Annotated in this window: 177 protein-coding genes, 3 tRNA genes, 2 pseudogenes and 1 riboswitch (1 of these 183 running past the window's edge); of the genes and pseudogenes, 72 read left to right on the top strand and 110 right to left on the bottom strand. The window is 71.4% G+C overall.

The window, feature by feature from the left end; translation table 11 throughout:
- The 5 genes and pseudogenes from AB0I60_RS16795 to AB0I60_RS16775 all read left to right on the top strand — a co-directional run.
- Positions 1–702: pseudogene (locus AB0I60_RS16795) on the top strand (sulfate adenylyltransferase); the annotation flags it as partial.
- Positions 703–724: 22 nt separating this feature from the next.
- Positions 725–1,813, top strand: coding sequence for an ABC transporter substrate-binding protein (locus AB0I60_RS16790; protein WP_360730624.1), 1,089 nt, complete (start codon positions 725–727; stop codon positions 1,811–1,813).
- Between the two features lie 27 nt (positions 1,814–1,840).
- Complete coding sequence (locus tag AB0I60_RS16785; RefSeq protein ID WP_360730621.1) at positions 1,841–2,626, top strand: ABC transporter ATP-binding protein; 786 nt, start codon at positions 1,841–1,843, stop codon at positions 2,624–2,626.
- Positions 2,607–3,485: an ABC transporter permease gene (locus AB0I60_RS16780; RefSeq protein ID WP_360730618.1), complete on the top strand. Its 879-nt coding sequence runs from the start codon at positions 2,607–2,609 to the stop codon at positions 3,483–3,485. The genes AB0I60_RS16785 and AB0I60_RS16780 overlap by 20 nt, the downstream gene beginning before the upstream one ends.
- Positions 3,482–4,210 carry a sirohydrochlorin chelatase gene (locus tag AB0I60_RS16775; RefSeq protein WP_360730615.1) on the top strand — a complete coding sequence of 243 codons (729 nt, stop codon included), beginning with the start codon at positions 3,482–3,484 and terminating at the stop codon, positions 4,208–4,210. Before AB0I60_RS16780 ends, AB0I60_RS16775 begins: the two co-directional genes overlap by 4 nt.
- 74 nt (positions 4,211–4,284) lie before the next feature.
- Here AB0I60_RS16775 and AB0I60_RS16770 read toward each other — a convergent pair whose 3' ends face one another.
- The gene (locus AB0I60_RS16770; RefSeq protein WP_360730613.1) at positions 4,285–4,755 is read right to left on the bottom strand and encodes a MarR family transcriptional regulator; all 471 of its coding nucleotides are present in this window, start codon (positions 4,753–4,755) and stop codon (positions 4,285–4,287) included.
- Positions 4,752–5,372 (bottom strand): DJ-1/PfpI family protein, encoded by a 621-nt coding sequence (locus tag AB0I60_RS16765; RefSeq protein WP_360730610.1) that lies wholly within the window; start codon positions 5,370–5,372, stop codon positions 4,752–4,754. The genes AB0I60_RS16770 and AB0I60_RS16765 overlap by 4 nt, the downstream gene beginning before the upstream one ends.
- A gap of 61 nt (positions 5,373–5,433) precedes the next feature.
- Here AB0I60_RS16765 and AB0I60_RS16760 point away from each other — a divergent pair, with 61 nt between their 5' ends.
- Entirely contained in the window at positions 5,434–6,210 is a 777-nt protein-coding gene (locus tag AB0I60_RS16760) for an enoyl-CoA hydratase family protein (RefSeq protein WP_360730608.1), read from the top strand.
- Positions 6,211–6,232: 22 nt separating this feature from the next.
- Here the strand turns inward: AB0I60_RS16760 and AB0I60_RS16755 are convergent, their stop codons facing one another.
- The 3 genes from AB0I60_RS16755 to AB0I60_RS16745 are packed head-to-tail and all read right to left on the bottom strand — an operon-like array spanning position 6,233 to position 7,243.
- Complete coding sequence (locus AB0I60_RS16755) at positions 6,233–6,499, bottom strand: barstar family protein (RefSeq protein WP_360730671.1); 267 nt, start codon at positions 6,497–6,499, stop codon at positions 6,233–6,235.
- 14 nt (positions 6,500–6,513) lie between these two features.
- Positions 6,514–7,005: a ribonuclease domain-containing protein gene (locus tag AB0I60_RS16750; RefSeq protein WP_360730605.1), complete on the bottom strand. Its 492-nt coding sequence runs from the start codon at positions 7,003–7,005 to the stop codon at positions 6,514–6,516.
- A 10-nt stretch (positions 7,006–7,015) separates the two neighbouring features.
- Positions 7,016–7,243 carry a hypothetical protein gene (locus tag AB0I60_RS16745; RefSeq protein ID WP_360730603.1) on the bottom strand — a complete coding sequence of 76 codons (228 nt, stop codon included), beginning with the start codon at positions 7,241–7,243 and terminating at the stop codon, positions 7,016–7,018.
- A 69-nt stretch (positions 7,244–7,312) separates the two neighbouring features.
- On the opposite strand from AB0I60_RS16745, the gene AB0I60_RS16740 reads away from it, so the two are divergent.
- The gene (locus tag AB0I60_RS16740; protein ID WP_360730601.1) at positions 7,313–8,278 is read left to right on the top strand and encodes a zinc-binding dehydrogenase; all 966 of its coding nucleotides are present in this window, start codon (positions 7,313–7,315) and stop codon (positions 8,276–8,278) included.
- Here the strand turns inward: AB0I60_RS16740 and AB0I60_RS16735 are convergent.
- Complete coding sequence (locus AB0I60_RS16735) at positions 8,268–9,143, bottom strand: LysR family transcriptional regulator (RefSeq protein ID WP_360730598.1); 876 nt, start codon at positions 9,141–9,143, stop codon at positions 8,268–8,270. The genes AB0I60_RS16740 and AB0I60_RS16735 overlap by 11 nt on opposite strands.
- 70 nt (positions 9,144–9,213) lie before the next feature.
- Between AB0I60_RS16735 and AB0I60_RS16730 the strand changes: the two genes are divergently transcribed.
- Entirely contained in the window at positions 9,214–10,194 is a 981-nt protein-coding gene (locus tag AB0I60_RS16730; protein ID WP_360730595.1) for a DMT family transporter, read from the top strand.
- Positions 10,191–11,633: an amino acid permease gene (locus AB0I60_RS16725; RefSeq protein WP_360730592.1), complete on the top strand. Its 1,443-nt coding sequence runs from the start codon at positions 10,191–10,193 to the stop codon at positions 11,631–11,633. The genes AB0I60_RS16730 and AB0I60_RS16725 overlap by 4 nt, the downstream gene beginning before the upstream one ends.
- Here the strand turns inward: AB0I60_RS16725 and AB0I60_RS16720 are convergent.
- Together AB0I60_RS16720 and AB0I60_RS16715 are read right to left on the bottom strand one after the other, a co-directional pair.
- A complete protein-coding gene (locus AB0I60_RS16720; protein ID WP_360730589.1) occupies positions 11,622–13,247 on the bottom strand; it encodes a DUF885 domain-containing protein in 1,626 nt (541 codons plus the stop codon). The genes AB0I60_RS16725 and AB0I60_RS16720 overlap by 12 nt on opposite strands.
- A gap of 28 nt (positions 13,248–13,275) precedes the next feature.
- Positions 13,276–14,313, bottom strand: coding sequence for a nitronate monooxygenase (locus AB0I60_RS16715; protein WP_360730586.1), 1,038 nt, complete (start codon positions 14,311–14,313; stop codon positions 13,276–13,278).
- Between the two features lie 122 nt (positions 14,314–14,435).
- On the opposite strand from AB0I60_RS16715, the gene AB0I60_RS16710 reads away from it, so the two are divergent.
- Positions 14,436–14,639, top strand: a complete 204-nt coding sequence (locus AB0I60_RS16710; RefSeq protein ID WP_360730668.1) for a PhoD-like phosphatase N-terminal domain-containing protein — start codon at positions 14,436–14,438, stop codon at positions 14,637–14,639.
- A 79-nt stretch (positions 14,640–14,718) separates the two neighbouring features.
- A pseudogene (locus tag AB0I60_RS16705) lies at positions 14,719–14,772 on the top strand (hypothetical protein); the annotation flags it as partial.
- Between the two features lie 167 nt (positions 14,773–14,939).
- Here AB0I60_RS16705 and AB0I60_RS16700 read toward each other — a convergent pair.
- Entirely contained in the window at positions 14,940–16,439 is a 1,500-nt protein-coding gene (locus AB0I60_RS16700; protein WP_360730583.1) for a glycosyl hydrolase family 18 protein, read from the bottom strand.
- 99 nt (positions 16,440–16,538) lie between these two features.
- On the opposite strand from AB0I60_RS16700, the gene AB0I60_RS16695 reads away from it, so the two are divergent.
- Positions 16,539–16,979, top strand: a complete 441-nt coding sequence (locus AB0I60_RS16695) for a phosphohydrolase (RefSeq protein ID WP_360730580.1) — start codon at positions 16,539–16,541, stop codon at positions 16,977–16,979.
- 76 nt (positions 16,980–17,055) lie between these two features.
- Here the strand turns inward: AB0I60_RS16695 and AB0I60_RS16690 are convergent, their stop codons facing one another.
- From AB0I60_RS16690 to lepA, 3 genes are all read right to left on the bottom strand, one after another.
- The gene (locus tag AB0I60_RS16690; RefSeq protein ID WP_360730578.1) at positions 17,056–17,616 is read right to left on the bottom strand and encodes a Uma2 family endonuclease; all 561 of its coding nucleotides are present in this window, start codon (positions 17,614–17,616) and stop codon (positions 17,056–17,058) included.
- Between the two features lie 137 nt (positions 17,617–17,753).
- Positions 17,754–18,182 (bottom strand): hypothetical protein, encoded by a 429-nt coding sequence (locus AB0I60_RS16685; RefSeq protein ID WP_360730575.1) that lies wholly within the window; start codon positions 18,180–18,182, stop codon positions 17,754–17,756.
- 88 nt (positions 18,183–18,270) lie between these two features.
- Positions 18,271–20,112 carry a translation elongation factor 4 gene (gene lepA / locus AB0I60_RS16680; RefSeq protein ID WP_360730574.1) on the bottom strand — a complete coding sequence of 614 codons (1,842 nt, stop codon included), beginning with the start codon at positions 20,110–20,112 and terminating at the stop codon, positions 18,271–18,273.
- A gap of 105 nt (positions 20,113–20,217) precedes the next feature.
- Between lepA and AB0I60_RS16675 the strand changes: the two genes are divergently transcribed.
- Positions 20,218–20,652: a type II toxin-antitoxin system PemK/MazF family toxin gene (locus tag AB0I60_RS16675; RefSeq protein WP_360730571.1), complete on the top strand. Its 435-nt coding sequence runs from the start codon at positions 20,218–20,220 to the stop codon at positions 20,650–20,652.
- An 88-nt stretch (positions 20,653–20,740) separates the two neighbouring features.
- A complete protein-coding gene (locus tag AB0I60_RS16670) occupies positions 20,741–21,337 on the top strand; it encodes a methyltransferase domain-containing protein (RefSeq protein WP_360730568.1) in 597 nt (198 codons plus the stop codon).
- Here AB0I60_RS16670 and AB0I60_RS16665 read toward each other — a convergent pair.
- Both AB0I60_RS16665 and AB0I60_RS16660 read right to left on the bottom strand, forming a co-directional pair.
- Positions 21,314–21,682, bottom strand: coding sequence for a VOC family protein (locus AB0I60_RS16665; protein ID WP_360730565.1), 369 nt, complete (start codon positions 21,680–21,682; stop codon positions 21,314–21,316). The two genes, AB0I60_RS16670 and AB0I60_RS16665, sit on opposite strands and share 24 nt — an antisense overlap.
- Before the next feature lie 60 nt (positions 21,683–21,742).
- The gene (locus AB0I60_RS16660; protein ID WP_360730562.1) at positions 21,743–22,237 is read right to left on the bottom strand and encodes a GNAT family N-acetyltransferase; all 495 of its coding nucleotides are present in this window, start codon (positions 22,235–22,237) and stop codon (positions 21,743–21,745) included.
- Between the two features lie 127 nt (positions 22,238–22,364).
- Here AB0I60_RS16660 and AB0I60_RS16655 point away from each other — a divergent pair, with 127 nt between their 5' ends.
- The 3 genes from AB0I60_RS16655 (at position 22,365) to AB0I60_RS16645 (ending at position 24,408) form a co-directional block, all read left to right on the top strand.
- The gene (locus AB0I60_RS16655) at positions 22,365–23,288 is read left to right on the top strand and encodes an SPFH domain-containing protein (protein WP_360730559.1); all 924 of its coding nucleotides are present in this window, start codon (positions 22,365–22,367) and stop codon (positions 23,286–23,288) included.
- A gap of 1 nt (position 23,289) precedes the next feature.
- A complete protein-coding gene (locus tag AB0I60_RS16650; RefSeq protein ID WP_360730556.1) occupies positions 23,290–23,526 on the top strand; it encodes a hypothetical protein in 237 nt (78 codons plus the stop codon).
- Positions 23,527–23,628: 102 nt separating this feature from the next.
- Positions 23,629–24,408 carry a VOC family protein gene (locus tag AB0I60_RS16645; protein ID WP_360730553.1) on the top strand — a complete coding sequence of 260 codons (780 nt, stop codon included), beginning with the start codon at positions 23,629–23,631 and terminating at the stop codon, positions 24,406–24,408.
- Here AB0I60_RS16645 and AB0I60_RS16640 read toward each other — a convergent pair.
- Positions 24,377–25,177: a TSUP family transporter gene (locus tag AB0I60_RS16640; protein WP_360730665.1), complete on the bottom strand. Its 801-nt coding sequence runs from the start codon at positions 25,175–25,177 to the stop codon at positions 24,377–24,379. The two genes, AB0I60_RS16645 and AB0I60_RS16640, sit on opposite strands and share 32 nt — an antisense overlap.
- 185 nt (positions 25,178–25,362) lie before the next feature.
- Between AB0I60_RS16640 and rpsT the strand changes: the two genes are divergently transcribed.
- Positions 25,363–25,623: a 30S ribosomal protein S20 gene (rpsT, locus tag AB0I60_RS16635; protein WP_041312187.1), complete on the top strand. Its 261-nt coding sequence runs from the start codon at positions 25,363–25,365 to the stop codon at positions 25,621–25,623.
- A gap of 175 nt (positions 25,624–25,798) precedes the next feature.
- Here rpsT and holA read toward each other — a convergent pair whose 3' ends face one another.
- Positions 25,799–26,779: a DNA polymerase III subunit delta gene (gene holA, locus AB0I60_RS16630; RefSeq protein WP_360730550.1), complete on the bottom strand. Its 981-nt coding sequence runs from the start codon at positions 26,777–26,779 to the stop codon at positions 25,799–25,801.
- A 98-nt stretch (positions 26,780–26,877) separates the two neighbouring features.
- A riboswitch (SAM riboswitch) is annotated at positions 26,878–26,993 on the top strand.
- A gap of 11 nt (positions 26,994–27,004) precedes the next feature.
- Here holA and thrC point away from each other — a divergent pair.
- Positions 27,005–28,267, top strand: coding sequence for a threonine synthase (gene thrC, locus AB0I60_RS16625; RefSeq protein WP_360730547.1), 1,263 nt, complete (start codon positions 27,005–27,007; stop codon positions 28,265–28,267).
- Positions 28,268–28,345: 78 nt separating this feature from the next.
- On the opposite strand, the gene AB0I60_RS16620 is transcribed toward thrC, so the two are convergent.
- The 9 genes from AB0I60_RS16620 to AB0I60_RS16580 all read right to left on the bottom strand — a co-directional run bounded on the left by AB0I60_RS16620 (position 28,346) and on the right by AB0I60_RS16580 (position 37,032).
- Positions 28,346–28,798, bottom strand: a complete 453-nt coding sequence (locus AB0I60_RS16620) for a hypothetical protein (RefSeq protein WP_360730544.1) — start codon at positions 28,796–28,798, stop codon at positions 28,346–28,348.
- 65 nt (positions 28,799–28,863) lie between these two features.
- On the bottom strand, positions 28,864–31,161 hold the full coding sequence (locus AB0I60_RS16615) for a DNA internalization-related competence protein ComEC/Rec2 (protein ID WP_360730542.1): 2,298 nt from the start codon (positions 31,159–31,161) through the stop codon (positions 28,864–28,866).
- A gap of 278 nt (positions 31,162–31,439) precedes the next feature.
- Positions 31,440–32,153 carry a ComEA family DNA-binding protein gene (locus AB0I60_RS16610; RefSeq protein WP_360730539.1) on the bottom strand — a complete coding sequence of 238 codons (714 nt, stop codon included), beginning with the start codon at positions 32,151–32,153 and terminating at the stop codon, positions 31,440–31,442.
- Between the two features lie 85 nt (positions 32,154–32,238).
- Positions 32,239–33,078 carry a DegV family protein gene (locus AB0I60_RS16605; RefSeq protein ID WP_360730536.1) on the bottom strand — a complete coding sequence of 280 codons (840 nt, stop codon included), beginning with the start codon at positions 33,076–33,078 and terminating at the stop codon, positions 32,239–32,241.
- Between the two features lie 11 nt (positions 33,079–33,089).
- A complete protein-coding gene (gene octT, locus AB0I60_RS16600; protein ID WP_360730533.1) occupies positions 33,090–33,821 on the bottom strand; it encodes a diglucosylglycerate octanoyltransferase in 732 nt (243 codons plus the stop codon).
- Positions 33,818–34,432 carry a histidine phosphatase family protein gene (locus AB0I60_RS16595; RefSeq protein ID WP_360730530.1) on the bottom strand — a complete coding sequence of 205 codons (615 nt, stop codon included), beginning with the start codon at positions 34,430–34,432 and terminating at the stop codon, positions 33,818–33,820. Before AB0I60_RS16595 ends, octT begins: the two co-directional genes overlap by 4 nt.
- Entirely contained in the window at positions 34,429–34,815 is a 387-nt protein-coding gene (rsfS, locus tag AB0I60_RS16590) for a ribosome silencing factor (protein ID WP_360730528.1), read from the bottom strand. Before rsfS ends, AB0I60_RS16595 begins: the two co-directional genes overlap by 4 nt.
- Before the next feature lie 69 nt (positions 34,816–34,884).
- Entirely contained in the window at positions 34,885–35,478 is a 594-nt protein-coding gene (gene nadD, locus AB0I60_RS16585) for a nicotinate-nucleotide adenylyltransferase (protein ID WP_360730525.1), read from the bottom strand.
- Positions 35,479–35,766: 288 nt separating this feature from the next.
- Positions 35,767–37,032 (bottom strand): glutamate-5-semialdehyde dehydrogenase, encoded by a 1,266-nt coding sequence (locus AB0I60_RS16580; RefSeq protein ID WP_360730521.1) that lies wholly within the window; start codon positions 37,030–37,032, stop codon positions 35,767–35,769.
- 115 nt (positions 37,033–37,147) lie between these two features.
- Here AB0I60_RS16580 and AB0I60_RS16575 point away from each other — a divergent pair, with 115 nt between their 5' ends.
- The 3 genes from AB0I60_RS16575 to AB0I60_RS16565 all read left to right on the top strand — a co-directional run bounded on the left by AB0I60_RS16575 (position 37,148) and on the right by AB0I60_RS16565 (position 40,364).
- Positions 37,148–39,220, top strand: coding sequence for a RecQ family ATP-dependent DNA helicase (locus AB0I60_RS16575; protein ID WP_360730663.1), 2,073 nt, complete (start codon positions 37,148–37,150; stop codon positions 39,218–39,220).
- Positions 39,217–39,774, top strand: a complete 558-nt coding sequence (locus AB0I60_RS16570; protein ID WP_360730518.1) for a GNAT family protein — start codon at positions 39,217–39,219, stop codon at positions 39,772–39,774. The genes AB0I60_RS16575 and AB0I60_RS16570 overlap by 4 nt, the downstream gene beginning before the upstream one ends.
- Positions 39,775–39,947: 173 nt before the next feature.
- A complete protein-coding gene (locus AB0I60_RS16565) occupies positions 39,948–40,364 on the top strand; it encodes a pyridoxamine 5'-phosphate oxidase family protein (RefSeq protein WP_360730515.1) in 417 nt (138 codons plus the stop codon).
- Between the two features lie 98 nt (positions 40,365–40,462).
- Here the strand turns inward: AB0I60_RS16565 and proB are convergent, their stop codons facing one another.
- From proB to AB0I60_RS16535, 6 genes are all read right to left on the bottom strand, one after another.
- Positions 40,463–41,578, bottom strand: a complete 1,116-nt coding sequence (gene proB / locus AB0I60_RS16560) for a glutamate 5-kinase (RefSeq protein WP_360730660.1) — start codon at positions 41,576–41,578, stop codon at positions 40,463–40,465.
- 11 nt (positions 41,579–41,589) lie between these two features.
- Positions 41,590–43,044: a GTPase ObgE gene (gene obgE / locus AB0I60_RS16555; RefSeq protein ID WP_360730512.1), complete on the bottom strand. Its 1,455-nt coding sequence runs from the start codon at positions 43,042–43,044 to the stop codon at positions 41,590–41,592.
- A gap of 104 nt (positions 43,045–43,148) precedes the next feature.
- Positions 43,149–43,412, bottom strand: coding sequence for a 50S ribosomal protein L27 (gene rpmA, locus AB0I60_RS16550; RefSeq protein WP_073889563.1), 264 nt, complete (start codon positions 43,410–43,412; stop codon positions 43,149–43,151).
- Between the two features lie 14 nt (positions 43,413–43,426).
- Positions 43,427–43,741, bottom strand: coding sequence for a 50S ribosomal protein L21 (rplU, locus tag AB0I60_RS16545; protein WP_015098859.1), 315 nt, complete (start codon positions 43,739–43,741; stop codon positions 43,427–43,429).
- Between the two features lie 233 nt (positions 43,742–43,974).
- Positions 43,975–46,854: a translation initiation factor IF-2 N-terminal domain-containing protein gene (locus tag AB0I60_RS16540; protein ID WP_360730508.1), complete on the bottom strand. Its 2,880-nt coding sequence runs from the start codon at positions 46,852–46,854 to the stop codon at positions 43,975–43,977.
- Positions 46,855–47,040: 186 nt separating this feature from the next.
- Positions 47,041–47,811: a TIGR03936 family radical SAM-associated protein gene (locus tag AB0I60_RS16535; protein WP_360730657.1), complete on the bottom strand. Its 771-nt coding sequence runs from the start codon at positions 47,809–47,811 to the stop codon at positions 47,041–47,043.
- Between the two features lie 221 nt (positions 47,812–48,032).
- Here AB0I60_RS16535 and AB0I60_RS16530 point away from each other — a divergent pair, with 221 nt between their 5' ends.
- Positions 48,033–49,595: a S8 family serine peptidase gene (locus AB0I60_RS16530; RefSeq protein ID WP_360730505.1), complete on the top strand. Its 1,563-nt coding sequence runs from the start codon at positions 48,033–48,035 to the stop codon at positions 49,593–49,595.
- Positions 49,596–49,652: 57 nt separating this feature from the next.
- Here the strand turns inward: AB0I60_RS16530 and AB0I60_RS16525 are convergent, their stop codons facing one another.
- The 5 genes from AB0I60_RS16525 to AB0I60_RS16505 are packed head-to-tail and all read right to left on the bottom strand — an operon-like array spanning position 49,653 to position 54,649.
- Positions 49,653–51,617 carry a TIGR03960 family B12-binding radical SAM protein gene (locus AB0I60_RS16525; protein ID WP_360730502.1) on the bottom strand — a complete coding sequence of 655 codons (1,965 nt, stop codon included), beginning with the start codon at positions 51,615–51,617 and terminating at the stop codon, positions 49,653–49,655.
- A 32-nt stretch (positions 51,618–51,649) separates the two neighbouring features.
- Entirely contained in the window at positions 51,650–52,048 is a 399-nt protein-coding gene (locus AB0I60_RS16520) for a DoxX family protein (protein ID WP_360730500.1), read from the bottom strand.
- A gap of 41 nt (positions 52,049–52,089) precedes the next feature.
- Positions 52,090–52,926 (bottom strand): ABC transporter permease, encoded by an 837-nt coding sequence (locus AB0I60_RS16515; RefSeq protein ID WP_360730497.1) that lies wholly within the window; start codon positions 52,924–52,926, stop codon positions 52,090–52,092.
- Between the two features lie 2 nt (positions 52,927–52,928).
- The gene (locus AB0I60_RS16510) at positions 52,929–53,699 is read right to left on the bottom strand and encodes an ABC transporter permease (RefSeq protein WP_360730494.1); all 771 of its coding nucleotides are present in this window, start codon (positions 53,697–53,699) and stop codon (positions 52,929–52,931) included.
- Positions 53,699–54,649, bottom strand: a complete 951-nt coding sequence (locus AB0I60_RS16505) for an ABC transporter ATP-binding protein (protein ID WP_360730491.1) — start codon at positions 54,647–54,649, stop codon at positions 53,699–53,701. The genes AB0I60_RS16510 and AB0I60_RS16505 overlap by 1 nt, the downstream gene beginning before the upstream one ends.
- 27 nt (positions 54,650–54,676) lie before the next feature.
- Here AB0I60_RS16505 and AB0I60_RS16500 point away from each other — a divergent pair, with 27 nt between their 5' ends.
- Positions 54,677–55,264, top strand: a complete 588-nt coding sequence (locus tag AB0I60_RS16500) for a GNAT family N-acetyltransferase (protein WP_360730488.1) — start codon at positions 54,677–54,679, stop codon at positions 55,262–55,264.
- A gap of 69 nt (positions 55,265–55,333) precedes the next feature.
- Here AB0I60_RS16500 and ndk read toward each other — a convergent pair whose 3' ends face one another.
- Positions 55,334–55,744 (bottom strand): nucleoside-diphosphate kinase, encoded by a 411-nt coding sequence (gene ndk, locus AB0I60_RS16495; protein ID WP_360730486.1) that lies wholly within the window; start codon positions 55,742–55,744, stop codon positions 55,334–55,336.
- 114 nt (positions 55,745–55,858) lie between these two features.
- Positions 55,859–56,089 (bottom strand): hypothetical protein, encoded by a 231-nt coding sequence (locus AB0I60_RS16490; RefSeq protein ID WP_360730484.1) that lies wholly within the window; start codon positions 56,087–56,089, stop codon positions 55,859–55,861.
- A 103-nt stretch (positions 56,090–56,192) separates the two neighbouring features.
- On the opposite strand from AB0I60_RS16490, the gene AB0I60_RS16485 reads away from it, so the two are divergent.
- On the top strand, positions 56,193–56,846 hold the full coding sequence (locus AB0I60_RS16485; protein WP_360730481.1) for a hypothetical protein: 654 nt from the start codon (positions 56,193–56,195) through the stop codon (positions 56,844–56,846).
- On the opposite strand, the gene AB0I60_RS16480 is transcribed toward AB0I60_RS16485, so the two are convergent.
- The 6 genes from AB0I60_RS16480 to AB0I60_RS16455 all read right to left on the bottom strand — a co-directional run bounded on the left by AB0I60_RS16480 (position 56,815) and on the right by AB0I60_RS16455 (position 65,628).
- On the bottom strand, positions 56,815–58,974 hold the full coding sequence (locus AB0I60_RS16480; protein WP_360730478.1) for an alpha-amylase family glycosyl hydrolase: 2,160 nt from the start codon (positions 58,972–58,974) through the stop codon (positions 56,815–56,817). The genes AB0I60_RS16485 and AB0I60_RS16480 overlap by 32 nt on opposite strands.
- Before the next feature lie 114 nt (positions 58,975–59,088).
- Positions 59,089–60,612 carry an alkaline phosphatase D family protein gene (locus AB0I60_RS16475; RefSeq protein ID WP_360730475.1) on the bottom strand — a complete coding sequence of 508 codons (1,524 nt, stop codon included), beginning with the start codon at positions 60,610–60,612 and terminating at the stop codon, positions 59,089–59,091.
- 82 nt (positions 60,613–60,694) lie between these two features.
- Complete coding sequence (locus tag AB0I60_RS16470) at positions 60,695–61,069, bottom strand: hypothetical protein (protein WP_360730474.1); 375 nt, start codon at positions 61,067–61,069, stop codon at positions 60,695–60,697.
- Between the two features lie 172 nt (positions 61,070–61,241).
- Positions 61,242–61,646: a DUF4233 domain-containing protein gene (locus AB0I60_RS16465; RefSeq protein ID WP_360730472.1), complete on the bottom strand. Its 405-nt coding sequence runs from the start codon at positions 61,644–61,646 to the stop codon at positions 61,242–61,244.
- Positions 61,643–63,001: a folylpolyglutamate synthase/dihydrofolate synthase family protein gene (locus AB0I60_RS16460; RefSeq protein ID WP_360730469.1), complete on the bottom strand. Its 1,359-nt coding sequence runs from the start codon at positions 62,999–63,001 to the stop codon at positions 61,643–61,645. The genes AB0I60_RS16465 and AB0I60_RS16460 overlap by 4 nt, the downstream gene beginning before the upstream one ends.
- A complete protein-coding gene (locus tag AB0I60_RS16455) occupies positions 62,998–65,628 on the bottom strand; it encodes a valine--tRNA ligase (RefSeq protein ID WP_360730466.1) in 2,631 nt (876 codons plus the stop codon). The genes AB0I60_RS16460 and AB0I60_RS16455 overlap by 4 nt, the downstream gene beginning before the upstream one ends.
- Before the next feature lie 209 nt (positions 65,629–65,837).
- On the opposite strand from AB0I60_RS16455, the gene AB0I60_RS16450 reads away from it, so the two are divergent.
- Positions 65,838–66,797: a hypothetical protein gene (locus tag AB0I60_RS16450; protein ID WP_360730463.1), complete on the top strand. Its 960-nt coding sequence runs from the start codon at positions 65,838–65,840 to the stop codon at positions 66,795–66,797.
- A 204-nt stretch (positions 66,798–67,001) separates the two neighbouring features.
- On the top strand, positions 67,002–69,302 hold the full coding sequence (locus tag AB0I60_RS16445) for an FdhF/YdeP family oxidoreductase (protein ID WP_360730461.1): 2,301 nt from the start codon (positions 67,002–67,004) through the stop codon (positions 69,300–69,302).
- A 56-nt stretch (positions 69,303–69,358) separates the two neighbouring features.
- Here AB0I60_RS16445 and AB0I60_RS16440 read toward each other — a convergent pair whose 3' ends face one another.
- A complete protein-coding gene (locus AB0I60_RS16440; RefSeq protein WP_360730458.1) occupies positions 69,359–69,556 on the bottom strand; it encodes a hypothetical protein in 198 nt (65 codons plus the stop codon).
- A gap of 98 nt (positions 69,557–69,654) precedes the next feature.
- On the bottom strand, positions 69,655–70,230 hold the full coding sequence (locus AB0I60_RS16435; protein WP_360730455.1) for a helix-turn-helix domain-containing protein: 576 nt from the start codon (positions 70,228–70,230) through the stop codon (positions 69,655–69,657).
- Positions 70,231–70,340: 110 nt separating this feature from the next.
- Here AB0I60_RS16435 and AB0I60_RS16430 point away from each other — a divergent pair, with 110 nt between their 5' ends.
- Positions 70,341–70,853 carry a hypothetical protein gene (locus AB0I60_RS16430; protein ID WP_360730453.1) on the top strand — a complete coding sequence of 171 codons (513 nt, stop codon included), beginning with the start codon at positions 70,341–70,343 and terminating at the stop codon, positions 70,851–70,853.
- Between the two features lie 31 nt (positions 70,854–70,884).
- Here the strand turns inward: AB0I60_RS16430 and AB0I60_RS16425 are convergent, their stop codons facing one another.
- Positions 70,885–72,405, bottom strand: a complete 1,521-nt coding sequence (locus AB0I60_RS16425) for an NAD(P)/FAD-dependent oxidoreductase (RefSeq protein WP_360730451.1) — start codon at positions 72,403–72,405, stop codon at positions 70,885–70,887.
- Positions 72,406–72,573: 168 nt separating this feature from the next.
- On the opposite strand from AB0I60_RS16425, the gene fdhD reads away from it, so the two are divergent.
- From fdhD to AB0I60_RS16410, 3 genes are read left to right on the top strand one after another with little or no spacing between them, the layout of a single operon-like run.
- Complete coding sequence (gene fdhD, locus AB0I60_RS16420) at positions 72,574–73,398, top strand: formate dehydrogenase accessory sulfurtransferase FdhD (RefSeq protein ID WP_360730449.1); 825 nt, start codon at positions 72,574–72,576, stop codon at positions 73,396–73,398.
- Complete coding sequence (locus AB0I60_RS16415) at positions 73,395–74,570, top strand: CaiB/BaiF CoA-transferase family protein (RefSeq protein WP_360730447.1); 1,176 nt, start codon at positions 73,395–73,397, stop codon at positions 74,568–74,570. The genes fdhD and AB0I60_RS16415 overlap by 4 nt, the downstream gene beginning before the upstream one ends.
- A 56-nt stretch (positions 74,571–74,626) precedes the next feature.
- Positions 74,627–75,511 (top strand): alpha/beta hydrolase-fold protein, encoded by an 885-nt coding sequence (locus AB0I60_RS16410; protein ID WP_360730444.1) that lies wholly within the window; start codon positions 74,627–74,629, stop codon positions 75,509–75,511.
- Positions 75,512–75,554: 43 nt separating this feature from the next.
- Here AB0I60_RS16410 and AB0I60_RS16405 read toward each other — a convergent pair whose 3' ends face one another.
- The 5 genes from AB0I60_RS16405 to tig all read right to left on the bottom strand — a co-directional run bounded on the left by AB0I60_RS16405 (position 75,555) and on the right by tig (position 80,371).
- The gene (locus tag AB0I60_RS16405; RefSeq protein WP_360730442.1) at positions 75,555–76,142 is read right to left on the bottom strand and encodes an alpha/beta hydrolase; all 588 of its coding nucleotides are present in this window, start codon (positions 76,140–76,142) and stop codon (positions 75,555–75,557) included.
- Complete coding sequence (gene clpX, locus AB0I60_RS16400; protein WP_360730439.1) at positions 76,139–77,419, bottom strand: ATP-dependent Clp protease ATP-binding subunit ClpX; 1,281 nt, start codon at positions 77,417–77,419, stop codon at positions 76,139–76,141. The genes AB0I60_RS16405 and clpX overlap by 4 nt, the downstream gene beginning before the upstream one ends.
- 206 nt (positions 77,420–77,625) lie before the next feature.
- Positions 77,626–78,252 (bottom strand): ATP-dependent Clp protease proteolytic subunit, encoded by a 627-nt coding sequence (locus AB0I60_RS16395; RefSeq protein ID WP_360730437.1) that lies wholly within the window; start codon positions 78,250–78,252, stop codon positions 77,626–77,628.
- Positions 78,253–78,281: 29 nt separating this feature from the next.
- Positions 78,282–78,887, bottom strand: a complete 606-nt coding sequence (locus AB0I60_RS16390; protein ID WP_360730434.1) for an ATP-dependent Clp protease proteolytic subunit — start codon at positions 78,885–78,887, stop codon at positions 78,282–78,284.
- A gap of 125 nt (positions 78,888–79,012) precedes the next feature.
- Complete coding sequence (tig, locus tag AB0I60_RS16385) at positions 79,013–80,371, bottom strand: trigger factor (RefSeq protein WP_360730432.1); 1,359 nt, start codon at positions 80,369–80,371, stop codon at positions 79,013–79,015.
- Between the two features lie 1,286 nt (positions 80,372–81,657).
- On the opposite strand from tig, the gene AB0I60_RS16380 reads away from it, so the two are divergent.
- Complete coding sequence (locus AB0I60_RS16380) at positions 81,658–82,563, top strand: LysR family transcriptional regulator (RefSeq protein ID WP_360730429.1); 906 nt, start codon at positions 81,658–81,660, stop codon at positions 82,561–82,563.
- A 170-nt stretch (positions 82,564–82,733) separates the two neighbouring features.
- Here AB0I60_RS16380 and AB0I60_RS16375 read toward each other — a convergent pair.
- Positions 82,734–82,810, bottom strand: a tRNA-Pro gene (locus tag AB0I60_RS16375).
- 60 nt (positions 82,811–82,870) lie between these two features.
- On the opposite strand from AB0I60_RS16375, the gene AB0I60_RS16370 reads away from it, so the two are divergent.
- Positions 82,871–82,941: transfer RNA gene (locus AB0I60_RS16370), tRNA-Gly, on the top strand.
- Positions 82,942–83,035: 94 nt separating this feature from the next.
- Here the strand turns inward: AB0I60_RS16370 and AB0I60_RS16365 are convergent.
- The 8 genes from AB0I60_RS16365 to AB0I60_RS16330 form a co-directional block, all read right to left on the bottom strand.
- Complete coding sequence (locus tag AB0I60_RS16365; RefSeq protein WP_360730427.1) at positions 83,036–84,163, bottom strand: tyrosine-type recombinase/integrase; 1,128 nt, start codon at positions 84,161–84,163, stop codon at positions 83,036–83,038.
- Entirely contained in the window at positions 84,163–84,351 is a 189-nt protein-coding gene (locus tag AB0I60_RS16360) for an excisionase family DNA-binding protein (protein WP_360730424.1), read from the bottom strand. The genes AB0I60_RS16365 and AB0I60_RS16360 overlap by 1 nt, the downstream gene beginning before the upstream one ends.
- 14 nt (positions 84,352–84,365) lie before the next feature.
- Positions 84,366–85,940 carry a replication initiator gene (locus AB0I60_RS16355; RefSeq protein ID WP_360730656.1) on the bottom strand — a complete coding sequence of 525 codons (1,575 nt, stop codon included), beginning with the start codon at positions 85,938–85,940 and terminating at the stop codon, positions 84,366–84,368.
- 26 nt (positions 85,941–85,966) lie between these two features.
- On the bottom strand, positions 85,967–87,505 hold the full coding sequence (locus AB0I60_RS16350) for an FtsK/SpoIIIE domain-containing protein (RefSeq protein WP_360730422.1): 1,539 nt from the start codon (positions 87,503–87,505) through the stop codon (positions 85,967–85,969).
- Positions 87,506–87,689: 184 nt separating this feature from the next.
- Positions 87,690–87,935, bottom strand: coding sequence for a transcriptional regulator (locus tag AB0I60_RS16345; protein ID WP_360730420.1), 246 nt, complete (start codon positions 87,933–87,935; stop codon positions 87,690–87,692).
- A gap of 23 nt (positions 87,936–87,958) precedes the next feature.
- Entirely contained in the window at positions 87,959–88,231 is a 273-nt protein-coding gene (locus AB0I60_RS16340) for an AMED_5909 family protein (protein WP_360730417.1), read from the bottom strand.
- Between the two features lie 17 nt (positions 88,232–88,248).
- Positions 88,249–88,452, bottom strand: coding sequence for a hypothetical protein (locus AB0I60_RS16335; RefSeq protein ID WP_360730414.1), 204 nt, complete (start codon positions 88,450–88,452; stop codon positions 88,249–88,251).
- A 20-nt stretch (positions 88,453–88,472) separates the two neighbouring features.
- On the bottom strand, positions 88,473–88,925 hold the full coding sequence (locus tag AB0I60_RS16330; RefSeq protein ID WP_360730413.1) for a hypothetical protein: 453 nt from the start codon (positions 88,923–88,925) through the stop codon (positions 88,473–88,475).
- Positions 88,926–89,082: 157 nt separating this feature from the next.
- Here AB0I60_RS16330 and AB0I60_RS16325 point away from each other — a divergent pair, with 157 nt between their 5' ends.
- Both AB0I60_RS16325 and AB0I60_RS16320 read left to right on the top strand, forming a co-directional pair.
- Positions 89,083–89,826: a DUF5919 domain-containing protein gene (locus AB0I60_RS16325; protein ID WP_360730410.1), complete on the top strand. Its 744-nt coding sequence runs from the start codon at positions 89,083–89,085 to the stop codon at positions 89,824–89,826.
- Positions 89,827–89,838: 12 nt separating this feature from the next.
- Positions 89,839–90,309 carry an NUDIX domain-containing protein gene (locus AB0I60_RS16320; RefSeq protein WP_360730407.1) on the top strand — a complete coding sequence of 157 codons (471 nt, stop codon included), beginning with the start codon at positions 89,839–89,841 and terminating at the stop codon, positions 90,307–90,309.
- A gap of 28 nt (positions 90,310–90,337) precedes the next feature.
- Here the strand turns inward: AB0I60_RS16320 and AB0I60_RS16315 are convergent, their stop codons facing one another.
- The 9 genes from AB0I60_RS16315 to AB0I60_RS16275 form a co-directional block, all read right to left on the bottom strand.
- A complete protein-coding gene (locus AB0I60_RS16315; RefSeq protein ID WP_360730404.1) occupies positions 90,338–92,710 on the bottom strand; it encodes a hypothetical protein in 2,373 nt (790 codons plus the stop codon).
- Between the two features lie 644 nt (positions 92,711–93,354).
- Entirely contained in the window at positions 93,355–94,593 is a 1,239-nt protein-coding gene (locus tag AB0I60_RS16310) for a tyrosine-type recombinase/integrase (protein ID WP_360730401.1), read from the bottom strand.
- Positions 94,590–94,787, bottom strand: a complete 198-nt coding sequence (locus tag AB0I60_RS16305; protein WP_360730399.1) for a helix-turn-helix domain-containing protein — start codon at positions 94,785–94,787, stop codon at positions 94,590–94,592. The genes AB0I60_RS16310 and AB0I60_RS16305 overlap by 4 nt, the downstream gene beginning before the upstream one ends.
- Positions 94,788–94,824: 37 nt before the next feature.
- Positions 94,825–96,438: a replication initiator gene (locus AB0I60_RS16300; RefSeq protein ID WP_360730397.1), complete on the bottom strand. Its 1,614-nt coding sequence runs from the start codon at positions 96,436–96,438 to the stop codon at positions 94,825–94,827.
- An 86-nt stretch (positions 96,439–96,524) separates the two neighbouring features.
- Positions 96,525–97,949 (bottom strand): FtsK/SpoIIIE domain-containing protein, encoded by a 1,425-nt coding sequence (locus AB0I60_RS16295; protein WP_360730394.1) that lies wholly within the window; start codon positions 97,947–97,949, stop codon positions 96,525–96,527.
- Positions 97,950–98,434: 485 nt separating this feature from the next.
- Entirely contained in the window at positions 98,435–98,821 is a 387-nt protein-coding gene (locus AB0I60_RS16290; RefSeq protein WP_360730391.1) for a hypothetical protein, read from the bottom strand.
- A gap of 8 nt (positions 98,822–98,829) precedes the next feature.
- Entirely contained in the window at positions 98,830–99,177 is a 348-nt protein-coding gene (locus tag AB0I60_RS16285; RefSeq protein ID WP_360730389.1) for a hypothetical protein, read from the bottom strand.
- 2 nt (positions 99,178–99,179) lie between these two features.
- Positions 99,180–99,536 carry a hypothetical protein gene (locus AB0I60_RS16280; protein WP_360730386.1) on the bottom strand — a complete coding sequence of 119 codons (357 nt, stop codon included), beginning with the start codon at positions 99,534–99,536 and terminating at the stop codon, positions 99,180–99,182.
- Between the two features lie 69 nt (positions 99,537–99,605).
- The gene (locus AB0I60_RS16275; RefSeq protein ID WP_360730383.1) at positions 99,606–99,848 is read right to left on the bottom strand and encodes a hypothetical protein; all 243 of its coding nucleotides are present in this window, start codon (positions 99,846–99,848) and stop codon (positions 99,606–99,608) included.
- Between the two features lie 241 nt (positions 99,849–100,089).
- On the opposite strand from AB0I60_RS16275, the gene AB0I60_RS16270 reads away from it, so the two are divergent.
- Positions 100,090–100,833, top strand: coding sequence for a DUF5919 domain-containing protein (locus AB0I60_RS16270; RefSeq protein ID WP_360730380.1), 744 nt, complete (start codon positions 100,090–100,092; stop codon positions 100,831–100,833).
- A gap of 13 nt (positions 100,834–100,846) precedes the next feature.
- Positions 100,847–101,317: an NUDIX domain-containing protein gene (locus AB0I60_RS16265; protein ID WP_360730377.1), complete on the top strand. Its 471-nt coding sequence runs from the start codon at positions 100,847–100,849 to the stop codon at positions 101,315–101,317.
- Here the strand turns inward: AB0I60_RS16265 and AB0I60_RS16260 are convergent.
- From AB0I60_RS16260 to AB0I60_RS16240, 5 genes are all read right to left on the bottom strand, one after another.
- Positions 101,305–101,859, bottom strand: a complete 555-nt coding sequence (locus AB0I60_RS16260; protein WP_360730374.1) for an HD domain-containing protein — start codon at positions 101,857–101,859, stop codon at positions 101,305–101,307. The genes AB0I60_RS16265 and AB0I60_RS16260 overlap by 13 nt on opposite strands.
- A gap of 401 nt (positions 101,860–102,260) precedes the next feature.
- Positions 102,261–102,701, bottom strand: coding sequence for a hypothetical protein (locus tag AB0I60_RS16255; RefSeq protein ID WP_360730653.1), 441 nt, complete (start codon positions 102,699–102,701; stop codon positions 102,261–102,263).
- 318 nt (positions 102,702–103,019) lie between these two features.
- Positions 103,020–103,166 carry a hypothetical protein gene (locus AB0I60_RS16250; RefSeq protein WP_360730372.1) on the bottom strand — a complete coding sequence of 49 codons (147 nt, stop codon included), beginning with the start codon at positions 103,164–103,166 and terminating at the stop codon, positions 103,020–103,022.
- A 137-nt stretch (positions 103,167–103,303) separates the two neighbouring features.
- A complete protein-coding gene (locus tag AB0I60_RS16245; RefSeq protein WP_360730369.1) occupies positions 103,304–103,474 on the bottom strand; it encodes a hypothetical protein in 171 nt (56 codons plus the stop codon).
- Between the two features lie 1,057 nt (positions 103,475–104,531).
- Positions 104,532–105,164, bottom strand: coding sequence for a hypothetical protein (locus tag AB0I60_RS16240; RefSeq protein ID WP_360730367.1), 633 nt, complete (start codon positions 105,162–105,164; stop codon positions 104,532–104,534).
- A gap of 183 nt (positions 105,165–105,347) precedes the next feature.
- Between AB0I60_RS16240 and AB0I60_RS16235 the strand changes: the two genes are divergently transcribed.
- The 3 genes from AB0I60_RS16235 to AB0I60_RS16225 all read left to right on the top strand — a co-directional run bounded on the left by AB0I60_RS16235 (position 105,348) and on the right by AB0I60_RS16225 (position 106,403).
- A complete protein-coding gene (locus tag AB0I60_RS16235) occupies positions 105,348–105,599 on the top strand; it encodes a PLDc N-terminal domain-containing protein (RefSeq protein ID WP_360730364.1) in 252 nt (83 codons plus the stop codon).
- Positions 105,600–105,610: 11 nt separating this feature from the next.
- Complete coding sequence (locus AB0I60_RS16230; RefSeq protein ID WP_360730361.1) at positions 105,611–105,940, top strand: YnfA family protein; 330 nt, start codon at positions 105,611–105,613, stop codon at positions 105,938–105,940.
- A gap of 94 nt (positions 105,941–106,034) precedes the next feature.
- Entirely contained in the window at positions 106,035–106,403 is a 369-nt protein-coding gene (locus tag AB0I60_RS16225) for a VOC family protein (protein ID WP_360730358.1), read from the top strand.
- A 54-nt stretch (positions 106,404–106,457) separates the two neighbouring features.
- Here AB0I60_RS16225 and AB0I60_RS16220 read toward each other — a convergent pair whose 3' ends face one another.
- Positions 106,458–106,586 carry a hypothetical protein gene (locus tag AB0I60_RS16220; RefSeq protein ID WP_360730356.1) on the bottom strand — a complete coding sequence of 43 codons (129 nt, stop codon included), beginning with the start codon at positions 106,584–106,586 and terminating at the stop codon, positions 106,458–106,460.
- A 29-nt stretch (positions 106,587–106,615) separates the two neighbouring features.
- Between AB0I60_RS16220 and AB0I60_RS16215 the strand changes: the two genes are divergently transcribed.
- On the top strand, positions 106,616–106,954 hold the full coding sequence (locus AB0I60_RS16215; protein ID WP_360730353.1) for a histidine triad nucleotide-binding protein: 339 nt from the start codon (positions 106,616–106,618) through the stop codon (positions 106,952–106,954).
- 12 nt (positions 106,955–106,966) lie between these two features.
- On the opposite strand, the gene AB0I60_RS16210 is transcribed toward AB0I60_RS16215, so the two are convergent.
- Complete coding sequence (locus AB0I60_RS16210; protein WP_360730350.1) at positions 106,967–107,704, bottom strand: maleylpyruvate isomerase family mycothiol-dependent enzyme; 738 nt, start codon at positions 107,702–107,704, stop codon at positions 106,967–106,969.
- Between the two features lie 85 nt (positions 107,705–107,789).
- On the opposite strand from AB0I60_RS16210, the gene AB0I60_RS16205 reads away from it, so the two are divergent.
- Complete coding sequence (locus tag AB0I60_RS16205; RefSeq protein ID WP_360730348.1) at positions 107,790–108,998, top strand: GNAT family N-acetyltransferase; 1,209 nt, start codon at positions 107,790–107,792, stop codon at positions 108,996–108,998.
- Positions 108,999–109,073: 75 nt separating this feature from the next.
- A complete protein-coding gene (locus AB0I60_RS16200) occupies positions 109,074–109,835 on the top strand; it encodes a hypothetical protein (protein WP_360730345.1) in 762 nt (253 codons plus the stop codon).
- Positions 109,836–109,893: 58 nt separating this feature from the next.
- Here AB0I60_RS16200 and AB0I60_RS16195 read toward each other — a convergent pair whose 3' ends face one another.
- From AB0I60_RS16195 to AB0I60_RS16160, 8 genes are all read right to left on the bottom strand, one after another.
- The gene (locus AB0I60_RS16195; RefSeq protein WP_360730342.1) at positions 109,894–110,532 is read right to left on the bottom strand and encodes a pentapeptide repeat-containing protein; all 639 of its coding nucleotides are present in this window, start codon (positions 110,530–110,532) and stop codon (positions 109,894–109,896) included.
- A complete protein-coding gene (locus AB0I60_RS16190; RefSeq protein ID WP_360730340.1) occupies positions 110,507–112,231 on the bottom strand; it encodes a hypothetical protein in 1,725 nt (574 codons plus the stop codon). Before AB0I60_RS16190 ends, AB0I60_RS16195 begins: the two co-directional genes overlap by 26 nt.
- On the bottom strand, positions 112,228–112,536 hold the full coding sequence (locus tag AB0I60_RS16185) for a type VII secretion target (RefSeq protein ID WP_360730339.1): 309 nt from the start codon (positions 112,534–112,536) through the stop codon (positions 112,228–112,230). The genes AB0I60_RS16190 and AB0I60_RS16185 overlap by 4 nt, the downstream gene beginning before the upstream one ends.
- A 9-nt stretch (positions 112,537–112,545) precedes the next feature.
- Positions 112,546–113,037 (bottom strand): YbaB/EbfC family nucleoid-associated protein, encoded by a 492-nt coding sequence (locus AB0I60_RS16180; protein WP_360730336.1) that lies wholly within the window; start codon positions 113,035–113,037, stop codon positions 112,546–112,548.
- Positions 113,038–113,103: 66 nt separating this feature from the next.
- Entirely contained in the window at positions 113,104–113,670 is a 567-nt protein-coding gene (locus AB0I60_RS16175; protein WP_360730333.1) for a pentapeptide repeat-containing protein, read from the bottom strand.
- Between the two features lie 67 nt (positions 113,671–113,737).
- The gene (locus tag AB0I60_RS16170) at positions 113,738–114,541 is read right to left on the bottom strand and encodes a zinc finger domain-containing protein (RefSeq protein ID WP_360730330.1); all 804 of its coding nucleotides are present in this window, start codon (positions 114,539–114,541) and stop codon (positions 113,738–113,740) included.
- Positions 114,534–115,190 carry a hypothetical protein gene (locus AB0I60_RS16165; protein WP_360730328.1) on the bottom strand — a complete coding sequence of 219 codons (657 nt, stop codon included), beginning with the start codon at positions 115,188–115,190 and terminating at the stop codon, positions 114,534–114,536. The genes AB0I60_RS16170 and AB0I60_RS16165 overlap by 8 nt, the downstream gene beginning before the upstream one ends.
- A complete protein-coding gene (locus AB0I60_RS16160; RefSeq protein ID WP_360730650.1) occupies positions 115,190–115,657 on the bottom strand; it encodes a ribose-5-phosphate isomerase in 468 nt (155 codons plus the stop codon). The genes AB0I60_RS16165 and AB0I60_RS16160 overlap by 1 nt, the downstream gene beginning before the upstream one ends.
- Before the next feature lie 28 nt (positions 115,658–115,685).
- Here AB0I60_RS16160 and AB0I60_RS16155 point away from each other — a divergent pair, with 28 nt between their 5' ends.
- Positions 115,686–116,399: a 2-phosphosulfolactate phosphatase gene (locus AB0I60_RS16155; RefSeq protein WP_360730325.1), complete on the top strand. Its 714-nt coding sequence runs from the start codon at positions 115,686–115,688 to the stop codon at positions 116,397–116,399.
- On the top strand, positions 116,396–117,031 hold the full coding sequence (locus AB0I60_RS16150; RefSeq protein ID WP_360730322.1) for a DUF429 domain-containing protein: 636 nt from the start codon (positions 116,396–116,398) through the stop codon (positions 117,029–117,031). The genes AB0I60_RS16155 and AB0I60_RS16150 overlap by 4 nt, the downstream gene beginning before the upstream one ends.
- A 13-nt stretch (positions 117,032–117,044) precedes the next feature.
- Here AB0I60_RS16150 and AB0I60_RS16145 read toward each other — a convergent pair whose 3' ends face one another.
- From AB0I60_RS16145 to AB0I60_RS16135, 3 genes are all read right to left on the bottom strand, one after another.
- Positions 117,045–119,417: a LuxR C-terminal-related transcriptional regulator gene (locus AB0I60_RS16145; protein ID WP_360730319.1), complete on the bottom strand. Its 2,373-nt coding sequence runs from the start codon at positions 119,415–119,417 to the stop codon at positions 117,045–117,047.
- A gap of 356 nt (positions 119,418–119,773) precedes the next feature.
- Positions 119,774–121,129 (bottom strand): aldehyde dehydrogenase family protein, encoded by a 1,356-nt coding sequence (locus AB0I60_RS16140; RefSeq protein WP_360730318.1) that lies wholly within the window; start codon positions 121,127–121,129, stop codon positions 119,774–119,776.
- 66 nt (positions 121,130–121,195) lie between these two features.
- The gene (locus tag AB0I60_RS16135; protein WP_360730647.1) at positions 121,196–121,798 is read right to left on the bottom strand and encodes a disulfide bond formation protein DsbA; all 603 of its coding nucleotides are present in this window, start codon (positions 121,796–121,798) and stop codon (positions 121,196–121,198) included.
- Positions 121,799–122,018: 220 nt separating this feature from the next.
- Here AB0I60_RS16135 and pepN point away from each other — a divergent pair, with 220 nt between their 5' ends.
- Positions 122,019–124,580, top strand: a complete 2,562-nt coding sequence (gene pepN / locus AB0I60_RS16130; RefSeq protein ID WP_360730316.1) for an aminopeptidase N — start codon at positions 122,019–122,021, stop codon at positions 124,578–124,580.
- Between the two features lie 163 nt (positions 124,581–124,743).
- Here pepN and AB0I60_RS16125 read toward each other — a convergent pair whose 3' ends face one another.
- The 3 genes from AB0I60_RS16125 to AB0I60_RS16115 are packed head-to-tail and all read right to left on the bottom strand — an operon-like array spanning position 124,744 to position 126,679.
- On the bottom strand, positions 124,744–125,220 hold the full coding sequence (locus AB0I60_RS16125; protein ID WP_360730313.1) for a DUF5130 family protein: 477 nt from the start codon (positions 125,218–125,220) through the stop codon (positions 124,744–124,746).
- Complete coding sequence (locus AB0I60_RS16120) at positions 125,207–125,449, bottom strand: hypothetical protein (protein WP_360730311.1); 243 nt, start codon at positions 125,447–125,449, stop codon at positions 125,207–125,209. The genes AB0I60_RS16125 and AB0I60_RS16120 overlap by 14 nt, the downstream gene beginning before the upstream one ends.
- 27 nt (positions 125,450–125,476) lie before the next feature.
- On the bottom strand, positions 125,477–126,679 hold the full coding sequence (locus AB0I60_RS16115) for an MFS transporter (RefSeq protein ID WP_360730309.1): 1,203 nt from the start codon (positions 126,677–126,679) through the stop codon (positions 125,477–125,479).
- A gap of 264 nt (positions 126,680–126,943) precedes the next feature.
- Here AB0I60_RS16115 and AB0I60_RS16110 point away from each other — a divergent pair, with 264 nt between their 5' ends.
- Positions 126,944–127,552 carry a hypothetical protein gene (locus AB0I60_RS16110; RefSeq protein WP_360730306.1) on the top strand — a complete coding sequence of 203 codons (609 nt, stop codon included), beginning with the start codon at positions 126,944–126,946 and terminating at the stop codon, positions 127,550–127,552.
- 1 nt (position 127,553) lies between these two features.
- Here AB0I60_RS16110 and AB0I60_RS16105 read toward each other — a convergent pair whose 3' ends face one another.
- Entirely contained in the window at positions 127,554–128,219 is a 666-nt protein-coding gene (locus AB0I60_RS16105; protein ID WP_360730304.1) for an HNH endonuclease, read from the bottom strand.
- A gap of 152 nt (positions 128,220–128,371) precedes the next feature.
- Here AB0I60_RS16105 and AB0I60_RS16100 point away from each other — a divergent pair, with 152 nt between their 5' ends.
- From AB0I60_RS16100 to AB0I60_RS16085, 4 genes are all read left to right on the top strand, one after another.
- Positions 128,372–130,474, top strand: coding sequence for a prolyl oligopeptidase family serine peptidase (locus tag AB0I60_RS16100; RefSeq protein WP_360730301.1), 2,103 nt, complete (start codon positions 128,372–128,374; stop codon positions 130,472–130,474).
- Positions 130,475–130,494: 20 nt separating this feature from the next.
- Positions 130,495–131,400, top strand: a complete 906-nt coding sequence (locus AB0I60_RS16095) for a mechanosensitive ion channel domain-containing protein (protein WP_360730298.1) — start codon at positions 130,495–130,497, stop codon at positions 131,398–131,400.
- 644 nt (positions 131,401–132,044) lie between these two features.
- A complete protein-coding gene (locus tag AB0I60_RS16090; RefSeq protein WP_360730296.1) occupies positions 132,045–132,428 on the top strand; it encodes a globin in 384 nt (127 codons plus the stop codon).
- A gap of 57 nt (positions 132,429–132,485) precedes the next feature.
- Positions 132,486–134,072 carry a glycoside hydrolase family 13 protein gene (locus tag AB0I60_RS16085; RefSeq protein WP_360730293.1) on the top strand — a complete coding sequence of 529 codons (1,587 nt, stop codon included), beginning with the start codon at positions 132,486–132,488 and terminating at the stop codon, positions 134,070–134,072.
- Between the two features lie 9 nt (positions 134,073–134,081).
- On the opposite strand, the gene AB0I60_RS16080 is transcribed toward AB0I60_RS16085, so the two are convergent.
- The 8 genes from AB0I60_RS16080 to AB0I60_RS16045 form a co-directional block, all read right to left on the bottom strand.
- Positions 134,082–134,708 (bottom strand): hypothetical protein, encoded by a 627-nt coding sequence (locus tag AB0I60_RS16080; RefSeq protein WP_360730290.1) that lies wholly within the window; start codon positions 134,706–134,708, stop codon positions 134,082–134,084.
- Complete coding sequence (locus AB0I60_RS16075) at positions 134,701–135,132, bottom strand: thioesterase family protein (protein ID WP_360730288.1); 432 nt, start codon at positions 135,130–135,132, stop codon at positions 134,701–134,703. Before AB0I60_RS16075 ends, AB0I60_RS16080 begins: the two co-directional genes overlap by 8 nt.
- 52 nt (positions 135,133–135,184) lie before the next feature.
- Positions 135,185–136,129 carry a crosslink repair DNA glycosylase YcaQ family protein gene (locus AB0I60_RS16070; RefSeq protein ID WP_360730285.1) on the bottom strand — a complete coding sequence of 315 codons (945 nt, stop codon included), beginning with the start codon at positions 136,127–136,129 and terminating at the stop codon, positions 135,185–135,187.
- Between the two features lie 11 nt (positions 136,130–136,140).
- Positions 136,141–137,709, bottom strand: a complete 1,569-nt coding sequence (locus AB0I60_RS16065) for a glycoside hydrolase family 13 protein (protein WP_360730284.1) — start codon at positions 137,707–137,709, stop codon at positions 136,141–136,143.
- Positions 137,710–137,887: 178 nt separating this feature from the next.
- On the bottom strand, positions 137,888–142,849 hold the full coding sequence (locus AB0I60_RS16060) for an NAD-glutamate dehydrogenase (protein ID WP_360730281.1): 4,962 nt from the start codon (positions 142,847–142,849) through the stop codon (positions 137,888–137,890).
- Positions 142,850–143,054: 205 nt separating this feature from the next.
- Positions 143,055–147,065, bottom strand: coding sequence for a hypothetical protein (locus AB0I60_RS16055; protein WP_360730279.1), 4,011 nt, complete (start codon positions 147,063–147,065; stop codon positions 143,055–143,057).
- Between the two features lie 11 nt (positions 147,066–147,076).
- Positions 147,077–148,753 carry an energy-dependent translational throttle protein EttA gene (gene ettA / locus AB0I60_RS16050; protein ID WP_360730276.1) on the bottom strand — a complete coding sequence of 559 codons (1,677 nt, stop codon included), beginning with the start codon at positions 148,751–148,753 and terminating at the stop codon, positions 147,077–147,079.
- 448 nt (positions 148,754–149,201) lie between these two features.
- Positions 149,202–149,918 (bottom strand): single-stranded DNA-binding protein, encoded by a 717-nt coding sequence (locus tag AB0I60_RS16045; protein WP_360730274.1) that lies wholly within the window; start codon positions 149,916–149,918, stop codon positions 149,202–149,204.
- A gap of 163 nt (positions 149,919–150,081) precedes the next feature.
- Here AB0I60_RS16045 and AB0I60_RS16040 point away from each other — a divergent pair, with 163 nt between their 5' ends.
- The 3 genes from AB0I60_RS16040 to AB0I60_RS16030 are packed head-to-tail and all read left to right on the top strand — an operon-like array spanning position 150,082 to position 152,446.
- A complete protein-coding gene (locus AB0I60_RS16040) occupies positions 150,082–150,696 on the top strand; it encodes a TetR/AcrR family transcriptional regulator (RefSeq protein ID WP_360730272.1) in 615 nt (204 codons plus the stop codon).
- The gene (locus AB0I60_RS16035) at positions 150,693–151,622 is read left to right on the top strand and encodes an ATP-binding cassette domain-containing protein (protein ID WP_360730269.1); all 930 of its coding nucleotides are present in this window, start codon (positions 150,693–150,695) and stop codon (positions 151,620–151,622) included. Before AB0I60_RS16040 ends, AB0I60_RS16035 begins: the two co-directional genes overlap by 4 nt.
- Positions 151,623–151,636: 14 nt before the next feature.
- Entirely contained in the window at positions 151,637–152,446 is an 810-nt protein-coding gene (locus AB0I60_RS16030) for an ABC transporter permease (protein WP_360730266.1), read from the top strand.
- 75 nt (positions 152,447–152,521) lie between these two features.
- Here the strand turns inward: AB0I60_RS16030 and AB0I60_RS16025 are convergent, their stop codons facing one another.
- A complete protein-coding gene (locus tag AB0I60_RS16025; protein WP_360730265.1) occupies positions 152,522–154,474 on the bottom strand; it encodes a cytochrome c oxidase assembly protein in 1,953 nt (650 codons plus the stop codon).
- A gap of 80 nt (positions 154,475–154,554) precedes the next feature.
- Here AB0I60_RS16025 and AB0I60_RS16020 point away from each other — a divergent pair, with 80 nt between their 5' ends.
- Positions 154,555–155,121, top strand: a complete 567-nt coding sequence (locus AB0I60_RS16020) for a DUF3558 family protein (RefSeq protein ID WP_360730262.1) — start codon at positions 154,555–154,557, stop codon at positions 155,119–155,121.
- Here AB0I60_RS16020 and AB0I60_RS16015 read toward each other — a convergent pair.
- A complete protein-coding gene (locus AB0I60_RS16015; protein ID WP_360730259.1) occupies positions 155,087–156,265 on the bottom strand; it encodes an MFS transporter in 1,179 nt (392 codons plus the stop codon). The genes AB0I60_RS16020 and AB0I60_RS16015 overlap by 35 nt on opposite strands.
- Positions 156,266–156,326: 61 nt before the next feature.
- Here AB0I60_RS16015 and AB0I60_RS16010 point away from each other — a divergent pair, with 61 nt between their 5' ends.
- The 3 genes from AB0I60_RS16010 to AB0I60_RS16000 all read left to right on the top strand — a co-directional run bounded on the left by AB0I60_RS16010 (position 156,327) and on the right by AB0I60_RS16000 (position 158,385).
- The gene (locus AB0I60_RS16010; protein ID WP_360730257.1) at positions 156,327–157,358 is read left to right on the top strand and encodes a LacI family DNA-binding transcriptional regulator; all 1,032 of its coding nucleotides are present in this window, start codon (positions 156,327–156,329) and stop codon (positions 157,356–157,358) included.
- A gap of 126 nt (positions 157,359–157,484) precedes the next feature.
- A tRNA-Arg gene (locus AB0I60_RS16005) sits at positions 157,485–157,557 on the top strand.
- A 171-nt stretch (positions 157,558–157,728) separates the two neighbouring features.
- The gene (locus AB0I60_RS16000) at positions 157,729–158,385 is read left to right on the top strand and encodes a hypothetical protein (RefSeq protein WP_360730254.1); all 657 of its coding nucleotides are present in this window, start codon (positions 157,729–157,731) and stop codon (positions 158,383–158,385) included.
- Positions 158,386–158,389: 4 nt separating this feature from the next.
- On the opposite strand, the gene AB0I60_RS15995 is transcribed toward AB0I60_RS16000, so the two are convergent.
- A complete protein-coding gene (locus AB0I60_RS15995; RefSeq protein WP_360730252.1) occupies positions 158,390–159,178 on the bottom strand; it encodes an NYN domain-containing protein in 789 nt (262 codons plus the stop codon).
- A 332-nt stretch (positions 159,179–159,510) separates the two neighbouring features.
- Between AB0I60_RS15995 and AB0I60_RS15990 the strand changes: the two genes are divergently transcribed.
- Positions 159,511–161,091 carry a proprotein convertase P-domain-containing protein gene (locus AB0I60_RS15990; RefSeq protein WP_360730250.1) on the top strand — a complete coding sequence of 527 codons (1,581 nt, stop codon included), beginning with the start codon at positions 159,511–159,513 and terminating at the stop codon, positions 161,089–161,091.
- 48 nt (positions 161,092–161,139) lie between these two features.
- Here AB0I60_RS15990 and AB0I60_RS15985 read toward each other — a convergent pair whose 3' ends face one another.
- Positions 161,140–161,931, bottom strand: a complete 792-nt coding sequence (locus AB0I60_RS15985; protein ID WP_360730247.1) for an SAM-dependent methyltransferase — start codon at positions 161,929–161,931, stop codon at positions 161,140–161,142.
- Positions 161,932–162,106: 175 nt separating this feature from the next.
- On the opposite strand from AB0I60_RS15985, the gene AB0I60_RS15980 reads away from it, so the two are divergent.
- Positions 162,107–162,544 carry a MarR family transcriptional regulator gene (locus tag AB0I60_RS15980; protein ID WP_360730244.1) on the top strand — a complete coding sequence of 146 codons (438 nt, stop codon included), beginning with the start codon at positions 162,107–162,109 and terminating at the stop codon, positions 162,542–162,544.
- Positions 162,545–162,583: 39 nt separating this feature from the next.
- On the top strand, positions 162,584–163,210 hold the full coding sequence (locus AB0I60_RS15975) for a hypothetical protein (RefSeq protein WP_360730242.1): 627 nt from the start codon (positions 162,584–162,586) through the stop codon (positions 163,208–163,210).
- A gap of 155 nt (positions 163,211–163,365) precedes the next feature.
- Here the strand turns inward: AB0I60_RS15975 and AB0I60_RS15970 are convergent, their stop codons facing one another.
- The gene (locus tag AB0I60_RS15970) at positions 163,366–164,943 is read right to left on the bottom strand and encodes an amidohydrolase (protein WP_360730240.1); all 1,578 of its coding nucleotides are present in this window, start codon (positions 164,941–164,943) and stop codon (positions 163,366–163,368) included.
- Between the two features lie 122 nt (positions 164,944–165,065).
- On the opposite strand from AB0I60_RS15970, the gene AB0I60_RS15965 reads away from it, so the two are divergent.
- The gene (locus AB0I60_RS15965) at positions 165,066–166,025 is read left to right on the top strand and encodes a methionyl-tRNA formyltransferase (RefSeq protein WP_360730238.1); all 960 of its coding nucleotides are present in this window, start codon (positions 165,066–165,068) and stop codon (positions 166,023–166,025) included.
- 59 nt (positions 166,026–166,084) lie between these two features.
- Entirely contained in the window at positions 166,085–166,753 is a 669-nt protein-coding gene (locus AB0I60_RS15960; RefSeq protein WP_360730235.1) for an HNH endonuclease family protein, read from the top strand.
- 30 nt (positions 166,754–166,783) lie between these two features.
- Here AB0I60_RS15960 and AB0I60_RS15955 read toward each other — a convergent pair whose 3' ends face one another.
- Positions 166,784–167,578: a hypothetical protein gene (locus AB0I60_RS15955; RefSeq protein WP_360730232.1), complete on the bottom strand. Its 795-nt coding sequence runs from the start codon at positions 167,576–167,578 to the stop codon at positions 166,784–166,786.
- Between the two features lie 150 nt (positions 167,579–167,728).
- Here AB0I60_RS15955 and AB0I60_RS15950 point away from each other — a divergent pair, with 150 nt between their 5' ends.
- Positions 167,729–169,210 (top strand): CYTH and CHAD domain-containing protein, encoded by a 1,482-nt coding sequence (locus AB0I60_RS15950; protein ID WP_360730230.1) that lies wholly within the window; start codon positions 167,729–167,731, stop codon positions 169,208–169,210.
- 85 nt (positions 169,211–169,295) lie between these two features.
- Positions 169,296–170,909, top strand: a complete 1,614-nt coding sequence (locus AB0I60_RS15945; RefSeq protein ID WP_360730227.1) for a beta-N-acetylhexosaminidase — start codon at positions 169,296–169,298, stop codon at positions 170,907–170,909.
- A 37-nt stretch (positions 170,910–170,946) separates the two neighbouring features.
- On the opposite strand, the gene AB0I60_RS15940 is transcribed toward AB0I60_RS15945, so the two are convergent.
- On the bottom strand, positions 170,947–172,434 hold the full coding sequence (locus tag AB0I60_RS15940; protein WP_360730225.1) for an aldehyde dehydrogenase family protein: 1,488 nt from the start codon (positions 172,432–172,434) through the stop codon (positions 170,947–170,949).
- A 141-nt stretch (positions 172,435–172,575) separates the two neighbouring features.
- Between AB0I60_RS15940 and AB0I60_RS15935 the strand changes: the two genes are divergently transcribed.
- Genes AB0I60_RS15935 through AB0I60_RS15915 form a run of 5 tightly spaced genes read left to right on the top strand, consistent with a single transcriptional unit; the run spans position 172,576 to position 176,216 of the window.
- Positions 172,576–173,982, top strand: a complete 1,407-nt coding sequence (locus AB0I60_RS15935; RefSeq protein WP_360730222.1) for a GAF domain-containing protein — start codon at positions 172,576–172,578, stop codon at positions 173,980–173,982.
- 25 nt (positions 173,983–174,007) lie between these two features.
- Positions 174,008–174,607: a DUF402 domain-containing protein gene (locus AB0I60_RS15930; protein ID WP_360730220.1), complete on the top strand. Its 600-nt coding sequence runs from the start codon at positions 174,008–174,010 to the stop codon at positions 174,605–174,607.
- Complete coding sequence (locus AB0I60_RS15925) at positions 174,604–175,215, top strand: uridine kinase (protein ID WP_360730218.1); 612 nt, start codon at positions 174,604–174,606, stop codon at positions 175,213–175,215. Before AB0I60_RS15930 ends, AB0I60_RS15925 begins: the two co-directional genes overlap by 4 nt.
- A 21-nt stretch (positions 175,216–175,236) precedes the next feature.
- Positions 175,237–175,512: a DUF6412 domain-containing protein gene (locus AB0I60_RS15920; protein WP_360730215.1), complete on the top strand. Its 276-nt coding sequence runs from the start codon at positions 175,237–175,239 to the stop codon at positions 175,510–175,512.
- A gap of 35 nt (positions 175,513–175,547) precedes the next feature.
- Positions 175,548–176,216, top strand: coding sequence for a YidC/Oxa1 family membrane protein insertase (locus AB0I60_RS15915; RefSeq protein WP_360730212.1), 669 nt, complete (start codon positions 175,548–175,550; stop codon positions 176,214–176,216).
- Here the strand turns inward: AB0I60_RS15915 and AB0I60_RS15910 are convergent.
- Together AB0I60_RS15910 and AB0I60_RS15905 are read right to left on the bottom strand one after the other, a co-directional pair.
- A complete protein-coding gene (locus AB0I60_RS15910) occupies positions 176,125–177,168 on the bottom strand; it encodes an acyl-CoA desaturase (RefSeq protein ID WP_360730209.1) in 1,044 nt (347 codons plus the stop codon). The genes AB0I60_RS15915 and AB0I60_RS15910 overlap by 92 nt on opposite strands.
- A 32-nt stretch (positions 177,169–177,200) precedes the next feature.
- On the bottom strand, positions 177,201–178,742 hold the full coding sequence (locus tag AB0I60_RS15905; protein ID WP_360730206.1) for a helix-turn-helix domain-containing protein: 1,542 nt from the start codon (positions 178,740–178,742) through the stop codon (positions 177,201–177,203).
- 154 nt (positions 178,743–178,896) lie between these two features.
- On the opposite strand from AB0I60_RS15905, the gene pruA reads away from it, so the two are divergent.
- Both pruA and AB0I60_RS15895 read left to right on the top strand, forming a co-directional pair.
- Positions 178,897–180,522 carry an L-glutamate gamma-semialdehyde dehydrogenase gene (gene pruA, locus AB0I60_RS15900; RefSeq protein ID WP_360730203.1) on the top strand — a complete coding sequence of 542 codons (1,626 nt, stop codon included), beginning with the start codon at positions 178,897–178,899 and terminating at the stop codon, positions 180,520–180,522.
- Positions 180,523–180,524: 2 nt separating this feature from the next.
- Complete coding sequence (locus AB0I60_RS15895; protein WP_360730201.1) at positions 180,525–181,448, top strand: proline dehydrogenase family protein; 924 nt, start codon at positions 180,525–180,527, stop codon at positions 181,446–181,448.
- 41 nt (positions 181,449–181,489) lie between these two features.
- On the opposite strand, the gene AB0I60_RS15890 is transcribed toward AB0I60_RS15895, so the two are convergent.
- A protein-coding gene (locus AB0I60_RS15890; RefSeq protein ID WP_360730198.1) for a hypothetical protein crosses the window boundary here: on the bottom strand, positions 181,490–182,123 show its 3' end. The gene runs 1,904 nt beyond the window's last position; 634 of the gene's 2,538 nt are visible here — the last part of the coding sequence; the start codon falls outside the window, past its right edge; it ends in the stop codon at positions 181,490–181,492.

The raw sequence follows: 182,123 nt of genomic DNA, 5'->3' as shown, positions 1-182,123 counted from the left end.
GAGCCGGACCCGCACGACGCGCCGTTCCGCTTCCCGGTGCAGTACGTGATCCGGCCGCGCACCGCCGAGTACCCCGACTACCGGGGCTACGCCGGGCAGGTCGCGGCGGGCACGGTCCGGGTCGGCGACGAGGTCCGCGTGCTGCCCTCGGGGCTGCGCAGCGCGGTCACCGGCATCGACACCGCCGACGGCCCGCTGGACGAGGCGGCGGCGGGCCAGTCGGTGACGCTGCTGCTCGCGCACGACCTGGACATCGCACGCGGCGAGCTGATCGCGGCCGGCGAGCTGCCCACGGTCACCGACGAGTTCGAGGCCACCGTGTGCTGGCTGGCCGAGAAGCCGCTCACCCCGGGCGCGCGGGTGCTGGTCAAGCACGGCACCCGCACGGTCCAGGCAGTGGTCACCGAGCTGCGCACCCGGTTCGACGAGCAGCGCCTCGCGGGCTCCGACAACCCCGCGTCGCTCACCCTCAACGACATCGGCCAGGTCGCCCTGCGCACGGCGGAACCCGTCCCCGTGGACGACTACACCCACAACCGCCGCACCGGCGCGTTCCTGGTCATCGACGCCGCCGACGGCAGCACCCTCGCGGCGGGCCTCGTCGGTGCCCCGCTGCCCGTGCTGGACGGCGTCGAGAGCTGCACCGAAGACGAGAACACCTCCCCGACCGACAGCCACGCCCTCGTTTCCCCCGGTCCCTGACCCCCAGAAAGGCCGCGCCGCCGTGAGCACCAGACGCAGCACCCTGACCAAGTCCCTGGCTTTACTGACCGCGCTCGTCGCGCTCGCCGCCTGCACGCGGGCGGGCAGTGACACCGGCTCCGCCTCCGACGCACCCGCGCAGGACAAGGGGCCGGCCGCCGAGGTCCGCCTCGGCTACTTCCCGAACGTGACCCACGCCGCCGCCCTGATCGGCGTCGACAAGGGCCTGTTCGCGAAGGAGCTGGGCGGCACCAAGCTGACCACGCAGACGTTCAACGCCGGTCCCGAGGCGGTCAACGCGCTGCTCGGCGAGTCGCTGGACGCCACGTTCATCGGCTCCGGCCCGGCGATCAACGCGTTCGCGAAGTCCAAGGGCGAGGCGGTCCGGCTGGTGGCGGGTGCGACCTCCGGCGGCGCGCAGCTGGTGGTGAAGCCCGAGATCGGGTCGGCGGCGGACCTCAAGGGCAAGGTCATCACCACCCCGCAGCTGGGCAACACCCAAGACGTGTCGCTCAAGAAGTGGCTGTCGGACCAGAAGCTGGGCGTGGGCGCGGGTGCCGACCAGGTGAACGTGACCAACACGGAGAACGCGCAGTCGCTCGACCTGTTCAAGAAGGGCGACGTGCAGGGCGCGTGGGCGCCGGAGCCGTGGTCGTCGCGGCTGGTGCTGGACGCGGGCGCGAAGGTGCTGCTGGACGAGAAGGCCCTGTGGGAGGGCGGCAAGTTCCCGACCACGGTGCTGCTGGTGCGGACCCAGTTCCTCAAGGAGCACCCGCAGACGGTCGAGGCGCTGCTCAAGGGCCACCTCGCGGCCACCGAGCTGGCGCAGGGCAACAAGGCCGAGGCCAAGCAGGTGGTCAACAACGCGCTCAAGGCGCTGACCGGCAAGTCGCTGGGCGAGCCGGTGCTGGACCGCGCGTTCGACAACATCGAGCTGACGCTCGACCCGCAGGCGAAGGCGTTCCCGCAGCTCGCGGAGGACGCGGTCACGGCGGGCGTGGCCAAGGAGGCGGCCGACGTCGCCGGGCTGGCCGACTTCACGCTGCTGAACAAGGTGCTCACCGCCGCGGGCAAACCGTCCGTGGACACCGCCGGGTTGGACAAGAAGTAACCAGGGCTCAGGGGAAGGCAGGCAACCATGACCGCCACGCTTGAGAGCACCGCCCAGTCCACAGTGGACTCCGCGGTGACCTTGTCCGCCGTGCGCAAGTCGTTCGGGCACGGCTCGAACTCCGTCCTCGCCCTCGACGGCGTCGACCTCCGGGTCGTGCCCGGCGAGTTCGTGTGCCTGCTGGGCGCGTCCGGCTGCGGCAAGTCGACCTTGCTGAACCTGGTCGCCGGGCTGGACGCGCCCACCTCCGGCTCGATCGAGCTGTCCACCTCGCGGCCCGCCGTGATGTTCCAGGAAGCCGCGCTGATGCCGTGGCTGACCGCCGCCCGCAACGTGGAGCTGCCGCTGCGCCTGGCCGGCCTCAAGCGCGGCGAGCGCCGGGAGAAGGCCAGCGAGCTGCTGTCGCTGGTGCGGCTGGGCGAGGCCGGCCACAAGCGCCCGCACGAGCTGTCCGGCGGGATGCGGCAGCGGGTGGCGCTGGCCCGCGCGCTGGCCTCCACGCTGGGCAGCGCCGAGGAGGGCACGCCCGGCCTGCTGCTGATGGACGAGCCGTTCGCGGCGCTGGACGCCATCACCCGCGACGTGCTCCAGGCGGAGCTGGTGCGGGTGTGGCGGGAGACCAACACCGCGATCCTGTTCGTCACCCACGACGTGCGCGAGGCCGTGCGGCTGGCGCAGCGGGTCGTCCTGCTGTCCTCCCGCCCCGGCCGCGTGGTCCGCGAGTGGTCGACGGTGGACGGTGACGAGCCGGCGCTGATCGACGACATCACCGCCCACCTGCGAGAGGTGATCAGTGGCCACGCCGCAGCTTGAGAACGACCTCGCCAAGGTCGGCGCGGGCCTGGACGCGCTGGACGCGCCGTCGCAGGAGCAGCGGCCGTCGCTGGGCAGGCGGTTCGTGCGCACCGGGGTGCCGCCGCTGATCGCCTTCGGGCTGCTGCTGGGCGCGTGGCAGGCGCTGTGGGCCGCCGCGTTCTGGCCGGAGTACCAGCTGCCCTCGCCCGCGTCGGTGTGGGCGGCGGTGGCCGAGGCGATCGAGACCGGCCGCGCGTTCGACGTGCTGTGGACGTCGGTGAGCCGGGCCGTGCTGGGCTTCCTGACCGCCGTGGTGATCGCCACCCCGCTGGGGCTGCTGATCGCCAAGGTGCGGGTGGTGCGCGCGGCGATCGGCTCGCTGATCACCGGCCTCCAGTCGCTGCCGTCGGTGGCCTGGGTGCCGGCCGGCATCCTGTGGTTCGGCGCGACCCCGTCGACCATCTACTTCGTGGTGCTGATGGGCTCGGTGCCGTCCATCGCCAACGGCCTGGTGTCGGGCGTCGACCAGATCCCGCCGCTGCTGCCCCGGGTCGGCCAGGCGCTGGGCGCGGGCCGGCTGGCGGCGGCCCGGCACATCCTGCTGCCCGCCGCGCTGCCCGGCTACCTGGCCGGGCTGAAGCAGGGGTGGGCGTTCTCGTGGCGCTCGCTGATGGCGGCCGAGATCATCGCCACCTCGCCGCAGCTCGGCGAGGGCCTCGGGCAGTACCTGCACAACGGGTCGTCGCTCAACGACATCTCGATGGTGATCGCGGCGATCTTCCTGATCCTGCTGGTCGGTGTCGGCATCGAGCTGCTGGTGTTCCGGCCGCTGGAGCGGGCGGTGCTGCGCGCCCGTGGTCTGACGAGCGCGCTGTGACCGCGCTCGTCGCCGTGGCGCACGGCAGCCGCGACCCGCGTTCCGCGACCACCGTGCACGCGCTGCTCGAAGTGGTCCGGGGGCTGCGGCCCGAGCTGGACGTGCGCGGGTCGTTCCTGGACCTGTCCGCGCCCCGGCTCGGGGACGTGCTGCGGGCCGTGCACGGGGACGGCCACCGCACGGCGGTGGTCGTGCCCCTGCTGCTGGGCAAGGCGTTCCACGCGCGGGTCGACGTGCCGGGCGCGGTGGCCGAGGCGCGGCTGCCGTCGCTGGACGTGACCATCGCGGACGTGCTCGGTCCCGACCCGAGGTTGGAGTCGGCGGCGCTGCGCCGGCTGGCCTCGGCCGGGGTCACGACCGGCGACCGCTCGGTGGGCGTGGTGCTGGCGGGCGCGGGCTCCTCGCACGCGCCGGCCAACGCCGCCGTCGACGCGATCGCGCGGCGGTGGGCGGCGGAGTCCGGCTGGGCGGGCGTGGCGGCGGCGTTCGCCTCCACCGCGTCGCCGGACGTGCCGACCGCCGTGGCGCGGCTGCGGGAGCGGGGTGCCCGGCGGATCGCCGTGGCGTCCTGGTTCCTCGCGCCGGGCCTGCTGCCCGACCGGGTGGCCGACCTGGCGGGCGACGCCGTGGTCGCCGCGCCGCTGGGCGCGGACCCGGAGGTGGCGGAGGTGGTGCTGCACCGGTTCGACGCGGCGGCCCGCACCCGCGCCAGCCGTTCCGCCTGACCGGCCGGACTGCCGTGCGCGGCGACCGGCCCGGAACCGCGAGCCGGTCGGACGGGCCGCGTACTGCCCGCGGCTCAGTCCGCGTCGAGCGCGGCGATCAGGCGCTGCATGACGGCCGCCGTGGTGCGCAGCTCCTCCACGTCCACCTGGGCCGAGATCCGGTCGGCCCACGCGTGCTGCGCCTCGCGCAAGCCCTCGATCGCCCGGTACCCCGCCTCCGTCGGCCGGAAGAGCTTGGCGCGGCGGTGGGCGGGGTTGGGCAGGTACTCGGCCAACCCCCGGTCCACCAGCAGGTCCGCGATCCGCTGCACGCTCTGCCGTGCCAACCCGACCTCCCGGGCGATGCCGGAGACCGGCAGCGGCTGCTTGAGCACCACGCCCAGCACCTGCCACCACGCGGCGGTGAGCCCGACCGGTTTCGTCATCACCTCGGCGGCCTCCAGGAAGCCGCCGTAGAGGCGGAACGTGCGCATCACGACGTCGGTCAGCACGTCACCCGCCGCCGAACGCGGTGCGACCGCGCCGGCGGACCGCTGCTCCGTCACGAGACCGCCGCCCGCAGCTTCCCGAACCACACCGGGTCGGCGGTGTGGAACAGGCCGTACCACGCCTCCAGCACGGCCGGGTCGTAGAGGTCGAGTTCGGCGAGCACCTCGCGGGCGAACTCCAGCGCGCTCGCGCCCCCTGCCGTGACCAGGCCGCCGGCACGCACCGCGCGGTCGGCGCGGTAGTGCTCCGCGCCCGTGTAGCCGGCGACGCCCGCCAGCTCCTCCGGGGCGTTGCCGGTGTGCGGGCGGTCGTCGAGCAGCCCCTCGGCCGCGAGGCCGACCGTGGCGCCGCAGATCGCCGCCACCGGCACGCCCGCCTCCAGCCAGCGCCGGGCCGCGCGGGCGAACTCGGCGTTGCCGCCGTCCCAGGTGTCCGCGCCGGGCAGGACCAGCATCGCGCTGTCCGCCGGGTCGACGTCGGCCAGCGCCAGCTCCGGCAGGACGCGCAGGCCGCCCATCGTGGTGATCGGGTCGAGCGTGGCGCCGACGGTCCGCACCCGGTGGCTGCCGGGGTTCTTCTGGAACGCCGGGTTGTTGATCCGCGCGGTGGCGAAGCCGATCTCCCAGTCCGCGAGCGTGTCGTAGAGGGCGAGGTGGACCGTCTTCGTCGTCATGACAGCATCCTGTCATTTTGACAGCACGCTGTCAAACATCGGGCCTCGTAGAGTGCAGCCCATGGCAGACGAGCTGGTCCACTACGAGGTGCGGCGCGGCATCGCGACGATCACGCTGGACTCCCCTCACAACCGCAACGCCCTCTCCGCCCGGCTGCGCTCCGAGCTGACCGGGCACCTGGAGGCCGCGCAGGCCGACGACGACGTGCGCGTCCTCGTGCTGACCCACACCGGGCCGGTGTTCTGCTCGGGCATGGACCTCAAGGAGGCGGGCGGCGCGAGCGCCGACAAGCAGGGGGTCAACGAGTTCCCGGCCATCCTGGAAGCGCTGTGGACCAGCCCGAAGCCGGTCGTGGCGCGGCTCGCCGGCCCGGCCCGCGCGGGCGGGGTCGGGATCGTCGCGGCGTGCGACATCGCCATCGCCGTCGAGACCGCCACGTTCGCGTTCAGCGAGGTCCGCATCGGCGTCGTGCCGGCCGTCATCTCGGTGACCGTGCTGCCCCGGCTGCTCCCCCGCGCCGCGCACGAGCTGTTCCTGACCGGCGAGACCTTCGACGCGAGCCGCGCGCAGGCCATCGGCCTGGTCAACGTCGCGGTGCCCGCCGACGACCTCGACGCCGAGGTCGCCCGCTACACCGACATGCTCGCCCTGGGTGCGCCCCAGGCGCTGGCCGCCACCAAGCGGATGCTCCAAGAGCCCCGGCCCAGCGGCCTGGGCGAGGTGTTCGCCGACATGCTGGAACTGTCCGCGCGGCACTTCGGCGGCCCCGAGGGCCAGGAGGGCATCGCCGCGTTCGTCGCCAAGCGCAAGCCGTCCTGGGTGCCCGTCCAGGACTGACGGCGCAACGCCGGCCCGGCCCTCAGGAGGGGTCGGGCCGGTCCGGGTAGTGGACGGAGAACCGGCGCGCGCCGTCTGCGGTCTCCGCCTCGGCGTCGGCGAGCACGGCCTCCACGTCCGCGTCGCCGCCCTCCCACACCAGCACGTGGTCGCCCGCAGGCAGCCACGACAGGTCGGTGAGGCAGTCGTAGAGCGCGTCCAGGTTCTGCCCGTAGTAGTCGGGGAAGTCCAGGGCCAGCCCGATCGCGGCCAGCGCCGCCGACTTCGACCGCGCGCCGGGGCGCACCACGTGCCGGAACGCCGTCACCGGGTCACGTCCACGACGACGAAGGTCGAGTAGTGGTCACCGGTGTAGTAGACCTCGGACGACGACCCGGTGACGATCCGCCGCGCGCCCCGGTCGGGGCTGCCCGGTGTCGGGACCGTGTACTCCCGGTAGTAGTCGCCGGGCTTCGCGGGCAGCCGCTTCTCCCGGTTCTGGAACGTCACGCCGTCGTTGCGCGGGTACGGGAACGGCCCGCCTCCCTCGATCAGCCGCCAGGTCGCCAGCGCCTCGGCGGGCAGCGCGGACAGCTTCTCCACGGCCAGCCCGGACCCGCTGCCGGGCACCTCGGCCACCCGGCCGGTGGCCTGCCCCGCCGACGACGAGCCGCCGGTGGCGAGCACGCGGGTGGACGCGGGCGACGTGGTCGGCGCGGGGTCGGGCGAGCCGCCCAGGTCCTTGGCGAAGTAGCCGACCACGACCAGCGCGAGCAGGCCCAGGAGCGCGGCGGTGAGCCGCCTGGCGGGAGTCACGGCCGCCAGCCTACGAAGGCGGCGCGGCGTCCGCCTTGTCGGGTTCGGCCGGCGCGTCGGCGGCGGCGGGCGGGTTGAACCGCGAGGACGCGTTGTCCACGACCCGGTCGATGAGCCGCGCGGCGCCCAGGCTCAGCGGCAGCAGGATCGCCATGAGCAGGGCGAACTGGAACGGGAACGGGAGCTGCGCCATCCACAGCTCGACGCCGTCCCACCACTGCGCGATCGCGTCCACCACGGAGTGGAGCCTACTGCCGTGACGTGGTTCACCGCACCAGCGTCCTTACCACTCGGTAAGTTCCGGGGCATGTTCGCCGTCTACGCAGCCGAGCCGAGCCCGCAGGACCCCGTCGCCGCCCTGCGCGTCGGCGACCGCCCCGACCCCGAGGTGCCGGCCGGCTGGGTCCGGGTCGGCGTGCGGGCGGCCAGCCTGAACATGCACGACCTGTGGACGTTGCGGGGCGTGGGCATCAGGGCCGACCGGTTCCCGATGACCCTGGGCTGCGACGGCGCGGGCGTCCTCGACGACGGGACCGAGGTCGTCCTGCACTCCGTGGTCGGCGACCCGGCGTGGTCCGGTGACGAGACCCTCGACCCCGGGCGCACCCTGCTCACCGAGGAGCACCAGGGCACGTTCGCCGACTACGTGGTGGTGCCGGCGCGCAACGCGCTGCCCAAGCCCGCCGACCTGTCCTTCGCCGAGGCGGCGTGCATGGGCACGGCGTGGCTGACCGCGTACCGGATGCTGTTCGTGAAGTCGGGGCTGCGGCCGGGTCAGACCATGCTGGTGCAGGGCGCGTCCGGCGGCGTCGCCACGGCGCTGGTCCAGCTCGGCCGGGCGGCGGGCTTCCGGGTGTGGGCGACCGGCCGCACCGAGGAGAAGCGGGCGCTGGCCGAGGAGCTGGGCGCGCACGCGTCGTTCGAGTCCGGCGCGCGGCTGCCGGAGCGCGTCGACGCGGTGTTCGAGACGGTCGGCAAGGCCACCTGGTCGCACTCGATGAAGTCGCTCAAGCCCGGCGGGGTCGTGGTCGTCTCCGGCGCGACCAGCGGCGACGCCTCGGCGGCCGAGTTGCAGCGGCTGTTCTTCCTCCAGTTGCGGGTGGTCGGGTCGACCATGGGCACCCGCGCCGAGCTGGGCGACCTGCTGGCGTTCTGCGCGCTGAACGGCCTGCGCCCGCGCATCGGCCGCGAACTGCCGCTGGAGCGGGCCGAGGAGGGCTTCCGGGCCATGCTCGACGGCGACACCGCCGGCAAGATCGTCTTCACCCGCTAGCCCCGGCGCGCGACCCGGCGTCGCCGACCGAGGCGACCAGCGCGGCCACCGCCGGGTGCCACTCGCGGCCCGGCGGTCCGCCCACCACGAGCCGCCGGGTCACCCGGCGGGTCAGCGGCACCAGCACCAGGCCCGGCGTGAGCATGGCCGACAGCAGGCCCGGCACGATCGACACGCCGATCCCGGCCCGCACCATCGCCAGCAGCGTGCCCAGCTCGCGCACCCGGTGCACGGGCGTGATCGGCAGACCCCGGCACACCTTGCGCACGTGCCGCTCGCACCCGCCGCAGGACAGCAGGAACGGGTCGTCCACCAGGTGCGCCACGTCCACCTCCGGCTCCCCCGCCAGCGGGTGGTCGTCGCGCAGCAGCGCGTGGAACGCGTCCTCGCCGACCAGCGCGCCCGCACCCGGCGGCGGGTCGACCAGGACCGCGACCTCCACCGTCCCGTTGCCCAGCCAGTCCGCGACCTCGTCGTCCTCGCCCTCGAATACCCGCACCCGCACGTGCGGGAACTCGTCGCGCCAGCGGGCCAGCAGGTCCGGCAGCAGCCCCTGGCACACCGTGGGCGGCGCGGCCAGCTTGACCGTGCCCTGCGCCAGGCCCCGGCTGCGCGCGGCCAGGTCGGTCATGGCCACCGACGCGGCCACCGCCGACCGGGCGTGGGCGAGCACGTCCTGCCCGAACGCCGTCGGCCGGACCGCGCCCCGGCGGTGCAGCACGGGCTGGCCGAGGGTGCGCTCCAGGGCTGCCACCGCGTGCGACACGGCGGACTGGGTGAGGCCCAGCGCTTCGGCGGCCGTGCCGAAGCCGCCCTCGTCGACCACCGCGAGGAACGCGCGGAGCTGCGCGAAGTTCAGCGTCATGAGCTGCTCTCATACCCGTTCGGTGCCTGCTTGTTGGACTCATTGTGCGCGGTGAGGTGATCCTCCTGCGGTGCGCAGACCGTGGGTGGGGAAGTTCGTGCTGTTGTCGGCGATCTGGGGCGGCAGCTTCGCGCTGATCAAGGTGGCGGTGGACGCGGGCGTGCCCGCCGTGTGGGTGGCGTTCGCGCGGTGCCTGTTCGGCGCGCTGGCGCTGTGGGCGTTCTGCGCGGTGCAGCGGCAGGGCGTACCGCGCGACCGGGCGGTGTGGGGGCACGCGCTGGTGGTGGCCGCGCTGCTCAACGCGGTGCCGTTCACGCTGCTGGCGTACGGGGAGACGAAGGTCAGCTCGGTGCTCGCCGGGGTCTTCAACGCGACGACTCCGTTGACGACGCTGGTGTTCGTGCTGCTGATCGTGCCGCAGGAGAAGGTCACCGGCGCGAAGCTGGCCGGCCTGCTGGTGGGGTTCACCGGGGTGCTCGTGGTGCTCGGGGTGTGGCAGGGCCTGGGCGACGACGTGCTGGTGGGCAGCGCGGCCTGCCTGGGCGCGACCACCTGCTACGGCGCGGGGTTCGCCTACACCCGGCGGTTCTTCTCCGGCGGTCCGCACTCGGCCGGCGCGCTGTCCGCCGTGCAGATCACGTGCGGCGCGGCGCAACTCGCGGTGGCCGCGCCGCTGCTGGGCGGGGTGCCCGCGTGGCCGGGGTGGCCCGCTGCGGCGGCGCTGGTGGTGCTGGGCGCTGCGGGGACCGGGCTGGCGTACGTGCTGAACCTGGACGTGATCCGGCAGGCGGGCCCGACGGTGGCGGCCACCGTCACCTACGTCACGCCGCTGTGGTCGACGGCGCTGGGCGTGCTGTTCCTGGCCGAACCCGCCGGGTGGAACGCGGTGGCCGGTGGTGTGATCGTGGTGGCGGGCGTGCTGCTGGCCCGCAAGCCCGCTAATCGTCCGGTAGGACAAGAAAGGACCCAACCCCTAGTCCGAGCGGACAAACCCGGTCCTGGTCGACGGGCGTACGGTTCGCCGCACACAACCACGAGGAGCAGGCAATGACCTCCGCGCAGGGCGGCTTCGGCCGGGGCTCGGGCGTGTTCCGCCGCAAGCCCATCGAGCAGATCTCCGAGGACCGGGGCACGGGCCTGACCCGCACCCTGGGTCTGTGGCAGCTCACCGCCATCGGCATCGGCGGCATCATCGGCGCGGGCATCTTCTCCCTCGCCGGGGCGGTCGCCAACCAGACGGCCGGCCCCGCCGTGCTGATCTCGTTCCTCATCGCGGGCATCGCCAGCGCGGCGGCGGCGTTCTCCTACGCCGAGTTCGCCGGCATGATCCCCAAGGCCGGTTCCGCCTACACCTACGGCTACGCGGTGCTGGGCGAGATCGTCGGCTGGTTCATCGGCTGGGACCTGCTGCTGGAGTACACCGCGATCGTGGCGGTGGTCGCCATCGGCATCTCCGGCTACTTCAACGAGCTGCTCAACCTGCTCGGGCTCGACCTGCCGGTGTGGATGCTCGGCGCACCCGGCACGGAGACCGGCGGCGTCGCCGAGGGCAGCTACAAGGTCAACCTGTTCGCGGTCGTGCTGTGCCTGCTCATCGCCTACGTGCTGAACCTCGGCATGAAGAACGCGGCCCGCTTCGAAACCGTGCTGGTCTACCTCAAGGTCGCCATCGTCCTGCTGGTGATCGTGGTCGGCGTGTTCCACATCGACACCCAGAACTACAACCCGTTCTTCCCATTCGGGCTGTCCGGCGCGTTCACCGGCGCGGCCACGGTGTTCTTCGCGGTGTTCGGCTACGACGCGATGAGCACGGCCGCCGAGGAGTCCAAGGACTCGCAGCGGCACATGCCCAAGGCGATCATCTACTCGCTGGCAATCTCGATGGTGCTCTACGTGCTGGCCTGCCTGGTGCTCACCGGCATGGTCAACTACAAGGACGTCGACACCGAGAGCGCGTTCGCCACCGCGTTCGCCGACATCGGCCTGCCCGCGCTGGGCATCGTCATCTCCGTCGGCGCGGTGCTGGGCATCACGACCGTGCTGTTCACCTTCCTCATGGGCGCGGCCCGCGTCGGCTACTCGATGTCCCGCGACGGCCTGCTGCCCCGGTGGTTCGCCAAGACCCACCCGGTCAAGCACGTGCCCACCCGGACCACCTGGGTGCTGGGTGCGGCGTCCGCGCTGATCGCGGGCTTCCTGCCGATCGGCGAGGCCGCCGAGCTGACCAACATCGGCATCCTGCTGGCGTTCGTCGTGGTCTGCGTCGCGGTCATCGTGCTGCGGTACAAGCAGCCGGACCTGCCGCGCACGTTCAAGACGCCGGGGATGCCGGTCGTGCCGGCCCTCGGCGTGATCTTCTCGCTGTGGCTGATCACCTTCCTGGCACCCGAGACGTGGCTGCGGTTCGCGGTCTGGTTCGCCCTCGGCCTGATCGTCTACTTCGCCTACAGCAGGCGGAACTCCGTGCTGGAGGAGCGGTCAGGCGACTGAGCCGCACCACGCGTCGACCACGTCGGCGAGCACGGCCATCGGCAGCGGACCGCCGCCGAGCACCAGGTCGTGGAACGCCCGGATGTCGAAGCGGTCGCCCAGCCGGCGCTCCGCCTCGCCGCGCAGGCGCTGGATCTCCAGCCGCCCCACCATGTAGGACAGCGCCTGCGCGGGGTTCTCGCAGTACCGGTCCACTTCGGAGAAGATGTCCACGTCCGGCATGACCGCGTGGGCGCGCAGGTAGTCCACCGCCTGCTGCCGGCTCCAGCCCAGCGCGTGGATGCCGGTGTCCACGACCAGCCGCGCGGCGCGCAGCGAGTCGCCCGACAGCATCCCCAGCCGGGCCGTGTCGTCGCTGTAGAGCCCCATCTCGTCGGCCAGCCGCTCGGTGTAGAGCGCCCACCCCTCCAGGTACGCCTCGATGGAGGCGAACCGGCGCAGCAGCGGCAGGTCGGTGAGCTGCTGGGCCAGCGCGATCTGGAAGTGGTGGCCGGGCACGCCCTCGTGGAACGCGGTCGCCTCGGCGCTGAACCGGTCGCGCTGCTCGGCCTGGTGGGTGTTCACGAAGTACGTGCCCGGCCGCGACCCGTCCATCGCCGGGTCCATGTAGTACGCCAGCGGCGCGTTCGGGGCGTCCGCCTCGGGCACGACGTCCACCGCGCACCGCGCCGCCGGCAGCGTGCCGAACCAGTCGCCCGCGACCGCCTCGGCCCGCGCGATGGTCTCCTCGGCCAGCACCACCATCTCCTCGGCGTCGCGCCACCGCAGCGCCGGGTCGTCCAGCAGCCGGCGGCGCACCTCGGCCGGCGGGATCGGGCCGAACACCCGCGCGCCGATCTCCGCGTACTCGCGGTCCAGCGCCTCGATCAGGTCCAGCCCCACCTGGTGCAACTGCTGCGGGGTGTGGTCGGTGGTGGTGTAGGAGCGCACCAGGCCCGCGTACAGCTCGCCCCCGCCGGGCAGCCAGCACAGCCCCGGCTCGGCCTCCGACCGGCCGCGCGGCTCGATCTCGGCCCGCAGGAAGTCCCGGTAGCGGGCGAACGCCGGCCGCACCGCCGTGGCGAGCAACTCCTCGCAGGCCGGTGCGGATCCGGTGCCCTGCAACGGGGTCGCCAGCGGGTCGGCGTCCTCGGCGAGGTGGCGGTCCAGCCGGGCGGCGGCAGCGGCGACCAGGTGCGCGATCGGTCTGCGGTCCGAAGCGCGCTGCCGGGCCGCGAGCTTTTCCAGGTAGCCCGGCAGCTCCGCCAGCCGGGCCAGGTAGTCCCGCCGCCCCCGCTCGTCCGAGGGCCTGGTCAGCGGCAGCGCCACCAGCAGCAGGGCGATCGGCGCGTTGAGGCCCTCGGCGTGGGTGTGCTCGACCAGGTTCGAGCCGAGCTTGCGCGCCAGCGCGCCGGCCTGCTGCTCCACCACCGCGCGGGTCACCGGGTCGTCGTCCCCGGCGCGGGCCCGGACCGCGATCTCCTCGGCCCGCAGGCGCAGCGCGCGGTCCGCCGCCGCGCTCGGGTCGGGCAGCCTGTCGTGCCTGCCGGGCAGGCCCATCAGGGTCGCGGTGACCGGATCGGCGTCCAGGGTCACGGCCAGCAGTTCGTCGGCGAGCTCGCGCGCTGTCGTCACCCGCACATTCTCACCCCCGCAAGCGTTGCTAGAGCGGCGGAATTCGCATGATCGCCGTGGAAAGCGCCTCGCGCGCCTCGTCCCGCAACCGCGCCACGACCTGCGCCGCCGGGGCCGGTCGGACCAGCGCGTAGGTCTGCCCGGCCCACAGCGACATCAGCTCCGGGTCGCCGGTCGCGCGCACCGGCTTGGTCAGGTGGTGCACCTGCGGGTACGCCGCCGGCGCGACCGGGCCGTTGTCGGTGAGGAACCGGTTCACCAGACCGCGCGCCGGACGCCCGCTGAACGCCCTGGTCAACGCCGTCCGCCGGGTCCCCTCGGCGAGTTCCCGGCGGTGCGCGGGGCTGGTGCCCGCCTCCGGGCAGGACAGGAACGCCGTGCCGAGCTGGGCCGCGACCGCGCCCGCCGCGAGCACCGCCGCCACGTCCGCGCCGTGCACCAGGCCGCCGGTGGCGATCAGCGGCAGGTCCACCCGGGCGCGGACCAGGCGCAGGGCCGCCAGTACGCCGAACAGCTCGCCGCCGCCCGGCGACACCCCGTCGTCCGCGAACGTGCCCCGGTGCCCGCCGGCGTCGCACCCCTGCACGCACAGGGCGTCCACCCCGACCTGCGCGGCCTGACGCGCCTCGGCGGGCGTGGTGACGGTGACGACGACGGTGGAGCCGGCGGCGTGCAGCCGCGCCACGTCCCGCGCATCGGGCAGGCCGAAGGTGAACGAGACCACCGGCACCCGCATGGCCGTCACCAGCTCCAGCTTGGCCGCGTACCCGTCGTCGTCCCAGCGCGGCTCGCCCGGCTCGGTCGGCGACTGGGCGCGCACCCGCTCCCGGTACTCACCGAGGTCCACAGTGGACTTGGGTCCGGGCACGAACAGGTTGACGCCGAACGGCTGCCCGGTCAGCGCGGCGGTGGCCTTGAGCTGGTCCGCGAGCGCCTCCACGGACAGGTAGCCGGCCGCCAGGAAGCCGAGGCCGCCCGCCCGGCCCACCTCGGCGACCAGTTCCGGCGTGGACGCGCCGCCCGCCATCGGCGCGGCGATCACCGGCACTTCGAGTCGATCCAGCATGACGACGACGATAACCCGCCATTTGGCGGAATTGACGACGAGGCGGTGTCGGTTCGGGTACGGGTGGCGTGGTGAACCGAACACACCCCAGGAGGGACGCGCTGCGCCTCGGCGCTTCGCGGATGTCGCGGTGCTCGCGTCCAGGACACCCGCAGGCGCTTCCTCCGGCACGGCGTCACGTCCGGCAACCCCGCGTTCGGCCGGGTCGTGGCACGCGGTCGAGCCCGCACCGGGACCACGTGGTCAAGCTCGACGTGGCCGGGCTGCGCCCCGACCGCCGGTACTTCTACCGCTTCCCGCTCGACGGCGTCCGCACGAGACGGTGACCCTGGTCGACTACCTCCGGCGGCACGCCCGGTACAAGACCGACCCGGACCTCCAGGGATTGCACGCCGCATACCCTGGGTGATCACCTGGGACGACCATGAGTTCGCCGACAGCGCGTGGTCCGGCGGGTCGCCCAGCCAAAACGAGGGCGAGGAGAGCACGTGGGCCGACCGCACGATGACCGGCGCTGAGCAGATGGACTTCCATCACGGTCGAGTCCGGCTCGCAGCGCCTGTCCTGACCGGGCGGGACGCTCCTCCGGCACGCCGCAGGGCGTGCCGGAGGAGCGTCCCCCCGAACTACGGCAGCGTGTCGAGGTGGGGCGCCACCGTGTTGGAGAAGCCCCAGCCGCTGGACGCGTCCCAGTTGATCGACCAGGTCATCGCGCCCCGGATCGACGGCCACGTCTGCGACGGCTTGAACGAGCCGCAGTTCGTGCCCTTGGCCAGGCAGTCGAGGGCCTTGTTCACGTTGGCAGCGGACTGGTAACCGCCACCGGCGCCCGACGGCGACGCGGGCAGGCCCAGGCCCACCTGGTCGGGGCGCAGGCCGTTCTGGAGCTGGATGCAGGCCAGCGCCACCAGGAAGTCCACGGTGCCCTGCGAGTAGACCTTCTGGTCGCAGCCCAGCATCGTGCCCGAGTTGTAGAACTGCATGTTGACGACCGTGAGGATGTCCTTCACGGCCAGTGCCAGCTTGAAGTACTCCTGGCCGGTCGACTGCATGTCGATGGTCTGCGGGGCCATCGTGATGATCTTGCCGCCGCCCGCGTGGATGGTGCGCAGCGCCTGCGCCATGTAGGTGGAGTTGACGCCGTTCTCCAGGTCGATGTCCACGCCGTCGAAGCCGTAGTTGGCGATCAGCGACTTCACGCTGTTGGCGAACGCCGTCGCCGACGCGCTGTCACCGGCCCAGATCGTGCCCTTCTCGCCACCGACCGAGATGATCACCTTCTGGCCGCGGGACTGGAGGGTCTTGACGTCGGCCTTGAACTGGGCGTCGGTGTAGCCGCCGAGCTTGCTCGACAGGACCGGGTCCAGGTTGAACGCCACCGCACCGCGCGTGGCGGGCACCGCGTCGGCGAACGCCACCGCGACGATGTCGTACGTGGTGGGCACGTCGGCCAGCTTCAGCAGGCGCGACCCGTTGTCGAAGTTGTGCCAGTAGCCGGTCAGCACGTGCTTCGGCAGGTTCGGGTTCGGGTTGCCGGTCGTGGTCGTCGTCGTGGTGGTCGTGGTGGTCGTCGTCGTGGTGGTCGACGTGCTCGTGCTCGTCGTGGGGCTGGTGGTGGACGTCGGCGGGGTGCCGGGTCCGTCCAGGATCACGTCGTCCACGAAGTAGGCGGGCTGCCCGTACCAGCCGTGCACGTAGACCGTGACGCTGGACGCGGAGGCACCCGTGGTGAAGTCGATGTTGAGCTGGCTGAAGCTCGTCGTGCCCGGCGTCCAGGTGCTCTTGTCGCCGCTGCCCGTGCCGGTGACGCCGAGGTAGACGTAGCTGCCCTGCGCCCACGCGGAGAGCTTGTACGCGGTGTTGGGCTTCACCGCGATGGTCTGGGAGCACCGGGCGTTGTCCGCACCGGCCGGGGTGCCCGACAGGGCGTGCGAGCCGCTGCGCTTGGGCGAGGTGACGGCGGTCGCGTTGGAGCACGTCCAGCCGCTGGTGTTCCCGGCGTCGAAACCGGGGTTGGCGACCAGGTTGGCGGCCGAGGCGTTGCCCGCCACCACCAGGGTCAGGCCCGCCATGGCCAGCAAGCCGACCACCACGGCGACCAGAGCGCGTCTAGTCCTCGAAGCCACGTCCACCTCCACGAAGTCCAATCGGCGGCCTTGCCCAGCAGGTGACGTGGGCCACTGGCAAAATGGACTAGACCACTGGGGCTTGTCAAGGGTGTGACCATGAGCGGCATGACGTTCACCGTTGATGACGCCATCAGAATCGCGCGCGCCGCGCACGACGGGCAGGTCGACAAGTCGGGCGAACCCTACATCGGCCACCCGCTGAGGGTGATGGGCCGAGTGGCCGGTGAGCACGCCAGGATGGCCGCCGTGCTGCACGACGTCGTGGAGGACACCGGCGTCACGGCCGAGGACCTGACCGCCGCGGGCTGCCCGGAGGCGGTGGTGGGGACGGTGCTGGCGCTGACCCACCGGTCCGGCGAGTCCCAGGACGACTACCTGCGAAGGGTCGCGGCGGACCCGGTCGCGGTCGTGGTCAAGCGGGCCGACATCGCCGACAACACGTCACCGCCCCGGATCGCCGTGCTCGACCACCCCACCCAGGACCGGCTGCTGGCGAAGTACGCCCGTGCGTTGACCCTGCTCGACGAGTACGCATAGCGGGACCCCACCGCCGCGAACGACCGCACCGACTGCACTGCGAGGGCCTCCTGGGAAACCCCGGAGGCCCTTTTCGTCAATTCAGCCGACCCAGCAGCTCGGCCGGCACGATCCGGACCGGGAACGGCCGCACGGCGTCGAACGCCTCTTCGCCCTTCACCACGGTCACCAATTCGTAGCGGCCTTCGGCGTTCAGCTCGTACACGTCCAGCACCGGCACCTTGGGGTCGACCACCCAGTAGCTCTCGACGCCCATTCGTTCGTAGAGTGATTTCTTCAGGTTGGTGTCGGTCACGTACGAACTAGGGGACAGCACCTCGACGGCGAGCAGCGGCGCCACCGGCAGCAGCTTGTCCGTCAGGTCCTCCTCCCGCGCGACCAGCACGTCCGGCTGCACCTCCGTGACCTTGGAGAACCGCACCGCGAACGGCGCGGGCACGACCACCCGCCCGTCGGGGCACGCCGCCTCCAGCGCCACTGCCATCAGGAAGGCCATCCGCTGGTGGTGCAGCCCCGGCGCCGGACTCACGAGGAGCACCCCGTCGACGAGTTCGTAGCGCTCGCCGTCATCGGGCATGTCCTCCAGGTCTTCGACCGTGTAGGCACGCCCGCCGAGGTCTTGTCGCATGACGGTCATGGTGCCCCCTTTCCGCTCGGTTCGCCAACCATGGCAGAGCGGGAGAACGATTCCACCATTGATTTCGAACATTCCCCCGAAAAGGGGAAATCAAGAAGTAGGGCATTCCTGCCGATCAATGAGCGGAATTCCGCCGGTCAGCGCCCGACCTCCTGCACGGCACCGCCGGAGAGCCGGTGCACCAGCCGCAGGATCCGCTGCTGGACCTGGTCGAACGACCGCACCTCGGCCGTCTCCGACGTCCACAGCACCACCGAGAACGTCTGCTCCCCCGCCGTCACATCGATCCGCGTCTCGGCCCCGCCGTCCACCGACCCCACGTGCGCTGCGCGCCAGAGACCGGCGCGCAGCGCCACCAGGGCGAGTTCGCGCACGTCGTGCGCCCCCACCCGCCCGATGAACGAGCGCGGCCGGTGGTCGGCCGTCACGGTCGAGCTGAGCCGGTACTCGCCGGTGCCCGCGAAGCTCGCCTCCGTCGTGCCCGACGGCCCGTGGATGACGTACCGCATGGCGAACCGGTCCGGGGCCAGCCGCCCGTCCAGGTAGCCCTTCAACGCGTACTCCACACCGTCCCCCTGAGACCCGGTACCGCCCACCATGGTGAGCGTCCCCGACCGGCCCGCGCCGCCGGTCGGGTGAGAGTTCGGTGAAGCGTTACTTCTTCTTGTCCTTGCCCGAGTCGTCGGTCGACAGCGCGGCGACGAAGGCTTCCTGGGGCACCTCGACGCGCCCCACCATCTTCATCCGCTTCTTGCCTTCCTTCTGCTTCTCCAGCAGCTTGCGCTTGCGGGTGATGTCACCGCCGTAGCACTTGGCGAGGACGTCCTTGCGGATCGCGCGGATCGTCTCGCGGGCGATCACCCGGGACCCGACGGCCGCCTGGATCGGCACCTCGAACTGCTGGCGCGGGATCAGCTCGCGCAGCTTGGTCGCCATCCTGGTGCCGTAGCCGTAGGCGTGGTCCTTGTGGACGATCGCGCTGAACGCGTCCACCGGCTCGCCCTGCAGCAGGATGTCGACCTTGACCAGCTCCGCGTCCTGCTCGCCCGCCTCCTCGTAGTCCAGCGACGCGTAACCGCGCGTGCGGGACTTCAGCGCGTCGAAGAAGTCGAAGATGATCTCGCCGAGCGGCATGGTGTAGCGCAGCTCGACGCGGTCCTCGGACAGGTAGTCCATGCCGCCCAGCTGGCCGCGCTTGGCCTGGCACAGCTCCATGATCGCGCCGATGTAGTCGCTGGGCGCGATGATCGTGCACTTGGTGACCGGCTCGTACACCTCGGCCCGCTTGCCGTCGGGCCAGTCGGACGGGTTGGTCACCACGTGCTCGGTGCCGTCCTCCATCACGACCCGGTAGACGACGTTCGGCGCGGTGGAGATCAGGTCGAGCCCGAACTCGCGCTCCAGCCGGTCGCGGGTGATCTCCAGGTGCAGCAGGCCGAGGAAGCCGCAGCGGAAGCCGAAGCCCAGGGCCGCCGACGTCTCCGGCTCGAAGGTCAGCGCGGCGTCGTTGAGCTGGAGCTTCTCCAGGGCCTCGCGCAGCAGCGGGTAGTCGGACCCGTCCACCGGGTACAGGCCGGAGTAGACCATCGGGCGGGGCTCGCGGTACCCGGCCAGCGGCTCGGTCGCGCCCTTCTTCTCCCAGGTGACGGTGTCGCCGACCTTGGACTGGCGGACGTCCTTCACGCCGGTGATCAGGTAGCCGACCTCGCCGACGCCCAGGCCCCGGCTGGGCTTGGGCTCCGGCGAGATGATCCCGACTTCCAGCAGCTCGTGGGTCGCGCCGGTGGACATCATCCGGATCCGCTCGCGCGGGGTGATCCGGCCGTCCACGACCCGGATGTAGGTGACCACGCCCCGGTAGGTGTCGTACACCGAGTCGAAGATCATCGCGCGGGCCGGTGCCTCGGCGTCGCCGACCGGCACGGGCACCTTGCGCACGACCTCGTCCAGCAGGTCGCCGACGCCCAGCCCGGTCTTCGCGGAGACCCGCAGCACCTCCTCGGGCTCGCACCCGACGATGTGGGCGAGCTCCTTGGCGTACTTGTCCGGGTCGGCGGCGGGCAGGTCGATCTTGTTGAGCACCGGGATGATGGTGAGGTCGTTCTCCATCGCCAGGTACAGGTTGGCCAGCGTCTGCGCCTCGATGCCCTGCGCCGCGTCGACCAGCAGCACGGCGCCCTCGCACGCCTCCAGCGCCCGGGAGACCTCGTAGGTGAAGTCGACGTGGCCCGGGGTGTCGATCATGTGCAGGACGTGGTCCTGCCCGTCGAGCTGCCACGGCAGGCGCACGTTCTGCGCCTTGATCGTGATGCCGCGCTCCCGCTCGATGTCCATGCGGTCGAGGTACTGCGCGCGCATCGCCCGCTCCTCGACCACGCCGGTGAGCTGCAACATGCGGTCGGCCAGGGTCGACTTGCCGTGGTCGATGTGCGCGATGATGCAGAAGTTCCGGATGAGCTCCGGAGGCGTGAACGTCTGATCGGCGAACGTGCTCACTCAGGTTCCTCGCACGGGACGGACAAAGGGGATCGGTTCATCATCTCACGTCCCGCCGACCTGCCGTTCCACCCGGGCGTGACCGAGGCCATAGGCTGACCCGCCGTGTACACGAACGGTGAGGACCCCCGCCCCGCCAGGGGCGCGGTGCGCGAGGTCCACTCGGCCGCCGCCGCCGCGTCCCTGGAGTACTCCCCCGACCTGGACGGCCTGGCCGACCCGGGCGAGGTCGTCTGGGCCTGGGTGCCCTACGAGGAGGACGCCGCCCGGGGCAAGGACCGCCCGCTGCTGGTCGTGGGCCGGCACCGCCGCGCCCTGCTGGCGCTCATGCTGACCAGCAAGGCCCCCGACCCGCACGAGGAGGACGAGTTCCTGCCGCTGGGGTCGGGCCGCTGGGACCGCGACGGCCGCGAGTCGTACCTGCGCCTGGACCGGGTCTTCGAGCTGGACGAGGACGACATCCGCCGCGAGGGCTCGGTGCTGGAGCCCGAGCGGTTCTCGCTGGTGGTGGACGCGCTGCGCGCGCTCGGCTGGCGTTAGACGCGTCCGGCCCGGCGGAACACCGCTTCGGGGTCGCACCGGGGTGATCCCCGATGCCGGGCGCTCCGGGCGCAACGAACCTGGGCGCATGGCATCCAAGTTGATGAAGGCGCTCGACGTGGCGTTCGGCCACCCGCGCGGCAAGGTGGGCGAGTTCGGCGGTCGGGTCATGGCCAAGGTGAACGCGAAAGCCGAGGTGCACGCGCTGGACGTGCTGCGCCCGCGCCCGGACGAGGCGGTGCTGGTCGTCGGCCCGGGTCCGGGCGTCGGGCTGCGGCTGGCGGGCGAGCGGGCGGCCAGGGCGATCGGCGTGGACCCGTCGCAGGTGATGCTGGACGAGGCCCGCACCCGGTGCGCGGACCTGATCCTGGCGGGCAAGGTGGAGCTGCGGGAGGGCACGGCCGCGCGGACGGGTCAAGAGCCGGCGTCCGTGGACGCCGTCGTCGCGGTGGACAACCTCCAGCTGTGGGACAACCGGCCGGCGGCGTTCCACGAGCTGTTCCGGGTGCTCAAGCCCGGTGGTCGACTGGTGGTGTCGGTGCAGCGGTGGGCGCTGGCGGTGTCCGAGTCCGACCTGATCGCGGAAGCCGGGGCGGCCGGCTTCACCGACGTGCGGACGTCGTTGCAGCAGCACGGCGGGGTGCTGCCGGCCGCCGTGCTGCTACTGGCGGACGTCCCGGCGTAGCGGGTGCTCGGGCGGGATCTCGACCAGCGCGATCCGCACCCCGTCCGGGTCCGCGATCCACATCTCGTCCAGGCCCCACGGCTCCCGGCGCGGCTCGCGCACGACGTGGGCGGCCAGCTCGTCGGCTGCCGCGCGCAGGTCGCGGACCTGGAGCCAGAGCTGGACGGCGTCCGTCGGGGCGTCGTCGGAGCGCCCGGACACCTCCAGCAACCCGTTGCCGAGGAAGAACACCGTGCCGCCGGGGAACTCCCGGTGGACGGCGAGCCCCAGCACGTCCCGGTAGAACGCGCGGGCCCGTTCGGGGTCCCGCGACCTCAACAACACACGACTGCTCAGCACCTCCATGCGTCGAGCGGATCACGCCACGGCGTCGGCCGCCACTCCGGCGACCACGTCCCGGCCACGTCATCGGGTGCGCGGCGGCGGGACCCAGGGGGAACCCGGCACGTCGAGGGTCATCCGCACGTGCGGGTGGGGACCCTCGCCCACGTGCTGTTCCCGCCACCCCTTGGCGGCGTAGAAGCGGCGGGCGCGGGTGTTGGGCTCGAACACGTCGAGCCGGGCGGTGGTGACGCCGGCACCCTGCCAGACCGCGACGCACGCGCCGTGCAGCGCGCTGCCCACCCCTCGCCCCCACTGCGCGGGATCGACCTGCACTTGGAGCAGCTCGTCCCCTTTGACCAGCGCGAACCCGGCCACCGCCCCGTCGAGGTCCGCGCACAGCCACACCCGGCCGGGCCCGGTGAAGCGGTAGCCGGAGGCGCGGACGGCCGCCTCCCACTCGGCCAGCTCCGACTCCGGCAGGTGGCCTTCGTAGTAGCTGCGGCGGGCTTTGACGTGCAGCTCGACGATGTCGGGTGAGTCGGCCTCGACGGGCGTGCGAATGGTGATCGTCCCCATGTGAACAGGACGCGCCGGCGTGCCGGGAGGTTCGCCTCCGGGACCGGGGTGCCACCGACTTGCCCACCCCGCCGCAAAAGTGATATCACTTTGCTAAGAAAGCGATAGACGAGCGAGGGGTGGAGCGATGAACGCGACGACCGATGTGATCGTGCGGATGCCCGCACCGGCCGTGCGTGAGCGCCAGGCGTCGGAGGTGTCCGGCTGGGCCGCGCTGGGCATCTCGGTGGTGCTGGTGCTGGGAGGGGCGGCGGTGGCCGTGCTCGGGTTCGCGTTCGGGTCGGGCGACCCCAACGTCGTGCTGATCATCGGTGGCGCGCTGATCGCCGTGGCGGGCGTCATCACCGGCGGCGGGCTGTTCACCGTCGCGCCCGGTGAGGCGCGGGTCCTCCAGTTCCTGGGCCGCTACACCGGCACGGTCCGCGAGGACGGCCTGCGCTGGGCGAACCCGTTCACCACGAGGGTGAAGGTGTCGACCAGGATCCGCAACCACGAGACGGCCGCCCTGAAGGTCAACGACGCCGACGGCAACCCGATCGAGATCGCGGCGGTCGTGGTGTGGCAGGTGGACGACACCGCGCGGGCGAAGTTCGAGGTGGACGACTTCGTGCGGTTCGTCGGCATCCAGACCGAGACGGCCGTGCGGCACATCGCCACCAGCTACCCGTACGACAACCACGACGAGGCCGGCCTGTCGCTGCGGGAGAACGCGGACGAGATCACCGAGACCCTGTCGGTGGAGATCGCGGCCCGCGTGCAGGCGGCCGGCGTCAAGGTGATCGAATCGAGGCTGACGCACCTCGCGTACGCCCCGGAGATCGCCCACGCGATGCTCCAGCGCCAGCAGGCGGGCGCGGTCATCGCGGCCCGGCAGCGGATCGTGGAGGGCGCGGTCGGCATGGTGGAGATGGCGCTGGACAAGCTGGCCGAGAAGGACGTGGTGGAGCTGGACGAGGAGCGCAAGGCGGCCATGGTGTCGAACCTGCTGGTGGTCCTGTGCGGTGACCGGTCGACGCAGCCCGTCGTGAACACCGGTTCGCTGTACCACTGACGTGGGCGAGCGCAAGAGCGTCCTGCTGCGCCTCGACCCAGCCGTGCACGACGCGCTGACCAGGTGGGCGAACGACGAGCTGCGCAGCACCAACGCGCAGATGGAGTTCCTGCTCCGCCGGGCGCTGGCCGAGGCGGGCCGCCTCCCGGCCGGGACAGCCGCCCCGACCCGGCGCGGCAGACCCCGCAAGGACGCCCGGCCCAGCGACCCGGAAGACGACGAGCCACCGAGCGCCTGACCTAGCAGCCGCCCGACCGTTCCGCGAGGAACGATCGGGCGGCTGTCTCGCCACCCGGTGATCGACTCGCGGCCCATCGCACCCGGTGCGACCGTTGACGGGGTGAGCGAGCTGAACGCCCCGTACGCGCCGGGCACCCCCGCCTGGGTGGACATGATGACCACCGACCGCGTAGCCACCATGGAGTTCTACGGCGCGCTGTTCGGCTGGGACTTCGAGATCGGCGGCCCCGAGACCGGGCGCTACACGATGGCCCTGGTGCGCGGCCGTCCGGTCGCGGGCTTCGGCGAGATGCCCCGCGACGCGATGTTCCCGGTCGTCTGGACGACGTACCTGGCCACCGACGACCTGGACGAGTCCCTGGAGCGGATCGCGGCGACCGGCGGCAAGGTCCTGGTGCCGGAGTTCGACACCGGCGGTCCGGGTCGGGGCGCGATCGCGGTCGACCCGACCGGCGCGGCGTTCGGGCTGTGGGAAGCGGGCGAGCACATCGGCGCGTACGTGGTGAACGAGCCGGGCGCGGTGGTGTGGAACGAGCTGGCCACCCGCGACCCCGACGGGGCGACCGGGTTCTACCGCGAGGTGTTCGAGTTCGACCTGGAGCCGCTACCGGACTTCCCCTACACCCAGCTCCAGGTGGCCGGCCACACGGTGGGCGGGGTGTTCGGCATGGACGACGGCATCCCGGCGGAGATCCCGGCGCACTGGATGACCTACTTCCAGGTGTCCGACGTGGACGGCACCCTGGACCGGGCGCGGGACCTGGGCGGCATCCCGGTCGGCGCGGTCGCCGATTCGCTGTTCGGCCGGTTCGCCACCGTGGGCGACCCGATGGGCGCGACGTTCAAGGTCATCCAACCGCCGCCTTCCACCCCAGGCTGACCACCAGCGCCACGACCACGGTCAGGAACACCCGCCGGACGAACGCGGACCCGCGCCGCACCGCCAGCCGCGCCCCGAACACCGCACCGCCGAGGTTGCACACCGCCAGGACCAGACCGAGCCCCCACAGCACCTTGCCGGTCGGGACGAAGTAGAGCAGCGCGCCCAGGTTCGTCGCCACGTTCACGATCTTGGCCGTCGCCGACGCCCGCAGGAACGCGAAGCCCACCAGGCCCACCAGCAGGAACACCAGGAACGCCCCGGTACCCGGCCCGGCCAGCCCGTCGTAGAAGCCGACCACCGCGCCACCCGCCGCCATCACGCAGACCTGGGCGACCCGGCCGAACCTCGGCGTCTCGGCCACGCCGAGGTCGGGCTTGCGCCACGTGTAGAGCCCGACACCGACCAACGCGACCAGCACCACACCGTTGAGCACCCCGGGTTCGAGCGCGCCCGCAAAGGCCGCCCCACCCGTGGCCCCGGCGAACGCCGCGACCGCCATCGGGATCGCCGACGCCCAGTCGATCGTCGTCTGCCGCGCGTACGCACCGACTGCGGAAGCCGTGCCGACGACCGCCGCGACCTTGTTCGTGGCCAGCGCGTAGAGCGGCTGCCCACCTGGCCCGACCAGCAACAACGCCGGGAGCTGGATCAGCCCGCCCCCACCCACCACCGCGTCCACCGCGCCGGCGAGGGCGGCGGCCACGCAGAGGAAGAGGAGGCCGGCGAGCGTCACCTGCCCGAACCCGGGCCAGTCCAGAGCGGTCATCACCCGATCAGGGTAACCGGACGCGTGTACTGTTTTTCCGCCGAGGACCGGTGCGCGCTGCCCCGAGCAGCCCTGATAACCTCGGCAGCCGTATCGCGCGGCATTCCGCAATGGAGGAAGCCCACTCCGGTGGGGCCGATCACAGCGCGATGCGACCCCAAGACCGAGGAAACGGTGGCTTTCGCGTGGCGAACATCAAGTCCCAGCTCAAGCGGATCAAGACGAACGAGAAGGCGCGGCTGCGCAACAAGGCCGTCAAGTCGTCGCTGAAGACCGCGATCCGCAAGTTCCGTGAGGCCGCCGAGGCGGGCGACAAGGACAAGGCCGTCGCCCTCGCCCGCGAGGCTTCCCGCAAGCTCGACAAGGCCGTCACCAAGGGCGTGATCCACGCCAACCAGGCCGCCAACAAGAAGTCGGCCCTGGCCCGACGCGCCAACCAGATCTGATCACCCGGATCTGAGCAGAGCTCCCGAAGCGCCGCCCCTCTCCGGAGGGCGCGGCGCTTCGCTTTTCCCGGCACCCGGCACCCGTCCCACGTGCCGCGCCGCACCACACCACGCCGTCGGTCCCGCGTGCCGCACCGTCCGTGCCGCACCGTCCCACCGCAACGCCGCTCCGGGCTCAGCGCCGCCCGTACGCCGCGACGATCCTGAGCACCGCCCGCTCCAGGGCGTAGCCCGAGTCGGCGGCCACCCCCTTCACGTCGGCGTTGAGCCCCGCGACCACCGACATGGCCGCCGCCAACCCGTCACCGTCCCAGCCGCGCGCCTGCCCCTGCGCCTTCTTCACCTTCCACGGCGGCATCCCCAACTCGCCGGCCAGCTTGAAAGGATCGCCCCGCCCCACCGCCGAGACCCGCGCGATGGTCCGCACCGCGTCGGCCAGCGCGTCGGCCACCAGCACGTGCGGCACACCGGTCTGGGTCGCCCAGCGCAGGGCCTCCAGCGCGCCGCCCCGGTCGCCCATCACGGCCTTCTCGGCCACCGCGAAGCCGGTCACCTCGGCCCGCCCCCGGTGGTAGCGGTGGACGGCGTCCGCGTCGACCTTGCCGCCCGTGTCGGACACCAGTTGCGAGGCCGCCGCCGCCAGCTCCCGCAGGTCCGACCCGATCGCCTCGATCAACGCCCCAACCGCCTCCGGGTCGGCCTTGCCGCCCGCCGAGCGGATCTCGTTGCGCACGAACGCCTCGCGCTCGGCCGCCTTGGTGATCTTGGGGCACTCGGTCACCGCCGCCCCGGCCTTGCGCAGCGCGGCGGGCAGCTCCTTGGCCACCTTGCTGCGCCCGCCGCCGGTGTGCACGACGACCAGGGTCACCCCGTCGGCCGGCGCCTTGGCGTAGGCGATGACCGCCTCGGCGATCTCCTTGCCCGCCTCCTGGGCGGCGTCCAGCGCGATCACCCGCCCCTCTGCGAACAGCGAGGGGCTCACCAGTTCGGCCAGCTCAGGAGGGGTGAGTTCAGTCACCTTCACCCTGGTCAGGTCGGCCTGCGGATCGACCTGGCGAGCCACGGCCAGCGCACCGCGCACCGCGCGCTCGACCAGCAACTCTTCCTCGCCGACGACCAGGTGCACGGGGTCTGGAGTAACTGCGGACGCGCTCACGGACCCGATCCTCCCACGCCCCGGAACGCGTCCGGATGGTGGACGGATCTGGCTGCCGGTCGGGATCGTGCCGTAAGTTGGACGCCACAACTGAATACCGCTCATCCAGAGGGGCAGAGGGATCGGCCCGAAGAAGCCCCGGCAACCCGTCGCGCAGCGTCCGCTGCGACGACCACGGTGCCAATTCCGACCCGCGACGCGGGAAAGATGAGGAGATACCTCGCGATGACTGCTGTCAGTGTGCCCTCGGCCACCACCTCCTTCGACCTCGGCCCGGCTCGTGCCCTGTCGTGTCGTGAATGCGGCCACGAGACCCCGCTCGCGCCGGAATACGCCTGTCTGGAGTGCTTCGGGCCGCTGGAGGTCGCCTACGACTTCGGCCGCGTCCGCCGCGAGGACATCGAGGCGGGCCCCCGGTCGATCTGGCGCTACCGCGGCCTGCTCCCGGTCCCCGCCGACGTCGAGTCGCACCCCAACACCAACCCCGGCGCCACCCGCCTGGTCGAGGCCGACCGCCTCGCCAAGGCCCTGGGCGTGCGCAAGGTCTGGGTCAAGGACGACACCGGCAACCCCACCCACTCGTTCAAGGACCGCGTCGTCGGCGTCGCCCTCGCCGCCGCCCGTGAACTGGGCTTCAAGGTCCTGGCCTGCCCCTCGACCGGCAACCTGGCCAACGCCGTGGCCGCCGCCGCCGCCCGCGCCGGCTGGCAGTCGGTCGTGCTGGTGCCCTCCTCCCTGGAGCAGGCCAAGATCCTCATGACCGCCGTCTACGACGGCAACCTGATCACCGTCGACGGCAACTACGACGACGTGAACCGCCTCGCGCAGGAGCTGGCCGCCGAGCACGAGGACTGGGCGTTCGTCAACGTCAACGTCCGCCCCTACTACGCCGAGGGCTCCAAGACCCTGGGCTACGAGGTGGCCGAGCAGCTCGGCTGGCGGCTGCCCGACCAGGTCGTGGTGCCCATCGCGTCCGGCTCGCAGCTGACCAAGGTCGACAAGGCGTTCCGCGAGTTCGGCGAACTCGGCCTGGTCGAGGCCACCCCGTACAAGGTCTTCGGCGCCCAGGCGACCGGCTGCTCCCCGGTCGCGGCGGCGTTCAAGTCCGGCCAGGACGTGGTGTCCCCGGTCCGCCCGGACACGATCGCCCGCTCGCTGGCGATCGGCGCCCCGGCGGACGGCCCGTACGTGCTGGACGCGGTCCGCCGCACCAACGGCGCGATCGAGGACGTCACCGACGAGGAAGTGGTCGAGGGCATCCGCCTGCTGGCCCGCACCGAGGGCATCTTCGCCGAGACGGCCGGCGGCGTGACCGTCGCCACGGCGAAGAAGCTCATCGAGACCGGTCAGCTCGACCCGGACGCCGAAACGGTGCTGCTGATCACCGGCGACGGCCTGAAGACCCTCGACGCCCTCGGCAACCGCGTCGGTCCCCGCGCCAACGTCCCGCCCTCGGCCGAGGCCGTGCTGAACGCGCTGAAGGACTGATTCCGCCCGACCGGCTCGCGCGCCACGCCCCCGCCCAGGAGGTGCCCGGCGCGCGGGCCGAACGCGCCACCGGACCGGTCACAAGACGATGTCCGGAACCCGCAGCCACCCGGTGCGCGGGAACGACGAGAGTTCGGGCAGCAGGTACGGCCCGACCTCCTCGGTCTCGGCCCGCCACGCGGTGAGCTGCTGCGGCCACGGTGACGCCGTCTTGTGCCCGTTGTACCGGTTCGCGCGCCAGTCCTCGGGCGCTATCGACAGGTCGTCGTCGAACAGCGCGTCGGCGATCTCCTGGTACGCCTCCTGCGGCGAAGCCACCTCCACGGTGCCCACGGTCCTCGTGACCTTCGCCCGCGCCACGATCCCCCGGCTGCCTGTCGGCAGGTCCTCGCACAGGTAGAACTCGAACGACGGCCTCAGGTCCGCCGTGGGCCACGGGTGCGCGGAGTAGCCGGGCTGCCACAGCGCCCAGCCGAGTTCGCGCGGCGACCAGCCGGTGTGCAGCCGGACCCAGGTGTTGCGGTCGCTCATGGTCGTGCTCCTCTCGTCGGCCCGGTCGCTCGACCGGGCAGCGTTCTGGTCTTCCGGCGGCCGGTTCAGCCGCCGTTGTTCAGCGGGTCGCCACGGCGGACGACCCGAGGCCCTCCCGGGCCGGGCAGGACGGCGGTGTCACCGTCCCGGTCGGTGCGCAGCACCAACGCCCCGCAGCGCGCCAGGGCGTCCACCACCACCCCGCTGGGGTGGCCGTAGCGGTTGCCCGCCCCGACGCTGACCAGCGCGACCCGGGGCCGCACCGCCGCCAGGAACTCCGGCGACGAATAGCGCGACCCGTGGTGCGGCACCTTGAGCACGTCGGCCCGCAGGTCGACGTGCCCGCCGAGCAGCGCCGCCTGCCCGGCCAGCTCGACGTCGCCGGTCAACAGCACCCGGCCGAGCGGGGTGGTCGCCCGCACCACCACGGACGCGTCGTTGACCGCCGTGTTCTCCTCGCCGCGCGGCACCGCCCGGGGTCCCAGCACGTCGAGCTCCAGCCCCGGCCAGCTCAAACGCTGCCCGACCGCCAGCTCCACCACCTCGACCCCGGCACCGCGCGCCAGCGCGACGACCTGCCTCCACGCCCACTCCGGCTGCCGCGACGGCCCCACGGCCACCGCGCCGACCTCCCGCTCCGCCAACACCGCCGCCAGCCCGCCCACGTGGTCGGCGTGGAGGTGGCTCAGCACCACCAGCGGCACTCTCCGCACGCCCAGCCGGTGCAGGCAGGCCAGCACCGCCGCCGGCTCCGGCCCGGTGTCGACCAGGACCGCCTGGTCGCGCTCGGCGGTGGCCAGGACGACCGCGTCGCCCTGTCCCACGTCGCACGCCACCACGCCCCACCCGGGGACCGGCCAGCGCGGCGCGACCACGCCGACCGGCACCAGCACGACGACCGCCCCGGCGGCCACCGCGAGGAGCACCGCCCGCAGCCTCCGCAGCCGGAACACGCCCGAGGCCACCAGCACCGCGCCGACCAGCAGCAGCCCGCCCGTCCAGCCGTCCGGCCACGCCACCGCCGCACCGGGCACCGCCGCCGCGTGCCGGCCGACCGTGATCAGCCACCACGTGGCAGGCCCGGCCACCTCGACCACGAACCGCGCCGTGTCGAGGTGGACCTGCGCCACCACGGCCGCCAGCACCCCGAGCACCGTCGCCGGTGCCACCACCGGACCCACCAGCAGGTTCGCCACGACCGCGACCAGGCTGACCTGGCCCGAGATCCCGGCGACCAGCGGAGCAGTGGCGAGGTGCGCCGCCGCCGGCACCGCGAGTGCCTCCGCCACCCCGACCGGCACGCCCCGGTCGCGCAGCCGGCCCGACCACCGGGGAGCGAGCAGCACCAGCGCCGCCGTGGCGACGACGGACAGCCCGAACCCCGGATCGACCGCGAGCTGGGGATCGTGCAGCACCAGCACGACCACCCCGGCCGCCAACGCGGGCAACGCCGACTTCTCCCGCCCCAGCACCAACGCGAGCAGCGCCACCGCACCCATCACCGCCGCCCGCAGCACACTCGGCTCCGGACCGGCCAGCACCACGAACCCGACCAGCGCCGCCATCCCGCCCACCGCACACCCGCGAGGGCCGAAGCCCAGCAGCCGCAACAGCAACAGCACGGCGCCGCACAGGATCGCCAGGTTCGCCCCGCTGACCGCCAGCACGTGCGCCAAGCCCGAGGTGCGGAACTCGTCCACCACCCTGGACGACAGGCCCGACGTGTCGCCGACGACCAGCGCGGGCAGCAACCCCGCAGACTCCGGGTCGAGCGTGCCGCTCGACTCCCGCAGCCCTGCCCGCAACGCCTCTGCCGCCCGCTGCCACACGGGTGCCGGCGTGACGTCGCGCGGCGGACCACGGACCCTGAGCATGGCGACGGTCAGCTCACCGGCCTTCGCCGGCGCGAGCGTCCCGCGCGCGAGAACCCGTTGTCCCGGAAGCAGTTCCCGCCACGCCGCAACCGGAGCGAGCACCACCACCCGCCCGCCGTCGTCCACCACCTCCGCCCGGATGAGGACGAGGTCGACCCCGCCGGCCCGCGACCCGAACCCCTCGGACCGCAGACCGCGCGGTCGGTCGGACAGTTCGAGGCGCAGCGACGCCAGGCCGCCCTGCCCGGCCGCAGACCGGAGCGGGTGGTGGGCGGACTCGTGGAGCTGCGCGCCGATCCAGCACGCCGCCACCGGCCCGACCACGGCGACCGCCACGGCGGCCGGCCGCCACCGGCGAAGGGCGACGCCACCCACCGCCGCGAAGACGAGACCGAGGGCGACGCCCGCCCACCACGTCCAGAGCAGCCCGGCCAGAGCGGTCGACCAGACCGCCAAGGCGGCGGGTACCAGGTGGGCGCGAGAGCTCACGGCCCGGTGCGCCGGTCAGGGCTGTGATCGACGCCCCGGGACCGGTGATGGGTCCGCCGGACGCCACGGGCGCGTGGCAGATGTCGTGTCATGAATACCTCCGAAGTTCTTGTCCTTTGTGGACAGCAGCGGTCAACAGGCATCGTTGCCGGACGGGGTTCATCCGTCGGCTGGTGCGGAGCGGTGGCCGGGATGCGGTGACGAGGTCGGGTGTTGCGTGCGAAACGGTCGGAGTGGTGCGGAGTCCGAGGAACTGGCTGGGTACAGGAGGTTCCGGGTCAGAGGCGGACCAAGTCGCCGAGTTTGGCCAGTTTGGCTTCACCTATCCCTTCGATCTCGCCGAGTTGTTCGATGGCCGTGAACGGGCCGCGTTTCAAGCGGCGCTCCACGATCCGCTGGGCGGTCACCGGACCTACGCCGGGTAGTGCGTCCAACTGCTCCTTCGTCGCGGTGTTGAGGTTGATCGGTTCGCGGTGGGTCTCCGGGTCCTGGGGTGGGATGCCGACGGCGATCTGCTCGCCGTCGGAGACCCGGCGGGCCAGGTTGAGGCTGCGGAGGTCGGCGTTCGGGTTGGGACCGCCGGCCGCCTGGACGGCCTCGGCGACGCGGGCACCGCTGGTGACCGTCACCAGGCCGGGTTTCGGGACCTCGCCCACGACGTTGACGATCACGTGCTCCGGGAGCTTGGTCACCTCGGCCGCGAGCGGCAGGGACGGCGGCGCCTCGGGCTCGGGCGGCTGCCACCAGAGGCTGAGCGCGACGGCCAGCGCCACGCCGGCCAGCACGCCGCTGAAGATGATCGGGCGCCGGGGTAACGCGAAGTTCGGCCACCGGCCGCGCAGCAAGGCGCGCAACCGGCCGGGCGGCTCGGCCCCGCCGGACGAGGTGGCGAAGACGACCAGCGGGGTGTCGTCCGCGCGGTGCTTGCCCTGGTTCTGGGTGATCAGGGCGTCGAGGCGGGCTGCGGTGGTATCCGGTTTCTCGTCGAACATGTGATCGACACTAGGCTGATCGGAGCAGCGCGCCCAGCGTCGACCTCAGATCTGTGGACAGAGATCCGGGGCTGTGGACAACCGGCTACTCGTAGCCGCCGGGGAGGACCACGACCCCCAGCACGCCGGGGCCGGTGTGGGCCCCGATCACCGCTCCCACCTCGGAGATCAGGCAGCCGGCCGAGCCGGGCACCCGCTCGTCCAGGCTGGTGGCCAGCTCGGCCGCCCGCTCCGGAGCGGCGAGGTGGTGCACGGCCAGGCCCACCGGACCGGGACCGGCGGCAGCCGCTGCCAGGTCGACCAGCCGCCCGATCGCCCGGCTCGTGGTGCGGACCTTCTCCAGCGGCACGATCCGCCCGTCGTCCACGTGCAGCAGGGGCTTGACCGCCAGGGCGGTGCCGACCAGGGCCGCCGCCGCGCCGATCCGGCCACCCCGCCGCAGGTGGTCGAGGGTTTCCACGCAGAAGAACATCCGGGTCCGCGCCGCCGCGTCCGCCGCGGCCTTCTCGGCGAGCACGCCGTCCGGGGTCGAGGACGCGGCCAGCGCCGCGAACCCCAGGCCCATCCCGGTGGCCCGCGAGTCCACCACCCGGATCCGGTCCGGGGCGACCTCCTCGGCGGCCAGCCGCGCCGCTTCCCAGGTTCCCGACAGCTCGCGGGACAGGTGCACCGACACGATCTCGTCCGCGCCGTCGGCGAGCACCGAGCGGTACACCTCGGCCATTTCGCCCGGCGTGGGTCTCGAAGTGGTGACCCTGCGGTGCTCCCCCAGGGCCGAGGCGAGTTCCGCCGGACCGAAGTCGACACCGTCCAACATGCTCCGGCCGTCCACCGCGACGTGCAGCGGGACGACCCGGATGCCGTGCCGCTCGGCGAACCCCTCGGGCAGGTACGCCGTGGAGTCGGTGACGATCGTGGTGGACACGAGTGCCGAGACTACGGCTCGACCGCCCCCGAGTGGCCGACCGCCACGGAAGCGATGAGATCCGCCATCGCCGCGCCGACCAGCGCGTGGCCCTCCCAACCCCAGTGCATACCGTCCGGGTTGCCGTGCCGTGACCGCACGTGGTCACCGACGAGCGCAGGCACGTCCAGCAGCGGCACGTCCACGCGCGAGGACCACGCCCGCATGGCGCGCTCCGCAGCCGGACGCCCCGTGTGCACGCTCGCGTACGCCGGGGACACGTGGACGGACGGCGTCATCCCGACCGCCGGCACCTCCGGCTCGAACGCGTGCACGGACCGGACGCACGAATCCAGGTAGCGCACCGTCAGGTGCGGCGGCAACGCCACCGGATGCCCGCCGAGCAGCCGGGAAAGCCCCGGTTGGAGAGCCCGGTACGCGCTCCGGGCACGCCGCCGCAGGCCGTCCGGACGGAGGTAGCGCAAGCCTTGCCGCAAAAACGTCGGCAACGGCGACGGCAACGTGTCCATGTGTCCCACGGCGAGCACAAGCACGTCCGTGTGCGGCAACAACGACCACACGCGCGGATCACCCGTCAACGCCCACCAGGCGTCACGAGCCGTCCAGCCGAACCCCGCCACCAACTCCGCGCGCCCACCGAGCGCCGTTGCTGCCACGTTGGGCCACAGGCGCGGGTTGTCGGCGGGCAAAGGCCCCTCAGGGCCGTGGAACGTCAGCGAATCACCGAGTACGAGCAGCCTCACCGGGTGGTTCCGGCGTTGTACGACGACAGCCGCCAACGCCCGTCACCCCGGGGACGCCGGGTGAACACCGTCCAGTGGCAGTTGCCGATACCGCCGAGCAGCGACCACCGGTCCACCGGCAGGTCCAGCAGCTGCCCGGTCAACGCGCTGATCAGCCCGCCGTGCGCGCACAGCAGCACGGTGCCGGAGAACTCCCGGTCGACCTCCTCGACCACGGCCAGCGCCCGCTCGGCGACCTCCGTCCGGTTCTCGCCGTCCGGCGGCGCGAGCGTGGCGTCCGCACGCCACGCGTCGAGCACACCCGGCCACTCGACCTCGATCTCGTCCGAGGTCAGGCCCTGCCACTTGCCGAGGTTGGTCTCCCGGAGCCGCTCGTCGACCCGCAGCCCGATGCCGGTGGCGGTGGTGAACACGGTCGCCGTGTCGCGCGCCCGCCGCAGGTCGGAGGCGACCACCAGCTCCGGCGCGAAGCCGGCCAGGACCGGCACGGCGAACCGCGCCTGGTTCCAGCCGGTCTCGGTCAGCCCCACGTCCAGGTGACCCTGCATCCGACCGGTCGCGTTGTAGTCGGTCTCACCGTGCCGCCACAGCACGAGCCGGTTCAGGGTCATGCCTCGGCGACCTCGTCGGTGACCGGGCCTGCGTCGAACTCGATCCGGGGGCAGTCCTTCCACAGCCGTTCGAGGCCGTAGAAGCTGCGCTCGTCCACGTGCTGGACGTGCACCACGACGTCCACGAAGTCCAACAGGACCCAGCGGCCTTCGCGCGCGCCCTCACGGCGGACCGGTTTGCGGCCCGCTTCGCGCAGCTTCTCCTCGATGTTGTCCACGATCGCGCCGACCTGCCGCTCGTTGGGAGCGGACGCGATCACGAACACGTCCGTGATCACCAACTGGTCGGACACGTCGAGCACGATCACGTCGTGCGCCTTCTTGTCGGCCGCCGCGCTCGCGGCGACCAGCGCCGACCGTCGTGCCTCGTCGGTGGCTGCCACGTTTCTCCTCATCACCTCGGCAGGCGCTGATACGCCCGCACGAGTCAATGAGGGTACCGGCGTCCGCCGTCAGTCCGGCACCGAGTAAAGCGCGCGCTTGGAAATATATTGAACGACACCATCCGGGACCAGGTACCAGACCGGCAGGCCGGAGGCGGTTCGCGCGCGCACGGCGGTGGACGATATGGCCATCGCGGGCACTTCCACGAGCGACACCGAGCCCTTCGGCAGGTGGGTGTCGTCCAGGTCGTAGCCGGGCCGCGTGACGCCGATGAAGTGGGCGAGCTCGAACACCTCGTCGGCGCGGCGCCAGGACAGGATCTGCTCCAGGGCGTCCGCGCCGGTGATGAAGAACAGGTCCGCGTCCGGGTGCGTGGCTTTGAGGTCTTTGAGCGTGTCGTAGGTGTAGGTCGGCCCGGCCCGGTCGATGTCCACCCGGCTGACCGAGAACCTGGGGTTGGACGCGGTGGCGACCACCGTCATCAGGTAGCGGTCCTCGGCGGGGCTGACCTCGTGGTCGATCTTCTGCCAGGGCTGGCCGGTCGGCACGAAGATCACCTCATCGAGGTCGAACCTGGCCTGGACCTCGCTGGCTGCGACGAGGTGGCCATGGTGCACCGGGTCGAAGGTGCCACCCATGACGCCGATCCGGCGGTTGGACATGGGACGTGAGCCTAGTTCGGTCGGCGCGCGGACGGCCGGTCGCTCCCCGAACAGCCGCCCGCGCGTCTCGACTCCCCGTCTGCGGCCCAGGGGGAGGGGGCCGCCTCCGGAGCGCGGCCCACCCCGAAGCAGGGCCACGCGGCAGTGGGACACCTCAGGCAGCCGGGTATGACGCGATCGACTGAAGATATGTTCGACCACTTAGGGTGACACCGGTCACGACGGGTGACGGTGCCACGGTCGGATGTGTCCCTCGCTGCTTCCGCTGGGTCGCCCTGGATCGTCCGGTCAGGACGACGGCCGGACGTGCCCTTCGCCCCAGGCGACCCACTTCGAGGAGGTCAGCTCGGACAGCCCCATCGGGCCGCGTGCGTGCAGCTTCTGGGTGGAGATGCCGATCTCCGCGCCCATGCCGAACTCACCGCCGTCGGTGAAGGCGGTCGAGGCGTTGACCATGACGGCCGCCGCGTCGACCCGGGCGGTGAATCGGCGAGCCGAGGCGACGTCGCTGGTCACGATGGCCTCGGTGTGCCCGGAGCCGTGGGCCGCGATGTGCCGGACCGCCTCGTCCAACGAGTCGACCACGCGGGCCGCGATGTCGAGGGACAGGTATTCGGTGTCCCAGTCCTCGTCGGTGGCCTGCTGCACGCCGTCCAGGCGCGCGAACGCGTCGTCGCCGTGCACGGTCACCTGCTGCGCCTGCAACGCCGCCGTGATGCGCGGCACGAAGTCGTCGGCGACGGCGGCGTGCACCAGCAGCGACTCCGCCGCGTTGCAGACGCTCGTGCGGCGGGTCTTGGAGTTCAGGACGATCCGCTCGGCCACGTCCAAGTCGGCGGACGCGTCGACGTACACGTGGCAGTTGCCCACGCCGGTCTCGATGGTCGGCACGGTGGCCTGCTGCACCACGGCGTTGATCAGCCCGGCCCCGCCGCGCGGGATCACCAGGTCGACCAGGCCGCGCGCGGTGATCAGGTGGGAGACCGACGCGCGGTCGTGGCACGGCAGCAGTTGCACGCTGTCGGCGGGCAGGCCGGCGGTTTCCAGCGCGTCGCGCAGGATGGCGACCAGCGCGATGTTCGAGTGCTCGGCGGACGAGGAGCCGCGCAGCAGGGCGGCGTTCCCGGACTTCAGCGCCAGGCCGGCGGCGTCGACGGTGACGTTCGGGCGGGCCTCGTAGACCATGCCGACGACGCCCATCGGGACGCGCACCTGCCGCAGCTCCAGCCCGTTCGGCAGGATCGAGCCGCGCAGCACCTCGCCCACCGGGTCGGCGAGCCCGGCCACGGTCTCCAGGCCCTGCGCCACCGCGTCGATCCGCTGCTCGGTCAGCGTCAGCCGATCCACCAGGCCGTCGGACAGACCCGCCGCGCGACCGGCTTCGACGTCCTTGGCGTTCGCCTCCAGGACCTCCCGGCCCCGGGTGCGCAGGGCCGAGGCCATCTCGTGCAGCGCGGCGTCCTTGCGCTCGCGGGTGGCCAGGACGAGTTCGTCGGCGGCGACTCGTGCGCGCCGGGCGGCGGCGTGCACCTGTTCGCGCAGGTCATCAGTCACGAGAAGCAGACTACGGTCACCCGGTCGTGGATGTCGCGGAGGTTCCCAGTGCCCGGGAGCACGCCGGCGATTCCGCGTTGTCGTGCCCCTCTGCCATGGTGGTCGGGTGGACGAGATGGCATTGCGCGAACAGGCCGAAGAACGGTTGAGGGCATTGGCGGGCCCTCAGGCGGCGCTGCGCGAGGACCAGTGGACAGCCATCCGGGCGCTGGTCGCGGAACGGCGGCGGGCGTTGGTGGTGCAGCGGACCGGGTGGGGCAAATCCGCTGTCTACTTCATCGCCACCGCGTTGTTGCGCTCGCTCGGCGAGGGGCCGACGGTGATCGTGTCCCCGCTGCTCGCGCTGATGCGCAACCAGGTCGACGCGGCGGCGCGTGCGGGCGTCCACGCGGCCACCATCAATTCGGCCAACACGGATGAATGGCAAGATGTACAAGATCGGGTGACGTCTGGCGAAATCGACGTATTGTTGGTGTCACCGGAAAGGTTGAACAACCCGGATTTCCGCGACTCGGTGCTGCCCTCGCTGACATCATCGGCAGGGTTGCTGGTGGTGGACGAGGCGCATTGCATCTCGGACTGGGGTCACGACTTCCGGCCCGACTACCGGCGGCTGCGGACGTTGCTCACCGAACTCCCGGCCGGGGTGCCGGTGCTGGCGACGACCGCGACGGCGAACGACCGCGTGGTGCGGGACGTGGCCGACCAGCTCGGGTTGGGGGCCGGTTCGGACACGCTGGTGCTGCGCGGGCCGTTGGACCGGGCGAGCCTGCGGCTGGCGGCGGTGCGGCTGCCCACTGCGGAGGCCCGGCTGGGGTGGCTGGCCGAGCAGCTCGACCGGCTGCCGGGTTCGGGGATCATCTACACGCTGACCGTGGCGTCCGCCGACGACGTGGCCGCGTTCCTCCGGGAGCGCGGGTACCCGGTGGCGGCGTACTCGGGCCGCACCGACCCGGCGGAGCGGCAGCGGGCGGAGGAGGACCTGCTGGCGAACCGCGTCAAGGCGCTGGTGGCGACATCGGCGCTGGGCATGGGGTTCGACAAGCCGGACTTGGGGTTCGTGGTGCACCTGGGCGCACCGCCCTCCCCCATCGCCTACTACCAGCAGATCGGGCGTGCGGGTCGCGGGGTGGAGCGGGCCGAGGTGCTGCTGCTGCCAGGGCCGGAGGACCGGGACATCTGGGCGTACTTCGCGTCGCTGGCGTTCCCGCCGGAGCGCGTCGTGCGGCAGGTGCTGGAGGCGCTGGCCGAGGCGGGGCGGACGTTGTCGACCGCTGCGCTGGAGCCGATGGTCGAGCTGTCGCGCACCCGGCTGGAAGTGGTGCTGAAGGTCCTCGACGTGGACGGCGCGGTGCGCCGGGTGCGCGGGGGCTGGGAGTCGACCGGGCGGGCGTGGTCCTACGACGAGGAGCGGTACGGGCGGATCGAGGCGGCCCGAAAGGTCGAGCAGCAGGCGGTGCTGGACTACCTCGCCACCACGGGGTGCCGGATGGAGTTCCTGCTGCGGCAACTCGACGATCCGCACGCCGCGCCGTGCGGCCGGTGCGACAACTGCACCGGGAGCGGGTGGTCGGCGGAGGTCTCGCCGGACGCCGCGTCGGCGGCGCGGGAACGGCTGCTGCGCCCCGGCGTGGAGGTCGAGCCGCGCAAGCAGTGGCCGACGGGGATGGCGGCGGTGGGCGTCGGCCTGTCCGGGCGCATCCCGGCGGGCGAGGCCGCCGGGACGGGGCGGGCGTTGGGCCGGCTGACGGACATCGGCTGGGGCAACCGGTTGCGGTCGCTGTTCGCCGCAGAGGACCAGGAGGTGCCGGAGGACGTGTTCGCCGCCTGCGTAAAGGTGCTGGCGGCGTGGGGGTGGGACGAGCGCCCGGTGGGCGTCGTGACGGTCGGGTCGCGCAGCAGGCCACGGCTCGTGGGCAGCTTCGGGCACCAGCTGTCCACGATCGGCCGGCTGCCGCTGCTCGGCCAGGTCTGGCTGGGCGAGGCGGCGCGGCGGGCCAACAGCGCGCAGCGGCTGGCCGGGCTGGTGCAGTCCGCCGACGTGCCAGACCTGTCCACAGTGGAAGGACCGGTGCTGCTGGTGGACGACCGGATCGACACCGGCTGGACGATGACGGTCGCGGCGCGGCTGTTGCGCCGGGCGGGGGCACCGGCCGTGCTGCCGTTCGCGCTGGCGGTCACGGCGTGACGGCGGCCGAGGCCCTGCTGAGCGCGAAACGGTTGGTGCTGCGCAGGTTCCGGTCGGAGGATGCCCGCGCGTTCGCGGCCTACCGGTCGGAGCCGGAGGTGGCGAGGTACCAGACGTGGGAACCGCCGTTCTCCTTGGCGGCAGCCGAGGAGTTCGTGCGGGAGGTGGGATCGCTGGACCCGGCCGAACCGGGCTGGTTCCAGTACGCCGTCGAAGCGGGCGGGGTGCTGATCGGTGACGTGGGCGTGCACCTGCACCACAACAGGAGACAGGCCGACATCGGCTACACGATCGCAACCGCTCATCAGGGAAACGGGTACGCGACCGAGGCCGTGGGGCGGGTGCTGGAGCACCTGGTGGTGGAGCGCGGCTTGCACAAGGTGTCCGCCGAGTGCGACGCACGCAACGAACGATCGGCGAAGTTGTTGCAGCGACTGGGTTTCCGGCTTGAGGGACACCTGGTCGAACACACCTGGACCAAGGGCGAGTGGACGGACGACCTGCTGTTCGGCCTGCTCGCCCGGGAATGGAGGACTATCCGACACGAGAGGTGAGAGACCTGCCGGCTACAAACGCAGTGTGGCGGCCTCAAGCCTCATCGGCAGCCGGACGGTGCAGACGCGTGCGCATCTGTCGTGGACGTGTGCGCATGGCCCGGTTCCCTGTCGGCCGGTTGACTCGGTGGGGCGGCCATCGGGTGATGGTGCGGCAGGTGAAGGGGTGGGGCATGTCTGTGATGAGCGCGGCACAGCGTGAGGAGTTCCTGGCCGAGGTCCACGTCGGGGTCATCGCCATCGCGCGTCCTTCGGGGCCGCCGTTGACCGTGCCGGTCTGGTACAGCTACGAGCCGGGTGGGGACGTGACGGTGCAGATGGGGCCGGAGTCGCTGAAGTACCGGCTGCTGGACGCGGCTCGGGAGTTCAGCCTGGCGGTGCAGGTGGAAACGCCGCCGTACCGGTACGTGAGCGTGTCCGGGCCGGTGGTGGCCATCGATTCGGAGACCCCGCACGAGAATCTCCTGTCGATGGCCCAGCGCTACTACGACGCCGACTTGGCTGCGGACTACCTGCGGCAGGTGGAGAACGCGCCGGTGGCGACCGTGCACATGCGGCCTGAGCGGTGGTACTCCGGCGACTACAGCTGACGGCCCGTCCGGCGGCCGACCGTGCTGCACCACAAGCGGTGGTCGGGTGGCCAGCGGTGGGATCGGGCGCGCGGGCTGTCGAGGCGGGCCGTGAACGGTCAGGCGGTCGGTAGGGGGACCAGGTCGTCGGCGTGGACCACTTCTCGGCGTTGTTCGGCGGGGAGGTCGTGGCTTGAGCGGCCGATCAGGGCCGGGAGTTCGCCGGCGTCGAAGGCGACCACGCCGCGTGCCACGACGTGCCCGGTCAGGTCGACCAGGTCGACCACGTCGCCCGCGTCGAACGTGCCCTCCACCGACGTGATGCCGGCTGCCAGCAACGAACGTCGGCGGCCGACGACGGCGGCGACCGCGCCGTCGTCCAGGGTGAGCGTGCCGGTCGCGTCCGCCGCGTGGCCGAGCCAGAAGCGCCGGGCCGTCAGGCGGGGGCCGGTCACCGCGAAGGCGGTCCCGACGTCCGCCGGGCCGAGTGCCCGCACGGCGTCCGCCGCGCCCGCCAGCAGCACCGGTATCCCCGCCGACGCCGCCAGGCGCGCAGCGGCCAGCTTGGACGCCATTCCGCCGGTCCCCAGACCGGACGCGCCCACCGCGCCGGCTCGCACCCCGTCGACGTCGGCCGCGCCGGCGACCTCGGTGACGCGCTGGGCACCGGACAGGCGGGGGTCGCCGTCGTACAGGGCGTCGACGTCCGACAGCAGGAACAGGGCGTCGGCGCCGACCAGGTGCGCCACCAGGGCGGCCAGGCGGTCGTTGTCGCCGAAGCGGATCTCTTCGGTGGCGACCGTGTCGTTTTCGTTCACGACCGGGACCGCGCCGAAGGCCAGCAAGCGGGAGAACGTGCGCTGCGCGTTGCGGTAGTGCGCGCGGCGGACCACGTCGTCGGCGGTCAGCAGGACCTGGCCTACGGTCAGCGAGTAGCGGCCGAACGAGTTCGCGTAGGCATGGGCCAGGGTGAGCTGACCGACGCTGGCCGCCGCCTGCTGGGTGGCCAGGTCACGGGGCCTGCGGGTCACGCCCAGCGGGGCCAGGCCCGCCGCGATCGCGCCGGACGACACCAGCACCACCTGGCTGCCGGTCGCGCACCGGGCCGCCACCGCGTCCACCAGGGCGTCCAGCCGGGAGCGGTCCAGCCCGCCCTCGGCGGTGGTGAGCGACGACGAGCCGACCTTGACCACGACCCGGCCCGCCGCCGAGACGGCCTGGCGGGCCGGGGACAGCTCCGATCCGATCACTCGTCCTCTTCGAAGTCCTCGTCGTAGACGCCGGGCAGCCGCCGCGCCTTCTTCGCCGCGAGGCGCTCCGACGCGCCGACGCGGTTGTTGGCCTCCAGCCGGGCGTCGGTGCCGCGACCGGTCATGGTCATGGCGATGCCCGCCGGCGTGGTCGGCTCCCAGTCGAACACCAGGTCGCCGATGGTCACCTGACAGCCGGGCTGTGCGCCCCGCTTGACCAGCACGTCTTCCACGCCCAGCCGGGCCAGGCGGTCGGCCAGGTAGCCGACGGCCTCGTCGTTGTTGAAGTCCGTCTGGCGGATCCAGCGCTCGGGGCGCTCGCCGCGCACGATGAAGCCGCCGGGCTCCTGCGGGTCGTCAACGACGGTGAAGCCGGCGTCGTCCACGGCGGTCGGTCGCAGCACGACCCGGGTCGACTCCTGCTTGGGGCGCGACGCCCGGTACTCCTCGACAACGCGGGCCAGGGCGAAGGTCAGCTCGCGCAGGCCCTCCCGGCTGGCCGTGGACACCTCGAACACCGGCAGGCCCCGGGCCTCGATGTCCGGGCGGACCATCTCCGCGAGGTCACGCGCTTCCGGCACGTCGATCTTGTTCAGCACCACCACGCGCGGCCGTTCGGCCAGGTCGTCGGCCAGCGACGGGGTGTACCGGGCGAGTTCGGCTTCCAGCGCGTCGATGTCGGACAGCGGGTCGCGGTCGGCCTCGTAGGTGGCGCAGTCCACCACGTGCACGAGCACCGCGCAGCGCTCGATGTGGCGCAGGAAGTCCAGGCCGAGGCCCTTGCCCTCGGACGCGCCGGGGATCAGGCCGGGCACGTCGGCCATGGTGAAGATCGTCTCGCCGCCGGTGATCACGCCGAGGTTGGGCACCAGCGTGGTGAACGGGTAGTCGGCGATCTTCGGCTTGGCCGCCGACAGCACCGAGATCAGCGACGACTTGCCCGCCGACGGGAAGCCGAGCAGGCCCACGTCGGCGACGGACTTCAGCTCCAGCACCAGGTCGTGCTGCTCACCCGGCTCGCCGAGCAGGGCGAACCCAGGTGCCTTGCGGGCCTTGGACGCCAGCGACGCGTTGCCGAGGCCGCCGCGACCGCCCTGGGCCGCGATGAGCCGGGTGCCCTCACCGGTGAGGTCGGCGACCACCTCGCCCTCGGGGGTGAGCACGACGGTGCCGTCCGGGACGCGCAGCTCCAGGTCCGCGCCGTTCGCGCCGTCCCGGTTGCCGCCCTGGCCGCCCTTGCCGTTGCCGGCGTCAGCGTGCGGGCGGAAGTGGAAGTCCAGCAGGGTGTGCACCTGGGAGTCCACGACCAGGACGACGTCGCCGCCCTTGCCCCCGTTGCCGCCGTCGGGGCCGCCCAGCGGCTTGAACTTCTCGCGGTGCACGGAGGCGACCCCGTTGCCCCCGTCACCGGCGGCGACGTGGATCACCACCCGGTCGACAAAACGGGACACGGGAAACCACTTCCAAGTGCTAGGTGTGGATGTTCTCTACACAGACAACTGAGCGCCGTGGTCCGCGCATTCCCGCGGACACACGGCGCTCAGAGGAAACTCGATCAGGCAGCGGCCTCGACCGGAACGATGTTCACGGTCTTGCGGCCGCGCTTGGTGCCGAACTCGACCGCGCCGGGCGCGAGCGCGAACAGCGTGTCGTCCTTGCCGCGACCCACGTTCACACCGGGGTGGAACTTGGTGCCGCGCTGGCGGATCAGGATCTCGCCGGCCTTGACGACCTGACCGCCGAACCGCTTGACCCCGAGGTACTGGGGGTTCGAGTCACGGCCGTTGCGGGAGCTGGATGCACCCTTCTTGTGTGCCATGGCTAGTCAGATCCTCACTTACCGGTGATGCCGGTGACCTCGACGCGGGTCAGCTTCTGGCGGTGACCCTGGCGCTTGTGGTAACCAGTCTTGTTCTTGAACTTGTGGATGCGGATCTTGGGACCCTTGGTCTGCTCGACGACCTTGCCGGTCACCGAGATCTTCCCCAAGGCGTCGGCGTCGGCGGTGACGTCGGAGCCGTCCACGACGAGAAGCGGCGCCGGGAAGTTGATTTCGGTGCCCGGTTCGCCTTCGAGCTTCTCGACCTCGACGATGTCGCCGACAGCCACCTTGTACTGCTTGCCGCCGGTCTTGACGATCGCGTACATCGGGACGGAAGTCTCCTGCTACTCGACGGACAGGGCCGCGCGCCACAGTGCCACTTGAAGTTCGGAGCGGCTTGGGCTTCGCACGACTGGGCCCACCGGACGGCGGACCGTGCATCAGGTTACGTGGCGGTGGACCACAGGGTCAAACCGGGGTCGGTGTGACGTGATCGGCCTGGTCACCGCCGGTATGACCCCGGTCTCCCGGGGCCATACCGATACTGGCGGCGAGCCGCTCAGCCCTCCTTGACCGCGCCCAGGGGCGGGCCGGCCGGGCGGGAGGCGGCACGGCGGGTGCGGCGGCGGGTGGCCACCACGGGCTCGCCGTGGCCGTTGAGCGACTGGTCGGCGGCGTTCGCCTCGGCCGTGCCGACCTGGGTCGGCGGCTGGACGGGTGCCGGCTCGTCCTCGCGGACGGGCTCGGCCGCGACCGGCTCGGCGACGACCGGCGCGGTCTCGGGCTCGACGGCCACCGGCTCGGCGGCAGCGGGCGCGACAGCGACGGGCTCGGCGGTGGCCGACTCGGCGACGACGGGCTCCTCGGCAGCAGGCTCGGCGACCACGGGCTCGGCGACCACGGGCTCGACCGCAGCAGGCTCGACCGCAGCGGATTCCGCGACGACGGGCTCCGCAGCGGGTTCGACCGCTGCGGGCTCCGACACCGCCGGCTCGGCCGCGTCGACGTGCTCGGCGGAACCGGGGTCACCGGCCTCGGCCTGCGCGGCTTCCTGGCGGCTCGCCGCACCGGCCTCACGACGGGCACGACGGCGCTGCCGGCGTTCCCGCTTGGGCTCGACGGCCTCGCCTGCGGGCGCGTCCGGAGTGGACGGCTCGGCGACGACCTCGGGCTCCCGCACGGGCTCCGGGACCGCTTCGGCGACCGGCTCCGGCGTCTCCCCGCCCTTGCCGCGCCGCGACTTGCGGCCCTGCTGTTGCTGCTGCTGGCCCTGGCCGTTGGACGGACCGTGCGAGTGCACCGGTTCGGTGGACACGATCACGCCGCGCCCCCGGCAGTGCTCGCAGGTCGCGGAGAACGCCTCCAGCAGGCCCGTGCCGACCCGCTTGCGGGTCATCTGCACCAGGCCCAGCGACGTCACCTCGGCCACCTGGTGGCGCGTGCGGTCCCGGCCCAGGCACTCGGTCAGCCGGCGCAGCACCAGGTCGCGGTTCGACTCCAGGACCATGTCGATGAAGTCGATGACGATGATGCCGCCGACGTCGCGCAACCGGAGCTGGCGGACGATCTCCTCGGCCGCCTCCAGGTTGTTCCGGGTCACCGTCTCTTCCAGGTTTCCACCCGAACCGGTGAACTTGCCGGTGTTGACGTCGATGACCGTCATGGCCTCGGTGCGGTCCACGACCAGGTAGCCGCCCGACGGCAGCCACACCTTGCGGTCCAGCGCCTTGAGCAGCTGCTCGTCGATGCGGTGCTCGACGAACACGTCGTTGTTGCCGACGTGCCGGCGCACCCGCTCCTGGAGGTCGGGCGCGACGTGCCGCACGTAGGCGTCGATGGTGTCCCAGGCGTCCGAGCCCTGGACGATCAGCGCGGAGAAGTCCTCGGTGAACAGGTCGCGGACGACCTTGACCAGCAGGTCGGGCTCTTCGTAGAGCAGCTGCGGCGCCTGGGCGCGGGGCGTGTCCTTGTCCTTGATGACCTGCCACGTCGCCTGGAGGCGGGTGACGTCGCGCGCCAGCTCCTCCTCGGCGATGCCCTCGGACGCGGTGCGGATGATGACGCCGGCGTCTTCGGGGACGACCCTCTTCAGGATGTCCTTGAGGCGCTTGCGCTCGTTGTCGGGCAGCTTGCGGCTGATGCCCGTCGCGCCGCCGCCCGGCACGTACACCAGGAACCGGCCGGGCAGGCTGATCTGGGTGGTCAGGCGGGCGCCCTTGTGGCCGACCGGGTCCTTGGTGACCTGCACCAGGACGCTGTCGCCGGTGGACAGGGCCTGCTCGATCCTGCGCGCCTTGCCCTCCAGGCCGGCCGCGTCCCAGTCGACCTCGCCGGCGTAGAGCACCGCGTTGCGGCCCCGGCCGATGTCGATGAACGCCGCCTCCATGGACGGCAGCACGTTCTGCACGCGGCCCAGGTAGACGTTGCCGACCAGCGAGCCGGAGCCCGACGACGTGACGAAATGCTCCACGAGCACGCCGTCCTCCAGCACGCCGATCTGCGTGCGGTCGCCGCGCTCGCGGACCACCATGGTGCGCTCGACGGCTTCGCGGCGGGCCAGGAACTCGGCCTCGGACAGCACCGGGGCGCGGCGGCGGCCGGCTTCCCGACCGTCCCGGCGGCGCTGGCGCTTGGCCTCCAGCCGGGTCGAGCCGCGCACGCTGCGCACCTCGTTCTGCGCGGCCTCGGAGTCGGCCTTGTCGTCGCGCGCGTCCCGCGTCTCGCGGACGTGCACGACCGTGTTGGGCGGGTCGTCCTCGTTCGGGGCGGCCTCGTCGTCCGCGCCGACCTTGCGGCGGCGGCGACGCCGGCGGCGACGGCTGCCGCCACCTTCGGAGTCGTCGTCGGCCGGGGTCTCGGCGGCCTCGGCCTCCTCGGCTTCGGCGGCGGCGGGCTCCTCGCCGGACTCCTCGTCGCCGCCCTCCTCGCCGACGCCCTTGCCCCGGCCACGGCCACGGCGGCCACGGCGGCGGCGACGGCGGCCGTCGGCCTCGTCACCGGAGTCGTCGGCAGACGCGTCGTCGGCGGCGTCGTCCTCCTGGGCCTCCTCCTCGACCACCACGACGGCCGGCGGAGCGGCGACGGGGGCGGGCGGCAGGAAGACGGCGGACGGCGGCGCGAACAGCGGTGTGAGCGCGGCCACCTCCCGGGCGGGCAGCGCGGGCTCCTCGGTGGCCTCGTCCACGTCACCGGTGACGATGTCGTCCCAGTTCAGCAGGCTCTCGGCGACCTTGAGCGCCAGGTCGCGGGCAACGCTGGACTGGGCGCCCTTGACGGTCTCCCCCAGGTCGGCCAGCGCGGCCACGACGTCCTTGCTGCTGGTGCCCAGCAGCTTCGCCAGCGCGTGCACCCGCAGCTTCTCCGGCAGGTCCGCCAGCGCTGGGTGCGCGGATGTGGCGTTACCCCCGCCGGCACCGGCGGGCTTGTTCGTGTTCGACATGCAGCTCCTCCGCCCCCGGGCGCGTCTTGGGAGACGCGGGCCGCGCAGGGGCCTCTCTTGTCCACTCACCGCCGCGTCTGGCGGCGGGAATCCTTTGTTTTTCGCCTCGCGCTGTGCGCGGTGGCACAGCAGGTCCTCTTCACTACCGCGACGACGCCGTCAGCGCCGCTCCGGCGAGGGGCCCGGTCAGACCTCCGCCACCCGGTCAAGGGCGAGCGGGTCGACCAGCCCACCTTCGTCGTCGAGCCGCCCCTGCGCCATCCGGGTCGCCTTTGCGGGCACCGGCGGAACCAGGTCGGCGACGACTCGGAGCGCGCTCAGCACGTCGTCGGGTCGGACGGTAGGGGTTGTCTGCCATACGACCGTCATGAGTATCCCACACGGTTGTGACAAATCCCGTGCATCGTGTCCCGCGTCGCTCGAATGCGCCTGGACCTGCGCCGACTCGGCGGGTCCCGGGGTGGCGGACCGCACGTCGGCGGACACCACGGCCGGGCGGACGTCGATCACCCTCTTGCCGTCCTTGGTCAGCCGCTCGACCTCGACGGACTCGGCCGCGAGGAACGCCGCCACCGCCTCCGCCAGCCGTTCGGGTGATATCCCGGCCAGCTCCACCTGCCAGGCGCTGGCCTCGATCCGCTCGGGCAGCGTGCCGCCTACGGCCTGCACGACCTCCACGACGTCCAGGCCGGGTGGCAGCACCGCGTCCAGGGCGGTCCGCAGCGCGTCCGGGTCGACCCGCTCCACGACTTGGACCTCGACGTACTCGGCCTCGCTGGCCACGCCGGTCGGCGCGGCACCCACCCACGACACCTTCGGGTGCGGGCTGAAGCCCTGGGAGTAGGCCATCGGCACGCCCGCGCGCCGCAACGCGCGCTCGAAGGTGCGGGCGATGTCACGGTGCGACGTGAACCGCAACCGACCGCGTTTGGCGTAACGCAGCCGGAGCTTCTGCACGGGCGCGGCCGACGGGTTGGGCTGCTGCTGGCGGCTCAGTGCTACTCCCCTGGGGTGCGGGTGGGGTTCCGACGGGGTAAGCATCCCAACGGTCCACGCTTCTACTCCAGCAGGACGGTACCTTGGTGGCGTTCCGCACCGTTGAGCTTGTCTGGTCGGTCCCTCCTGGCTACCGTCCGGCACCAGAGGTCAACCCGGCAGCCCAGCACTGGAGGTCCCCCGTGCCTCTGCTCCGCCGCGCCCGAGCGGTCGCGGTCAGCGCAGCGCTGCTCGCGTCCGGTGTGCTCGTGGCCGCCGGACCCGCTTCGGCGCACGCCACGGTGCCCGCCGACGAGCTGCCGGCCGCCACGGACTGCATCCAGCCCGGACCGGTCCTGCGCTACCTGGTCGTGCTCGACCCCGGCACCAGCGAGCCGCTGGCCAACGCCCTGGTGGCGGGTGCGTGCGGCACGACCACGGGCTACTACCCGCAGATCGGCGTGGCGGTCGCGGTGTCCGGCGACCCCGGTTTCGCCCGGCGGATCGGCGTGGACCGCGCGTACAGCGCGCAGGCGGACGGCATGTCCAAGAAGACCGGGGCGCCGGCCCGCCGGAAGTTCGACGACGAGGCGCTGAGCGGCCGGTCGTCGTCGGGCCCGGCGGACCGCACCGCCGAGCAGTGGGACATGGACCTCATCCGGGCCGCCGAGGCCCGCGCGATCAGCAAGGGCAGCCCGGACGTGGTGGTCGGCGTGCTCGACTCGGGCATCGACCCGACGCACCCGGACCTGGTCAGGGCGCTGGACCCGGCGCTGTCGGCGGGGTGCACGACGGGCGTGGCAGACCCTGCGCAGGCCGCCTGGTCGCCGACGACATCCGCCCACGGCACGCACGTCGCGGGCACGATCGCCGCAGCCGACGACGGCGCGGGCACGACGGGTGTCGCGCCGGGCGTGCGGCTGGCGTCGGTGAAGGTGGTCGACGACGCCGGGTTCATCTACCCCGAGTACGCGGTGTGCGGGTTCATGTGGGCGGCAGCTCACGGCATGACCGTGACCAATAACAGCTACTTCATCGACCCGTGGGTGTTCACCTGCCAGAACAAGACGGGCCAGTCGGTGGTCTACGAGGCCGTGCGGCGCGCGGTGGACTACGCGACCGGGCACGGCGTGCTGACGGTGGCAGCGACGGGCAACGGGGCTGCCGACGTGACCAGGCCCGGTTCGGACGCGCAGAGCCCCACCAACGCGGCCCCCGAGGACGTGAAACCGCGCCCGGTGGACAACTCGTGCCTGGTCCTGCCCGCGCAACTGCCCAAGGTGGTGGGCGTGTCGTCGGTGGGTGCGGCGAAGCTGAAGGCGGGGTACTCGTCGTACGGGCTGGGCGCGGTCGACCTGACCGCACCGGGTGGCGACCGCAAGCAGCCGCCGGCGGAGACCGGCCAGGGTTGCGTGCTGTCGACCGTGCCGGCGGGCTACGACTACTCGTGCGGCACGTCGATGGCCGCGCCGCACGTCACGGGGGTGGCGGCGCTGCTCGCGTCGACGCACCCGAGCGCGTCGCCCACCGAGCTGACCAGGTTGTTGAACACGCAGGCGGAGACGCTGCCCTGCCCCGCCGACTACGACCTCAACGGGACGGGCGCGCAGGACGCGTACTGCACCGGGTACTCGGAGTACAACGGCTTCTACGGCCACGGCCTGGTGGACGCCGCAGCCGCCGTGGAGGGCGCGCAGACCGAGGACGGCGGACGTGGCGGCACCCAGCCGCCGACGTCACCCGCCGTCACTTCGGCTTCCCGCTGACCACTCGACAAACTTCACCCGATCGAGCCACTCGATCGGGTGAAGAGCGCCGCCCGGTCAGGACTGGGTGAGCGCCGGGTTGCGGACGGGGCTGCCCTTGCCGACCGGGGAGATCGGGAGCAGGGTCCGGCCGGTGGGGCCCACCTCGATGTCGGTGCCCATCGCGGGGCACACGCCGCAGTCGAAGCAGGGCGTCCAGCGGCAGTCGTCCTGCTCGCGCTCGTCCAGGGCGTCCTGCCAGTCCGCCCACAGCCACTCCTTGTCCAGGCCCGAGTCCAGGTGGTCCCAGGGCAGGACTTCGAGCTCCTCGCGCTCGCGGGTGGTGAACCAGGCCAGGTCCACGCCCAGCGGCGGGAGCTCGCGCGCCGCCGCCTCGACCCAGCGGTCGTAGGAGAAGTGCTCGGACCAGCCGTCGAAACGGCCGCCCTCGCGCCACACGCGCTCGATCACGTGACCGATCCGGCGGTCGCCCCGGGAGAGCAGGCCCTCGATCAGCGACGGCTGCCCGTCGTGGTAGCGCATCCCGATGTTGCGGCCCAGCGCCCGGTCCGAGTTCACCGCCTCGCGGAGCTTCCTCAGGCGGCCGTCCACCGTCACCGGGTCGCACTGCGCGGCCCACTGGAACGGCGTGTGCGGCTTGGGCACGAACCCGCCGATGGAGATCGTGCAGCGGATGTCCTTGCGCCCGCTGACCTCCCGACCGGCCCGGATGACGTTCTTGGCCATCTCCGCGATCTGGAGCACGTCGTCGTCGGTCTCGGTCGGCAGCCCGCACATGAAGTACAGCTTCACCTGCCGCCAGCCCGCGCCGAAGGCCGCGCTCACCGTGCGGATCAGGTCCTCTTCGGACACCATCTTGTTGATCACGCGGCGGATCCGCTCGCTGCCGCCCTCGGGCGCGAACGTGAGGCCCGAGCGGCGGCCGTTGCGGGACAGCTCGTTGGCCAGGTCGATGTTGAACGCGTCCACCCGCGTGCTGGGCAGCGACAGGCTGGTGTTGGTGCCCTCGTAGCGGTCCGCGAGGCCCTTGGTCACCTCGGCGATCTCCGAGTGGTCGGCGCTGGACAGCGACAGCAGGCCGACCTCCTCGAAACCGGTCGCCTCCAGGCCGCGCTGGACCATCGCGCCGATGCCCTCGATGGAGCGCTCGCGCACCGGCCGGGTGATCATCCCGGCCTGGCAGAAGCGGCAGCCCCGGGTGCAGCCCCGGAAGATCTCGACGCTCATCCGCTCGTGCACGGACTCGGCGAGCGGCACCAGCGGCTGCTTCGGGTACGGCCACGCGTCGAGGTCCATGGTGGTCCGCTTGAACACCCGGTACGGCACGCGCTCGCGGTTGGGCACGACCCGCTGGATGCGGCCGTCGGGCAGGTACTCGACGTCGTAGAACCGGGGCACGTAGATGCCGCCGGTCTCGGCCAGGCGGGTCAGGATCTCGTCCCGGCCGCCGGGCCGGCCCTCGGCCTTCCACGCCCGCACCAGGTCGGTGATCTCCAGGACGGCTTCCTCGCCGTCGCCGAGCACGGCCGCGTCGACGAACCGCGAGATCGGCTCCGGGTTGAACGCCGCGTGCCCGCCGGCGACCACGATCGGGTCGTCGTCGGTGCGGTCGGCGGCGTGCAGCGGGATGCCGGCCAGGTCCAGGGCGGTGAGCAGGTTGGTGTAGCCGAGTTCGGTGGCGAAGCTGACGCCGAGCAGGTCGAACGCCTTCACCGGCCGGTGGGCGTCCACGGTGAACTGGGGCACGCCGTGCTCGCGCATCAGCCGTTCGAGGTCCGGCCACACCGCGTAGGTCCGCTCGGCGAGCACGTCCGGCTGCTCGTTGAGCACCTCGTAGAGGATCATGACGCCCTGGTTGGGCAGCCCGACCTCGTAGGCGTCCGGGTACATCAAGGACCACCGCACGGTCGTGGAGTCCCAGTCCTTGACGGTCGCGTTGAGCTCCCCGCCGACGTACTGCACCGGCTTCGACACCTGCGGCAGCAGGGGTTCCAACGCGGGGAAAACCGACTCGACACTCACGCAGTCCAGGGTAACGGCACCCCTTGGACCGGTCAGAACAGCGGTCCGGTGAGGGTGAGGCCGAGACCTTCGCCCGCCCCCGCGTAGACGCCGAAGAACATCAGCGCCGCGCCGGCCAGGGCGACGTCCTTGTTGAACTGGATCATCTCCGACTGCCGGGCCTGCGGGTCGGTCTGGGTCCAGAAGTTGTGCATGAGGAACGCGGTGGGCAGCAGGAACAGCACGAGCAGCAGCGCGCCGAGGTCGGCCCACACTCCGAGCAGCACCATGAGCCCGCCGACGGCCATCAGCACGCCGCTGGCCTGGGTGGCCGGCCTGGGCGACGGGACGCCCTTCGAGGCGGCGTAACCCGCCATGGCGTCGGCCTGGGTGAGGTGCCCGACCGCCGAGCCGAAGAACAGGATGCGGCCGATGAGTGCGATCACGTCCACGACGACCTCCAGGGGTGAGGTCCGTCCAGTGTTCAGCCGGGTCAGGAGGTGAGCAACCGGCCGAGCCGCCGCGCCGCGACCATTACCCCGATCGTGGCCATCACCACGAAGTAGCCGACGTGCACCAGCAGGCTCCAGCCGACGAAACCCTTGGTCAGCGCCCTGATCAGTTCGACGGCGTGGTAGAGCGGGGTGAACTGGACGACCACCTGGAGCGCGGGCGGGTAGACCGTCAGCGGGAAGAACGTCGTGGAGAACAGGAACAGCGGCAGCACGAACAGCTGGACGAGGTCGAAGTCCTGCCAGGACCGCATGAACGTGGTGGCGGCCATGCCGACGGCGGCGAACGCGACCGCCACGAGCAGGCACGCGGGCAGCGCGAGCAGCGCCCACGCCGAGGAGACCAGGCCGAACCCGAGCATCACGACGAGGAACCCGGCGGAGTAGAGGCCGCCGCGCAGCAGCGCCCAGGTCGCCTCGCCGAGCGCGATGTCGACCGGCCCCATCGGGGTGGCGAGCATCGCCTCGTACACCCTGGCGTACTTGATCTTGAAGAACAGGTTGTAGGTCGCGTCGAAGACCGCGCCGTTCATCGCGGACGCGGCGAGCAGCGCCGGCGCGACGAACTCCGCGTACGGGATCGGCCCGCCGGGACCGGCCACGGTGGTGACCAGCCGCCCGAAGCCGAACCCGAGCGAGAGCAGGAACAGCACCGGCTCGAAGAACCCGGACACCACGGACAGCCACGCCCGCCGGTTGACCAGGAACGCGCGCTGCACCAGCACGTGCGAGCGGCCCGCGTACAGGCCCGGCGGCACGATCCGGAACAGCAGGCCGGCGCGGGAGCGCGGGGCGGCGCGGTCGAGGAGTCCGGTCACGGTCACACCGCCAGTCGTCGGTGGAAGTGGCGCCGGCCCAGCACGACGCCCACGGCGACCACGGCCGCCAGGTACGCGACGTGGCCGAGCGCCGGGAGGGGGTCCAGCGAGCCGAACGACGCGCCGCGCGCGAGTTCGATGCCGTGCCACGCGGGGGTGGCCCAGGCGAGCGGGTGCAGCCACCCCGGGAGCTGGCTGAGCGGGAAGAACGCGCCGGTGAACAGGGTCATCGGGATCAGCACGAAGCGGTAGAGGCCGTTGAACGAGTCGGGCTTCTCCCTGGTCGCGGTGAACGCGACGACCGGCGCGCTGAACGCCATGCCCGCCAGCACCGCGACCGGCACCGCCAGCACCGCCGCCGGGCTGGTCACCGCGCCCAGCGCGGACGCGACCGCCAGGAACACCGCCGAGCCCGCCGCCAGCTTCGCCGCGATCCAGAGCAGCTGGCCGGACAGCACCTGGGCGGGCGTGATCGGGGTCGACACGATGCCGACGTAGGTCTTCTGCCACTTGAACGCCGAGAACACCGCGTACGTGGACTCGAACATGGCGCTCTGCACGGCGGCCGTCACGATCAGCGCAGGTGCCAGGAACTGCACGTACGGCAGGCCGCCGGTGGCCTCGCCGGGCTGCACCTGGGAGCCGAAGCCGACCCCCATGGCCAGCAGGAACAGCACCGGCTGGACGAAGCTGGAGATCGCGGTGGCACGCCAGTTGCGGCGGTACCAGGCCCACAGGCCCTCCACCACGAGCAGTGCGGGGAGCGGCGCCATCAGTCCACCAGCGTCCGGCCGGTGAGGCGGAGGAACACGTCCTCCAGGGAGCTGCGGCGCACCAGGCTCGACGTGGGCCGCACGCCGCGCGCGTGCACGGCGGACAGCGCCGCCTCGCCGTCGGCGGTGTAGAGCAGCAGCCGGTCGGGCAGCACCTCGACGCGGTCCGCGATGCCCTCGACCGGGACCGGGTCCTGCCCGCCGGGTGGGAAGCGCAGTTCGAGCACCTCGCGGGTGGAGTAGCGGCGGATCAGCTCGGCCGGCGAGCCCTCGGCGGCGATCCGGCCGCCGTCCATCACCACGAGCCGGTCGCACAGCTGCTCGGCCTCGTCCATGTAGTGCGTGGTGACGATCAGCGTCACGCCGTTCTGCTTGAGCCGGAACAGCCGGTCCCACAGCAGGTGGCGGGCCTGCGGGTCCAGGCCCGTGGTCGGCTCGTCGAGCACGACCAGCTCGGGGTCGTTGACCAGCGAGCGGGCGATGGTCAGCCGGCGCTTCATGCCGCCGGACAGCGGCTCGACCTCGTCGTCGGCGCGGTCGGTGAGCTGGGCGAACTCCAGCAGCTCGACGGCCTTCGCGCGGACGTGCGCCTTGGACAGGCCGAAGTACCGGCCGTAGACCTCCAGGTTCTGCCGCACGGTCAGCTCGGTGTCGAGGTTGTCGAGCTGCGGCACGACGCCGAGGCGGGCCCGGATCCTGGGGCCGTCCCGGTCCGGGTCCATGCCGAGCACGGTCAGCTCGCCGCCCGTGCGCGGGGACACGCACGACACCATCCGCATGGTGGACGACTTGCCCGCGCCGTTCGGGCCGAGGAAGCCGAACGCCTCGCCGCGGCCGACCTCCACGTCGATGCCCCGGACCGCTTCGAACGAGCCGAAGTGCTTCGTCAGGTTGCGCGCTTCGACGAGGGTGGTGGTCACCTGCGTCACGGTAGCGGCGGGGTACGACATCGTCCCGGCGGACTTAGGGTCGGCGGCATGGGGATCGAGCTGGCCTGGCCCTCCGCCGCCGACGAGCGGCTGCGGGCCGAGGTGCACGAGGTGCTGCACGCGGTCGTCGCGGCGGGCGGGGCCATCGGCTGGCCTGAGCCGCCGGAGCGCGCGGAGACCGACGCGTGGGTCGGGTCAGTGCTGGAGCGGACCCGGGCCGGTGACGCGGCGCTGGTGGTCGCGCGCGTGGACGGCGTGGTGCGCGGGACGGCGTGCTGGGTGCGCTCCCCCGGCCAGGTCTTCGCGCACACGGCCGAACTGGGCCGGGTGACCGCCCACCCGTCGGCCCGGGGGCTGGGGCTGGGGGCGCTGCTGGTGTCCGCCGTGGTGGACCACGCGCGTGCGGCGGGGTTGGAGCACTTGACGTTGGGCGTGCGCGGCAACAATCACGGGGCCATCGAGCTGTACGAACGGCTCGGGTTCCGGGAGTGGGGCAGGTTGCCTTTCGCGATCGCGGTGGGCGACGTGCGGTACGACGAAGTGCGGATGGCGTTGTCGCTGGGGTTCCGCGAGGGCGTCGTGCTGCACGGGTCGGCGACCGGCGGGCTGGGTTCGTCGCCGCGTCGCGGCCGGTGAACTCGTGATCTGGCGTCGAACGCCGAACGGCCCGGACCTTGGTCGGTCCGGGCCGTTCGGCGGGTTCGCTCAGAGGTTCGGGAACCAGAGCTTGATCTCGCGCTCGGCGGACTCCGGCGAGTCGGAGCCGTGGACCAGGTTGAACTGGACCTCCAGGCCGAAGTCGCCGCGGATCGTGCCCGGCGTCGCCTTCTCCACCGGGTCGGTGCCGCCGGCGAGCTGGCGGAACGCCGGGATCGCCCGGGTGCCCTCCACGACCAGCGCCACGAGCGGGCCGCCGGTGATGAACTCGACCAGGTCGTTGAAGAACGGCTTGCCGTCGTGTTCCGCGTAGTGCTGCTCGGCGGTCGCGCGGTCCACGGTGCGCAGTTCGAGCGCGGCCAGGGTCAGACCCTTGCGCTCGATGCGGGAGATGACCTCGCCGACCAGGCCACGGCTGACGCCGTCGGGCTTGACCAGGACCAGGGTGCGCTCGCTCACGGCCGTCAGTACTCCTTCGTACGGGTTCATGCAGGTGGGTGAAGGGTAGCCGGAGGCACCACAGCGCCGACCGTGACCACCGGCAACTCCCGCAGCAGGCGCTCCCGCGCCCGGTCAGCTCTGGTGGATCAACCGATCCGGTGCCGAACCGGCGCTCAGCCAGGCCCTGGCCACCGTGCCGGCAGCAGCCCGGAACACGCCGTCGCGGTCACCGTCCTCGGGGGTGATGACCTCCGACCGCTTGTCCAGCACGAGGTGCCGGTGCGTTCCACCACCGGTGTGGAATCGGTAGCGCACCTCAACCTCAGTGTCGCTCTCCTTGTCCAAGTACACCAACATCGCCACAGCAACCACCCTCCGCACTCGCTCGGTTCCCAACGGGTGGATCACCGCCGACGCCGTCGTCCACCGCAGGTGGAATCCGGTCCGAGGTGCGATAGTGCCGGCCGTGACCACCGAGAAACCCGACACCGGGCACAAGCTGAACGGCCCCGGGCTCACCACCGCAGCCGTGATGTTCGTGCTCCTCCGGCTGCTCGCGGTGTCCTCCTACGACTGGCACACCACGTTCGCGCTGCTGCACACGCTCGACCTGGAGGACGCGCCCGGCTTGTTCCTCGGCACGTTCATGGCCGACGAACGGATCAGCACGGTGTTGTTGGTGTTGAGCGTGCCGTTGGCGTCGTTCTACGCGGCGGCCACCCGCTCCCAGGCCGCGCCGCTCATCGTGACCGTGTTGGTGGCGTTCCTGGTCGCCTACGTGCGCAGCTACCACCGCTGGTGGGTGCCCGCGCTGGCGGTCGTGTTGGCGTTGGTGGTGGCCGGGTTGGCGGCTCGGCGCAGGGATGACGAGCCCGGTCCGGCGCGATTCGTGTTGCAGCGGATCCGGGGGATCGTGGTGGTGACCGGGTTGGTGGTGGCGGCGGTCGTGGCCACGCCGTGGGTGCCGTTGGAGCGGATCGAAACCACGACCGGCACGTTCGAGGCGTACGTGGCCGAAACCAGTCCGGGGTTCCTCAAGGTGCTCGTCGCACACGGCCGGGAGTTCCGCATCCTCCGCGACGACGAGGTCATCTCACGGATCGAGTTGACCGATCATTAGGTCCGCGTCCGGCCGTCAGGGTCACCGTGACGCCGTCCGCGCCCAAGGTGCCTCCGGAGTCCTTCGCCACGACGCGGATTTCGACGTTCTTGCCGGCCGCCGCGTCCGGTAGTGCCGTGAGGTCGGCGAACACCCGGTAGGGCGCGGTGTCGTCGGTGCCGAGCACGGTCCAGCCCTTGCCCTCGACCCGTGCGGCGAACGTGGCCTGCGCGAACGATGACGTCACCCCGTCCGCCCGCACCTCTACGCGGTCGTCCAGCACGGTACCGACGGGTGGCGCGACCAGCGTGGGCGTCGGACGGGCGGTGGGCAGGCGAGTCGTTCCCTTGAACACCAGTGCCGACAGCGGCGGCACCGTCACGCGGACCTTGCCGTCGACGGCCGACACTTCGGGTCCCCCGGCGGGCCACGAGGGGCGGAGCGCGGCACTGCCCACCGGCGCGTCGACGGTCGCCGATGACGTGCCCGCGTTGGCCACGACGAGGTGTTCCACGTCCCTCCCGGCGCGCACCCGGCTGAACGCGATCACGTCCCCCGTCGCCAAGCGGAGGGTCTGGTTGCCGTCACGCCACACCGGGTCCCGGTCGACGAACGCCGCCAAGTCGCGCAACTGCCGGTACAGCGGGTGGTCGGGGACGTGGTTGTCCACCGCCCCGGTCCGGTTGCTGCCGATCAGGTCTTCCGACCGGTACTCGGGGGTGGCGGAGGCGAACAGGTCCTGCCGGGCCGCTTTGTCGCCGCCGCTGCCCGCGAAGCCCTGCTCGTCGCCGTAGTAGACGACGGGGTTGCCGCGCCACAGGTACATCAGGGCGTTGCCGAGTTCCACCCGCTCCAGGAGTTCGGGTTCGGTGATGCCGGGCCGGTTCTGCCGCAGCGCCCAGGCGAGCCGGCCCAGGTCGTGGTTGCCGAGGAACGTGGGCAGCGAGGCCGCGTTCGAGTCGGCGTCGGTGTACCGGTCGTCGTCCACGAGCACTTGGCCCAGCTTGGCCGACCCGAGCCCGGACAGGAACGTCGCCGCGCCGTTCTGGAACGGGAAGTCCAGCGCCGCCTGCATCTTCCCGGTCGTCGTGTAGTGGGAGGTGACTGCGGGGTCGGCGTCGAACACCTCGCCGAACACGAAGAAGTCGTCCTTGCCGCGCCGCTGCGCGTACTTCCGCACGTGCGGCGCGAGCGCCTGCCAGAACTCGATGTTCACGTGCTTGACGGTGTCGACGCGGTACCCGTCGATGTCGAGCACGTCGATCCACCTCGTGAAGATCCGCTTCATGCCCGCGACGACGGTCGGGTGCTCGGTCATCAGGTCGTCCAGGCCGAAGAAGTCGCCGTACTGGCTCGACTCCCCGGAGAACGTCGAGTCGCCCCGGTTGTGGTAGAGCGACGGGTCGTTCAGCCACGCCGGTTCTTTCCGACCGAGCACGACGGGCGTGTAAGGCGCGGTCAACTTCGGGAAGTCCGGGCGGCCCGCGATGGCTGCGATGTCCACGGGTCTGCCGGACGGGTCCAGATAGGGCACGGCGCTGGTGGGCACGTAGTCATAGCGGCCCTCGGCGTAGCCGATGAGGTCTGCGGTGTGGTTGGCGACGATGTCGAAGAACACCTTGATGCCACGCCGGTGCGCGTCGCGGATCAGCCGGCGCATGTCGTCGGTCGAGCCGAAGTGCGGGTCCAGCTCGGTGTAGTCGGTGGTCCAGTAGCCGTGGTAACCGGCCGACGCGTCCGCGCCGGAGCCCTGCACCCAGCGGTTGCGGAACACCGGGGTCAGCCAGATCGCGGTGATTCCCAGCCCGTCGAGGTAGTCGAGGCCGTCGTGCAGGCCCTTGAGGTCGCCGCCGTGGTAGAAGCCCCTGTCGGTCGGGTCGAAGCCGGTCGTGAGCCGGTCGGTCCCGCCGGAGAGCCCGTGGTCGTTGCCGGGGTCGCCGTTGGCGAACCGGTCGGGCAGCACGAAGTAGAACCGCTCGCCGGTGACGCCGCGCAGCGCGTCGCGGGCCAGCGCCCGGTCGCCGGCCCGGACGCCGGGCGCGATGTCGGCGACCCCGCCCACGACGAGCCGGCCCGTGGCCGCGACGGCGGGCGCGACCGGAACCACGAGCCCGAAGAGCAGCAAGGCGACCAGACCCAGGCGGCGCACGGCGACCTCCTCGTCGCGGAAGGGCGGCAAGCCCCCGCCCGGTGCGGGACCGGACGAGGACTCACGCAACCACGACGATCTTGGTCCAACAAGAGCCCCTCACCCGGCGGGGGCCTAGCGGCGCTGCGGCTGCAACGTCTTCGACCACAGCGACGTGCCCTTGATGTCACGCAGCCACACGGTCAGTTCGCCGTCACGGGACACCTCGACCTCGCCGAAGTGCTGGAACCCGTCCAGCGGCGTGGTGTTCGCCGCCGGCGGGGCGTGCACGAACACCGCTTCCGGTCCGAACGTCGGATCCAGCACGTTCGGGCCGAACGCTCCCGCGTGCAGCGGCCCGGACACGAACTCCCAGAACGGGTCGAAGTCCGCGAACGCCGCCCGCTGCGGCGAGTAGTGGTGCGCGGCCGTGTAGTGGACGTCGGCGGTCAACCACACGGTGTTGCGCACCTTGCGCTTCTTGATCTCCCGCAGCACCCACGCCAACTCGGTCTCACGCCCGCCCGGCTTGCCCGGCAGGCCGTTCGCCACGCCTTCGATGCCCCCGCCGTCCGGCACGGTCAAGCCGATCGGCAGGTCGGCGGCGATGATCTTCCACGTGGCGCGCGAGCAGTCCAGCGACTCCACCAGCCACTTCGCCTGCTTCTCGCCCAGGATGTGCCCGACGCCGTCGCGTGGCGCGTCGTTGGCGTCCTTGTAGGTGCGCATGTCGAGGATGAACACCTCCACGTGCTGCCCGTAGGAGAACTTCCGGTACACGCGCCCGTCCACGGCCTTGCGCGGGTCGATCGGCTGCCACTCGTGGAACGCCCGGAACGCCCGCGCGGCCAGCACGTCGACGCGCTTCTCGGTGTAGGCGGGCGAGTCGAGGATCTCCCCCGGGTACCAGTTGTTGACCACCTCGTGGTCGTCCCACTGCACGTAGGCGGGCACGTCGGCGGCGAACGAGCGGAACTTCTCGTCCAGCAGGTTGTAGGCGAACTGGCCCCGGTACTCGTCGAGGGTCTCGGCGACCTTCAGCTTCTCCGGGGTCACCGCGTTGCGCCAGACCCGGCCGTCGGCCAGGGTCACGGTCTCCTGCATCGGGCCGTCGGCGTAGACCGTGTCGCCGCTGTGGATGAAGAAGTCGGGCCGGCGCGCGGCCATCGCGCCGAAGATCGGCATCCCGCCCAGGTCGGGGTTGCTGCCCCAGCCCTGGCCCGCGACGTCGCCGGACCACACGAACCGCACGCCGTCCCGGCCGAGCGGCGCGGTGCGGAAGCTGCCGGTCACGGCCTGGCTGCGGGTGCGGCCGTCCAGGTCCTCGGCGACCACCCGGTAGTGCGCGCGGCGGCCGGGTGGCAGGCCGCGCAGCCGCAGCCGGCCCGTGCCGCCGGTCTCCGGCGTCAGCACGGGGCCGCGCAGCACGCGGGCGCGGCGGAACGACGGGTCCGCCGACACCTCGACGAGCATCCGCGCCGGCCGGTCAGCCCGCGTCCACACCAGGCCGCTGTCGAACGTCACGTCACCGGACTGCACGCCGTGCGTCAGCACCGGGCGCCCCGACGCCGCCAGCGCGATCCCGGGCACGAACGCCGCAGCCGTGCCGATCGCTCCGGCGCGCAGCAGCGTCCGCCGGTTCACCACACCTTCGGTCATGGCCGGTTTGTAGCCCCCGAACCCGAACCCCCGGTGAACTCCGGCTGGTCACCGGGCGACGACCGCCGGTACGCGGCGGCCGTCAGAGGCCGTACCGGCGCTCGTACTTGTCCAGGATCTCGTGCGCCCGCCCCTGCATCCGCACCTGCGCCCGGGTGCGCGCGAACTCCGCCACGTCCTCCGGCCGGTAGCCCATCCAGCGCAGCGTGTTCAGCGCCAGGCTGATGATGTCGACCGCCTCCCGGGCGGCGGCTGCCCGGTCGCCCCGCGCCAGGTGCTCCTCCAGCTCGTCGAACTGGAGGCCGGTGGCCAGGCGGTAGTGCGAGAGGGGTTTCGCCATCAGGTCGTCGTGCGCCGCGTCCCACGCGTCCCACAGGGCCTGGAAGGGCCCGAGTTGGTCCGAATCCTGGTCGTCGCCGACCCCCGGCGGGTTGCCGGCCGGTACGTCAGAGGCCACCGGGACTCGACTCCGACGACCGCCCGTCCGCCGGGCTCGCCGGAACCGCCCGGACGGAACTGTGACCCATCACGTCACCGAGTGTAGTGCGCCACCACGCCGGGTGGCCGGATCCGTTCCAGTGAACCGCACATCCCAGGACGGGACACCGGAGCCCGACCGCGAACGGGGTTCAGCCCTGCGCCGACTGCTGCTGGCTGGGCAGCCGGCCCTCGGCCATGCGCTTGGCCACGTCGCGGCGCAGCCACAGGAGGTAGAACCACACCAGGCTGAACAACACGCCGATCACGCCCAGGGCGGTCAGCAGCGGCCAGGAGGCGATCATCACCGCGTGCAGCACGGCGATCACGGCCACCACCCACGGCCGCTTCAGCAGCGCGCACGTCCCGATCAGCGCCACGATCAGCCCCAGCACCAGGTACCCGGTGCCGGTCCCGATGCCGCCGCCGAGCTTCGCCACCACCGGCAGCGCCAGGGCGACCACGATCACTTCCAGGATGAGCGTCCCGGCCATGATGCCCCGGAACGACTTCATCGGGTCCTTCTTCGGCGCGGGCACGCCGGCGGGGGTCGTCATGAGGGCTCCTTGCCGAACAGGGCGCGGGCCTCGCCGGCGGTCACCACGGAGCCCGTCACGATCACGCCGCCACCGGACACCACGTCGCCGCCGTCGTCCTCCTCGGCCAGGCGCACGGCTTCCTCCAGCGCGTCGACCAGGTGCGGCTGCACCACCATCCGGTCCTCGCCGAAGATCGGGATCGCCACGCCCGCGAGCAGGTCCGGGTCCATGGCGCGCGGCGACGAGTTCGCGGTCAGCACGACCTCGTGCACCACGGGCTCCAGTTCGCTGAGGATGCCCACGGCGTCCTTGTCGTCCATCACGCCGACGACGGCGACCAGCTTGCGGAAGCCGAACTCCTCGTCCAGCGCCTTGGCCAGGGCCTTCGCGCCGTGCGGGTTGTGCGCGGCGTCGACCAGCACGGTCGGCGCGGAGCGCACCCGCTCCAGCCGGCCCGGCGACGCGACGGTGGCGAACGCCTCGCGCACCGCGTCCACGTCGATCTGACGGTCCGCGCCCGCGCCGAAGAACGCCTCCACGGCGGCCAGCGCGAGCGCCGCGTTGGCGGCCTGGTGCGCGCCGTGCAGCGGCAGGAACACCTCGTCGTACACGCCGCCGAGGCCCTGCAACCGGAGCAGCTGCCCGCCGACGGCCACGTCGCGCTGCAGCACGCCGAACTCGGAGCCCTGCCGGGCGACCATGGCGTCGACCTCGGCGATGCGGCGCAGCAGCACCCGTTCCACCGCCGGGTCCTGCTCGGCGAGCAGGGCCACCGCGCCGGGCTTGATGATCCCGGCCTTCTCCTCGGCGATGCCCTCCAGCGACGTGCCCAGGTACTCGACGTGGTCGACGCCCACGGGCGTGATCACCGCGATCCGGCCGTCGGCGACGTTCGTCGCGTCCCACCGGCCGCCGAGGCCGACCTCGACCACGGCGGCGTCGACCGGGGCGTCCGCGAACGCCGCGAACGCCATCCCGGTCAACACCTCGAACTTGCTCAGCGGCACCTCGCTGCGGCTGTCCACGATGGACACCAGCGGCTCGATGTCGCGGTAGACCTCGACGTAGCGCTGCGGGCTGATCGGCGCGTTGTCGACGTTGATCCGCTCGGTCACCAGTTGCAGGTGCGGGCTGGTGTACCGGCCGGTGCGCAGGCCGACGCGGGTCAGCAGCGCGTCGACCATCCGCGAGGTCGACGTCTTGCCGTTGGTGCCGGTGATGTGCACGACCGGGTAGGACGTCTGCGGGTCGCCCATCAGCTCGACCAGCGCCCGGATGCGGTCGAGGCTCGGTTCGAGCTTGGTCTCCGGCCAGCGCTGGTTCAGCTCCGCCTCGACCTGGCGGAGCTCGTCGAGCGAGTCGGGCCCGGTCACGACTGCGGCAGCGCGTCGAGGCGGGCGTGGATGCGGTCGATGTCGGCGTTCGCCGCCGCCAGCCGGGCCTGGATCTTGGCGACCACCTCGGCGGGCGCCTTGTCGGTGAACGCCGGGTTGTTCAGCTTGCCCTCGCACTGGGCGCGTTCCTTCTCCGCCACGGCGAGGTCCTTGGCCAGCCGCTTGCGCTCGGCGACCAGGTCGACCGCGCCGGACAGGTCCAGCTCGACCTTGACCGCGCCCTTGGGCAGGCCCACCTCGATCTGCGCCGAGACGGTGTAGTCGTCGCCCGGCTCGGTCATCCGGGTCAGCGCGCGCACGGCGGGCACCTGGTCGATCAGGTCGACGCAGCACGCGCCCCGGACCTTGCCGGCCACCTTCTGCGCGGGCTTGAGGCCCTGGTCGGAGCGGAACCGGCGGATCTCGGTGACCAGCTTCTTGAGGCCCTCGACGCGGGTCGCGGCGACCTCGTCGCGCGCGCCGCCGCCCGACTTCGGCCACGGCGCGACGACCAGCGACTCACCGCCGGTGAGCGTCGTCCAGAGGGTCTCGGTGATGAACGGCGTGAGCGGGTGCAGCAGGCGCAGCACGACGTCGAGGACGTGGCCCAGGACGGCCTGGGTCGCCTCGGCCCGCGCGCCGCCCTCGGCGAGCTGCACCTTGGCCAGCTCCAGGTACCAGTCGCAGAACTCGTCCCAGGTGAAGTGGTAGAGCCCTTCGGCGAGCTTGCCGAACTGGAACGCCTCGAACTGCCCGTCCACCTGCTCGACCAGCTCGTCGAGCAGGTCGAGGATCCAGCGGTCGGCGTCGGTCAGCTCCTCGCGCGGCGGCACGGGGCGGTCGACGGTCGCGCCGTTGCCCAGCGCGAACCGGGTGGCGTTCCACAGCTTCGTGGTGAAGTTGCGGGACCCGGCCGCCCACTCCTCGGCGATCGCCAGGTCGGAACCGGGGTTCGCGCCGCGCAGCAGGGTGAACCGGGTGGCGTCCGCGCCGTAGGAGTCCACCCAGTCCAGCGGGTCGATGCCGTTGCCGCGCGACTTGGACATCTTCTTGCCGTGCTGGTCGCGGATCAGGCCGTGCAGGAACACGTGGTCGAACGGCTGCTTGCCGTCCAGGGCGTACAGGCCGAACATCATCATCCGGACGACCCAGAAGAACAGGATGTCGTAGCCGGTGGACAGCACGCTGGTCGGGTAGAACTTGGCCAGGTCGCTGGTCTGCGCGGGCCAGCCCAGGGTGGAGAACGGCCACAGGCCCGAGGAGAACCACGTGTCGAGCACGTCCTCGTCCTGGGTCCAGCCCTCGCCGGGGGGCTCGTCGTCGGGGCCGACGCACATCACCTTGTCGTCGGGGCCGTACCAGACCGGGATGCGGTGGCCCCACCAGAGCTGGCGCGAGATGCACCAGTCGTTGAGGTTGTCGACCCAGTCGAAGTAGCGCTTGGCCAGCTCCGGCGGGTGGATCGTGGTGCGGCCGTCGCGCACGGCGGCGGCCGCCTCGCGGGCCAGCGGCTCGACCTTGACCCACCACTGCAACGACAGGCGCGGCTCGATGACCGTGTCGCACCGCGAGCAGTGGCCGACGGAGTGCTTGTACGGGCGCTTCTCGGCCACGATCCGACCCTGCTCGCGCAGCGCGGCGACGACGGCGGGCCGCGCCTCGAACCGGTCCAGCCCCTCGAACGGGCCGTGCGCGGTGATCACGCCGCGCCCGTCCATCACGGTCAGCGCGGGCAGGTCGTGCCGGCGGCCGATCTCGAAGTCGTTCGGGTCGTGCGCCGGGGTCACCTTGACCGCGCCGGTGCCGAACTTCGGGTCGACGTGCTCGTCGGCGACGATCGGCACGTACCGGCCGGTCAGGGGGACCTCGACCTCGGTGCCGATCAGGTGCCGGTAGCGCTCGTCCTCGGGGTGCACGGCGATCGCCGTGTCGCCCAGCATGGTCTCCGCGCGGGTGGTGGCGACGACGATCGAGGACGCGCCGGAGCCGTAGCGGATGGAGACCAGCTCGCCGTCGTCCTCGGAGTGGTCGACCTCGATGTCGGACAGCGCGGTCTGGCAGCGCGGGCACCAGTTGATGATCCGCTCGGCGCGGTAGATCAGGCCGTCGTCGAACAGCCGCTTGAAGATCGTCTGGACCGAGCGGGACAGCCCCTCGTCCATGGTGAACCGGACGCGGTCCCAGTCCACGCCGTCGCCGAGCCGGCGCATCTGGCCGAGGATGCGCCCGCCGACCTCCTCGCGCCACTGCCAGACGCGCTCGACGAACTTGTCGCGGCCCAGGTCGTGGCGGGACAGGCCCTCGGACGCCAACGCGCGCTCGACCGCCGTCTGGGTGGCGATGCCCGCGTGGTCCGTGCCCGGCAGCCACAGCACCTCGTAGCCCTGCATCCGCCGGCGGCGGGTGAGGGCGTCCATGACGCTGTGGTTGAGGGCGTGGCCCATGTGCAGGCTGCCGTTGACGTTCGGCGGGGGCAGCACGATGGAGAACGGCGGCTTGTCGCTGCCCGCGTCCGCCGTGAAGTAGCCGCGATCCACCCACCGCTGGTACAGCCCGGCTTCTACCTCGGCCGGGTTCCAGGCCGGCGGGAGTTCGGAGCGCTGGGGTGCGGTGGGCGTTTCAGTCACGTGGGAAGTCTACGGAGTTCGCGCTATCGACTTCGAACCAGATAGCTGGTAACGCCCTCACGTGGCATACCCCGGCGTCTTCGGGATCGGGAACGGGCGCGGGGAGGAGCGCGAAAGGCACGCGCCGCCTGTCGGGGTGGCCTGCTAACGTCCGCCGGCCGTCACCTGATCGAGTGAACGGCGTCGTGATTCCACCTGCTGGGGGGCAAGTGCACACCGACGGTCTCGACGACCACCCCGACCTGCGCCACGAGAAGTGGATCGCGGAGGCGAAGAAGCGCGCCCGGCGGGAGTTCCGCAAGCAGCGGCGGGCGGCCCGGTGGAAGGCGGGCAACGGCCGCGCCGTCACCGCCGCCGCCGTGGTGGCGATCGCAGTTTTGCTGTTCGCGCTGTACCGGGAGGGCGAGTTCCCCGGCGTCCGGGACGCGCTGGACGCGCCCGCCGCGCAGGACTTCCGGATCGACCCCGAGCGGCCGTTCCGCAACACCCCCGCCGACACCTGGGCGGACGGCGACGCCGGGATCGCGCCGCCGCCCGCCGCGCCGGTCGGCGAGTTCACCGCCGACCAGGTCGCCGAGGCGTACCGGCTGGTCAAGCACGCCGTGGTGGCCTCGCGGCTGGACCGCGCGGTGATCCAGGACCACGACGTGGATCGGTACATCGGCCTGCTCGCCTACGACCTGCAGGACCAGATGCGCCAGCTCTACGACGGCCGCCACGACGGCGAGGCGTCGATGGTGGTGACCCGGATCGCCAAGGGCCAGCGGCTGCTGCCGGCCGCGCCCAAGGTCAACGGCACGATGAGCGCCGAGGCCGGTCAGCCCGGCGAGATCGTGGTCCGCACCAACTACGTGTTCGCCTACGCGTTCGAGAGCGACCGGGAGCCGACGGACCCGATGGACATCGTGGCCGTGCGGCGGATCGCCATGACCTACGTGGTCCGCAGCGGCGACTCGTTCGCGCCGGAGAGCAACGGCCTGTGGACCGACGCCATGGCCGGCTACGACTACGCGATCGGCTGCGCGGCGGCCAAGCAGGGCTTCCTCGCGCCCGGCATCAGCGAGCGGCCCGTGCCCGGCGCGCACACCGGCGAGGACGTCGACGACGGGCCGTCCGAGGGCTACTTCGACCCGAACCGGTCGCTGGAGATCCGCGACAGCTGCGGGTGACCCAGTCACCCGATCGGTCGATTCGGCGACAGAGTGGTGCCGCTCACAATTGACGGTGATCGCCGGTCGTCACGGGGATCCGGCACCGGGTTCACGGACCGTTCTCAACCCCTTGGGGCCCGTGACAGCGGACCGGTGCCACCTCGTCGCCGACGGTCGATCGTGGTACCGCTGGCGCGCTCGCGCGGGGCGTGCCAGCGCACAATGGTCCCCATGAGCAAGCCACCCCAGCACGACATCGACGAGTCGCAGCTCGACGTGACCGGACCCAAGCGGTGGGCGGCCGGCATCCCCGGCGTGGCCGTGTCGCTCAAGCGCGGCGTGGAGCAGATGGGCGTGGCGCGCACCGTGACCACGTTGCGGCTGCTCAACCAGCGCGAGGGGTTCGACTGCCCGGGGTGCGCGTGGCCCGAGCCGCAGGGGCACCGCAAGCTGGCGGAGTTCTGCGAGAACGGCGCGAAGGCGGTCGCCGAGGAGGCCACCCGCCGCCGGGTCGGCCCGGACTTCTTCGCCGCGCACCCGGTCGCCGAGCTGGCCGGGCGGACCGACTACTGGCTGGGTCAGCAGGGCCGGATCACCGACCCGGTCGTGCTGCGCGAGGGTGGCACGCACTACGAGCCGATCTCGTGGAGCGACGCGTTCGCGCTGGTCGCGGAGAAGCTCACCGGCCTGGCCGACCCGGACGAGGCGGTGTTCTACACCTCCGGCCGGACCAGCAACGAGGCCGCGTTCCTCTACCAGCTGCTGGTCCGCTCGTTCGGCACGAACAACCTGCCGGACTGCTCGAACATGTGCCACGAGTCGTCCGGTGCGGCGCTGTCCGAGACCACCGGCATCGGCAAGGGCTCGGTGAGCATCGACGACTTCGCCCGCGCCGACCTGATCGTGGTCGTCGGCCAGAACCCGGGCACCAACCACCCCCGGATGCTCTCCGCGCTGGAGGAGGCCAAGAAGACCGGGGCGAAGATCGTCGCGGTCAACCCGCTGCCCGAGGCCGGCCTGCTGCGGTTCAAGAACCCGCAGAACGTCCGGGGCGTGGTCGGCGCGGGCACCCAGCTCGCGGACGAGTTCCTCCAGATCCGGCTGGGCGGCGACCAGGCGCTGTTCCAGGCGGTCGGCAACCTGCTGCTGTCCTGGGACGCGGCCGACGACGAGTTCGTCGCCCGCTACACCGACGGGTTCGCCGAGTACGCCGCGAACGTGCGCGACCTGGACTGGGAGGCGGTCGACACCGCCACCGGGCTGCCGCGCCGGGAGGTGGAGCTGCTGGCCCGGATGCTGGCCGACTCGCAGCGCACGATCTTCTGCTGGGCGATGGGCCTGACCCAGCACAAGCACTCGGTGGCGACGATCCGCGAGATCGCCAACGTGGCGCTGCTGCGCGGCATGATCGGCAAGCCCGGCGCGGGGCTGTGCCCGGTGCGCGGCCACTCGAACGTGCAGGGCGACCGGACCATGGGCATCTGGGAGAAGATGCCGGAGAAGTTCATGTCCGCGCTGGAGACCGAGTTCGGCATCACCGTGCCGCGCGAGCACGGGATGGACACGGTCGCCTCGATCCGCGCGATGCGGGACGGCAAGGCGCGCGTGTTCTTCGCGGTGGGCGGCAACTTCGCGTCCGCCACGCCGGACACGGAGGTCACCGAACGCGCGCTGCGGTCGTGCGAGCTGACCGTGCAGGTGTCGACCAAGTTGAACCGGTCGCACGTCGTGCACGGGGCGACCGCGCTGATCCTGCCCACGCTGGGCCGCACGGAGAGCGACCTCCAGCACAGCGGCGAGCAGTTCGTGACGGTCGAGGACTCGATGTCGGTGGTGCACCGCTCGCGCGGCCGGCTGGAGCCGGCGAGCGACCGGCTGCTGTCCGAGGTGTCCATCGTGTGCCGGCTGGCGCGGGCCGTGCTCGGGCCGGACCACCCGGTGCCGTGGGAGGAGTTCGAGAAGGACTACGACCTGATCCGGGACCGGATCTCCCGGGTCGTGCCGGGGTGCGCGGACTACAACGAGCGGGTGCGGCGGCCGGACGGGTTCGTGCTGCCGCACGCGCCGCGCGACGCCCGCGAGTTCACCGGGACGCGCACCGGAAAGGCGAACTTCGCGGCGCACGAGCTGACCGTGCTGCGGGTGCCGGTCGGCCGCCTGCTGTTGCAGACGCTGCGCAGCCACGACCAGTACAACACCACGATCTACGGCCTGGACGACCGCTACCGGGGTGTGAAGGACGGCCGCCGGGTGGTGTTCGTCAGCCCCGCCGACCTGGACGAGCTGGACCTGCTGGACGGGCAGTTCGTCGACCTGGTCAGCGAGTGGCCGGAGGACCCGACCGGGGTGACCGAGCGCCGCGCCGAGCGGTTCCGGGTGGTGTCCTACCCGACCGCGCGGGGCTGCGCGGCGGCGTACTTCCCGGAGGCGAACCCGTTGGTGCCGCTGGACTCGACCGCCCTGGAGTCGGGGACGCCGACCTCCAAGTCGATCGTGGTCCGGCTGGAGCGGCTGGTCGACTGAGGCGGTGACCAGCCGCCCGTCCCCTCGTCGGGCGGCTGGTCACCGAGCCCCTCGCGTCAGCCGGCCGACCGCTGCCAGGAGAACCCGACGCTCGCCACCAGCGAGCGGCGCTCCCGGACGACCTGCCAGTCGAGCTTGAGCAGGCCGGAGAAGGATCTGAGCCGGGTCCGGCCGAGTCGGTAGCGCTGTGCGGCGGCCACGTCCTCGCGTCCGCGTTGGCGGGCTATGTCGTACAAGGCGTCGTAAACGGGCATGGCGAATCCCCCTCGAATCGCTTGGCCGTGATCGGAGAAATGAGCGGACGGGCACGCTACCGAGGGCGACCGGGTGGTCACCACCGAAATAGCCCGCGCTAGTCCCGCCGGGGCGCCACGGTCGTGGCCTGGAAGATGCGCACCGGGCGTGCGCCCTCGGGCCGCGCCGCCGGGTCCTGCCGGCGGTCGGCGTACTTGTCGAGCACGGCGAACATCGCCGCGTGCACCTCGTCCAGCTCCTCGGCGGTGAGGAACTCCAGGTGCGCGCGGATGCCGGTCGCCCTCCGCCACTCGGGTGGTTCGAGGCCCTTGCCGCGCAAACGTTCGCGCATGGTGGCGAACTCCTGCTCCACCAGGGCGTCGCCCGCCGCCTCGGCGGCGAGGGCCATCTCGTCGTCCACGCCTTCGGAGGACCAGCTCTGGTGGTGCCGGAGCATCCGCCACGGCTTCTGCCGGCCCTTGACGTCCGGCACCTCCTCCACGAACCCGTACTTGGCCAGCACGTTCAGGTGGTAGGAGCAGCTCGGCACGCTCTCGCCGAGGGCGCGGGCGCACTGGGTCGCCGTCCGCTCGCCCTCGCTCGCCAGCAGGTCGATCAGCTTCCAGCGGAACGGGTGCGCGAGCGCGCGCAGCTCCCTCGGGTCCCGGATGAGGTCCTCGCGCGGCTCGGCCATGCCACTACGGTACGCATAGCAAGAACCCTTTAGCAAGGAATCTTGATATAGCGCTCGGGTAACGTCGGCGCTCGTCCGGACGACCCCCGGACGACGGGACTGGAGGATCTGTGGTCATCAAGTACGCACTCGCGGTCTCGGTCGGGCTGGTCGTGCTCGCCGGCTGCACCTCCACGCCCGAGAGCGCGCCGACGACCGGGGGCTCGACCCCGCAGACCACCGGCACGACGCAGCCCGCCGACGGCATCGACTGCACCAAGGCACCCGCCGACGTCGTGGGCGCGGCCTTGCAGCTCAACCTCAAGCACCCCCGGCAGGAGGTCGACGGCAGGCTGATCACCTGCCACTACGAGGGCGGCGGCGCGGTGACCACCGTCCGGTTCGCCACCGGCTCGGACGCCGCCTCGTTCGCCAGGGGCAAGGAGGGCTTCGGCTCCGGCAGCCGGCGGGCCAAGGACCTGCCGGGCTTCTTCGACGAGGCGTGGACCGGCTCCCTGGGGACCGGCGAAGTGCTGGTGAACACGCTGGCGGCGCGCAAGGGCGCGGTGGAGGTCGTCCTCACCTCCGGCGCCAACTTCGAGCAGGAGAAGAAGGCCGTCACCAAGATCTTCGAAGGGCTCTGACGCCCGGTCCCGAGAGCCCGACCGGTGGGGGTCAGCGCTCCAGCACGGCCATCGCGGCGTTGTGCCCGCCGATGCCGCTGACCCCGCCACCGCGTCGCGCACCCGCCCCGCACACGAACAGGTTCGGCACGTCGGTCTCCACGCCCCAGCGCCCGACCTCGTCCTCCTCCTCGGCGAACGGCCACGCCAGCCCGCCGTGGAAGATGTTGCCGCGCGGGAGTCCGAGTTCGGCCTCCAGGTCCAGCGGCGACCGGGCCTCCAGGCACGGCCGGCCCTCGGCGTCGCGCGCCAGGCAGTCCTGCACCGGCTCGTCCAGGTGCGCGTTCAACGCCTCCAGGTACCGGTCGACCAGGTGCGCGCGCAGGCCGTCGTTGTCCGCCTCGAACAGCACGGCCGGGGTGTGCAAGCCGAACAGGGTCAGCGTGTGCCAACCCCGGCCGACCAGGTCAGGGGACAGGATCGACGGGTCGGTCAGCGTGTGGCAGTACATCTCGGCGGGCAGCACGCTCGGCACCTGCCCGGCCGCGCTCTCCCGGTAGGCCGTCTCCACCTGCGAGTAGGACTCGTCCAGGTGCAGCGTGCCGGCGAACGCCAGCTTCGGGTCGATCCCGCCGCGCACCTTCGGCAGCCGCTCCAGCAGCATGTTGACCTTGAGCTGGCAGCCCTCCGCGACCGGGCCGGCCTCCTTGCCGCGCAACGCGTCCAGCACGTGCGGCGCGACCCCGGACAGCACGAACCGCGCGCCGACCACCCGCCCGTCGTACTCGACCTCGGCGGTCCTGCCGTCGGCGTCCACCCGGGACACCTCCGCGCCGGTCACGATCTCCGCGCCGGCGTCGCGGGCCGCCCGCACCAGTTCGGCGGTCACCGCGCCCATCCCGCCGACCGGCACCTTCCACTCCCCCGTGCCGTTGCCGATCACGTGGTAGAGGAAGCACCGGTTGGCGGCCAGGTCGTGCAGCGACGCGTGCGTGCCGATCAGGCCGTCGGTCGCCACCACGCCGCGCACGACGTCGTCGGTGAACAGCTCCTCCAGCGTCACGCCGAGGGGGCGCTCGAAGACCTGCTCCCACAACCGCATCCGGGCCACCGCGTCCACCCTGATCCGGGCGTGCTCGCGGGACACCAGCGGCTCCAGCAGGGTCGGGGCGAGGGCCGAGGCCAGCGCCTCCAGGTCGTCGTACCAGCGCTGCCAGCGCTCGAACTCCGCGTCCGACCCGGTCCACGCGCGGAACGACTCCGCCGTGGCCTCACCGGGCGTGCGTTCCACCAGCAGGTCGGCCGCGGGCGTGTAGGAGGACGCGGCACGGGACTTCAGCTCGACCCGGAGTCCGAGTTCCGACACGATCCGGTCGGGCAGCAGGCTGACCAGGTAGGAGTAGCGGGACAGCCGCGCGTCCACGCCGGCGAACGCCCGCTCGCTCACCGCCGCGCCGCCGACGTGGTCCAGCTTCTCCAGCACCAGCACGGAGCGCCCGGCGCGCGCCAGGTAGGCCGCCGCGACCAGGGCGTTGTGCCCGCCGCCGACCACCACCACGTCGTAGGAATCCACCCTCCGACACTAGCCCGGCACCAGCGGTTACGCCGTCATAGCACTGCGGAGGCCCCCGGGTCCTCTGTGGACGCTCGGCGACGGCCGGGGAAATCGCTTCCCGGGCCGGCACCTCCGTAACCTGGACGGTGACCGACCAGCAGACCTGGCGTCGGGAAGGAGTCCACGATGGGGCGAGTCACCGTCCGTCGCCCAGTGGTCACGTACACGGGGCGGAACCACCGCTCCCGGGTCGACGTGCTGGCCGCTGAGGAGCCGTTGGAGCTGCGCGTGGCCGGGCGGGCACTGGCCGTGACCATGCGCACGCCCGGCCACGACGTGGAACTGGCGCACGGGTTCCTGCTCAGCGAAGGCGTCGTCGGCGGGCTCGCCGACGTGTCCTCGGCCCGGTTCTGCGAGGGAACCGGCCCGGACGGGCTCAACACCTACAACGTGCTGGACGTCACGCTGGCCGAGCACGTGCCGCCGCCGGACGCCGGCGTGGAGCGCAACTTCTACACCACCTCGTCGTGCGGCGTGTGCGGCAAGGCCGCGTTGGACGCGGTCCGGCTCAAGACCCGCTTCTCCCCCGCCCAGGACGCGGTCCGGGTCGGCGTCGACGTCCTGTCGGAGCTGCCCGGCTCGCTGCGCGCGAGGCAGAAGGCGTTCGCCTCGACCGGCGGCCTGCACGCCGCCGGACTTTTCACCTCATCAGGTGACGCGCTGGTGGTCCGCGAGGACGTCGGGCGGCACAACGCGGTGGACAAGGTGCTCGGCTGGGCGGTGCTCCAGGACCGGGTGCCGCTGGCCGGCGCGGTCCTCATGGTCTCCGGGCGGGCCTCGTTCGAGCTGGTGCAGAAGGCCGCGATGGCCGGTGTGCCGGTGCTAGCGGCCGTGTCCGCGCCGTCCTCGCTGGCCGTCGAGCTGGCCGAGGAGCAGGGCGTGACCCTGGTCGGGTTCCTGCGCGGCGACTCGATGAACGTGTACTCGGGCGCGGATCGGATCACCGCTTGAGACCCGCGAGACCTCTGGACGGCGTTCTCGTCGTCAGCGTCGAACAAGCCGTGGCGGTGCCTTACGCGACCAAGCTGCTGGCCGACCTGGGCGCGCGGGTGGTCAAGGTGGAACGCCCGGACGGCGGCGACTTCGCGCGCCACTACGACCACGCGTGCGGCGAGGTGTCCTCGTACTTCGCGTGGACCAACGCCGGCAAGGAGTCGCTGACCCTCGACCTCAAGCACCCCGACGGCCGTACCGTGCTGTTCGACCTGGTCGCGCGGGCCGACGTGGTGCTGTGCAACCTGTCACCGGGCGCGGCACGTCGGATAGGTGTGGACGCCGACGCACTGCACGCCCGACACCCGTCGCTGGTGGTCGGCGAGCTGACCGGGTACGGCCCGACCGGGCCCTACGCCGGGCGCAAGGCGTTCGACGCGCTCGTGCAGTCCGAAGCGGGCCTGGTCGAGCTGACCGGCGAGGGCGAGGTGACCGCGCGGGCGGGCATCTCGGTCGCCGACATCGCCGCCGGCGTGCAGTTGCAGTCCGCCGTGCTCGCGGCCCTGCTGCACCGGCAGCGCACCGGCGAGGGCGTCGCGCTGCGGCTGACCCTGTTCGAGGCGCTGGCCGAGTGGATGCACCAGCCCGCGCTGTACGCGGCGGGCACCGGCTCCGCCGCGCCGCGCACCGGGGCCCACCACCCGAGCATCGCGCCGTACGGGCCGTTCCGGTGCCGGGACGGCGCGGTGCACCTGGCCGTGCAGAACGACCCGCAGTGGCGGCGGCTGTGCGGGGTGCTCGGCCGGCCCGAGCTGGCCGACGACGCGCGGTTCGGCACGGTGAGCACCCGGGTCGCGCACCGGTCCGAGCTGCACGCCGAACTCGACTTCACCGGCTGGGCCTCGGCCGACCTGCTGAACGCCCTCGACGCCGCCGACGTGCCCGCCGCCCGCACCCGCCCGGTCACCGAGCTGGCCGGGCACCCGCAGCTCGTCGCGCGGGAGCGGTGGGCGGAGGTGGCCGTGCCGGGCGGCGGGGCGGCCGTGCTGCGGCCACCCGTGGACTCCACCGGCTGGGGCTGGCAACCCGGGCGGGTGCCCGCCCTCGGCGAGCACACCGACCACGTGCTGGGGTCGCTCGGCTACCCGCCGGAACGCATAGCCGAACTTCGGGCGAACTCGGTGGTCTAGGCGAAACACCCGGGACGGCCGGCGCGATGCAACCGGGGGATTCGCAGGAGGGGGACATGGTCAGCAGGCGGACGGTGCTCGGCGCGCTCGGCGCGACCGGGCTGGCCGCGGTGGGGGTGACCTCGGCGCTCAGCGGCCACGGGCCGGGCGGCGACGTGCTGCGCCACGTCCTGGGCGTCGCCGGCCCGGTGCCGGCCGGCAAGCGGCCCGTGGTGCGCGTGGACCGGGTGTACTCCCGGTACCGCCGCCGCGAGGTCGAGGTGGTGACGATCGTGCCGCCGGGCGTGCCGACCGCAACCCTGCCGATGTCGCTGCTGCTGCACGGCCTGCACGGCGGTGCCCGGTTCGCGGCCGTCGGCGGCCTGCCGGAAGCCCTGGTCGCAGCCGTGGGCCGGCGGTCGGTGCCGCCGTTCGGGTTCATCGCGGTGGACGGCGGCGACAACTACTGGCACGAGAACGCGCCCGGCGACGACCCGATGGCGATGCTGCTCGAAGAGGTGCCCCAGTGGCTCGCCGAGCGCGGCTGCGGGCCGCTGTTCGCGTGCACCGGGGTGTCCATGGGCGGTTTCGGGGCGCTGGTCTACGCGCGCCGGCGGGCGGAGCGCCGGGAACCGCTCAAGGCGGTGGCGGCGATCTCCCCCGGCCTGCTGCTGAACTGGCCGGAGATGGCCAAGCGGCGGGCGTTCGCCAGCCAGGAGCAGTGGGCCGCGCTGGACCCGCTCAAGCACCTCGACAAGCTCGGCCCGGCCCCGGTCGGCGTGTGGATCGGCGACCACGACCGGTTCATCGAGGGCACCCGCCGGTTCATCGCCGCCGCGAAGCCGGCCGTGGCGTCGGTGACACCCGGCGGCCACGACGACGTCTTCTACCGCAAGATCGTGCCGGACGTGGTCCGCTTCCTGGGCAAGCGCGCCGCCGCCCCGGACAAGCCGCCCGGCTGACCACCGGACCCCGCGCCCCGGGCGGCCACCGGCGTCGAGGGTCTCAGCGCGGGGTGAGCGGCGTGCGGTCGCTGCGGACCCACTTCAGGACCGCGTTCCACGGCCCGTAGTCCGCCGCCACGTTCAGGTGCGCGCCGCCGGGGATGACGTCCAGGTCCAGCCGGAGCGCCTCGGCCAGCTCCTTGGCCTGCGGGACCGTGCAGTACGGGTCGCCCTCGCCGACCACCAGCCGGGTGCTCGCGCCCGCCCGGCGCACGGCCGCCGGGTCCAGCGGGACGCCCAGGAACTCGGTGATCAGCGGGTCGTCGGTGAACTCCGGGCTGACCGGGGCGACCAGCAGGACCCGGTCGACCCGCAGGGCCGGGTCGAACTCCCCGGCCGCGTGGTGCAGCCACAGCAGGCACGCCAGCGAGTGCGCGACCACCACCCGCTCGCCCGCCGTGGGCGCGGCGGCCAGGTGCTCGCGCAGCTCGGCCAGCCACACGTGCAGCCGGGGTTCATCCGGGAGGGTGAACTGCGGCAGGTCCACCTGCCCACCTCGGTGGGCGAGTTCGCCTGCCAGCCAGTTCTGCCAGTGCGTCGGCCCGGAACCGCCCAGGCCGTGCAGGACCAGCGCGTAGGGGAGGCTCACGCCGACTTCTCGCGCCGCTCCCGCCGGGACGGCTGCCGCGCGACGATGGTCGGGTTCACGTTCTCCTTGACCGTCTGCTCGGTGATGACGACCTTGGCGACGTCCGTGCGGCTGGGGATGTCGTACATCACCGGCAGCAGGACCTCCTCCATGATCGCCCGCAGGCCGCGCGCGCCGGTGCCCCGCAGGATCGCCTGGTCGGCCACGGCCTCCATCGCGGTCTTGGTGAACTCCAGCTCCACGCCGTCCATCTCGAACAGCTTCTGGTACTGCTTGACCAGGGCGTTCTTCGGCTCGGTGAGGATGCGGACCAGCGAGTCCTTGTCCAGGTTCGTGACGCTGGCCACCATCGGCAGGCGGCCGATGAACTCGGGGATCAGGCCGAACTTGATCAGGTCCTCGGGCATCGAGTCGGCGAAGTAGTCCGCCGCGTCGACCTCGGCCTTGGTGCGGACCTCGGCGCCGAAGCCCAGGCCGCGCTTGCCGACCCGGTCCTGGATGATCTTCTCCAGGCCCGCGAACGCGCCCGCCACGATGAACAGCACGTTCGTCGTGTCGATCTGGATGAACTCCTGGTGGGGGTGCTTGCGACCGCCCTGCGGCGGCACCGACGCGGTGGTCCCCTCCAGGATCTTGAGCAGGGCCTGCTGCACGCCCTCGCCGGAGACGTCCCGGGTGATCGACGGGTTTTCACTCTTTCGAGCGATCTTGTCGACCTCGTCGATGTAGATGATGCCGGTCTCGGCGCGCTTGACGTCGTAGTCCGCCGCCTGGATCAGCTTGAGCAGGATGTTCTCGACATCCTCGCCCACGTAGCCCGCCTCGGTCAGCGCCGTGGCGTCCGCGATGGCGAACGGCACGTTCAGCATCTTCGCCAAGGTCTGGGCCAGGTAGGTCTTGCCGCACCCGGTGGGCCCGAGCATGAGGATGTTCGACTTGGCGAGCTCAACGCCGTCGTCGCGCCCCTCGCGCCCTCGGTCACCCGCCTGGATGCGCTTGTAGTGGTTGTAGACCGCCACCGAGAGCGTCCGCTTGGCCTCGTTCTGGCCGATCACGTACTGGTCGAGGAACTCGTGGATCTCGGCGGGCTTGGGCAGCTCGTCGAGCTTGACGTCCCCCGCCTCCGCGAGCTCTTCCTCGATGATCTCGTTGCAGAGGTCGATGCACTCATCGCAGATGTAGACACCGGGGCCGGCGATGAGTTTTTTCACCTGCTTCTGGCTCTTCCCGCAGAAAGAGCACTTCAGCAGGTCGCCGCCGTCACCGATACGCGCCATGACCGCTGACCTCTGTCCCCTCCGGCGCACGACCTGGTGAGGTGCGCCTGACTGCTTGTGTGGCATCCGCCCGCCGGCTGCGGGGTCCGCCCGTTCCCCTCGACGGTACCTGGCCTACCCACCTGTGTGGGAGGACCAGCGTCCCCCCGACACCCCGAACCGGGCAGGAACCCCGGCCGGCTCGGCGTGTCGGGCGTCACGCGGCACTACTTGGCCGACAGCTTCCGGTACGGCAGGACCGTGTCGACGATCCCGTAGTCCTTGGCCTCGTCGGCGGTCAGGATCTTGTCGCGCTCGATGTCGGTGCGCACCTGCTCCGGCGTCTTGCTCGTGTGCCGGGCCAGCGTGGTCTCCAGCAGCCGGCGCACCCGCTGGATCTCGTTCGACTGGATCTCCAGGTCCGACACCTGGCCGTAGACGCCCTCGGTCGCCGGCTGGTGGATCAGGATCCGCGAGTTGGGCAGCGCGTGCCGCTTGCCGGGCGTGCCCGCCGCCAGCAGGACGGCGGCGGCCGACGCCGCCTGGCCCAGGCAGTAGGTCTGGATGTCCGGGCGGACGAACTGCATCGTGTCGTAGATGGCCATCAGCGAGGTGAACGAGCCACCCGGCGAGTTGATGTACATCAGGATGTCGCGGTCGGGGTCCTCCGACTCCAGCACGAGCAGCTGGGCCATCACGTCGTTGGCCGACGCGTCGTCCACCTGCACGCCGAGGAAGATGATGCGCTCCTCGAACAGCTTGTTGTACGGGTTGGACTCCTTGATGCCGTAGCTCGTGCGCTCGACGAACGAGGGAAGCACGTACCGGGACTGCGGCGCGTGGAACTGGCTCACTGGTTCTCTCCTGGTCCTCTGCTGCCCGGTCAGTTGGTGTTCGCCTGGCTGGCGCGGGTGATCACCTTGTCCACGAAGCCGTACTCCAGGGCCTCCTGGGCGGTGAACCAGCGGTCGCGGTCGGAGTCGGCGATGATGCGCTCCACCGGCTGACCGGTGTGCTGCGCGATGAGCTCCGCCATCTCCTGCTTCGTCCGGGTGAGCATGTCCGCCTGGATGGCGATGTCGGCCGCCGTGCCGCCGACCCCCGCCGAGGGCTGGTGCATGAGGATGCGGGCGTGCGGCAGCGCGTGCCGCTTGCCGGGCGTGCCCGCGGAGAGCAGGAACTGGCCCATCGACGCCGCGAGGCCCATCGCGTAGGTGGCCACGTCGGGCTCGATGAGCTGCATCGTGTCGAAGATCGCCATGCCCGCGGTCACCGAGCCGCCGGGCGAGTTGATGTAGAGGGTGATGTCCTTCTCGGGGTCCTCGGCCGCGAGGAGGAGCAGCTGCGCGGTGATCTGGTTGGCGATGCCCTCTTCGACCTGCGACCCCAGCACGATGATCCGCTCGCGGAGCAGGCGCTCGTAGACCGAGTCGTTGAGGTTCATCCCCGTGGCCGACCGCATCTCGGGCGTCGGGAAGTGCTGCGTCACGTCTGCCTGCCTAACTTTGCCGAAAAGAGTCTCGTACCAACGACCTTAACGAAGGCGGGCGGCGTCGCCTTCCCGACACCGCCCGCGTTCGCTCAGGGCTTCAACTCCGGTGGAGGTCCGACCGGCTACGCGGTCGGCTCGGCCGCGGTTTCCTCAGTGGACTTCGCCTCGCCGAACAGCTCGTCCAGGTCGAGGGCGTTGCCCGCCTCGTCGGTGACGGTCGCCTGGCGGACCACCGAGGCCAGCGCCTTGCCCCGGCGCACGTCGGCGAAGATCGCGCCGAGCTGGCCGGACTGCTGCGCGCGCTTGACGTACTCGTCCGGGCTGATGCCGAACCGCTGCGCCTGGTAGATGATCCGCTCGGTCAGCTCGCCGTCGGTGACCGAGAGCTGCTCGGCGTCCGCGATCGCGTCGAGCACGAGCTGCGTCTTGACCGCCTGCTCGGCGGCGGTGCGCACCTCGGCGTCGAACTCCTCCTGGGTCTGGCCCTGCTCGACCAGCCACTCGGCGAAGCGGTTCTCGTCGTGGTCGAAGGCGTGCACGGCGTCGTGCGCACGGGCCTCGACCTCCCCCTGGACGACGGCCTCGGGCAGCGGCACCTCGACGGCGGCCAGCAGCGCCTCCAGGACCTTGTCCCGGGCCTGCACGCCCTGCTGCATCTTCTTCACCCGGCCGAGGCGCACCCGCAGGTCGTCCTTCAGCTCGTCCAGGGTGTCGAACTCGCTGGCGAGCTGCGCGAAATCGTCGTCCAGCTCGGGGAGCCGGCGCTCCTTCACGGTGCTGAGCACCACGGTGACCTCGGCGTCGCGGCCGGCGTGCTCGCCCGCCACCAGGTTCGTGGTGAAGACCTTGGACTCACCCTCGGAGGCACCCACCAGGGCCTCGTCGATGCCCTCCACGAGCTGGCCGGAGCCGATCTCGTAGGACAGGCCGGTGGTCTTGGCCTCCTCGACCTCCGTGCCGTCGACGGTCGCGGAGAGGTCGACTACCACGAAGTCGCCCTCCTGGGCCGGGCGCTGGACGCCGGTCAGGGTGCCGAAGCGGGCGCGCAACTCTTCGAGCTGGGTCGCCACGTCCTCGTCGGTGACCTCCTGCTCGTCCACGCTCACGGACAGCTCGCCGAACGCGGGGACGGTGATCTCCGGGCGGACGTCGACCTCGGCGGTGAATGCCAGCGACTCGCCGTCCTCGATCTTCGTGACCTCGAAGTCCGGGCGGCCCAGGGTGCGGATCTCGCCGGAGTTGACCGCCTCCAGGTACTTGGCCGGGATCGCCTCCTGGACGACCTCGTCCAGGACCGGGGCGCGGCCGATGCGGCTCTCCAGCACGCGGGCAGGGGCCTTGCCGGGGCGGAAGCCGGGGATGCGGACCTGCTTGGCCAGCTTGCGGTACGCGCGGTCGAAGTCCGACTTGAGCTCGTCGAACGGCACCTCGACGTTGATCCGGACCCGCGTCGGGCTCAGGTGCTCGACGGTGCTCTTCAACGTGGTCTCCTCGTAACGGGCAGGACGTGCGGAACATCCCGGAAACGCTCTGATCGGGCGCCGGGATTCCGCATGAGTCTAGGCGGTGGGGGCCGACCGGGGTCCGGCACCCCGGAACTCGCGCGCAGGCACCCGAGCCCCCGAGGGCGTCCAACGGGCTTCGGGATCGCGTACAGACCGCTTCGGGAACGGACGGCGGCACGTCGTCGTCTCCTGTCCATGCGGTCGCTCACGGCGTGCGCGCACTCGTTCGCGCACCGTCACCGATGGGACGTGAGGAACGCATGAAAGCCACCCCTATAGGCGTGCCGGTGATTCCACGCCTGCCTCCAGCGACCATCCGGACGCCTTCGACACGGGGCTTCGATCACTATTAACGGAGATTGTTCTTCGTTTTCACCTCAGCGAGGGAGACGGGCCGACACCCGCTCCGACGTGCGACGACCGGCCCGAGCGGTGCCGGCCTGGATCTTGGACGCCTGCGGGCCTGCGACGCAGTCCGCACTACTGCGGATTAACTGGAAAGTGCGCGATGCCGGGCGTCGGGGCCACAGTTACGCCTGTTCGGACGCCGGGGTTGCGCCTTAAGGTCGAGTGGACGACTTCCGTAGTGGGCCGTTCGAGTGAACGCGCCGTTTGTTGACGCAGCGAGACGCTCCATCACGGTGTGCAGTCGGCCCACTGCGCTGTAACGCGGATGCCGTAGCGACGACTAACGGTCCGCAACCAACATGGAAGGGAGGTTCGGCGCATGGGGTGAATTGCGGCCGTTTGGAGTAGTGGTCGACGGAAAACTTTCACTTGTCGAGATGACTCCACTCGCCGTAGTCCATTAGTGTGGGTTTCAGGTAGCGTGACGCCCGGACCCGCATCGCTGGACCACGAAACAATTCACGTTGCCGGGCGTTCTGGGGGGCCAGCAGCGGACGTCACCGGCAACCGGGACCAGAGGAACGAGCGAAACAATGTCATCGAGCTCTTTAACCACCTACCAGACAAGGTGCCGATGACCCGATGAGAGCCTTTCCGCCGCTGCCGAACAGTAACCCACGACCCGCCCCGGACGCCGGCTCCGACCACCATCGCGTCGGCCCACGGGGGGTCCCGGCAGGAACACGAGACCATCGGGCACCGCTCCTCACGGTGGAGCGGCGATGTTGACCAGCACGACGCAGCGTCCGGCCACCCGGCGCAGCTAGGTCGACCGCCGCCACGCAACGAACCCGCGCCGCGCCGTCCTACACCGGCCGCTCGCGGATCACTTTCACGCACCGTTGGGGAGCTCCATGGAGACGCGTCAGCTTTTGGCGTTCACAACTGTGGTTCAAACGGGCAGTTTCACCAAGGCAGCCGCCACGCTGAATTGCTCGCAACCCACCATAACCACCCGGATCAAGGCACTCGAAGAGACCCTCGGGGTGCCCCTGTTCCGCCGACTCCCGCGCGGGATCCAGATGACCTCCGCCGGGGTCGAGCTGCTGCCTTTCGCGCGCAACATCATCACGTTGACGGACAAGGCGCGGAAAGCCATCACGATGAACGGCGAGCCGCACGGCAAACTGGTCATCGGCAGCGCGCAGAGCCTGACCGACTACCGACTGCTACCACTGATCGAGTACATGTGCTGGCGCTACCCGAGCGTCCAGATCTCGCTGCACTCGCGCAACACCCAGACGAACCTGGCGTCGGTGCGCGAAGGACGGCTGGACTGCGCGTTCTTCATCGGCTCCGTGGAACCCCGCGAGGGGTTGGAGACGACCGTGCTCTGCCCGGAGCCGCTGGTGATGGTCGCCGGGCCGACGCACGCGCTGACGCGGCGCTCCGTGATCACCGAGGATGAGCTGCGCGGGAGCACCCTCATCCGGGCCGAGAACGGGGCCAGCTACTACGAGCAGTTCGAGCAGGCACTGGGCCTCCAGGAAGCGGAGGCCAAGTCGCCGGTGCTGGCGCTGGACTCGATCGACGCCGCCAAGCGCGCGGTCGCCTCGGGACTGGGGATCAGTTTGGTCCCCGAGGTGACGGTCGCGGCGGAGTTGGCCGACGGACGGCTGTGCCGACTGCCCTGGGTCCCGCCGTTCCGGGTGTACACCCAGTTCGCGTGGCGGCAGGACAACTCCAGCAACCCGTCGGTGACGGCGCTGGTGTCGGCCGCGGCACAGGTGGTGAGCGAGCAGGTGGCAACGCCGGCCTGACCCCTGGGACCGCCGTTCTTGAGCGCCCGATGGCGCGGGTGTGCTCAAGAACGGCACATACCGGCACCCAGCGGCCCCGGGTCTTCCCCCCGGGCGCCCGCCCCTGCCCGAACACGTCCGCACGAACGCCAGGAGCCCCACCCTCCCGGAGGAGGACAGGGCCCCTGACCTGGTCGGGGCGACAGGATTTGAACCTGCGACCCCCCGCTCCCAAAGCGGGTGCGCTACCAAACTGCGCCACGCCCCGGTCACCAACACCCTATCGCGACAGGCTAAGCTGTCCCCGCGCCCACCCCGTGGGCGCGATGCGGGTGTAGCTCAATGGTAGAGCCCCAGCCTTCCAAGCTGGTCATGCGGGTTCGATTCCCGTCACCCGCTCTCGTACTCCCCTTGCAGGTCAACGGCGGTGCCAACCCCGTGAGGCCGACACCGCAGCAGCACCCCGTGACCCCGTCGTGCGATTAACGTGCGATTAGGTCCTGCGCTTCCGCGCCGCCTTCACCCTCCTGCTGAGCTTCGCGGCGATCTCCCGATCACGCTCGCTGGTCGCGTGCTGGTAGATCAGCGCCGCCCTCATGCTCCCGTGGCCCATGCGGTGCATCAGCTCCCGCGTGCTCGCCCCGGACGCCGCCGCGAGCGTGTTGCCCGTGTGCCGGAGGTCGTGGAAGTGGAAGCCCTCGGGCAGCCCCACCACCTTGACGGTCTTGATCCACTTCACCGACCGGTGCCAGTTCCCCCGCTTGAGCCCCGCCCCCTTCGGCCCGACGAACATCAACGCTTCCGGCCCCGCCCCCACGAACGCCATCAGGTGACGTCGGAAGTCGTCCACCAGGATGTCGGGCAGCGCGACGGTCCGGTAGCCGGCTTCGGACTTGGGAGGCCCGGCTACGAGCTTCCCCGAGTTGAGCTGAGCCAGCCGCCGGGGCACCTTGACCGTTGGCGCGTCCAAGTCGACATCGCCCCGCCGCAGTCCGATCAGCTCACCCCACCGCAGCCCGGTGAAGGCAGCCGCCAGGACCAGCAACCGGAACCGAGGTGGCATGGACTCCGCGAGCGTGAACACCTGCGGCACGGATGCGACGGGACGCTCAGGAGCCTTCTCCTGGTCCGCACCCTTGATGCGGCAAGGGTTGCGCTTGATGCGGTTGTCGTCCAACGCGGTGTTCAAGATCGCCCGAAGGAGTCGGTACGCCTTGGCGGTCGTAGTGGCCGATCGGCCGTTGTCGAGCAGGTGTTGACGCCAGCTCCGCACCGTCTCGGTGGAGATGTCGTTCAACGTCTTGCCATCGAGGAGCGGCACGACGTGCAGGCGGAAGATCCGGTTGTACTCCTCACGGGTCCGGACGCCCAAGCTCCGTTCCTTGATCCACCGCGTACCGAACTCCTCCAACTTGACCTTGCCGAGCAAGGGGTCGACCCACTCGCCACGAAGGAGATCCGCTTCCACAGTGGACAGCCAGGCGTTCGCATCCGTCTTGGTGACGAACGTTTCTGGCGCATACCGCCGCGTACCGTCCGGCCCGAGGTAGCTCGCCTGGTACCGGTTCGAGGGCAGCTTGCGGACGTGGCCGAAGTGCCGGTGGTTGTCCTTGTTCGCCATCAGGCAGCCCTCCAGACCGGCTCGACCCGACCAGCGTCAATGAACGCGTCGACGTCCACCCGCTTGAGCCGGACATGCCGCCCAAGGTGGTGAAACGCGATCCGCCGCTGAGCGATCAACCGCCGGACGAACCGCACGGTCGTGTTCATGTAGTCCGCCGCCTCTTCGACGGTGAAGTGCTCCGTCATGACCAACCCCCTGTTCATGCAGCTTGAGCAGTTGCGGAACTTCCTGGCGGACTGGCCGAGGCGAGCAATGCCGCCATGTACTCGGCCTTCCATCGACGCCGTTCCGCGACCGCCCGCAACAGCAGGTGTGGCCTTGGAGGCACGTTCGGGTCACCGGGCTGAACGCTGTTCCAGACGACCCGTTTGGGCTGGTCGTCCCCGGTGATCCCCACGTCGGCAAGCAGTTGCCGAACGAATTCCTTGCGGTCGTGCTTGTGGTCGGCGAGCGACTTGCCCGACCACTTCCGCGACACCAGCACCCGCCGCCCCGCGACGCCGAGCGTGGACCGCTTGTGAGCCTTCCCCTTGCACCGGCCGGGCTCCATCGACACCCGAGCCCCACGAGGCTGCACCCCGTACAGCAGCCACACCGGGCACTGCGGCGAACACGGCGTGACGGCCAGCTCCGCGCAGAGCCGATCGGCGTGCTCCTCCTGGCGGTGGGTCTTCGCGTCGAAGCACTCACCGATCGACTTGGTGAGGTACTTCGTCAGGTACCCGATGTGCCGCCCGGCCTCCTCCGAGCCGCCGAGGATGCCCTTGGAGTGCACCTGAACCCCGAACCGCGCGACGTGAGCCGGCGCGTCCACCTGGTCCAACGCCTCTTCCCAGGTGGGCAACGGTGCACGGGTCTGCGGGTCGACAAATCCCTTCGCCCGCACATCCCATACAGGCAGGTTGTCGCCGCTGTACTTGATCTCGTCATGAGCAGGCCACCACACCTGGTGGTACGTGGCCTCAGCCACCGCCCGCAGCTCCGCCCGCGGCACCGACCCACGCACCGCCGCGTGCCAATGCGGCGCCAGACGACGCTGCGGCTCGACCGTCGAGAAGTACTGGACATCCCACCCGACGCACCGCCGGAGGTTCTGCACGAACCGGTCCAGCAGTGCCGCGAAGTGCACCGCGTCCCGAGCCGCCCGCTGGTAGTCGTAGGTCTGCGGGTCGACCGGAGTGCCGTCCGAGCGCACCTTGCCGTAGCTGTCGAGCGTCAACGTGAGGAACGTCGAGGGCCGGTACTTGCCCCCGAACACCTGGCCCACGGTCCGCTTGCGAACCGGCCGCCGAGGAAGGTTCGGCGCATCCTGCCGCCGCCGCGTCGACCGCTTCCGCACAGCCCGCGAACGCGCCTCCAACGCCGGGAGCTTCCCGCGCACTCCCAGTTGCCGAAGTTCCTCATCGACCCCGGCAACCTCCTCCCGAACCTCATCAGCCCCGATCTCGTCACCCTCATCGAGCGCCTGGCGGTAAGCCACGACCAGATCCGCCCGGTACGCGGTTAAGGCCCGCTGATCATCGGTCGGAGCGTCCGGCGTGAAGTCAGGTTCCTCCGCCAGGTGCCACCCCTCCCGGCACTGCGCCATCCGCAGCCGCCGGTTCTTCTCCGCGCACGTAGGGCACACCGACGCCACCGTCGACCCACACGCCACAGGCACGATCTCCACCCGCCCCGTGTCCAGGTCGACCCGTTCCAAGGCCAGCGGCCGAATGCACACCCCGTGCTCTTCCGCGACCGCCCGAGCCACATCCAGCGCCGCCGGCTGCTTCATCCGATCGGCCCGAGTCAAGTACTCGCTCACGCCGCCACCTCCCCCGCGCCGTCCGGCCGAGTCGGGAAGTCATGCACAGTGGCGTCAGCCAGGAACACGCCGAGCTCCACCAGATCGGCGTCGGTGACGTGGAAGGCCCGAGCCCGCTCCGGCTCCCGCTGCCCGTCCTGCTTCACCCACGCGACACCGGGCGTGCCCTCGCCGATCTCGTGCGCCGCCGCACCCCGCTGACGGACACCGTCTCCCAGAACCATGTCCACCTGGCCCGGCTCATCCAGCCGCAACGCCACCCGCGTGCTGAACAGGTGCCGGAAACCGACCACTTCCTTGCGCGGGTCCTGAACCAACCCCACCACCGCGTACCCAGGCGCACGGCCCTGCGAGGTGACCGTCTGAATCGCCCGAGCCGCCCGCTCCCGCAGCCCCTTGTCCGGCTGGTAAGCGATCAGGTCCGCCAGCTCATCGACCACCAGAACCGTGAACGGCTCACCGCTGGACCGAGCCCACAACCGCCGCACACCCCGATAGCGCGAAGCCCGCGCCTTCACCTCAGCGGCGATTTCTTCAAGCAGGGCAACAGCTTCTGGCCCGTTGTCGTACACGACCCGATCGAACGCGTCCGGGCACTGCCCCAGCTCCATCCCGCCCTTCGGATCAATCCCCACCAAGCGCACGAGCCCGGCCCGGACCGCCGGCGCGAGCTGCCACACCAGCGACCACAACACCGACCCCTTGCCCGCACCGGGAACACCGACCACGAGCACCTGCGAACCGAGCAGCCGCACCCGCCACGGCTTGCCGGTCTCCAACCGCCCCACGACCACCCGCTTGAGATCCACCTCAGCCGAGTCCACCAACGGCGGCACAGCGACCGGCCGGGCCAACGGATCGGAGTGCACGAAATCCAGCTCAAGCAACCGTGGCTTCAGCACACGCACCCGGCATGACTTCGCGCCGAATGAGTGCGCCAAGCCCTCCCTACGCAGCTCCCACGACTCCGGCGACTGAGCGGGCACCATCCGCACCCGAACCCGATCCCGCCACCCCTCGGAACGTACCCGCCGCAACCGAGGCCGGTACTCCCGCCCACGGCTGACCTTGGTCAGCTCGGCGAGCCGCATCGTGGTCCGCCACCTCGGTACGTAAACCGTCGCCCGACGCAACTCTGTCACCAGCCTCAGCCAGGCGTGCCGCAGAAACGACTCCCGGTGCAACCCCGACCACATCACCAGAGCCGCCGTCACCGCCAAGCACGCCAGCAGAAGCGGCCACAGCCCGAACCTCGACGAGCACCAGGCCGCCAACGCAGGCACCACTGTGACCACCGGATAGCGGGCCACGACGAACACCAGGCGCACGACCGCCACCAGCACCAGCCAGACGAGAGCCAGAAACGCCGCCAACCACCTCAACCGGCCCGGCACCAACACCCACCACGGCACCCGAGGACGCGCGCCCTCGAACGGAGCCGGGTCCACCCACTTCCCGCCGTTCATCGGACACCGCCGAACCACCGGCGAGCCGAATTCCGTTTCGTTGCGCATACGCTCCGACTTGACGTGCACACCGAACGTTCCGCTACCCTGGACATGACCGGAAACCCCCGTCCCCGAAGATGTGGAAACCGGTCAGCGAATCGCAGGGGACAGACCAAGGCCCGCCAAGACTTTCGGTCCGTCCCCTGCGATCACACCAACCGACAACGCCAACCGCGCTCGCGGTCAGGCGAATTGAGCCGCGCCGACGCCGTCACCGGATCTCATCGCGCGCCATCCCAACAACCTCGAACAGCTCCTCAAACGCCCACGGCGCGAGAGCTTTCAAAGCACCACCGATGAACGCCGCACCAGGCCGCAGATCTCCACTCCGAACCCGCGTGACCGTCGACCTGTTGACCTTCATCGCCTTGGCCAACGCGTAGTCCGAGGGGAACCCTGCACTCCCCGCAGCCTTATCGAACACACCCGGACGAAGGCGGACCCCGTAATGCGCCACCGCCCCACCACCGCGACGCCGCTTCATCCGACCCGCCCGGCACGATCGCTCCCACCGGACGAACCAGCCCGAGCAACCTGCTCCGCCTTCGCCCGCTCGCGTGACACCCAGTACAGGGCCTCGTGGTGATGCCAGCGGTCAACGTCCGCGATCCGCTCGTACACCCCGACCGCACGACGGTGGAAGTCAAGCCACAACTCACGCGAGGCATTCGGCGCAGGCATCAGCCCCTCGACAGCCTCATGCGCTTCCTTCAGGGAGGTCGCGGCCATCGCCTTCGACCAGCGCTCATCCACCAGGCCACCGCGACGCTTCATCCCACCTCACCGCCCTTCCTGCCCGGCGAGGCGTCCAGCGCAACCTGCCCCTCAGCGATGGCGTCCAACAAACGGGGCACCGCGTCCCGGTCCACGACCAACACAGCCGGGAACGCATTTCCGAACCGCAACTCCACCCGCCCCGCGAACACCAACGGCTCAACCCGGATCGGCAGGTTCGCCGTCACGTGCAGCCGCACCAAGTCCTGAGCCACCCCGGTCACGCAGCCTTGGCCGAAGCCTTGACCACAACCGGTCCCATCCCCGAAGCCCGCAGGCTGTACCCGAGCTTCGCCCGGCACCGGTGCCGCTCACCCCCGTGCGCCCCACGGCACGCCTTGTCGTCAATCCACGGCGTGACCGTCAGTCCCTCGAACACCACCGGCCGCACGTCCGTCCCCGGAATCGCCTCCGGCGGCACCGGCTGATGTGACGCAGCGATCTTCACCGTCACCACAGCGTCGGCCTTCCGCTCCGCCGCCTGGTCGATCACCAACACCGACCACACCAGCAGCCCGGACTCCTTGTCCGTCTCCTGCTGAACCGGCAGCCCCTTCGCCCGCTCCTCAGCGGACTGGAACCTGAGCACCGGCTCCACACTCATCACCAGCGCCCCACGAGGGAACACGAAGTCGTGCGACGTGGGGAGCCTGCTCCCACCCGTGATCGCCATCGCCGTTCTCCTGTCATCAGCGTCGGCTGAGCACTCCGCCCAGCACATCGACGCCGACAACTCTCCGCAGAAAGCCGGGACGGCAGCACCACATAGCGGGACATCTAGAGACGTCCCGGGTAGAGTAGGACGTCCCTAGCCGTCACCTGGAGGGATCATGGCGAACGAGCGCCTACGAGATGCGTTGCTACGCAACGGCTTCAACTACGAGCACGTCTCCCAGGTTACCGGCGTCGACCAGAAGACTGTCGAACGCTGGATCACCAAGGGACGAACGCCCTACCCTCGCCACCGACACGCCATCGCGTCCATGGTCAAGGAGACCGAGGGCTACCTGTGGCCCGACGCCATCGCCCCCGACCGCAAGGTCGAGGTCACCGAATCCGAACTGGTCAAGGTCTACCCGCACCGCAACAACATCCCGGTCGACCTGTGGGACCACCTGATCACCAACGCCAGCGAGTACGTAGAGGTGCTGGTCCACGCAGGGATCTTCCTGATCGAACGACCAACCTTCGTCCGCGATCTGGCCAGGAAGGCCGAGCAGGGCGCGAAAATCCGACTCCTGTTCGGCGACCCCGCAAGCCGCGAAGTCACCCGCCGCAGCGAAGAGGAGCAGCTAGGCAAGAACACGCTCGGTTCGCGCATCCGCAACGCTCTCGCCTTCTACCGTCCGCTACAGGGAGTCGAGGGCATCGGACTGCGGTTCCACAAGACCACGCTTTATAACTCGATCTTCCGCTTCGATGACGAGATTATCGTGAACACGCACGTCTACGGGTTCCAGGGCGCACACGCCCCAGCCCTGCACCTACGCCGCCTCGCTGCGGGCGATCTCTTCGAGACCTACTCTGAGAGCTTCGAGCACGTCTGGAACCTGTCCAAGCCAGCGACGTTCTAGGGAGCCACCCACATGGCCCGCGTGGACTACTTCCACGACCCGAACGCCCCTAAGGCGAACAGCCTCCGCCCAGCAGTCAGCGCCTTTGTTCAAAACGACGAAGGCCGCATCCTCATGATCCGTCGAGTCGACAATGACAAATACGCAATTCCCGGGGGACAACAAGAGGTAGGGGAAACACTAACCCAAACAGCAGTCCGAGAGGTGTACGAAGAAACCGGCGTCAATATTGAGATTATAGGACTAATCGGCCTCTACTCGAACCCCGCGCACGTGATCGCCTATGACGATGGCGAGGTAAGGCAGGAATTCTCAATCTGTTTTCGGGCTCACCCCCTCAGTAACAACGTCCGCACCAGCGATGAATCCAAGGAGGTTAACTGGGTCCATCCATACCAAGTCAATGAACTCGACATACACCCGTCGATCAAACTCCGAATCACGCATGGACTGGCCAAAAGTGACTACGTATATTACACGTAGAACAATCACTGGCGCGGACGACTCAACCTCACGAACCGCCGTCTCCAGACTGCCCGAACTTGGGCAGGCCCTTCTTTACCGGCCTACGCGGAAACCCTCTCCACCGATCCGTGTACTCCGAATCAACCTGAAAATCGAACCTAAGCGGCTCACCTGAATCCCGAAGCGTCGCCCGAACCACAACAATATGGGGATCGGACGTTGGTGGCATTCCTGCGAGTTCGATCGGTGACGGACGCGTTAGAACTACCTTCGGCCCACCTCTGCTATCTAGAACAACCTTGCGCCGACCAGTACTGTCGGATTCGGCGCTCTCAAGCGTGTAAATAAGCGGGTACAATCCGTTACCGATTAGTTCAGCCAGCCTGGCATCAATTGCCTCTAACGCGGAACTGATTCTCGCAGTATCAGGAACTTCATCGCGATGGTGCAGAAATCCGTTTCGAACATCAAGAACCCCTGCTGCCTGGAGGCTCGACGGGACTTTTGCGACGAGATCTGAAATGAAACTTGCCGCCGTATTGTCGAGGTCAAGCAACGGAACTCGATACTGGAACGGGAACCGAAAAGGGCTGCTCGGATCGCGCATCGCACGCGGCCATTCCGACAAATCACGCCGATAGGATTCGCGGTTTGCAATCGCCTCTTTCATTGCTTTGGCAACCGTGCCGAAGCAAGACAATATCTCGCCCAAAGGGAGCTTATTGTCGAAGTGCTCCAGCGTAAAAGACGGATTGCGAGATGCCATCCAATCGACAAAATACTCCTTGGCTTCATTCTTGGAATAGCTCAGGTCATACGACTCTGCATAGTGGTCGCGCAAGGTAACCCATGCGATGAAGCAGATGATGCGCTTGAGAGACTCCTCAAGACTAACAAAAAGGTCGCTCGACAACTGTCGAATGCGACTGATGTCAGTTTTGTCGATGAACGCCGCCGGCAGACTCCCTATCAGTTTCCTCAGAGATCCCAGGTATTCAAGCAGCGTGTGGAGTTCGACGTCTCGCTTTAGGCTGTCGAAACCTAGATGCCAAGTGATAAGCTCAGCGATTTCGTCGTCCGTTGCACTCTGAAACGCCCCTGAGGGAAGCCCGAGTTTGTCTAGCGCAACCGTGCAGGCTCTCTCTTCGCCAACGATCAACCTCTTCACCAATGCCACTGGAGCTTCGGCAGCCAGAGCATTTGTCAGTTTTGCAGCAGCAGAATCGCCTTCGTACCCTCGCAGCGGCCACTTCAGGCGATCATCAACTTTACTCTCAGTCCCAGGGAAACAGGAGTATATCAACTGGCGAAGACGCACGGGAACGAAAGACGCTGGAGGCTTGCAGCGAACACCAAGCCTTGACCCTTCCATGCTGATATTCAAGCTCCCGAACCCTCGCCTGACTATTCGAGGGACTCTAGTTTCTCCAGGTTCAATTTTGATCTCATCATCCCAGATGAGACGATTGAGGCACTCATGTATTTCTGAGTCACGGGCCAGAAGAAAGATTTGCAGCAATTGCGCATCATTCACGCTCGACGCAAAGTTGCTAGCGTTCCCTATGGTCAAACCCAACTGTTCACATTCGCCTCGAAGGCTCCCCTTGCTAACCGCGAGAAGTCCAACTAAAAGCCTTCGAAGATCTTTTTCGCTTAGGCATTCAAACAAGAAGAACGGCAGGGATCCAGAATCCGACCACGAGAAAGTCGGGATGTGACTAGCCTGGAAGTCGGCAACTTCATCGAGAATATCGGTAGGCTCTCCTGTGACTTTCGACAGTTTCTTGCCAATGAGACTTCGAGCTTTTGAAACGCCGGTATCACCTGTAGTGAGAAGAACTCCATGTATTCTGTCGCAGTCAAGCTCGCTACAGTGGTGCCCAGGAATCTCAACCGTAGGCGGAATGTTTCGCCAAGTTCGAGACTCGACCAGGCCATATGGCCCGCACACATATGGGCCGAGTTGGAACACTCCTTGTGGAAGACCTCCAAGTAGCTGGAGCGTATCAGCGTGATTCAAGTGCCCCGAGCCATGGAAAGACGATTCTGCAATCTCGTCGTACAGCTTGCGACCATAAATCCAAGGGTATTTGATCCTTCCTCGTTTAACTTCGGCCGATATGTTATTACGGAAGCCATCTAGGTCGCTTTCAATTGGATCGACGAGCAGTTCAGCGCCAGCCCACATAGCCAGGAAGGAAGCCAATTGCGCCTCCATGAGCGCAATTCCATCCCCCTTCACTTGGCCAGCAATAGTCTTACCCCGACCAGTCAGCACAAGCGGAGTAACCATCGAAATTGGCGGCTTGTATTTGTCATCGACAATACAATTGCTAAGAAACTCCGCTAGATAGTAGGCCCGGAGAACAGCTTCAATCGTGGCCCGGTCCATAATTTGAGCATTTGCACCATCAACCATTTTTGGTCACCGGAACCTTCGGTCTACGCACGCCTGTAGCTGAAGCATCGGAATACACCGCATTCGCGTTACCGAACTATGCCGAGTCGTAACCTCGTTCGACAGATCAGGCTGCATCTTGCCGAATTGTGCTCTACAGGATCAAGGCGCGCGCCGCCTGCGGCCGAGCGTGGTGGCACCGACTCACGTTGGCACCGACTCCCCGCATCACGGCACGCCGGGCTCCCGCTCCGCTCCGCCCAGCGGCCGTGCGCGGAGTCGGTGCACGTGGCTGAGTGGCGGCGCGGAGCACAGGAGGGCGATCCGAGCTGCAAGAGCTTCCGGCGTCCGGTTGCCCTACGGATCGCGTGGTTACGGACCGGGCTGCACTGGGCACGGCGATCCGGCTGCCGCGACGGCTTCGCCGCCTTGCCATCGACAGGTGCGAACTAGCCACGGCGGCCAGGCCGACGATGCGGGGCTTGGACCGGCGTGGCTGGGTTGAGGGTGGCTAGCCGCAGTGACTGGCGTGCGATTAGCGTGCGATTAACCCAGGTCAACCAGGGTCAGTAGCGGTCACTCAGGACCGGTGTGAGTGCTGGTCAGGGGCGGTTTGGTGGGGTTGACGCCGCACTTCCAAGCTGGTCATGCGGGTTCGATTCCCGTCACCCGCTCTCTCCTCCCCTCGCAGGTAGACGCCTCGTTATCCGTCCCAAGTGGACGATCTTGTCGCCCTTTTTGATCTTCCGTGTCCCCCGCGTGCCCCTGGCGGCGGTCGACGTGCCCTTCCCGGCCTTGACCATGGCGTCGATCCCAGCCGCGATCTTCCGCCCGCGCTCCTCCCTCGCGTGGAGGTAGATCAGCGCCGCGCGGGTGGAGCTGTGCCCCATCCGGTCCATCAGCTCGCGGAGCGTCGCCCCCGTTTCGGCCGCCATCGTGTTGCCGGTGTGCCGGAGGTCGTGCAGGTGGACTTCAGGCATTCCGGCCTTGGCCCGCGCCGCGTTCCAGAGGTGCCAGAAGTTGCTCCGCTTCGGCCTGCCGCCCTTCGGCCCGATGAACACCCAGTCATCCGGGTCGTCGCCGACGAACAGGCTCAAGTGGGCCTGAATCTCCTCCGTGAGGAACGGCGGCAACGTCACCGGCCGCTTCCCCTTGGCCTTGGGATCGTCATCGAACAGCTCGCCCGAGTCCGGCTGAACGGTCTGCCGGTCGACCTTCACGACGTAGAACGTCACCCCTTCATCGGTCACCCGCGTGAAGTCCCGCCGCCGGAGCCCCACCATCTCGGCGAACCGCAGGCTCCCGAACGTGGCCAGCAACACGACAAGCCGGTACCGGTCGAGGATGGCGTCAGCCGCCGCGAACACCTGTTCCAGGCTCGCCGTGGGCCGCTCCGGGCTTTGCTCCTTGCCGCCGCCCTTGATGGTGCACGGGTTGTGCTTGAGCAGCCGTTCTTCCGGGGCGGAAGCCGTGTTGAGCACGGCTCGCAAGAACCGGTACGCCTTGGCCACCGTGACCTCACCGACGCCGTCCGTCAGCAGCTCTTTGCGCCACTGCCGAACACGCGCCGGGCTCAGGTCGGCCAACATCACCTTGCCGAGCTTCGGTCCCACGTGGTTGCGCAACAGGCCCTCGTACAGCTCGACCGTGCGAACTGCCAGGTCCCGCTCTTTGATCCAGACTTCGGCATAGACCCGCAGCTCGATCTTCCCGGCGTCCGGGTTCGTCCAGTCCCCTCGGACGATGTCCGTTTCAACCGTGTTGAGCCACCGATCCGCGTCCTTCTCCCGCTCGAACGTCTCGGGCGCAGGGTGGTACCTCCCGTCAGGCCCTTGGTACCGGGCCTGGAACCGCCCGGACGGCAACCGCCGGATCTTCCCGAACCGCCGCCTCTTGTCGCTCATGACGCGCTCCGGAAGTGGCGGAGAACCGCGCTGGGGTCGAACGCCTCGACCCGTCCGGCCTCGATGAACGCATCAAGGTCCGCCCGCTTGAACCGGATCAGTCGCCCAAGCCGGTGAAACGGCACCCGACGCTCCGCGATCAACCGGCGGATGAATCGCACGGTCGTGCTCATGTACTCGGCCGCCTCGGGCACGCTGAAGTGCTCCTTAACGCTCATATGTTCCCCCTGGTCAGGCCGCTGCGGACGCCACTGCTGAAACATCTGCCGGTGCCGGCCTCAGCCGGGCGAGCACGTCTTGCGCCTCGTCGTACTCGGCTCTCCACTTCAGGCGTTGGGCGATCATGTGCATGAGCAGTTCCACCCGTGACGGGGCGTGGGGGTCTCCGGCCTGGACCGGTGCCCACCTCAACCGGGCCTGGTCGGTGTCCGGCTTGGAGATTCCCGACGCTTCGAGGGCTTCGCGGACGAACGCGGCCCGGTCGCTCTTGTGTTCGGCGAGGGTCTTGCCCGACCAACGGCGGGAGACCAGGACCCGCCGACCGGGCAGGCCGAGGGTGTCGCGGCGGTGTGCTTTGCCCTTGCAGTGCCCTGGTGTGGTCCGGGAGGTGGCTCCCTTGGGTTGGACGCCGTAGAGCAGCCACACGGCGCAGCGTTCCGAGCACGGCGTGACGGCCAGCTCCGCCGCCAGGCGGTCCGCGTGGTCGGCCAGGCGCGCGGAGGTGTCGGTGTCGACCACTTCGGTGATGGACTTGGTCAGGTACTTGGTCAGGTAGCCGATGTGCCGTCCGGCTTCCTCGGAGCCGCCCAGGATGCCCTTGGAGTGCACCTGCGCCCCGAACTGCGCCACGTGCGACGGGGTGTCCAGGCCCGCGACCGCATCCGCCCAGGTGGTCAGGGCGGCACCGGTGTCAGGGTCCACGAAGCCCTTGGCGCGCATGTCCCACACCGGCAGTCGTCCGCCGCTGTACTTGATCTCATCGTGGTCGGGCCACCACACCTGGAGGTAGGTGGCCGCCGTGACGTCCCTGATCACCTTGTGCGGGATGGACCCGCGTACGGCGAAGTGCGCGTGCGGGGTGATCCGCCGCTGGGGTTCGACCGTGCCGAAGTACTGCGCGTCGAACCCGACCACGCGGCGGAGGTTCTGCCACCACCGGTCGACCAGCGACGCGAAGTGGACCGCGTCCCGAGCCGCCCGCCGGTAGTCGTACGCGTCAGGGTCGACCGGTGCGCCATCCGGCCGGACCTTGCCGTAGGTGTCCAGGGTGAGCGTGACGAACGTCGAGGGCCGGTACTTGCCGGCGAACTCCCGCCCCACGGTCCGCCTGTCGACCTTGCGGCGCGGCAGGTTGGGCGCGTCCTGCCGCCTCCTGGTGGACCGGACGGGAGTGGTCCGGGCCGGGCGTTCCACAGCGGGAAGGTTCCCCCGAACCCCCTCCCGCCGGAGGTCGGAGTCGGTCTCCCGGATGCCCTCCCGGTAGTCGTCGGCGTCGCCCAGCTCGCCGGCCGCAACGGCGTGCCGGTAGCCGGCGGTCAGGTCCGAGCGGTGGGTCACCAACGCCACCTGGTCGTCGGTCGGCGCGTGGCGTTCCGCCACGGGTTCGTGGTCGAGGTGCCAGCCTTCGCGGCACTGGGCCATGCGGGAGCGGCGGTTGCGGTCCGCGCACGCCGGGCACTTCGTGGCCTGGGTCGAGTTGCACCGGATACCCACAATCCGGACCTCACCGGCGTCCAAGTCCACGACTTCCCGCAGCACCGGCCGGGTGCACACGCCGTGCTGTTCGGCCGCCGCCTTGACCACGTCCAGCGTCAGCGGCATCCGTGCCCGCTCCGCCGACGTCATCCCCGCCACGTCGAGAGGGACCGCCGGAACCACCGAAACGTCAGCGCTGCCAATGGTCTTGCTCTTTGTGTCCTGTGTGGATTCGCTCATGCCGCAGCACCCCCAGCACTGTCGTTGTCGTCGGGTCCGGGTCGGTTCGGGAACTTGTGCACCGTCGCGTCGGTCACGGTCAGGAACACGCCCAGCTCGACCAGATCGGCGTCGGTGACGTGGAAGGCCCGTGCCCGCTCCGGTTCCCGCTGCCCGTCCTGCTTGACCCAGGCGACGCCGGGCGTGCTCTCGCTGATCTCGTGCGCCGCCGCACCCCGCTGACGAACCCCGTCCCCGAGGACCATGTCCACCTGCCCCGGTTCATCCAGCCGCAGCGCCACGCGGGTGGTGAACAGGTGCCGGAAAGACACGACTTCCTTGCGCGGGTCCTGGACCAGGCCCACGACCGCATAGCCGGGCGCACGGCCCTGTGAGGTGATCGTCTGGATCGCCCGCGCGGCCCGTTCCCGCAGTCCCTTGTCCGGCTGATAGGCGATCAGGTCCGCCAGCTCATCCACCACCAGCACGGTGAACGGCTCGCCGCTGGACCGGGCCCACAGCCGCCGCACACCCCGATACCGGGAAGCCCGCTCCTTGACCTCTGCGGCGATCTCCTCCAGCAGCGCGACGGCATCCGGCCCGTTGTCGTAGACGACCCGGTCGAAGGCGTCCGGGCACTGACCCAGCTCCATACCGCCCTTCGGGTCGACCCCGACCAGGCGCACCAGCCCGGCCCGGACCGCCGGCGCGAGCTGCCACACCAGCGACCACAACACCGACCCCTTGCCCGCCCCGGGCACCCCGACCACGAGCACTTGTGACCCGAGCAGCCGCAACCGCCACGGCCGACCCGACTCCGTCCGCCCGACGATCACCCGCTTGAGATCCACCTCAGTGTCCCGGGACAGCACCGGAACCGGCACCGGTCGCGCCAGCGGATCACGGTGCACGAAATCCAACTCGATCAGCCGAGGACGCAGCACCCGCACCCGACACGACCGCGCCCCGAAGGCGTGGGCCAACCCGTCGCGCCGCAGCTCCCAGGCTTCCGGCGACTGGGCGGGCACCATCCGCACCCGAACCCGGTCCCGCCACCCATCCGACCGGACGCGCTTGAGCGTGGGCCGGTGCTCCCGGCCGTGACTGTCCTTGGCCAGCTCCGCCAGGCGCATCGTGGTCCGCCACTTGGGCACGTAGACCGTCGCCCGACGCCACTCCGTCACCACCCGCAACCACGTGTGCCGCAGAAACGACGCCCGGTGCAGCCCCGACCAGATCAACAGCCCCGCCACCACCGACAGCACGGCCAGCACCAGCGGTACAGGCCCGAACCGCAACGAGCACCAGGCCGCCGATGCCGGCACCAGCGTGACCACCGGATAGCGGAGCACGACGAGCACCAGGCGCACGCCGCCGACGACCAGCAGCCACGCCAGGGCCAGCAGCGCCGCCAACCACTTCAACCGACCCGGCACCAACATCCACCACGGCACCCGAGGACGGGCACCCTCGAACGGAGTCGGATCAACCCACCGCCCGCCGCCGGTCACCACACACCCCCGCTCTGCGGGACCACCACGGGTGCGTCGAACACCAGCGGCAGCAACCCCAGGCAGGAGCAGCACACCCGCTCACGCGGCGTATACCGACCGAAGCGACGACACCGCACGCACCGGGTGCCGTCACGGAGCTTCCACAGCGTTGCGCGGACGCGCCGGCTTGACGACCGACCCCCACGCACAGATACCCTTGTCATGACTGGAATCCCTTGTGCCTCAACGAAGTGCAGGAGACGCCAGTCGGTGTGTCGCCGGGAACAGACCAAGGCCCGCCAAGACTGAGGGCTGTTCCCGGCGATCACACCCGCCGGCTCGAACTCTTCAGTTGTCGTCACACGCCGTATCCAGGGCGTGCGCCATCACCACGACGGCCCACCAGCACATCCGCCGCGCAACCACCCGATCAATCAGCCGTGCATCAGGCCGGCTCCCCTCACCGCCAGCCCACGACCCGCCGCGCCGCCCACGGTCGCTTCCTCACCGCGCACGCTTCCGGTGCCGAAGCACTTCCCGCAGCGCTCCTCACCACCGTTCGCGGCCGGAACGCGACCAAGCGAGCACTCCTCGACCGGGCAGGAGACCCAGATCCCCGAACACCCCCGCTCACGACCGTGCCGATCGGCGATCTCCTTGAGCCGCCGCCCGAGCACCGCCATGTCCTGACCGATCGACCGCTCGTCCTCCGGCCGGTACGCGTGCACCGGAAAGCTCCCCCGAGCAGCAGCCACGAACTCGACCAGCTCAGCACTCAACGCACGCAGGTCCTCCAACACGTTCCGCTCGTCCTCGGACACCACACCCATCACCCGAGCCTCCCCGTCCTCGTCTCACCCAAGTGCTCCCGCAACACGTCACCCAACCCCTGCTCGTGCAGCTCAGCGGCGATCTCGACCAACGACTGCCCCCGGGCCGTCCGACCCACCGCCTTCGGGTCCAGCAGATCCGCCAACGTCGCCGCCTGAAGCGCGACCCTCGTCATGTACGCGGCCAACTCCACCCCGCCGTCCACACGGCCCGGCGGAGCGATCAACACGGTCTGACCCGCGCCGAACCCCAACCGCATCGCGTGCAGCCTCGTGTCCGGCCACCGCACCACCTCGACCCGCGAACCCATGTCCGGGGCGAACATCAACCTCAACTCAGCAGCCATGACTACGCCGCCACCTGCCCCGCGCCGCCGTCTACCTTCGGCGACGACCCACCACGCCGGGACGCCTGCTGCGGCGACACCATCTCGACAGCCCACACCGTGTACGACACCCAGCCGTCCTTCACATACGGCGTCACCTTCAACCCCGTGAACACCGCCGGCCGAAACGGCGTGCTCTCCAACAGCCCAGGCGGAACCGGCTGCACCTCAGCCGCGATCTTCACCACCTGACCCGTGTTCTTCCCCTTCGCGGACGGGTCCGTGCCCTGCACGACCCACACCGGCCGCCCCGACACCTTGTCCACCGCGTCCCGCGACTTCCCGTCCACCCAGTCCTTCCCCCGCTCCACCGAGATCACGTAGAACCCCTGCGGAAACAACTCATCGAACGTGATCGGAACCCTGTGACCAGCAGGAATAGCCATGTTCTAGTCCTCTGTCCCGTCGTGCATGGTGTTGTGGCCCGTGGTGGCCTGGCCACCCGTGTTGTCGAGAGCGCGGAGCCCGGTGGCAATCGCGTCGGTGAGCCGAGGCGTGGCGTCGTGATCAATGACCAGGACCGCCGGGAACGCGTTGCCGAACCGCAGTTCGATGCGGCCCGCGAAAGCCAAGGGCGTGACCCTGATCGGCACGCCTGCCGTCACGTGCAGCCGCACGAGGTCTTGCACCACGCGGTCACGCAACCTTGGCGGTACGTCGACCCATGCCGGCCGCTGCTTCGTTCACCACCGGTCGTGCGTCGTGTGCCATGCTCGCCGTCCTTCCGGGTCCAGGGCTCTCCGGACCCGTCGCCCGAATTCCCACACTGATCACTTTCGGCTGAAAACGAGGACGCAAGCACCGCATAGCGGGACTTCTGAGGACGTCCTTGCTAGCCTCAAGACGTCCCAAGTCGTCTCAACGGGGGTGCGAGTGGCGAACGAGCGACTACGAGAAGCGTTGCTGCGCAACGGACTTGACCTCGACCACGTCGCACGCGCGACCGGCGTGGACCCGAAGACCGTCGAACGGTGGATCACCAAGGGTCGAGTTCCATACCCTCGGCACCGCCACGCAATCGCGTCGATGGTGAGGGAAACGGAGAATTACCTGTGGCCGGACGCCGTCGCCCTCGAACGCAAGGCCGAGATCGCGGAGTCAGAGGTCGTCAAGGTGTACCCGCACCGCAACAACGTTCCGGCGGAGGTGTGGGACCGCTTGCTCAACGACGCGACCGAGCACATCGACGTGCTATCCCTGGCGGCCCTGTTCCTGGTCGAGCGACCGACGTTCGCCAAGGAGCTGCGACGTAAGGCGGAGGTCGGCGCGAAGGTCCGCCTGCTGTTCGGCGACCCGGCAGCCCGTGAGGCGGCCAAGCGCAGCGAGGAGGAACAGTTGGGCAAGGGCACGGTCGCGGCCCGCATCCGCAACGCCTTGGCGTTCGTCCGCCCGCTGACCGACGTGCCAGGCATCGACGTGCGCCTGCACAAGACGACCCTCTATAACTCGGTGTTCCGCTTCGATGACGAGATGATCGTCAACACGCACGTGTACGGCTTCCCCGGTGCCCACGCCCCAGCCCTTCACCTGCGACGCCTGTCCGCCGGCGACTTGTTCGAGACGTACTCGGAGAGCATGGAGGCGGTCTGGTCATCAGCGAAGCGAGCAACGTTCTGACAGAGTCAGACCTGTGAGCCGCACCGACCACCTCAACGACCCGAACGCGCCGAAGGCCACCAGCATCCGAGTCGCCGTCAGCGCGGTAGTCCGCGACCAGGCCGGCCGCATCCTGATGATTCGGCGAACGGACAACGACAAGTACGCCATCCCCGGCGGCGGCCAGGAGCCAGGCGAGACCGTGGCGGAGGCAGTCGTCCGCGAGGTCGAGGAAGAGACCGGCATCCACGTCGAGGTCACGACGCTGGTCGGCATCTACTCCAACCCTGCCCACGTCATCGCCTACGACGACGGCGAGGTCCGCCAGGAATTCTCGCTCTGCTTCCGCGCCCGCCCCCTCAGCGGCGAACCGCGCACCAGCGACGAGTCCAAGGAAGTCCTCTGGGCGGAGCCCACCGACCTGGACGACCTCGACATCCACCCGTCCATCCGGCTGCGCATCGTTCACGGCCTGACCGACGACCGCGACCCTTACTTCACCTGAGCCTCGCGCAACCGAACCTCAGTCCGTTCAACAGCCGCTAGCAGCTCCGGCCGAGCCTCCCGGATGAACCGCGTAATCAGGTCATCCGGCCCGTACCGCTGCTCGATCTCAGCGATCCGCAGGCCAACGTCGACCAGCTCACCATCCGGCCCGGTCGTCATGTCGGCCCACCACAGGGCGTCCCGAACGGCCGTGCCCTCATCCACCCAGGCCGCCAGCTCAGACGACAACCCCCGCAGCGACGCCTCCCGGTAAGCGCACGAGTGGTGAGCAACCAACCCACACACCCGCTCAGGTACCCCCAGCTCAGCGAGGTACAGCGCCCCATCTAGAGGATGGAACCCAGTCCGGACGGCAGCCGGCCCGTACCCAACGTCGTGCAACACGGCGGACGCGATCAACACATCGAGGTCGTCCCCCTCGAACAGCAGGCCCGCTCGCCGAGCCTGCTTTGCAACCCCCAGCACATGCACCCACCGCCGAGGCACCGCGTCCTTCAACACCTCGCCCGCCACCAAGTAGGCCCTAGCCACAAGGTCCACGTTCACAGCCTATGGCGTACCCACCACGCCAACCGCACGAGGACAGGCCACCCTGTGCACTGCCGAATTCAGCTTTATGGGATCAAGGCGCACGCCGCCTGCGGCGGCGCGCGGCCAGTCTCGGCGCACGTTGGCACCGACTCCCCGCATCCCGGCACGCCGGGCTCCCGCTCCGCTCCGCCCAGCGGCCGTGCGCGGAGTCGGTACACGTGGCCGGGTGGCGACGCGCAGAGGTATCGCACTTGGGCTGGAGCTGCTTCCAGCGTCCAAGGTCCGACGATCGCGCGGTCACAGACCTGACAGCGCTAGGCACGGCGATCGGCTGCCGCGACGGCTCCGCCGCCTTGCCAAAGAAAAGTGCCACGATCGCAGGTGGCAACAATACAAATGATCCTCAACAGTTAGATTACAGTCGGAGCGGTGACTACCTGGTGGATGAAAGCAATCGCCGCCTCGACGCGCGTCCGAATCCCGGACAGTTCCGTTATTGTAAATTGACCCGCATGTCCATGGGCACCCTCATTGAACGTCCGAAATAGCGTCAACAAATTCTTGACGTCTGCATCAACGAGATTGGCGATCCCCTCCTCTGCGACTCCATGCCTGCGGAGCAGGTAGCCGATCTTAGATCTACGAGTCGGCGCACCCGCATCTGTCACATCGCAATTAGGCACCTCTCGCTTGACTTCCGAATCCGGAGCCGAGCTATCCAACATTGTGATGATCACTTCACGCGTACTGGTACAGAAGTGCCTGGCCGCGTCGGGGTTATGCGGACTGAGTGCATAGAGTGCACCCGTCCACCTGCCGACAAGATCCTGCCCGAAGGTCGCCAACTCCACTATCAGCGAAGGAGCACAGAGTTCATCCTCCGTTACGTCATCCTCAGGCTCCCCATCGCCATCTAGTGCGTTGACCAAATACACACTGTTAGCAGTTTCATCGCTCGCCAGGTCGATAAACCGCTGAGCGGCTGGCGAAACAGGTCCGTATGCGAGGTTAGACTCCACGGAGCTGTATGCCTCGACCAAGGTGGTAGTCGACTCACGGTACGCCACAAAAGAATGCGCTACAGGACGAGAGTTAAGCCGTGAGATCTCACGATTAATTCGACTCCGCTGATTTTGGACCTACTGGTTGTGCGCGCGCACCTTGGAGTTTTAGTTGCGCACATCACGATTATAGTCGGAAACAGCTTTTTTAACCGCGGCGTTGTGCTTGCGCGCTTGCTGATTGAAGTTGTCAACTGCGCGCTTGTGATCCCGCTGAGCCTTCTGCACAGCAGCCCGAAACTGTGCTGGAGTCATTTTTCTGACCATATTCATTCAAGACCTTTCCGCAACCCAAAGAAGGCGGCCCTGCCTATCGCTCAGCACCTTCGGCAACAGTAAGGAGTGGGACGGTTGACCGAGGTCCAAACTCCCCGGCCAACCGTCAACCAGTCTCAGCCGTTCTTGTGCTTCGTCCTGTCAACCTGGACGTAGCCCTGCCCCTTCGAAGGAGTGGGCGGGAGCGGCTTGCCTGCGATCGCGGTGATCTCCGTCTTGCTGCCCGGCACCTTGTACTGGCCGGACGAGGGGGCAGGCGTGCCCGGAGGCAAGGTCTTGCGCGCCATGGAAAGGCTCCATTCCTTGCAGAGCAAGCCGGATGCCTCTCACCAGTCGGACGGCCCTGTTGCCGTTCGGCGTGGCCTTGTTACGGTGTCCTTGCGCGACCAACGCATTGGACCCCGATCGAGGCATCGACCCCGGTCGGGGTCTTCTCATGCTTGCTGTGAGGCAGCGTACATCAAGTCCGCGTAAAGTTCTGGCGCGACACGCCCGACTACCCCCACATGTAGTGCCTTACAGGGCGCACCCCACCACATCTTGTTAACACTTCACTCGACATCGAACGAATGTGCGAGAAGGTAACTGCTCCCATGCCCCGATCAGCGCAACCACTCGTCATGAACCTGCCCCGCGCCGAGTCACCGCGCCGTGTTACTCGCGTGCCATAACCCAAGGGCCACAGCGGTAAATCGTGGACATGAACGGTCAGGGGACTGCATCAGCGCAGGTCAGTGGACCGAATGACCAGGGGCGTGATCGTTGCCAGACCTTCCAAGCTGGTCATGCGGGTTCGATTCCCGCCACCCGCTCTCGCGCTTCCCTTGCAGGTCAACGGCGGTGCCCACCCGCCAGGCCGACACTGCCGCAGTACCCCGAGACCCCGTCGTACGATTGGCGTGCCATGGGTCGTGCGCCTTTACGCCGCCTTCACCCTGTTGCCGAGCTTCGCGGCGACCTCCCGGTCACGCTCGTTGATCGCGACTTGGTAGGTCAACGGCGCCCTCATGCCTACGTGCCGAGGGCAGCTCGACCACCTGGAGGAGAACCCCTCCACAGTGGACCGTGGAGTGTCGCGTCCGGCTTGATGGCGAGCGTGTGACGCACGAGTTGGGCAAGTTCCACCCGGTTGGGTGCACGCTGCGCTTGACGTGCACACCGAACACACCGCTAGGCTGAGCACGACCGGAAAGCCCCCCTCCCCCCGAATGCGGCGACCGGTCAGCGAATCGCAGGGGACAGGTCGATCCCGCCATGACTCCGCCTGTCCCCTGCGACCACGCGTCGACCGCTAGCGATGTGAGCGGTGACCGAATGGGCTCCGAAAGAGGGTGGGACTTCGGGTTAGAAGAAGTGCTCGTAGCACTCGGCTCCGGCGAAGTAGTGGTTGGCGTGTTCGCGCATTCGGGGGGCGTACGTCCGGTCCTCGAACAGGTCCAGGTAGCTCTCGAAGTCGTGGTCGATCACACCGGCCTCGGTGGCCGCGTAGACGTCGAAGCCCGGGTACATCACGCCGACGAACGGCATGTCGTCCACGTCCAGGGCCAGCACCGGGTACTCGCCGATCGTGTCGGGTTCGCCCACCGCCAGCACGCGCCGCGAGTCCGAGCCCCCGGGCAGCAGGAAGCACTCGGGGAACTGGGCGGCCACCGACGTGTAGCACTCGCCCCAGAACTCGCCCAACTCATCAGCCGCCAGGCGGTCCAGGGGGCGCGGGGTGAAGGTGCCGTCGGGGGCGAACCAGCCGTGGCGGCGGAACAGGCTCGTGTCGTACGCCAGCCACTCGCGCAGGCTCGGCGACAGCGGCCTGCCGGACGGGAACCTCGCTCCCTCCAGCGCCTCCTCCGGCATCGGGCTGGGAATTCCGCCCTCGACCCACGGCACCTTGATGAAGTCGTACATCGACCTGCCCGGGTCGGTCCGGACGGACTCGATCGCCCGCCTGGTCAGCGCCACGCCGTGAGCCTTTTCGATCATGGGCGCAAGCTAGCACCGGGCACCGACAATTCCGGGGCTGTGCGAAGGCATGAGCGGGGGTCTTCTGGAGGCACAGGAGGGACTGCCTGTGGTCCACTGTGGATGGACGGGTGGCTCGGGTTTAGTCACACGTCCGGGTGGTTCGGGGCGGGGGTGGGGCTTTCGGCTCCTAGGTTGAACGCCATGATCACGGTTCTCGCCCAGGACACCGCCGATTCGACCAGCGTGACGATCGCGGTGTTCCTGGTGTTGACGGCGTTGCTCCAGGTGGCCCTCTGGGTGGCGGCGTTCGTTTCCGTCATGCGCCAGGACCGGCTCACCGGCGGCGGGAAGTTCCTCTGGCTCGTGGTGATCGTCGGGTTCCCGCTGTTGGGCAGCCTGGGGTGGTTCATCTTCGGGCGCAGCGCGCAGTTGGTGAAAGCGATGCCCGCTTAGGGTTGCCGCCCATGGGAGTCCTGCGGTCCGTCCTGCTGTTCGTGCTCGCCGCCGTCGCCGAGATCGGTGGTGCCTGGCTGGTCTGGCAGGGCGTGCGCGAGCAGCGCGGGTGGTGGTGGGTCGGGCTGGGCGTGATCGCGCTCGGCGCCTACGGGTTCGTGGCCACCCTCCAGCCCGACGCCGACTTCGGGCGCATCCTCGCCGCGTACGGAGGGGTGTTCGTGGCCGGGTCGCTGGCGTGGGGCGTGGTCTTCGACGGGTTCCGGCCCGACCGGTGGGATCTCGTGGGTGCGGCGGTGTGCCTGGTCGGCGTCGTGGTGATCATGTACGCGCCCCGTTGACGCCGGAGCGGCCCGCGACCCGGCGTCTGGGCAGGGCACGGTGTCGGGCCGGGGCACGGTGTCGGGACGGGGTGTGGTCGCACATGATGTGACCATGCGACTCGATCAGATCGTGGTGGACTGCCGGGAACCGGCCGCGTTGGCGCGGTTCTGGGCCGCGCTGCTCGGTGGCACGGCCGTGGACCGGGCGCGGGGGTGGTCCCACGTCGAACCGCCGGGGTGGCCGAGGATCGCCTTCCAGCCCGTCCCCGAGGGCAAGACCGTGAAGAACCGGCTGCACCTCGACGTCGCGGTCGACGACATCCCGGCCGCGACTGCGACCGCCGTCGGGTTGGGGGCGACGGCTTCGGGATCGATCGTCACCGATGAGCAGGGCAGCTTCCAGGTCGTCCACGACCCGGAGGGCAACGAGTTCTGCTTCGTGAAGGGGCCGGACGACGGGAACGGTGCGGAGAGCCCGTGAGATCGCGGCGTGAAGGGGAGGAGGCGGCGCGAGAGAGGGGACGCGAGAAGGGCGTCAGCGGCCGTAGGAGGTGACGGCTCGCCAGAGGGCTTCGCCGAAGCGGACTGCCAGCAGCACCATGAGAAAGCCGATGGAGAAGGTCACCAGGCATCTCAGGAGGACCCGGAGCTTCGTGCGCGTCATCGGCACAGTGTGCGCCCTACGATGCCGTTGTGACCGACGATTGTCTCTTCTGCCGCATCGTTGCGGGCTCCGTGCCGGCTCGCGTCGTGCACGAGACGGATTCCGTGCTCGCCTTCCACGACATCAACCCGCAGGCGCCCACGCACGTGCTCGTCATCCCCAAGGTCCACCACCGCGCCGTCGGCGACCTCGACCCGGTCACGGCGGGCGCGGTGCTCCAGGCCGCGCACCACGTGGCGAAGGGCGAGGGGATCGCCGAGGACGGCTACCGGCTGGTGTTCAACACCGGGCGTGACGGCGGGCAGACGGTGTTCCACGTGCACTGCCACGTGCTCGGTGGGCGTTCGCTGACCTGGCCGCCCGGATAGGCCCAACCGGCGTCACCCGGTCACGGCGGCGACGGCGGCGCGTAAGGCGTGCACGACCTCGTCGTCGCCTTCCACGGACAGTTCCGACAGCGGTGCACGTCCCCAGAGCCACAGGTCCACCGCCGACGCCGAGCCGGTCACGACGGCCGCCGGGTCGGTGTACGGGCAGTAGTCGACCACGCGCTCGTGCAGTGACACGGTCCACTCCCGGCCGGGCACGCGCAGCGTCACGGCCCGTCCGCCGGTGTTCGCGGCGGGCGGGAGGTGGCAGCCCAGCCACAGGGTCAGCACCTCGTCCACGCCGTCCACGGCCAGCGCGGGGTCCAGCGGCGCGGACAGGCCCGCTGCGGCCTGCGCGTCCACCCGGTGCACGGCGGTCTCGTGCGCCATCCGCCGCAGCCAGAACCCGACCGTGCGGTCCCACGGGCACCAGGTCGCGGCCGGCTGCGCGGCACGTGCCGGGTCCAGGACGGCGATCAGCGACGCCGCGCCCACCCGGTACCAGTCGACGGGGTCCGCGCCGTTGGGCGACTGCGCGCCGCCGACCGCCCCGGGCGGGTCGGTCGGCCGGCTCCCCCGGGTCACCCACCTGGTCACCAGGCGGTGCACGGAGCCGACGTGCCGCACGAGCCCGGTCACGGTCAGGCCGGGGCAGCCGGGCACCTTCCGGTCCCCCGGTACGAGGTCCGCCGCGACGGCCAGCGCCGCCGCCTCGGCCCGCAGGGCGCTGCCGAGCGCTTGTGCGTCCATCGGCGCAGCATGTCCGAGCGCGCACGCCCGGCGACACCCCTAAAAGGATCGCGCCCGGCTGGTCGAAGGGCGTATGACAGACCGCATGGCACTGACCCTCCGCACCCTCCGCTCCGACGAACTGCGCTCCTTCCAGCGGATGGTGGACCAGTCGTTCCTGGACGACGTGAAGGAGGACGAACTCGAACGGTGGCGTGGCATGTTCGAGCCCGAACGCCACCACGCGGTCTTCGACGGCGACGAGATGGTCGGCGGCGGCGGCATCCAGACCCGGCACATGACGGTGCCCGGCAACGGCCCGCAGCCGGTCGCCGCCGTCACGTCCGTGGGCGTCAAACCGGGGCACCGCCGGCGCGGCGTGCTCACCCGGCTGATGACCGCCCAGTTGCACGGGCTGCACGAGGAGCGGCGGGAGGCGTTCGCCGCGCTCTGGGCGTCCGAGGCGGGGATCTACCCCCGGTACGGCTACGGCCTGGGCTCCGAGTTCGCCCGCCTCGACGTGCCGCGCGGCGCGGCGTTCCGGGCGGGTGTGGAGGTCGACGGCGAGCGCGTCCGCGAGGTCTCGGCCGCCGAGGCGATGCCGTGGCTCAAGGAGGTCTACGAGCGGCTGCGGCCGACCCGGGTGGGCTGGCTGAGCCGGACCGACGCGCACTGGGACCACCACCTCGCCGACCAGGAGGACGACCGCGACGGGCTTTCCTCCTACCACTACGTGCTGCACCCGCGCGGCTTCGCGGTCTACCGGGTCAAGTCGAACTGGGTGGAACGGGGTCCGCGCAGCGAGCTGCACGTGCGCACGCTCGTCGCCGAGACCGACGAGGCGTACGCGGCGCTCTACCGCTACCTGTTGGACCTCGACCACATCGGCGAGCTGAAGTCCTTCACCGACCCGGACGACCCCGTCGTGCACCTGCTGGCCGACGCGCGGCTGGCGCTGCGGTCGCGCACCGACGCGTTGTGGGTGCGGCTGGTGGACGTGGAGCGGGCGCTGTCGCTGCGCCGCTACCAGTCCGACGTCGACGTGGTGCTGGAGGTGCGGGACGCGTTCTGCCCGTGGAACGGGGGCCGGTGGCGGTTCACCGCGTCGGGCGGTGAGGCGTCCGTGCGGCGGGTGGACGACGACCCGGACGTGGCGCTGGACGTGGAGGCGCTCGGTGCCGCGTTCCTGGGCGGTACGCGCCTGACGACGCTGGCCCGGGGCCAGCGGGTGCGCGAACTCACACCGGGTGCCCTGAACGGCCTGTCACATGCGTTCCTGGGCGACCGGGAGCCACACTGCCCGGAGGTGTTCTGACCGGTTCGGGAACCGCTGACCGGGTTCGGTGCGTTCACTTGACAGCAACGCCGTCGCACGTCCGGGAGGACCGCCGTGAACGCCGCCATCGTGGTGCTCGTACTGATCGTCCTGGTCGCGGGCGGTGCCTGGTACCTGGCCAAGACCCGGGCCGCCGCCCGGGAGCGGGCCCTGGAGGACGCCCAGGCCGACGCCCGGCGCTGGGTGGAGCGGCTGGGCGGCCAGGTGATGAGCCTGACCGGCACGGACGTGGCGTCCAGCCAGGCGCTGGCGGACGCGTCCGAGCGGTTCACCGCCGCCGGGTCGCAGATGGAGCAGGCCAAGACCACTGAGCAGTGCAGGCTGGTCACGCAGACCGCGATGGAGGGCCTGTACTACGTCCGCGCGGCGCGCACCGCGATGGGCATCGACCCGGGTCCGGAGCTGCCGGACCTGACCGGCCAGGGCCGCGCGGGGCAGGTGACCGAGGACCGCCGGGTGAGCGTCGAGGGTCACGACTACGCGGCGTCGCCGCGTCCGGGCGCGGGCACGCCGCACTACTACCCCGGTGGCGTGGTGGCGGGCCGCCCGGTGCCGCAGGGCTGGTACAGCGAGCCGTGGTGGAAGCCCGCGCTGGTCGCCGGCGCGTGGGGCGTGGGCTCGTTCCTGCTGTTCAACGCGATGTTCTCGGGAATGGCCGGTGTCGCGGCGGCCGACGCCTACGCCGACGGGTACGCCGACGGCGCGGCCTCGGACGGCGGTGACGCCGGCGGTGACGGCGGCGGCGACTTCGCCGGGGGCGACTTCGGCGGCGGCGACTGGGGCGGCGGCGACTTCGGCGGCGGTTTCGACTTCTGACCGAGCACGCGCGAGAGGGGCCGTCCGGTGTCGGACGGCCCCTCTCGTCGTCACGGGGTCAGACGGACTCGGTGCGCAGCACGGACACCGCCGCGCCCCGCGCCCCGAACCACTGCTCCAGTTCCGCGCCGTCCAGCTTGAGCCCGGGAACCACCTCGGTCGGGCCGAGGACGGTGCCGGTCATGCCGGACACGGTGGCGTCGACCAGCACGGCGTCCCGGAACGACGTGGTGACCACGGACGTGCCGGACAGGTCGGCACGGGTGAAGTCGGCTCCGTTGAAGATCGCGTCGCCGAGGTTCGCGCGGCGCAGGTCGGCTTCGGTGAACCGGGCGTCCATGGCGTCGGCCTTGGTCAGGTTCGCGCCGATGAGGCTCGCCCGCACGAAGCTCGCCTCGTGCAGGACGGCCCGGACCAGGTCGGCGTCCACGAGGTTGGCCCGGATGAACCGGGTTCCCTCGCAGTGCGCCCCCCACAGCTCGATGCCGCGCAGCACCGCGTCGGCCAGGTTGGCGCGGGACAGCCACCCGTCCACGAACGGTCCGCCGGACAGGTCCGCGCCGCGCAGGTCCACGTCCATCGCGTAGAGCGGCTGCTCCGGGTCGGCGAGCCACCGGCGCAGGGCGGCGACCGCCTCGGGCGCGTCGGGCCAGCGCAGGGGCTGCCACGGGTCACGGGTAGAAGATGATTCGGTCACCCCAGCCCTTCCTCTCCACCAGGGCCCGCACGCTCTCGATGTCGGCCGCGTTGGCGTTTCGCGTGTCCAGGATGACGTTACGCTGCTTGGAGAACTGCACCTCGACGACCCTTTCCAGCCAGGACTCCGTGTACCCGTTGCGGTACGGCCCGTTCCGGACGTCCTCGGCCACGCTCGGCGGCCAGTCCGAGTTGATGCTCTTGGCGTCCCAGAGCTGCCCGTTGGCGTCGACGAAGTCACCCTTGTTGGACAGGAGCTTGCCGTCCGGGCCGGTCGGGCGCTCGAACGGGCCGTAACCGCGCTGTTCGAGGTCGAGCGCGATCCGGGCCTCGTCGCGGGAGGAGTCGCGGGGCTTGCCGTTGTGGTCCGGGTCCTTCTCCAACTCCTTGAACCGCTCGGAGTTCTTGCCCTCCAGCTCCTTGAGGTGCTTGTCGAGCGCCGCCTTCTCGGCGGGGGTCAGCTCCGGGTGCGGCTGCTTCGGGTCGACGGGGCGGCGGCCCAGCGGGTGCGGGTTCGGGTCGCCCGGGGTCGGCGGCGGGGTGGTGTCGCCCGGCGGCTTGTTCGAGCCGCCGCCGCTGCCGTCCGCCGGCGGGGTGGCAGGCGGGGTGGAGCCGGACTGGTGGGTGTCGCCGCCGGTCGGCCTGGTCGGGGTGTCCACGGAGCCGCCGGTCGTGCCGGACGTGGTCGTGGTGCCGCCGGTGTCACCGCCCTGCGTCTCCGGCGGCTTCGAGGTGGGCGGGGCTTCGCCGCCCTGCCGGGTCGGCGGCGGGGTGCCGTTGTCGCCGTGGGTCTCCGGCGGTTTCGACGCGGGCGGGTCGCCGCCCTGCTTGGCCGGTGGCGGCTTTCCGCCCGGGTCGCCATGCGGCTCGACGGCGGAGTTGCCGGGCTTCTTCACCGGGTCGGGTGACTTCGGCGGACCGCCGGGGGCATCCCCCTTCCGCAGCGCCTTGAGGCCCTTCTTGATCAGCTCCCAGATCTCGTCCAGCCGCGACAGCAGCGGCCGCAGCTTGGCGATCGACCGCATGAGCTTGGCGATCTTCTGGCCGATCTTCTTCACGAAGTTGGCGATGACCGCCATGACGGCCGAGACCACGTGCGCGGTGGCGAAGCCGAGCGTGACGGCCTCCTCGGCCAGCCACAGCGGGAGGCGCGCGATCAGCGTGGCCACGCACTCGGCGATGATGTCGCGGACGATCCCGCGCACGGTGCCGACCAGCACGCCGGACACCTCGACCACGGTGCCGATGATCCCGGCGCACCGCGCGGCGGCGGTGATGTGCGACGACTGGCTGGTGATCGAGCCCCGGTAGGCGTCGGCGGCGGCACCGGTCCAGCCGGCCGCACCCCGGTTGACCTCGGCGACGAGGTCCTCGTTGGCCTTGGTGACGGCCTGCGCGACGTTGTTCCACGTCTGGGAGTAGGCGGCGATCTGGTCGGCGTCGCCGGCGAGCCAGTTCAACGAGTCGCGCAGCGGGCCGACGTGCTCGATGAGCCACGACACGGCGGTGGCGACCAGCGACCCGAGCGGGTCGAGCACGAACGCGAGCGCTTCCAGCCCGCCGCCCGCCAGGGCCAGGCCCTGGTCGACCCAGGTGCCGTCGGCGAACGCCTGCTGGAGTTCGACGGCAGCTTCGATCGGGCCTGCGCCGGTGTAGCTGCGGGTCGAGTCCTGGCGCTCCGCGACCAGCGGGTTGTTCATCTGCCGCCCCCGCGCAGCGCCTGGGCGTTGCCCTGCTCGACGGTCTCGTAGTCGGTCGCGGTCCGCTTCACCGTCTGCACGGTCTCCCCGACCGACGCGGCGACCTCGGTCAGCGCCTGGACGCCCGCCCTGGCGATGAAGGTCATCATCGGCGGCAACATCATGCACGTCTTGCCGTACGCCCGACCGGACAGGCTGACCTGCCGGGCCGCGTCGACGGCCTGGGCGAGCTGGTCCTCCACGCCGCGCAGTCGGTCGGCGTGGCCGCGTAACTCCTCGACAAGGACCTGGTAACCCTGGTTCACGCAAACCCCCTACTCGGTGACGGAAGGACCGTCCCAGTCCTCGTCGTCCTGGACGGGCCGCCGGCTGGCCGGCGGCGTGGTCGGCCGCACCTGGTCCGCCCACGGTGGGGTGTCGGACGAAGGTTCGGGGAAACGCTGCCGGTAGGACGAGACCAGCGCGTCGGCGGTTCCCGGCTCCTCCACGCCGACCGCCGTCACGATCTCGGAGACCCGGCCGGCGATCCGGGACTGCGCGCGGCGCATGGTCGTCATGATCGACGCGGCGAGCGTCGCGCCGGACACCTCGCGCGCCTTGTCGGAGATCTCGATGTCCTGGAGCGCGCCGGACGCGCCGACGCTGAGCCGCACCAGCCCGTCCTTGGACACCTCGGCCACCGCGACCTCCGCGACCTGCCTGCTCATCTCCTGGTACTTCTCGGCTTTCGCCGCCACGCCCGCCACCCACCGGGCGATCTCCTGCTCCGTGCGGACTTCGTCGCCGCCGAACACGGGATCGGTCACCCCACGCCCCCTTCTCCTGCCGGCTGATCGTTCTCGGACCGATGTGCGTTAGCTTGGACGGGACGATCAGCCGGCGGTTCCCGGCACCGACACGTCGGCCCCGCGCAGGGCGAACCACAGCTCCAGGTCGAGGCCGTCGAGCCGCGCGCCGGGTTCGACCTCGACCGGCCCGCGCACCGAGCCGGACATGCCGCGCACCGCGGCGCCGCACAGCTTCGCACCCCGCAGCGACGTCTCGTCCACGGTCGCGCCGGTCAGGTCGGCGCGGGTGAGGTCGGCACCGGTCAGCACGGCCCGGCCCAACCGGGCGTCGAGCAGGCACGCCCGCACCAGCGTGGCGCCGGTGAGGTCCGCGCCGACGAACGCGGCCTGCTCGCAGTGGGACTCCCGGAGCACGGCCCCCCGCAGGTCCGCGCCGCACAGGTCGGCACCGCTGAACCAGGACTCGACGAACGGGCCGCCGGACAGGTCCGCGTCCCGCAGGTCGAGGTCGACGCCGAAGAAGCCCTCGTCGTGGTGGTCGAGCCAGGTCCGCAGCGCGCCCGCCGCCTCCGGCGAGGCCGGCCACCGCCGGGGCCGCCACGGCGCGGTCGGCCGTCCCCGGTGGTGCCGGCTCCCGTCGTCGCCGCTCATCCCAGTCTCCCTCCGCCTCGCCCCTGGTTCGGGGGCGGGAGGTTCCGGGTTCAGGGGGAACGGGGAGTTACTCCGGCTGGCAGACGGGGCACCAGTACAGGTTGCGGGCGGCCAGGACGGCCATCGCCACGGGCGTGCCGCACACCAGGCACGGCAGCCCGGTGCGCCGGTAGACGTAGACCTCGCCGCCGTGCCGGTCCTCGCGCGGGGCGCGGCCGGTGGCGGCGGGCAGGTGCTCGGGGCGCACGGTGTCGATGCGGCCGACCTTCACGCCGTCGCGCATCAGCAGCACCAGGTCGGCCCAGATCGCGTCCCACAGGGCCCGGTCGACCCGGTGGCCCGGCGTCAGCGGGTGCAGGCCGTGGCGGAACAGCACCTCGGCCCGGTAGACGTTGCCGACGCCCGCGATCACCGCCTGGTCCATCAGCAGCACGCCGATCGACCTGCGGGACGCGGCGACCCGGGCGAACACCAGGCCCGGTCGCGCGTCGCGGCGCAGCGGGTCGGGGCCGAGCCGACCGCGCAGCGCGGCCACCTCGCCGTCGGTCAGCACCTCGCACCGGGTGGGGCCGCGCAGGTCCGTCCAGTGCGTCGGGCCGACCACGCGCATCCGGACCTGGCCGACCGGCTCGGTGACCGGGTGCGGGTGCTCGGTGAACGTGCCGTAGAGGCCGAGGTGGACGTGCACGGTGGCGTCCGGGCCGTAGACGTGGAACAGGTGCTTGCCGTGCGCCTCGGCGCGCAGCAGCACCCGGCCGTCCACCTCGGCCGCCGGGAACCGGCCCTGCGGGCTGGTGACCTCGACGGCCGAGCCCGCGTACCGGCGCTGGTGCAGCCGGGCGAGCCGGTGCAGGGTGTGTCCTTCAGGCACCGATCGCCACCACCTCGCGCAGGTGGATGCGCACGCTGAGCCGGGCGTCCGCGCTCAGCAGGCGCTGTGCGAGCGGCACCGCGCGCTCGCGGTCGTGGCGGCCGAGCACCGCGCACAGCCCGGCGAGCTGGAGCACGCGGTCGAAGTCCGGCTCGTCCACCCGGTCCAGGCCGCGCGCCACGGTGGCGGCCAGCGCGTCGGCCGCCGCCGGCTCGTCCGCCGCGTGGGCGAGCTGCCAGTCGAAGAACAGCTCGTCGCCCAGCCCGACCAGCGCGGTGAGCGCCTCGACCCGGGCCGCCTCGGCGGCGGTGCCCGAGGTGTGCCGGCGGCCCTCGGCGACGGCACCCGCCAGCTCCGGGAACGTCCGGTCCCGGCCGGCCTGGTCGCGCACCACGCCCAGCCACGGCACCCGGCGGCCGGCCTCGGCGGCGGCCACCACCACCGGGTAGACCCGGTCGCAGCCCCAGGACGCGAGCGCCTGCACCGCCAGGAAGCAGTGGTAGCGCTCGGTCCCCTCGGCGGTCAGCAGCGCGATCAGCCCCGGCACCCGCTCCAGGTACCGGGGGTCCGCCGACGCGGCGTCGATCACCGTCTCCGGGTCGGGCGCGAACACCCCGTCCAGGTCCTCGAACAGCAACTGCCGGATCATCAGGGCAGTTCCGGTGCCTCGCCGGTGCGCTCGTAGTCGCTCAGGATCGAGATCCGGCGGGCGTGCCGGGGCTGGTCGGAGAACGGGGTGGACAGGAACGCCTCGACGATCGCGGTCGCCTCCTCGGCGGAGTGCATCCGCGCGCCCACGCCGATGAGCTGGGCGTTGTTGTGCTCTCGCGCCAACTGCGCGGTCTGCACGCTGTAGGCCAGCGCGGCCCGCGCGCCGGGCACCTTGTTGGCGGCGATCTGCTCGCCGTTGCCGGAGCCGCCGATCACGACGCCCAGGCTGCCCTCGTCGGCCACCACGCGGCGGGCCGCCTCGATGCAGAACGGCGGGTAGTCGTCCTCCGCGTCGTAGACCCCCGGCCCGACGTCGACCACGTCGTGGCCGGCTTCGGTCAGGTGCTTCGCGAGGTGGGCCTTCAGCTCGAAGCCCGCATGGTCGGATCCCAGGTAAACACGCACGTCCGGGAAGTCTGCCATCCTTGCGCGGGTGTTCGGTCAAGAGGGATACCAGCTGCGGCTGGAATGGGGCGACGAGGGCGTCGCCGCACTCGGCGGGCTGTGCGCCGTGGTGGTGGTCGTGGACGTGCTGTCCTTCAGCACGGCCGCCGACATCGTTGTCGGGCGCGGCGGCTCGGTGCGGCCGGTGCGCTGGTCGGACCGGGCGCGCGCGGCCGTGCCCGCCGACCCCGCGTGGACGCTGCGGCCGTCGTCGCTGGTGGAACTGCCGGCGGGCACCGAACTGGAGCTGCCCTCACCCAACGGGGCGACGCTGTGCGACCTGGCGGGGGCCACCGAGTCGCTGGTCGTGGCGGGGTGCCTGCGCAACGCCCGCGCGGTCGCCACGGCGGCCCGCGAGCTGGCCCGGGGCGGGCCGATCGGGGTGGTCGCGGCGGGCGAGCGCTGGGGCGTGCACGTCAACAGCCCCGCCAACGCGCACCGGGGCCCGCTGCGGCCGGCGGTGGAGGACCTGCTCGGCGCGGGCGCGGTGCTGGCCTCGCTGCTCGGGTACGGGGCGGCTTCGGTCGAAGCGGTCGTGGCGGCGGAGGTGTTCGCGCGGTCCTCGGTGGGGGACGTGCTGGCCGGCTGCGTGTCCGGGCGCGAGCTGATCGCGGGCGGGCACGGCGCGGACGTGGCGCTGGCCTCGCAGGTGGACGTGAGCACCGCCGTGCCGCGCCTGGTGGACGGGGTGCTGCGGGCGTGATCGCCGGCGTCGACGGCACGCCCGGCGGGTGGGTGGTGGCGCTGGTGGCGTCCCGGTCGGACGTGCGGTGGCACCGGGTCGGCTCGGCGGACGAGGTGGTCGCGCTGACCACCGGGTGCGCCGCCGTGGGCGTGGACATGCCGTTGAGGTCACCGGCGGCGGGCTACCGCGCGTCCGACGTGCGGGCGCGCGAGCTGCTGGGGCCCGCCCGGTCCTCGATGTTCTTCGCGCCGGTCGCGGCGGTGCTGGACTGCGCCACGTACGCCGAGGCGTGCGCGGTGTCGCGGGCCGCGCACGGCAAGGCGATCAGCAAGCAGGCGTGGCACCTCGTGCCGAAGATCCGCCAGTGGCGGCGGGAGCTGCCCGCGAACGTGGTCGAGGTGCACCCGGAGACCACGTTCCGGGTGCTCGACCCCCGGGTGGTCGACCCGAAGCGGACCGCGCGCGGGGTCGCGCAGCGGCTGATCGCGCTGCGGGCCTTCGTGGACGTGCCGGACGTGCTGGCGGACCTGCCGGCCGGGCCGGCGGTGGACGACGTGCTGGACGCGCTGGCGGCGGCGTGGTCGGCGGACCGGTGGGCGGCGGGGCGGTCGGAGTCGCTGGGCGAGCCGCCCGCGCTCATCGAGGTGTAGGGCCGGAACCGCGTCAGCCCCTGTCCTCGGGGGTGGTGCCGTTCCGCTCCGGGGACCCGTTCTGGGCGGAGGCCCCGGTCTGGGCGCCGACCCACGTGCCCAGCTCGACCCGGTTGGCCACGTTGACCTTGGCGAAGACGGCGGTCAGGTGGTTCTCCACGGTCGAGACGGACAGGTGCAGCCGCCGGGCGATCTCGTGGTTGGGGTGCCCCCGCGAGACCAGGACGGCCACCTCGCGCTGCCGGCGCGACAGGTCGGCCAGCGCCACGTCGGCCGGCCCGGTGCGACGCACCTCGGGGCGCAGCGCCAGCGCGTAGACCTCGTCCCGGTCGGTCATCGCCGCGCCCCGGTCGTAGGCGCGCTGGTAGCGGGCCGCGCCCAACCGGGCCACGACGGTCGCGTGCGCCTTCTCCCGCTCCCGCAGGAACGGCAGCAGGCCGCCGATCGCCACACCGGTCGAGGTCTGCATCAGCACCGCCGCGCCGAGCAGCTCGGCGGTGGTCTCCAGCAGGTCGGACGCCGCGCCCTCCTGCTCCACGACGCCGGCCAGCGCCCACGCGATCGCCTCCGACGACCAGGTGCTCCCCCACTGCTCGCGCAGCCCGATCCGGATCTCCAGGCTCGCCCGGAACCAGGTCACCGCCTCGGCGGGCGAGCCGTGCCGCAGCGGGGCCAGGCCGCGTGCCCACAGCGCCCAGCTGACGGCCCACTCGGCACCCGCCGCCCGCGCGTCCGCGAGGTAGGTCTCGGCCGCCGCGATCCCGGTGGCCTCGTCGCTGTAGAAGCCGGCGGCCAGCGCCCAGATGAGCCGGAAGTTGCCCCGGTCGCCCCCGTACTCCGGGCCCAGCCCCTCGAACAGCTCGACCGCGCGGCGCAGCAGCCCGATGCACCTCGGGTGGCCCTCCACGAGCATGGCGTAGGCGCCCTCCAGCAGCACGGCGGGTGCGACGTCGTCCCGGTCGCCGACCAGGGCGCGCAGCTCCTCCAGCACGACGCCGGCCTCCTGCTGCGAGCCCTGGCAGAGCATGATCCAGCCGAGCAGCACCGCCGAGCCGATGCGCTCCGGCGTGGGCTCCTCGGGCGTGAGGTCGAGCAGCGTGCGGAACCAGCCCCGGAACTCGCCCAGCATGGCGAAGAAGAACTGCACCCGGAGGCGGGCCAGGTCGTGCAGCATCGCCAGGCCCAGCCCGGCCAGTCCGGGCGTGGTGGCGCAGTGGTGCAGCGCGGCCCGGAAGTTCGGCATCTCGTCGTAGCAGCGCTGGAGCAGCGCGACCTCGTCCGGGGAGTACCAGCGGGTGGCGAACTCACCGGCCAGGTCGCGGAAGAACGCGCTGTGCGCGTCGCGCACCTCCTGCTCCTCGCCCAGCGCCCGCAGCCGGCGCTGGCCGTACTCGCGCAGCGGCTGGAGCTGGTGGTAGCGGCCGTCGTGACCGGCCTGCACCAGGGACTGGGCGACCAGGTCGGACAGCAGGTCGAGCACGTCGTCCTCGGCGATCCCGTTGCCGGAGCAGACCTCCTCGGCGGTGCGCAGGTCGAAGCCGCCCGCGAACACCGAGACCCGGGCGAGCAGCCGGCGCTGGCCCGGCGAGCACAGGTCGTAGGACCAGTCCAGGGTCTGCTCCAGCGTGCGGTGGTGCGGCCGGACCCGGCGGGTGCGGGTGGCCAGCAGCCGGCCGCCGTCCAGCCGCTCCAGGACCTGCCGGGGCGACATGCCGCCGCCCAGCCGCACCGCGACCAGCTCCAGCACCAGCGGCAGCCCGCTGGACCAGTCGACCAGCTCCGCCAGCGCGTCCCGGTCGTCGTCCTCGGTGATCCGGCGCCCCGCCGCCTCGGCCCGCTTCAGCAGCAGGCACATCGCGTCGGACCGGGCGGCGTCCCCTGCGCGCACCGACAGCGGCGGCACCAGCGCGGTGTGCTCGCCCGCGATGCCCAGGTACTGCCGGCTGGTGGCCAGCACCCGCACGCCGGGCGCCTCGGCCAGCAGCACCGCGCACAGGTCGCCCACGGCGTCCCAGAGCTGCTCGCAGTTGTCCAGCACGAGCAGGAGCTCCCTGTCCCGCAGGAACTCCACCAGCACGTCCACCGGGTCGGCGCAGGACTGGTCGTTCACCCCGACCGCGCGCACCACCTCCCGGTGCAGCTCGTCGGGGCGCGCGGAGTCGCCCAGGTACGCCACGACCACGTGGCCGGCGCCGGCGTGCCGGTCGCGGCAGCGCCGGGCCACTTCCAGCGCGAGCGCGGTCTTGCCCACGCCGCCCGGCCCGGCCAGCGTCACCATGCGGGTGCCGTCCAGCAGCCGCTGCACGGTCTCCTCGACCAGCTCTTCCCGGCCCACCAGTTCGATCACCGGCGCGGGCAGTGCCGCGCGGGCGCGTCCGGTCGTCATCGCCCCCCTTTGCGCCTCCTGGGAGGTGCCCGCCGAAGCTTAGGGGTCCCGGGCGCCCCCCGGTCGCGGTTGTGCGGAGTTCACCGGTATGCCGGGCCGGGCGGACGCGGCAGGCTCGGACCCGTCCCGGTCGACGGGATGCGTCGCGTGCGCGCCGGGGGCTGTTCTCCCCAGCGACGAGCGGCGGGCGTGACGCGGAGGTCCTCCCCCCACCCGGCGGGTCGGGGGACGCGCAGCCCGCCGGGCGGACCCGGAGCGCGCACCGGCGCAAGGGGGGATGCGATCGGGGTCCCGGAAGCTCCCGGGCCCCCGATCGCCTCACCTGGCCGTCGACCGGCTCCTCGCCGGGACCCGGGCTACCGCTGGACGGACTTCACCTCGGTGAACTCGTCGAGCCCGAACCGGCCGAACTCGCGGCCGTTGCCGGACTGGCGGTAGCCGCCGAACGGGGCCGAGGTGTTGAACGCCGCGCCGTTGATGTCCACCTGGCCGGTGCGCAGGCGCCTGGCCACGGCCAGGGCGCGTTCGGGGTCGGCGGAGAAGACCGCGCCGCCCAGGCCGTAGATCGTGGAGTTGGCGATCCGCACGGCGTCGTCCTGGTCGGTGTAGGGCAGCACGGACAGCACCGGCCCGAAGATCTCCTCCTGGGCGATGGCCATGTCCGGCCGCACGTTGCCGAACACCGTCGGCGCGACGTGGAAACCGCGCTCGGTGGGCGCGTCCGGGCCGCCCAGGGCGAGCACCGCGCCCTCCTCGACACCGCGCCGGACGTACCCGACGACCCGGTCGCGCTGCGCGGCCGACACCGCCGGGCCGAGCCGGGTCGACGGGTCGGCGGGGTCGCCGGGCACGTACTTGGCGGCGGCGGCGACCGCGATCTCCAGCGCCTCGTCGTGCCGGTCGGCGGGCACCAGCAGCCGGGTCCACGCGCTGCACGCCTGGCCGTTGTTCATGAACGCGTTGGCCACGCCGATCTTCACCGCGCGCGCCAGGTCGGCGTCGTCGAGCACGACGTTCGCGGACTTGCCGCCCAGCTCCAGCGCCACCCGCTTGACCGTCTCGGCGGCCAGCGCGGACACCCGCCGCCCGGCCCGGGTCGAGCCGGTGAACGACACCGCGTCGACCCTCGGGTGCGCCACCAGCGCCTCGCCGACCACCGGTCCGGCACCGTGGACCAGCTCGAACACGCCGTGCGGCACGCCCGCCGCGGTCAGCACCTCGGCCAGCAGCCCGGCGGTGAGCGGGGCGAGTTCGCTGGGCTTGAGCACGACGGTGTTGCCCGCCGCGAGCGCGGGCACGACCTTGGCGACCATCTGCTGGAGCGGGAAGTTCCACGGCGTGATCGCGCCGACCACGCCGATCGGCTCGCGCAGGACGAGCGAGTTGCCGATCTCGACGTCGGCGAAGTAGCCCGCCTCCAGCGCGTCGGCCACCCCGTTGGCGATCCCGACCGGGTTCGGGACCTGCACCTTCGTGGCGAACGTGATGGGGGTGCCCATCTCGGTGGTCATGGTGGCGGCCAGCTCGCCCGTCCGGGCGGCGAGTCCCTCGGCGATCCGCCGGGCGAGCCGCGCGCGCTCCTCCGCCGGGGTCTCGGCCCAGGCCGGGAACGCGGCGGCGGCCCTGGTGACGGCGGTGTCCACGTCACCGGGTGTGCCCGCGCGGACCGTGCCGACGACCTCTTCGGTGGCCGGGTTGACGACCTCGATCATGACTGGACTCCCGGATGTTGTGACACTCTGGGGCGTTTTCCGCCTCAGAGTGTCACATCCGGTGGCTCACGAGAAGTCGAGGTCCCCGGTCCGGGTGCGCTTGAGCTCGAAGAAGTGCGGGAAGGACGCCAGCGCCACCGCGCCGTCGAACACCTTCAGCGCGTCCTCGCCGCGCGGGATGCTGGTCAGCACCGGCCCGAAGAACGCCACGCCGTCGATGTGGATCGTCGGCGTGCCGACGTCCTCGCCCACCGGGTCCATGCCCCGGTGGTGGCTGGCCCGCAGCTCCTCGTCGTACTCGGTCGAGCGCGCCGCCTCGGCCAGCGTCGCGGGCAGGCCCACGTCCTCCAGGGCCAGCTTGACGACCTCGTCGTAGTCCTTGTTGCCCTCGTTGTGGATGCGCGTGCCCATCGCCGTGTACAGGTCGCGCAGCACCTCCTCGCCGTGGTGGCGGGCGGCGGCGATGGCCACCCGCACCGGGCCCCAGGCGCGGTCGAGCAGGTCGCGGTAACCGCCGTCGAGGTCCCGGTTCTCGTTGAGCACCGAGAGGCTCATCACCCGGAAGCTCAGGTCGATCTCGCGCTGCCGCTCCACCTCCAGGATCCACCGCGAGGTGATCCAGGCGAAGGGGCAGGCCGGGTCGAAGTAGAAGTCGACCTTGGTGGTCATGGTGCGGTGCTCCTCGTGCTCGGGCGGGTCGCGGGCGCCCGCCGCTGCGGTCTCCACCCGTGCCAACCACCGACGTCCCCGGACTCTTCCCTCGGTCGGGGTCCACCTAACCGGGTCCCACGTGATTGGATGCGACTGTCGTGTTCACCGACGCGACACCTTCCCCGTTCCGACGAGGTCGGCGCCGAGACCACGAGGGCGCCGGCAGACGAGGTGACCAGTGGCGGCACCCAACCTGACCCGCGACGAGGCGCAGCAGCGGGCTGTGCTGCTGGAAGTCGACTCCTACCAGATCGAGCTGGACCTCACCGACGGTGGCGGCAAGCCGGGCTCGGACACCTTCCGGTCCACCACCACGGTGGCCTTCCGCAGCCGGACGCCGGGCGCGTCCTCGTGGGTCGACATCGTCGCCGCCACCGTGCACCGCGCGGTGCTCAACGGGGTGGAACTCGACGTCTCCGGCTACCGCGAGGACGACGGCCTGCCGCTGACCGGCCTGGCCGAGGTCAACGAGCTGACGGTCGAGGCCGACTGCCGGTACATGAACACCGGCGAGGGCCTGCACCGGTTCGTCGACCCGGTCGACGGCGGCGTGTACCTGTACTCCCAGTTCGAGACGGCGGACGCCAAGCGCATGTTCGCCTGCTTCGACCAGCCGGACCTCAAGTCGGTCTACGACCTGACCGTGGTCGCGCCGGCGGACTGGAAGGTCGTCTCGAACGCCGCCGTGGAGTCCACTGTGGAGGCCGAGGGCGGCGCGGACAAGCACGTCTTCGCCCGCACCAAGCCGATGTCGACCTACCTGGTGGCGCTGGTCGCCGGCCCGTACGCGGAGTGGCGCGACGAGTTCACCGACGGGGAGACCACGATCCCGCTGGGCATCTACTGCCGCGCGTCGCTGGCCCCGCACATGGACCACGAGCGGCTGTTCACCGAGACCAAGCAGGGCTTCGGGTTCTTCCACAAGGCGTTCGGCGTCAAGTACCCGTTCGGCAAGTACGACCAGTGCTTCGTGCCGGAGTTCAACGCGGGCGCGATGGAGAACGCGGGCTGCGTCACGTTCCTGGAGGACTACGTATTCCGCAGCCGGGTCACCCGCTACCTCTACGAGCGGCGCGCGGAGACCGTGCTGCACGAGATGGCGCACATGTGGTTCGGCGACCTGGTCACCATGCGCTGGTGGGACGACCTGTGGCTGAACGAGTCGTTCGCCACCTGGGCGTCGGTGCTGGCGCAGGCCGAGGCCACCGAGTACCGGCAGGCGTGGACGACCTTCGCCAAGATCGAGAAGTCCTGGGCGTACCGGCAGGACCAGCTGCCCTCCACGCACCCGGTCGCGTCGGACATCCCGGACCTCCAGGCGGTCGAGGTCAACTTCGACGGCATCACCTACGCCAAGGGCGCTTCGGTGCTCAAGCAGCTCGTCGCCTACGTCGGGCTGGACAACTTCCTGGCCGGCCTGCGGGTGTACTTCGCCAAGCACGCCTGGGGCAACGCCACGCTGGCCGACCTGCTCGGCGCGCTGGAGGAGGCGTCGGGCCGCGACCTGTCCTGGTGGAGCGCGCAGTGGCTGGAGACCACCGGCCTGAACCTGTTGCGCCCCAAGTACTCCGTCGATGCGGACGGCCGGTTCACCGACTTCGCCGTCCTCCAGGGCGGCGCGCGGCCGGGCGCGGGCGAGCTGCGCACGCACCGGCTGGCGATCGGCGTCTACGACTCCGACGCGGACGGCAAGCTGGTCCGCACGCACCGCGTCGAGCTGGACGTGTCCGGCGAGCGCACCGAGGTGCCCGACCTGGTCGGCGTGCCGCGCGGCAAGCTGGTGCTGGTCAACGACGACGACCTCACCTACTGCACCATGCGGCTCGACGAGCACTCGCTGGCGTCCCTGGTGGACCACATCGCCGACATCGCCGAGCCGCTGCCGCGCACGCTGTGCTGGTCGGCCGCGTGGGAGATGACCCGCGAGGCCGAGCTCAAGGCGCGCGACTTCGTGAACCTGGTGCTGGGCGGTCTGCACGCGGAGACCGAGGTCGGCGTCGTGCAGCGGCTGCTGCTCCAGGCGCAGACCGCGCTGTCGTCCTACGCGGACACGTCGTGGCGGGACGAGGGCTGGCGGCGGTTCGTCGCCAAGACGCTGGAGCTGGCGCAGGCCGCCGAGGCGGGCTCGGACCACCAGCTCGCGTTCGTCAACGCGCTCGCGGGCTCGGTGCTCGACGCCGGGGGCGTGGCCGTGGTCCGGGGCTGGTACGACGGCACCGAGGTGCTGCCCGGCCTGGACGTGGACACGGACCTGCGGTGGCGGCTGCTCCAGGCGCTGGTGGCGCACGGCGCGGCGGACCTGGCCGAGATCGACGCCGAGGAGCGCCGCGACCCGACCGCGACCGGTCGGCGGCGGGCCGAGTCGGCGCGGGCGCTGCGACCCACCGTCGAGGCGAAGACCGAGGCGTGGGACCGGGCGGTGAACGACGACGAGCTGCCGAACGCGGTGAGCGAGGCGGTCGTCGCGGGCATCCAGCACCCCGGCCAGAAGGCGCTGCTCCAGCCGTTCGTGGAGCGCTACTTCGCGGACGTGGCGGACGTGTGGGACCGGCGCTCCAGCGAGCGGGCGCAGTCGATGGTGGTCGGCCTGTTCCCGTCGTGGTCGATCGCGCAGGACACCGTGACGGCGGCGGACGCGTGGCTGGCGGAGGAGCGCCCGCCCGCACTGCGCCGGCTGGTGTCGGAGGGCCGGGCGGGCATCGTGCGCGCCCTGGCGGCCCAGGAGTTCGACCGGTCCTGATCGGACGGTCCCGGAGGCCGCGTCCCGCACCGGGGCGCGGCCTCCGGCGTGTCCGGGGACCCCGGACCGGCGGCCTGCGGCTGCGCGGGTCGGGACTTCGGGAGTCCGCACGTACGACGAAGGCCGCGCTCCCCGGGTGGGGGCGCGGCCTTCGCGGACGGTGTCAGGTGCGGGGTGCGTGACCGGCCTGGTCGGTGAGCATCCGCAGACCGCTCACCAGGCCGCCGACCAGGTCGCCCTCCTTGAACGACGCCACCATGCTCATCACCGCGAGCTTCGCGCCCCGGTCGGCGAGCCGGCGGTGGGACTCCTCGCCGGTCACCACCTCGACCGCGCGCTCACCCGGCGACACGGCCAGCAGCACCGCGTGCGACGGGCGGGCGGTGGCGGCGTGCAGCTCCACGGCCCTGGCGCGCGTGTCGGAGCCCAGGGCGCCCAGGTACACGCTGAAGTCCAGCCCGGTGGTGCGGCTGGCGAGCGTGATCGCCTCGTCCAGCGCGGCGAGCTGCACCGGCGTGAACGGCAGCGCCGGCGGGTGCGCCTGGTACATCTGCGCGGCCGACACCCGGCCGCTGGTGGTCACCGCCGAACCGAGCGGCAGGTCGGCCGGGTCGACCCGGGCGATCTCACCAGTTGCCACGTGCGCCTCCCCGGGCGGTCGGGCCCGAGACCGGGGCGGTCTCGGTGTGGTGGTCGGCGGGCAGGCCGCCGGGGTTGGCGCTCCACCACACCGGGGCGTAGCCCCATTCCTGGCCCGGGCGGTACCGCGCGATGCGGGTGGCCTTCGGCCTCAGCGTCAGTAGCGTGATCACGCCGTAGATGGCCAGCGGGATCAGCGCGAAGACGAGCACGGTCTCCACGATGGTCACGGCGGTTACGGTAACCGATCGACCCCGTCACGTCCGGGCGAGGGGGCGTGCGAGCGCCACGGCGGTCAGCACGACCACCCCGCCCGCCACCAGGTACACCGCTCCGAGTGACGTCCCGGCGGCCAGCGGACCGGCCAGACCCGCCCCGATCGGGGACAGCCCCCACGCCAGCACGCGGTAAGCGCTCGTCACCCGGCCCATCAGCGGCCTGGGCGTCAGGCGCTGCCGGCGGGTCGCGGACAGCACGTTCCAGCCGGCCGACGCCAGGCCGAAGAAGAACACCGCGCCGACCGCGACCGGCAGCAGCGGGACCGCGCCGAACACGGCGAACGCCACGCCCAGCAGCACCAGCGCGCCCACCATCACCGGCGCGGCCCCCAGGCGCGAGGCCAGCCTCGGGCTCAACCGCGCGCCGGCCAGCGCGCCCAGCGCCATCACCACGACCAGCCACGGCACGAACTGCTCGGGCAGGCCGAGGACGTTGATCGAGTAGAGCGCGAGCATGGCGTTCACGCCCGCCGCGCACACCGCCGTGACACCGACCGCGAGCACCAGGACGCGCAGCCCCCGCACCCGGAACAGGGTGCCCGCGCCTTCGACGAGCTGCGCCCGCAGGCTGCCGGGCGACGTGTGGTCCGGGCGGTCCACTTCGGGCAGTCGGACGACGAAGAGGGCGGCGACGACGAAGGTCAGGGCGTCCAGCGCGAAGCACGCCGCCGGGTGCCACCAGAACAGCAGGCTCGCCGCGAGCGGGCCGGCGAGGTCCATGCCGACGGTCTCGGCGGTGACGAACCGGCCGTTGGCCTCCTCCAGGTCGTCGGGGCCGGCGAGGTCCACGAGCAGCACCTGCGACGCGGAGTCGGCGAAGGTCTCCGCACTCGTGAGGAGGAAGCCGGCGGCGCACAGGACGGCGACCGACGCGCTGTCCGTGAAAACCGCCCAGGCGAGCACCCCCGTGACGACCGCCCTGAACACGTGTGCGACACCGACGACGAGCCGGGGCTTCCAGCGGTCCACCAGCACCCCCGCCGGGAGCGCTACCACCAGCCACGGGAGCACCACGGCGACCGCCACGGCGGACGCCGCCAACGGGCTCCTGGTGCTCACCGCCGTGTACAGCGGGAGCGCCACGGTCCGCACCCCGTCGCCCACCAACGAGGTGACCCAGGCCCCGGTCAGGAGGCGGAAATCCGCAGTTCGGACACCCTTGACGCCGATCGATCTGCCCACGTGCGACGCCCCGTCTGTGATCCGGACGACTTTCGACCAGACCTCACGTTACGCAGGGTGTCCACCATCGCGGAAAGTAGTAACCGAACGGTTCTACCGTCGCAGTGAGTACGCCCGTTCGGACTTCGCCCGGACGGAGGCGAATGGCGGCCGGTTTGGCGTCTTGTCCTCCGCCCAGTCGGCTTCTAGCTTTTCACCTGTACGGGTCTTGCGCATCCCTTTCCGGATACTAATTCCCGCCCGATGAGTCTCGGAGGACACGACATGTACACCGTGAACCGCAACCAGGCCGCCACCCTCACTCGTTCGTCGTACACCCGGACGGACGAGTCGGCTACGCCTGTTCAGCGCCCGGCCGTGCCCTCCAACTCGGTGCGCATCACGGCGCAGGACTCCAGTCGGATCACCTTCACCCGACCCGTTCGGCCCATCGACCGGGACTCTGTCCGGATCACCGCGCTGAGCGGTTCGGTCGGCACCTCCGGTCGCGGCTCGGTGCGGATCACCGCTTCGGAGTCGGTGCGGATCACCGCGCGTGACTCGGTTCGCATCACAGCCCGTGACTCCGTGCGGATCACCGCCCGCGACTCGGTCCGGATCACCGCGCAGGGCTCGGTCCGCATCACGGCCCACGACTCGGTGCGCATCACCGCGCGGGACTCGGTCCGGATCACGGCCTCGGAGTCCGTCCGGATCACCGGGGCGAACTCGGTCCGCATCACCGCTCGGGACTCCGTGCGCATCACGGCACGCGACTCGGTTCGCATCACGGCTCACGATTCGGTTCGCATCACGGCTCACGATTCGGTTCGCATCACGGCACGCGACTCCGTGCGGATCACCGCGCAGGACCGGTTCGCACTGGCGGCGTGAGCTAGGCCGCGGGTTCGCCCAGGTAGGGCAGCCACAGCGGATCGGCCTCGGTGACACCGGCCAGCAGCCGCCAGTGCGGCCCGCGCGGCGCGTTCGGCACGACCCGGAGCCGCCAGCCCAGTTCGGACAGCAGCTTGTCGGCCTTGCGGTGGTTGCACCTCGCGCAGCAGGCCACGCAGTTCTGCCAGGTGTGGGGCCCGCCACGGGAGCGCGGCACCACGTGGTCGATCGTCTCGGCGCGTCCGCCGCAGTACGCGCACCGGTACCGGTCCCGGTGCATGAGACCGGCGCGGGTCAGGGGCACCCGGCCCCGGTAGGGGACCCGCACGTAACTGCTCAACCTGATCACCGACGGCACCACGACCTCGGCCGTCGACGAGTGGACGACGGCACCTGCCGGGTCGCCGTGCACCACCTCCGCCTTGCCGCACACCACCAGCACCACCGCGCGCCGCAGCGGCAGCGCGGTCAGCGGTTCGAAGGTGGCGTTGAGCAGCAGGACCTTGCGTCTTCCCCAGGGCAGCACCACGGGGGCCGGACCGGCTCCCTCCCCGTCGACCACAGCGTGCACGGTGTGCACCACGGGCTGTTTTTGGCCGGACGGGGCCGACGACGCGATCCCGGCGTTCGCCAGGGCGCCGATCGGGGTGGGTTGTCGGTCTGGCACGCGACCACCTCCACCGGTTCAGCCCTAGCAGACCACAGATCACCCCCAAAAATCACGCGTGATATGTGACGCGTCCCGGGCCTCGGGTCGAAACTTCGGTGAACCAGCCCCTATCGGACATGGTTTTCAGTTTCCCCGCTACGCTCGGCGAGGTGACGGACCCATCTCCCACCACCCCGCCTGCGACGATCGCCTACCCGGCCGCCGAACGCCTCGACCTGGTCGAGCACCTGCACGGACACCCGGTGGCCGACCCGTACCGCTGGCTGGAGGACCCCGCCGACCCGCGCACCACCGAGTGGGCCGCCGGCCAGGACGCGCTCACCCGGTCGTGGCTCGACGCGCTGCCCGGACGTGCCGCGCTCGGCGAGCGGCTGACCGAGCTGATGCGCACCGGCTCCGTGGGCACGCCCGTGTGGCGCGCGGGCCGGGCGTTCTACACGCGCCGAGGACCCGAGCAGGACTTCCCGGTGCTCTACGTGCTGGAGGACGGCACCGAGCGGGCGTTGCTCGACGTCACCGAACTCGACCCGTCCGGGCGGACCACGTTGGACCGGTGGTCACCCTCCGTGGAAGGCGACCGGCTCGCCTACCAGGTGTCGGTGGGCGGTGACGAGCACTCCCTGCTGCACGTGCTCGACGTCGCCACCGGCGAGCTGGTGGAGGGCCCCATCGACCGGTGCCGGTACTCCCCCGTCGGCTGGCTGCCGGGCGGCGAGGAGTTCTTCTACGTGCGGCGCGTCGACCCCGAACTGGTGCCCGAGGACGAGCGGCAGTTCCACCGGCGCGTGTGGCGGCACCGCGTCGGCACCGACCCGGCGACGGACGTGAACGTGCACGGCGACGGGCTGGACCACACCTACTACTACGGGCTGTCGGTCACCGACGACGGTCGGTGGCTGGTCGTGAGCGGTGCGCCCGGCACGGTGCGCCGCGACTCGGTGTGGATCGCGGACCTGCACGGGACAGGCGAGCTGCGCCCGGTGATCCTGGCCGACGCGGGCGCGCAGTGCTCGGCGTGGGTCGAGGAGGGCCGGCTGTTCCTGCGGACCAGTGTGGACGCCCCGCGCTTCCGGCTGTGCGCGACGGACCCCGCCGACCCGGGCGAGCCGGCCGGGTGGACCGAGCTGGTGGCGGAGCAGCCCGACTCGGTGCTGGACGGCGCGACGTGGCTGGACGGCACGCTCGTGGTGCTGCGCACCCGGCACGCGGTGTCCGAACTGCACCTGCACGACCCGTCCACGGGCGAGCACCTCGGCGAGGTCCCGCTGCCCGGCACCGGCTCGCTGCACGGCTGGTCCACAGTGGACAGCGCGACGGACCGCGACCGGGACGTCCTGTGGTTCGGGTTCTCCGACTTCGTGACGCCGCTGTCGGTGTACCGGTTCTCGCTGTCGCGCGGGGAGACCTCGCTGCACGCCCCCGCGCCCGGCACCGCCGTGCTGCCGGAGGTGACGACGCAGCAGGTCACCTACGAGTCGGCGGACGGCACGGCGGTCCGGATGTTCGTGGTGTCCGGCGAGCAGCACCCCGACCTGCCCCGGCCCGCGCTGCTGACCGGGTACGGCGGTTTCGCGGTCGGCCGCGGACCCGGGTACAGCGCCACCGCGCTCGCGTGGGTCGAGGCCGGCGGGGTGTGGGTGCACGCGTCGCTGCGCGGCGGCGACGAGGAGGGCGAGCAGTGGCACCGGGCGGGGATGCGCGAGCACAAGCAGAACGTGTTCGACGACTTCCACGCGGCGGCGGAGCGGCTGGTCGCGGACGGCTGGACCACGCCCCAGCAGCTGTCGATCATGGGCGGGTCGAACGGCGGCCTGCTCGTCGGCGCGGCGCTGACCCAGAAACCGGAGCTGTACCGGGCCGTGGTGTGCTCGGCGCCACTGCTGGACATGGTGCGGTACGAGAACTTCCTGCTCGGGCGGCTGTGGGCGGAGGAGTACGGCAGCGCGGCGGTGCCCGAGGAGCTCGCCTGGCTGCTGTCCTACTCCCCGTACCACCGGGTGCGGCCCGGCGTTGAGTACCCTTCGGTGCTGTTCACGGTGTTCGAGTCGGACAGCCGCGTGGATCCCAACCACGCCCGCAAGATGTGCGCCGCGCTGCAGCACGCGACGGCGAGCGATCCGACCAAGCACCCCGTGCTGCTGCGCCGGGAGACCGAGGTGGGGCACGCGGGACGGTCGGTGAGCCGATCGGTGGGGCTGGCCGTGGACCAGTTGACCTTCCTGGCCGGCGCGACCGGGCTGGAGTTCGTCTAGCGAGGAGGAACGGATCGGTGATGGTGGAGCCGACGCGGTCGATGGACGTGGAGTCGACGCTCGCGGTCGATTGGTGGGTGGCCAACGGGCCCAAGATCGCCGAGGGCGCGCTGCGCATCGCGTTGACGGTGCTGATCGCCGTCGTGCTCCGGTTCCTGCTGCGCCGGCTGATCGACCGGCTGACCAGGAGCTCGTCCGAGGAGCGCAAGCCCAAGCTGCTGCGGCCACTGCGGGAGCGCGCGCCCCAGGCGCTGGGCGTCCTGGTGTCCGAGCGGCGCGAGCAGCGCGCGAAGACCATCGGCTCGGTCCTCAAGTCGGTCACCACGATCGTGGTGTTCGGCATCGCGTTCATCCAGGTCCTGACCGAACTCGGCATGGACCCGGCACCGATCCTGACCTCCGCCGGCATCCTCGGCGTCGCGGTCGGCTTCGGCGCGCAGAACCTGGTCAAGGACTTCCTGTCCGGCATGTTCATGATGCTGGAGGACCAGTACGGCGTGGGCGACGTGGTGGACCTCGGCCCGGCGACCGGGACGGTCGAGTCGGTGGGCCTGCGCATCACCACGATCCGCGACACCAACGGCACGGTCTGGTACGTCCGCAACGGTGAGATCCTGCGGGTGGGCAACTCCTCGCAGGGCTTCGCCGTGGCGGTGGTCGACCTGCCCCTGGCGTACGGGGCGAACCTGGCGTCGGCGACGGAGGTCCTGACGGCGGCGGCGGAGGCCGCGGTGGCCGAGGAGTCGCTGGAGAAGGACGTCATCGACAAGGCCCAGGTGCTGGGCGTGGAGAAGGTGACGCCCGAGGGCATCACGATGAGGGTGACGGTGAAGGTCCGACCGGGACGCCAGTGGGCCGTGCAGCGCGCGTTGAGGGCGAAGCTGATGCCGGCGTTGGAGGATTCCGGGATCTCGCTGAAGGCTTGATGGAGGTGTGTGGCGCGGGCCGCTGGCGTTTGGCGCGCGGGCGGTCGGCGGTGGCCAGGGGTCGCCGTCATGCGGTGGCTGGCACATGGCGGCTGACGCGGAGCGTATGCGCGACATCGCGGGCGCGGGCGCGGCGGCGGTTGGCACGGGCGGCGGTTGGCGTGCGGGCGGCGGGTTGGCACGGGCGGCGGTTGGCGTGCGGGCGGCGGGTTGGCACGGGCGGCGGTTGGCGTGCGGGCGGCGGGTTGGCGCGGGTGTTTCGTCGGTGTGCGGTGGGATAATGGTGTTGGGGGCCGGAGGCCGCGCCCGCAGGGCGCTGAGCTGGGGTTTGAGCCGGGTGGCGTGAAGTGGCGCGGCGAGCGGTGGCGTTGGGTACTTGCGCGGCGAGGAAAGAAAGAGAGTCCTCGCCGGACGGGCGAGCCGCCAAGGATGACAACTGCGGTGGTCGTCGTGTCATCCCCGTGTGGCCCGGTCGGGAGACAACCGCGCTTGGCTGGGCAGTGCAAGCGAAGGGCGTGCTTGCACTGCCCAGCCAAGCGCGGTTCGGTGGCGCGCGGGCCACACGGGGATGACACGACTCTGGGGGTGGGGTGTGTGTTGGTCGGTGTGGCCCCGCCGGTTCTCAACAGTGGCAGGATGGGGGTGTGAGCAGCACGGAGAACTTCTACGAAGCGGTGGGTGGGTACGAGACGTTTCACAAGATCGTCGCGCGGTTCTACGAGCTCGTCGCCGACGATCCGGTGTTGCGGCCCCTCTACCCCGAGGAGGACCTCGGGCCCGCCGAGGAGCGGTTCCGGTTGTTCCTCGTGCAGTACTGGGGTGGGCCCCGCACCTACTCCGACCAGCGCGGCCACCCTCGGCTGCGGATGCGTCACGCACCGTTCGTCATCGGTCCCATCGAGCGGGACGCGTGGTTGCGCTGCATGCGCGTCGCCGTGGACGAGGCGGATATCACGCCCGAACAGCGTGACCAGCTTTGGGTGTACCTGGAGATGGCCGCGAACAGCCTCATGAACGCCTGGGTGTGATTGTTGATCACCCGAACGGGGGCGGGTTCGGTGGCGCGGGTGGCAGGATGACATCTCGTGCGACGATCCTCCGACCTCCAACCAGAGATCGCCGACGAGTCCGCCTGGTGGCGTGACGCCGTCTTCTACCAGGTCTACGTCAGGTCGTTCGCCGACTCTGACGGAGACGGGGTCGGCGACCTGGAGGGCATCAGGTCCCGGCTCGGCTACCTCGAACTGCTCGGCGTCGACGCGCTGTGGTTGACGCCGTTCTACACCTCGCCGATGGCAGACCACGGCTACGACGTGGCCGACCCGCGTGACGTGGACCCGCTGTTCGGCGACCTGGCCGCGTTCGACCGGCTCGTCGCGGAGGCCCACCAGCACAACATCCGGGTGACCGTCGACCTCGTCCCGAACCACACCAGCGACCGGCACGCCTGGTTCCAGGCGGCGTTGCGGTCCGCGCCGGGCAGCGCGGAGCGTGACCGGTACTTCTTCCGGGACGGGCAGGGGTTCGACGGGTCGCAGCCGCCGAACAACTGGACCAGCGCGTTCGGCGGGCCGGCGTGGACGCGGGTGGCCGACGGCCAGTGGTACCTGCACCTGTTCGCGCCCGAGCAGCCCGACCTGGACTGGGACAACCCGGACGTGCCGGCGGACCTGGCGCGGACGTTGCGGTTCTGGCTGGACCGGGGGGTGGACGGCTTCCGCATCGACGTGGCGAACGGGATCGCCAAGCCGCCGGGTCTGCCGGACATGGACCCGCGCGTCGTGCAGGTGTCGGGTGTGGTGCCGGAGGACCCCCGGTTCGACAACGACGGCGTGCACGACGTGCACCGGATGATCCGCAAGGTCGTCGACGAGTACCCGGGCCGGATGGCCGTGGGCGAGATCTGGGTGAAGGACGACGAGCGCTTCGCCCGGTACGTCCGGCCCGACGAACTCCACCTGGGGTTCAACTTCCGACTGGTGGAGGCCCCGTTCGACGCCGACGCGGTGCGGATGGCGATCGACCACTCGCTCGCCGCTGTCGCGCCGCACGGCACGCCGCCGACGTGGACGCTGTCCAACCACGACGTGGTGCGGCACGTGACGCGGTACGGCGGCGGTGCGTTGGGAGTGAAGCGCGCGCGGGCCATGGCGCTGGTGCAGCTCGCCCTGCCGGGCGTGGTGTACCTGTACAACGGCGAAGAGCTGGGCCTGCCGAACGTGGAACTGCCGGACTGGGCGCTCCAGGACCCGATGTGGCGGCGTTCCGGCCAGACCGAGCGCGGGCGGGACGGGTGCCGCGTCCCGTTGCCGTGGGAGGGCGACACGCCGCCGTTCGGCTTCTCGCAGGGCGTGTCCACGTGGCTGCCGCAGCCGAACGAGTGGGCGGGGCTGACGGTCGAGTCCCAGCTCGAAGACCCGGAATCGATGCTCTCGCTCTACCGGCACGCGGTGGAGCTGCGCAAGTCGCACGCGTCGATCTCAGGCGACGAGGTGGAGTGGTACGGGGCACCGGCCGGGTGCTTCGCGTTCCGGCGCAAGGGCGGCGGTCTGATCTGCGCCCTGAACACGTCGGGTGGGCCGGTGCCGCTGCCGCCGGGCGAGGTGCTGCTCTCCAGCGGGCCCATGGACGGCAGCCAGTTGCCGCCGGACACTGCGGTCTGGCTGGTGTGAGGTGCGGCTCTAGACGAGCAGCGGGAGCATCGAGTGGCGGCGGCGCACCACCGCGCCGAAGCGGGCGTCGATGCGCAGCCACGAGTCGGTGGCGGTGACGCGGACGTCGTCGCCGCCCAGGAAGCCCATGCCGGACAGGGCGAACAGGCAGCGCAGCGGGACCTTCACGTCCAGGCCCGAGCCGCTGACCGTGAGGACCGTCTGGTCGAGCAGCGAGGCGGGCGGGGTGCCGTGCGGGCCGCTGTTCTCGCGGGCCACGGCGACGCCCTGCTCCGCCAGTTCGGAGACGACGGCCCCGGGCAGGCGGTCGACGGGCAGCCAGCCGTCCACCGGGGGCAGGGCCGAGCGCCACATCAGGTCGCGGGCGGGGCCCGGGTCGACCGCCTCGCTGCGCACCACGGCCAAGCCGGTGAGCAGGTCGCTTCCGGACACCGTGACGTCCGCCGGGGTGACGCGGCCGGCCACGGTCCTGGTCGCCAGGGCGTCGAACGGGGTGGCCACCCAGGCGTCCAGGTGGTCGCCGTTCGGGCGGTTGCGCAGGCGGACGACGCTCTGCGCGTCCAGCCGGACCGCGCGGGCGACGAACGCGCCCAGGTCGTCCCGCTCCGCGGGGTCGGCGAGCAGCAGCTCAGGCACCGTTACCTCCGGCACGCCAGCCCGCGAGGAAGTCGCGTTCGGCTTCGAGGAGACGGCGCGGACGTCCGGCCGTCAGGTTGTAGGGCACCATCAGGGTCTCCGCCGTGGTCACCACGGGGCTCCCCTCCCGCCGCCCGTTGCGCACCGAGTAGTCCAACGTGAAGGAGGCCGACTTGAGTTCCCGCACGGACATCTCGACCACGATCTCGTCACCGGTGAACACCAGCGGGGTCAGGTAGTCCACGGTCAGGCGGGCCACCACGACGCCGTGCGCCATCTCCGGCACGCCGTGCCGGGCCGCCTCGGTGAACAGGAGGTCGATGCGGGCCTCCTCCAGCAGGGTCACCGTGTTGGCGTGGTTGACGTGGCCGAACGCGTCCATATCCGACCAGCGCGGACGCACACCCGTGACGAACACACCCAACTTGAACGCGCCTCCTGCAGTAGCTTCCGGTGGCGTTGACCTTATCCGCGTGCTACTCCCACGTTAAGTCGGCACCCGTTCCGGTGAAGGCGGCCACTCGTTCGGGCTCGTCCCGCAGGTCGAAGCGGTCGGCGAAGGGGCGCACCGCGAAGCCGGTCGGGGTCTTGCGCCAGGTGGCGACGACCTCGCCGTCGACCACGACGTGCGGGGTGAGGAACCCGCCGCCGGTCTGGACGCGCGGGGCGGACCCGGGGTCCAGGGCGAGCGAGCGGTCCTTGTAGCCGAGCAGGTAGGGGTCGAAGTGGCCCAGCATCCGGACGGTGCCGTCGGGTTCGGCGCGTTCGGCGGGGACGTCCGGCAGGTCGCGCAGCTCGCGCTTGGGCAACCCGCTCCACACGGCGAAGTCGGCGGGCGTGGCGGGACCGTAGGCGCGCTGGTAGCGCCGCCACAGGTCTTCGACGGTCTCGTACCGCCACGGGACGTCGTCGAGCAGCTCGTACTTGTCGTCCAGGGTCCTGGTGAGCACGCTGGACACGGCCGCGTACAGGAGCAGGTGCGCCGGGGCCTGCGACCCGGGGTCGAGCGGGACGCCGACCTCGGCCAGGCGGGTGACGATCTCGGGCCTGGCCAGGGGTTCGGTCAGGACCTCGATCAGCGCGCTCACCCCGCGCCGGCAGAAGTCGTCGGTGAGGCCGAGCTGGTTCCGGCGGTTCCGGGTGGCCGCGAGGATCGACGGCTTGAGCAGGTCGACCACCCACAGGTCGTCCTTGGCGATCAGGTGCAGCGTGCCGCGCATGGCCCAGGTGCGCACGACCGGGCCGTCGAGGGAGGCCACGCCCCGGGCGTGGGCGGCCAGCCGCAGGGCCGGGACGTCCTGCGCTTGCAGCGCGAACACCGAGCCCAGCAGCTCGGTGATGTCGTTCGCGGGGCGCGACAGGCGTTGGGAGCGCATCCGGCGGGCCAACGTGTCGGCGATGTCGTTCGGCCGTGCTGCCACATCGGGTGACTTTACGGCCGGGACTCCCAGAGGGCGGTGTCCGGAGGGACGACGGTGGTGTGCGGAGCGGCGAGGGTGGTCGACTTCGCTGCGGTGGTGTTGGAGGTGAGCAGTACGTCGCCGGTGGTCGGGACGGTGGCGCTTTCCGGGCCGAGGTTGACCGTGCAGGTGAAGCGGCCCCGCCGGAACCGGAGCACGCCGCGCGGTGCCGGGAGCCAGTCGACCGCGCTGCCGGCGCCGAGGTCGGGGTGCTCGCGGCGGATGCGCAGCGCGGCCCGGTAGAGCTCCAGCACCGACGTGGGGTCGTCCTGCTGGGCCTGCACGCTCCGGCCGCCCCAGTCGGCGGGTTGGGGCAGCCAGGGCGCGGCGTCGCCGAAGCCGAACGACGGGCCGTCCACCGTCCACGGGAGGGGCACCCGACAGCCGTCGCGGCCCCGGTCGGTGTGGCCTGAGCGCTCCCACACCGGGTCCTGGAGGACGTCGTCGGGCAGGTCCAGGACCTCCGGCAGGCCCAGCTCCTCGCCCTGGTAGACGTAGGCCGAGCCGGGCAGTGCGAGCATCAGCAGCGCGGCGGCGCGGGCGCGGTCCTCGCTGCCGTAGCGGGTGACGTGCCGCTGCACGTCGTGGTTGGACAGCACCCACGTGGTCGGGGCCTGCACGGGGCGCATGGCGGCCAGCGAGTCGTCGATGACGGTCCGCAGGGCGTCGGCGTCCCACGCGGTGGTGAGGTAGTGGAAGTTGAACGCCTGGTGCAGCTCGTCGGCGCGCAGGTAGCGGGCGGTGCGCTCGGGGCTGGGCGTCCACGCCTCGGCGACGCCGATCCGCCGGCCGGGGAACGAGTCGAGGACCTTGCGCCAGTCGCGGTAGATCTCGTGCACGCCGTCCTGGTCGAAGAACGGCAGCGGCTCGGTGCCGAGCAGGCTGAGCTGGCCGGTGCGGCCCACGTCGGGCAGGCCGTCGGCCTTGACCATGCCGTGCGCGACGTCCACCCGGAACCCGTCCACGCCGAGGTCGAGCCAGAACCGCAGCACGTCGAGGAACTCCTCCCGCACCTCGGCGCGGTCCCAGTCCAGGTCGGGCTGCTCGGGCGCGAACAGGTGCAGGTACCACTGGCCGTCCGGGACGCGGGTCCACGCCGGGCCGCCGAACACCGACTCCCAGTCGTTGGGCGGCTGGTCGCCCCGGCCGTCGCGGAAGTGGTAGCGGGCGCGTTCCGGGGAGCCGGGGGCGGCGGCCAGCGCCTGGCGGAACCACTCGTGGGCGGAGGAGGTGTGGTTGGGCACCACGTCCACGATCACCCGCAGGCCGAGGGCGTGCGCGTCGGCGACCAGGGCGCGGGCGTCGTCCAGCGTGCCGAACAGCGGGTCGACCGCGCGGTAGTCGGCCACGTCGTAGCCGCCGTCTGCCATCGGCGAGGTGTAGAAGGGCGTGATCCACACGGCGTCCACGCCGAGGTCGGCGAGGTGCGGCAGGCGGGAGCGGATGCCGGGCAGGTCGCCGGTGCCGTCGCCGTCCGAGTCGGCGAAGCTGCGCACGTAGACCTGGTAGATGACGGCGTCGCGCCACCAGTCCTGGCTCATGGGGTGTCCGTCCTTCCGGGGGCCGGGTGCGGACGCCATGAAATACTTTGCAAGAGTTTTCAGCAAGTGTGGCCGTGCGCGTGTCGTGGCGCACGTGAGCCGGTTTGCGAGGGTGCAAAGATTTGCAGGGTGGCGGTGAGGAGGGGGCCGGGCCTCGTGGGAGGCCCGGCCCCCGGCTTCAGCGGATCAGGCTGCGGATCTGGCGGGCGGCCACCGAGAGGGTCGCCAGGTCCAGCCGGTTCACCCGGTTGATCTCGGCGAGGGCCGCGCGGGCCCGGCCGAGGCGGGAGGCGTTCGCCTGCTCCCACGCCGCGATCTTGTCCACCGCCGGGTCACCCGGGTCGCTGGACCGCAGCACGTCGATCGTGATCGAGCGCAGCGACGAGTAGAAGTCGTCGCGCAGCGCCAGGCGGGCCAGGGCGTGCCAGCGGTTGCCGCGCTCCAGGCCGCTGACCGAGCTGAGCATCCGGTCCACGTCCAGGTGCTCCGACAGCGCGAAGTACAGCTCGGCGGTCTCCACGTGCGTGCGCTCCAAGCCCGCGCCGTGGCCCTCCTCGCGCTCGGCCAGCTCCGCGACCTCCGTGACGTCGAGCAGGCCGTAGCCGAACAGCAGCACCGCGATCCGCCGCGCCAGCTCCACCGGCACGCCGGCCTCGACCAGCCGCTCCACGTGCGCGACCACCGACTCCTTCTCCCGGCCCTGCAACAGGTCCAGGGCCTGCGGCGCGAGGTCGGCCACCACGCCCGCGAACCGGCTGATGGTCGAGCCGACCGCCAGCGGCTGCGGGCGGTTGGTCAGCAGCCACCGCGAGGCGCGGTCGAGCAGGCGACGGGTCTCCAGGACCATGTCGTCCTGCACGTCGGTCGGGATCACGTTGTCCAGCGCGCGGATGTCGCGCCACAGCGACGGCAGGTCGTAGATCGCGGTGACGATCGTGTACGCCCGCACGGCGTCCGTGGCCGACGCGCTGATCTCCTCGGCCAGCCGGAACGCGTACGACACGCCGCCGCCGTCCACGACCTCGTTGACCAGCACCGTGGTGATGATCTCGCGGGACAGCGGGTGGTCGGCGATCGACTCGGCGAACCGGTCGCGCAGCTCGCTGGGGAAGTAGTCGGGCAGCTTGCGCGCCATCACGTCGATGGTCGGCAGGTCGCCCGCCAGCACCTCCTCCTTCAGCGCCAGCTTCACGTGCGCCAGCAGCGTCGCCAGCTCCGGCGAGGTCAGGCCGTCGCCGGCCTTCTCCAGCGCCTTGAACTCGGCGGCGCTGGGCAGCGCCTCCAGCGCCCGGTCCAGCACACCGCGCTGCTCCAGGTCCGCGACCAGCCGGGCGTGCACCGAGAGCATCGGCGCGGCGTGGGCGCGCGACACGCCCAGCACCGAGTTCTGCGAGTAGTTGTCGGCCAGCACCAGCTCGCCGACCTCGTCGGTCATCTGGCCCAGCAGCTCGGTGCGCTGGTCCTGGTCGAGCTTGCCGTCCCGGACGAGCTGGTCGAGCAGGATCTTGATGTTGACCTCGTGGTCGGAGCAGTCCACGCCCGCCGAGTTGTCCAGCGCGTCGGTGTTGACCTTGCCGCCGGTGCGCGCGAACTCGATCCGGCCGCGCTGGGTCAGGCCCAGGTTGCCGCCCTCGCCGACCACCTTGACCCGCAGGTCCGCGCCGTTGACCCGGATGGCGTCGTTGGCCTTGTCGCCGACCTCGCCGTGCGACTCGACGCCCGCCTTCACGTACGTGCCGATGCCGCCGTTCCACAGCAGGTCGACCGGCGCGAGCAGCACGGCCTTCATCAGCTCCTGCGGCGACAGCTTCGCCACTCCCTCGGGCAGGCCCAGGGCCTCGCGCGCCTGCGGGCTGACCGGGATCGACTTCGCCGACCTCGGCCACACCCCGCCGCCCGCGCTGATCAGCGCGCGGTCGTAGTCGTCCCACGACGAGCGCGGCAGCTCGAACAGCCGCTTGCGCTCGGCGAACGACGCCGCGGCGGTCGGGTCCGGGTCGATGAAGATGTGCCGGTGGTCGAACGCCGCCACCAGCCGGATGTGCTCGGAGAGCAACATGCCGTTGCCGAACACGTCGCCGGACATGTCGCCGACGCCGACCACGGTGAACTCCTCGGTCTGGGTGTCGGTGCCCAGCTCCCGGAAGTGCCGCTTAACGCTCTCCCACGCGCCCTTGGCCGTGATGCCCATGGCCTTGTGGTCGTAGCCGACCGAACCGCCGGACGCGAACGCGTCGCCCAGCCAGAACCCGTAGGACTTGGACACCTCGTTGGCGATGTCGGAGAACGACGCCGTGCCCTTGTCCGCCGCGACCACCAGGTAGCTGTCGTCACCGTCGTGCCGCACCACCTGCGGGGCGGGGACGACCGTGCCGGAGTCCAGGTTGTCGGTCAGGTCCAGCAGGCCCGAGATGAACTGCCGGTAGCAGGCGATGCCCTCGGCGAGGAACGCCTCGCGGTCCAGGCCCGGGTCACCGGTCGGCGTCGGCGGCTTCTTCAGCACGAAGCCGCCCTTGGCGCCCACCGGCACGATCACCGCGTTCTTCACCGCCTGCGCCTTGACCAGGCCCAGGATCTCGGTGCGGAAGTCCTCGCGGCGGTCGGACCAGCGCAGCCCGCCGCGCGCCACCGGCCCGAACCGCAGGTGCACGCCCTCGATCCGGGGCGAGTACACGAAGATCTCGAACCTCGGCCGGGGCTGCGGCAGTTCCGGGATGGCGCGCGGGTCCAGCTTCACGGCCAGGTACGGGCGGGGGTTGCCCTCGGCGTCGCGGACGAAGTAGTTCGTGCGCAGCGTGGCCTGCACGAGCGTGAGCAGGCTGCGCAGGATGCGGTCCGCGTCCAGGCTGGTCACGTCGTCGATGAGCGCGGTGATCTCGCCGGCCAGCGCGTCCGTGCGGGACGAGCGCTGCTGGTCGTCCAGCGCCGGGTCGAACCGCGCCTCGAACAGCCGCACCAGGGCCGTGGCGACCTCGGTGTGCCCGAGGACGGCGTCCTCGATGTAGTCCTGGCTGTACGGGGTGCCCGCCTGGCGCAGGTACTTGGCGTAGGCGCGCAGCATCGCGGCCTGCTGCCAGGAGACGCCGGCCTTGAGGACCAGGGTGTTGAACCCGTCCACCTCGGCCTCACCGCGCCACGCGGCGGCGAACGCGTCCTGGAAGCGGGTGCGCACGGACTCCAGGTCGTCCTGGGTGAGCTTGTCCAGCGTCACTTGGTCGATGCGCAGGCCGAAGTCGTAGATCCAGCACTCCGTGCCGTCGTCGCGGACGAGTTCGTAAGGCCGCTCGTCGACCACGACCACGCCCATGCGCTGGAGCATCGGCAGCACGTCGGACAGCGTCAGCCGCTCGCCCGCGAGGAACAGCTTGAACCGGCGCTCGCCCGGCTCGGCGTTGCGCGGCACGTAGAACTGCATGTCCAGGCCGCCCTGCGGCAGCGCTTCGATGCTGCGGAAGTCCGCCAGGCCCTCCGCGGCGGTGAAGTCCTCCTTGTACGCCTCCGGGAAGGCGGCGGCGAACCGCTGGCCCTGCTCGGAGGAGGACTCGGTGCCCAGGCCCTGGCCGTCGTCCAGGACGGCCTCCACCATGCGGTCGTCCCACGAGCGGACCGCCTCGGCCAGCAACTGCTGCACGTAGACGGTGTCCGGCTCGACCTCGACCTGCCGGCTCGGGTCGGTGTGCACGGTGAAGTGCACGCGGGCCAGCGCCGACTCGCCGACGCGCGCGCTGTACTCCAGGTTCAGACCGCCCAGCTCGGCGATCAGCACCTCCTGCATGGCCAGCCGCGACGTCGTGGTGTAGCGGTCGCGCGGCAGGTAGACCAGGCACGAGAAGAACCGGCCGTACGGGTCGCGGCGCAGGAACAGCCGCAGCCGGCGGCGCTCGGCCAGCGCGATCACGCCGGTGACGTTCTGGTAGAGCGTCTCGGCGTCGACCGAGAACAGCTCGGTGCGCGGGTAGTCCTGGATCACCTCCAGCATCCGCTGCCCCGAGTAGGAGTGCAGCGGGAAGCCGGCGCGGTGGATGACGTCCCGGACCCGGCGCTCGACGGCCGGGATGTCGAGCACGTCCTCGTGCAGGGCGGTCGTGGAGAACACGCCGAGGAACCGGTGCTCGCCGGCCACGTTCCCGTCGGCGTCGAACGTCTTGACGCCGACGTAGTACGGGTAGACCGAGCGGTGCACGCTGGACTGGGCGCTGGCCTGGGTCAGCACCAGCAGCTCGGGCGAGAGGGCCTGCGCGCCCGCGTCCGGCCCGGCGGTCAGGCTGCGCGCGGCGAGGCTGTCCTGTCTGAGCACACCCAGCCCGCTGGCCAGCACCGCGCGCAGGGCGGGCTCGCCGCCGGTCGCCGGGTCGTCGCGGACCAGCTCGTACTGGCGGTAGCCGAGGAACGTGAAGTGGTCGTCGGCCAGCCAGCGCAGCAGCCGCGCGCCGTCGTCCACCTCGGCCGCGTCCAGCGGCGGCGGCGAGGACTGGAGCCGCTCGGCGAGCTGGAGGGCCGTGCCGGTCATCTTGCGGGTGTCCTCGACGACCTCGCGGACGTCGTTGAGGACGGTGTGCAGCTTGGTCTCCAGCTCCCGTGCCCGGTCCGGGTCGGTGAGCAGGTCGACCTCGATGTACATCCACGACTCGGCCAGCGCGTCCGACGGCGGGTCCGCCGGGTCGGCGGTCGGCAGGACCTCGTTCAACGCGCCGGTCACCGGGTCGCGGCGGACCACGACGATCGGGTGGACCACCCGCTGCACCTGCACGCCGCCCCGGGTCAGCTCGGACGCGACCGAGTCGACCAGGTAGGGCATGTCGTCGGTGACCACCTGCACGACGGTCGCCGGACACGTCCAGCCGTCGTGCACGCGGGTCGGGTTCAGGATGCGCACCACCGGCCGGCCCGGCACCCGGGTCTCGGCGAGCTGGTAGTTCGAGCGGACCGCCCCCACCAGGTCCACCGGGTCGTCGTCGTTGACTTCCTCGGCGGGGACGTGGCGGTAGTACAGGCGGATCAGGTCGGCCAGTTCGGGGGCGTTGGCGGCGGCCCGTTCGATCAATTCGTCACGAGCTTGTTCGGGACTGGCCGTGCGGCCGGCACCGGCGTCGTGGCGGGTGGCGAGCTCCGATCGGGACGGGACTCCAGTCGAGGTCATGTTCAGGCGACTCCACGCTATCCGGCACCTCTGTGTGCCGGGTCCGGCCACCACTTAACCAGACGCGCGCCACCCTGTCGGAGCAACCCTGGGCACTGAATCGAGCCACTTGCGCCGAAAGTGGAAAATTCACCACGGCAGGGCCATTTTCGGCGTCCCGCCTTTGTCACCTGCGGGAAACCCGATTTAAACCCCGAATCATTTCTCAGCTTTCGGGCAACGTCCACCGAGGTGCGTCGCCGGTCACCCGGCGGATGGGCGCGGTGGTCTCCGCGTCGGTTTCCGGAGCACCCACCGGGACGATCGGGACGGTGGGTTCGGCCTCGTCGACGACGGCTTGCGCCGCCTCGTCCTCCCGCCGGCCGGCCTCGTAGGCGACCAGCGCTTCGGCGAGCAGTTCGGCCAGGCTCAGGTCGCTCTTGGGCCGGCGGGAAGCGCGCGCGGCACTGGGCGACTCGGGGGGAATGGGGGGTTCGACCAACGAAGGCAACTCGATCGACCGCCCCCCGACGATGACAGATGTGACGAACGGCTCTTCACCGGATTCTTCGCCGGTGGACGAATCGGCAGTCGAGGTCGACTGATCGGAGGTAGTCGACTCGGCACCCGGAGTAATCGGACTCTGCACATCGGCGGACTTCGCAGCAGGGGACTCGACAAGGGCCGACTCGGCAACGGCGGGTTCGGCAGTGGCGGGTTCGGCAGTGATCGGCTCGACGACGGGGGGCTCGATCGGCTCGTCGTCCTCCACGTCGGCGCGACCGAGGAAGCCGGAGGGGCTGACCACCCTGGGCGTCGAGGGCGATCCCGTCACGGCCCAGGAGTGCGCGGCACCGCCCAGGTCGAACGGGCCGGGAGACGGCAACAACTCCGGAGGCCCCAAGGGCTCCGGCGAGCCGAGCGGGCGCGGTGACCCCGGGGAATCCGCAGGCCACAACGAGATCGGCGACGGCTCCGGAGGCAACTGCGGCTCCGGCCTTTGAGGTGCCGGTTCCGGCGTCGGGTTCGGTTCCGACGTCGGCAGGGGTTCCGGCGTCGGGTTCGGCGTCACCGCAGGCTCAGGCTCCGGCCGGGGCTGAGGCTGGGGTTCGGGCTGAGGCACCGGGTCCGGGATCGGGACCGGCGGCACCTGGTCCGGCTCGGGCACGTCCGGCACCGGGTCGGGGAGCGGAGGGGAATGCGGGCCGGGGTGCGGCTGAGGGTGCGGACCGGGGTGCGAGTGGGACGGCGCAGGTTGCGTGACGTCCGGGAAGTCCGGCGGATCGGGCACCCGGGCGGTGGGGATCACCGGCCCCTTCACGAACGCCGCGCCCAGGCCGACCGGCGGCGCGTCGTCATCCCGGATCGCGGGCTGCACCATCGTCGGCGAGTCGAACATGTCGATGGACGTCACCTCGTCCCGCGAGGTGAACGGAACCTCGTCCCGCAGCTTGGCGTACGCCTCGTCCCGCGTCCGGTGCGGCAGTTCGTCCCGCAGCCGGGAGGGCGCTTCGACCCGCCACGACACGGTGTCGGGGTCCGTACGACTCGCGCTGTCGGCGTCGGGTGGTGGGGCAGCGGGGTCCGACTCGTCGTCGCGCGAGTCGGTCGTGACGTCGCGCGGGCCGGTCGCGTCATCGCGCAGGTCGTTGCTGTCCTCGGTGTCGGGTGCGCGTCGCCGACCGCCGGCGCGCTGGGAGTCGAGCAGACCGGCGGCCTTGAGCGTTTCCAGCACGCTCCCACCGTCCGAACCCTGCGGGAGGACGACCTGCTCGACCGCGTCTTCGGAGGTTTCGCCCGCAGCTTCCCGGGCCGCCCGCCGACGCCCACTGCGCACCGCACCCGCCGCCGCGATCAACCCGGCGGCGGAAACGCTCCGGTCACCGGCAGCCGACGCCGCTTCCCCGACCGGTGCAGTCTCCGGTGAGGGTTGCGAGGTGAATTCCGCCGGTCCTGTGGTCGAGGTCGAGGAAGTCGTGGTCGAGGCGGTCGTGGTCGAGGCGGTGAGCGATTCGATTGCCGAACCCGGCGCGGGTGCTGCCGGGTGCGCCGACTGGAATGCCGCAGCCAGATTGCTCGGAGCCAGATTGCTCGGAGCCGGATTGCCCAGGTTCGGATTGCCCACGGCTTGATCGCCGGGAGCTTGATCGCCCGAAGTGTGATCGGCCGGGGACTGAGTGGCCGGGGCCGGCGTCGAGTCCGGCTGGAGGGATGCCGGCAGGGACTCTTCCCCCAACCCCTCCCCCGCAGGCGGACGCACGTCCGCCGGAGCGGGGTGCGGCACCTCCACTGCATCAGCAGCGAGCGGCGGGTGGTGCGGCGGAGGAAAGGCCGGCGGGGGCGGGAAGTGCTGTTCCAGGTAGGTCTGTTCGAGGTAGGTCTGCTCGCGCGGGCGCGCGGGGAGCGGACGGGCTTCGCCGCTCCTGGCGTGCTCCGGACGTCCGAAGACCGCTGCGTCCAAGTCCGACGACTGCGGGAACGTCGAGCGCGCGGGCGGCGTGGGTTGGGTCGGCAGGGTCGGCCGAGGTGCCGTGGGTACCGGAGCGGTCGGGGAGGCTTGAGGTGTGGGCTCCTCCGGACGTGCGGAAGGTGACGGCTGGTCGGGGGCTCGGCGGCGACCTCCGGGGGTACCTGCGGCTTCCGCCGCCGTTTCTGCGGCCGTGGGGGCGTCCGCGCCGGGCGCGGAGTGGGCAGCCGGGGCGGCGGAGGCGGCAGGGGTCACCGGGACGGCTGGCACAGCGGGAATGGCAGGGATGACCGGGAGAGCGGGGGTGGCGGTCACCGGAGTGTCGGCTGGGGTGCGAGTGGGATTGCCGCCTGGGTGGTCGGCCGGGGTGCGGGCCGACGGGAGTTCGGGGGTGCCGCGTTCGGGGTGCGGCGTGGTCGGTGGCTGGTCGCCTGGGGTCGTGGTGTCGCCGAAGGGCTGGACCAGGCGCCAGCGGTCCGCTGCGTGGGCTCGGGCGGCGGAGATGCCTTCCACCGTCATGTCCTCGGCCGCGCGCCGGGAGCGCTTCACGCGCAGGCCCTCGGCCCGGTGGACCTGCACCGGTCGCCACTGGCGGAGCTGCTGCTTGACCTCGGGGGTGAGATTGGGCTCCGCAGCGGTCGGCGCGGTGGTCGTCCCGCTCTCGCGCAGCAGGGCCGCCAACTGGTCGTGCTGACCGGTCGACTGGCGGTGCACGCCGGCGAACTCGGCGGCCAGCCTGGCGCGCACGGCGTAGACCGCGCGGGCCCGCCGGCGTTCGGCGGCGTGCGCGGACCGGAGGTTCGTCAGCGCCTCGGTCAGGTCGCCGGACACCTCGTGCACGTGCGCGAGCGCCAGCAGGCTCTCCGCGAGCAGGGTGTCCAACTGGTGTCGCTCGGCGTTGTCGGCCGCGTCGCGGAGCATGTCGCGGGCTTGGTCGACCCGGCCGGCGGGGAGGTGGACCCTGGTTGCCAGGGCCAGCCTCAGCCAGCCGGCGGGTGCCGCCGACGGCGCGCGCACCGGGCGGTCCAGGAACGGGGTGCCGGTCTCGGACGCCTCGGCCGGCTTGCCCGCGTCCATCAGCGCGCAGACCAGCTCCACGGTGAGCCGGCCCCGCACCTGGCCGCTGTCGGACGCCGGGTCCTCCAACCGGTCGAGCAGGTCGACGCCTTCGCGGGCCGCCGTGATCGCCGCGTCCAGGTCGCCCCAGCGCCGGTGTTGCCTGGCCGCCGCCGCGCGGAGCAGGCCGCGCAGCAGCAGGGTGGTGTCGTGGTCCAGGACCGGGTCCGACGAGTAGAGCCGGTCTGCCTCCGCCAGGGCCTCGGCGAGCGCGCTGCCGCGCCCCACCGAGACCAGGCACTCGCTGGCCTGCACGAGCGCCGACGCGCGCAGGGCGTCCGGGACGCCCTGCGCTTCGAGGACGGGTCGGACTGCGGCGAACCCGGTCAGGGGTGCGCCGACGGCCCTGGCGCTGTCGGCCAGCTCCACCCGCAAGCGCCACGCCGTCTCGTGCTCCGCCTCCGCCTCGGCCGCCTTGAGGGCGTCCATCGCCCGGTCGGCGATCTTGACGCCCCGGCCCATCCGGTTGCTCGCGAAGACCAGGAGGGACTCCGCGCGCAACCGGTCGACCTCGTCGCGGCGGGCGGAGGCGAGCGCCACCGCGCGCTCGCCCAGCACCAGAGCCAACTCCGGTGCCCGCCACCGCAGCCGCCAGGCGGACACGACCAGCGTGCTCACCTCGGCGTCCGCCTGCGCCTCGCCCCTCGCCGCCACGACGTCGCTGCTCAGTCTCGTGTGAGCTTGCGGTAGGTGACGCGGTGCGGCCTCGCGGCCTCCGCGCCCAGACGCTCCACCTTGTTCTTCTCGTAGCCCTCGAAGTTGCCCTCGAACCAGTACCACTGCGACGGGTTCTCGTCCGTGCCCTCCCACGCCAGGATGTGCGTGGCGACGCGGTCGAGGAACCACCGGTCGTGCGAGATGACCACGGCGCAGCCGGGGAACTGCTCCAGGGCGTTCTCCATCGAGCCGAGCGTCTCGACGTCGAGGTCGTTCGTCGGCTCGTCGAGCAGGATCAGGTTCCCGCCCTGCTTGAGGGTGAGCGCCAGGTTGAGCCGGTTGCGCTCGCCGCCGGACAGCACGCCCGCGGGCTTCTGCTGGTCCGGGCCCTTGAAGCCGAACGCGCTGACGTACGCCCGCGACGGCATCTCGACGTTGCCGACGTGGATGTAGTCCAGGCCGCCGGAGACGACCTCCCACACGTTCTTCTTCGGGTCGATGCCCGCGCGGTTCTGGTCGACGTAGGACAGCTTGACCGTCTCGCCCACCTTCACCGTGCCGGCGTCCGGCTGCTCCAGGCCGACGATGGTCTTGAACAGGGTCGTCTTGCCGACGCCGTTCGGACCGATCACGCCGACGATGCCGTTGCGCGGCAGGCTGAACGACAGGCCGTCGATCAGCACCCGGTCGCCGAAGCCCTTCTTGAGCTTGTCGACCTCGACCACGACGTTGCCCAGGCGCGGGCCCGGCGGGATCTGGATCTCCTCGAAGTCGAGCTTGCGGGTCTTCTCCGCCTCGGTCGCCATCTCCTCGTAGCGGTCGAGGCGGGCCTTGGACTTCGCCTGCCGGGCCTTGGCGCCGGACCGGACCCACTCCAGCTCGTCCTTGAGGCGCTTCTGGAGCTTCTGGTCCTTCTTGCCCTGCACCGCGAGGCGTTCGGCCTTCTTCTCCAGGTAGGTGGAGTAGTTGCCCTCGTAGGGGTGCGCCTTGCCCCGGTCGAGTTCGAGGATCCACTCGGCGAGGTTGTCCAGGAAGTACCGGTCGTGGGTGACCGCCAGGACGGCACCGGGGTACTGGGCGAGGTGCTGCTCCAGCCACAGGACGCTCTCCGCGTCCAGGTGGTTGGTGGGCTCGTCGAGGAGCAGCAGGTCGGGCTTGCTGAGCAGCAGCTTGCAGAGGGCCACCCGGCGGCGCTCGCCGCCGGAGAGGGTGGTGACGTCGGCGTCGGGCGGGGGGCAGCGCAGGGCGTCCATCGCCTGCTCCAGCTGGGAGTCGAGGTCCCACGCGTTCGCGTGGTCGAGCTCCTCCTGGAGCTGCCCCATCTCCTCCATCAGCTCGTCGGAGTAGTCGACGGCCATCTTCTCGGCGATCTCGTTGAAGCGGTCCAGCTTCACCTTGATCTCGCCGAGACCCTCCTGGACGTTGCCCAGGACGGTCTTCTCCTCGTTGAGCGGCGGTTCCTGCTGGAGGATGCCGACCGTGTGACCAGGCGCAAGGAACGCCTCGCCGTTGCCCGGCGTGTCCAGGCCGGCCATGATCTTCAGCACGCTCGACTTGCCGGCGCCGTTCGGACCGACAACGCCGATCTTGGCACCGGGGTAGAACGAGATGGTGACGTCATCGAGGATGACCTTGTCCCCGTGCGCCTTGCGCACCTTCTTCATGGTGTAGATGAACTCGGCCATGCCCGCGATCGTAGAGCGGTGCCGATCGGGCAAGTACCTCGGTCGCCGGCAACGACGGTGGGGACAACGCGGAGTTAACGCGAACGTGGGTCACCCACACCTGTCCCAGCGCGTCGGTGCGAGGCGGGCGCGACGCTGTGACCAGGGAATCCGACCGGATGCGTGAACTCGTTGCGGTGTCAAGCCCTCATGCCTGCGCGGGTACCGCTCCGGCGGCTGCCCACGACCTCCCTCCTCGATGCTCGTGACGGCGATGCTCGACGCGCATTCTCCGTGCCGAGTCCGCACGCGGACCGTTTTCGACCATTCATGCCCCGAACGGCCCAGGACCACACTTCGGTTGCCCCTGCTCACTCCTCTGCGTCACCGGAAGTGGCCTCCCCGCTACTCCACCGGCCTGGATCACGCGGCCGGACCGCCCGGTCGTGCGGGTTCCCGGACGGCGTGCCTACGACACCTCCTGGGGCTGATCCGCGTTCGACAGTCGGTCGGCCGGCGGACGGTCGGGAGCGGAGCGGCCGTCCGCCGGTAGGCGGCCTGGGACGTGATGGCAGTGATCAGCCGGTGGGCGGTCGGGAGCGTGGCCGGCCGGCGGGCGGTCGGGTACGGGGTCAGCCGGACGGTCGGGTGGCCCTGCGGGACCCCGCAGGGTCACGGGGGTGGGCGGTTCCACCGCGCTCGGCGGACCGGGCTCGGGCGGTGCGTGGGGACGGGGCGGCGTGGGGCGGTTGAGGGACACGCCGGCGAAGGCGAGCGGGAGTTCGTCCTCCCTGCGGGGTGGCACGACCACCGGGCCGTCGTCGCGGGGGCGGACCGGCTGAGCGGTGCACGACGCCAGGTCGGGGCCCACCGCCAGCGCCTCGACGTCGACGAGCTGGCGGGTCCGCCCGTTGTCGTCGAACTCCCTGATCCGCACCTTGCCGTGCACCACCACCGGGTCACCCCGGCTGAGCGACTCGTGCACGTTGTCGGCCAGCTCGCGCCAGCAGGTGACCATGAGGAACATGTCCGACCCCGCGCTCCAGTCCCGGCGCTCGGGGTCGAAGCGCTGCTCCCGGCTGTGCACCCGGAACCCGGCACGGCTGAACCCGGTGCCGACCTTCGTGTGGGCGACCTTGCTCGCCACGGTCCCGCAGACCGTGATCCGGGTGTCGTTGTACGCCATTTCCGCCTCCTGTGGTTGATCTCCGGTGTCCAGGGTGCAGGGCTCGGAGCTGCGAGGAAAGGGCAAGTCGTCAATCTGTGGACAGCGGATTGGAGCTGTGGACAGATTATGAGTGAGTCCTCACTCCTTGACATGAGTGAGGACTCACTCATAACTTGGTGCCATGCCGGACGACACCACCCACCGCCGCAAGCGCGCCCCGGCGATGAGCGTCGAGGACCGCCGCGAAGCCATCGTCGCCGCCACCCTCCCCCTGCTGTTCGACCACGGCGCGAACGTCACCACCAGCCAGATCGCCCGAGCGGCGGGCATCGCCGAGGGCACGGTCTTCCGGGCGTTCAAGGACAAGCAGGAGCTGATCGCCACGTGCGTCCGCTCCGTGCTCGCCGTGGGCGGGGAACTGGCCCTGCTCGCCGAGGCCCGCCGCGCCGAGCAACTCGCCGACCGGCTGAGCCGGGCGATCGGCGCGGTCTCCGGCTACCTGGACCGGATGTGGAAGCTGATGGGCGTCCTGCGCGACTCGGGCTACGACCCGCACCGCAAGCAGGCCGAGCACAAGGGCCCGCCGGTCGAGATGCAGCAGATCTCGGCGGGCATCGCGGACCTGTTCGAGCCCGACGCGCACCGGATGCGCGTCGCCCCAGAGCTGGCCGCGCGCCTGCTGCTGGGCCTGGTGTTCACCAACCGGATGCAGGGCGACGGCTTCGGCGACTCCACCGCCGACGCCGAACAGCTCGTCGAGCTGTACCTGCACGGCGTACTGAAGGGGGAGCAGTGAACGACCTGATGATCGAGGCGTCGGACGTCGGGAAGGCGTTCGGCGCGCAGAAGGCTTTGGACGGGGTGAGCGTCGCCGTGCCCAGGGGCACGGTGCTCGGCCTGCTCGGCCACAACGGCGCGGGCAAGACCACGCTCGTCAACGTCCTGACGACCATGCTGCCGCCCGATCGCGGCACCGCGTCGGTGGCCGGGTTCGACGTGGTCCGCGAGGCGCACCAGGTGCGCAGCCGAATCGGCCTGACCGGCCAGTTCGCCGCCGTGGACGAGAGCCTGTCGGGCCTGGACAACCTGGTCCTGATCGCCCGCCTGCTCGGCGCGAGCACGCGGGAGGCCCGGCAGCGCGGTACCGACCTGCTGGAGCTGTTCGACCTCGCCGACGCCGCCAAGCGCCCCGCCCGGACCTACTCGGGCGGTATGCGGCGACGCCTCGACCTGGCCGCGAGCCTGGTCGGCCACCCCGAGGTGATCTTCCTGGACGAGCCGACCACCGGCCTGGACCCGGCCGGCCGGCTCGGGCTGTGGGAGATCGTGGAGGGCCTGGTCACCGACGGCACCACGGTCCTGCTCACCACCCAGTACCTGGACGAGGCGGACCGCCTCGCCGACTCGATCACGGTGCTCTCGCAGGGCAAGGTGGTCGCCTCGGGCACCAGCGCCGAGCTGAAGGCCCAGGTGGGCCGGCGGACCGTCACGGTCACCCTGGCCGACGCCGCCGACCTGCCCCGGGCGCAGCACGCCCTGGAACGCGCCGGGATGCAGCCGGTCCCCTCGCTGAACACGCTCACCGCACCCATCACGTCGTCCCGCGAGCTGGCCGTCGTCGTCCGCGCGCTGGACGAGGTCGGCTTGGAGGCCACCGAGCTGGCGCTGGGCGAACCGACCCTGGACGACGTCTACCTCACCCTCGCGGCTCACGCGGCCTGAACAGGAGTTCCCGGATGACCGCCACCCTCGCCGCGCCGCCCACCCGCCGGCGCGGCACCGACTTCGCCACCCAGGTGCTCGTGCTGACCCAGCGCTCGCTGCGCACGCTGGTCAGCGACCCCCGGATGCTGGTGTTCAGCGTCCTCCAGCCGCTGATCATGCTCACCCTGTTCAGCCAGATCTTCGCCGGCATCGCCCACACGCCGGGCTTCCCCACCGGGGTCTCCTACATCGACTACCTGATGCCCGCGATCCTGGTGAACACCGCCATGCAGTCCGCGCTCCAAGCGGGCGTCGGCCTGGTCACCGACATGAAGAACGGGGTGCTCGCCCGGTTCCGGTCGCTGCCCATCCAACTGGGATCGGTGCTGGTCGCGCGCAGCCTGTCCGACCTGGCCCGCACGGCCGCGCAGCTCGTGCTGATGCTGCTGTTCGCGGTGACCATCTTCGGCTTCTCGCCGGCCGGCGGCGTCGCGGGCGTGGCCGGGGCGCTGGCCCTGTCGCTGGCCGTCGGCTGGGGCCTCGGCTGGATCTTCCTGGCCGTCGCCGCCTGGCTGCGCAACGCCGAGCTGATGCAGACCGTGGGCTTCCTGGCGATGTTCCCGCTGATGTTCGCCTCCAGCGCGTACGTGCCGGTCGCCGGCCTGCCCGGCTGGCTCCAGGCGATCGCCAACGTCAACCCGCTCACCTACGCCGTGAACGCGGCGCGGGCGCTGGCCCTGTCGCACCCGGTGTCCGGGGTGGTTGCGGCGCTGGGGACGAGCGCGGTGCTCGCGGCGGTTGGCTGGGTGTTCGCGGTGCGCGGGTTCCGCCGTCCCCTCTAGGGCGGTCGTCGGCATCAACGGACGCGAGGCGAGCACACGGGTCGGTGTGCTCGCCTCGACGTTGTAATGCCGCCGTCACTCCTTACCGGACAGCTTGCGCAGCATCGCGTTATAAGCCTCCAGGTCCGCGTCGCCGTCCGAATCTGCCTTGCGGTCCGACCGACGTGCGTCCCGGTTGTCCGAACGCGCCCACTGCACCAGCAGCGCCACCATCACCACGATCAGCGGCACCTCCCCCGCCGCCCACGCGATGCCGCCGCCCAGCCGCTGGTCCTCCAGCTGCGACGTCACCCACGGCAGTGCCAGGCTCCGGTAGAAGTTCTCCCCGATCACGGTCTGCGAACTCATCAGCACGATGCCGAAGAACGCGTGGAACGGGATGGACGCGAACAGCAGGCCCAGCCGGCCCAGCGGCGGCAACCGGTTCGGGGCCGGGTCGATGCCGATCACCGGCCAGTAGAAGACGTACCCGACCAGGATGAAGTGGGCGTTCATCGCCAGGTGCGCCCAGTGGAAGTCCAGCGCCCAGTCGAACAGGCCCGAGAAGTACAGGCCGTAGAACGAGCCCACGAACAGCGCCAGCGCGACGAACGGGTTCGTGAGGATCTTCGCCACCGGCGAGTGCACGAACGCGAGGATCCACTCGCGCGGACCGGGCGGGTTGTCCTTGCCCGCCGTGGGCAGCGCGCGCAGCGCCAGCGTCACCGGACCGCCCAGCACGAGCAGGATCGGCGCGAGCATGGAGAGCAGCATGTGGCTCTCCATGTGGATGCTGAACATCGCGGGCGCGTACCGGCCGAGACCCGACGACGTGGCGAACAGCACCGTGAAGCAGCCCGCGACCCACGCGATCGTGCGTCCGATGGGCCACTTGTCGCCCCTACGGCGCAACCGCAGCACACCGAGCACGTACACGACGGCCAACGCGATCGCGGCCGTGCCGAAGATCAGGTCGAAACGCCAGTCGAAGAGCAGGCGGGTCAGCGTCGGCGCGCCGAACAGGTCGTAGCCGATGCGCAACTCCGTCGTGCTCGGCAGCGCACGTCCCTCCACCGGGGGCGGTGTGCGGCTCAAGGCCGCAGCGAGCCCGATGGTGAGGAACATCAGCAGCACCTCGACGCCCGCCAGCTTGAGCAGCGAACGCCCGGACCCGGTCTCCACGACCTCGCGCACGCTCCGCTGCCGCTGGAACCAGCCGAACACGCCGAGCGCGACCAGCGCGACCGTCTTGCCCAGCACCAGCAGGCCGTAGTCGCTGGTGAACAGCTGGTCCAGCGGCAGCCGCACCCACGCGTTCACCACGCCCGAGACGGCCATCACGATCCAGCACACCAGCGCGAGCCGGGAGAACCTGGTGGTGGCCAGGTCGAGGTGGGCCCCGCCCCGCCGGCCGTGCGCCAGCAGCGCGATCAGCCCGCCGACCCACAGCGCCGCCGCGATCAGGTGGTAGAGCAGGCTGTTCGTGGCCACGTCGTGCGAGCCGCCGCCGGACGAGTGCCCCGTCACGGCCACCGGCACCAGCGCGAACACCGACAGGAAGAACAGCGCCGCCGTCCAGCCCCAGGACAGCACCAGCCGGCAGCCCAACGCCAGCAGCGCCACCACCACGGCCGTGACCATCCACGCCTTGGTCTGCTCCAGGATGCCCGCGACGGTGAACAGCACCGACGGGTCCAGCAGCGCCTTCACCGGCTGGCCGAGCGCGTCGGCGGCGGTGAACGGCACCGAGACCACCGCGCCGAACGTCCACACCAGAGCGGCCCAGCCGGCCGTGCGCAGCGCCGCGTAGCCGTCGGCGGCCAGCGTCCCGCTCGGCTGCGGCGGCACCAGGAAGGCCGCGAGCAGCAGCGAGCCGATGGTGACGACGGCGGCGGACTCGGTGACCACCCGCACCACGAGCAGGCCGGACGTGTTGCCGCCGGTCACGGCGGCCAGACCCGCCGCCAGCAGCGCGGCTATCGCCGTGCCGACGAGCAGCAGAGGGATCAGACCTGTGCGCGTGGAGCGGGCAGGGGCGTCGATGGGCACGGGGTCGAGCGTAGGCGGCACGGCAACGCGACCACCAACCGCCGGACGTGCTGTGATCGCACCGGCTACCGTTGCGCTTCGTGACCGGCTCTCGCACGTGGGTCCTGCTGGCCCTCTCCGCCCTCGCCCTGACCGGGTGCAGCTACACCATCAACGGCGACCCGTTGCCCGAGGCCGGCGTCACCCCCTCGACCACCGCGACCACCTCGTCGGCCGCGTCCGACGGGACGCCGAAGATCGCCAAGCAGCGGTCCGTGGCGGGCGTGGACCCGTGCAAGCTGCTCACCGCCGACGACCTGAAGCCGGTCGGCGCGATGACCCGTGAACCCGCGCGGCGCGACGACCAGATCCAGGAGTCGTGCCAGTTCGTGTTCGACGGCGCTAGCGTCGTCACGGCGCTCTACCAGAAGTACGAGCACGTGCGGCAGCGGCAGGCGAAGGGCCGTGAGGTCGTCGTGGAGGGTCACTCGTCGTGGGTGTCGTGCGACCAGGACGGCAACGCGATGGTGTGCACCACCACGACGGCGGTGAACCCCAACCGCAGCATCCTGGTTGCGATGACGCTGGTCGGCGGCAAGGGCGATCAGATGCTCGCCACGCTTCAGCCGCTGGTCAAGGCCGCGCTGAACCGGCTGCCTGCCGGCTGAGTTCGCGGGCGCGCGCCCTGTCCGCCAACCACACCGTCGGCACGATGAGAGCGATCACCAGCGCAATGACGCCCAGGGCGACGGTCAGCGAGCTGGCGTGCGCGATGGCGCCCATCGCCGGTGGGCCGATCAGGAACCCGGTGTAGGCGACGGTCGTCACCAGGCCGATCTCCCGCTCGCCGCCGGTGCCGTCGGCGCGCTTGCCCGCGTCGCCCGCCAGGTCCATGACCACCGGGAAGCAGAACGCCAGCCCGAGCCCGGCCAGCGCGAAGCCGACGAACCCGGCGGCCGGGAACTCGACGAGCACGGTCAGGCCGATGCCGGCCGCCGCGACCACGGCTCCCGCGCCGATGAGCCGGTACGGGCCCAGGCGGCGCTGCACCGGTTCGCCGACCAGGCGGGCGACGACCATGGCGATGGAGAAGCCCGCGTAGGCCGCCGCCGCGACGGCCTCGGTGAGGTTGCGCTCGCGGACGAAGAACAGCGTCGACCAGTCCGCCGACGCGCCTTCGGCAATTGCGGAAAGCACCGTGATGCCCGCGAGCAACCACAGCAGCGGGCGGCGTACGACGGAACGGTCCTCGGAGCGTTCCTGTGCCGTCTCACCGGTCGCGCCGGGGACCGAGCGGACCACGGCGGCCATCGCCAGCCCACCGATCACCGCGACCACTACAAGGTGCGTGCGCAGTCCCCAACCGGCCGCCGACGCGCCCGCCGCGCCCAACGACCCCACCAGGCCGCCAACGCTGAACCCCGCGTGGAACTGAGGCATCAAGGGGCGGTCCAGGGCGCGTGAGGCGGCCACGGCGGCGACGTTCATGCCGACGTCCAACGCCGCGCCGCAGCCGCCCAGCACGAACAGGTTCAGGCCGAGGTGCAACGGCGAGCCCGCGAGCGAGAGGGCCGGGACCGCCACGACGGTGACGATCGCGCCGATGACGATCAGCCGGCGCGCGCCGACCGTCGCGCACAGGCGGGCCGCGAAGGGCGCGGTGAGGGCGAGCCCGATGCTCGACCCGAGCAGCGCCAGGCCGAGGGTCGCCTCGTTCGCGCCGACCTGTGCGGCCAGCGTCGGCATCCGGGCAGCCCAGGACAAGAACAGCGCCCCGTTGAAGAGGAACACTGTGAAGACCGCGAGGCGCATGGGGAGAGTCTGACTGAAGCGCTTCAGAACATCTACCGGGTCGGCTGGTTAACCTCGTCACGTGGACCGCCCCCGCAAGCCGACCCTGGACACCGTGGCCAGCGCGGCCGGGGTGTCGCGCGCCACGGTCTCCAACGCCTACAACCGGCCCGACCAACTGTCGGCGGCCCTGCGCGAACGCATCCTGGAGACCGCCGCCTCGATCGGGTACGCGGGCCCCGACCCGGTCGCGCGCAGCCTCGCCACCCGGCACAGCGCGGCGGTCGGCTTCATGCTGGGCCAGCCCCTGTCGGCGGCGTTCTCCGACCCGGCCGTGTCGATCGTGCTGGACGGCCTCGCGTCCACCGTCGACGGCCACGACCACTGCCTGGTGCTCATGCCCGGCGGCACGGACGGCGGACCGCGCCCGTCGACGGTGGCGCGCGCGCAGGCGGACGTGGTGGTGGCGTACTCGTTGCCGGACGACGCACCCGCGCTGGACGTCGTCAGGGCCCGGGGGCTGCCCCTGGTGGTCATCGACCAGCCCGTGCTGCCGGACACCGCGCGGGTCGAGGTGGACGACGCGGGCGGGGCGCGGATGGCGGCAGCGCACCTCTGGGAGTTGGGGCACCGGAGGTACGGCGTGTTGGCGTTCGGACTGCGCGCGGGCTTCCTGAACGGACGCGACGGCGCCTTCAGGGTGACCCGCGATCGTTTGGCCGGGTACCGGGACGTGGTGGGCACCGCACCCGTGTGGGAGTGCGCCGGGAGCAACCGGGCGCTGGGGCGCGCAGGCGCACGCGAACTGCTTGCGCTGACGCCACGCCCTACGGCGCTGTTGTGCGCATCGGATGAGTTGGCGTTCGGGGCGCTCCAAGCCGTACGTGATCTAGGCCTCCGAGTCCCGCACGATGTGTCGGTGGTGGGCTTCGATGACGTGCCGGAAGCCGAACACGCGGAGCCCCCGTTGACTACGGTGCGTCAACCTCTGACCGAAAAGGGTCGCCGAGCGGGCGAACTGGCCCTCCGCCTGCTTGACGGAGGGAGACCGGGAGAGCCGACGAGACTCCCCGTTTCTCTCGTAGAACGCGCTTCAACGGCCCTTCTAACGTGATACACCTCACTTTTCGGCCAACTTGATCACTCTTCCGGTGCCTGGACGGAAACGGACCACGTCTTCCGGACGATGTGTCCGGTGGGGCGGCTACGCTGCTACAGCGCGTGGTCAACAGCCCCTCCAGCCTCCGTAGCTCAGTGGAGAGAGCGAGGGACTTCTAATCCCGAGGTCGCAGGTTCGAATCCTGCCGGGGGCGCTGGTTCGAAGGCCCCCTGACCTGCTCGACAGGTCAGGGGTCGTGGGCGGGGGCGACGGTTCGCGGTCTGGGGGCGGCGACATTGAGGGGCCTCGGGTCCCTTTGCTCCATCAGGGGTGCGGGCGTCGGAACGGCCACGGTTGTCGGGGGTGATCAGTAGCGTCCCCGGGCGTGAGGCAGACGAAGCTCAGTGGCTTGGTGGCGGTGTGCGTGGTCGCGGCTGCGTGTTCGTCGCCGCCGCCGGTGACCGTGACGGAGACCGTGACCGTCGGGCCGACGACCACTTCGCCCACCACGACCTCCGCGAAGCCGTCGATCATGAGCGAGGGGTACGCCTCGGTCTGCACCGGGGCCGGCTACGACGACGCACCGGCCTACGCCGGGCCCGGACCGCACACGATCGCCGTCTCGGTCCGCTCGGTGAAGGGGCCGCCGGACGCGGTCGACGCCGGGCTGATCTCCGACACGGTCACGTTGCCGGCCGAGTGGGAGTCGCCGCGCAACACCGCCCTGCAACTGGTCGCGTGCATGACGGCGCTCGACGTCGTCTTCGTGCGGGAGTGCGAGTACCGGGCGATCGGCAGCACCTCCGGCCTCTCGATGTTCAAGAACCGCCTCTACAACCGCGTCCTCAAGGTCGAGGTGCGCTCCACCCGCACGGGCAAGCCGGTCGGTGGCGCCTCCGAGGTGACCACCGAGACGACCACGTGCGCGGCCTCCGTGAAGCAGCCGACGCACGCCACCGACGTGAGCCCGAACCAGTTCGGCACGCTGACCGACGCCCAGCGCGACGCCCTGCTCCGCGACGTCGTCATGGCGACGGTCTGACCGCTCAAGAAGGCTTCTTGCCGACACCCGGACGCTTGTCGCGCACGTAGACCACCTCCTGCTTGCCGTCGCCGGGGCTGCGGCGTTGGGAGTCGAACAGGGTGGTCGCGGCCATCAGACCGCTGAGCTTGCTGTAGCCGTAGGTGCGGGAGTCGAAGTCCGGGTGCTGTTTCGTGATGATGTGCCCCACCGTGGCCAACGGTGCCCAGCCGTCGTCGTCGGAGGCCGCTTCCACGGCGTTGCCGAGTTGGTTGAGGAGCGCCGTGTCTTCCACGAGCTGTTCGGCGGGCGTGCGCTGCGGAGGCGACAGTGCTGCGTCGGCGGCCACTACGTCGCTGTCGGGGTGGGTCAGGTTCTCGATGTAGATGAACTTGTCGCACGCCGCGACGAACGGCTTCGGGGTCTTGCGCTCCCCGAAGCCGTACACGGTCAGGCCGGACTCGCGCAGGCGTGACGCCAGGCGGGTGAAGTCGCTGTCGCTGGAGACGATGCAGAAGCCGTCGAAACGACCCGTGTACAGCAGGTCCATCGCGTCGATGACCATGGCGGCGTCGGTGGCGTTCTTGCCGGTCACGTACGCGAACTGCTGTACCGGTTGGATCGACTGGGCGAGCAGGCGGTCCTTCCAACCCTTCAGGTTCGTGCCCGTCCAGTCGCCGTAAGCGCGTTTGACGTGTGCCGTGCCGTATTTGGCCACCTCCGCCAACAGGGCTTCGGCGATCGTGGGGCGCGCGTTGTCCGCGTCGATGAGCACCGCGAGCTTCGCGGCGGTTTCGGTGTGGGGCGGGACCATGGTGGGTTGCCTCGTCTTTCGCAGTTGCGACGCGTCAGCCTGGCACGAAGAGCACGATCGCGCGGGGTGGAGGGACGACCGCTCCCGGCGACGCGAGTGCAGTGGAAGACGCCCGGATGGGGTGAACGTTCGGCGGATTGCGACGGAGGCCCGCCGGGAATCTGGCAACTGTCGAACCGCCACTGCGGGGACGGGACCAGGTCGGGACCTCCGGCGGCTGGAGTACCGGCCTCCGGTCGTGCGACCGTACGGGTTCGGTCCGGCCTCCTACCGGAGGTCGGGTCGGACACCCGCCGCCACCCCCGGAAACGACCTTTCCAAGGAGGTGCGCCTTGTCCATCCGGTCCCTGCTACTGCCGATGGCGGCTGCACTGGCGTTGGCCACACCCGTACCGGTCGCCGCACCCGCCCAGGCGGAACCGGCGCAGACCACCCCGTCCACCCTGAACGAGCACGTCACCAAGGCCGGCGAGCTGAAGAGCCGGTCGGAAACCCTGCGCTACGCGCCCACCGGCCGCTCCTGGCGGGTGGTGCTCACCGAACCCGGCTCCAGCTACGTGAAGGTGCACTTCGCGTCGCTCAAGCTGGCCCCGGGCGACCGGATCACCGTCGCCGACCCGTCGGGGCGCGAGGTCCACACCTACCACGGCAACCCCACCACCACGGCGTTCCCCGGCGACTCCGCGCACACCGTGCACGGCCGGACCGGCTTCGCCGCGATGTCCGTCGACGGCGACACCGCCGTGGTCACCCTGCACGCCGCCCGGGAGCGGCCGGACGCGGACGCCCTGACCCGGCGCGGTTTCGGGGTCCGCATCGACAGCTACTACCGGGGCTTCACCCAGGCCGAGAGGGTCGCCGCGAACCCCGGCACGCTCAGCGTCTGCGGCACGGACGCGCGCAAGGACGTGGTCTGCTACCAGTCCAACCACCCCACCGAGTACGCCCGGTCCGGCGCGGTCGCGCGCCAGCTCCTCAACGGACTGGGCCACTGCACGGCGTGGCGGGTGGGCAACACCAACCGGATGCTGACCAACTTCCACTGCATGGAGAGCGCGGCCGACCTGCGGGCCAGCGAGTTCCAGTTCGACTACCAGTGCTCGACCTGCGGCGGGAACAACCCGAAGCCCGGCACCAAGGTCAGCGGCCAGGAGCTGCTCAAGTCCAGCCCGCTCAGCGCGCTGGACTACGCGCTGTTCTCGGTGAACAACTTCGACTCGATCAAGTCCTTCGGCACGCTCTACCTGGACGTGCGCGAGCCGAAGGCGGGCGAGCGCATCTACATCCCCGGCCACGGCGACACCAAGCCCAAGCGGCTGTCGCTGTACGAGGAGGGCGACGGCGGCGCGTACTGCAAGATCGACGTCGTCGCGTCCGGCGTGAACACCGGCTACCGGTGCGACAGCTCGGGCGGCAACTCCGGCTCGCCGGTGCTGGCCGGTTCGTCGCACAAGGTGATCGCGCTGCACCACCTCGGCGGCTGCCCGAACTGGGGCACGCGGATCACCCTGGTGCACAAGGAGATCTCCGGCCTGATCGACAACAACGACGGTGGCCCCGGCCCCGGACCGGGCAAGCGGTTCGAGAACGCCGCCGACTTCCCGGTCAAGGACCTCACCACGGTCGAGTCGCCGATCACGGTGTCCGGTGTCGCCGGCAACGCGCCGGCCGCGCTGGCGGTCGAGGTGACCATCAAGCACACCTACCGGGGTGACGTGCGCATCCACCTGGTCGGCCCGGACGGGACGGCCTACCTGCTCAAGGACACGTCCAACGACTCGGCGGACGACATCGTGGCCACCTACCCGGTGAACGCCACGACGCAGGTCTCCAACGGCGTGTGGAAGCTGCGCGTGTACGACGCCTACCAGTCCGACACGGGCACGTTGGACTCGTGGGCGTTGCAGTTCTGATCACGTGAAGGTCCGGCGTTCGGCCCGTGCGGTCGAACGCCGGACCGTTCAGGGCTTGCGGCCCACGGCGGCCAGGCCCGCGAAGCGCTCCGGGTGCTCGTCGACGTCCTCGGGGGACGTGGGGCGCCACAGCGGCAGGTGCACCACGCCCGGCTCCACCACGTCGAACCCGGCGAGCAGGGCCCGGACCTGGTCGTGCGACCGCATGGTCATCGGCGTGGCGGTGCGCTGCCGGTACAGGTCCTGGTGGCTGTCCGCCTGGTCGTCCTGGCCGTCCCGGGTCGCGTGCGACACCACCAGGTGGCTGCCGGGTGCCATGGCGTCCCGGTACGCGGCCACGACGTCCGCGGGCCCGTCCTCGTCGGTGACGAAGTGCAGCACCGCCACCATCATCACGGCGACCGGCTGCGACAGGTCCAGCAGGTCACGGGCCGCCGCGAGCACCGCGTCCGGGTGCCGCAGGTCCTCCTGCACCGCGATGGTCTGCGGGTCGTCGCCCAGGATCGACTTGCTGTAGGTGACCGCGATCGGGTCGTTGTCCACGTACGCGACGCGCGCGCCGGGGTCGACGGCGCGGGCGACCTCGTGCACGTTGCCGGCGGTCGGGATGCCGGAGCCCAGGTCCAGGAACTGGCGCACGCCCCGCGCCGAGCAGTGCTCGACCGCCCGCCGCAGGAACGCGCGGTTGGCCTGCATGATCAGCGGCAGCTCCGGCCACATGCCGATGGCCTGCCGCGCCATCTCCCGGTCGACCGCGAAGTTGTGCGCACCGCCGAGGTAGTAGTCGTAGACCCGGGCCGCGCTGGGCCGGGTCAGGTCGATGTCCGGGCGCTCCCCCATGGGCCGCCTTTCCCGCGTCGGGACGAGTCGGCCCATTCTGCGCCGGCCGCGCTCCCGCGTGCCGACACCGGGGTCCTGGGCGAGCCGCCCGGGGCCGCCGCCGGGCGCGCTCGCGCTGGTCAGCGGCGATGCGGCCTAGGATGGGACGCGTACCTGCACTCCGGGGAGGGCCGCCTTGTCCGTCCGCGCCACCTGGTCCGGCCTGCGCTCGCTGCACAACCGGATCAGCGCGAGCCTGGAGCGCGCGTTGCAGCGGGAGTTCCACTTCGGGATGTCGGAGTTCACCGCGCTCGGCGCGCTGCACGAGTCGCCGGGCGGCGAGTTGCGGATGCAGGAGCTGACCGAGGTGGTGGGCCTGAACCAGAGTTCGGTGTCCCGGCTGGTCGCCCGGTTGGAGCAGTCCGGCCTGACCACGCGCGAGGTCTGCGAGACCGACCGGCGCGGGGTGTACAGCTGCATCACGCCCGCCGGGCGCCGGGTCTACCGGGACGCGGCCCCGTTCTACGAGGAGACGCTGGCCTCGATCTTCGACGAGGTGGCCTCGGACCCGGACCTCGGACCGCTGCTCGGCAGGGTCCGCTCGCCCCTGCCCGATGTCGTACCCGACGGGTAGAATTCGAACGTAGGTTCGATACGACGAGGGGAGCCTGTCGTGGTCGTGGAACCGGTCAGCGTCACCGCGTTGTCGTTCACCGAGTACGTGATGAGCGGTCAGCGCGGGCGGATCAGCATCGTGGCCGAGCAGCGCGAGGTGTACCTGGGCGTCGACCCGTGGGTGTGCGGGTTCTACAACCCCGTGCGGGACGCGATGCGCCGCGCGGCGAACTCGACCGACCCGGACGCGGAGCTGGAGGTGGCGGTGCGCGCGGCGAACCGCAACGGCCAGCTCAGGGCGTTCACCGAGGTGCGCGAGGGGTTCCTGCCGTGGCTGCGGGCGACGCGGGCGACCGGCGTGCCGGTCCGGGCCGCCCGGTGGTCGGCGGGTGAGCTGTCGCTGCGCGTGCGGCCCCACCTGGGGCTGCGGATGCCGGACGGCTCGACGGCAGCCGTGCTGGTGTACACCAAGGAGCCGGTGATGACCCAGGAGGCGGCGAACGTCGGCCTGCGCGTCCTCCAGCAGACCACCGCAGACACGCTGCCCGGCGCGACACCGCTGCTGCTCGACGCGCGGCGCGGGCGGGCGTTCAAGATGGCCAAGCGGACGAACCTGACCAAGCTGGACGCGCTGATCGCGGCCGAGGCGGCGGGGTACGTCGTGCACTGGCGGATGAGCGCCTGAGCCGGCCGCGCGGGGCCGCTCGAGCCGGGTCGGCGGGGTGAGGCCGGGTCGGTGAGGTGGGTGTGGGTCGTGCCGGCCAGGTCGGTCGGGATCTGGTGGGCGGGGGTTGAGCGGGGCCGGCCCGGTCGCCGACGGGCGGGGTCGGGCCGGCCCGGTCAGGGGGCGAAACCGGTCGGGTCGTGCCGGAACTGCCCGCCCAGCGCGGTGGCCAGCACGGTGATGTCGCCGATCCGGGAGACCTCGCACGTGCTCGGGTCGTCGTCCAGCACGACGAAGTCGGCCAGCTTGCCCGGCGTGAGCGACCCCAGGGCGTCTTCGCGCCGGCACGCGTACGCCGCTCCCGAGGTGTACGCGCGCAACGCGTCGGCCACCGCCACGGCCTCGTCGGGTCCGACGGCGAGGCCGGTGCGGGACCGCCGCTCCACCATGAACTGCACCGCCCGCAACGGGCTGCCGTCCGCCACCGGCCGGTCCGAGCTGCCCGCCACCACCACGCCCCGGTCGAGGAACGCCCTGCCCCGGTACAGCCAGGGCGCGCGTTCGGGACCCATGATCGTCGAGTAGTCGTCGCCGTAGGCCCACAGGAACGTCGGCTGCACCACCGGGATCACGCCCAGCGCGGCGATCCGGTCGAGCTGGTCGGGGCGCACCAGCCCGCAGTGCTCGATGCGGTGCCGGGCGTCCGGGCGGGGCCGCCGGGCCTGGGCCGAGGCCAGCGCGTCCAGCGCGAAGTCCACCGCCCGGTCGCCGATCGCGTGCACCGCGAGCTGCCACCCGGCGTCGTGCCCGTCGAGGATCGCGGCGCGCATGACGTCCGGGTCGTCCTGCAACTGCCCGGAACCGCCCGTGCCGAGGTAGGGCTCGGTCAGCGCCGCCGTCCGGGCGATCATGCCGCCGTCGGTCCACAGCTTCAGCGCGCCGACGGACAGCCACTCGTCGCCCAGGCCGGTGCGCAGGCCGAGCGGCAACGCGCGCCGCACGCCGTCCGCCGCGTGCGCCCGCACCTCGCGCAGCTCGTCCGAGGAGACCATGAGCTGCACCCGGATGGGCAGCGGGTCCTGTTGGTAGGCCGCGACTTCCAGCGGGCTGCTGCCGATCAGCCCCGCGCCGACGCCGGCCTCGGCCGCCAGCACGACCCCTTCGCGCAGGCACTGCTCCGCGCCCAGCCGGACGTCGGACGCGATGTCGGCGACCGAGTACGGCAGCATCATCGCCCGCACCGCCGTCTGCGCCCGTTCGGCGAGGAACCCGGTCGGCCGGCCGCTCGCGTCCCGCTGCACGTCGCCCGGCACGGGCAGGTCGGCCAGCACGTCGCTGCTGACCACGCACGCGTGCCCGGACAGGTCCTGCACGTAGATCCGCCGGCCGACGGTGTCCAGGTCGCGCGCCGTGAGGGGCCGGTCGAGCGCGCGGTGGTCGTACCCGACGACCTCCACCCACGCCGCGCGCGGGGCGCCGCGCACCACCTCCAGCACCTGGGCCACGGTCGTGCAGCCGGAGACGTCCGGTGTCCGCGACGCCCTCCCGGCCCACGCCAAGTGGTTGTGCGCGTCCACGAAGCCGGGCAGCACGACCGCGCCGCCGAGGTCGACCACGCGCCGCGCGGGCAGGTCGGCCACGTCCTCGTCCAGCCCGACGACCCGCCCGCCCCACACCCCGAGGCACGACGCCCGGGGCCGGGCCGGGTCCAGGGTCGTGAACCGGCCGCCGACCACCTTCAGGTCAAGGATCACCCCCGCAGGCTAGGCGCGGCGGGCGGCGTCCGGCCAGACCCGCCGACCGGGCCGGAGACGGCGGCCCCGCGTTAGGTTAGGGTCGGGTAACTTAGGCAAGCCTAAAACTCTGGAGGAGCCCCATGCGGGTCGTCATGTTCGGCTACCAGACCTGGGGCCACCGCACGCTCCGAGCGCTGCTGGACTCCGAGCACGAGGTGGTGCTCGTGGTGACCCACCCGAAGAGCGACCACGCCTACGAGCGGATCTGGAGCGACTCGGTGGCGGACCTGGCCGCCGAGCACGGCGTCGAGACGATCACCCGCAACCGCCCGGACGACGACGAGCTGTTCCAGCGGCTCAAGGAGGTCGAGCCGGACGTCATCGTGGCCACCAACTGGCGCACCTGGATCCCGCCGCACATCTTCACCCTGCCCAAGCGCGGGACGTTGAACGTGCACGACTCGCTGCTGCCCGCCTACGCGGGCTTCTCGCCGCTGATCTGGGCGCTGATCAACGACGAGAAGGAGGTCGGCGTCACCGCGCACATGATGGACGAGACGCTCGACGCGGGCGACATCGTGCTCCAGCGCGCCGTCCCGGTCGGTCCGCGCGACACGACCGCCGACCTGTTCCACAAGACGCTGGAGCTGTTCGGCCCGATCACCGTCGACGGCCTGGCCCTGATCGCCGAGGGCCGCACCGAGTTCACCAAGCAGGACCGGTCCAAGGCCAGCTTCTTCCACAAGCGCGCCGAGGAGGACCTGCGCATCGACTGGACCTGGCAGGCCGACGAGCTGGACCGCCTGGTCCGCGCGCAGTGCGCCCCGTACCCGAGCGCGTTCACCTTCCACAAGGGCAGGCGGCTGGAGATCGTGGAGGCGGAGGTGTCGCAGGCCCGCTACGGCGGCACGCCCGGCCGGATCTTCTACCGCGAGGGCGACGGGGTGGCGGTCGTCGCCGGCGCGGACGCCCGGCGCGGGCGCAACCACGCCCTGCTGGTCAAGCGCGTCCGCACCGAGGACGGCCGGGAGCTGGGCGCGACGGAGTACTTCACGCACATGGGTGGCTACCTGACCGCGCGCCCGGAGGCGACCGCCTGAGCAGGCGACCGCCCCACCCGGTGACCGCGCCGTGACGGTGATCGCTGATCATGGGGCCCATGAGCCGCAAGCGGACGACGACGTGGGCGAGCGTGGCGGTGCTGGTCCTGCTGCTGGCGATCGGCTACTACCTGACGCGCTACCAGGAGTCCAAGCCCCCCGCCCAGCCCACGGCGACCGGCGCGCAGCCGCCCGCCCAGGACCCGGCACCCGTGCTCGCGGGCCTGGTGGTCGCGCCGGAGGGGAAGATGGCCGGCTACAGCCGGGACCGCTTCCCGCACTGGAGCGGGCAGGGCAACTCCTGCGACACCCGCGAGGTGGTGCTCCAGCGGCAGGGCGCGGACGTCCGCAGCGACAAGGACTGCAAGGCGACCTCCGGCACGTGGGTCAGCGCGTACGACGGGGTGACCGTCACCGACGCGGGCAAGCTGGACATCGACCACACCGTGCCGCTGGCCGAGGCGTGGCGCTCGGGCGCGGACAGGTGGACCGACGAGCAGCGCCAGAAGTTCGCCAACGACCTGGGCGGCATCCAGCTCGTGGCGGTGTCCGCGACCAGCAACCGGGCCAAGGGCGACCAGGACCCGGCGAAGTGGAAGCCGCCCGTGGAGGCGTACTGGTGCACCTACGCGGTCAACTGGATCACCGTGAAGAGCACCTACGCGCTGACCGTCGACCAGGCCGAGCACGACGCGCTGGCCGCCATGATCGCGGTCTGCCCGAAGTAGCCGACGACCGCCACGGGCTCCGGCCGGGAGCTACGGGCGCAGGGTCTGCAACTGGTCGAGCAGGTCGGTGTGCACTTCGGTGCGCCGCACCCAGGCCGCAGAGCCGGAGCCGGCGCTGGGCGGGTCACCCAGGGGGTCGACGGCGGTGGTGACGCCGTACTCCAGCCGGTAGGCGATCAGGCCGGTGGCGGCCCGCACCCACGGGTTCGGGTCGGGGCTGGGGATCTCGCCCAGGCCGACCCGGAACCACAGCGGGAGCCGGGTGTCCTCGGCCAGGGCGCGCTCCAGCCGCCGCGCGGCGGCTTCCCAGATCTCCTCGCGGGCCTTCTCCCCCGCCAGGACGGCCTCGCGCCGCCTCGGGTCCTCGGCCGCCGCCGTGTCGGCCTCCAAGCGGGCTTCGGCGTCCTGCGCGCCGGCCTCGGTGGCGCCGATCTGCCAGTCGAGCTGGTGCACCTCGTGGTCGAGCTGGTCGCGGTCGATCCGGGGCATCCGGCCGGCCGCCAGGCGGGCCCGGCCGGCGTCGCGGCGCTCCTTGAGCGCCTCGTACTCGGCGACCTCCTGGCGCAGCTCGACCCGCACCGAGTCGGCCAGGACGTCCTGCTCGGCGTCCCACGCCGCCCGCAGCGCGGCCACGACGGGGACGACCTCGCCGGCCACGGCGTCGAAGTCCTCGTCCGGGCCGGAGCCGGCACCGGACAGCCGCCGCTCCAGCACCAGCAGCCGCGCGCTGACGCGCCCCAGCTCGGCGGTCAGCAGCTGGGTGCGGTGGACGAGGTCGGCGACGGTCGGTTCGACCGCGTCGAGCCGCTCTTTCTCCGTGGGCACGCGATCAAGCCAACCCCACGGACCGCTGCCGGCAGCCCGCCCGGCGGGAAAACCACGCGGACGGTCCGCAACAAACCCCCGGCCAGGTCAACGGCCCCTCACGGACAGTCACCTAGCGTAAACAGCCACGCCACGGTGTACTTCTGGAGCATGTCGACATCGGTTCACGAGACGGAACGCAAGTACGAGGCCCCGACCGGCGTCGCGCTGCCGGACCTGGCCGATCTGCCCGGGGTGGCCGCCTCGGCGGGCCCGGAGGAACAACGGCTGGAGGCGGTCTACTACGACACCGCCGACCTGAGGCTGGCGCGCGCGGGGCTGACGCTGCGCCGCCGGGTCGGCGGCGACGACGCCGGCTGGCACCTGAAGCTGCCGGTCGCCGAGGACACCCGCGAGGAGGTGCGGCTGCCCCCGGGCCGCGCTGCGAAGCACCCGCCCAAGGAGCTGAACTCGCTGGTCCAGGTGCACGCGCGGGGCGACGAGCTGACGCCGGTGGCCCGCATCCGGACGACCCGGCAGCGCTGGCAGCTCGTGGACGATCGGGGTCGGCTGCTGGTCGAGGTGGTCGAGGACCTGGTGTCCGCGCAGGACGTCGCGGACGAGTCGGTCGACTCCTGGCGCGAGATCGAGGTCGAGCTCGGCGAGGGCGGCGACCGGGCGCTGCTGGACCAGGTGGAGCGCCGGCTGACCGAGGCGGGCATCACCCGGTCCACGTCGTCTGCCAAGCTGACCCGGCTGCTCGCCGGGCGGCTCGCGCCCGAACCGCCCGCGCCCAAGCGGGGGAAAACCGCGGGCGACGTGGTCTTGGCGTACTTGCGCGAGCAGGCGGACGCCCTCAAGCACCAGGACCCGAGGGTGCGCCGTAGGGAAGAGGACGCGGTGCACCAGATGCGCGTGGCGACGCGACGGATGCGCAGCGCGCTCCAGGCGTTCGGCAAGGTCGTCGAGCGCGACCGGACCCGTGAGCTGACCGACGAGCTGAAGTGGTTCGCGGGCGTCCTCGGCGCGGCGCGGGACGCCGAGGTGATGCGCGCCGGCTACGAGGCGAACGTGGCGAAGTTGGACGACACGCTCGTGCTCGGCCCGGTGTCGGCTCTGCTCACCCGGCACTTCGCGCCGTTGGAGGCCGGTGCCCACGAGGCGGCCACGACGGCGATGAACAGCCGCCGGTACTTCGCCCTGCTGGACGCAGTGGACGCGTTGATCGCCGATCCACCGTTGACGCCGTTGGCACGTGTCAAGGCGAAGGACGTGCTGCCCGAGTTCGTGGTGAAGGCGTACAAGCGGCTGGCGGGCAACGCGGAGAACGCGCACGACGACGAGTCGCTGCACGAGTCCCGCAAGGCGGCCAAGCGCCTGCGGTACGCGGTGGAGACCGTGGAGCCGTTGTACGGCAAGAAGGCCAAGAAGTACCGCAAGCACCTCAAGGGCCTCCAGACGTTGCTGGGCGACCACCAGGACAGCGTGGTGGCACGGCCGGTGCTGCGCGAACTCGGCGGGCAGGCGCACCTGGAGGGCGAGAACGGGTTCACGTTCGGGCTGCTGTACGGCCTGGAGGAGGCGAAGGCCGCGCGTGCGGAGGAGCGCTTCCCGACCGTGTGGCGGGATCTCGGCAAGCCGAAGTTTGTCTGATTGGTCTGGACCTTGACACTCTCGGGGCACGGCTGAAACGGTGATCGAAGCCGCCGCACGGGTGATCCACACCGATCGCAGGAGGATGTCCGTGCCTCAAGGAGTGGAACGACCAAGCCGTGCCGGCCGGCGCGCGCTCGGCTCCGCGCTCGCCGCCCTGCTGGTGCTGGGCGCGTCGGGGACCGCCGCCGCAGAACCGGTCACGGCCGCCCGGGAGAAGCCTGTGTCCCACACGATCGTGCCCGCGCCGGTGAAGGTCACGCCCCGACCGGGCGTCACCTACGCGCTGTCCGGCGACACCCGCATCCACACCCAGCCCGGCTCCGACGAGGCGGAGCGGGTCGGCGAGTACCTGGCCGGCGTGCTGCGGCCGTCCACCGGCCTGCGCCTGCCGGTCGCGCCCGGCGCGTCGGGGCGCGGCATCTCGCTGCTGCTGACCGGCGCGGACCCGCGCGTCGGCCGGGAGGGCTACCAGCTCGACGTCACCAAGCGCGGTGTCGTCATCCGCGCGCTGACGGCGGCCGGCCTGTTCGCGGGCGTGCAGACGTTCCGCCAACTGCTGCCCGCGAAGGTCGAGTCCCGGACGAAGCAGCGCGGGCCGTGGCACGCGACCGGCGTCAGCGTGCTGGACTACCCGCGCTACGAGCACCGGGGCGCGATGCTCGACGTGGCCCGGCACTTCTTCTCCGTGGACGAGGTCAAGCGCTACATCGACCAGGTCGCCCGGTACAAGGTCAACCGACTGCACCTGCACCTGACCGACGACCAGGGCTGGCGGCTGGAGATCAAGAGCTGGCCGAACCTCACCGCGCACGGCGGCAGCACGGAGGTCGGCGGCGGTCCGGGCGGCTACTACACCCAGGACCAGTACCGCGACCTGGTCGCCTACGCGGCCTCCCGGCACATCACGGTCATCCCCGAGATCGACCTGCCCGGCCACACCAACGCCGCGCTGTCCTCCTACCCCGAGCTGAACTGCGACGGCGTGGCCCCTCCGCTGTACACGGGCATCGAGGTCGGCTTCAGCTCGCTGTGCATCGACAAGGACATCACCTACGAGTTCGTGGACGACGTCCTGCGCGAGGTCGCCGCGTTGACGCCCGGCGACCACATCCACATCGGCGGCGACGAGGCGCTCAAGACCACGGACCCGGACTACATCAAGTTCATGGACAAGGTCCTGCCGCTGGTCGGGAAGCACGGCAAGATCGCCTCGGGCTGGCACGAGTTCGTCAAGGCCACGCCGGACGCGTCCGCGATCCCGCAGTTCTGGGGCACCAAGACGGTGGCCGAGGACATGGTCGCCGCCGCCGGACGCGGCAACCGGATCGTGCTCTCGCCCGCCACCAAGGCGTACCTGGACATGAAGTACGACGAGAACACCGAACTGGGCCTGAAGTGGGCCGGCTACACCGACGTCGAGGACGCCTACGACTGGAACCCCGGGGCGTTCATCCAGGACCTGCCGGAGTCGGCGGTGCGCGGCGTCGAGGCCCCGCTGTGGACCGAGACGCTGACGAACTCGGCCGAACTCGAATTCATGGCCTTCCCGAGGCTGCCCGCCATCGCCGAGCTGGGCTGGTCGCCGTGGACGACCCACGACTGGGCGAAGTTCCGGGAACGCCTGGCGGCCCACGGCCCGCGCTGGAAGGCGCAGGGCGTCAACTTCCACCCCTCGCCCCAGGTCCCCTGGAAGTAGGTGCCGAGGCCGGGGAGCGCCGTCTCCCCGGCCCGGCTCAGTAGCGCACCACCAGGTTCTTGGTCTGCTGGTAGGCGTCGAGCGCCGCTCGGTGGTCCTCGCCGCCGAGACCGGACCCGCCGCCGAACGCGGCGTGCGCCGGGTACCGGAAGTGGTCGTTCACCCACACGCGCCCGGCCTGGATCTCCCGGGCCGCGCGGTAGGCCGTGCCGCCGTCGCGCGACCACACGCCCGCACCGGGCCCGCACGCGATGTCGTCGGCGGCCTTCACCACGTCGTCGAAGTCGTCGAACCGGGACACCACGACCAGCGGGCCGGCGACCCCGTCCAGGCACGCCCGCGCCTTGTGGTCGCCTTCCAGGACGGTCGGCGCGGCGTAGAACCCGCCGGACAGCCCACCGCCGAGGTCGAGGGGCTCGCCGCCGCACACCAGCCGCGCGCCCTCGTCCCGGCACGCGCGGGCCTGGGCCAGCAGCCGGTCCCGGTGCCCGGCGGTGACCTGCGCGCCGACCTCGGTCCGGGTGTCCAGCGGGTCGCCCCGGCGCAGCGCGCGGGTGCGCTCGGCGGCGTCGGCCAGGAACTCGTCGTGCGCGGGACCCTGCACCAGCACCCGCGACGGGCACACCTGCCCCTGGTCGAGGGCGAACGCGGTGAAGCCCGCCAGCGCCCGGTGGTAGAACGCGTCACGGCGTGCGACCACGTCGGCGAAGTACACGTCCGGGCCCTGGCCGCCCGGCTCCACGGCGACCGGGACCAGGTTCTCGCTCGCGCACCGCGCCGCCAGGCGGCCCGTGGACGCCTCGCCGCCGAACGCGATCCGGCCCACCCGCCGCGACGACGCCAGCGCCCGGCCCACCTCCTCGCGCAGGCCGGTGACGACGTTGACCACGCCCGGCGGCAGCAGGTCCGCGATCAAGCCCACCAGCACGTGCACCGAGGCCGGCGTCTGCACGGCGGGCCGCAGCACCACGGCGTTGCCGGCGGCCAGCGCGGGCGCGAGCTCCCACACGGCGCTGAGCAGCGGGAACTGCCACGAGGCGAGCTGGCCGACCACGCCCAGCGGCTCCGGGAAGCGGTAGGCGACCAGGTCGCGGCCGACCTGCGAGACGCCGCCCTCCTGCGCCCGGACCGCACCCGCGAAGTACCGGAAGCGGTCCACCGCCAGCGGCAGGTCGGCGGCCAGCGCCTCGCCGACCGGCTTGCCGTTCTCCCAGGTCTCCGCGACGGCGAGCGCCTCCAGGTGGTCCTCGACCCGGTCCGCGACCTCGGTGAGCACGGTCGCCCGCTCGGCCGGCGAGGTGCGGCCCCACCCCCGGGCCGCGCCGTGGGCGGCGTCCAGGGCGTGGTCGACGTCCTCGGCGGTGCCCCGGGCGACCTCGGTGAACACCTCGCCGGTGACCGGTGAGGCGTCGGCCAGGTAGCGGCCCCGGGCGGGCGGCACGTGGTCGCCGCCGATGAAGTGGTCGTACCGCTCGCGGTAGCTCACCACGCTGCCGGGCCGGCCGGGTGCCGCGTACCTGGTCATCTGTCCGCCTCCCGCGTCGCGTTGATCGCCGCGCGACGGTAGGCCCCGGAACGTTGCAGTCACGTTGCACCCGATCGGAGCAACGACCGGCTTGCCGCTACGCGCGGCGACGGGTCATCCTGGTCAGCCAGGAGGTTCCCGATGCACCCAGACCCGCGCCGGCTCGCCCGACTGCACGAGGCGACGCTGAGCGGGATACCGGCGGACGGCGCGCGCCCGGTGATCGTCGAGTCGTGGCGGCGCTCGCTGGCCGCCCTGGTCGACCCGGACCGGCACGAACCGCCGGTGGTGCTGGACCGGGACGAGGTGGTCGAGGTGCGCGGCGCGCACCCGCTGGCCCCCGTGCTGCCGGTGCTGCGCGAGGCGCTGGTCAGCATCGCCGACGCCGGCCAGCACATCATGGTCGTCACCGACGCCGAGGGCCACGTCCTGTGGTGCGAGGGCGCGGCGACCGTGCTCGGCCTGGCCGAGCGGGTGCGGCTCTCCGAAGGCGCGCGGTGGAGCGAGGACGCCATCGGCACCAACGCCATGGGCACCGCCCTCGCCCTCGGCCAGCCGGTGACCGTGCACTCGGCGGAGCACCTGGTGCGGACCTACCACGGCTGGACCTGCACCGCCGCGCCGGTGCGCGACCCGGACACCGGCCGCACGCTCGGCACCGTCGACGTGAGCGGCCCGCTGGCCAGCGTGCACCCGGCGATGGGCGTGCTGGTGGTGACGGCCGCCCGGCTGGTGGAGAGCCAGTTGCAGGTGCGGCTGGCGATGCGCGACGAGCGGGTGCGCGCGGCCCACCTAGACCACCTGGTCGGTCTGCGCGGCGAGCCCGGCGCGCTGCTCAGCGCCGGCGGGCGGGTGCTGGCGACCGCCACCGAGCTGCCCGCGCGGGTGGACGTCTCCGGCGACCCCGTCCGGCTGGCCGACGGGCGGGAGGCGGTCGTCGAGCCGCTGGACGGCGCGTACCTGCTGCGGGTGCCGCGCCCGACCCGCCGAAGACCGGTGCTGTCGCTGCGGTTCCTGGGCGAGGCGACGGGCTCCCTGGACGGCCGCGCGCTGGCGCTGTCGCTGCGGCACGCGGAGCTGCTCGCCGCGCTGGCCCTGCACCCGCTCGGGCTCACGGCGGAGCAGTTGGCGCTGCGGCTGTACGGGGAGCGCGGGAACCCGACGACCGTCCGGGCCGAGCTGCACCGGCTGCGCCCGCAGCTCGGGACCGTGCTCTCGACCCGCCCCTACCGGCTGTCGGCCGACGTCCGGGCGGACTTCCTGACGGTCCGCGCGGCGCTGCGGGCGGGTGACGTGCCGCTGGCCGCGTGCGCGTACCGGGGCGAGCTGCTGCCCAGGTCGGACGCGCCCGTCGTGCGCGAGGAGCGCGCGGACCTGGCGGCGTCCGTGCGGCGCGGCGTGCTGGACCACGGGGACGTCGAGGTGCTGTGGGCGTTCGCGGGCGCGGTGGAGGACGCGGAGGTCCTGGAACGCCTGGCCCGCACCCTCCCCCGGTCCGACCCCCGGCGCTCCTCGGTCGAGGCCCGGTTGGAGCGGGCGCTCGCGTAGGCGCGGTCCGCCTAGGCTGGGCGGCATGGGGTTCTTCGCGCCGGGTGACGTGGCGTTGCGCCGGGAAGTGCTGCACGGCAGGCCGTGGGCGGTCACGCCGACCAGGGTCGTGGCGGACGGGCCGGAGCTGCTGGCGGTCTTCACCGTCCCCGGCACCAGGTTCGGGTTCCCGCCGCACCCCGTCCCGCACGGCTGGCAGGCGCTGGGCCGCGAGCAGTGGCACGGGCACGGCAAGCTCCAGCTGCACCGCCCCGGCGACGCCTACTCCGTCGACCTCTACTGGCAGGGCGACGACCGCCGCTTCGCCGGCTGGTACCTCAACCTCCAGGACCCCTTCCGCCGCACCCCGCTGGGCTTCGACACCCTCGACCACGAGCTGGACTACTGGGTGCCGGTGGACGGCCACTGGATCGACCGGGACCGCGAGGAGTTCGAGCACCAGGTCGCCGACGGCAAGTACACCGCCGAGCAGGGCGACGCCATCCGCCGCACCGGCAAGGAGGTGGAGGCGATGCTCGACGGCGGCACGACCTGGTGGGACCCGGCCTGGTCGGCGTTCACCCCGGACCCCGGCTGGCCCGTGCCGACCCTGCCGGCCGGCTGGGCGGACTACCCGCTGCCGTGAAGGTCCGCCCGCTCACCCCGGACGCCCTGGTCGCCGAGCTGGTCGCGCGGATCGACGAGCAGCGCGCGCCGTGGACCCGCGTCCTGCTCGACGGTGCGCCGCCGACCCGGCCGGAGGGGCTCGCCGACGCCCTGGTGGCTCCGCTGAGGGCCCGTGGCCGCCCGGTGCTGCGGGTGTCGGCGGCCGACTTCCTGCGGCCCGCGTCGGTCCGCCTGGAGTTCGGACGCACCGACCCCGGCTCGTTCCGGGACGGCTGGCTGGACACCGGCGGCCTGCTGCGCGAGGTGCTCGACCCGCTGGAGCCGGGTGGGAGCGGGCGGGTGCTGCCGTCGCTGTGGGACGCCGCCGCCGACCGGGCCAGCCGCGCCGACTACGCGACCCTGCCCGAGGGCGGTGTGCTGCTGCTGGACGGCACCCTGCTGCTGGACAAGTGGCTGCCCGCCGAGCTGACCGTGCACCTGTGGCTGTCCGGGGCCGCGCTGGCCCGCCAGACCGCGCCCGAGGAGGCGTGGACGCTGCCCGCCTACGACGGCTACGACCCGGCAGCCGATGTGATCGTGCGCTACGACCACCCCACGAGACCGGCCCTGGTGGGTAGTCTCGACTGAGACCGACCGGGGGAGGTGGACGTGGCCAGGCTGCAACTGCTGCTCGCGCTCTACCTGCCGGGCCTGTTCGCGCTCACCCTGCTGCACTCGCCCGCCGACCTGCTGGCCGTCGTCACGGCCGTCGCCGTCGTGCTCCTGCTGCTCTCCGCCGCACCTGCGGTGCAGAGCGCCCCCGCGTGGGTGCGGTCCCTCTCCCTGCGCGAGAAAGCCCTGAGAACGGCGTTCCTGCGGCTGCGCGACCCCGACGCCGCAGGGCGTCCCCGTCCACGAGCACCGGGACTCGGCCTGAGCGCCTGAGGTCCCCTTCCCGCTCGTGCAAACGGAGTACCCCCGTGTTCTACGACCTGGGCTCGGCCCTGGCCGGCGTCGCCACGCCCGCCCTCGCCATCGTCGCCTTCACCGCTGTCGTCCGACTGCTGATGCACCCGCTCAGCCGCGCCGCCGTGCGCGGCGAGAAAGCCCGCGCCGCCCTCGCCCCCGAGGTGCGCGCACTCCAGGAGAAGTACCGGAAAGACCCCCGCAAGCTCCAGGAGAAGACCCTGGAGCTCTACCGGGACAACGGCACCTCGATGTTCGCGGGCTGCCTGCCCGCCCTCGTCCAGGCACCGTTCTTCATGGTGATGTACCGCCTGGTCAGCACGCCGAACCCGCTGCTGGACGGCACCCTGTTCGGCACGTCGCTGGGCACGCACTGGTTCGGCGCGTTCGAGCACAACGCCGTCTTCCTGCCGCTGTTCGCGGTGCTGGCCGTCGTCGCGTTCGCCACCTCGCGGTGGCAGGCGGCGGTGGCGGCCCGGTCGGGCGGGCCGCAGCCGCCGTTCGCCAAGCTCCTGCGGCTGCTGCCCTTCGGCACGGTGGCCATCGCGGCGGTCCTGCCGCTGGCCGCCGGGGTCTACCTGCTGACCACGACTACTTGGACGCTGCTGGAGCGAGCTTGTCTGTACCGCGCAGTTCAGCTCCCGCCTCGTGCAGGAACGTCAGCACGTACCCGTACGAGGTGAACAGCCCGCACTCGGCGTAGGAGATCGACTTGTCCCGGCAGAAGTCCCGGACCAGCTTCTGCGCGTGGCGCAGGTGCGGCCGGGGCATGTTCGGGAACAGGTGGTGCTCGATCTGGTAGTTCAGGCCGCCGAGCAGGAAGTCGGTGAACCAGCCGCCGGTCACGTTGCGCGACGTCAGCACCTGCTTGCGCAGGAAGTCGAGCTGGTGGCCGGCGCTGAGCACCGGCATCCCCTTGTGGTTGGGCGCGAAGGAGCACCCCATGTAGACGCCGAACAGGCCCTGGTGCACGGCGATGAACGCGACGGCCTTGCCGGGCGACATGATAGAGAAGACGAGGACGAGGTAGCCGGCGACGTGCGCGGTGAGCAGCACCAGCTCGAGCTGCCACCCGCGCACCTCGCGGCGCACGGCGGCGGCGGTGCTGATGACGTGCAGGCTGAAGCCCTCCAGCAGCAGCAGCGGGAAGAACAGCCACGCCTGGTGCTTGACCACCCAGCGGAAGAACCCGCGCTTGCGCTGCGCCTGCTCGGCGCTGAACGCGAGCACGGCGATGTCGACGTCCGGGTCCTCGTCCTCGTGGTTGGGGTTGGCGTGGTGGCGGTTGTGCTTGCCCATCCACCAGCCGAACCCGACGCCGATCAGCAGGTTGCCCAGCACCAGGCCGATCGCGCCGTTGACCTTGTTGGTGGCGAACATCTGCCGGTGGCCGGCGTCGTGGCCGAGGAAGGCGATCTGGGTGAACACGACGGCCAGCAGCGCCGCCAGGGCGAGCTGCCACCACGAGTCACCGACCACCACCATCGCGGTGACGGTCAGGCCCAGCGCGGCGACCCCGCCGACCAGGCACAGCACGTAGAAGCCGATCCGGCGGTCGAGCAGACCCGCTTGTTTGACCGACCGGGACAACTCCGCGAAGTCACTGCCGCGCCTGGAAGACGCATCGAGGTTCACGGGCGGAGCTTAAGGGGCGGGCGGTGAAGAACTCAGGTCAGCCTTAGTTGCAACTGCGCGAACACGCGCAGCAAGGGGTCGTCGAGGTCGAACCCACCGACCTCGGCGGCCCGGCGCACCCGGTAGCGCAGGGTGTTGGGGTGCACGTGCAGGACGCCCGCCGCAGCGCGCACGTCACCGAACGCGTCCAAATACGCCAATAGGGAACGTGCCAGTTCCGGGTCCAGCTTCGCCAGCCTCGGGTCGCGGATCCGGGGGTGCTCGGCGAGCAGCGCCAGCGTCTCGCCGACCAGCACCCGCGAGCGGACGTCGGCGAGCGTGGCGACGTCCGCGTCGAGGTCGCGCGCCATCGCGTCCAGCACCCGGTCGGCCTCGTTGCGCGACACCCCCACTTCGTCCACAGTGGACACCGTGGAGCCGATCGCAGCCTGCACCCGCAGCCCCATGTGCCGGCGCGCGGTGGCCACGATCTCCTTGGTCAGGGCGAGCAGCGGCGCGGTCGGCGGCAGGTCGGGCAGCAGCACGTAGGTGCGCCCGGCGGACTGGCTGACCAGCGCGCTGCGCCGGTAGGACGCCGCGTGCACGGAGATCAGCCCGGTCATCTCGGTGTGCCGCAGCTCCTGCTGGGTGCGGTCCGCGCTCTCCTGGCCGCGCAGGGCGAACACGACGACGGCGGCCGGCTTGCGCGGGTCCGCGCCGATCTGCTCCGCGACCGACGTCGCGTCCATCCGGCCGTCCAGCAGCGAGGCCAGCAGGTTCTCCCGGAACGCGGCGGTCGGCTCGCGCTGCTGCACCAGGTGCAGCGCGGTCACCCGGGCCGCGCCCAGCAGCGCCCGCTCGGACTGCCCGGTCAGCGGGGTGGTGCCCTCCTGGACCCAGATCGTGCCCAGCGGCTGGCTGCCCGCGTGGATGCCGACCGCGATCCGCCGGCGGATGCCCAACTCGGGCCGCTCGTCGATCCGCACGACCTCCTCGCCGGACCGCAGCCGCTGGTAGACGCCCCACTCGCGGAGCATCTTGAGGTACGGCTCGGGCCCCTGCCGGCCCAGGATGGACAGCCGGCGCAGCTCGTCCACCTCGTCCGACGACCGCGAGTAGGCCAGCACGCGGCTCGCGGTGTCCTCGATGCTGACGATCCCGCCGGTCAGCGCGGCGATCGTCTGGGCCAGCGCGAACAGGTCGCCGAGCACCTCGCCCGCGCCCGCGTCGGCGGTCAGCCGGGCACTGCTCACCACGCCCCGGACCAGCGACTCCAGGTGCTCCCAGCGGACCTCGGGGCGCACCGCGAGCAGCGCCACGCCCGCATCCGCCGCCGCCTGGCGCAGCACCGGGGCGGGCGCGTCCACCTTGACCGCGACCGCCGCCGCCCCGCCCTGCCCGGCTGCCTTGACCAGCGGCAGCGCCGCGCGCCCCCGGGCGCCGATGACCAGCGCGAGGTCGCCGGGCCGCACGTCGGGCACGTCGTCGGGGTCGAGGATCACCACGTCGTGGACGTCGACCTCCAGGCCGTGCGGCGCGACCTGGACCTCCACCAGGGGGTCACCGAGAGCGATCAGGACCTGCCGCAGGCTCACCCGTGCCCTCCTTTCGGACGGCAGCCGACCGGCCGCACGTTTGTCCGCGCGAACAACGGCGGGGTGGCAAGCCTAGACGGGCGGACAACCGTGTGCACGCTCGGTAGTCCTACCGTGGAGCGACACAGTCTTTCAGTGGCGAAGGAGCTGCTTTGTGGATGCCGTGACCAGGGTCCCCGCGCCGGTGAACGAGCCCGTCCTGAACTACGCCCCCGGCTCGCCGGAGCGCGCGCAGCTGCAGGCGAAGCTGGCCGAACTGGCCAAGGAGCCCACCGAACTGACCCTGACCATCGGCGGCGAGCAGCGGGTGGGCGGTGGCGAGCGCTTCGACGTCGTCCAGCCGCACAACCACCGCGCCGTCCTGGGCACGCTGCACGGCGCGACCGCCCAGGACACCCGGGACGCCGTCGCCGCCGCGCAGCAGGCCGCCCCGGCGTGGCGCGCGCTGTCCTTCGACGACCGCGCGGCCATCCTGCTCAAGGCCGCCGACCTGCTGGCCGGCCCGTGGCGGCAGACGCTGAACGCGGCCACCATGCTCGGCCAGTCCAAGACCGCCATCCAGGCCGAGATCGACGCCGCCTGCGAGCTGATCGACTTCTGGCGCTTCAACGTGGCCTTCGGCCGGCAGCTCACCGCCGAGCAGCCGCAGTCCTCGCCCGGCGTGTGGAACCGCACGGACCACCGCCCGCTGGAGGGCTTCGTCTACGCGATCACGCCGTTCAACTTCACCGCCATCGCGGGCAACCTGCCCACCGCGCCCGCCCTGATGGGCAACGTGGTGCTGTGGAAGCCGTCGCCCACCCAGAGCTTCGCCGCGCACCTGACCATGCGGCTGCTCGAAGAGGCCGGGATGCCGCCCGGCGTGATCAACCTCCTGCCCGGTGACGGCCTGGCCGTCTCCGAGGTCGCGCTGGCCCACCCGGACCTGGCGGGCATCCACTTCACCGGCTCCACCAAGACCTTCCAGCACCTGTGGGGCCAGGTCGGCGCGAACATCGCGGGCTACCGCTCCTACCCCCGGATCGTCGGCGAGACCGGCGGCAAGGACTTCGTGCTCGCGCACCCGTCCGCCGACGTCGACGTGCTGCGCACCGCGCTGGTCCGGGGTGCGTTCGAGTACCAGGGCCAGAAGTGCTCCGCCGCGTCGCGCGCGTACGTCCCGCGCTCGCTGTGGAACCGGGTCAAGGACGACTTCCTGTCCGACGTCGAGTCGCTGACCATGGGCGACGTCACCGACCTGTCGAACTTCATGGGCGCGGTCATCGACCGGCGCTCGTTCGACAAGCTGTCGGGCGTGCTGGAGGCCGCGAAGAGCGACCCGAAGCTGGAGGTCGCCGCCGGCGGCACGGCCGACGACTCCGACGGCTTCTTCGTGCGGCCCACCGTCATCCTGGGCTCGGACCCGTCGCACGAGGTGTTCACCACCGAGTACTTCGGCCCGGTGCTGGCCGTGCACGTGTTCGACGACGCCGACTACGACGCCGTGCTCAAGCAGATGGAGAGCGCGGCCCCCTACGGCCTGACCGGCGCGATCATCGCCCGCGACCGGGCGGCCATCGCGCACGCGCAGGACGCGCTGCGCTTCGCCGCCGGCAACTTCTACGTCAACGACAAGCCGACCGGCGCGGTCGTCGGGCAGCAGCCCTTCGGCGGCGGCCGGGCGTCGGGCACCAACGACAAGGCGGGCTCGGTGCACAACCTGCTGCGCTGGGTGAGCCCCCGGTCCATCAAGGAGACGTTCGCGGCTCCGACCTCCCACCGCTACCCGCACCAGGGGTGACCATGCTCCGCTCCACACTGCTCGCCGCCTCGCGCTCCGGCGCCATCCGAGGGCTCGTCGAGCGCACGCCGCTGACCCGGCCGGTCGTCAAGCGCTTCATCTCCGGTGACGACGTGACCGCCGCGATCGCCACCACCGGCGAGGTGCTCGCCGACGGCCGGCTGGTCACGCTCGACCACCTCGGCGAGGACACCCGCGACGCGGCGCAGGCCACCGCCACCGTCGACGCGTACCTGGAACTGCTGCGCCGCCTCCAGGGCGCGGGCTACGCCGACCGCGCCGAGGTGTCGGTCAAGCTGTCGGCGGTCGGCCAGTTCCTGCCCGTGGACGGCGAGAAGATCGCCCTGGAGAACGCGCGCCGGATCTGCTCCGCCGCCGGGGTCGTGGGCACCACGGTCACCCTCGACATGGAGGACCACACCACCACCGACTCCACCCTGGGCATCCTGCGCGAGCTGCGCGTCGACTTCCCGTGGGTCGGCGCGGTGCTCCAGGCGTACCTCAAGCGCACCGAGCAGGACTGCCGGGACCTGGCGCACGCCGGGTCGCGGGTCCGGCTGTGCAAGGGCGCGTACCAGGAGCCGGAGTCGGTCGCGTTCCAGGACAAGGCGGACGTCGACCTGTCGTACGTGCGCTGCCTGAAGGTGCTGATGGCCGGCGAGGGCTACCCGATGGTCGCCTCGCACGACCCGAGGCTGATCGCCATCGCCGCCGACCTGGCCTCGGAGCGGTCGAAGGACAGCTACGAGTTCCAGATGCTGTACGGCATCCGGCCGGAGGAGCAGCGCCGGCTCGCCGCCGCCGGCAACCGGATGCGGGTCTACGTGCCCTACGGCGACGAGTGGTACGGCTACTTCATGCGGCGGCTGGCCGAGCGCCCGGCCAACGTGGCGTTCTTCCTGCGCGCCATGCTGACCAAGGGCTGAGGCGGCACCGGCTGCCGGGTGGCACCGGCAGCCGGCCGTGGTCAGGCTTCGTCCAGCGCAGGGCGCGGCCAGGCGTCCGGTGCCGGCTCGGCAGTCGGCCAGTCGCGGGTGACCATCGCCCGGGTCCGGGCGCGCGCGGCCTGCGGGTCGGGGTGCGCCCGGACCACCGCTTCCACGGCCTGCACGCCGTGCGCGAACCGGTCCGGCGCGGCCCGCCCGTCGCGCAGCACGAGCACCGCCCGGTGCGCCGCGCTCAGCGCCCGGTCCAGCTCCCGCCCGGACTCCGCGCACAGCCGCGCGTACAGCGAGAGCGACTCCGCGTAGCGCAGCTCGGTGGCCAGCTCGTCCGGCGTCCGGGTCAGCCGCCACGCCAGCACCGCCTGCCGGGCCAGCGGCAGCGCCTGCGGGCTCCCGCCGACGTGCGCCAGCTCCGCCACCCGGTGCACGGCCAGCGGGTACCCGACCGACGCGCCCCGGTGCCGTCCGACCAGGTCCCGCCACAGCACCGCGACGCGTTCGGCGAACCCGAGCGCCGCCTCCCGGTGCCCCTGGCCGGCCAGCGCGTCGGCCAGCGCCCGCCACTGCGCCGCGAGCTTGCCCCCGTCGGCCACGAGCAGCCGGCGCGGCAGCCGCCGCCGACCGGTCAGCTCCTCCCCCGCGATCCGCAGCGCCGCG

Origin of the sequence: Actinosynnema sp. NPDC050436 (genome assembly GCF_040655415.1) — a bacterium.
GTDB lineage: Bacteria > Actinomycetota > Actinomycetes > Mycobacteriales > Pseudonocardiaceae > Actinosynnema.
This window is presented reverse-complemented; position numbering and strand designations above follow the sequence as displayed.

Excerpts from the sequence above, each read along its gene's own strand:
- AB0I60_RS16380 (WP_360730429.1), top strand. The coding sequence starts at position 81,658 with ATGGAGACGCGTCAGCTTTTGGCGTTCACAACTGTGGTTCAAACGGGC.
- AB0I60_RS16355 (WP_360730656.1), bottom strand. The coding sequence starts at position 85,940 with ATGAAGCAGCCGGCGGCGCTGGATGTGGCTCGGGCGGTCGCGGAAGAG.
- AB0I60_RS16690 (WP_360730578.1), bottom strand. The coding sequence starts at position 17,616 with ATGACCGTCATGCGACAAGACCTCGGCGGGCGTGCCTACACGGTCGAA.
- AB0I60_RS16735 (WP_360730598.1), bottom strand. The coding sequence starts at position 9,143 with ATGACGCTGAACTTCGCGCAGCTCCGCGCGTTCCTCGCGGTGGTCGAC.
- AB0I60_RS16365 (WP_360730427.1), bottom strand. The coding sequence starts at position 84,163 with ATGGCGAACAAGGACAACCACCGGCACTTCGGCCACGTCCGCAAGCTG.
- AB0I60_RS16325 (WP_360730410.1), top strand. The coding sequence starts at position 89,083 with ATGGCGAACGAGCGCCTACGAGATGCGTTGCTACGCAACGGCTTCAAC.
- AB0I60_RS16465 (WP_360730472.1), bottom strand. The coding sequence starts at position 61,646 with ATGACGACCCCCGCCGGCGTGCCCGCGCCGAAGAAGGACCCGATGAAG.
- AB0I60_RS16315 (WP_360730404.1), bottom strand. The coding sequence starts at position 92,710 with ATGGTTGATGGTGCAAATGCTCAAATTATGGACCGGGCCACGATTGAA.
- AB0I60_RS16725 (WP_360730592.1), top strand. The coding sequence starts at position 10,191 with ATGACCTCCGCGCAGGGCGGCTTCGGCCGGGGCTCGGGCGTGTTCCGC.
- AB0I60_RS16245 (WP_360730369.1), bottom strand. The coding sequence starts at position 103,474 with ATGGCGCGCAAGACCTTGCCTCCGGGCACGCCTGCCCCCTCGTCCGGC.
- AB0I60_RS16785 (WP_360730621.1), top strand. The coding sequence starts at position 1,841 with ATGACCGCCACGCTTGAGAGCACCGCCCAGTCCACAGTGGACTCCGCG.
- AB0I60_RS16040 (WP_360730272.1), top strand. The coding sequence starts at position 150,082 with ATGCCGGACGACACCACCCACCGCCGCAAGCGCGCCCCGGCGATGAGC.
- AB0I60_RS16410 (WP_360730444.1), top strand. The coding sequence starts at position 74,627 with ATGGTCAGCAGGCGGACGGTGCTCGGCGCGCTCGGCGCGACCGGGCTG.
- AB0I60_RS16240 (WP_360730367.1), bottom strand. The coding sequence starts at position 105,164 with ATGATCGAAAAGGCTCACGGCGTGGCGCTGACCAGGCGGGCGATCGAG.
- AB0I60_RS16765 (WP_360730610.1), bottom strand. The coding sequence starts at position 5,372 with ATGACGACGAAGACGGTCCACCTCGCCCTCTACGACACGCTCGCGGAC.
- AB0I60_RS16030 (WP_360730266.1), top strand. The coding sequence starts at position 151,637 with ATGACCGCCACCCTCGCCGCGCCGCCCACCCGCCGGCGCGGCACCGAC.
- AB0I60_RS15950 (WP_360730230.1), top strand. The coding sequence starts at position 167,729 with ATGTCGACATCGGTTCACGAGACGGAACGCAAGTACGAGGCCCCGACC.
- AB0I60_RS16710 (WP_360730668.1), top strand. The coding sequence starts at position 14,436 with ATGTCGCGGTGCTCGCGTCCAGGACACCCGCAGGCGCTTCCTCCGGCA.
- AB0I60_RS16655 (WP_360730559.1), top strand. The coding sequence starts at position 22,365 with ATGAACGCGACGACCGATGTGATCGTGCGGATGCCCGCACCGGCCGTG.
- AB0I60_RS16665 (WP_360730565.1), bottom strand. The coding sequence starts at position 21,682 with ATGGAGGTGCTGAGCAGTCGTGTGTTGTTGAGGTCGCGGGACCCCGAA.
- AB0I60_RS16015 (WP_360730259.1), bottom strand. The coding sequence starts at position 156,265 with ATGCGCCTCGCGGTCTTCACAGTGTTCCTCTTCAACGGGGCGCTGTTC.
- AB0I60_RS16760 (WP_360730608.1), top strand. The coding sequence starts at position 5,434 with ATGGCAGACGAGCTGGTCCACTACGAGGTGCGGCGCGGCATCGCGACG.
- AB0I60_RS16235 (WP_360730364.1), top strand. The coding sequence starts at position 105,348 with ATGATCACGGTTCTCGCCCAGGACACCGCCGATTCGACCAGCGTGACG.
- AB0I60_RS16190 (WP_360730340.1), bottom strand. The coding sequence starts at position 112,231 with ATGAACAACCCGCTGGTCGCGGAGCGCCAGGACTCGACCCGCAGCTAC.
- fdhD (WP_360730449.1), top strand. The coding sequence starts at position 72,574 with ATGGGGCGAGTCACCGTCCGTCGCCCAGTGGTCACGTACACGGGGCGG.
- AB0I60_RS16205 (WP_360730348.1), top strand. The coding sequence starts at position 107,790 with ATGGCACTGACCCTCCGCACCCTCCGCTCCGACGAACTGCGCTCCTTC.
- AB0I60_RS16175 (WP_360730333.1), bottom strand. The coding sequence starts at position 113,670 with ATGAGCGGCGACGACGGGAGCCGGCACCACCGGGGACGGCCGACCGCG.
- AB0I60_RS15940 (WP_360730225.1), bottom strand. The coding sequence starts at position 172,434 with ATGACCAGGTACGCGGCACCCGGCCGGCCCGGCAGCGTGGTGAGCTAC.
- AB0I60_RS16440 (WP_360730458.1), bottom strand. The coding sequence starts at position 69,556 with ATGCCCGTTTACGACGCCTTGTACGACATAGCCCGCCAACGCGGACGC.
- AB0I60_RS15960 (WP_360730235.1), top strand. The coding sequence starts at position 166,085 with ATGAGCCGCAAGCGGACGACGACGTGGGCGAGCGTGGCGGTGCTGGTC.
- AB0I60_RS16610 (WP_360730539.1), bottom strand. The coding sequence starts at position 32,153 with ATGTTCGACGAGAAACCGGATACCACCGCAGCCCGCCTCGACGCCCTG.
- AB0I60_RS16330 (WP_360730413.1), bottom strand. The coding sequence starts at position 88,925 with ATGGCGATCACGGGTGGGAGCAGGCTCCCCACGTCGCACGACTTCGTG.
- AB0I60_RS16475 (WP_360730475.1), bottom strand. The coding sequence starts at position 60,612 with ATGACCGAAGGTGTGGTGAACCGGCGGACGCTGCTGCGCGCCGGAGCG.
- AB0I60_RS16640 (WP_360730665.1), bottom strand. The coding sequence starts at position 25,177 with ATGACCGCTCTGGACTGGCCCGGGTTCGGGCAGGTGACGCTCGCCGGC.
- AB0I60_RS15995 (WP_360730252.1), bottom strand. The coding sequence starts at position 159,178 with ATGGTCCCGCCCCACACCGAAACCGCCGCGAAGCTCGCGGTGCTCATC.
- AB0I60_RS15965 (WP_360730238.1), top strand. The coding sequence starts at position 165,066 with ATGCGGGTCGTCATGTTCGGCTACCAGACCTGGGGCCACCGCACGCTC.
- AB0I60_RS16060 (WP_360730281.1), bottom strand. The coding sequence starts at position 142,849 with ATGACCTCGACTGGAGTCCCGTCCCGATCGGAGCTCGCCACCCGCCAC.
- AB0I60_RS16445 (WP_360730461.1), top strand. The coding sequence starts at position 67,002 with ATGGTCCCCATGAGCAAGCCACCCCAGCACGACATCGACGAGTCGCAG.
- AB0I60_RS16310 (WP_360730401.1), bottom strand. The coding sequence starts at position 94,593 with ATGAGCGACAAGAGGCGGCGGTTCGGGAAGATCCGGCGGTTGCCGTCC.
- AB0I60_RS16045 (WP_360730274.1), bottom strand. The coding sequence starts at position 149,918 with ATGGCGTACAACGACACCCGGATCACGGTCTGCGGGACCGTGGCGAGC.
- AB0I60_RS16300 (WP_360730397.1), bottom strand. The coding sequence starts at position 96,438 with ATGACGTCGGCGGAGCGGGCACGGATGCCGCTGACGCTGGACGTGGTC.
- AB0I60_RS16095 (WP_360730298.1), top strand. The coding sequence starts at position 130,495 with ATGGTGGAGCCGACGCGGTCGATGGACGTGGAGTCGACGCTCGCGGTC.
- clpX (WP_360730439.1), bottom strand. The coding sequence starts at position 77,419 with ATGGCGCGTATCGGTGACGGCGGCGACCTGCTGAAGTGCTCTTTCTGC.
- AB0I60_RS16500 (WP_360730488.1), top strand. The coding sequence starts at position 54,677 with ATGGGGATCGAGCTGGCCTGGCCCTCCGCCGCCGACGAGCGGCTGCGG.
- AB0I60_RS16595 (WP_360730530.1), bottom strand. The coding sequence starts at position 34,432 with ATGACCCTGAACCGGCTCGTGCTGTGGCGGCACGGTGAGACCGACTAC.
- AB0I60_RS16360 (WP_360730424.1), bottom strand. The coding sequence starts at position 84,351 with ATGACGGAGCACTTCACCGTCGAAGAGGCGGCGGACTACATGAACACG.
- AB0I60_RS16320 (WP_360730407.1), top strand. The coding sequence starts at position 89,839 with ATGGCCCGCGTGGACTACTTCCACGACCCGAACGCCCCTAAGGCGAAC.
- AB0I60_RS16565 (WP_360730515.1), top strand. The coding sequence starts at position 39,948 with ATGTCTGTGATGAGCGCGGCACAGCGTGAGGAGTTCCTGGCCGAGGTC.
- AB0I60_RS15895 (WP_360730201.1), top strand. The coding sequence starts at position 180,525 with ATGCTCCGCTCCACACTGCTCGCCGCCTCGCGCTCCGGCGCCATCCGA.
- nadD (WP_360730525.1), bottom strand. The coding sequence starts at position 35,478 with ATGTCCAACCGCCGGATCGGCGTCATGGGTGGCACCTTCGACCCGGTG.
- AB0I60_RS16145 (WP_360730319.1), bottom strand. The coding sequence starts at position 119,417 with ATGACGACCGGACGCGCCCGCGCGGCACTGCCCGCGCCGGTGATCGAA.
- rpmA (WP_073889563.1), bottom strand. The coding sequence starts at position 43,412 with ATGGCACACAAGAAGGGTGCATCCAGCTCCCGCAACGGCCGTGACTCG.
- rplU (WP_015098859.1), bottom strand. The coding sequence starts at position 43,741 with ATGTACGCGATCGTCAAGACCGGCGGCAAGCAGTACAAGGTGGCTGTC.
- AB0I60_RS16575 (WP_360730663.1), top strand. The coding sequence starts at position 37,148 with ATGGCATTGCGCGAACAGGCCGAAGAACGGTTGAGGGCATTGGCGGGC.
- AB0I60_RS16165 (WP_360730328.1), bottom strand. The coding sequence starts at position 115,190 with ATGATCCGGCAGTTGCTGTTCGAGGACCTGGACGGGGTGTTCGCGCCC.
- AB0I60_RS16065 (WP_360730284.1), bottom strand. The coding sequence starts at position 137,709 with ATGAGCCAGGACTGGTGGCGCGACGCCGTCATCTACCAGGTCTACGTG.
- AB0I60_RS16285 (WP_360730389.1), bottom strand. The coding sequence starts at position 99,177 with ATGGCTGCTGAGTTGAGGTTGATGTTCGCCCCGGACATGGGTTCGCGG.
- AB0I60_RS16715 (WP_360730586.1), bottom strand. The coding sequence starts at position 14,313 with ATGCTGGATCGACTCGAAGTGCCGGTGATCGCCGCGCCGATGGCGGGC.
- AB0I60_RS15985 (WP_360730247.1), bottom strand. The coding sequence starts at position 161,931 with ATGGGGGAGCGCCCGGACATCGACCTGACCCGGCCCAGCGCGGCCCGG.
- AB0I60_RS16135 (WP_360730647.1), bottom strand. The coding sequence starts at position 121,798 with ATGACCACCAAGGTCGACTTCTACTTCGACCCGGCCTGCCCCTTCGCC.
- thrC (WP_360730547.1), top strand. The coding sequence starts at position 27,005 with ATGACTGCTGTCAGTGTGCCCTCGGCCACCACCTCCTTCGACCTCGGC.
- AB0I60_RS16660 (WP_360730562.1), bottom strand. The coding sequence starts at position 22,237 with ATGGGGACGATCACCATTCGCACGCCCGTCGAGGCCGACTCACCCGAC.
- AB0I60_RS16110 (WP_360730306.1), top strand. The coding sequence starts at position 126,944 with ATGTACACCGTGAACCGCAACCAGGCCGCCACCCTCACTCGTTCGTCG.
- AB0I60_RS16295 (WP_360730394.1), bottom strand. The coding sequence starts at position 97,949 with ATGTTGGTGCCGGGTCGGTTGAAGTGGTTGGCGGCGCTGCTGGCCCTG.
- AB0I60_RS16695 (WP_360730580.1), top strand. The coding sequence starts at position 16,539 with ATGAGCGGCATGACGTTCACCGTTGATGACGCCATCAGAATCGCGCGC.
- AB0I60_RS15945 (WP_360730227.1), top strand. The coding sequence starts at position 169,296 with ATGTCCGTGCCTCAAGGAGTGGAACGACCAAGCCGTGCCGGCCGGCGC.
- ettA (WP_360730276.1), bottom strand. The coding sequence starts at position 148,753 with ATGGCCGAGTTCATCTACACCATGAAGAAGGTGCGCAAGGCGCACGGG.
- AB0I60_RS16250 (WP_360730372.1), bottom strand. The coding sequence starts at position 103,166 with ATGACTCCAGCACAGTTTCGGGCTGCTGTGCAGAAGGCTCAGCGGGAT.
- AB0I60_RS16225 (WP_360730358.1), top strand. The coding sequence starts at position 106,035 with ATGCGACTCGATCAGATCGTGGTGGACTGCCGGGAACCGGCCGCGTTG.
- AB0I60_RS16620 (WP_360730544.1), bottom strand. The coding sequence starts at position 28,798 with ATGAGCGACCGCAACACCTGGGTCCGGCTGCACACCGGCTGGTCGCCG.
- AB0I60_RS16740 (WP_360730601.1), top strand. The coding sequence starts at position 7,313 with ATGTTCGCCGTCTACGCAGCCGAGCCGAGCCCGCAGGACCCCGTCGCC.
- AB0I60_RS16505 (WP_360730491.1), bottom strand. The coding sequence starts at position 54,649 with ATGTCGTACCCCGCCGCTACCGTGACGCAGGTGACCACCACCCTCGTC.
- AB0I60_RS16140 (WP_360730318.1), bottom strand. The coding sequence starts at position 121,129 with ATGATCGAGGTCGTCAACCCGGCCACCGAAGAGGTCGTCGGCACGGTC.
- AB0I60_RS15935 (WP_360730222.1), top strand. The coding sequence starts at position 172,576 with ATGCACCCAGACCCGCGCCGGCTCGCCCGACTGCACGAGGCGACGCTG.
- AB0I60_RS16510 (WP_360730494.1), bottom strand. The coding sequence starts at position 53,699 with ATGGCGCCGCTCCCCGCACTGCTCGTGGTGGAGGGCCTGTGGGCCTGG.
- AB0I60_RS16540 (WP_360730508.1), bottom strand. The coding sequence starts at position 46,854 with ATGTCGAACACGAACAAGCCCGCCGGTGCCGGCGGGGGTAACGCCACA.
- AB0I60_RS16435 (WP_360730455.1), bottom strand. The coding sequence starts at position 70,230 with ATGGCCGAGCCGCGCGAGGACCTCATCCGGGACCCGAGGGAGCTGCGC.
- AB0I60_RS15930 (WP_360730220.1), top strand. The coding sequence starts at position 174,008 with ATGGGGTTCTTCGCGCCGGGTGACGTGGCGTTGCGCCGGGAAGTGCTG.
- AB0I60_RS16670 (WP_360730568.1), top strand. The coding sequence starts at position 20,741 with ATGGCATCCAAGTTGATGAAGGCGCTCGACGTGGCGTTCGGCCACCCG.
- AB0I60_RS16210 (WP_360730350.1), bottom strand. The coding sequence starts at position 107,704 with ATGGACGCACAAGCGCTCGGCAGCGCCCTGCGGGCCGAGGCGGCGGCG.
- AB0I60_RS16230 (WP_360730361.1), top strand. The coding sequence starts at position 105,611 with ATGGGAGTCCTGCGGTCCGTCCTGCTGTTCGTGCTCGCCGCCGTCGCC.
- AB0I60_RS16220 (WP_360730356.1), bottom strand. The coding sequence starts at position 106,586 with ATGACGCGCACGAAGCTCCGGGTCCTCCTGAGATGCCTGGTGACCTTC.